214 protein-coding genes, 1 other RNA gene, 1 pseudogene and 1 other annotated feature (2 of these 217 cut by a window edge) are annotated in these 229,106 nt (G+C 56.7%); of the genes and pseudogenes, 97 read left to right on the top strand and 119 right to left on the bottom strand.

Annotated elements, in window-relative coordinates; translation table 11 throughout:
- The 3 genes from gcl to allA form a co-directional block, all read right to left on the bottom strand.
- On the bottom strand, positions 1-1,406 hold the 5' portion of the coding sequence (gene gcl, locus KOSB73_RS09275) for a glyoxylate carboligase (RefSeq protein WP_049085207.1). Its footprint begins 376 nt before the window's first position; only the first 1,406 of its 1,782 coding nucleotides appear in the window; it begins with the start codon at positions 1,404-1,406; the stop codon falls past the left edge of the window.
- Between the two features lie 88 nt (positions 1,407-1,494).
- Positions 1,495-2,313 carry an HTH-type transcriptional repressor AllR gene (gene allR / locus KOSB73_RS09270; protein ID WP_049088818.1) on the bottom strand — a complete coding sequence of 273 codons (819 nt, stop codon included), beginning with the start codon at positions 2,311-2,313 and terminating at the stop codon, positions 1,495-1,497.
- A 91-nt stretch (positions 2,314-2,404) separates the two neighbouring features.
- Positions 2,405-2,887 carry an ureidoglycolate lyase gene (allA, locus tag KOSB73_RS09265; protein WP_004137898.1) on the bottom strand — a complete coding sequence of 161 codons (483 nt, stop codon included), beginning with the start codon at positions 2,885-2,887 and terminating at the stop codon, positions 2,405-2,407.
- Positions 2,888-3,097: 210 nt separating this feature from the next.
- On the opposite strand from allA, the gene allS reads away from it, so the two are divergent.
- Complete coding sequence (gene allS, locus KOSB73_RS09260; RefSeq protein WP_024359003.1) at positions 3,098-4,021, top strand: HTH-type transcriptional activator AllS; 924 nt, start codon at positions 3,098-3,100, stop codon at positions 4,019-4,021.
- Between the two features lie 87 nt (positions 4,022-4,108).
- Complete coding sequence (gene mnmH, locus KOSB73_RS09255) at positions 4,109-5,194, top strand: tRNA 2-selenouridine(34) synthase MnmH (protein WP_098140543.1); 1,086 nt, start codon at positions 4,109-4,111, stop codon at positions 5,192-5,194.
- A gap of 106 nt (positions 5,195-5,300) precedes the next feature.
- Here the strand turns inward: mnmH and KOSB73_RS09250 are convergent, their stop codons facing one another.
- The gene (locus KOSB73_RS09250; RefSeq protein WP_098140408.1) at positions 5,301-6,446 is read right to left on the bottom strand and encodes a porin; all 1,146 of its coding nucleotides are present in this window, start codon (positions 6,444-6,446) and stop codon (positions 5,301-5,303) included.
- Positions 6,447-6,655: 209 nt separating this feature from the next.
- Between KOSB73_RS09250 and KOSB73_RS09245 the strand changes: the two genes are divergently transcribed.
- On the top strand, positions 6,656-6,961 hold the full coding sequence (locus tag KOSB73_RS09245) for a monooxygenase (RefSeq protein ID WP_049085210.1): 306 nt from the start codon (positions 6,656-6,658) through the stop codon (positions 6,959-6,961).
- Between the two features lie 168 nt (positions 6,962-7,129).
- On the opposite strand, the gene ybbP is transcribed toward KOSB73_RS09245, so the two are convergent.
- Both ybbP and ybbA read right to left on the bottom strand, forming a co-directional pair.
- A complete protein-coding gene (gene ybbP / locus KOSB73_RS09240) occupies positions 7,130-9,547 on the bottom strand; it encodes a putative ABC transporter permease subunit YbbP (RefSeq protein WP_049085212.1) in 2,418 nt (805 codons plus the stop codon).
- On the bottom strand, positions 9,544-10,230 hold the full coding sequence (gene ybbA, locus KOSB73_RS09235; RefSeq protein WP_024359143.1) for a putative ABC transporter ATP-binding protein YbbA: 687 nt from the start codon (positions 10,228-10,230) through the stop codon (positions 9,544-9,546). Before ybbA ends, ybbP begins: the two co-directional genes overlap by 4 nt.
- On the opposite strand from ybbA, the gene tesA reads away from it, so the two are divergent.
- The 3 genes from tesA to KOSB73_RS09220 all read left to right on the top strand — a co-directional run bounded on the left by tesA (position 10,198) and on the right by KOSB73_RS09220 (position 12,539).
- A complete protein-coding gene (tesA, locus tag KOSB73_RS09230) occupies positions 10,198-10,824 on the top strand; it encodes a multifunctional acyl-CoA thioesterase I/protease I/lysophospholipase L1 (protein ID WP_098066568.1) in 627 nt (208 codons plus the stop codon). The two genes, ybbA and tesA, sit on opposite strands and share 33 nt — an antisense overlap.
- Positions 10,814-11,623, top strand: coding sequence for an SDR family oxidoreductase (locus tag KOSB73_RS09225; RefSeq protein ID WP_165774990.1), 810 nt, complete (start codon positions 10,814-10,816; stop codon positions 11,621-11,623). The genes tesA and KOSB73_RS09225 overlap by 11 nt, the downstream gene beginning before the upstream one ends.
- A 61-nt stretch (positions 11,624-11,684) precedes the next feature.
- Positions 11,685-12,539, top strand: coding sequence for a co-chaperone YbbN (locus KOSB73_RS09220; protein ID WP_004137910.1), 855 nt, complete (start codon positions 11,685-11,687; stop codon positions 12,537-12,539).
- 96 nt (positions 12,540-12,635) lie between these two features.
- Here KOSB73_RS09220 and fetB read toward each other — a convergent pair whose 3' ends face one another.
- Together fetB and fetA are read right to left on the bottom strand one after the other, a co-directional pair.
- Positions 12,636-13,418 carry an iron efflux ABC transporter permease subunit FetB gene (fetB, locus tag KOSB73_RS09215; protein ID WP_004129987.1) on the bottom strand — a complete coding sequence of 261 codons (783 nt, stop codon included), beginning with the start codon at positions 13,416-13,418 and terminating at the stop codon, positions 12,636-12,638.
- Positions 13,405-14,085 (bottom strand): iron efflux ABC transporter ATP-binding subunit FetA, encoded by a 681-nt coding sequence (fetA, locus tag KOSB73_RS09210; protein WP_024359007.1) that lies wholly within the window; start codon positions 14,083-14,085, stop codon positions 13,405-13,407. Before fetA ends, fetB begins: the two co-directional genes overlap by 14 nt.
- A 136-nt stretch (positions 14,086-14,221) precedes the next feature.
- Here fetA and KOSB73_RS09205 point away from each other — a divergent pair, with 136 nt between their 5' ends.
- Positions 14,222-15,139 (top strand): SPFH domain-containing protein, encoded by a 918-nt coding sequence (locus tag KOSB73_RS09205; protein WP_024359008.1) that lies wholly within the window; start codon positions 14,222-14,224, stop codon positions 15,137-15,139.
- Positions 15,136-15,600 (top strand): NfeD family protein, encoded by a 465-nt coding sequence (locus KOSB73_RS09200; protein WP_049085213.1) that lies wholly within the window; start codon positions 15,136-15,138, stop codon positions 15,598-15,600. Before KOSB73_RS09205 ends, KOSB73_RS09200 begins: the two co-directional genes overlap by 4 nt.
- Here the strand turns inward: KOSB73_RS09200 and cueR are convergent.
- Positions 15,597-16,007 carry a Cu(I)-responsive transcriptional regulator gene (gene cueR, locus KOSB73_RS09195; protein ID WP_004129970.1) on the bottom strand — a complete coding sequence of 137 codons (411 nt, stop codon included), beginning with the start codon at positions 16,005-16,007 and terminating at the stop codon, positions 15,597-15,599. The two genes, KOSB73_RS09200 and cueR, sit on opposite strands and share 4 nt — an antisense overlap.
- Before the next feature lie 105 nt (positions 16,008-16,112).
- Here cueR and copA point away from each other — a divergent pair, with 105 nt between their 5' ends.
- A complete protein-coding gene (gene copA, locus KOSB73_RS09190; protein WP_098140406.1) occupies positions 16,113-18,614 on the top strand; it encodes a copper-exporting P-type ATPase CopA in 2,502 nt (833 codons plus the stop codon).
- A 73-nt stretch (positions 18,615-18,687) separates the two neighbouring features.
- On the opposite strand, the gene KOSB73_RS09185 is transcribed toward copA, so the two are convergent.
- The 5 genes from KOSB73_RS09185 to KOSB73_RS09165 are packed head-to-tail and all read right to left on the bottom strand — an operon-like array spanning position 18,688 to position 24,025.
- Positions 18,688-19,938, bottom strand: a complete 1,251-nt coding sequence (locus tag KOSB73_RS09185) for a phospholipase D-like domain-containing protein (protein ID WP_049088814.1) — start codon at positions 19,936-19,938, stop codon at positions 18,688-18,690.
- The gene (locus tag KOSB73_RS09180) at positions 19,931-20,578 is read right to left on the bottom strand and encodes a MotA/TolQ/ExbB proton channel family protein (protein WP_098140405.1); all 648 of its coding nucleotides are present in this window, start codon (positions 20,576-20,578) and stop codon (positions 19,931-19,933) included. The genes KOSB73_RS09185 and KOSB73_RS09180 overlap by 8 nt, the downstream gene beginning before the upstream one ends.
- Before the next feature lie 19 nt (positions 20,579-20,597).
- Positions 20,598-22,838, bottom strand: a complete 2,241-nt coding sequence (locus KOSB73_RS09175) for a TonB-dependent receptor family protein (RefSeq protein ID WP_098140404.1) — start codon at positions 22,836-22,838, stop codon at positions 20,598-20,600.
- A gap of 34 nt (positions 22,839-22,872) precedes the next feature.
- A complete protein-coding gene (locus KOSB73_RS09170) occupies positions 22,873-23,616 on the bottom strand; it encodes an energy transducer TonB family protein (protein ID WP_098140403.1) in 744 nt (247 codons plus the stop codon).
- 1 nt (position 23,617) lies between these two features.
- The gene (locus KOSB73_RS09165; RefSeq protein WP_004848379.1) at positions 23,618-24,025 is read right to left on the bottom strand and encodes an ExbD/TolR family protein; all 408 of its coding nucleotides are present in this window, start codon (positions 24,023-24,025) and stop codon (positions 23,618-23,620) included.
- 322 nt (positions 24,026-24,347) lie between these two features.
- On the opposite strand from KOSB73_RS09165, the gene KOSB73_RS09160 reads away from it, so the two are divergent.
- Both KOSB73_RS09160 and ybaK read left to right on the top strand, forming a co-directional pair.
- A complete protein-coding gene (locus KOSB73_RS09160; protein ID WP_024359013.1) occupies positions 24,348-25,142 on the top strand; it encodes a TraB/GumN family protein in 795 nt (264 codons plus the stop codon).
- 201 nt (positions 25,143-25,343) lie between these two features.
- Entirely contained in the window at positions 25,344-25,823 is a 480-nt protein-coding gene (ybaK, locus tag KOSB73_RS09155; protein WP_049085218.1) for a Cys-tRNA(Pro)/Cys-tRNA(Cys) deacylase YbaK, read from the top strand.
- Positions 25,824-25,938: 115 nt separating this feature from the next.
- Here ybaK and ushA read toward each other — a convergent pair whose 3' ends face one another.
- On the bottom strand, positions 25,939-27,591 hold the full coding sequence (gene ushA / locus KOSB73_RS09150) for a bifunctional UDP-sugar hydrolase/5'-nucleotidase UshA (RefSeq protein ID WP_049085219.1): 1,653 nt from the start codon (positions 27,589-27,591) through the stop codon (positions 25,939-25,941).
- Between the two features lie 163 nt (positions 27,592-27,754).
- Between ushA and KOSB73_RS09145 the strand changes: the two genes are divergently transcribed.
- Positions 27,755-28,975 carry an MFS transporter gene (locus KOSB73_RS09145; RefSeq protein WP_024359016.1) on the top strand — a complete coding sequence of 407 codons (1,221 nt, stop codon included), beginning with the start codon at positions 27,755-27,757 and terminating at the stop codon, positions 28,973-28,975.
- A gap of 233 nt (positions 28,976-29,208) precedes the next feature.
- Positions 29,209-30,885: a YbaL family putative K(+) efflux transporter gene (gene ybaL / locus KOSB73_RS09140; protein WP_024359017.1), complete on the top strand. Its 1,677-nt coding sequence runs from the start codon at positions 29,209-29,211 to the stop codon at positions 30,883-30,885.
- 42 nt (positions 30,886-30,927) lie between these two features.
- Here the strand turns inward: ybaL and KOSB73_RS09135 are convergent, their stop codons facing one another.
- The 9 genes from KOSB73_RS09135 to KOSB73_RS09095 form a co-directional block, all read right to left on the bottom strand.
- Positions 30,928-32,232, bottom strand: a complete 1,305-nt coding sequence (locus tag KOSB73_RS09135; RefSeq protein ID WP_004137947.1) for an inosine/guanosine kinase — start codon at positions 32,230-32,232, stop codon at positions 30,928-30,930.
- Between the two features lie 63 nt (positions 32,233-32,295).
- A complete protein-coding gene (gene hemH, locus KOSB73_RS09130) occupies positions 32,296-33,258 on the bottom strand; it encodes a ferrochelatase (protein ID WP_004137949.1) in 963 nt (320 codons plus the stop codon).
- A gap of 127 nt (positions 33,259-33,385) precedes the next feature.
- Complete coding sequence (adk, locus tag KOSB73_RS09125) at positions 33,386-34,030, bottom strand: adenylate kinase (protein WP_004137951.1); 645 nt, start codon at positions 34,028-34,030, stop codon at positions 33,386-33,388.
- Between the two features lie 176 nt (positions 34,031-34,206).
- Positions 34,207-36,081 (bottom strand): molecular chaperone HtpG, encoded by a 1,875-nt coding sequence (gene htpG / locus KOSB73_RS09120; RefSeq protein ID WP_098140402.1) that lies wholly within the window; start codon positions 36,079-36,081, stop codon positions 34,207-34,209.
- Positions 36,082-36,192: 111 nt separating this feature from the next.
- Positions 36,193-36,798, bottom strand: a complete 606-nt coding sequence (recR, locus tag KOSB73_RS09115) for a recombination mediator RecR (protein WP_004129946.1) — start codon at positions 36,796-36,798, stop codon at positions 36,193-36,195.
- Positions 36,798-37,130 (bottom strand): YbaB/EbfC family nucleoid-associated protein, encoded by a 333-nt coding sequence (locus KOSB73_RS09110; RefSeq protein WP_004129943.1) that lies wholly within the window; start codon positions 37,128-37,130, stop codon positions 36,798-36,800. The genes recR and KOSB73_RS09110 overlap by 1 nt, the downstream gene beginning before the upstream one ends.
- Positions 37,131-37,187: 57 nt before the next feature.
- Positions 37,188-39,089 (bottom strand): DNA polymerase III subunit gamma/tau, encoded by a 1,902-nt coding sequence (dnaX, locus tag KOSB73_RS09105; protein WP_024359019.1) that lies wholly within the window; start codon positions 39,087-39,089, stop codon positions 37,188-37,190.
- Positions 37,791-37,855: a sequence feature (DnaX frameshifting element), on the bottom strand. (Overlaps the previous gene by 65 nt.)
- 91 nt (positions 39,090-39,180) lie before the next feature.
- On the bottom strand, positions 39,181-39,732 hold the full coding sequence (apt, locus tag KOSB73_RS09100) for an adenine phosphoribosyltransferase (RefSeq protein ID WP_024359020.1): 552 nt from the start codon (positions 39,730-39,732) through the stop codon (positions 39,181-39,183).
- 150 nt (positions 39,733-39,882) lie between these two features.
- A complete protein-coding gene (locus KOSB73_RS09095) occupies positions 39,883-40,260 on the bottom strand; it encodes a DUF454 family protein (RefSeq protein WP_024359021.1) in 378 nt (125 codons plus the stop codon).
- Between the two features lie 69 nt (positions 40,261-40,329).
- Between KOSB73_RS09095 and priC the strand changes: the two genes are divergently transcribed.
- From priC to KOSB73_RS09080, 3 genes are all read left to right on the top strand, one after another.
- A complete protein-coding gene (gene priC / locus KOSB73_RS09090; protein WP_004136061.1) occupies positions 40,330-40,857 on the top strand; it encodes a primosomal replication protein N'' in 528 nt (175 codons plus the stop codon).
- Between the two features lie 14 nt (positions 40,858-40,871).
- Complete coding sequence (gene rsmS / locus KOSB73_RS09085) at positions 40,872-41,045, top strand: pleiotropic regulatory protein RsmS (RefSeq protein WP_004136059.1); 174 nt, start codon at positions 40,872-40,874, stop codon at positions 41,043-41,045.
- 66 nt (positions 41,046-41,111) lie between these two features.
- The gene (locus tag KOSB73_RS09080) at positions 41,112-41,630 is read left to right on the top strand and encodes an Rpn family recombination-promoting nuclease/putative transposase (RefSeq protein WP_024359022.1); all 519 of its coding nucleotides are present in this window, start codon (positions 41,112-41,114) and stop codon (positions 41,628-41,630) included.
- A gap of 36 nt (positions 41,631-41,666) precedes the next feature.
- Here KOSB73_RS09080 and mscK read toward each other — a convergent pair whose 3' ends face one another.
- Positions 41,667-45,008: a mechanosensitive channel MscK gene (mscK, locus tag KOSB73_RS09075; protein WP_004136058.1), complete on the bottom strand. Its 3,342-nt coding sequence runs from the start codon at positions 45,006-45,008 to the stop codon at positions 41,667-41,669.
- Positions 45,009-45,138: 130 nt separating this feature from the next.
- Positions 45,139-45,789 (bottom strand): multidrug efflux transporter transcriptional repressor AcrR, encoded by a 651-nt coding sequence (gene acrR, locus KOSB73_RS09070; protein WP_004136056.1) that lies wholly within the window; start codon positions 45,787-45,789, stop codon positions 45,139-45,141.
- A 142-nt stretch (positions 45,790-45,931) separates the two neighbouring features.
- Between acrR and acrA the strand changes: the two genes are divergently transcribed.
- The 5 genes from acrA (at position 45,932) to maa (ending at position 52,110) form a co-directional block, all read left to right on the top strand.
- Complete coding sequence (acrA, locus tag KOSB73_RS09065) at positions 45,932-47,125, top strand: multidrug efflux RND transporter periplasmic adaptor subunit AcrA (RefSeq protein WP_004136054.1); 1,194 nt, start codon at positions 45,932-45,934, stop codon at positions 47,123-47,125.
- A 22-nt stretch (positions 47,126-47,147) separates the two neighbouring features.
- Positions 47,148-50,294 (top strand): multidrug efflux RND transporter permease subunit AcrB, encoded by a 3,147-nt coding sequence (acrB, locus tag KOSB73_RS09060; RefSeq protein ID WP_004848339.1) that lies wholly within the window; start codon positions 47,148-47,150, stop codon positions 50,292-50,294.
- 468 nt (positions 50,295-50,762) lie between these two features.
- Positions 50,763-51,137, top strand: a complete 375-nt coding sequence (gene tomB, locus KOSB73_RS09055; protein ID WP_004129911.1) for an Hha toxicity modulator TomB — start codon at positions 50,763-50,765, stop codon at positions 51,135-51,137.
- A 26-nt stretch (positions 51,138-51,163) separates the two neighbouring features.
- Entirely contained in the window at positions 51,164-51,382 is a 219-nt protein-coding gene (locus KOSB73_RS09050; protein WP_004099646.1) for an HHA domain-containing protein, read from the top strand.
- Positions 51,383-51,543: 161 nt separating this feature from the next.
- Positions 51,544-52,110: a maltose O-acetyltransferase gene (gene maa / locus KOSB73_RS09045; RefSeq protein ID WP_004136050.1), complete on the top strand. Its 567-nt coding sequence runs from the start codon at positions 51,544-51,546 to the stop codon at positions 52,108-52,110.
- Here the strand turns inward: maa and KOSB73_RS31115 are convergent.
- The gene (locus KOSB73_RS31115; RefSeq protein ID WP_223226911.1) at positions 52,082-52,216 is read right to left on the bottom strand and encodes a hypothetical protein; all 135 of its coding nucleotides are present in this window, start codon (positions 52,214-52,216) and stop codon (positions 52,082-52,084) included. The genes maa and KOSB73_RS31115 overlap by 29 nt on opposite strands.
- 20 nt (positions 52,217-52,236) lie before the next feature.
- Between KOSB73_RS31115 and KOSB73_RS09040 the strand changes: the two genes are divergently transcribed.
- Positions 52,237-52,707 (top strand): YlaC family protein, encoded by a 471-nt coding sequence (locus KOSB73_RS09040; RefSeq protein WP_004136048.1) that lies wholly within the window; start codon positions 52,237-52,239, stop codon positions 52,705-52,707.
- Here KOSB73_RS09040 and pdxR read toward each other — a convergent pair.
- A complete protein-coding gene (pdxR, locus tag KOSB73_RS09035; RefSeq protein WP_098066517.1) occupies positions 52,682-54,136 on the bottom strand; it encodes a MocR-like pyridoxine biosynthesis transcription factor PdxR in 1,455 nt (484 codons plus the stop codon). The two genes, KOSB73_RS09040 and pdxR, sit on opposite strands and share 26 nt — an antisense overlap.
- A 100-nt stretch (positions 54,137-54,236) precedes the next feature.
- On the opposite strand from pdxR, the gene KOSB73_RS09030 reads away from it, so the two are divergent.
- A complete protein-coding gene (locus KOSB73_RS09030) occupies positions 54,237-54,935 on the top strand; it encodes a GNAT family N-acetyltransferase (RefSeq protein WP_004136044.1) in 699 nt (232 codons plus the stop codon).
- Here the strand turns inward: KOSB73_RS09030 and ykgO are convergent.
- From ykgO to KOSB73_RS09015, 3 genes are all read right to left on the bottom strand, one after another.
- A complete protein-coding gene (gene ykgO, locus KOSB73_RS09025) occupies positions 54,932-55,072 on the bottom strand; it encodes a type B 50S ribosomal protein L36 (protein WP_003859006.1) in 141 nt (46 codons plus the stop codon). The two genes, KOSB73_RS09030 and ykgO, sit on opposite strands and share 4 nt — an antisense overlap.
- Positions 55,072-55,335: a type B 50S ribosomal protein L31 gene (locus KOSB73_RS09020; RefSeq protein ID WP_004129897.1), complete on the bottom strand. Its 264-nt coding sequence runs from the start codon at positions 55,333-55,335 to the stop codon at positions 55,072-55,074. Before KOSB73_RS09020 ends, ykgO begins: the two co-directional genes overlap by 1 nt.
- Positions 55,336-55,446: 111 nt before the next feature.
- Entirely contained in the window at positions 55,447-56,520 is a 1,074-nt protein-coding gene (locus KOSB73_RS09015) for a LacI family DNA-binding transcriptional regulator (protein WP_024359025.1), read from the bottom strand.
- A 269-nt stretch (positions 56,521-56,789) separates the two neighbouring features.
- Between KOSB73_RS09015 and KOSB73_RS09010 the strand changes: the two genes are divergently transcribed.
- Entirely contained in the window at positions 56,790-58,061 is a 1,272-nt protein-coding gene (locus tag KOSB73_RS09010) for a maltoporin (RefSeq protein ID WP_098140401.1), read from the top strand.
- 123 nt (positions 58,062-58,184) lie between these two features.
- On the opposite strand, the gene KOSB73_RS09005 is transcribed toward KOSB73_RS09010, so the two are convergent.
- The 6 genes from KOSB73_RS09005 to KOSB73_RS08980 form a co-directional block, all read right to left on the bottom strand.
- Positions 58,185-58,499 (bottom strand): PTS sugar transporter subunit IIB, encoded by a 315-nt coding sequence (locus KOSB73_RS09005; RefSeq protein ID WP_049131898.1) that lies wholly within the window; start codon positions 58,497-58,499, stop codon positions 58,185-58,187.
- A 65-nt stretch (positions 58,500-58,564) separates the two neighbouring features.
- A complete protein-coding gene (locus KOSB73_RS09000) occupies positions 58,565-60,622 on the bottom strand; it encodes a beta-galactosidase (protein ID WP_024359027.1) in 2,058 nt (685 codons plus the stop codon).
- A gap of 31 nt (positions 60,623-60,653) precedes the next feature.
- Positions 60,654-61,856, bottom strand: a complete 1,203-nt coding sequence (locus KOSB73_RS08995) for a glycoside hydrolase family 53 protein (protein ID WP_098140400.1) — start codon at positions 61,854-61,856, stop codon at positions 60,654-60,656.
- A gap of 4 nt (positions 61,857-61,860) precedes the next feature.
- On the bottom strand, positions 61,861-62,712 hold the full coding sequence (locus tag KOSB73_RS08990; RefSeq protein WP_004136033.1) for a sugar ABC transporter permease: 852 nt from the start codon (positions 62,710-62,712) through the stop codon (positions 61,861-61,863).
- Positions 62,713-62,722: 10 nt separating this feature from the next.
- Positions 62,723-64,030, bottom strand: coding sequence for a carbohydrate ABC transporter permease (locus KOSB73_RS08985; RefSeq protein WP_004136032.1), 1,308 nt, complete (start codon positions 64,028-64,030; stop codon positions 62,723-62,725).
- 56 nt (positions 64,031-64,086) lie between these two features.
- Positions 64,087-65,319, bottom strand: a complete 1,233-nt coding sequence (locus KOSB73_RS08980) for a maltodextrin ABC transporter substrate-binding protein (protein WP_004136030.1) — start codon at positions 65,317-65,319, stop codon at positions 64,087-64,089.
- 353 nt (positions 65,320-65,672) lie between these two features.
- On the opposite strand from KOSB73_RS08980, the gene KOSB73_RS08975 reads away from it, so the two are divergent.
- Both KOSB73_RS08975 and KOSB73_RS08970 read left to right on the top strand, forming a co-directional pair.
- Complete coding sequence (locus KOSB73_RS08975) at positions 65,673-66,782, top strand: ABC transporter ATP-binding protein (RefSeq protein ID WP_004099610.1); 1,110 nt, start codon at positions 65,673-65,675, stop codon at positions 66,780-66,782.
- A 243-nt stretch (positions 66,783-67,025) separates the two neighbouring features.
- The gene (locus KOSB73_RS08970) at positions 67,026-68,612 is read left to right on the top strand and encodes an EAL domain-containing protein (RefSeq protein WP_064411210.1); all 1,587 of its coding nucleotides are present in this window, start codon (positions 67,026-67,028) and stop codon (positions 68,610-68,612) included.
- 2 nt (positions 68,613-68,614) lie between these two features.
- Here the strand turns inward: KOSB73_RS08970 and KOSB73_RS08965 are convergent, their stop codons facing one another.
- Positions 68,615-68,887, bottom strand: coding sequence for a metal-sensing transcriptional repressor (locus tag KOSB73_RS08965; RefSeq protein ID WP_004129869.1), 273 nt, complete (start codon positions 68,885-68,887; stop codon positions 68,615-68,617).
- A 166-nt stretch (positions 68,888-69,053) separates the two neighbouring features.
- On the opposite strand from KOSB73_RS08965, the gene KOSB73_RS08960 reads away from it, so the two are divergent.
- Complete coding sequence (locus tag KOSB73_RS08960) at positions 69,054-69,881, top strand: nickel/cobalt efflux protein RcnA (RefSeq protein WP_098140399.1); 828 nt, start codon at positions 69,054-69,056, stop codon at positions 69,879-69,881.
- Positions 69,882-69,927: 46 nt separating this feature from the next.
- Here KOSB73_RS08960 and KOSB73_RS08955 read toward each other — a convergent pair whose 3' ends face one another.
- Together KOSB73_RS08955 and yczE are read right to left on the bottom strand one after the other, a co-directional pair.
- Entirely contained in the window at positions 69,928-70,281 is a 354-nt protein-coding gene (locus KOSB73_RS08955) for a DUF1428 domain-containing protein (RefSeq protein WP_004136022.1), read from the bottom strand.
- Between the two features lie 92 nt (positions 70,282-70,373).
- Positions 70,374-70,988: a membrane protein YczE gene (gene yczE, locus KOSB73_RS08950; protein ID WP_024359031.1), complete on the bottom strand. Its 615-nt coding sequence runs from the start codon at positions 70,986-70,988 to the stop codon at positions 70,374-70,376.
- Between the two features lie 87 nt (positions 70,989-71,075).
- On the opposite strand from yczE, the gene yczR reads away from it, so the two are divergent.
- Complete coding sequence (gene yczR, locus KOSB73_RS08945) at positions 71,076-72,503, top strand: MocR-like transcription factor YczR (protein WP_049088804.1); 1,428 nt, start codon at positions 71,076-71,078, stop codon at positions 72,501-72,503.
- Positions 72,504-72,636: 133 nt separating this feature from the next.
- Here yczR and KOSB73_RS08940 read toward each other — a convergent pair whose 3' ends face one another.
- The 3 genes from KOSB73_RS08940 to ffs all read right to left on the bottom strand — a co-directional run bounded on the left by KOSB73_RS08940 (position 72,637) and on the right by ffs (position 73,519).
- A complete protein-coding gene (locus KOSB73_RS08940) occupies positions 72,637-72,852 on the bottom strand; it encodes a hypothetical protein (protein ID WP_004129860.1) in 216 nt (71 codons plus the stop codon).
- On the bottom strand, positions 72,849-73,106 hold the full coding sequence (locus tag KOSB73_RS08935; RefSeq protein WP_024359033.1) for a hypothetical protein: 258 nt from the start codon (positions 73,104-73,106) through the stop codon (positions 72,849-72,851). Before KOSB73_RS08935 ends, KOSB73_RS08940 begins: the two co-directional genes overlap by 4 nt.
- A gap of 316 nt (positions 73,107-73,422) precedes the next feature.
- Positions 73,423-73,519: signal recognition particle sRNA small type (gene ffs, locus KOSB73_RS08930), an RNA gene on the bottom strand.
- Between the two features lie 249 nt (positions 73,520-73,768).
- On the opposite strand from ffs, the gene KOSB73_RS08925 reads away from it, so the two are divergent.
- A complete protein-coding gene (locus tag KOSB73_RS08925; RefSeq protein WP_004136017.1) occupies positions 73,769-74,176 on the top strand; it encodes a hypothetical protein in 408 nt (135 codons plus the stop codon).
- 65 nt (positions 74,177-74,241) lie between these two features.
- Positions 74,242-74,553: an MGMT family protein gene (locus KOSB73_RS08920; RefSeq protein ID WP_082237528.1), complete on the top strand. Its 312-nt coding sequence runs from the start codon at positions 74,242-74,244 to the stop codon at positions 74,551-74,553.
- Between the two features lie 37 nt (positions 74,554-74,590).
- Here KOSB73_RS08920 and KOSB73_RS08915 read toward each other — a convergent pair whose 3' ends face one another.
- Positions 74,591-75,100 (bottom strand): YbaY family lipoprotein, encoded by a 510-nt coding sequence (locus KOSB73_RS08915; RefSeq protein WP_049088803.1) that lies wholly within the window; start codon positions 75,098-75,100, stop codon positions 74,591-74,593.
- A 220-nt stretch (positions 75,101-75,320) separates the two neighbouring features.
- On the opposite strand from KOSB73_RS08915, the gene tesB reads away from it, so the two are divergent.
- Positions 75,321-76,196 (top strand): acyl-CoA thioesterase II, encoded by an 876-nt coding sequence (gene tesB, locus KOSB73_RS08910; protein ID WP_004136012.1) that lies wholly within the window; start codon positions 75,321-75,323, stop codon positions 76,194-76,196.
- A gap of 14 nt (positions 76,197-76,210) precedes the next feature.
- On the opposite strand, the gene KOSB73_RS08905 is transcribed toward tesB, so the two are convergent.
- On the bottom strand, positions 76,211-77,152 hold the full coding sequence (locus tag KOSB73_RS08905; protein ID WP_004136010.1) for a LysR substrate-binding domain-containing protein: 942 nt from the start codon (positions 77,150-77,152) through the stop codon (positions 76,211-76,213).
- Positions 77,153-77,322: 170 nt separating this feature from the next.
- Here KOSB73_RS08905 and KOSB73_RS08900 point away from each other — a divergent pair, with 170 nt between their 5' ends.
- Both KOSB73_RS08900 and KOSB73_RS08895 read left to right on the top strand, forming a co-directional pair.
- Positions 77,323-78,807: a UbiD family decarboxylase gene (locus KOSB73_RS08900; RefSeq protein WP_098140398.1), complete on the top strand. Its 1,485-nt coding sequence runs from the start codon at positions 77,323-77,325 to the stop codon at positions 78,805-78,807.
- A gap of 109 nt (positions 78,808-78,916) precedes the next feature.
- Positions 78,917-79,657, top strand: a complete 741-nt coding sequence (locus tag KOSB73_RS08895) for a DUF554 domain-containing protein (RefSeq protein WP_004136002.1) — start codon at positions 78,917-78,919, stop codon at positions 79,655-79,657.
- A 54-nt stretch (positions 79,658-79,711) separates the two neighbouring features.
- On the opposite strand, the gene amtB is transcribed toward KOSB73_RS08895, so the two are convergent.
- From amtB to KOSB73_RS08865, 5 genes are all read right to left on the bottom strand, one after another.
- Positions 79,712-80,998 (bottom strand): ammonium transporter AmtB, encoded by a 1,287-nt coding sequence (amtB, locus tag KOSB73_RS08890; RefSeq protein ID WP_004129846.1) that lies wholly within the window; start codon positions 80,996-80,998, stop codon positions 79,712-79,714.
- Between the two features lie 33 nt (positions 80,999-81,031).
- Positions 81,032-81,370 (bottom strand): P-II family nitrogen regulator, encoded by a 339-nt coding sequence (gene glnK, locus KOSB73_RS08885; protein WP_004099573.1) that lies wholly within the window; start codon positions 81,368-81,370, stop codon positions 81,032-81,034.
- Positions 81,371-81,613: 243 nt separating this feature from the next.
- Positions 81,614-83,392, bottom strand: a complete 1,779-nt coding sequence (locus KOSB73_RS08875) for a SmdB family multidrug efflux ABC transporter permease/ATP-binding protein (protein WP_004135998.1) — start codon at positions 83,390-83,392, stop codon at positions 81,614-81,616.
- Positions 83,385-85,157, bottom strand: a complete 1,773-nt coding sequence (locus tag KOSB73_RS08870; RefSeq protein WP_098140397.1) for a SmdA family multidrug ABC transporter permease/ATP-binding protein — start codon at positions 85,155-85,157, stop codon at positions 83,385-83,387. Before KOSB73_RS08870 ends, KOSB73_RS08875 begins: the two co-directional genes overlap by 8 nt.
- A gap of 42 nt (positions 85,158-85,199) precedes the next feature.
- Entirely contained in the window at positions 85,200-85,658 is a 459-nt protein-coding gene (locus KOSB73_RS08865; RefSeq protein ID WP_004135994.1) for an Lrp/AsnC family transcriptional regulator, read from the bottom strand.
- Positions 85,659-85,773: 115 nt separating this feature from the next.
- Between KOSB73_RS08865 and KOSB73_RS08860 the strand changes: the two genes are divergently transcribed.
- Positions 85,774-86,826: a PLP-dependent cysteine synthase family protein gene (locus KOSB73_RS08860; RefSeq protein ID WP_098140396.1), complete on the top strand. Its 1,053-nt coding sequence runs from the start codon at positions 85,774-85,776 to the stop codon at positions 86,824-86,826.
- A gap of 46 nt (positions 86,827-86,872) precedes the next feature.
- On the opposite strand, the gene cof is transcribed toward KOSB73_RS08860, so the two are convergent.
- A complete protein-coding gene (gene cof, locus KOSB73_RS08855; protein WP_024359040.1) occupies positions 86,873-87,691 on the bottom strand; it encodes an HMP-PP phosphatase in 819 nt (272 codons plus the stop codon).
- A gap of 126 nt (positions 87,692-87,817) precedes the next feature.
- Between cof and KOSB73_RS08850 the strand changes: the two genes are divergently transcribed.
- Positions 87,818-89,518, top strand: a complete 1,701-nt coding sequence (locus KOSB73_RS08850; RefSeq protein WP_098140395.1) for an SgrR family transcriptional regulator — start codon at positions 87,818-87,820, stop codon at positions 89,516-89,518.
- A gap of 66 nt (positions 89,519-89,584) precedes the next feature.
- Positions 89,585-90,280 (top strand): 7-cyano-7-deazaguanine synthase QueC, encoded by a 696-nt coding sequence (gene queC, locus KOSB73_RS08845; RefSeq protein WP_049088798.1) that lies wholly within the window; start codon positions 89,585-89,587, stop codon positions 90,278-90,280.
- A gap of 213 nt (positions 90,281-90,493) precedes the next feature.
- Here queC and KOSB73_RS08840 read toward each other — a convergent pair whose 3' ends face one another.
- The 9 genes from KOSB73_RS08840 to bolA form a co-directional block, all read right to left on the bottom strand.
- Entirely contained in the window at positions 90,494-90,895 is a 402-nt protein-coding gene (locus tag KOSB73_RS08840) for a YbgC/FadM family acyl-CoA thioesterase (protein ID WP_004135982.1), read from the bottom strand.
- Between the two features lie 110 nt (positions 90,896-91,005).
- Positions 91,006-91,371, bottom strand: coding sequence for a helix-hairpin-helix domain-containing protein (locus KOSB73_RS08835; protein ID WP_024359043.1), 366 nt, complete (start codon positions 91,369-91,371; stop codon positions 91,006-91,008).
- 148 nt (positions 91,372-91,519) lie between these two features.
- Positions 91,520-93,394, bottom strand: coding sequence for a peptidylprolyl isomerase (gene ppiD, locus KOSB73_RS08825; protein ID WP_024359044.1), 1,875 nt, complete (start codon positions 93,392-93,394; stop codon positions 91,520-91,522).
- 213 nt (positions 93,395-93,607) lie between these two features.
- Positions 93,608-93,880: a nucleoid-associated protein HU-beta gene (hupB, locus tag KOSB73_RS08820; RefSeq protein WP_002444653.1), complete on the bottom strand. Its 273-nt coding sequence runs from the start codon at positions 93,878-93,880 to the stop codon at positions 93,608-93,610.
- A 208-nt stretch (positions 93,881-94,088) separates the two neighbouring features.
- The gene (gene lon, locus KOSB73_RS08815; protein ID WP_004099539.1) at positions 94,089-96,443 is read right to left on the bottom strand and encodes an endopeptidase La; all 2,355 of its coding nucleotides are present in this window, start codon (positions 96,441-96,443) and stop codon (positions 94,089-94,091) included.
- Positions 96,444-96,626: 183 nt separating this feature from the next.
- Positions 96,627-97,901 (bottom strand): ATP-dependent protease ATP-binding subunit ClpX, encoded by a 1,275-nt coding sequence (gene clpX, locus KOSB73_RS08810; RefSeq protein ID WP_004099538.1) that lies wholly within the window; start codon positions 97,899-97,901, stop codon positions 96,627-96,629.
- Between the two features lie 132 nt (positions 97,902-98,033).
- Positions 98,034-98,657: an ATP-dependent Clp endopeptidase proteolytic subunit ClpP gene (clpP, locus tag KOSB73_RS08805; protein WP_003021624.1), complete on the bottom strand. Its 624-nt coding sequence runs from the start codon at positions 98,655-98,657 to the stop codon at positions 98,034-98,036.
- 315 nt (positions 98,658-98,972) lie between these two features.
- Positions 98,973-100,271, bottom strand: coding sequence for a trigger factor (gene tig / locus KOSB73_RS08800; RefSeq protein WP_004129807.1), 1,299 nt, complete (start codon positions 100,269-100,271; stop codon positions 98,973-98,975).
- Positions 100,272-100,618: 347 nt separating this feature from the next.
- The gene (gene bolA, locus KOSB73_RS08785) at positions 100,619-100,936 is read right to left on the bottom strand and encodes a transcriptional regulator BolA (protein WP_004133447.1); all 318 of its coding nucleotides are present in this window, start codon (positions 100,934-100,936) and stop codon (positions 100,619-100,621) included.
- A 303-nt stretch (positions 100,937-101,239) separates the two neighbouring features.
- On the opposite strand from bolA, the gene KOSB73_RS08780 reads away from it, so the two are divergent.
- The 8 genes from KOSB73_RS08780 to KOSB73_RS08745 all read left to right on the top strand — a co-directional run bounded on the left by KOSB73_RS08780 (position 101,240) and on the right by KOSB73_RS08745 (position 109,234).
- A complete protein-coding gene (locus KOSB73_RS08780; RefSeq protein ID WP_004129805.1) occupies positions 101,240-101,818 on the top strand; it encodes a lipoprotein in 579 nt (192 codons plus the stop codon).
- A 45-nt stretch (positions 101,819-101,863) separates the two neighbouring features.
- Positions 101,864-103,339 carry a muropeptide MFS transporter AmpG gene (ampG, locus tag KOSB73_RS08775; RefSeq protein ID WP_049088796.1) on the top strand — a complete coding sequence of 492 codons (1,476 nt, stop codon included), beginning with the start codon at positions 101,864-101,866 and terminating at the stop codon, positions 103,337-103,339.
- Between the two features lie 479 nt (positions 103,340-103,818).
- Entirely contained in the window at positions 103,819-104,766 is a 948-nt protein-coding gene (cyoA, locus tag KOSB73_RS08770; protein WP_004129799.1) for a cytochrome o ubiquinol oxidase subunit II, read from the top strand.
- Positions 104,767-104,785: 19 nt separating this feature from the next.
- Positions 104,786-106,777: a cytochrome o ubiquinol oxidase subunit I gene (cyoB, locus tag KOSB73_RS08765; protein ID WP_004133450.1), complete on the top strand. Its 1,992-nt coding sequence runs from the start codon at positions 104,786-104,788 to the stop codon at positions 106,775-106,777.
- Positions 106,767-107,378 carry a cytochrome o ubiquinol oxidase subunit III gene (locus tag KOSB73_RS08760; RefSeq protein ID WP_004129790.1) on the top strand — a complete coding sequence of 204 codons (612 nt, stop codon included), beginning with the start codon at positions 106,767-106,769 and terminating at the stop codon, positions 107,376-107,378. Before cyoB ends, KOSB73_RS08760 begins: the two co-directional genes overlap by 11 nt.
- Positions 107,378-107,707 carry a cytochrome o ubiquinol oxidase subunit IV gene (locus tag KOSB73_RS08755; RefSeq protein ID WP_004099523.1) on the top strand — a complete coding sequence of 110 codons (330 nt, stop codon included), beginning with the start codon at positions 107,378-107,380 and terminating at the stop codon, positions 107,705-107,707. The genes KOSB73_RS08760 and KOSB73_RS08755 overlap by 1 nt, the downstream gene beginning before the upstream one ends.
- An 11-nt stretch (positions 107,708-107,718) precedes the next feature.
- Positions 107,719-108,606 carry a heme o synthase gene (gene cyoE / locus KOSB73_RS08750; RefSeq protein WP_004133451.1) on the top strand — a complete coding sequence of 296 codons (888 nt, stop codon included), beginning with the start codon at positions 107,719-107,721 and terminating at the stop codon, positions 108,604-108,606.
- A 295-nt stretch (positions 108,607-108,901) separates the two neighbouring features.
- Complete coding sequence (locus tag KOSB73_RS08745; protein WP_004133452.1) at positions 108,902-109,234, top strand: hypothetical protein; 333 nt, start codon at positions 108,902-108,904, stop codon at positions 109,232-109,234.
- 45 nt (positions 109,235-109,279) lie between these two features.
- Here the strand turns inward: KOSB73_RS08745 and KOSB73_RS08740 are convergent, their stop codons facing one another.
- Positions 109,280-110,038, bottom strand: a complete 759-nt coding sequence (locus KOSB73_RS08740) for an IclR family transcriptional regulator domain-containing protein (protein WP_004133453.1) — start codon at positions 110,036-110,038, stop codon at positions 109,280-109,282.
- Between the two features lie 153 nt (positions 110,039-110,191).
- Between KOSB73_RS08740 and KOSB73_RS08735 the strand changes: the two genes are divergently transcribed.
- From KOSB73_RS08735 to KOSB73_RS08690, 9 genes are all read left to right on the top strand, one after another.
- Positions 110,192-111,013, top strand: a complete 822-nt coding sequence (locus KOSB73_RS08735) for a shikimate dehydrogenase family protein (protein ID WP_024359047.1) — start codon at positions 110,192-110,194, stop codon at positions 111,011-111,013.
- Positions 111,010-112,686, top strand: a complete 1,677-nt coding sequence (locus KOSB73_RS08730; protein ID WP_049087386.1) for an FAD-dependent oxidoreductase — start codon at positions 111,010-111,012, stop codon at positions 112,684-112,686. Before KOSB73_RS08735 ends, KOSB73_RS08730 begins: the two co-directional genes overlap by 4 nt.
- Positions 112,687-112,699: 13 nt before the next feature.
- Positions 112,700-113,020, top strand: coding sequence for an NIPSNAP family protein (locus KOSB73_RS08725; protein ID WP_004133454.1), 321 nt, complete (start codon positions 112,700-112,702; stop codon positions 113,018-113,020).
- 10 nt (positions 113,021-113,030) lie between these two features.
- Positions 113,031-114,734, top strand: a complete 1,704-nt coding sequence (locus KOSB73_RS08720) for an FAD-dependent oxidoreductase (protein ID WP_098140394.1) — start codon at positions 113,031-113,033, stop codon at positions 114,732-114,734.
- Between the two features lie 65 nt (positions 114,735-114,799).
- A complete protein-coding gene (locus KOSB73_RS08715) occupies positions 114,800-115,618 on the top strand; it encodes a sugar phosphate isomerase/epimerase family protein (RefSeq protein WP_098140393.1) in 819 nt (272 codons plus the stop codon).
- Positions 115,619-115,628: 10 nt separating this feature from the next.
- Positions 115,629-116,993: an MFS transporter gene (locus KOSB73_RS08710; protein ID WP_024359051.1), complete on the top strand. Its 1,365-nt coding sequence runs from the start codon at positions 115,629-115,631 to the stop codon at positions 116,991-116,993.
- A gap of 408 nt (positions 116,994-117,401) precedes the next feature.
- Positions 117,402-118,802, top strand: a complete 1,401-nt coding sequence (locus KOSB73_RS08700) for an MFS transporter (protein WP_004133459.1) — start codon at positions 117,402-117,404, stop codon at positions 118,800-118,802.
- A 92-nt stretch (positions 118,803-118,894) separates the two neighbouring features.
- Complete coding sequence (locus tag KOSB73_RS08695; protein ID WP_064342275.1) at positions 118,895-120,073, top strand: Gfo/Idh/MocA family protein; 1,179 nt, start codon at positions 118,895-118,897, stop codon at positions 120,071-120,073.
- Positions 120,074-120,227: 154 nt separating this feature from the next.
- A complete protein-coding gene (locus KOSB73_RS08690) occupies positions 120,228-121,592 on the top strand; it encodes an MFS transporter (RefSeq protein ID WP_049088792.1) in 1,365 nt (454 codons plus the stop codon).
- A 115-nt stretch (positions 121,593-121,707) separates the two neighbouring features.
- Here KOSB73_RS08690 and KOSB73_RS08685 read toward each other — a convergent pair whose 3' ends face one another.
- Positions 121,708-122,199, bottom strand: coding sequence for a YajQ family cyclic di-GMP-binding protein (locus tag KOSB73_RS08685; protein WP_004129715.1), 492 nt, complete (start codon positions 122,197-122,199; stop codon positions 121,708-121,710).
- Positions 122,200-122,341: 142 nt separating this feature from the next.
- Between KOSB73_RS08685 and panE the strand changes: the two genes are divergently transcribed.
- Positions 122,342-123,253 (top strand): 2-dehydropantoate 2-reductase, encoded by a 912-nt coding sequence (panE, locus tag KOSB73_RS08680; protein ID WP_098140392.1) that lies wholly within the window; start codon positions 122,342-122,344, stop codon positions 123,251-123,253.
- On the top strand, positions 123,216-123,806 hold the full coding sequence (gene yajL, locus KOSB73_RS08675) for a protein deglycase YajL (protein ID WP_098140391.1): 591 nt from the start codon (positions 123,216-123,218) through the stop codon (positions 123,804-123,806). The genes panE and yajL overlap by 38 nt, the downstream gene beginning before the upstream one ends.
- A gap of 58 nt (positions 123,807-123,864) precedes the next feature.
- Here the strand turns inward: yajL and thiI are convergent, their stop codons facing one another.
- Complete coding sequence (thiI, locus tag KOSB73_RS08670) at positions 123,865-125,313, bottom strand: tRNA uracil 4-sulfurtransferase ThiI (RefSeq protein WP_004139920.1); 1,449 nt, start codon at positions 125,311-125,313, stop codon at positions 123,865-123,867.
- A 198-nt stretch (positions 125,314-125,511) separates the two neighbouring features.
- Here thiI and xseB point away from each other — a divergent pair, with 198 nt between their 5' ends.
- From xseB to KOSB73_RS08650, 4 genes are read left to right on the top strand one after another with little or no spacing between them, the layout of a single operon-like run.
- The gene (xseB, locus tag KOSB73_RS08665) at positions 125,512-125,754 is read left to right on the top strand and encodes an exodeoxyribonuclease VII small subunit (RefSeq protein WP_004129702.1); all 243 of its coding nucleotides are present in this window, start codon (positions 125,512-125,514) and stop codon (positions 125,752-125,754) included.
- Positions 125,755-126,654: a (2E,6E)-farnesyl diphosphate synthase gene (gene ispA, locus KOSB73_RS08660; protein ID WP_004139922.1), complete on the top strand. Its 900-nt coding sequence runs from the start codon at positions 125,755-125,757 to the stop codon at positions 126,652-126,654.
- 18 nt (positions 126,655-126,672) lie between these two features.
- Positions 126,673-128,535 (top strand): 1-deoxy-D-xylulose-5-phosphate synthase, encoded by a 1,863-nt coding sequence (gene dxs, locus KOSB73_RS08655; RefSeq protein WP_098140390.1) that lies wholly within the window; start codon positions 126,673-126,675, stop codon positions 128,533-128,535.
- 60 nt (positions 128,536-128,595) lie between these two features.
- Positions 128,596-129,570 carry an aldo/keto reductase gene (locus KOSB73_RS08650; protein WP_024359056.1) on the top strand — a complete coding sequence of 325 codons (975 nt, stop codon included), beginning with the start codon at positions 128,596-128,598 and terminating at the stop codon, positions 129,568-129,570.
- Positions 129,571-129,858: 288 nt separating this feature from the next.
- On the opposite strand, the gene pgpA is transcribed toward KOSB73_RS08650, so the two are convergent.
- The 6 genes from pgpA to nrdR all read right to left on the bottom strand — a co-directional run bounded on the left by pgpA (position 129,859) and on the right by nrdR (position 133,965).
- Positions 129,859-130,365, bottom strand: a complete 507-nt coding sequence (gene pgpA / locus KOSB73_RS08645) for a phosphatidylglycerophosphatase A (RefSeq protein ID WP_004133926.1) — start codon at positions 130,363-130,365, stop codon at positions 129,859-129,861.
- Positions 130,352-131,329 carry a thiamine-phosphate kinase gene (gene thiL, locus KOSB73_RS08640; protein WP_024359058.1) on the bottom strand — a complete coding sequence of 326 codons (978 nt, stop codon included), beginning with the start codon at positions 131,327-131,329 and terminating at the stop codon, positions 130,352-130,354. The genes pgpA and thiL overlap by 14 nt, the downstream gene beginning before the upstream one ends.
- Positions 131,330-131,404: 75 nt before the next feature.
- The gene (gene nusB / locus KOSB73_RS08635) at positions 131,405-131,824 is read right to left on the bottom strand and encodes a transcription antitermination factor NusB (RefSeq protein WP_004099457.1); all 420 of its coding nucleotides are present in this window, start codon (positions 131,822-131,824) and stop codon (positions 131,405-131,407) included.
- 19 nt (positions 131,825-131,843) lie between these two features.
- On the bottom strand, positions 131,844-132,314 hold the full coding sequence (ribH, locus tag KOSB73_RS08630; RefSeq protein ID WP_004129690.1) for a 6,7-dimethyl-8-ribityllumazine synthase: 471 nt from the start codon (positions 132,312-132,314) through the stop codon (positions 131,844-131,846).
- Between the two features lie 93 nt (positions 132,315-132,407).
- Complete coding sequence (ribD, locus tag KOSB73_RS08625) at positions 132,408-133,511, bottom strand: bifunctional diaminohydroxyphosphoribosylaminopyrimidine deaminase/5-amino-6-(5-phosphoribosylamino)uracil reductase RibD (RefSeq protein ID WP_024359059.1); 1,104 nt, start codon at positions 133,509-133,511, stop codon at positions 132,408-132,410.
- A gap of 4 nt (positions 133,512-133,515) precedes the next feature.
- A complete protein-coding gene (nrdR, locus tag KOSB73_RS08620) occupies positions 133,516-133,965 on the bottom strand; it encodes a transcriptional regulator NrdR (RefSeq protein ID WP_004099449.1) in 450 nt (149 codons plus the stop codon).
- A gap of 147 nt (positions 133,966-134,112) precedes the next feature.
- Between nrdR and KOSB73_RS08615 the strand changes: the two genes are divergently transcribed.
- A complete protein-coding gene (locus KOSB73_RS08615; protein WP_024359060.1) occupies positions 134,113-134,655 on the top strand; it encodes a SadB/YajI family lipoprotein in 543 nt (180 codons plus the stop codon).
- A 295-nt stretch (positions 134,656-134,950) separates the two neighbouring features.
- Positions 134,951-135,835 carry a nucleoside-specific channel-forming protein Tsx gene (locus tag KOSB73_RS08610; protein ID WP_004133935.1) on the top strand — a complete coding sequence of 295 codons (885 nt, stop codon included), beginning with the start codon at positions 134,951-134,953 and terminating at the stop codon, positions 135,833-135,835.
- 45 nt (positions 135,836-135,880) lie between these two features.
- Here KOSB73_RS08610 and KOSB73_RS08605 read toward each other — a convergent pair whose 3' ends face one another.
- The 8 genes from KOSB73_RS08605 to queA form a co-directional block, all read right to left on the bottom strand.
- Positions 135,881-136,570, bottom strand: a complete 690-nt coding sequence (locus tag KOSB73_RS08605; RefSeq protein ID WP_004129678.1) for a helix-turn-helix transcriptional regulator — start codon at positions 136,568-136,570, stop codon at positions 135,881-135,883.
- 149 nt (positions 136,571-136,719) lie between these two features.
- Positions 136,720-137,097: a VOC family protein gene (locus KOSB73_RS08595; protein WP_004133949.1), complete on the bottom strand. Its 378-nt coding sequence runs from the start codon at positions 137,095-137,097 to the stop codon at positions 136,720-136,722.
- Positions 137,098-137,161: 64 nt separating this feature from the next.
- Positions 137,162-138,553, bottom strand: a complete 1,392-nt coding sequence (locus KOSB73_RS08590) for a M24 family metallopeptidase (RefSeq protein ID WP_024359061.1) — start codon at positions 138,551-138,553, stop codon at positions 137,162-137,164.
- Between the two features lie 115 nt (positions 138,554-138,668).
- A complete protein-coding gene (gene secF, locus KOSB73_RS08585) occupies positions 138,669-139,640 on the bottom strand; it encodes a protein translocase subunit SecF (RefSeq protein WP_004133953.1) in 972 nt (323 codons plus the stop codon).
- Between the two features lie 10 nt (positions 139,641-139,650).
- Positions 139,651-141,498, bottom strand: a complete 1,848-nt coding sequence (gene secD / locus KOSB73_RS08580; RefSeq protein ID WP_004133955.1) for a protein translocase subunit SecD — start codon at positions 141,496-141,498, stop codon at positions 139,651-139,653.
- 27 nt (positions 141,499-141,525) lie between these two features.
- Positions 141,526-141,858: a preprotein translocase subunit YajC gene (gene yajC, locus KOSB73_RS08575; protein ID WP_004133958.1), complete on the bottom strand. Its 333-nt coding sequence runs from the start codon at positions 141,856-141,858 to the stop codon at positions 141,526-141,528.
- Between the two features lie 22 nt (positions 141,859-141,880).
- A complete protein-coding gene (gene tgt, locus KOSB73_RS08570) occupies positions 141,881-143,008 on the bottom strand; it encodes a tRNA guanosine(34) transglycosylase Tgt (RefSeq protein ID WP_004129667.1) in 1,128 nt (375 codons plus the stop codon).
- 53 nt (positions 143,009-143,061) lie between these two features.
- On the bottom strand, positions 143,062-144,132 hold the full coding sequence (gene queA / locus KOSB73_RS08565) for a tRNA preQ1(34) S-adenosylmethionine ribosyltransferase-isomerase QueA (protein ID WP_049088788.1): 1,071 nt from the start codon (positions 144,130-144,132) through the stop codon (positions 143,062-143,064).
- 91 nt (positions 144,133-144,223) lie between these two features.
- Between queA and acpH the strand changes: the two genes are divergently transcribed.
- The gene (gene acpH, locus KOSB73_RS08560; RefSeq protein WP_049088787.1) at positions 144,224-144,805 is read left to right on the top strand and encodes an ACP phosphodiesterase; all 582 of its coding nucleotides are present in this window, start codon (positions 144,224-144,226) and stop codon (positions 144,803-144,805) included.
- A 170-nt stretch (positions 144,806-144,975) separates the two neighbouring features.
- Positions 144,976-145,578, top strand: coding sequence for a peroxiredoxin (locus tag KOSB73_RS08555; RefSeq protein ID WP_004099418.1), 603 nt, complete (start codon positions 144,976-144,978; stop codon positions 145,576-145,578).
- Between the two features lie 47 nt (positions 145,579-145,625).
- On the opposite strand, the gene KOSB73_RS08550 is transcribed toward KOSB73_RS08555, so the two are convergent.
- The 5 genes from KOSB73_RS08550 to KOSB73_RS08530 form a co-directional block, all read right to left on the bottom strand.
- Positions 145,626-147,020, bottom strand: coding sequence for a DUF3999 domain-containing protein (locus KOSB73_RS08550; RefSeq protein ID WP_098140388.1), 1,395 nt, complete (start codon positions 147,018-147,020; stop codon positions 145,626-145,628).
- Positions 147,017-149,668, bottom strand: a complete 2,652-nt coding sequence (locus tag KOSB73_RS08545; RefSeq protein WP_098140387.1) for a DUF2339 domain-containing protein — start codon at positions 149,666-149,668, stop codon at positions 147,017-147,019. The genes KOSB73_RS08550 and KOSB73_RS08545 overlap by 4 nt, the downstream gene beginning before the upstream one ends.
- Positions 149,669-149,791: 123 nt before the next feature.
- Positions 149,792-151,660 carry an amidohydrolase gene (locus KOSB73_RS08540; RefSeq protein ID WP_098140386.1) on the bottom strand — a complete coding sequence of 623 codons (1,869 nt, stop codon included), beginning with the start codon at positions 151,658-151,660 and terminating at the stop codon, positions 149,792-149,794.
- 24 nt (positions 151,661-151,684) lie between these two features.
- A complete protein-coding gene (locus KOSB73_RS08535) occupies positions 151,685-152,230 on the bottom strand; it encodes an antibiotic biosynthesis monooxygenase (RefSeq protein ID WP_004133964.1) in 546 nt (181 codons plus the stop codon).
- Between the two features lie 136 nt (positions 152,231-152,366).
- On the bottom strand, positions 152,367-153,008 hold the full coding sequence (locus KOSB73_RS08530; protein ID WP_004133965.1) for a hydrolase: 642 nt from the start codon (positions 153,006-153,008) through the stop codon (positions 152,367-152,369).
- 291 nt (positions 153,009-153,299) lie between these two features.
- On the opposite strand from KOSB73_RS08530, the gene KOSB73_RS08525 reads away from it, so the two are divergent.
- Positions 153,300-154,202, top strand: a complete 903-nt coding sequence (locus KOSB73_RS08525) for a LysR family transcriptional regulator (protein ID WP_004133971.1) — start codon at positions 153,300-153,302, stop codon at positions 154,200-154,202.
- Here the strand turns inward: KOSB73_RS08525 and malZ are convergent.
- The 5 genes from malZ to phoB all read right to left on the bottom strand — a co-directional run bounded on the left by malZ (position 154,199) and on the right by phoB (position 161,400).
- Positions 154,199-156,016, bottom strand: coding sequence for a maltodextrin glucosidase (gene malZ / locus KOSB73_RS08520; protein ID WP_098066545.1), 1,818 nt, complete (start codon positions 156,014-156,016; stop codon positions 154,199-154,201). The two genes, KOSB73_RS08525 and malZ, sit on opposite strands and share 4 nt — an antisense overlap.
- A 152-nt stretch (positions 156,017-156,168) precedes the next feature.
- Complete coding sequence (gene proY, locus KOSB73_RS08515; protein WP_049087374.1) at positions 156,169-157,539, bottom strand: proline-specific permease ProY; 1,371 nt, start codon at positions 157,537-157,539, stop codon at positions 156,169-156,171.
- 122 nt (positions 157,540-157,661) lie between these two features.
- A complete protein-coding gene (brnQ, locus tag KOSB73_RS08510; protein WP_049088783.1) occupies positions 157,662-158,981 on the bottom strand; it encodes a branched-chain amino acid transporter carrier protein BrnQ in 1,320 nt (439 codons plus the stop codon).
- Positions 158,982-159,399: 418 nt separating this feature from the next.
- A complete protein-coding gene (phoR, locus tag KOSB73_RS08505) occupies positions 159,400-160,689 on the bottom strand; it encodes a phosphate regulon sensor histidine kinase PhoR (protein ID WP_064411224.1) in 1,290 nt (429 codons plus the stop codon).
- Positions 160,690-160,710: 21 nt separating this feature from the next.
- Positions 160,711-161,400, bottom strand: a complete 690-nt coding sequence (gene phoB, locus KOSB73_RS08500; RefSeq protein WP_004099401.1) for a phosphate response regulator transcription factor PhoB — start codon at positions 161,398-161,400, stop codon at positions 160,711-160,713.
- Positions 161,401-161,694: 294 nt separating this feature from the next.
- Here phoB and sbcD point away from each other — a divergent pair, with 294 nt between their 5' ends.
- The 3 genes from sbcD to KOSB73_RS08485 all read left to right on the top strand — a co-directional run bounded on the left by sbcD (position 161,695) and on the right by KOSB73_RS08485 (position 166,679).
- Entirely contained in the window at positions 161,695-162,897 is a 1,203-nt protein-coding gene (sbcD, locus tag KOSB73_RS08495) for an exonuclease subunit SbcD (protein ID WP_049087371.1), read from the top strand.
- Positions 162,894-166,028, top strand: a complete 3,135-nt coding sequence (sbcC, locus tag KOSB73_RS08490) for an exonuclease subunit SbcC (protein ID WP_098140385.1) — start codon at positions 162,894-162,896, stop codon at positions 166,026-166,028. Before sbcD ends, sbcC begins: the two co-directional genes overlap by 4 nt.
- 288 nt (positions 166,029-166,316) lie before the next feature.
- Positions 166,317-166,679, top strand: a complete 363-nt coding sequence (locus tag KOSB73_RS08485; protein WP_049087369.1) for an NUDIX hydrolase — start codon at positions 166,317-166,319, stop codon at positions 166,677-166,679.
- A 37-nt stretch (positions 166,680-166,716) separates the two neighbouring features.
- Here KOSB73_RS08485 and mak read toward each other — a convergent pair whose 3' ends face one another.
- Positions 166,717-167,622, bottom strand: coding sequence for a fructokinase (mak, locus tag KOSB73_RS08480; protein ID WP_024359072.1), 906 nt, complete (start codon positions 167,620-167,622; stop codon positions 166,717-166,719).
- A 90-nt stretch (positions 167,623-167,712) separates the two neighbouring features.
- Here mak and rdgC point away from each other — a divergent pair, with 90 nt between their 5' ends.
- Positions 167,713-168,624, top strand: a complete 912-nt coding sequence (gene rdgC, locus KOSB73_RS08475) for a recombination-associated protein RdgC (protein WP_004129627.1) — start codon at positions 167,713-167,715, stop codon at positions 168,622-168,624.
- Positions 168,625-168,669: 45 nt separating this feature from the next.
- On the opposite strand, the gene ppnP is transcribed toward rdgC, so the two are convergent.
- The 4 genes from ppnP to aroL form a co-directional block, all read right to left on the bottom strand.
- Positions 168,670-168,954 (bottom strand): pyrimidine/purine nucleoside phosphorylase, encoded by a 285-nt coding sequence (gene ppnP / locus KOSB73_RS08470; RefSeq protein WP_002890284.1) that lies wholly within the window; start codon positions 168,952-168,954, stop codon positions 168,670-168,672.
- A gap of 87 nt (positions 168,955-169,041) precedes the next feature.
- The gene (locus KOSB73_RS08465) at positions 169,042-169,722 is read right to left on the bottom strand and encodes an AroM family protein (RefSeq protein WP_165774989.1); all 681 of its coding nucleotides are present in this window, start codon (positions 169,720-169,722) and stop codon (positions 169,042-169,044) included.
- Positions 169,723-169,975: 253 nt separating this feature from the next.
- Entirely contained in the window at positions 169,976-170,167 is a 192-nt protein-coding gene (locus tag KOSB73_RS08460; protein WP_004129622.1) for a YaiA family protein, read from the bottom strand.
- A 71-nt stretch (positions 170,168-170,238) separates the two neighbouring features.
- Positions 170,239-170,766, bottom strand: coding sequence for a shikimate kinase AroL (gene aroL, locus KOSB73_RS08455; protein ID WP_004132474.1), 528 nt, complete (start codon positions 170,764-170,766; stop codon positions 170,239-170,241).
- 334 nt (positions 170,767-171,100) lie between these two features.
- Between aroL and KOSB73_RS08450 the strand changes: the two genes are divergently transcribed.
- Entirely contained in the window at positions 171,101-171,799 is a 699-nt protein-coding gene (locus tag KOSB73_RS08450) for a DUF2076 domain-containing protein (protein ID WP_024359073.1), read from the top strand.
- Here the strand turns inward: KOSB73_RS08450 and KOSB73_RS08445 are convergent.
- Entirely contained in the window at positions 171,796-172,254 is a 459-nt protein-coding gene (locus KOSB73_RS08445; RefSeq protein WP_004132476.1) for a YaiI/YqxD family protein, read from the bottom strand. The two genes, KOSB73_RS08450 and KOSB73_RS08445, sit on opposite strands and share 4 nt — an antisense overlap.
- A 116-nt stretch (positions 172,255-172,370) precedes the next feature.
- On the opposite strand from KOSB73_RS08445, the gene proC reads away from it, so the two are divergent.
- Positions 172,371-173,180, top strand: coding sequence for a pyrroline-5-carboxylate reductase (gene proC / locus KOSB73_RS08440; protein ID WP_004132477.1), 810 nt, complete (start codon positions 172,371-172,373; stop codon positions 173,178-173,180).
- 46 nt (positions 173,181-173,226) lie between these two features.
- Here proC and psiF read toward each other — a convergent pair whose 3' ends face one another.
- The 8 genes from psiF to KOSB73_RS08400 all read right to left on the bottom strand — a co-directional run bounded on the left by psiF (position 173,227) and on the right by KOSB73_RS08400 (position 181,079).
- Positions 173,227-173,547 carry a phosphate starvation-inducible protein PsiF gene (psiF, locus tag KOSB73_RS08435; RefSeq protein WP_098140384.1) on the bottom strand — a complete coding sequence of 107 codons (321 nt, stop codon included), beginning with the start codon at positions 173,545-173,547 and terminating at the stop codon, positions 173,227-173,229.
- A gap of 90 nt (positions 173,548-173,637) precedes the next feature.
- Positions 173,638-175,068 carry an alkaline phosphatase gene (gene phoA, locus KOSB73_RS08430; protein ID WP_049088779.1) on the bottom strand — a complete coding sequence of 477 codons (1,431 nt, stop codon included), beginning with the start codon at positions 175,066-175,068 and terminating at the stop codon, positions 173,638-173,640.
- A gap of 88 nt (positions 175,069-175,156) precedes the next feature.
- The gene (gene iraP / locus KOSB73_RS08425) at positions 175,157-175,417 is read right to left on the bottom strand and encodes an anti-adapter protein IraP (protein ID WP_004129608.1); all 261 of its coding nucleotides are present in this window, start codon (positions 175,415-175,417) and stop codon (positions 175,157-175,159) included.
- A 226-nt stretch (positions 175,418-175,643) separates the two neighbouring features.
- Positions 175,644-176,636 (bottom strand): DNA-binding transcriptional regulator IdnR, encoded by a 993-nt coding sequence (gene idnR, locus KOSB73_RS08420; RefSeq protein WP_024359075.1) that lies wholly within the window; start codon positions 176,634-176,636, stop codon positions 175,644-175,646.
- Between the two features lie 66 nt (positions 176,637-176,702).
- On the bottom strand, positions 176,703-177,989 hold the full coding sequence (locus tag KOSB73_RS08415) for an MFS transporter (RefSeq protein ID WP_049087362.1): 1,287 nt from the start codon (positions 177,987-177,989) through the stop codon (positions 176,703-176,705).
- A gap of 94 nt (positions 177,990-178,083) precedes the next feature.
- Positions 178,084-178,848, bottom strand: coding sequence for a gluconate 5-dehydrogenase (gene idnO / locus KOSB73_RS08410; RefSeq protein ID WP_024359077.1), 765 nt, complete (start codon positions 178,846-178,848; stop codon positions 178,084-178,086).
- A 178-nt stretch (positions 178,849-179,026) separates the two neighbouring features.
- Positions 179,027-180,226 (bottom strand): multidrug efflux MFS transporter, encoded by a 1,200-nt coding sequence (locus tag KOSB73_RS08405; RefSeq protein WP_004129587.1) that lies wholly within the window; start codon positions 180,224-180,226, stop codon positions 179,027-179,029.
- A 169-nt stretch (positions 180,227-180,395) separates the two neighbouring features.
- Positions 180,396-181,079, bottom strand: a complete 684-nt coding sequence (locus KOSB73_RS08400) for an extensin-like domain-containing protein (RefSeq protein ID WP_024359078.1) — start codon at positions 181,077-181,079, stop codon at positions 180,396-180,398.
- A 101-nt stretch (positions 181,080-181,180) separates the two neighbouring features.
- Between KOSB73_RS08400 and ddlA the strand changes: the two genes are divergently transcribed.
- Positions 181,181-182,278 carry a D-alanine--D-alanine ligase gene (gene ddlA / locus KOSB73_RS08395; protein WP_004132487.1) on the top strand — a complete coding sequence of 366 codons (1,098 nt, stop codon included), beginning with the start codon at positions 181,181-181,183 and terminating at the stop codon, positions 182,276-182,278.
- A gap of 152 nt (positions 182,279-182,430) precedes the next feature.
- On the opposite strand, the gene KOSB73_RS08390 is transcribed toward ddlA, so the two are convergent.
- On the bottom strand, positions 182,431-182,634 hold the full coding sequence (locus KOSB73_RS08390; RefSeq protein ID WP_004132489.1) for a DUF2754 family protein: 204 nt from the start codon (positions 182,632-182,634) through the stop codon (positions 182,431-182,433).
- Positions 182,635-182,889: 255 nt separating this feature from the next.
- Here KOSB73_RS08390 and KOSB73_RS08385 point away from each other — a divergent pair, with 255 nt between their 5' ends.
- A complete protein-coding gene (locus tag KOSB73_RS08385; protein ID WP_004129576.1) occupies positions 182,890-183,192 on the top strand; it encodes a DUF2755 family protein in 303 nt (100 codons plus the stop codon).
- Here KOSB73_RS08385 and KOSB73_RS08380 read toward each other — a convergent pair.
- The 3 genes from KOSB73_RS08380 to KOSB73_RS08370 form a co-directional block, all read right to left on the bottom strand.
- Positions 183,189-184,295 (bottom strand): DUF1615 domain-containing protein, encoded by a 1,107-nt coding sequence (locus tag KOSB73_RS08380; RefSeq protein ID WP_098140383.1) that lies wholly within the window; start codon positions 184,293-184,295, stop codon positions 183,189-183,191. The two genes, KOSB73_RS08385 and KOSB73_RS08380, sit on opposite strands and share 4 nt — an antisense overlap.
- Before the next feature lie 18 nt (positions 184,296-184,313).
- Positions 184,314-185,534 (bottom strand): peptide antibiotic transporter SbmA, encoded by a 1,221-nt coding sequence (gene sbmA, locus KOSB73_RS08375; protein WP_004132492.1) that lies wholly within the window; start codon positions 185,532-185,534, stop codon positions 184,314-184,316.
- A 117-nt stretch (positions 185,535-185,651) separates the two neighbouring features.
- Positions 185,652-186,164, bottom strand: a complete 513-nt coding sequence (locus KOSB73_RS08370; protein WP_165774997.1) for a cysteine hydrolase family protein — start codon at positions 186,162-186,164, stop codon at positions 185,652-185,654.
- Between the two features lie 221 nt (positions 186,165-186,385).
- Here KOSB73_RS08370 and ampH point away from each other — a divergent pair, with 221 nt between their 5' ends.
- The 3 genes from ampH to olsF all read left to right on the top strand — a co-directional run bounded on the left by ampH (position 186,386) and on the right by olsF (position 190,751).
- Entirely contained in the window at positions 186,386-187,546 is a 1,161-nt protein-coding gene (gene ampH / locus KOSB73_RS08365; RefSeq protein ID WP_004132496.1) for a D-alanyl-D-alanine-carboxypeptidase/endopeptidase AmpH, read from the top strand.
- 106 nt (positions 187,547-187,652) lie between these two features.
- On the top strand, positions 187,653-188,627 hold the full coding sequence (gene hemB / locus KOSB73_RS08360) for a porphobilinogen synthase (protein WP_004132498.1): 975 nt from the start codon (positions 187,653-187,655) through the stop codon (positions 188,625-188,627).
- A gap of 405 nt (positions 188,628-189,032) precedes the next feature.
- Positions 189,033-190,751 carry a bifunctional ornithine lipid synthase OlsF gene (gene olsF / locus KOSB73_RS08350; RefSeq protein WP_004133711.1) on the top strand — a complete coding sequence of 573 codons (1,719 nt, stop codon included), beginning with the start codon at positions 189,033-189,035 and terminating at the stop codon, positions 190,749-190,751.
- A gap of 82 nt (positions 190,752-190,833) precedes the next feature.
- Here olsF and tauD read toward each other — a convergent pair whose 3' ends face one another.
- The 4 genes from tauD to tauA are packed head-to-tail and all read right to left on the bottom strand — an operon-like array spanning position 190,834 to position 194,247.
- Positions 190,834-191,685 carry a taurine dioxygenase gene (tauD, locus tag KOSB73_RS08345; RefSeq protein ID WP_004133713.1) on the bottom strand — a complete coding sequence of 284 codons (852 nt, stop codon included), beginning with the start codon at positions 191,683-191,685 and terminating at the stop codon, positions 190,834-190,836.
- Complete coding sequence (tauC, locus tag KOSB73_RS08340; RefSeq protein ID WP_024359084.1) at positions 191,682-192,509, bottom strand: taurine ABC transporter permease TauC; 828 nt, start codon at positions 192,507-192,509, stop codon at positions 191,682-191,684. Before tauC ends, tauD begins: the two co-directional genes overlap by 4 nt.
- Positions 192,506-193,273, bottom strand: coding sequence for a taurine ABC transporter ATP-binding subunit (gene tauB / locus KOSB73_RS08335; protein ID WP_098140382.1), 768 nt, complete (start codon positions 193,271-193,273; stop codon positions 192,506-192,508). The genes tauC and tauB overlap by 4 nt, the downstream gene beginning before the upstream one ends.
- Before the next feature lie 11 nt (positions 193,274-193,284).
- The gene (gene tauA / locus KOSB73_RS08330; protein WP_004129543.1) at positions 193,285-194,247 is read right to left on the bottom strand and encodes a taurine ABC transporter substrate-binding protein; all 963 of its coding nucleotides are present in this window, start codon (positions 194,245-194,247) and stop codon (positions 193,285-193,287) included.
- A gap of 252 nt (positions 194,248-194,499) precedes the next feature.
- On the opposite strand from tauA, the gene KOSB73_RS08325 reads away from it, so the two are divergent.
- The 6 genes from KOSB73_RS08325 (at position 194,500) to fbpC (ending at position 202,293) form a co-directional block, all read left to right on the top strand.
- Positions 194,500-195,129 (top strand): response regulator transcription factor, encoded by a 630-nt coding sequence (locus KOSB73_RS08325; RefSeq protein WP_004133720.1) that lies wholly within the window; start codon positions 194,500-194,502, stop codon positions 195,127-195,129.
- Positions 195,129-196,670 (top strand): MASE1 domain-containing sensor histidine kinase, encoded by a 1,542-nt coding sequence (locus tag KOSB73_RS08320; RefSeq protein ID WP_064371480.1) that lies wholly within the window; start codon positions 195,129-195,131, stop codon positions 196,668-196,670. Before KOSB73_RS08325 ends, KOSB73_RS08320 begins: the two co-directional genes overlap by 1 nt.
- 60 nt (positions 196,671-196,730) lie before the next feature.
- Positions 196,731-198,056, top strand: coding sequence for an MFS transporter family glucose-6-phosphate receptor UhpC (gene uhpC / locus KOSB73_RS08315; RefSeq protein ID WP_224239970.1), 1,326 nt, complete (start codon positions 196,731-196,733; stop codon positions 198,054-198,056).
- On the top strand, positions 198,056-199,087 hold the full coding sequence (locus KOSB73_RS08310) for an ABC transporter substrate-binding protein (protein WP_024359088.1): 1,032 nt from the start codon (positions 198,056-198,058) through the stop codon (positions 199,085-199,087). Before uhpC ends, KOSB73_RS08310 begins: the two co-directional genes overlap by 1 nt.
- A 69-nt stretch (positions 199,088-199,156) precedes the next feature.
- On the top strand, positions 199,157-201,235 hold the full coding sequence (locus KOSB73_RS08305; protein ID WP_004133727.1) for an ABC transporter permease: 2,079 nt from the start codon (positions 199,157-199,159) through the stop codon (positions 201,233-201,235).
- A gap of 11 nt (positions 201,236-201,246) precedes the next feature.
- Positions 201,247-202,293, top strand: coding sequence for a ferric ABC transporter ATP-binding protein (gene fbpC / locus KOSB73_RS08300; protein WP_004133729.1), 1,047 nt, complete (start codon positions 201,247-201,249; stop codon positions 202,291-202,293).
- A gap of 89 nt (positions 202,294-202,382) precedes the next feature.
- On the opposite strand, the gene mmuM is transcribed toward fbpC, so the two are convergent.
- Both mmuM and mmuP read right to left on the bottom strand, forming a co-directional pair.
- Complete coding sequence (mmuM, locus tag KOSB73_RS08295; protein WP_004133731.1) at positions 202,383-203,315, bottom strand: homocysteine S-methyltransferase; 933 nt, start codon at positions 203,313-203,315, stop codon at positions 202,383-202,385.
- Positions 203,302-204,708: an S-methylmethionine permease gene (gene mmuP / locus KOSB73_RS08290; protein ID WP_098140381.1), complete on the bottom strand. Its 1,407-nt coding sequence runs from the start codon at positions 204,706-204,708 to the stop codon at positions 203,302-203,304. Before mmuP ends, mmuM begins: the two co-directional genes overlap by 14 nt.
- A 228-nt stretch (positions 204,709-204,936) precedes the next feature.
- On the opposite strand from mmuP, the pseudogene KOSB73_RS08285 reads away from it, so the two are divergent.
- The 4 genes and pseudogenes from KOSB73_RS08285 to eutC all read left to right on the top strand — a co-directional run bounded on the left by KOSB73_RS08285 (position 204,937) and on the right by eutC (position 210,185).
- Positions 204,937-206,324 (top strand): annotated as a pseudogene (locus KOSB73_RS08285) (glycoside hydrolase family 28 protein).
- 308 nt (positions 206,325-206,632) lie between these two features.
- Entirely contained in the window at positions 206,633-208,012 is a 1,380-nt protein-coding gene (gene eat, locus KOSB73_RS08275; RefSeq protein WP_004133736.1) for an ethanolamine permease, read from the top strand.
- Between the two features lie 11 nt (positions 208,013-208,023).
- Complete coding sequence (locus tag KOSB73_RS08270; RefSeq protein ID WP_098140380.1) at positions 208,024-209,412, top strand: ethanolamine ammonia-lyase subunit EutB; 1,389 nt, start codon at positions 208,024-208,026, stop codon at positions 209,410-209,412.
- The gene (eutC, locus tag KOSB73_RS08265) at positions 209,409-210,185 is read left to right on the top strand and encodes an ethanolamine ammonia-lyase subunit EutC (protein WP_024359091.1); all 777 of its coding nucleotides are present in this window, start codon (positions 209,409-209,411) and stop codon (positions 210,183-210,185) included. The genes KOSB73_RS08270 and eutC overlap by 4 nt, the downstream gene beginning before the upstream one ends.
- Before the next feature lie 260 nt (positions 210,186-210,445).
- Here eutC and KOSB73_RS30795 read toward each other — a convergent pair whose 3' ends face one another.
- Positions 210,446-210,589, bottom strand: coding sequence for a hypothetical protein (locus tag KOSB73_RS30795; RefSeq protein ID WP_162685300.1), 144 nt, complete (start codon positions 210,587-210,589; stop codon positions 210,446-210,448).
- Between KOSB73_RS30795 and KOSB73_RS08260 the strand changes: the two genes are divergently transcribed.
- From KOSB73_RS08260 to KOSB73_RS08240, 5 genes are read left to right on the top strand one after another with little or no spacing between them, the layout of a single operon-like run.
- Positions 210,582-211,688 carry an ABC transporter substrate-binding protein gene (locus tag KOSB73_RS08260; protein ID WP_024359092.1) on the top strand — a complete coding sequence of 369 codons (1,107 nt, stop codon included), beginning with the start codon at positions 210,582-210,584 and terminating at the stop codon, positions 211,686-211,688. The genes KOSB73_RS30795 and KOSB73_RS08260 overlap by 8 nt on opposite strands.
- A 20-nt stretch (positions 211,689-211,708) precedes the next feature.
- A complete protein-coding gene (locus tag KOSB73_RS08255) occupies positions 211,709-212,608 on the top strand; it encodes a branched-chain amino acid ABC transporter permease (RefSeq protein ID WP_004129493.1) in 900 nt (299 codons plus the stop codon).
- The gene (locus tag KOSB73_RS08250; protein WP_004133743.1) at positions 212,608-213,657 is read left to right on the top strand and encodes a branched-chain amino acid ABC transporter permease; all 1,050 of its coding nucleotides are present in this window, start codon (positions 212,608-212,610) and stop codon (positions 213,655-213,657) included. The genes KOSB73_RS08255 and KOSB73_RS08250 overlap by 1 nt, the downstream gene beginning before the upstream one ends.
- Entirely contained in the window at positions 213,644-214,426 is a 783-nt protein-coding gene (locus tag KOSB73_RS08245; protein ID WP_024359093.1) for an ABC transporter ATP-binding protein, read from the top strand. Before KOSB73_RS08250 ends, KOSB73_RS08245 begins: the two co-directional genes overlap by 14 nt.
- The gene (locus KOSB73_RS08240; protein ID WP_004129484.1) at positions 214,419-215,114 is read left to right on the top strand and encodes an ABC transporter ATP-binding protein; all 696 of its coding nucleotides are present in this window, start codon (positions 214,419-214,421) and stop codon (positions 215,112-215,114) included. The genes KOSB73_RS08245 and KOSB73_RS08240 overlap by 8 nt, the downstream gene beginning before the upstream one ends.
- Before the next feature lie 107 nt (positions 215,115-215,221).
- On the opposite strand, the gene KOSB73_RS08235 is transcribed toward KOSB73_RS08240, so the two are convergent.
- Positions 215,222-215,404 carry a hypothetical protein gene (locus KOSB73_RS08235; protein WP_004129481.1) on the bottom strand — a complete coding sequence of 61 codons (183 nt, stop codon included), beginning with the start codon at positions 215,402-215,404 and terminating at the stop codon, positions 215,222-215,224.
- A 313-nt stretch (positions 215,405-215,717) separates the two neighbouring features.
- Here KOSB73_RS08235 and KOSB73_RS08225 point away from each other — a divergent pair, with 313 nt between their 5' ends.
- The 4 genes from KOSB73_RS08225 to KOSB73_RS08210 are packed head-to-tail and all read left to right on the top strand — an operon-like array spanning position 215,718 to position 218,781.
- Positions 215,718-216,527 carry an ABC transporter substrate-binding protein gene (locus tag KOSB73_RS08225; protein ID WP_004133747.1) on the top strand — a complete coding sequence of 270 codons (810 nt, stop codon included), beginning with the start codon at positions 215,718-215,720 and terminating at the stop codon, positions 216,525-216,527.
- A 13-nt stretch (positions 216,528-216,540) separates the two neighbouring features.
- Positions 216,541-217,359 carry an amino acid ABC transporter ATP-binding protein gene (locus KOSB73_RS08220; protein ID WP_004133749.1) on the top strand — a complete coding sequence of 273 codons (819 nt, stop codon included), beginning with the start codon at positions 216,541-216,543 and terminating at the stop codon, positions 217,357-217,359.
- A complete protein-coding gene (locus tag KOSB73_RS08215; protein WP_004133751.1) occupies positions 217,356-218,108 on the top strand; it encodes an amino acid ABC transporter permease in 753 nt (250 codons plus the stop codon). Before KOSB73_RS08220 ends, KOSB73_RS08215 begins: the two co-directional genes overlap by 4 nt.
- Positions 218,098-218,781, top strand: a complete 684-nt coding sequence (locus KOSB73_RS08210) for an amino acid ABC transporter permease (RefSeq protein ID WP_049087351.1) — start codon at positions 218,098-218,100, stop codon at positions 218,779-218,781. The genes KOSB73_RS08215 and KOSB73_RS08210 overlap by 11 nt, the downstream gene beginning before the upstream one ends.
- A gap of 27 nt (positions 218,782-218,808) precedes the next feature.
- Here the strand turns inward: KOSB73_RS08210 and KOSB73_RS08205 are convergent, their stop codons facing one another.
- The 6 genes from KOSB73_RS08205 to ecpR form a co-directional block, all read right to left on the bottom strand.
- On the bottom strand, positions 218,809-219,513 hold the full coding sequence (locus KOSB73_RS08205) for a fimbria/pilus periplasmic chaperone (RefSeq protein ID WP_049087350.1): 705 nt from the start codon (positions 219,511-219,513) through the stop codon (positions 218,809-218,811).
- On the bottom strand, positions 219,482-221,095 hold the full coding sequence (gene ecpD / locus KOSB73_RS08200; RefSeq protein ID WP_223226924.1) for a fimbrial adhesin EcpD: 1,614 nt from the start codon (positions 221,093-221,095) through the stop codon (positions 219,482-219,484). The genes KOSB73_RS08205 and ecpD overlap by 32 nt, the downstream gene beginning before the upstream one ends.
- 19 nt (positions 221,096-221,114) lie before the next feature.
- The gene (locus KOSB73_RS08195; protein WP_024359098.1) at positions 221,115-223,640 is read right to left on the bottom strand and encodes a fimbrial biogenesis outer membrane usher protein; all 2,526 of its coding nucleotides are present in this window, start codon (positions 223,638-223,640) and stop codon (positions 221,115-221,117) included.
- 25 nt (positions 223,641-223,665) lie between these two features.
- Positions 223,666-224,334 (bottom strand): EcpB family pilus assembly chaperone, encoded by a 669-nt coding sequence (locus tag KOSB73_RS08190; RefSeq protein WP_004133761.1) that lies wholly within the window; start codon positions 224,332-224,334, stop codon positions 223,666-223,668.
- A gap of 60 nt (positions 224,335-224,394) precedes the next feature.
- Positions 224,395-224,982: a common pilus major fimbrillin subunit EcpA gene (gene ecpA / locus KOSB73_RS08185; RefSeq protein ID WP_004133763.1), complete on the bottom strand. Its 588-nt coding sequence runs from the start codon at positions 224,980-224,982 to the stop codon at positions 224,395-224,397.
- A gap of 152 nt (positions 224,983-225,134) precedes the next feature.
- Positions 225,135-225,677, bottom strand: coding sequence for an ECP biosynthesis operon DNA-binding transcriptional regulator EcpR (ecpR, locus tag KOSB73_RS08180; protein ID WP_004133765.1), 543 nt, complete (start codon positions 225,675-225,677; stop codon positions 225,135-225,137).
- Positions 225,678-226,603: 926 nt separating this feature from the next.
- Between ecpR and phnC the strand changes: the two genes are divergently transcribed.
- The 3 genes from phnC to phnE all read left to right on the top strand — a co-directional run.
- Complete coding sequence (phnC, locus tag KOSB73_RS08175; protein WP_024359099.1) at positions 226,604-227,446, top strand: phosphonate ABC transporter ATP-binding protein; 843 nt, start codon at positions 226,604-226,606, stop codon at positions 227,444-227,446.
- Positions 227,447-227,469: 23 nt separating this feature from the next.
- Positions 227,470-228,411, top strand: coding sequence for a phosphonate ABC transporter substrate-binding protein (phnD, locus tag KOSB73_RS08170; RefSeq protein ID WP_029669800.1), 942 nt, complete (start codon positions 227,470-227,472; stop codon positions 228,409-228,411).
- A 69-nt stretch (positions 228,412-228,480) separates the two neighbouring features.
- Positions 228,481-229,106: the 5' portion of a phosphonate ABC transporter, permease protein PhnE gene (gene phnE, locus KOSB73_RS08165; protein WP_004132516.1), read on the top strand. Its footprint extends 247 nt past the window's final position; 626 of the gene's 873 nt are visible here — the first part of the coding sequence; it begins with the start codon at positions 228,481-228,483; the stop codon falls past the right edge of the window.

Raw genomic sequence — 229,106 nt, 5'->3', positions numbered from 1 at the left:
ACGTGGACGTAAGGAATATTGAACTGCGCGCCTACCGCCAACTCTTCAATCAGGAACTGGAAGTCGAAGTCGCCGGAGATCGCCACCACGTTACGCTCTGGGTCGGCGGCGCAAACGCCCAGCGCGGCGGGCAGCGTCCAGCCCAGCGGCCCCGCCTGGCCGCAGTTGATCCAGTGGCGGTCTTTAAATACGTGCAGCATCTGCGCGGCGGCGATTTGCGACAGACCGATGGTGGTGACGTAGCACACGTCGCGACCAAAGGCTTTGTTCATCTCTTCATAAACGCGCTGCGGTTTGACCGGCACGTTATCGAAGTGGGTTTTACGCAGCAGCGTGCGCTTGCGCTCCTGACATTCGGCAACCCAGCGCTCGCGGCGAGGCAGGCGGCCCTCTTTTTGCATCTGCTGCGCGATATCCACCAGTTGGGTCAACGCCGCTTTCGCATCGGAGACAATCCCTAAATCCGGGCACAGCACGCGGCCAATCTGCGTTGGTTCGATATCGATATGGATGATTTTGCGGCCTGCGGTGTACTTCTCGACCGAACCGGTATGACGGTTGGCAAAGCGGTTGCCAATACCGAACACCAGGTCGGAGGCCAGCAGCGTGGCGTTACCGTAGCGGTGCGCGGTTTGTAAGCCGACCATCCCGGCCATCAGCTCATGGTCGTCCGGGATACAGCCCCAGCCCATCAGCGTTGGGATCACCGGTACATGGGTGATTTCGGCAAATTGCTGCAACAGCGCCGCGGCATCGGCGTTAATTACCCCGCCGCCGGCGACTATCACCGGGCGTTCGGCCATCAGCAACATCGCCAGCGCGCGTTCAATCTGCGGGCGCGTGGCAACAGGTTTATACGCCGGGAGCGGCGCATACAGCTCAGGATCAAATTCGATTTCCGCGACCTGGACATCATAAGGCAGGTCGATTAGAACCGGTCCCGGTCTGCCGGAGCGCATCAGATGGAAAGCCTGTTGCAGCACGCCCGGCACCAGCGCCGCTTCGCGCACGGTCACCGCCATCTTAGTGACGGGCTTAGCAATGGACTCTATATCGACCGCCTGGAAATCTTCTTTATGCAGACGCGCGCGCGGCGCCTGGCCGGTGATGCACAAAATAGGAACGGAGTCAGCGGAGGCGGAGTACAGCGCGGTGATCATATCCGTTCCCGCCGGGCCCGATGTTCCCAGGCATACGCCGATATTGCCGGCCGTGGCCCGCGTATAACCTTCCGCCATATGCGACGCGCCTTCCACGTGACGCGCCAGAATATGACGGATCCCGCCGTGCTTGCGCATCGCCGAATAGAACGGGTTAATCGCCGCGCCGGGCACGCCAAATGCGGTGGTAATCCCTTCTTTTTCCAGTACATACATTGCCGCGTCGACGGCTCTCATTTTTGCCATTTTTTACTACCTCGCTATATTGGAAAAATTTTCCAAATTTGAAAAAAGCCAAAAAAGTCCCGCTCCGCAGAGCGGGTCGGTTCGGCTATCAATCAGCCTGGGGTTTGAGTCCCAGCGCGGTGCTGATATTCCTTGCCGTCTCCCTTACCAGCTCTCCCTGGCTGATAAAACGATCCGGGGTTAAGCGGGACGCCGGCCCGGAAATCGAAATCGCCGCGACCACGGACCCCACATCATCGTAAACCGCTGAAGCAATACAGTTTAATCCTGTCACGTGCTCCTCCTGGTCAATGCTGTAGCCGCAGGCTCGCGCTTCATCCAGATTCCGCTGCAGGACCGGCAAATCGACGATCGTCGCCGGCGTAAACCGCTGTAGTCCGGTCTTCACAATGACATCCACCAGCTCTTCCGCCGACAGCGGATACAGCAGCGCTTTCCCGGCGCCTGAAGCATGCAGTGGTAGTCGGCTGCCGAGCGGCGCGCACATCCTCACCATCGACTTGCACTCCTGCTGGCCAATCAGCACCGCTTCGTTGCCGTTGCGAATCGCCACGTTGACGGTCTCGCCCGACATCAGCATCAGCCGGCGCATAAAGGGTCCGCCGACGGATAAAACATCCCGGTTGTGGATGTACGCCGAACCGATATTGAATGCGCCAAGTCCGATGTGCCACCAGCCTAACTGCGCGTCCTGATACACAAAATCCGCGCCTTCCAGCACCTTGAGCAGACGAAAGGTGGTCGACAACGGTAAGTCCAGATTCAGGGAAATATCGCTGACCGACGAGCTGCCGCCGCTCTTTTCAAGGTATTGCAGTATCGCGATCCCTCTCTCCAGCGCCTGGGCGCCTTTTTGCGCGGAAGGCTCCTGCTGGCCCGGCCTTCCCCGCCTTCTCACTTCTGTCATACCTCGATTATCTCCGGCTCAAAACCTGAGCATAAATAGTGTGTAAGCGCCCACATGTTATGCAAGATAATCGATAGCGTCACGTGCAACCTCACGCAAAGCTCAACTCCACGGTCGGGATCTCTACCACATCGCAGTTATCTTTTCCGCCGCGATCGACGGTTAAAAAATCGGTTTCACTCTGCCAGGCAAACAGCGGGTGATGCCAGACGTTACGATGGTAATTGACCCCCTGACGGCCATTGGAGATAAACGCGCGCAGCGTGGTCATGTCCGGTTGATCGCCTCCTGCCGCGACCACCACGACAAAGGCTTCACCGTTCATCGGCACAAACGCCTGGGTGCCCAGCGGATGACGTTCCAGCTCGGTGACCACAATCGGTAGCGCCGCCGGCTGGGCGCGGTTAATGCTGATCAGCGTGCGCTCCTGCTGCAGGGTTTCCACCATCGCCAGATCGTGAAAACGCTGGACTTTGCCATCGTTGATGTGGAAAAAATCCTGTCCTTCCGTTTCGATAACGTCCCCATAGGGGCGGAAGGCTTCGCGCGTCAGCGGCAATACTTCTAGCTTCATTGCATATTCCTTAGTCATTAAAAACCGTTCCCCTCCTCATACCTTGAGGGTAAGAGATGTACCGGTCAATTCATGGCCATCTCAAAGTGGTATTAACTATAAGTTGGAATAATTTTCCAAAACCTGATTTAAGCCACATAATTGAAATGGTTATTATGAAAAAATACTTAAAAATCATGGGGGAATTATTAAATTACGAGGAATGAGGCGATGCTAGACCCCGAAACACTACGTACCTTTGTCAGCGTAGCGGAGAGCGGCAGCTTCTCCAGAGCGGCGGAAAAACTCTACAAAACAACCGCCACTATTAGCTATCGCATCAAATTACTGGAAGATAACACCGGCGTCGCGCTCTTTTCCCGCACCACGCGCAGCGTACTGCTGACCCCGGCCGGGATGCACCTGCTGGCGCAGGCCAGAGAATGGCTTGGCTGGATTGACAGTATGCCCGGAGAGCTACAGCAGATAAACGACGGCGTGGAGCGCCAGGTCAATATTGTAGTAAATAACCTGATGTATGACCCGCAGGCCATCGCCCGGCTGCTGGCCTGGCTCAGCCAACGTTACCCCTTTACGCAGTTTCATTTTTCGCGACAAATTTATATGGGCGTCTGGGATACGCTTCTGCACGATGACTTTTCGCTGGCGATTGGCGTTACCGGCACCGAACCGTTAGGCGAAAATATTGCGGTCACCCCGCTGGGCGAAGTGTCCTGGCTGTTCGTGATGTCGCCGCATCACCCGCTCGGCCAGCAAAGCGATCCGCTATCGGAGGCCCAGCTACGTCGCTATCCTGCGGTCAATATTGAGGACAGCGCCCGGAGATTGACCAAGCGCGTCGCCTGGCGTCTGCCGGGGCAAAAAGAGATTGTGGTTCCCGATATCGAAACTAAAATCGCGGCGCATATCGCCGGCGTCGGTATCGGCTTTTTACCCGAGCCGCTGTGCCAGCCGCTTATCGCTCGCGGTGAGCTGATCGCCCGACAGATCCCGGCGATGCGTCTCCCCTCTCCTCTGAGCCTCGCCTGGCGCAAAGATCATCATGGTAAAGCGGTGCAGGATATCGCCTCGCTGTTCGTCCATTCGGCCCCGGAAATCCAGGGATTCCTGACACTATTCAGCGATACACCGTGAAAAATCAATTCAGCCTACCGCTCACCGCGTACAATAGGAGGATTATCGCGTCGAGCGACGCGTCTGGATGGCTTAACGGTTTAAATGATGCAATTAGTCCCACAGAATATTCGGCAGATCCTCGCCAGCGATACGCCGCTGATTGACGTACGCGCCCCGATTGAATTCAGGCAAAGCGCCATGCCCGCGGCGGTCAACCTGCCGCTGATGAACGACGACGAACGCGCCGCCGTCGGCACCTGCTATAAACGTCAGGGGCCGGAAGCCGCTCTCACGCTGGGTCATCAGTTGGTCAGCGGCGAGATTCGCGCCAGCCGCCTCGCCGCCTGGAAAGAAGCCTGCGCGCGTTATCCCGAGGGCTACCTGTGCTGCGCCCGCGGCGGCCAGCGTTCGCATATCGTGCAGCAGTGGCTGAAGGACGCAGGCGTGGATTACCCGCTGATTACCGGCGGCTATAAAGCGCTGCGCCAGGCGGCTATCCAGCTGACCGAAGAGCTGGTGCAGCGCCCTATCGTGCTGATTGGCGGCTGTACCGGTAACGGTAAAACCCTGCTGGTCTGCGCCCAGCCCGACGGCATCGATCTCGAGGGCCTCGCCCACCATCGCGGCTCTTCATTTGGCCGTACCCTGCAGGAGCAGTATCAGCAGGCAACCTTTGAAAATCATCTTGCCGTGGCGATGCTTAAAAAGTCAGAGCGGCAGACGCGCTGGGTGCTGGAAGATGAGGGGCATATGATCGGCGCCAATCACCTGCCGGAATGTATGCGTCTGCGCATGGCGCAGTCGCCGCTGGCGGTAGTGGAAGATCCGTTTGAGCTCCGTCTTGAACGGCTGCGCGAGGAGTATTTTACCCGGATGCATCGCGATTTCCTGGCGGCCTACGGCGAAGAGCAAGGCTGGCGGGCATATAGCGAATATCTGCACCACGGCCTGTTCGCTATCCGCCGCCGCCTCGGGTTACAGCGTTTTGCCCAGCTCACTGCCAGGCTTGATGAAGCCCTGCTGGAGCAGCAGCGCAGCGCCAGCACCGAAGCCCACTTCAGCTGGCTGGTTCCCCTGCTGAACGAGTATTACGACCCAATGTACCGCTACCAGCTCGGCAAAAAAGCGGAGAAGATTATTTTTCGCGGCAGCTGGCAGGACGTCGCCGCCTGGCTGGCGCAGGCGCAGTAGTCACATCCTCCCTTGTCCCGGCTAGCGGCGTAAACGCCTTAGCCGGGCTACGGGTCCGCAAACGGCGAGCCCCGGAAGCGCAGCGCCGCCGGGGAAGTGTTTCAGCTTAGAAGTCGTAGCGCAGACGCACCAGGTTCATATCGCCCAGGTTGTCGGTGCTTGACGTGAAGACGTGTTCGTAGTCAACGCGGAAACCGTAATCCAGCTGGAAGCTCACGCCGACGCCGTTATCAATCCGCTGATAGTTGCGGCCGTTCACGTACTGCAGGCGGTCGCCCATAAAGTACGGCTGAATAGATTTCACCGCATACTGACCAATCGGGAATTTATAACCGGCAAAGTACTCAATACCCCAGGCATCGCCCGCGAAGTAGTTATGAACATCGATTTTTTTGGTGGTCAGGAAGTTCTGATACCAGCCGCCGCCGAAGGAGAAGGTCCAGTTATCCGGCGTCCAGCTTAGGGCGGTACCGACGATATTCTGGTCGTATGATTTGCTGTCTGAACTCGAGGGGTTACGCATATCGGCGCGGGTATAGTTCCACGCGGCACCCCAGGTCAAATCCTTCATAATGTGGTAATCGGCGCCGATGGAGCCACCGCCTTTACGCTTGTAGCGCAGGCCGTTGCCCGGCAGATATTCGCTGTCTTCGAATAAGTAAGAAGCGTAGAGATCGACATCGCCAACGGTTTTCCTGTATTTCAGCATATTGCGTGAGCGATAGGAACCATCGTAGTCACCGTTGATGCCGTTACCCGGCGCCTGGCCTATCATGTCGTAATCCCAGATATCGGTTTTTACCCCGACCACGTCGTAATAAACGCTGTTCTGCTGACCGTAGGTTAACGTCCCCCAGGTATCGCTTTTCAGGCCGGTATAGAGCATACGGCGGCTGGTGTTATTCGCGCCTTCGGCATAGTGGTTATCCCAGTCGAAAAGCGCCGGAATATTGACGCCCAGCTCGTAGTAGCTGATCCAGCTAATATCATCGAACAGATAGTAGTCGGCGGCGAAGCGGAAACGGGTGCCGCCATCGAAACCGTTACGTTTATAAGAGCCTTTGTCTCCGTCGCCGGACATCATATTGAACTGGGGACGGATGCTCCCGCCGACGGTGAAGTTAAGCCGGCTTAACGGATCGCCCGCCTGCGGATCTTGTTTTAAAAGCGTAATTTCCGCCTGGGATGCAAAAGAGGTTAACGCCAGGGCTGCGCCGATCGTTATCGCCAGCGCTTTTATTTTATGTGCCATACTTTTTCCTTGATTAATAAGCAACCTTATATTTGCCAGTTGAATATTAACTGCGATTGAGTATGACGTGTTGTTGAGTTTTTAATGTTTCGTGCGGTTAAAAATCAGTGACTTACCATTTTGTGCCGTTAAAAAAACAGTGGTTATCTTTTCATCGCCATGTCATTAAAATGGTCTATTACCGCGCAAACTTCATCCATGGAGGAACTATGTCGAAAAAACTACTGCAGCTGCACTTTGCCTTTAATGGCCCCTTCGGCAGCGAGATGTCCCGTCAGCTCGTGGAACTGGCCGAGTCTATCAATCAGGAACCGGGGTTTATCTGGAAGGTCTGGACGGAAAGCGAAAAGGATCAGGAAGCGGGCGGGATCTATCTTTTTGAGAATGAAGAAACCGCGCTCGCTTATCTCAACAAGCATACCGCACGCCTGAAATCTCTCGGCGTGGATGACGTTATCTGCAAAATCTTCGACGTCAACGAGCCGCTCACCGTCTTGAACCACGGTCATCTGTAATAGCCACTCTCATCCGTACCGGCCCCCCCCCCCCGGGTTGCGGCTAACGCCTTACCCGGGCTATTTTCCCGTAGACAGCTGTGAAACGGTAGCCCGGCTAAGCGCAGCGCGAGCCGGGTGAAAACCCCGGGTCGCGGCTGACGCCTTACCCGGGCTACATCACTCACGCTATCCCTGACTAAACTGGCGGAACAGCGCCTTCCCTTTCAGCAAACGCAGCCCCAGCCAGCCGCCGCACAGCGACAGCAGTATCGCCCCGCACAGCGGCAGCATCACCCATAGCCGCCAGTCCGGAGACCACGGGAAGTCAAAGATTTTGCTTTGCAGCAGCGCCAGCGCTACCTCTGCGCCAATCGCCGCCACCACGCCTGACACCACGCCCAGCAGGGCGAACTCCGCCCACAGCGTGGTGCGCAGCAGAGACTTACCGGCCCCCAGCGTGCGCCAGACCACCAGTTCCTGATAACGCTGGCGCATCCCGACCTGCACCTGCGCCAACAGCAGCAACACGCCGCAGGCGGTGACCAGAATCACCATCACCTCAAGGGCGCGGCTTACCTGTGTCAGCACCTGGCCAATCTGCTGCAAAATCGCGCCGATATCCAGCAGGCTGACGGTGGGGAATTCGCGGTTGAGCTGCGTTAGCATCCCGTTGCCGTTATCCCAGCGGAAGCTGGTGAGCCAGCTTTGCGGCTGCCCGTCGAGCGCCCCCTGCGGGAAGATAAAGAAGAAGTTTGGCCGCAGGCTCTCCCAGTCAACTTTGCGCACGCTGGACACTTTCGCGCTAAAGTCCTGGGTATCCCCGGTAAACGTCACGCTATCGCCGAGCTTGACGCCCAGCCGCTGCGCCAGCCCCTCTTCAATCGAGACCTCGCCCGCTTTCGGCGGCCAGGTTCCGGCCACCAGCGGATTATGATCAGGCCGCTCGCGGCTCCAGGTGAGGTTAAGCTCGCGGTTCAGGGCTTCATCTTTATTGCCTTCCGTCGCCTGGCCGTTGATTTGCGTCAGGCGGGCGCGCACGATGGGATAGAACTCGGTGGCGCGGGTCTGATGTTCGGCAAGGAAGGTTTTCACCGGCACCACCTGCTCCGGGGCGATGTTGATCAGAAAGTAGTTAGGACTTTCCGGCGGCAGCTGCTGCTGCCAGCGATCGAGCAGATCGCCGCGCAGCACCAGCAGCAGGGCCAGCAGCATAAACGACAGCGAAAAGGCCGCCAGCTGGCTCAGGGTCGACCACGGCTGGCGCAGCAGACGATTCACCGCCAGACGCAGCGGCAGCGCTTTTAACGTCAAACGTTTCAGCAGCCACAGAACGCCCCATCCCGCCAGGCCGCATACCAGCGCCAGCACCACGGCGCCCGCCAGCACCGCCCATAGCAGAGGGCTACCGCCCATCAGCAGCGCCAGCAGCGCCACCACGACCAAGCACACCACGGGAATATAGAACTTAAGCGGCCAGACATTAGCGACAACATCCTGGCGCAGCACTCGCAGCGGCAGGGTCGCCAGCAGCAGTCGATAGGGTCGCAGCCCGACCAGCAGGGAAATCACCACCATCGCGCCGATTGCCCACAGCCACGGCCAGCCGCTCGCCGCCGGCAACACCGCCGGGAGCACCGGTTTAAGCATCACCAGCAGAATATTTTCCAGCCCGACGCCCATCGCCCCGCCGGCAACCACCGCCATCGCCAGCAGCATCAGCCACTGGCCGACAATCAGCTTGCGCAGCTGAGCCCGCCCGGCGCCGAGGGTTTTGAGGATCGCCACCAGATCGTAACGGCTGCGGCAGTAATGGCTCATCGCCACCGCCACCGCGGCGACCGCCAGCAGCAGCGTTAACAACGCCGACAGCAGTAAAAACTGCTGCGAGCGTTCCAGCGATTTGCCCAGCGCGCTGTCGTCCTGCTCCAGGCCGATCCAGCGATGTTCCGGCCCCAGCTTCGGCAGCAGCCATTTTTCATAATCCGCCAGCTGCTGCGGGGTTCCGGCGAACTTATAGCGCCAGGAAACGCGGCTGCCTGGCTGTACCGCGCCGGTTTTCGCCACGTCGGCGGTGTTCATCATCAGCCGCGGCGCCATCTGGAAGGGGTTAAAGCCGGCATCCGGCTCCTGAATCACCTCGCCGGCAATGCGCAGCGTAGCGTCGCCGACATCAATAGTGTCGCCGGTTTTCAGATTCAGCAGCGCCATTAATCGCGGCGCCAGCAGCACGGTCCCGGCGTGCGGCTTCAGCCCCGGCGGCTGGGTCTGCAGCTGACCATACAGCGGATAACGCTCGTCAACCGCTTTGACGTCCGCCAGCTGCGGCGTATCGCCGGAAAAGGTCATGGTGGCGAAGCCCAGCTGTTCGCCGACGGTTAAGCCAAGGCGACGCGCTTCGTCAATCCATGCGCCAGGGACTTCGCGTGAGCTGCGCAGCGTGCGGTCGCCAGCCATAAATTCCCGGCTCTGCTGGCTGAGTCCTTTCTCCATGCGGTCGCTTATCGAGCCCAGCGCCAGCACGCAGGCCACCGCCAGGCTTAGCGCCAGCCAGACAATCAGCAGCGACGGCGAGCGCCATTCGCGCCAGAACCAGCGGGCAATCATGCTTCCTCCCGCAGCTGGCCATCTACCAGCCGCAGCCGCCGGTCGCAGCGCGCCGCCAGCAGCGGATCGTGGGTGACGAGGATCAGCGTGGTGCCGTGCTCGCGGTTAAGCGAAAACAGCAGATCGGCAATTTTATCTCCGGTATGACGGTCGAGGTTGCCGGTGGGTTCATCGGCAAACAGCAGCTCCGGGCGGCCGTTAAACGCGCGCGCCAGCGCGACCCGCTGCTGCTCGCCGCCGGAAAGCTGCACCGGCAGGTGATGCAGGCGTTTACCCAGCCCCAGCTGCTCCAGCAGGGCCCGGGCGCTGCCGCGGCTCTGGCTGTCGCTTTCGCCGCGCAGCAGCGCCGGAAGCTCGACGTTTTCCAACGCATTGAGGGTGGGTATCAGCATAAAGGATTGAAACACAAAGCCGACGTGCTTTGCGCGCAGCTTCGCCCGCGCCTCTTCGTCCATCTGATGCAGCGGCTTGCCAAGCAGCGAGACTTCTCCGCTGCTGCCGTCGTCCAGCCCGGCCAGGATCGCCAGCAGCGTCGATTTACCGGACCCCGACTCGCCAATCAGGGCGATGGTTTGCCCTTGTTTGACAACCAGCTCAACTCCGGTAAGGATGGACAGCTGATGCTCACCCTGACCGACGGATTTCTTAAGATGATGAACTTCAAGTATGTTTTCCGCTGGCATTTGCCTTTCCTGTTTCTGGTCCTGTTTACCTGCCGCGCGATGGCGGCCGACACGCTGTTGGTTCTCGGCGACAGTCTGAGCGCCGGTTATCGTATGGCGGGCAATACCGCCTGGCCTGCGCTGCTTAACGATAAGTGGCAGACCAAAACGCCGGTGGTGAACGCCAGCATCAGCGGCGATACCTCGCAGCAGGGGCTGGCAAGGCTTCCGGCGCTGCTTAAGCAGCACCAGCCGCGCTGGGTGCTGGTGGAGCTCGGCGGTAACGATGGACTGCGCGGTTTCCCCCCGCAGCAGACGGAGCAGACGCTGCGTACCATTCTTGAGCATATCAAAGCGGCGAATGCCCAGCCGCTGCTGATGCAAATTCGCCTGCCCGCCAACTATGGCCGCCGTTATAATGAAGCCTTTAGCGCAATCTATCCGGCACTGGCCAAAGAGTTTGATATTCCTCTGCTGCCCTTTTTTATGGAAGAGGTTTATCTGAAACCGCAGTGGATGCAGGACGATGGAATTCACCCCAATCGAGACGCCCAGCCGTTTATCGCCGACTGGATGGCGACGCGTTTGGCTCCCTTAGTTAATCATGACTCCTGATAACAGCGAGTCATTCGCAGGTAAAGTTATGCAAAAATCGGTTTTAGTTACAGGATGTTCCAGCGGAATTGGTCTTGAAAGCGCCCTTGATTTAAAGCGCCAGGGCTTTAACGTGCTGGCAGCCTGCCGCAAAGCAGAAGATGTCGCGCGGATGCACGAACTGGGGCTGAGCGGTGTTCTGTTGGATCTTGACGATCCGCAGAGCGTTGAACGCGCCGCCGCCGAGGTGATTGCCCTGACCGATAACCGCCTGTATGGCCTGTTTAACAACGCGGGCTACGGCGTCTACGGCCCGCTGCCGACCATCAGCCGCCAGCAGATGGAGCAGCAGTTTTCCGCCAACTTTTTCGGCGCCCATCAGCTAACGATGCTGCTGCTTCCGGCCATGGAGCCGCACGGCGAGGGGCGTATCGTGATGACCTCATCGGTGATGGGGATCATCTCCAGCCCCGGCCGTGGCGCCTATGCCGCGAGTAAATACGCGCTGGAGGCCTGGTCCGACGCGCTGCGCATGGAGCTGCGCCACAGCGGCATTAAGGTCAGCCTGATTGAGCCGGGCCCCATCCGCACCTGTTTCACCAACAACGTTAACCAGACCCAGGCCGATAAGCCGGTGGAAAACCCCGGCATTGCCGCCCGCTTTACTCTCGGACCGGAAGCGGTGGTGGAAAAAGTGCGCCATGCTTTTGTCAGCGATAAACCGAAGCTGCGCTACCCGGTAACCCTGGTGACGCACGCGGTCGCCCTGCTGAAACGCCTGCTGCCGACCCGCGCGATGGACAAAATTATCCAGGGCTAAGTTGAAGCGCCTGCCGTCGCCCCCATATATCTATACAAGTATCGACTAAAGAGACTCGCTCATGTCCGCACAGAATATTGTCAATATTACCGAAGCTAACCTACACCAGACGCTGCAGCAGTCCGCAGCGACGCCGGTGCTGTTCTATTTCTGGTCCGCGCGCAGCCAACATTGCGAGCAGCTGACGCCGGTGCTGGAGAGCCTGGCCGCCCAGTACAACGGTCTGTTTACCCTTGCTAAGGTTGACTGCGATGCCGAACAAATGCTGGCTTCGCAGTTTGGCTTGCGCGCTATCCCTACGGTTTACCTGTTCCAGAACGGTCAGCCGGTCGACGGCTTCGAAGGCCCGCAGCCGGAAGAAGCGGTGCGCGCGCTGCTGGATAAGTTCCTGCCGCGCGAAGAAGAACTCAAGGCGCAGCAGGCGCTGGCGCTGATGGAGGAAGAGAACTATGCCGAAGCCCTGCCGCTGCTGAAAGACGCCTGGCAGCTGTCGAACCAGGAGAGCCAGATTGGCCTGCTGCTGGCGGAAACGCTGATTGCCCTGCACCGTTCCGATGAAGCGGAAACCGTGCTGAAAGCCGTGCCGCTGCAGGATCAGGATACGCGCTATCAGGGGCTGGTGGCGCAGATCGAGCTGCTGAAAAAAGCCGCCGACACGCCGGAAATTCAGCAGCTGCAGCAGCAGGTAGAGCAGAACCCGCAAGACGCGGCGCTGGCCTCCCAGCTGGCATTACAGCTGCATCAGGTAGGGCGTAACGAAGAGGCGCTGGCGCTGCTGTTCAGCCATCTACAAAAAGATTTAGGCGCCGGAAACGGCGAAGTGCGCAAGATGCTCCAGGAGATCCTCTCCGCGTTGGGCACCGGCGACGCGCTGGCCGCGAAGTACCGCCGCCAGCTCTACTCTCTGCTTTATTAATCGCAAAAAACCCGGCTCGCGCTGCGCGTAGCCGGACTACAGACTGGATGATCTTGTAGCCCGGGTAAGGCGTTTACGCCGCAACCCGGGAAACGCTTACGCCCGTTTTTTCAGCTGCGTCACCACCAGCTGATGGCGAGCGTTAAAGAACTTCAGGTAGGTCAGATACCCGGCGATAATCGTTGACAGACTGGCGGTAGAGAGCAGCATGAACGTCACCATAATCTGATACTTAATCGCTTTTACCGGATCAATCCCGGCGAAAATCAGCCCCGACATCATCCCCGGCAGGCTCACCAACCCTACCGTTTTCGCCGAATCCACCGTCGGGATCAGCGCGGCGCGAATGCTATCGCGGATCAGCCTCGCGGAAGCCATCTTCGGCGTTGCGCCCAGGCTCAGCTTCTCCTGAATCTGCTGCTGCTCGCTGCTAAACCGCTGCCCCATATTGTTGTAGCACAGCCCGACCGCCACCATCGCGTTGCCGGCCACCATCCCGGCGATTGGAATGACCTGCATCGGCACAAAAGCAATCGACCCGGAAAAAACCAGCACCGCCAGGGTTAACCCGGCGCCGGTGGTTATCGCGATAAATGAAGAAACAAAGGCTTTATCGATATATTTGCTGCGTTTTTTCGCATTCCACGCCGCGTTAAAGCAGATAAACAGCACCATCAGCAGCGTCAGCACGGCGTGATTAACGTTAAAGATATATTTCAGCACGTAGCCGACGATAATCAGCTGCACAATCGCCCGGCAGATACTCCAGATAATATCTTTTTCCAGCGCCAGCTTTTCCCGGTAGCTGACCACAATCGCCACCAGCACCAGAACCATGGATAACGCCAGCGACTCGTTGGTAATATTATGCCCGTTCATTTTTTTGCTCCTCCTGCGCTTTGCCGCCGGCAGGCTGGAGCGTAATCACTTCATCCGCATGGGCAATTTCATTGCTATCGTGAGTGACCCACAGAACGGCGATATTTTTTTCGCTCGCATAGCGGTGAATAATCTCATTCACATTTTTTTTATTGCTCTCGTCCAGCGCGCTGGTTATTTCATCGAGCAGCAGCACCTGCGGTAAAAACTGCAGATTGCGAATCAATGAAACGCGCTGCTTTTCCCCGCCGGACAGCTCGTTAATGGATTTTTCCAGCGTATTTTTCGCCAGACCGAAGCGGGCAAGATCGGCCACCAGCGCCTTAGGATCCGGCTGTTTTTGACGGATCTGCCACGGGAAGATCAGGTTGTCATACACCGAATCGCCGAACAGCGCCGGGGTTTGCGCGCAGTAGGAAACCTGCTGGCGATAGGTTTCCGGCGTTAAGTCATTAATATCTTTACCGGCGAAGAAAATGCTCCCCGAGGTGGGGCTTTGCAGCGAAGCGATTATTTTTAATAACGTGCTTTTTCCGCAGCCGGAAGGGCCGGTAATCAGCTTAAATTCCCCTGCTCTGAGCTGAAAATTAATCTCATTAAGGATGGTCACCCCATCGGCCTGAAAACCCACGTTCTCCAGGCGCAAAATAGCGTTACTTTCGGTCATTATTATTCCCAGTTTTTCGACAACGCCTCTAGTTTACTCCACTTTTCTTTCACCCGGATGCGCGGAAAGATATACTCTGGTTAAACGCGCGCCGCTCTTCCGGCGCATCAACAGGCAACAAGACAGGAGGTTTTTGATGCTGATTTTTATCCCCATTCTTATTTTCGTCGCGCTGGTTATCGTCGGAGCGGCGGTAAAAATTGTTCCTCAGGGCTACCAGTGGACGGTAGAGCGCTTTGGCCGCTATACGCAAACGCTGCAGCCGGGTATGAGCCTGGTGGTGCCCTTTATGGATCGTATCGGGCGCAAAATTAATATGATGGAGCAGGTGCTCGATATCCCTTCGCAGGAGGTGATTTCGCGCGATAACGCCAACGTCACCATTGATGCGGTGTGCTTTATTCAGGTCATCGACGCGCCGAAGGCCGCCTATGAAGTCAGCAACCTCGAGCTGGCGATCATCAACCTGACCATGACTAATATTCGTACCGTGCTGGGCTCCATGGAGCTGGACGAAATGCTCTCCCAGCGCGACAGCATCAACACCCGCCTCCTGCATATTGTCGATGAAGCGACCAACCCGTGGGGGATCAAAATTACCCGCGTTGAGATCCGCGATGTGCGTCCGCCAGCGGAGCTTATCGCCTCAATGAACGCCCAGATGAAAGCCGAGCGAACCAAGCGCGCCTATATTCTTGAGGCCGAAGGGATACGTCAGGCGGAAATTTTAAAAGCCGAGGGCGAGAAGCAGTCGCAGATCCTCAAAGCCGAAGGCGAGCGTCAGTCGGCGTTTTTACAGGCAGAGGCGCGCGAACGTTCCGCGGAAGCGGAAGCGCGCGCCACGCAGATGGTCTCATCCGCTATCGCCTCCGGCGACATTCAGGCCATCAACTACTTTGTCGCGCAGAAATATACCGATGCGCTGCAGCAAATTGGCGCGGCCAGCAACAGTAAAGTGGTGCTGATGCCGCTCGACGCCAGCAGCCTGATGGGCTCCATCGCCGGGATCGGCGAGCTGCTTAAAGAAGGCGCCGGCGCGCAGAAAAAATCATGATCGCGCTGATTCTCGCCCACCCGCATATTTTCTGGCTCAGCCTCGGCGGGCTGCTGCTGGCGGCGGAAATGCTCGGCGGCAACGGTTATCTGCTGTGGAGCGGCATTGCCGGCGTCGTAACCGGGCTGCTGGTCTGGATGCTGCCGCTGAGCTGGGAGTGGCAGGGCACGCTGTTCGCCGTGCTGACCCTGCTGGCGGCCTGGCTATGGTCGCGCTGGCTGCGTAACCGCGTTAAGCGCCAGAAGCCGGCGGACGCTCAGCTTAATCAGCGCGGGCAGCAGCTGCTTGGCCGCCGCTTTACGCTGGAAACGGCGCTGGTTAACGGTCGCGGACACGTCCGCGTGGGCGATAGTTCATGGCCGGTCATTGCCGATGAAGACCTCGCGGCGGGCAGCAAGATTGAAGTGGTCGCCGTTGAGGGGATTACCCTGCGGGTCAGGGAGCTCCCCGCCGGGCGTTAAGCCTGCGCTTTGCGGTGACAGCAGCCCGAAAGATTATCGATGATCGGGCAATCCGCGCTGTCATCGCCGGGGCAGGAGTCCGCCAGCGCCAGCAGATGCGCGCGCATCCCCTGCAGCTCGCTGATATGGCGCTCAATGTCCGCCACTTTCTCCAGCGTCCGGCGTTTCACGTCAGCACTGTGCCGCGACGGATCGTTAAACAGAAATATCAGCTCACGGCACTCTTCCAGATTAAACCCCACCTGGCGCGCCTGGCGCAGCAGGGTCAGTTCATCCAGATGCTGCTGGCTGTAGCTGCGGTAGCCGTTTTCGCTACGCAGCGGCGGCGTCACCAGTCCCTTCTCTTCGTAAAAACGGATCGCTTTACTGGTTAAGCCGGTTTTTTTCGCCACATCGCTAATATTCATCTTTCCCCCTTGACCTTCCCCTTGCTGGAAGGTTTAACCTTGCTAATACTCGATGAAAGAGTGTGTTCGGTCAATCATTAACCGGAAATTATTCAGGAGTTATTTATGTCTAACACTATCGACCTTGCGCTTGATGGCCTCTCCTGCGGCCACTGCGTTAAACGGGTAAAAGAGAGCCTGGAACAGCGTCCCGACGTTGAGCAGGCGGAAGTGACCGTTACCGAAGCTCACGTGACGGGCAGCGCCAGCGCGGAAGCGCTGATTGAGACCATTAAACAGGCCGGATACGGCGCGGAGCTCAGCCACCCAAAGGCTAAACCGCTGGCAGAATCATCAATCCCGCCGGAAGCGCTGACAGCGGCCACCACTGAGCTTCCGGCAGCCCGTGACGAAGATGACAGCCAGCAGCTGTTGATCAACGGCATGAGCTGCGCCAGCTGTGTTTCTCGGGTACAAAACGCGCTTGCGGCGGTACCGGGGGTCTCACAGGCGCGGGTTAACCTGGCGGAACGCACTGCGCTGGTGATGGGCAGCGCGTCCGCCGCAGAATTAGTCCAGGCCGTAGAGAAAGCGGGCTACGGCGCGGAAGCCATCGAAGACGACCTCGAACGCCGCGAGCGTCAGCAGGAAACCGCTGTCGCCACCATGAAGCGCTTCCGCTGGCAGGCGATCGTCGCCCTGCTGGTCGGTATCCCGGTCATGGGCTGGGGGATGATCGGCGACAACATGATGGTCAGCGATGATAACCGCTCCCTGTGGCTGGCTATCGGGGTTGTCACGCTGGCGGTGATGGTGTTTGCCGGTGGCCATTTCTACCGCAGCGCGTGGAAAAGCCTGAAGAACGGCACCGCGACGATGGATACGCTGGTGGCGCTGGGTACCGGCGTCGCCTGGCTCTACTCGATGAGCGTCAACCTGTGGCCGCAGTGGTTTCCGATGGAAGCACGCCACCTCTATTATGAAGCCAGCGCGATGATTATCGGTCTGATTAACCTCGGCCATATGCTGGAAGCCCGCGCGCGCCAGCGCTCTTCGAAAGCGCTGGAAAAACTACTCGATTTAACCCCGCCGTCAGCGCGGGTGGTCACCGACGAAGGCGAAAAAGATCTGCCGCTGGCGGAGGTTCAGGCGGGAATGACCCTGCGTCTGACCACCGGCGATCGCGTACCTGTCGACGGGGTCATTAGCCAGGGCGAAGCCTGGTTCGATGAAGCGATGCTCACCGGCGAGCCGGTACCGCAGCAAAAAGGCGACGGCGACGCCGTTCATGCCGGGACCGTGGTGCAGGACGGCAGCGTGCTGTTTACCGCCAGCGCCGTCGGCAGCCAAACCACGCTGGCGCGCATTATCCGTATGGTGCGCCAGGCGCAGAGCAGTAAACCTGAAATCGGCCAACTGGCGGACAAAATCTCCGCCGTGTTCGTCCCGGCGGTCGTGGCGATAGCCCTGTTCAGCGCCGCAATCTGGTACTTTTTTGGCCCGGCGCCGCAAATTGTCTACACCCTGGTGATCGCCACCACGGTGCTGATTATCGCCTGTCCGTGCGCCCTGGGGCTGGCGACGCCGATGTCGATTATCTCAGGCGTGGGCCGCGCAGCGGAGTTCGGGGTACTGGTGCGCGACGCCGATGCGCTGCAGCGCGCCAGCACCCTCGATACGCTGGTCTTTGATAAAACCGGTACCCTCACCGAGGGTAAACCGCAGGTGGTGGCGATAAAAACCTTTACCGCTATGGATGAATCCGCCGCTCTGCGCCTGGCGGCGTCTCTCGAACAAGGCTCCAGTCACCCGCTGGCGCGCGCCATCCTCGACAAAGCCGCAGACCAACGCCTGCCTGCGGTAGATAATTTCCGCACGCTGCGCGGGCTGGGCGTCAGCGGCGAAGCCGAAGGCCACCGTCTGCTGCTCGGTAACCAGGCGCTGCTGAATGAGCACAAGATTGCAACGGCTGAAATAGAAGACGAAATGATCGCCCAGGCGTCACAGGGCGCGACGCCGGTACTGCTGGCGGTGGATGGTCAGGCGGCGGCGCTGTTCGCCATCCGCGATCCGCTGCGCGAAGATAGCGTGGCGGCATTAGCCAGGCTGCACCGCCAGGGCTATCGGCTGGTGATGCTGACCGGAGATAACCCCACCACCGCCAACGCTATCGCCAAAGAGGCGGGCATTGATGAGGTGATTGCCGGAGTGCTGCCGGACGGTAAAGCCGATGCGATTAAACGCCTGCAAAGCCAGGGGCACCAGGTGGCGATGATCGGCGACGGTATCAACGATGCGCCCGCGCTGGCGCAGGCCGATGTGGGCATCGCCATGGGCGGCGGCAGCGATGTCGCCATTGAAACGGCGGCTATCACCCTGATGCGCCATAGCCTGAACGGCGTCGCCGATGCGCTGGAAATCGCTAAGGCCACGCTGCGTAATATGAAGCAGAACCTGCTGGGGGCGTTTGTTTATAACTCGCTGGGCATTCCGATTGCCGCCGGGATCCTGTGGCCGCTGACCGGAACGCTGCTCAACCCGGTGGTAGCGGGCGCGGCCATGGCGCTCTCTTCGATTACCGTCGTGAGCAACGCCAACCGTCTGCTGCGCTTTAAGCCCAAAGCATAAGGCAGCCTCTGACGAGGGCGAAACAGGTTTCCCCTCTCCCCCTTCGGGAGAGGGGAAACCTCAGCCGATTTATCTATTCGAACTCACGGCCAGGATGCGGAACCGGATAATCAAAATCGACCTTGATCGGTGCCGCATAGCGGCTATTCCACAGCTGGCTGTAAAGCGCGTCCACGCGCGCGGCCATCGACGCATTATTCAGCACCAGCTCAAGGTTACGTGAGTTATCGAAATAGCCTCCGCTCCAGTTGCTGGTTCCGACCCACGCCGTCGTACCGTCGATGGTCATCAGCTTACTGTGTACCACCCTGGCAAAGGGGATAAACCCTCGGCTGGCGGGAGGTATGGTCACCACTTTTAGCTGAACGTTTGGCACCAGAGAGAGACTCTTCAGCCAGAATACCTCCGGCTTTTTCAGGTTCCAGTTCGCCACCATCAGCTCCACCTGTACGCCGCGGGCCGCCGCGCTGCGCAGGGCGTTATCAATGGGCGCATAAAAGGGCCGGCTCCCCTTTTCTCCCCACGCCAGCGGCGCATAGTCCATCACCTGCACCCGGATCCGCGATTTGGCGCTCGCCAGCAGCTGCGGCAGCGCCACCTGCGAATCAATCACCCCGCTCGGGTTATAATCGCGCGGGCTGGCAACCAGATAATTGCCCTGCGGGGCCGACGCTACCGCCTGCCGCGCCGGCTTCGGTACCGGCTTACTCTCCGCCAGCAAAGCTTGCGCCTGCCAGTCCTGATCGAAAATAGCCTGAATCTGCTGCACCGTTTGCGGATCGCTGATGCGCAGACCGGTCTCCTGGATCTGTTCCAGCGCGCGCCAGTCAAAATTCTGGCTACCGACAAAAGCCTCTTTGCCATCCACCAGCAGATACTTGGCGTGAACAATACCGCCGGTCAGCCGATGGAACGGAATCACCCGCAATTCCAGGTTCGGGATCGCTTTCAGGGCCGTCAGCGTTTCCGGCGTTGAAAGGCCCACGCCCTTCTCCTCCATCAGAAAACGAATTTTTACTCCACGCTCGCCGGCGGCCCGCAGACGTGCCAGAACCCCATCCAGCAGAGAGCCTTTTTCATTCGCCACATAAAACTGCGCCAGATCGATATGGCTGCGCGCCGCATCGAACATCTGCTGCCAGACTTCGGCGGCATGACGTAAATCGTTATCCTGTAAGGTGGTTTCCTGCGGCGCGTTATACACCAGCTCGTAGCCGGGTATAGAGAACGCCGCCCATACCGGCTGGCTTAACAGCATCCAGCTCCCCGCCAGCGCGCTCATCAGGCAGCCTGCCGGCCACCCGCATTGACCATGTTCAGGCATAGCGCTGCGCCTCGTGGCCTTCCCAGCGTTTGCCGCCCTGCTCCGGACGGCTGACCGGGCTGCCGGCGCGGATCAGCAGCACCTTCAGCAGTTCGTTGATTCGCTCCATGCGGCTTTGCAAATAGTTATTGCCCACCAGGCACAGCAGCGCAATCGCAATGCCCAGGCCGGTGGCATACAGGGCGGTCCCCATACCCGCAGAAACCATGCTGGCATCGGAGACGCCGGAGGCGGAAAGGGCCTTAAAGGTATCCATAATACCGAGGATCGTCCCCAGCAGGCCCAGCAGCGGCGCGGCGGTGACAACGGTTTCAAGCATCCACAGCCCACGCGACATCTGCGGTTTGCTGAGCAGATACTGAGCGTCGATCAGATCGCTCATCGCCTCACGGTCTTCCGCCGTCTGCTTTTTCTCCAGCACCGGCAGAATGAGGGTCAGCGGGAGGCTACTGCGGCCGGTCAGCGATTCCGGCAGCTCCGACGCGCGACGAACGTCCGGCGTCAGCGCCTTTTCAAAGCGCAAAGCCTGACGCTGGGCCCACGAAAAATAGAGGCCGCGTTCAACCAGTATCACCACGGCGATCGCCAGCGCGGCGTACATAACGTAGAAAATAATATCGTGAATCAGATTGGCATCCATCAGAGTGCCCTCCGGTTAATTAAAAGGTTGCTTCCAGCGAGACGCTAAAGGTGCGCTCTTCGCCAACGTTGTAGTACGGGGTACTGGCCTTCACGCCGTCGTAAGCCGCCGCGTTAAAAGTCGTCGAGCGGACGGAGGTCAGGTACTGTTTATCGAACAGGTTATCGATGCCAAAGCGCAGAGTGGCGCTTTTGACAATCTTTTTATCCACCGGCAGATGCACGCCCGCGGCGACATCAAAGACCGTGCGCCCCCCGATTTTTTCGTCGTTGGTCAAATCGCCGTAGAACGAACTGACGTATTTGCCGCCGAAGCTGCCGTAGTAGAGACCATCGTCATAGCCCAGCGACGCGTTAAGCATGTTTTTCGGTACGTTTGGCACCGTTTTACCCGCTGTTGGCAGCGGATGTCCGCCGTTGCTCACAATGTCGTCTTTTTGTTCGGAATGGGTGTAGGTATAAGAGGTGTAGTAGTTGAAGTTGTACGGCAGCTTACCGCTCCACTCCAGCTCCAGACCTTTACTCTCCACGCTGCCGATGTTCATCATTTCGTAGTCACCATCCGCATTGGTGGTCGAAATCTGCCGGTCGGTATAGCGCATATAGAAGAGCGTCGCGCTCAGCAGCATATCTTCGCGCTGAAAACGCCAGCCCAGCTCGTGGTTCCAGCTCAGCTCAGGTTTGGTGCTGATCGAATCGCCGACGTTGTAGAGCACGTAGTTGGGTGGCGTACGCATGTTGCGCGTCAGGTTATAGAACAGCTGATTTTCGCTATCCGGCTTATAGCTGATGCTAAAGTTCGGCAGGAATTCATGGTAGGTCGCCTGGCGTTTTTCCGCAGCGCTATACAGGCTGCCTTTATTATCGCCTTTACGTTCTACATACTGATAAGCCAGCCCGCCCACCAGCGTCCAGTCCGGCGTCACGAACCAGCTGTCCTGAAGCCATACTTTGTGCGCAGGAGTCACCGTGTACTGGTTACGCCCCTGTACCGTATTGCCGTTCGCATCTTTAACCTGATCGGAACCGCCCGGTTTGCCGGAAACGTTCGCCGGGTTGCCATCGTCCTGAATGCTAATAAACGGCTGGGTCTGCGACTGACGCGCGCGCTCGTACCAGTAGCCAATATCCAGGCTGTGTTCGTCGTTAATATCCCACTTCAATTTCGTGGTAACGCCCGGCCGCCAGGTCTGGGTCCACGAAGGCCGGTAGTAGGTATTGGAAGTCAGGTTGCTGAGATCGTACTGTCCGGCGGTATCAGACGTATTGGACAGCACCGAGGCCGTTTGTCCGGTAAAGCTGCCGCCGTTACCCCAGTAGTAATAGGGCTGAACGGTCAACGCGAGGTTATCGCGCAGCTGTAAGCGCTGGGTAAAAGAGAGGGTGAAGGTTTCAAACGGATTACGGTTCAGCTTGTAATATTTGCTCAGTTGACCTTTGCTGTTGTAGACCGGGGTGGTCGAGTAGTCCTGACGCGGGTCTTCTTCGAACTGCGCTTTACTCAGGGTATTATAGTTGCTGTTATCCTGACGGTTATACTTCATGATCAGGTTGCTGCTGTTGCCGTTGCCATCCTCGTACAGCGAGTTCATTTCGAACTTATCGGAATAATTACGCCCCTCCCCGCGCCATTTTTTGGCTTCAGTATGCGAGTACGAGAGCCAGTTGCTAAAACCGTTGTACTCCCCGGTCTCCAGACGAGCGAAAGTTTTGCTGAGGTTATGGCTGCCGAGCGTTTGTTTGACGAAGCCGCCAAACTCCTTTGAGGGACGCTTTGTCACAAGGCCAATATTACCGCCGCTGGAACCAATATGCGGGCCGTCAGCCTCGGAAGAGCCCTGGGTGACAAAGATCTGCTCAAGGTTTTCCGCGTCGCCCAGCAGGTTGGGGTAGACAGCATAGTTGCCCGAGTCGTTAATCGGGATGCCGTCCATCGACAGGCCGATCTGATCCGAGTTCATCCCGCGCATGGTGTAGTCGATACCGCTCAGGCCGCTGGCGTCATTGCTGTTGACGTTCATTCCCGGCGTATATTTCAGCATGTCGATAGCGTTGCTGGCGCCGGGGGCTTTTTCCATCGCCTCTTTGGTCAGGGTGGAACGCGCTTTGCCGCTGTCTTCCTGCACCATCAGACCGCCGCTGAGCGATTGCCCCTTAACGTTAATCTCCCCCACGTCGCTGCTTTCCGCCGCCAGCGAGGCCCCCGATAACAGGGCCGACACCACGGCTAACGCAATCCCAGAATAATTAAAGTTTTTCATTTCTTTTCCTGTAAAAACAAATGATTAATTAGGCTTATGGCGCCTGATAATTAAACGTCGCGGTAAATTTTTTGCTGCTTTGTCCGGCAAAAGCCTCTTCAGGGAAGGGCTTCAGCTGGCTGATGCTTTGCAGGGAACTAAGCGCAGCGCGATTGAGCAGCATGTTCGGCGCCCTGCTGGCAATACCGGAAGCCAGCACTCTGCCGCTGCGGTCAACCTCCAGCCAGACCTCCACGTTGCCCTGCGGGCGCTCCAGCGAAGCCTGACGGCCGCTCGGGTAGCGCTTGCGCTGCTCCAGCTCCCGGCGCAGCGCCTGCAGATAGCCGTTTTCCACCGCCTGCGCGTTCGCCTTCGGCGCCGGGGGAGAAGGCGGCGGGGCCGGTTTACTCGCCGGGCGACGAACGGCGGCGGGCTGTGGAGCCGCGATCGCCTGCGGTTTCGGCGCTTTTTCCTTCACAACCGGTTTGGGCCTGGGTTTGGCTTTCGGTTTAACAACCGGTTTGGCCTGGATAATGGGTTCTGGCGCAGGAACGACGGGTTCAGCGACCGCCTCCGGTTCCGGCTCAGGTTGAATTTGCGGCGGTATTTCCGGCTGCGGTTCCGGGACAGGCTCCGGCTGCGGCGGTTCGGGTTCAGCCAGCGACAGTTCCATGACCGTATCGTCGTAATGCGGTTTGACCTGCAGCACTGCCTGCTGGCTGACAAACAGTAAACATCCGGCGACGACAAGGGCGGGTAGCCAGCTAACAACGTGACGTGAGCGATAAAGCAGGTACATATCACTGCTTCCGTGTGGCAATGGAAATGGAGAAGAAACCACCCTGACGCAGGGTATCCATCACGGCGATCAGGCGTTCCACCGCAACCTCTTTATCGCTGTTCACGATAATGGTGGTGGTTTGGTTTTCCTGCTGCTGCTGCTTCAGGGTATTGACCAGCGCATTCAGGGGCAGCGGCTGGCCATCAAGCTGCAGCTGGTCGCCGGCGCCGAGGGTGATAATGGCTTTTTTTTGCGGTTTAAGCTGTTGGGCGCTGCCAGCCGACGGCAGCTGCGTTTTCAAGCCCAGAGCCGGGATCACATTCAGGCTAATCAGGACAAAGAAAACCAGTAGAAACATCATCACATCGATCATCGGGATCAGCTCGATATGGGCTTTATTCTTTTTAGGCTCACTCCAGTTACGCATGTCACTCCCCCCCAAAATTGAAGGGGCCAATATAGAAGCGTTTTGTTTATTTTTTGTTACAGATTTTTTATTTTATTATCACAATCGAGGAATATTTGAGAAAAAAACACCATATCAATTCACGTTATAAATAGTCATAACATTGTTTTTTAAGTGATAATTAATTTCAAAACGCCATTACAGAAATGACAAAAAAGAGAACATCAAATTTTTTTGTTATTTTCGTGACATTGCAAAACGCCTCTTCCGTCGCGCACGTTGAGTCCCCTTGCGCCCCAGCCCCCCGCGCGCTAGCATGGATTCCTCACACTACGGAGCACGTATGGGCCTGTTAAACCGAATAAAAATGCTGTGGCAAGCCGCCGTCGGCTCGTCTTATTCCTGGCCCGCGCTGGACATCACCCTGCCCGGCGAGCGCTATCTACATCTGGTCGGCAGTATTCATATGGGCACCCGCGACATGTCGCCGCCGCCCGCCAGGTTATTAAAAAAGATCCGCCAGGCCGATGCGCTGATTGTGGAAGCGGATATTAGCGGCAGCGAAACGCCGTTCAGCAACCTCCCCTCCTGTCCGCCGCTGGCGGAACGCCTGAGCCCATCCCAGCTTGCAGAACTGCAAGATCGTGCGGGAGAAATGGGTCTGTCTATCGCGTTGTTCGACAACCAGCCGCTGTGGCAGGTGGCGATGGTATTGCAGGCGACTCAGGCGCAAAAATTAGGGCTAAGAGCAGACTACGGCATTGATTATCAGCTGCTGATGGCAGCGCGCGAGAGCCATATCCGCGTGATGGAGCTGGAGGGCGCCGATAGTCAGATTGCGCTGCTGCGGGATCTGCCCGACGGCGGGCTGGCGCTGCTGGAAGATACCCTCACCCACTGGCGCACGAATGCGCGTCTGCTGCAGGTGATGATCGGCTGGTGGCTGGAACAGCCGCCGTCACAAGGAACAACCTCGCTACCGACCACCTTTAGCCAGTCGCTGTATGACGTGCTGATGCACCAGCGCAACCTCGCCTGGCGCGAAACGCTGCTGGCGCTGCCGCCGGGGCGCTACGTGGTTGCCGTCGGGGCGCTACATTTATACGGGGAAGGGAATCTGCCGGATATGCTGACGTAAAAAAATGGCCAATATTTCTATTGGCCCGTCAAAGAGGAATTTCATCATTATTATTATTCCGGGGTTCGCGCCCCGGATCGTCTGATTGTCGCTCAAAGTGACCATCACTGCCAACACTATTGCGCAAGATGATACTATTTTTTAGACAGCCGTCGGGCGTATGCTTATGTCACATTTAATCGGTTGGTAAGAAGGATAACGATGACTCCCGCCGTAAAATTACTCGAAAAAAACAAAATTAGTTTTCAAATCCACAGCTACGATCACGATCCGCACGAAACCAATTTTGGCGATGAGGTGGTGCGCAAGCTGGGGCTCAACGCCGACCAGGTCTATAAAACGCTGCTGGTCGCCGTTAACGGCGACATGAAGCATCTGGCCGTCGCGGTGACGCCGGTAGCGGGTCAGCTGGATTTGAAAAAGGTGGCGAAAGCCTTAGGCGCGAAGAAAGTGGATATGGCAGACCCGATGGTCGCGCAGCGGGTCACCGGTTATCTGGTGGGCGGTATCAGCCCGCTCGGGCAGAAAAAACGTCTGCCGACGGTGATAGACGCGCCGGCCCAGGAGTTCGCCACCATCTATATTTCCGGCGGCAAACGCGGCCTGGATATTGAGCTGGCGGCCAGCGATCTGGCGAAGATCCTTGCGGCGAAATTCGCCGATATCGCGCGGCGCGATTAATTTACGGATTTTCGTCAGAGGACAATCCCGGAGGCGGCGCTGACGCGCCTTGTCCGGCTATAAAATCCACAACCGCTCAGACCTGTAGCCCCCGCCACCGGGGGCTACTCTGACGTTACTGCCAGCTCACCTCGCCTTTCGGCTCATAGGCTGCCGCGTCGAGCGGTGAGTTTTTCTGGATATACTCTTTCAACACTTCGGCGTCTATAAAGCCGGTATTCACATAGCCGGGCTTAGTATCGATATGCGGGTAGCCGTCGCCGCCGGTGGCGTTAAAGCTCAGGGTCGCCATACGGTAGGTCTTCGCCGGATCGACCGGTTCACCTTTGATGGTCAAATTGTTAAGCTTGCCGTCTTTGGCCACAAAACCGACGTTGGCAAACTGCGGATAGGCGCCGGAGTCGGGTTTCATCTGCGCCACCGCGGTCAGATACTCCGTCACTTCCTTACCGCTCATATCGACATACACCAGCACGTTGCCGAAGGGTTGTACCTTCATCACGTCTTTATAGGTGATATCGCCCGCTTCAATCGAGTCACGTACTCCGCCGCCGCTCATCACCGCGAAATCGGCATTGCTACGCGCCATCTGCGCCGCCAGCAGCAGACGTCCCATATTGGTTTGCACAAAACGCACTTTGCTGCGATCGCCCTCCAGATGCGCGTTCACGCTACCAATTTTCACCTGCAGCTGCGCTTTGCCTTTATTCTGGTACGGCGTCAGCAGAGAGAGCATCTGCGGGCTTTCAGGGATTTGCGGCGTATAGAGCACGCGCTCGCTCTCGCCGTTGTCGTAAGTGACCTTTTTCTTCAGGTTGACCGGGATCAGCTGATAGTGCACCAGCTTCATTTCGCCGTTGCGGAATTCGAAGTCGGCGCGGCCCACGTATTTGCCCCACTCGTGGGCCTGCACGATCCAGATACCGTTCTGCTTGTCCGGCGCGCACGGGCTGCCCGGGACATAATCCACCTGCTTTTTATTCTCCGATGCCATGCATACCGGGTCCTGCGAGTGGCCGCCGACGATCATCGCCAGCGATCCCGCAGGCAGGCTGCGCGCCATCTCAACGTCGCCAGGCGCATTAGAGCCGTGGGCGCCGTTGTCATAATGACCCATATGGGTGGTGGCCAGAATCACATCCGGTTTTTCGTTCTGCTGCAGTTCCTGGATAACCAGTTTGGCCTCTTCCGCCGGCTTTCGGAACTCGATATCGGTAAAGAACTCGGGATTGCCGATTTTAGCCGTATCGTCGGTCGTCAGGCCGATAACCGCAATATTCAGTCCGCCGCGCTTGAACAGCGCCCACGGCTTAAACAGACGCTCGCCGGTGCTTTTCTGGTAAATATTGGCGGAGAGGAAGGGGAACTTCGCCCATTTTTCCTGCTGACGCAGTACGCTAAGGGGATTATCAAACTCGTGATTGCCTACCGCCATCGCATCGTAGCCAATCAGGTTCATCCCGCGAAAATCGGGTTCCGCATCCTGTAAGTCGGATTCCGGCACGCCGGTATTGATATCGCCGCCGGATAACAACAGCACGCTGCCGCCCTCGTCCGCCACCTCTTTGCGGATACCGTCCACCAGCGTTTTTTGTGCCGACAGCCCGTATTCGCCGTAGTCGCTGCGCCAGAAGTGACCATGATGATCGTTCGTATGCAGGATGGTAATTTTATAGGTTTTATCCTGCTCATAAGCCTGCGCTGACAGGCTCCCCAGCGATAACGCGGTAAATAGCGCCAGCGCGACGCCTCGTTTAATAAGGTGCATATTTCTCTCCCTGACAAAGTAACAAGTGCCGAAAGTATAGCGAGATAGCGAATTAGACAAATATGTTTTCAGAATTGCGACTTCCTTCAAACCTTAGCGGCAGGTATGTTAGGCAGATAATAATTCCACCTGCATCCTCTATAAAAAACACTTAAGCGAACCTATGGCAATGAATCAGACCGCACAACCCTTATCCGGCCCTGCTGCTGCGCCGCAAAAAGCACGCACTTCGTTTCGCATTCTCGGGGCCATCAGCCTCTCGCATTTGCTGAACGATATGATCCAATCGCTTATTCTGGCTATCTACCCGCTGCTCCAGGCCGAGTTCTCGCTGACCTTTGTGCAGATTGGGATGATCACCCTCACCTTCCAGCTGGCCTCATCGCTACTGCAGCCGGTTGTCGGCTACCTGACCGACAAACACCCGATGCCGTGGTCGCTGCCAATTGGCATGTGCTTTACCCTGAGCGGTCTGGTGCTGCTGGCGATATCCGGCAGCTTCGGGATGGTTCTGCTCGCTGCCGCGCTGGTCGGGACCGGATCGTCGGTCTTTCATCCGGAGTCTTCTCGCGTGGCGCGCATGGCCTCCGGCGGACGTCATGGCCTGGCGCAGTCGATATTCCAGGTCGGCGGCAACTTCGGCAGCTCGTTAGGTCCGCTGCTTGCGGCCCTGATTATCGCGCCTTACGGCAAAGGGAACGTCGGCTGGTTTGTCCTGGCGGCGCTGCTGGCGATCGTCGTGCTGGCGCAGATCAGCCGCTGGTATGCCGCTCAGCACCGTCTGAACAAAGGTAAACCGAAAGCGGTGGTGGTTAATCCGCTGCCGAAAAATAAAGTCATTCTGGCGGTTAGCATCCTGTTAATGCTCATTTTCTCGAAATATTTCTATATGGCGAGCATCAGTAGCTATTACACCTTTTATCTGATGCAAAAGTTCGGATTGTCGGTACAAAATGCCCAGTTCCACCTATTTGCCTTTCTTTTTGCCGTCGCGGCAGGAACGGTGATTGGCGGGCCTGTTGGTGACAAGATTGGGCGTAAATATGTAATTTGGGGCTCTATCCTTGGCGTAGCGCCGTTTACCCTCGTTTTACCCTATGCATCGCTGGAGTGGACCGGTATTTTGACGGTGATTATTGGTTTTATTCTCGCTTCGGCCTTTTCCGCTATTCTGGTCTATGCCCAGGAGCTGCTCCCGGGGCGGATCGGCATGGTTTCTGGTTTGTTTTTCGGTTTCGCCTTTGGCATGGGCGGCCTTGGAGCCGCGGTGCTGGGGCTTTTAGCTGACCATACCAGTATCGAACTGGTCTATAAAATCTGTGCTTTCCTGCCGCTTCTCGGCATTCTGACGATATTTCTTCCTGATAACCGCCAAAAGTCGTGATTATCCGGCAGCCAAAGTGCAACTTTGGCTGCCGCAATCCCTTACTCCATCGGCATTACCCCGCATAACCTGCTGCCATTTGGCTGTTCGTGCCTTTTTAGGCGTCAATTCCATTTTTCTGCAAAATTCAATAATTATTCATAAACAAAACCACTGAAATTGTCATAAACTATTATTCGGTTTTTTGGTTTTTGTGCCGAAAATGGATCAGCTCACCACTGCAAGGAGACGGAATGCACCACGCAACACCGCTAATCACCACCATTGTCGGCGGCCTTGTGCTCGCCTTTATTCTCGGCATGATTGCCAATAAGCTACGTATTTCTCCTCTGGTGGGATATTTATTAGCGGGCGTGCTGGCCGGACCTTTTACCCCGGGTTTTGTTGCTGATACCAAGCTGGCGCCGGAGCTGGCCGAGCTTGGCGTGATCCTGCTGATGTTCGGCGTGGGTCTGCATTTCTCCTTAAAAGATTTGATGGCGGTCAAGGCCATCGCCATCCCGGGCGCTATCGCCCAGATAGCCGTGGCGACGCTGTTGGGCATGGCGCTCTCTGCCATGCTGGGCTGGTCGTTAATGACCGGCATCGTCTTTGGTTTGTGTCTTTCTACCGCCAGTACCGTGGTGCTGCTGCGCGCGCTGGAAGAACGACAGCTTATTGATAGCCAGCGGGGGCAAATCGCCATCGGCTGGCTGATTGTTGAAGATCTGGTGATGGTGCTGACGCTGGTGCTGCTGCCAGCGGTCGCAGGCATGACGGAGAAAGGCGACGTGGGTCTGGCTTCCCTGGCCCTCGATATGGGCATTACCATTGGTAAAGTCGTCGCCTTTATCGCGATTATGATGCTGGTGGGCCGCCGCCTGGTGCCGTGGATTATGTCACGCAGCGCGGCAACCGGTTCGCGCGAGCTGTTTACCCTGTCGGTACTGGCGTTAGCGCTCGGCATCGCCTTCGGCGCCGTTGAGCTGTTTGACGTCTCCTTCGCCCTCGGCGCCTTCTTCGCCGGAATGGTGCTCAATGAATCCGAACTCAGCCATCGCGCCGCCCACGATACGCTGCCGCTGCGCGACGCGTTCGCCGTGCTGTTCTTTGTCTCCGTGGGAATGCTGTTTGATCCGATGATCCTGCTTGAGCAGCCGCTGGCGGTGCTCGCGACGCTGGCCATCATTATTTTCGGTAAATCGGCCGCCGCTTTCTTCCTGGTGCGGATGTTTGGCCACTCGCCGCGCACTGCCCTGACCATTGCCGCCAGTCTGGCGCAAATCGGTGAATTCGCCTTTATTCTTGCCGGTCTGGGAATGGCGCTGGATCTGCTGCCGCAGGCCGGGCAGAACCTGGTGCTTGCCGGCGCCATTATCTCCATCATGCTCAACCCGGTCCTGTTTACCCTGCTGGAAAAATACCTCGATAAAACGGAGACGCTGGACGAACAGACGCTGGAAGAAGTGCTGGAAGATGAGAAACAGATCCCCGTTGATATCTGTAACCATGCGCTGCTGGTCGGTTTTGGTCGCGTAGGGAGCCTGCTTGGTGAAAAACTGATGGCTCAGGGGATACCGCTGGTGGTTATCGAAACGTCGCGCACCCGCGTTGACGAACTGCGCGCGCGGGGTATTCGCGCGGTATTAGGCAACGCCGCCAATGAAGAGATTATGAATCTGGCGCATCTGGACTGCGCACGCTGGCTGCTGCTGACTATTCCTAACGGCTACGAGGCCGGGGAAATCGTCGCTTCCGCACGAGAAAAATGCCCAAATATCGAGATCATCGCGCGCGCGCATTACGACGATGAGGTGGAGTATATCGTCGAACGCGGCGCCAACCAGGTGGTGATGGGCGAACGAGAAATCGCCCGCGCCATGCTTAAGCTGCTTGAAACGCCGCCAGCCGGCGAGCTTATTACCGGTTAATGCTTCGGCCCCGGATGACCGGGGCCAGCTTTATCCGGCCGCTTAACGATCCCAGTAGGCCTCTTCCAGGCTGTCTTCACGCTCCGGCAGGCCGCGGGTCAGACGCGGTGAATGCTGGTTCAGCACCTGATAGCTCACGCGGTTAGCGTATTTACACACCTGCGCCAGCGAGGAATAGGTTAGCCATTTGCATTTGTGCTTGCTGGAGTTCGGCACGTTATTGCGATGATAATTATTAGCGGTGATGTCGTGCAGCAGCGCCGCCAGCGCGCCGTCGCCCGCGCCGTTGGTATTCATGATCTTCTCCGGCCCGCCCATATAGGGTGCGATATGGGAATAAATACGCAGCGGATTTTCGCAATCCTGATGACGCATCGCGCGGCTGAATTCATACTGGTTAAACTCGGCAATCGCGCCCGGCAGCAGCGGATGCTGCGTTTTGCGCTTAGCCTCATCCTCGGTAAAGCTGGCCATATACAGCCCGGCAGGCCCGGCGGTGCACAGCACCAGGTCAACCCATTCCAGCGCCTTGTCGGAAGCCAGCAGCGGATCGGACAGCCCGGTCAGCGCTTCCGCCTCCTCTTCATTCATCGCCAGAATGGAAACGTGCTCTTTGAGGAACGCCTGCCACCACGCCGGATTATCGGCGATGACGTATTTAGTCCCCAGGGTCAGGACCACCGGTACATCGTGCTTTTTCGCATATGCGATGGCCTGCATCGTCGCGTCCGGCATCGGCTCGCCCGGCTTGCAGCGGACGAGATAGGAGGTCAGCACCAGCGCGGAAGCACCGGCGATTACGCTTTCCGGAATGCTTTCCGGGCGGAGCTTATTCATATGGCCGGGGCTGATCGCAAAGGTGCGCTCGCCGGAGTCGCTAATAAGTGTAAAGCAGCGACCAATCGCGCCATCCACCCCTTGCAGATAGTTCAGATCGGTACGGCTGGAGGTGTTGCACAGGTAGCGATAGGCGTAGCCGCCGATTTCAATATTGCTGCACATCACGCCAAGCAGAACCGAGCGGTCATCCGCCAGCACCGAGTAGTTGTGCATGGTGTTTCCGATGGTACCGCCGGCAAACTGATGGGTAATCAGGTCGTTGCGGACCAGTTCCTGGTACAGCGCCTCGGCGACGTCATCTTCAATCACCAGCGAATGCCCGGCGCTCAGGCCGTAGCGTACGATAAACGCCTCATCCACTTTCGCTTCGATATCAACGAGGGTTTGATCGATGCCGACGACCCAGGCGACGTTAGATTCATTATCCGGCTGAATTTGCTGCAGCAGCGGATCGCGAGCATTGACGGGAAAGTAGTGTTTGGATTTGCGTTTACCGGGAAATTTCATAGTGGCGATTTATTAGCAGTGAACAAGCGGGGAATAGTAGCATACTCCCCGCCGCACGCGCGATCAGCGATATTTCGCCGTCAGGTTGACCATCATTTCAATATGCGCGGTGTCCGCATTAAGCGCCGGAATGTACTCATATTGCTGGCCGCCAGCCTCGAGGAAGATTTCCCGATTTTGCACGGCAATCTCCTCCAGCGTCTCCAGGCAATCGGCGGCAAAGCCGGGACAGATAACCTGGATATGCTTCACCCCTTTCTCACCGAGCATTTTCAGCGTTTCGTCGGTATAGGGCGTCAGCCAAGGCTCACGACCAAAGCGCGACTGGAACGTCATCATCACCCGGTCATGCGGCAGACCCAGGGCGGAAACCAGCTCACGGGTGGTATCGCGACAGCGCTGAGGATAGGTATCCCCCTGCTGCGCGTAACGCTGCGGGATCCCATGATAGGAGAGCAGCAGTAAATCCGGCTCGCCGTGCACCGCAAAGGACGCGCGCACGCTGGCGGCCAGCGCGTGAATATAGTCCACGTCATCGGCGTAATCGCGAATAAAAGAGATTCCGGGGATCGCGCGCTTTTTGGCAAGAATACGCCCCAGCTCATCCCACACCGCCGCCACGGTGGAGCAGGAGTATTGCGGATAGAGCGGTAGCACCACGATGTGATCCACGCCCTGCGCCAGCAGTTCATCGACCGCGCTCTCCAGCGACGGCGAACCATAGCTCATCCCCAGCGCCACCGGCGTATCCGCAAGCCGCGCGGCCAGCGCCTGCCGCTGCTGCTGGCTGTAGACCATCAGCGGCGAGCCTTCTTCCATCCAGATGGACTGATAGAGCTTAGCGACCCTGGGGGCGCGCAGGGGCAGTATCACGCCGCGCAGCAGCGGCCACCACAGTAGACGGGAGGTATCCACCACGCGCTTGTCGCTGAGAAACTGTCGCAGATAGCGCTTTACCGCGTCGGGCGTGGGCGCATCGGGAGTGCCTAAATTGGCTAATAAGATACCTGTTTTCGTCTGATGCATTACCGCCTCTTAACCATTTGAATCGCTGACAATTGTAGCTGAAATGGCGCTAAACGGAACCAATCATAGAAAAAGGTAAAATGAGAGGAGTTCTCACCCCGCCGCTGCGGGATGAGAACTAACGGAATTAACCGAGGATTTTTTCCAGTTCAGCGCGAACGTCGGCCACCGCTTTGGTGCCATCGACTTTCGCGTATTGGGTGTTGCCCGCTTCCGCTTCTTTCTGATAGTAGCCGATCAGCGGAGCCGTCATCTGATGGTATTCAACCAGACGCTTACGCACGGTCTCTTCCTGATCGTCTTTACGGGTGGTCAGCTCTTCGCCGGTCACGTCGTCTTTGCCTTCAACTTTCGGCGGATTAAATTTAATGTGGTAAACGCGTCCGGAAGCTGCGTGAACGCGACGGCCGATAATGCGGTCAACGATCAGTTCGTCAGGAACGTCGAATTCCAGCACGTAATCCACGGCGATGCCCGCTTCTTTCATGGCGTCAGCCTGCGGAATGGTGCGCGGGAAGCCGTCCAGCAGGAAACCGTTGCGGCAATCTTCCTGAGTAATACGCTCTTTAACCAGGGCGATAACCAGTTCGTCGGTGACCAGCTTACCGGCGTCCATAATATCTTTCGCCTGTTTGCCCAGCTCGGAGCCTGACTTCACCGCGGCACGCAGCATGTCGCCGGTGGAGATTTGCGGAATACCGTATTTCTCCATGATGAACTGAGCCTGAGTTCCTTTACCCGCGCCCGGAGCGCCAAGCAGAATAATACGCATTACGAAAATCCCCTCAAAAGTTGATTCAATTTTTCAAAAAACGCTAAACCATACCACCAGAACGCGGATGGCTCAAGGAAGGCGGGGCGGCTGAAACGGTTAATGGTGAGATATTTTACGTATCGTGCGGTTTGATACCCTCTCCCAGCGGGAGAGGGTTAGGGTGAGGGTAAAGATTACGACGCCAGCAGCTGGTTCATACGGCGGATAAACTGGTTTGGATCTTCCAGCGTACCGCGCTCGGCCAGCAGCGCCTGATCGAGCAGCAGCTCAACCCACTCGCCGAACTGCGCATCATCCTGGGTATCCGCCGCGCGTTTTACCAGCGGATGCAGCGGGTTCAGCTCAAAGATGTATTTCACTTCCGGCGCGGCCTGGCCCGCAGCGGCAAACAGTTTCGCCATCTGAGTGCTCATCTCGTCCGCGTCGGTGGTGACGATGGCCGGCGTATCGGTCAGACGATGGGTCAGACGAACCTCTTTCACCCGGTCGCCGAGCAGGGTTTTGGCACGCTCAACGAACGGCTCCAGCGCCTTCTCGGCTTCTTTGGTGGTTTCATCCACTTCGTCCGTCAGCTTATCCAGCGACTCATCGGCTTTCGCCACCGACTGGAACGGCTTGCCGTCGAACTCGGTCAGATAGCTCATCATCCACTCGTCGATGCGATCGGAAAGCAGCAGCACTTCGATGCCTTTCTTACGCAGCAGTTCCAGATGCGGGCTGCTCTTCGCGGCGGCGTAGCTGTCGGCGGTAATATAGTAAATCTTCTCCTGCCCTTCTTTCATGCGGGAGACGTACTCTTCCAGCGACACGGTCTGCGCGGCGGAGTCGGTATGGGTACTGGCGAAGCGCAGCAGTTTGGCGATGACCTTCTGGTTGGCCTGATCTTCCGCCGGGCCTTCCTTCAGCACGAGGCCAAACTGCTGCCAGAAGGTCTGATATTTTTCCGCGTCGTCTTTCGCCAGTTTTTCCAGCATCTGCAGGGCGCGCTTGCTCAGCGCGGTGCGCAGATTGCGGGTGACGCTGCTGTCCTGGAGAATTTCACGCGACACGTTCAGCGGCAGATCGTTGGAGTCGACCAGTCCGCGGACGAAGCGCAGATAGTTGGGCATAAACTGCTCGGCGTCATCCATGATGAAGACGCGCTGCACGTACAGCTTCAGGCCGTGTTTATGATCGCGATTCCACATATCCCACGGCGCCTGCGACGGGATATACAGCAGGCTGGTGTACTCCTGCTTACCTTCAACGCGGTTGTGGCTCCAGGTCAGCGGATCGCTGTAATCGTGGGCAATATGCTTGTAGAACTCGTTGTACTCGTCGTCTTTGATTTCCGACTTATTGCGCGTCCACAGCGCCTGGGCTTTGTTGATTTTCTCCCAGGAGATCACGGTTTCGCCGTCCACTTCTTCGCGTTTTTCAATTTCCACCGGCAGCGCGATGTGATCGGAGTATTTGCTGATGATCGAACGCACGCGCCAGTCGTTGAGGAAATCATCCTCGCCTTCGCGCAGGTGCAGCGTGATCTCGGTACCGCGATCGGCTTTGTTAATGTCGGCAACGGTATATTCGCCTTCGCCAGCGGATTCCCAGAATACGCCGTTTTCGGCGCTGTCGCCCGCCGCGCGGGTACGGACGGTGACTTTATCGGCAACAATAAACGCCGAGTAGAAACCTACGCCGAACTGGCCAATCAGCTGGCTGTCTTTCGCCTGGTCAGAGCCCATGGACTCAAGGAACGCCTTGGTGCCGGACTTGGCGATGGTGCCAAGATGGTCGATGACTTCATCGCGGTTCATACCGATGCCGTTATCGGCGATGGTCAGGGTGCGGTTGTCTTTATCAAATGAAACACGCACGCGCAGTTCGCCGTCGCCTTCGTACAGATCCGGCTGGGACAGCGCGCGGAAGCGCAGCTTGTCGGCCGCATCGGAGGCGTTGGAAATCAGCTCACGCAGGAAAATTTCTTTATTGGAGTAAAGAGAATGGATCATCAGGTGCAGAAGCTGTTTGACCTCTGACTGAAAACCACGAGTTTCTTGTCCTTTCATCTAAATCAACCTCAACAATGCCATTGTTAATGGTAAAAAAACCGTTGAGGGTGAGATGGGGACAGAGGGAGAGGTTTTCAAGCGGAGGCCCCGAAAAGCGCCTCCGTTTGATTAAAAACGAATCTTATGCCGCCCGGCGAGAGAGTGGGACAGCGTTGTGCCGTCAACCATTTCCAGCTCGCCGCCAACCGGAACGCCATGGGCGATACGGCTCGCGTCTACGCCATACTGCGCGCAGAGCTCGGCGATATAATTCGCCGTCGCCTCTCCTTCCACCGTTGGGTTGGTCGCAAGGATCACTTCCTGCATTGATTCGTCACGCAGACGCTGCTCCAGACGATCGAGCCCGATGTCATCCGGCCCAATCCCGTCAAGCGGCGACAGGTGGCCCATCAGCACAAAATAGCGACCGGAAAACTGCCCGGTCTGCTCGATAGCGTAGATATCCGCTGGGCTCTCTACCACGCAAATCTGGCCGTTTTCCTTGCGCCGAGGGTTGCTGCAAATATTGCATACCTCCTGCTCGGTGAAGGTGCGGCAATCGGCGCAGTGGCCGATTTCCGACATCGCGCGCGTGAGCGCCTGCGCCAGGCGCATCCCGCCGCTGCGGTCACGCTGCAGCAGGGTAAACGCCATGCGCTGCGCCGACTTCGGGCCAACGCCCGGCAGGCAGCGCAGTGCTTCCATAAGCTGCGTTAACAGCGGACTGGTCTGCATCAGAACGGCATCTTAAAGCCTGGCGGCAGCTGCATACCGGCGGACACGGACGCCATTTTTTCTTTCTGCGTTTCTTCGATGCGGCGGGCGGCGTCGTTAAACGCGGCGGCCACCAGATCTTCTAGCATGTCTTTGTCGTCTTCCAGCAGGCTCGGGTCGATCTCAACGCGACGGCAGTTGTGCGCGCCGTTGATGGTGACTTTTACCAGCCCAGCGCCGGACTCACCGGTCACTTCCAGACGGGCCACTTCTTCCTGCATCTGCTGCATTTTTTCTTGCATCTGCTGGGCCTGCTTCATCAGGTTACCCAGACCGCCTTTTCCACCAAACATAGGCTTCTCTCTCAGTAAGTCATCGTTAAGGATGCTGACCGCAAGTCAGACTTGCAATCAAATGGGGCGAATACTCTCTTCATCCAGGTCCGCATCGAAGAATCGACGCAGGGTCTGAATGTTATTATCCGCAATAATCGCTTCACGCGCCTGCGCGAGCTTTTCTTCATAAATTGCCTGCCGCCACTCAAGCGGCGTGCGCATCGCGGGATTATCATCTTCCACGATGGTCAATTCAACCGGCGTACCGTACAAAATGCCGAGCGCTTCCGCCAGCTTTTGCTGCGCGCCCGCCGAATTCAGGTGACGCTGGCTCGGACGCAGATGCAGACAGACGCGATTGCCCTCCTGCTCTTTCCAGGCGTTAAGGGCCACCTGCTCCACCAGTTTTGGCACCGCGAGCTGGCTGACTTCCGCCGCCCAACTATCGCGCTCGACCGCTTCGACTGCCAGTTTCGCCGCCAGTTCCGGCGTTTTTTCATGCTCCAGCGCTTTTTTCAGCGCCTTCGGCGTCGCCACTTCTTCTTTTACGGTTTCAACAACCGTCGTCGATTTCCAGCGATAGGCTTCTTTTTTCGCCGGGGCTTTTTCCAGCGCAGCCGCAGCCGGACGCGCCTGTACGCGCTCGGTAATCGAACTCAGTCGTTCCAGCGCAGCGTTATTCACCGGCCGCGCGCGGGAAGCGGCTGCCGGTTCACTCTTTTTTGGGGTGGGCGCTCCCTGGCTACGCTGCAGCTGGCTGCGCGCCGCCAGCACCTGGCTGGTGGTCTGCGGCAAATTCGGCGGCGGCGGTGCGGATTCCGGAACGGCCTGCTGGACAGGTGCGGCCTGAATGGCCGGCATCGGCGGCGCCTCCGGTTCCGGTAATGGCATACGCGGATGGAAAGCCAGCGCACGCAGAAGCGTCATTTCGACCCCCATTCGTCTGTCCGGGGCGTACGGGAGCTCTTTACGGCCAATCAGTAGCGTTTGATAGTACAGCTGAACATCGGTTGGCGGCACCGTCCGCGCCAGCTCGCGCATACGCAGCTCAATCGCGGCCATATCCGCGCCCAGCGCCGACGGCGAGAGCTGAACCATCGCAATACGGTGCAGCAGGCTCTGCATCTCCACCAACAAGGCCTCCCACTCCACGCCGCGGGCGGCAGCCTCATTCACACCAGCCATGACCCGCTCGCCATCGGCAGCCACCAGCGCTTCAATCAGCGATAGCGCCTGATCGTCGTCAAGGGTGCCGAGCATGGCGCTAACGGACTCTGCCGTCAGACGACCGTCGCCGCTGGCAATGGCCTGATCGGTCAGACTTAACGCATCGCGCAGGCTACCGTCCGCCGCGCGCGACAGCAGCTGCAGCGCGCGCGGTTCAAAAGCAATCTGCTCGGCGCCGAGAATATGCTCCAGCTGATGGCGAATCTGTTCGACGTCCAGCGCCTTGAGATGGAACTGCAGGCAGCGGGAAAGAATCGTTACCGGCAGCTTCTGCGGATCGGTCGTCGCCAGCAGAAATTTAACGTGCGCCGGCGGCTCCTCCAGCGTTTTTAACAACGCGTTGAAGCTGTGGCGCGAGAGCATATGAACTTCATCGATCAAATAGACCTTGAAGCGGCCGCGGGCCGGCGCGTACTGGACGTTATCCAGCAGATCGCGGGTATCTTCGACTTTGGTACGCGAGGCGGCATCGATCTCTATCAGATCGACAAAGCGCCCCTGTTCTATTTCACGGCAGTTATCGCAGACGCCGCAAGGCGTGGCGGTGATGCCGGTTTCGCAGTTTAATCCTTTTGCCAACAGGCGCGCGATAGAGGTTTTACCCACGCCGCGGGTGCCGGAAAAAAGATATGCGTGATGAATGCGCCCTAACGACAAGCCGTTCGCCAGTGCGGTCAGCACATGTTCCTGGCCGACGACGTCAGCAAAGGTTTGTGGGCGCCATTTACGGGCTAAGACCTGATAACTCATGGGCTGGCTCTGAAACGCTGGAAGGTGAAATCACGAGGGGTCATGCTATCACAGCCCCGCTCAATCAGCGAGGCTATGTGGCGGGATTTGCTTAGTGGCCCGGGAAAGGGACCAGGCTGTAGCAGTTGATTCCCCGTTTTTCCAGGCGCTGCTCGCCGCCCAGATCGAACAGATTGATAATAAAGGCCGCGTCATGCACTTCACCGCCCAGACGACGGATGAGCTTCACGGTGGCGTCGATGGTGCCGCCGGTCGCCAGCAGATCGTCAACCACCAGCACCTTATCGCCTGCTTTAATGGCATCAACATGGATTTCCAGCTGATCGGTGCCGTACTCCAGCTCGTAGCTTTCCGCGATGGTTTCACGCGGCAACTTACGCGGCTTACGTACCGGAACAAAGCCTACACCCAGCGCCAGCGCAACCGGTGCGCCAAACAAAAAGCCGCGCGCCTCGGTGCCCACCACTTTGGTAATACCCGCGTCTTTATAACGCTCGGCCAGCAGCTCAATGCTGAGCGCATAGGCCTTCGGGTCTTCCAGCAAGCTGGTGACATCACGGAAAAGGATGCCAGGTTTCGGATAGTCCTGGATGCTTTGGATGCTGTTCTTCAGATATTCAAGCTGCTGTGCTGTTGCGGTCATAAGTTTATGCCTGATTAAAACGGTGTTACTCGCGGACATGCAAAATGGGCCAAGGAAACTTTTGTTTAACCTTTGACCAGGCTTACCCGCGCTCGAAAACGCCAGAATTTACTGGCTGTCAGCGACAATTGCAACCATCATTATTGCGCATCAGTGCTTTTGTTGCTTTGCATCAACCACCGGAATGCGCCACATAAATATCAGCAGACAGGCCAGAACGATCAGCAGCAAGATGCGCACCCAGGTAAGATTAACCAGCCACAGGGAAATAGCAAAGGTCAGTAAAATCATCACCACCGCCCGCGGCTTAGCGCCCGGTGGCATAGCACGGTATTGCTGCCAGTGGCGCAGGTAGCCGCCAAACCATGAGCGGTACAATAGCCAGTGGTGAAAGCGCGGCGACGAGCGGGCGAAACACCAGGCGGCAAGCAGGATAAACGGCGTCGTCGGCAGTAGCGGTAAAAAAACGCCCAGCGTTCCCAGCGCCACCGACAGCCAGCCAATGATGATCAAAATAATACGTGGCATAATGCGAATCGTTATCAAGAAGATAACGCTAATGTAGCACAGTTGCTTATCAGGGGATGGAGGAGTTATTTGAAAACCACCCGGCTTTTACATTCGCTGGAAAATCAGCTTGCGGAACTGGCCGCTCAGGTAGCGCCGATGGCGAATCACGCGACCCTCAGCCCGCGTTTCGATCGCCAGCTGTTCCGAACCCGCAGCACGCAGATGCAGGCTTATCTTGATGAAGCCAGAGATCGCTTTACGGAATTAAAACAGGCGGTCGAGCGCCAGCAGCTGGCGCAGGTTGCCTGGCTGGCGGAACGACTTGTGGCTCAAATCGCCGCGATTAGCCGGGAAACGGCGACCTGGTCATTACGCGCCTGGGATAGCGCGTCGCCGACGCTTACCCGCTGGCAGCGGCGTCGGATACAGCATCAGGAGTATGAACGGCGCCTGCTGGCCATGCGCAACGATCGCCAGAGACAGCTGGCGCAAGCCATCAGCCTTGATGACCAGCAGCGGCTGGCAAAGGAAGTTGAGGCGTATGCCGGACGCCTCGCCCGCTGTCGCGATGCGCTGGAAAAAATTGAAAACAGGCTGGCCCGCTTAACACGCTAACTGGAGGGAGAAGTATGTCGCTGGAAAATGCGCCTGACGAGATCAAGCTGGCGGTCGATTTAATTATGCTGCTTGAGGAAAATAAAGTCCCTGCGCAAACCGTGCTAGCCGCGCTGGAAATTATCCGTCGTGACTATGAAAACAAAGTAAAAAGTGCGGAAGGGGCCTCGCAAAACGCGCCAGAGTAGTCTGTTGCCGAATCGGTGGGGGTGGCAGAGTCATCGCCTGCCCCTTACCACCACGGATAGATGCTCATGGAAAGATTCTCACGTACGCCGCACGATGCCATTTTTCGTCAAATGCTGACCCAGAAAGAGGTCGCTCGCGATTTTTTACAGCTTTACCTTCCCGCGCCGTTTTTAAGTATCTGCGATCTCAATACGCTGCAGCTGGCGTCCGGCAGCTTTATCGAAGAGGACCTGCGATCCAGCGACTCCGACATTCTCTACTCCCTGCAAACGCGGCACGGCGCTGGGTATATCTACGCGCTGATTGAACATCAAAGCTCGCCGGATAAGCTAATGGCTTTTCGCCTGATGCGCTATATGCTGCAGGCGGGATCCACGGAAAAACCCGGGCCACTCATTCGCGAACTGGCGAAGCAGTCGCCCAGGCACAAGGAGCTAATGATGACGATTGCCGAATGGCTGGAGGGGCGTAAAGAAAACTCGCGCAGCATTGCCCTGAAAATGCTCGCCAGCGGGCTGGATCCAAAGATGGTGATGGAGCTGACCGGCCTGAGCCAGGAAGAACTCTCCTCGCTCAGCCCTTAAAACCTGCGGGGCGGCATACCCACCGCCCCATTATGCTTAGCCCATCGTCGGCGAGGCATCGCCGCCTTTATCCCGCTTCACCTCTGTGACTTCATCGCCTTTCTCATTGCGCAGATGAACCTCAAGCTGGTTAAAGGCGATATCAATATTGTTCTCGCGACACAAGCGATCGATAGCGCGGTTAAGCTCATCCACCGCGTAGCTGCGATCGCGAAGTTCACGCACGTACAGGCGCAGTTCATGATCGAGCGTACTGGCGCCGAAGGTGGTAAAGAAGACCGCTGGCGCGGGCTCTTGCATGACTTTCGGATGCTCATGCGCGGCCTGGAGCAGCACTTCTTTGACCTTATCCAGGTCAGAACCATAGGCCACGCCAAGGCGGATGACCACGCGGGTGACGGTGTCGGAAAGCGACCAGTTAATTAAGCGTTCCGTCACGAAGGCCTTATTCGGAATAATGACCTCTTTACGGTCAAAATCCGTAATGGTCGTGGCGCGAATGCGGATTTTGCTGACGGTACCGGAGAAGGTACCAATGGTCACCGTATCGCCAATGCGCACCGGGCGCTCAAAGAGAATAATCAGACCGGAAACAAAGTTACCGAAGATCTCCTGTAAGCCAAACCCTAAACCAACCGACAGGGCGGCCGCCAGCCACTGAAGTTTGTCCCACGAAACGCCCAACGAGCCAAATACCGTCATCGCGCCAATAACAATAATGGCGTAATTAAGAATGGTCGTAATCGCATACGACGCCCCCTGGCGCATATTGAGCCTCGATAGCACCAGCACTTCCAGCAGGCCCGGCAGGTTGCGAATCAACGCCCAGGCGACCATCGACGCGACAATCGCGAACAGCAGGCTGCCCATGGTGACGCTTTTCACGGCGCTGACGCCGGCTTCCGTACCGTTGTAATGCCACAGCGTAATACTGTCGAGATAGGCGAAGACGGTGATCAGATCGGACCAAATCGCCCAGAACAGCACGGCAAATAGCGCGATCATCACCAGCATCGTAATACGTAGCGTTTGTTGGTTAACCTGCTCCAGGGCAATGGTCGGTTCTTCCTGGGGTTCGGCTCCTTCTGCCCCCTCTTTAACCAGATGCTGACGACGCGCCAGCGCCCGGCGCCAGGCAATACGCCGGGCGGCCACGCTCAGGCCGCGCAGAACGGTCTGGTAAAGCAGGTTCCACAGCATCACCAGATAAACGGTTTCAATCCAGCGGCCTGCCAGACGCAGCGTGGTGTAGAAGTAGCCGGTTGCCGTCAGCACCATCAGGGCGATGGGCACTATCGATAGCACGGTGACGGTGATAAGGCGCAGGCTGTGGGATTCTTTATCGCGCCAGCTTTCGCGGCACATCGGCAGGACAAGCACCGCGATCAGCAGCAGGTTGAGGAAAATCACGAACTGCCCGAGCACGTCATCCATCAGATGCAGCGGCGACAGTTCCGACATCACGGACCAGAAGTTCAGCGGCAACAGGGCAAGGCTTACGCGGACAATCTGCCGCCGCCAGTGGCTGGTCAACTGCGACGGCATATTAAAGTGGCTCACCGCCACACCGTCTTTTTCCAGCACCTTCCAGCACAGGCCAAACACCAGCCAGAACAGCGCCAGCTTCTTGCTATAGGCCCACAGCAAATCGCTGATATTCAGCTGCATCGTCAGCAGAATCAGACCAATGGCCAGAATCACCAGTACCACAGGCAGCGCGCGGATCAGATCGATCAGAATCGCTTTCGGCGTGTGGAGCTGAGTATCATTGCGCAGCTGCCCCACCTGTGAAGCCAGCTTCGCCTGATACGCTTTCAGCCAGTTAAGGCGCCAGCGAATCAGACCGGCAATCAGCAGCAACGGCAGGCCGGCAAGGAAAGCGATAAATACCGCAGGCCAGGCTTTTTCCCAGTTTACGGTGATTTTCATCGCCTTAAACTGCCCTTTCAGCGCTTCCGGGAAGGATTTAACCCACTCCCAGTCCATAGGACGGTTGCTGTTTACCCAAAAAATCTGCTGCGTCAGAATGGCTTTCAGGTTGGTCGACACGCTCATTAACTGCTGCTGATTGATCTGCAGGTTAATGGCCATCATCAGCTGGTTACCCAGCTGTTTGTTAAACTGATCGAGCAGCTCACGGCGCATATCAACGATTTCGAGAAGCGCGTCATGCACCTCGGGATTCACCTCGCTGCTATGCCCCTCCTCCAGCTTCGCGACGTACGCATCGCTCTGGAACAACGCATCGCGCTGCTGGTTAACCTCAAACTGCTCGAGGCGCAGGTCAGCGATGCGGTTTGTCATGTCGCTCAGCTCCTCCGCAGAGGGCAGCGTTTGCTGCTGCTGATAAAGGATACGCGACAGCAGAAGGCTACCTTTCAGCACGGAGATCTGCTCTTTTATATCACGCTCGGATTGCAAAGCGCGATCGAGCCAGGTCTTCACTTTGATATTGCGCTGAACCAGCTGATTACCATTTTCCGTCGCTGAAATAAGCCTTTCGCTAAGCTGGTGGTTAATATCCAGCTCCTGCTTCACCAGCGGATTGGCCTGAATACGCGCCGTTTCGTCCGGGGACACGGCTTCCTGAGCCGTCTTTTCCGTCAGCGTCAGGCGCTTGCTATTCACCGCTTCCTGCAATAACTGCAGCTGGTGTTCCAGGCGATTGCTGTAGGCGGTGACGTAATCACGCTGCTTTTGCAGGGTATCCTGCAGCACCGTGTTGCCTTCCAGGCTTTTGCGCTGTTGGTCTATCTGCGCATTCAGCAGAGCCTGCTGCGCCAGCAGCAAATTCTGCTGGGTAGGACGCAGCGTCTCCTCGCCCGTCGAGGTGCCGTTCAGACGATTACGGATCTGCTGCAGCTGCTGCGAAGCGGAATACATCGCATTCTGCACGCGTTCCGGCTGCGTCTGTAGAGAAACGAGCTGGCTGTTGTAGGTTGCCAGGTCGTTCTGCGCGTTTTGCAAATCGTCCAGGGTCTGGGAGACACGCGATTCCAGTTGACGTAGCGATAACGTGCTCAGCGTTTTACGCGTCGCCTCATCATCGGGAACATCGCTTAGCGCGTTCAGGCTATCGATAGCCTGATTCATTTTCGCTGGCGCCTGAGTCACCTGCTGACGCAGCTGCGTCGTTTCCGACTTAATGCGTTCAATTTTATCGAGGGTTTCCAGGGTCTGGGTCAGGTCCTGCTGAACCAGCTTGTCCTGCGGGGTCAGATCCTTTTGCTTATTCAGCGTCGCGAGCTGGCTTTGGACCTCAGAACGTTCAGGTAAATCAGCCGCCAGCGCCGGGTTAACGCTAATACAGCCAATAAAAAACATCAGGGTAAGAACAACAGCGGATATGGCGTTTCGCCAACGGATAGTATGCAGCATAGTGTTAACATGAGTGATTGCAAAAGCCGGAGAATACCGGGGATCGTCGCAGCGCGAAGAATAGCACTTCTGTTATCGCGCGAATAGCGGCGGACAGCAGGAAAAATGTCCCTGATGTCCGCAAGGAGACTTAAGCTTCCCGTTCTTCGGAACCGCGTAAGGAGGGGCAAAATTGATACATTTCAAGCAGCGTTTCGACATAAGCCCGCGCCTCTTTGCGCAGATCGAAGGCGTTCGGTGCCAGCAGCCAATTTTCCATTAGGCCAGAAAGGTAGCTGCGCATTAAAATCGCCGCCCGGCGGGTCAATAAATTCGCGGGCAGCATCTTCGCCGCAATGCACTCTTTTAATGTTTGTTCAATACGATCGTAGCTATCAAGGCATAAACTTCGCTGCGCTTCCTGCAGCGTGACCATCTCACCGACGAATTCACATTTATGGAAGATGATTTCCATCATCAGGCGTCGGCGTTCCTCTGTCACCGTTGCTTCAAGGATATACACTAAGATCTCTCTGATAACTGACAGTGGATCGTTGGGGAATTTTGCCCGATACTCAACTTCGAGATCGTTGATGTTGGCTTCAGAAAGTACCCATATTTCATTAAATAAATCTGATTTATTTTTGAAATGCCAATAGATAGCGCCCCTCGTCACACCGGCCTCTTTTGCAATTGCGGCCAGCGAGGTGGATGATACCCCTTGCTGCGAAAACAAACGCAGAGCAACATCCAAAATATGTTGCCGGGTCTCAAGCGCCTGTTGTTTGGTTTTTCGTGCCATAGGTCGATGAGTTTACAGAGGTTACGTTTACATACATTTATGAATGTATGTACCATAGCATGACCATAATAGAAACACAGCAGTGGGTTTGTGGTCGATTGAGCCACTGAACAATTTGAAATTGGACACTCGAGGTTTACATATGAACAAAAACAGAGGGTTAACGCCTCTGGCGGTCGTTCTGATGCTCTCAGGCAGCTTAGCGCTAACAGGATGTGACGACAAACCGGCTCAGCAAGGGGCCCAGCAAATGCCGGAAGTCGGTATTGTGACGCTCAAATCCGCTCCTCTACAAATTACTACCGAACTGCCAGGCCGTACCAGCGCCTATCGCGTTGCGGAAGTTCGTCCTCAGGTCAGTGGCATTATTCTTAAACGTAACTTCACCGAAGGGAGCGATATCCAGGCGGGCGTGTCTCTTTATCAAATCGATCCGGCGACCTATCAGGCCACGTATGAAAGCGCGAAAGGCGATTTAGCCAAAGCGCAGGCAGCGGCAAATATGGATCAGTTAACGGTTAAACGTTATCAGAAACTGTTGGGCACTAAGTACATTAGCCAACAGGATTACGATACTGCCGTGGCGACGGCTCAGCAGAGCAACGCTGCCGTAGTCGCCGCCAAAGCTGCGGTTGAAACCGCGCGCATTAATCTGGCCTACACCAAAGTCACCTCGCCAATCTCCGGCCGCATTGGTAAATCCGCCGTCACGGAAGGCGCTCTGGTGCAAAACGGGCAAACCACCGCGCTGGCGACCGTGCAACAACTGGATCCTATCTACGTTGACGTGACGCAATCGAGTAACGATTTCCTGCGTCTGAAACAAGAGCTGGCCAACGGCAAGCTGCAGCAGGAAAACGGTAAAGCGAAGGTTGAACTGGTCACTAACGACGGTCTGAAATACCCGCAGAACGGTACGCTGGAGTTCTCTGACGTCACCGTTGACCAGACCACCGGTTCTATCACGCTGCGCGCTATTTTCCCGAACCCGGATCACACTCTGCTGCCCGGCATGTTCGTCCGCGCACGTCTGGAAGAAGGGGTAAACCCTGATGCGTTGCTGGTTCCTCAGCAGGGCGTAACCCGCACTCCGCGTGGCGATGCCAGCGCTATGGTTGTCGGCGAAGGTGATAAAGTCGAAGTTCGCCAGATTACCGCCACTCAGGCTATCGGTGATAAATGGCTGGTCACCGAAGGGCTGAAAACGGGCGATCGCGTCATCATAACCGGTCTGCAAAAAGTCAGACCTGGTGTGCAGGTTAAAGCGCAGGAAGTCGTTTCTGACGATAAACAGCAAGCCGCAGGCAACGCTCAGTCAGAACAACCCAAGTCTTAACTTAAACAGGAGCCGTTAAGACATGCCTAATTTCTTTATCGATCGCCCCATATTTGCGTGGGTGATCGCCATTATCATCATGCTGGCTGGGGGGTTGTCGATCCTCAAGTTGCCGATAGCGCAATATCCGACGATTGCGCCGCCGGCAATTTCCATTACAGCCATGTACCCCGGTGCCGATGCTGAAACCGTGCAGAACACCGTGACCCAGGTTATCGAACAGAACATGAACGGTATCGATCACCTGATGTACATGTCTTCTAATGGCGACTCCACCGGTACAGCAACCATTACGCTAACCTTTGAATCCGGTACCGATCCGGATATTGCCCAGGTACAGGTGCAGAACAAGCTGGCGCTGGCGACACCGCTGCTGCCGCAAGAAGTTCAGCAGCAGGGTATCAGCGTTGAAAAGGCATCCAGCAGCTTCCTGATGGTTGTCGGCGTTATCAATACCAACGGCACCATGAATCAGGATGACATTTCTGACTATGTCGCCGCCAACATGAAGGATGCGATTAGCCGTACCAGCGGCGTCGGTGACGTGCAGCTGTTTGGTTCCCAGTACGCCATGCGCATCTGGATGGATCCGAACAAGCTGAATAACTTCCAGCTGACGCCGGTTGACGTTATCAGCGCCCTGAAAGCGCAGAACGCCCAGGTTGCAGCAGGACAGTTAGGCGGTACGCCGCCGGTGAAAGGCCAGCAGCTGAACGCCTCCATCGTGGCGCAGACTCGTTTGACCAATACTGAAGAGTTCGGCAACATTCTGCTGAAGGTTAACCAGGACGGTTCCCAGGTGCGTCTGCGCGATGTCGCGAAGATTGAGCTGGGTGGTGAAAACTATGACGTTATCGCGAAGTTTAACGGTCAGCCCGCCTCTGGTCTGGGTATTAAATTAGCGACCGGCGCGAACGCGCTGGATACCGCCAACGCCATTCGTGCCGAACTGAAGAAAATGGAGCCTTTCTTCCCTTCAGGCCTGAAGATTGTTTATCCGTATGACACCACGCCATTCGTGCAGATCTCCATTCACGAAGTGGTGAAAACGCTGGTTGAAGCAATCATTCTGGTGTTCCTGGTCATGTATCTGTTCCTGCAGAACTTCCGCGCAACGCTGATTCCGACTATCGCCGTGCCGGTCGTATTGCTGGGGACGTTCGCTATCCTCGCGCTGTTCGGCTTCTCGATAAACACGCTCACCATGTTTGGTATGGTGCTCGCCATAGGCCTGCTGGTGGATGACGCCATCGTGGTGGTGGAAAACGTCGAGCGTGTGATGGCCGAAGAAGGGCTACCGCCGAAGGAAGCCACGCGGAAATCAATGGGCCAGATTCAGGGCGCGCTGGTGGGTATCGCGATGGTGCTTTCCGCGGTGTTTATCCCGATGGCCTTCTTCGGCGGTTCTACCGGTGCGATTTACCGTCAGTTCTCGATCACTATCGTTTCCGCGATGGCGCTGTCGGTACTGGTGGCACTCATTCTGACCCCGGCGCTCTGCGCCACGATGCTGAAGCCCATCCAAAAAGGCAGCCATGGCGCAACCACCGGCTTCTTCGGTTGGTTTAACCGCATGTTTGATAAGAGCACGCATCACTACACCGATAGCGTAGGCAACATCCTGCGCAGTACCGGTCGTTATCTGGTGCTGTATCTGATCATCGTTGTCGGCATGGCCTGGCTGTTCGTTCGTCTGCCGAGTTCGTTCCTGCCGGACGAAGACCAGGGCGTATTCCTGAGCATGGCGCAGCTGCCAGCGGGCGCAACTCAGGAGCGTACCCAGAAAGTTCTGGATGAGATGACTGATTACTATCTCACCAAAGAGAAAAACAACGTTGAATCGGTATTCGCCGTTAACGGCTTTGGTTTCGCGGGTCGTGGGCAGAACACCGGCATCGCGTTCGTCTCTCTGAAGGACTGGAGCCAGCGTCCAGGCGAAGAGAACAAAGTTGAAGCGATTACCGGGCGCGCAATGGGCTATTTCTCGCAGATTAAAGACGCAATGGTCTTCGCCTTTAACCTGCCGGCAATTGTTGAACTGGGTACCGCAACGGGCTTCGACTTCCAGCTGATCGACCAGGCAGGATTGGGCCACGAAAAACTGACTCAGGCCCGTAACCAGCTCTTTGGTATGGTCGCGCAGCATCCTGACGTCTTAAGCGGCGTTCGTCCAAACGGCCTGGAAGATACTCCGCAGTTCAAAGTGGATATCGATCAGGAAAAAGCGCAGGCTCTCGGCGTGTCTATCAGCGACATTAACACGACGCTTGGCGCAGCATGGGGTGGGAGCTACGTCAACGACTTCATTGACCGCGGTCGTGTGAAGAAAGTGTATATCATGTCTGAAGCGAAATACCGTATGTTGCCGGAAGATATCGGTAACTGGTACGTACGCGGTAGCGATGGACAGATGGTGCCCTTCTCCGCCTTCTCAACTTCGCGCTGGGAATACGGCTCACCGCGTCTGGAGCGTTACAACGGTCTGCCATCGATGGAAATCCTCGGCCAGGCGACACCGGGTAAGAGTACCGGTGAAGCGATGAACCTGATGGAAGAGCTGGCGGGTAAACTGCCTGCGGGCATTGGCTATGACTGGACCGGCATGTCTTACCAGGAACGGTTGTCAGGCAACCAGGCACCTGCGCTGTACGCCATCTCGCTGATTGTCGTCTTCCTGTGTCTGGCTGCGCTGTATGAAAGCTGGTCGATCCCATTCTCGGTAATGCTGGTCGTTCCGCTGGGGGTTGTGGGTGCACTGCTGGCTGCCACCTTCCGCGGATTGACCAACGACGTTTACTTCCAGGTTGGCCTGCTGACCACCATCGGCCTGTCGGCGAAGAACGCGATACTTATCGTTGAATTCGCCAAGGATCTGATGGATAAAGAAGGCAAAGGCCTGATTGAAGCAACGCTGGAAGCCGTTCGTATGCGTCTGCGTCCGATTCTGATGACCTCGCTGGCGTTCATCCTTGGGGTAATGCCGCTGGTTATCAGCTCCGGCGCAGGCTCCGGCGCGCAGAACGCCGTCGGTACTGGCGTAATGGGCGGGATGGTGACCGCGACGGTTCTGGCGATTTTCTTCGTGCCGGTGTTCTTCGTGGTCGTGCGTCGCCGCTTTAGTAAGAAAAATGAGGATATTGAGCACAGCCATCCGGTTGAGCATCATTAATCTCTCTTCACAGGGCCGCATACGCGGCCCTTTTCTTTTCTCTGATTTAAAGCGCACGGATTGTTATTGTTTATTTTATAACCTGAGATATAATATTTAATGATGAGTCGTGGTGCTTATCTCCGTTTTTTCTCTGCGACTTTCCTTCCCGTTTACCCTAACTCAGAATATTCTCAATCACTGACTTTATGTATGGTTGTCTTCGTATAACGGCAAAACGCAGCGGCTAACTTGATGAAATATAAGGTCAGTGTTCGTTTTTACCGATCGGGGTAACGGCACGATATAATAAAGACCGAGGCATCGAAGATAAATGGACGCTGATAATTGTAATTTTTCGTAATAGCACGATGAAATCTTTTTAAGAGTGGATTATAGTTAAACAGCAAGATTACAATGTATGTGTCAGGTCTGTTAGTCGTGTTCATCCCACAACGGTCGTTTAAACCACTCAAAAGGGGATGCGTTATGGACGAATACTCGCCAAAAAGACATGATATTGCGCAGCTTAAATTTCTCTGCGAAACCCTGTATCATGACTGTCTTGCAAACCTGGAAGAGAGCAACCACGGCTGGGTTAATGACCCGACCTCGGCTGTCAATCTTCAACTTAATGAATTGATCGAGCACATTGCCGCGTTCGCGCTTAATTATAAAATTAAGTATGCTGAGGATAATAAGCTGATTACTCAGATTGACGAATATCTGGATGACACTTTCGTCTTGTTCAGCAACTACGGCATTAACAGTGCGGATCTGCAGAAATGGCGCAAATCTGGCAATCGGTTATTCCGCTGCTTTGTCAACGCCAGTCGGGAAAACCCGGCCAGTCTTTCTTGTTAGTATTATTACAATCAAAAGGTGAATTTATGTCTGATAAAACATTAACCAAAATAGACTATTTGATGCGCTTACGACGCTGTCAGACAATTGATACGCTGGAGCGCGTAATTGAAAAAAATAAATATGAACTTTCCGATAATGAACTGGCGGTATTTTACTCAGCGGCCGACCATCGTCTTGCCGAACTGACGATGAATAAACTGTATGACAAGATCCCGCCTTCAGTCTGGAAATTTATCCGCTAGTTTATTTCAAATGAAAGTCATACATCTCGTGTCGAAAACGCCCCGCTTTGGTGATGATAATAAGTGTGATAGTGCTCACAGATGTTGGCTTAATGCACAGATGAAACCGGTTTCTTTTTATACTATGGCGGCCTGACGATAAGGAAATAGGGGAAGCGTCCATGAGTGAAGAGAAACAAAAAATGATTGCCGGCGAACTGTATCTGGCAGGTGACGCCACGTTGAAAGCCGATCGCCTGCGGGCCAGGCAACTGTTGCACCGCTACAATCATTCGGCGCCTGAAGAACATGAATTAAGAAAAGCATTATTGTCTGAACTGCTTGGGCACGCGAGCGATGCGTATATCGAACCCACTTTTCGCTGCGACTACGGCTACAATATCTCCCTCGGCAAAAATTTCTACGCGAACTTTGATTGCGTCATGCTGGACGTCTGTCCGATTCAAATTGGGGATAACTGCATGCTGGCGCCGGGCGTACATATTTATACCGCCACGCATCCCCTTGACCCCGTCGATCGCAATAGTGGTCAGGAGTACGGAAAACCCGTCACCATCGGGCATAATGTGTGGATTGGCGGCCGGGCAGTCATTAATCCTGGCGTGACTATCGGCGATAATGCCGTGGTGGCTTCAGGTTCCGTGGTAGTGAAAAATGTGCCAGCCAACGCCGTCGTCGGCGGAAACCCGGCACGGATTATCAAAATGCTGGAGAGCGAAAAACGGTAACTGTTATGCTTTTCTGCAACCAATCTGTTACTTTCCCCCTGGATTTACGCAACATAAAATACCCCCCAGGCTGAGCCCGGTTTGTCACGCCTGCATACGGGCTCATGGCAGAATTTGGGGAATAAGATGACAGAAATACAGCTGCTGCTAAAAAGCACCATTGATGAACTTAATGTGAAAGAGAAGCGCGACAATCGTCCGCGCTTTAGCATTAGCTTTATTCGCAATCACCCATGGCTTTTTGTCGCCATGTACGCGGCTTTCCTGGCCACGCTTATTGTGATGCTTCGTTCCGAAACGCTGGTGGATTCTGTCTGGCTGTTAATCGTGTTATTTGTTCTGCTAAACGGTTTCTTCTTCTTTGACGTCTATCCGCGCTATCGTTATGAAGATATCGACGTTCTTGATTTTCGCGTTTGCTACAACGGCGAATGGTATAACACCCGGTTTGTCCCTGAACAACTGCTCGAACGCATTCTGCAATCGCCACGCGTCGGTCGCGATCAGAAGGCGCAGCTACAAAAAATGATCGCCACCAAAGGCGAACTCTCATTTTACGATGTGTTTTCCCTTACTCGCGTCGGTTCTGCGCAATAAGACGATTGAGCGTCCGTACCGCAGCAATAAAATGTGAGGCGGACGTATTTCCGTAGCCCAGAACCAACCCGCTTCGCGCCGTTTTTGCATCAAGATAAAAACGGCTTAATGCCCCGGGCGCCAGCTGAAACCGCCGGGCCTGCTGCGCAATCGCCTGGTCATCCACGTTGTCGATAGCGACGGTCAGGTGCAAGCCCCCCTCGCCGCCCAAGAGTTCATAAGGATGGTTAAGTTCTTGAGCAAGGACGTCCCGCAGCTGCTGCTGGCGTTTGCGGTACAAACGGCGCATGGCGGCCAAATGACGTGCGTAGTGCCCCTCTTCAATGAACAACGCCAGCGCCTTCTGTTCAGCCCGGTGCCCGCCGCGTAATAGCGCCCCAATGGCGCCTTGTGCAGCGTCCGCCAGCGCGGGAGGCATCACCATAAAACCGATGCGCAGCGCTGGAAACAGCGTTTTGCTGAACGTCCCCAGATAAACCACCGGCCCGTGCTTCGCCATCCCCAGCATGGCCGGAATGGGCTCGCCGCTATAGCGAAATTCGCTGTCGTAATCATCCTCAATAATCCACGAATCATACCGGCGGGCATATTCCAGTAACGCCAGTCGTCGCCCGGCGCTCATTACGGCTCCGCAGGGGTACTGATGTGAAGGTGAAGTAAAGATCAATCGCGGCGCTTCGCTATCATCAGAGGTATCAAAACGCATTCCTTCACGATCAACCGGTACGCCCTTTATATGAAGCCCTGATTTGAGAAAGATGCTTTTTGCTCCCGGATAACCGGGCTCTTCCACCCATGCCCTATCGCCGGCTACGCTCAGCAGGTGCGTGCATAAATCGACGCCTTCCAGCGCCCCTTCAGTAATCACAATCTGGCTGGCTTCGCAGCGGATCCCCCGGGAGAGCGCGAGGTGCCGGGCAATGGCTTTTCGCAGTACGAGCTCTCCCTGCGCATCGCCGTAGCCCAGTAATGCGCTGGCCTCTTCGCGCAGTACCCGATCGAGCAGTCGACGCCAGATGGAAAGTGGAAAGTAATTAACCGCAGGCATTCCCGGCGTAAAGAGCAGCGTGGGCGAATCACGGTGAATTGCTGCCGGCAGTCCCTGTAAATATTCAGGGAGCACAATAACGCGCGCCTCAATGTCCCCTTCTCCCTGAGACCTCAAGGGCGCGACGTACGTCCCCTGGCGACTACGCAATAGATATCCTTCTATCGCCAACTGCTCCAGCGCGCTGTTGATGGTATTGCGCGACAGCCCCAGATGCTGCGCCATGGCGCGCGAACCGGGTAGACGACTATCGCCCGCCAGCGTGCCCTGCAAAATAGCCTCGCGCAGTTGCTGATAGAGGGTACGCTGTAGGGTTTCACTTCCTTTACCGCGCAGGGCCTGCTCGAGTAAAGTAAAAAAAGCATCATCCGGAATATTCATCACCGCTCCTCGTGGCACCATAAAAACATACTCTTATGGCACTTTTTATGGAACCAACAAGTGCTTAATCTCATGGCATTCGCCCACAAAGGAAACCCCCATGAGCCATCTTAATCAATTCGATCAGCCCGTTGGCGCTGCCCTGCCCGACTGGCAGCCCCGTCAGCATCCCGAGAGGTTGAACCTGCAGGGTCGCCTTTGCCGGCTTGAGCCATTGCGCTCCACGCACGCCGGTGCGCTGTTTGACGCCCATCGACTGGCCCCGGATACGCGAAGCTGGACATGGCTGCTGCGTGAGCCGGATAACAGCGTCGAGGAATATCGCGCGTGGATAGAGAGCGTGGCCATGCAGGCCGACCCCATTCACTTTGCGGTGATAGATCAGCAGACAGACCAGCCCATCGGCTCACTGGCGCTGATGAGAATCGATGCCAAAAATGGCGTTGTTGAAGTCGGCCACGTTCACTTCTCGCCTCTGTTGAGCCGGACGGCGATGGCAACCGAGGCCCACTGGCTGCTGATGCACTACGTATTTGCTACGCTCGGCTATCGTCGCTACGAGTGGAAATGCAACAGCCTGAACGAGCCTTCACGCCGGGCGGCACTGCGGCTGGGGTTTCAGTATGAGGGACGCTTTCGTCAGGCGCTGGTGATAAAGGGCCACAACCGCGATACCGACTGGTTTTCGATTATCGATTCCGAGTGGCCACAGATTGACAGAGCAATGCGGCAATGGCTGGCCGCCGACAACTTTAGCGCCGACGGCCAGCAGTTACGAACGCTGGAGAGCTTCCGTTAACGTCTTTTCTTGCGGCCCTGTACGGCCTTAAAGCGGGGATTGCTTTTGCAGATAACGTACAGCCGCCCTTTTCGTTTAACGATCTGGCAATCCGGGTGGCGCTGTTTCGCGCTACGTAGTGAGTTGAGTACCTGCATTATTTGCTCCTCTTCGCATCAATAAAGCCGCCGAAGCGCTGGCGGAAACGTGCGGTGCTGCCTTCGTTGTTGAAGGCCTTCTGTTTACCGGTGTAATACGGATGCGATTTGGAGGAGACGTCGAGCGTCACGTAGGGATACGTCTCGCCATCCAGCTCAATCTCACGCTCGGTGCGGATCGTTGAACCGACTTTAAAGAATTCGTTAGCGCTGGTGTCGTGAAAAACCACCGTACGATAATGCGGATGAATATTGGGTTTCATAGCGACCTCAATCATTATGTTATAACATAACAATATCGTACGCCGTGCGAGTCTAAAGATCAACCCTGAGAATGAGAAGGATTATGGGCGGCACAGGCCGCCCGTTACGGATTAAGGGCTCAGCCGATGCGCCAGGGCCCTGAGCTGTTCGGCAATAGACTGCAGGTCTTTGCCGGGCTCCGTTTTCGGCCCGGTAGAGTGGCGCACGACCAGACGGGCCGGAAGAATAGAAGAAGTATGGGAGGTTTCGTTATCGCCGCTATCGAGAAGGCGCCGAACGGCCTCTTTTCCCTGTAAGTCAAGATCCAGCGAAACGGTGGTTAGCGCCGGGTAAAAGAACGAACTTTCATAGGTATCATCATAACCAATAACCGACTTTTCCCCCGGGATCGGTACCTGATGCTGGTGAAACGCGCTAAGCACGCCCAGCGCCATCTGATCGTTCCCCACCAAAACGGCGGTAAAGTTTGGCGTCTCCCGCAACATTTGCAGCGCGCCGGCATAGCCGCTCTGCGCATCCCAGTTACCGCGAATCACCGTGACCGGCTGTAGGCCATAACCTTCGAGGGTTTCTAGCCAGCTTTTCAAACGCAGTTTGGCCGATACCGAGCTTTCCGGACCGGCCAACAGCGCTATCTCCCGATGCCCCATTTCATAGAGATATTTGACGCTGGCTCGGGTGCCGTCCGCCGGGTTAAACGAAACGTTAAACACAGAGCTATAGGGATCGACATCTAAAAACAGACAAACGATATCATCGTTATCAGCGGCAATTTTCTGAGCCTGATCAGTCTCCAGCGGCACGTTGATGATGACCTTATCCACCAGTTGAGACTTAAGTTCATTAATGGAATCTTGAATGCTTTGGTTGACGCTCTCATCAATCATTGAAATGAGCACCTGATAACCTTCCACATTCGCATAGCGTTTTACCGCCGCGGCCACCTGGGAAGGCGCATGCAATGCGAGGGAGATCGTAACCAGGCCCACGGTACGGCTTTGCTTGCCTACCAGCTGTTGCGCCAGGCGGTTTGGGACATAGCGTAGCTCCTCAATGGATTTCTCCACCTTGCTGCGCGTGGCTTTGGATACATTAGCAGATTTGTTGAGTACCCTGGACACGGTCTGATAGGAGACGCCCGCATGGCGAGCAACGTCTTCTAAGGTCGCGCTTTTAGACTTCATGGTCCGGTTCCTTATGTTGTTATCCCTGAATTGTAACAGGGGCAATGTAAAAAAACGCTCATTGCCGCCTCCCCCGAACAACAATCAGCATTAAAAGTATTACGCTCACAATACAACAAATTGTGAATGGACTCACCACTCGTAACAAAACCCGCTAATTTATTTGCAGTTAATCACACTATAGCGATCATTCAATTGCCTGAATTTTGGTTTAGGCATTTTATAACATCGGTTATGTGAACGTAATACAAAACAATAAGAGGATAGACATGAACACTACGCTGCGCACACTCTCCGCTGCGTTGGCCGCTGCGCTGATTTCACCATCCGTGTTTGCTGCTTCCGCCACGCTTCCGGGTATCGATTTTCATGGCTATATGCGCGCCGGGGTTGGGGTCTCCAGCGACGGTAGTCAGGCCGAATGGCAAAAAAACAAAATTGGCCGTCTGGGTAACGAGTCCGATACCTACGGCGAGCTGGAGTTGGGCTCGGAGGTCTACAAGAAAAATGACGTGAGCTTCTATCTCGATAGCATGGTCAGCATGGTTTCAGACGGTTCGAACGATAACGAAACCACGCTCGATGATGATGCGCAGTTCGGCCTGCGCCAGCTCAACCTGCAAATTAAAGGGCTGGTCCCCGGCGATCCGAACGCGGTCATTTGGGGCGGTAAACGCTACTACCAGCGCCACGATCTGCACATCATTGATACCAAATACTGGAACATTTCCGGATCCGGCGCCGGGATCGAAAACTATACCCTCGGCCCTGGCGCCGTCTCATTTGCCTGGATCCGCGGCGACGCGAATGACGTTGACTACCGCGTCGACGGCGACAGCAACGTGAATATTAACTACCTTGACCTGCGCTACGCAGGCTGGAAGCCATGGGCCGGGTCGTGGACCGAATTTGGTATCGACTACGCGATGCCTAACACCACCAAAAAGCAGGACTCCTACGGCGGCCTGTATGATGCAGAAAACGGCGTCATGCTAACCGGTGAAATCAGCCAGGATATGCTGGGCGGTTACAACAAAACGGTGCTGCAGTACGCAAACAAAGGGCTGGCGCAGAACATGGTTTCCCAGGGCGGCGGCTGGTATGACATGTGGAACTACGTCAATGACGCCACCGGCTATCGGGTGATCAATACCGGTTTAATTCCGATCACCGAAAAATTCTCTATTAACCACGTTCTGACCTGGGGCTCCGCGGACAACATCACCGATTACACGGATAAAACGCGCATGCTGTCGCTGGTAGCTCGCGGACAGTATCAGTTCACCGAATATGTACGCCTGATTGGCGAAGTAGGCGGTTTTTACCAAAAAGATAGCTACAAGAACAATACGGACTATAAGCAGGCCGGTGAGAAATACACCATCGCGCTGGGCCTGGCCGATGGCCCTGACTTTATGTCTCGCCCGGAACTGCGTATTTTCGCTTCTTATCTGAATGACTCAGAAAATGGTAAACCGTTCGAAGATCAAACTGCCAATAATACGTGGAACTTTGGTGTCCAGGTCGAAGCCTGGTGGTAAGAGTAGCTAAACTGTTTTATCTCCAACTGTAAGGTCGTTAATTACCCTCCGGTAATGATTATTGCCATTGAATGCTTTGTTTTATTTTCGGGATAACCCATTATTGCGTTATCCCGTTTTATTTTATTTACGGCTGGCAAAGTGTTCGTCAAGTAATTGTCGCAAAGCATCCGACTGCTTACCGAAAATAGCATGCACCTGCTGCCCAAGAATAATCACGCCAAGCGCGCCCTGCTGCTGTAGTCCCTGAGAGTCAACAATCGACAGATTGTTCACCGTGACGCGCAAGCGGGTAATACAGGCGTCAACGTTGATGATATTTTCCTCACCGCCGAAAGCCTGAATTAACCGTTCAATCTGTTGTTGTTCCGCAGGGCTTAACGTTACCGCCGGACGAGACGGGGAGAAGTAATTCAGAAAGGATTTTAAACTCACCATAATAGACTCCTGATAAGCAGATAAAAAAATGCCTGCTCGCAGGAGCAGGCGCGGATAGAGAGAAATTACGCGTGACGACTGAGGATGCGGCAATCCCATGCTTTTAAGATCAACGGCGCGTTCAGGGCCGTGCCGGTGAGGGTATCCTGATAGCCATGCGGTAAGGTCACCTGCTGCTGCTGCGCGCTGTAGTTTTGCAGGAACACGTAAGTAGTCTCACCGTCCGTGCGCGCGGTCGCCACCACGCCCGGCGGGAAATCGGCCTCCACCGCGCGCGGCAGCGCCAGCTCTTTACTTATGGCGCTGAAGAAGTCCCGCTGGAAAGCCAGATCGTTGCGCGAAGCGACGTGCCAGGCCTTGCCTTTACCTACGTGATTGACGGTGACCGCCGGTCTTCCCGCGTAAAAATCATCGCGGTAGGTCGCCAGCGGCTGCGCCGTTTCGGCGTGGATCAGTTCACACAGATGGCGTACCTGATACGGCCCCTGCAGCCCCCCTTCATTGCCCGCCAGCCCCTGTACCAGATTACGTTCGCCATCGTTCAGGCAGTCAATCTCTTCCGCCCAGATGCCCAGCAGCTTGCGCAGCGGACCCGGGAAGCCGCCGAGATAGCACAGGTCCGATTCGTTAACAATTCCCGTCCAGTATGTTGTAACTAAGTGGCCGCCGTTGGCCACAAACGCTTCCGCGCGTTCGGCAAAGCCGTCGCGAACCATATATAGCATCGGGGCAATGACCAGCCGATAAGCGCTCAGGTCAACGTCGGCATCAATAATATCTACCGCAATCCCCTGTTCCCAGAACGGACGATAGTGCTCGTTGACGGTATTTTCATACTCCATCCCGAGATTACGCGGCCCCTGAGCATCATCCAGCGCCCAGCGGTTTTGCTGGTCAAAGATAATCGCCACTTGCGCATCCGTCCGGCAGCCCACCACGCCCGGCAGCTGGCTTAACATCTCGCCAAGCTTAGTCACTTCACGGCCCACGCGCGTATCCAGGTGACCGACGTGATCGATAATTGCGCCATGGAATTTCTCTACCGAACCGCGACTCTTACGCCACTGGAAATACTGTACCGAGTCAGCCCCGTGCGCTACCGCCTGCAGAGAAGAGAGAATATGCATTCCCGGTTTTTTCAGCTTGCTGGTCGGCTGCCAGTTAGTCGCGCTCGGCGTGGACTCCATCAGGACAAACGGTTTTCCGCCCTTCAGGCTGCGCATCATATCGTGATACATGGCGGTGTAGCAGGCCAGCGTGGTTTCATCTTTATCGCGATGCCACATGGGGTAGCTGTCCCACGAGATGAAGTCCAGCGCCGGCGCCAGCTGCCAGTAGTCGTAATCGTAGAAATACTCCATAAAGTTGGTTGTCACTGGCAGCTCAGCATTCGCCGCTTTCAGCGGCGCAATTTCGTGGCGGCAGAAATCCGTCACCTGAGCGGTATTGAAGCGATGCCAGTCAAGGTTCAGACCATGAATGGAGACTTCCCCCTGCGGAGCCGGGGATTCGATCTGCGACCAGTCGCTATAGGTGTGGCTCCAGAAGGTGCTCCACCAGGCGTGATTAAGATTATCCAGCGTTTCATAGCGCGCTTTCAGCCAGTCGCGGAAACGCTCCTGGCACAGGCTACAGTGGCACTCGCCGCCATACTCATTGGAGATATGCCAGCCCAGCACCGCCGGATGCTGCGCGTAGCGCTCCGCCAGCAGGGTGTTAATTTTCAGGGTTTTCTCACGATAGACCGGCGACGACATACAGTGGTTGTGACGCCCACCGTGCAGCGCAGGCACGCGATCGCGACCGACGCGCAGGACCTGAGGGTACTTTTGCGACATCCACGCCGGGCGCGCGCCGCTTGGGGTCGCGAGAAAGACATGAATTCCGGCGGCATACAGTTTATCCAGGATACTGTCCAACCAGCCAAACTCAAATACGCCTTCCTGAGGTTCAAGTTTCGCCCAGCTAAATATTCCTACCGACATGACATTACATTTTGCCTGCTGCATCATGGCAATATCTTTATCGATAATATCGGGATAGTTCTCCCACTGCTCCGGGTTATAGTCGGCGCCATGCAATAGCGCATTGACCTTCGGACTCAAAGGCGCAAATTTTTTCATAATAAACATCCTGAAGTTTAAAGCTGAATAATTAATTAAATACCTTCATCGACGGCAACGCTTTCCCCTGGCAATCAAACAGCGCCTGATTTTCCCGGGCATTCCCCTCTTTCCACTCATCGTGGATATATTTCATTCCGGCAGGCGTCGCCCAGGTATTTCCCGGCACGGCAATCCACGTCGGCTCCCAATAAAAAATACCTTTACCGCGGTGGCCCGGTACGTCCGCAACGGCCTGCATTAAGTCGTGAATATAATTATATTGCCCCTGTATGGTGGCAGGATAACCGCCATCCTTTTCCTCTTTTGCCTGGAAACTATTTTCGGCGTTGTCGCAGTTTTCCAGGGTATAGGCATAAGCGGCCTCTACCACAATCACGTCTTTGTTATAGCGCTTGCTGATATCATCCATATTAGCCTTCAGCTCGCTAATCGGGCCATTCCAGTAGGTGTACATCGACAGACCAATAATGTCGTAAGGCACGTTGCGCTTGCTGACTTCATCAAACCACCAGCGAAAGGTGTCGTTTTTCGTGCCTTCGGCCAGGTGAAGCATAATTTTAACCTGCTCACCGGCGGTGAGGTTTTCCTTCAGGCCATCGATGGCGGCATTAAGCAGCCCCGCCAGGCGATCGAACTCGCCGCCGCCCTGCCCCCAGCTTTTGCCTTCCGGCCACAGCATACCGCCGTTGATCTCGTTGCCGATCTGCACCATATCCGGCAGTACGCCCTCCTGCTTAAAGCGGGCAATCGTATCGCGGGTGTAGTCATGAATGGTGGTTTTCAGCTGCGGATAATCCATTTTCTCCCAGGCCTTCGGCTTGAACTGCTTGCCGGGATCGGTCCAGAAATCGCTGTAGTGAAAATCAAGCAGCAGCTTCATCCCCTGTGCTTTTGCCCGCTTCGCCAGCGCCAGCGTCGCCGCCAGATCGTTATCGCCGCCGCCGTAGCGCTGACCCTGGGCGTCTTTTGGATCGACCCACAGGCGCAGGCGAACATAGTTCACGCCGTCGGCCTTCAGAATCGCGATCGGATCCTGCTGCTGATTATTGTGGTTAAAAAACTTTGCGCCATGCTTTTCCGCGTCCAGCAGCGTGGAGATATCCGCGCCTTTAATGAAATCAGCGGGCATGTTGCTAAACGCTTTGGTTTGTAGCGCGTCCGCTGCCAGCGTACTGGCGGAGAAACAGCATGCCAGAGAAACAGCAAGCCACGCGGGTGTTAATCTTTTCATGGGGTTATCCTTTTGTACTGCCAGAGGTGAGGCCGGAAACAAAGTATTTTTGTAGCGCCAGATAGAGAATCGCTACCGGCACGGCAATCAGCACCGCGCCCGCCGCGTAGGTGGTGTAGCTGGCGCCCATTTTCTGCGCCACCAGGTTATACAGGCCGATCGGCAGCGTGTACTTATCCGGGGTACGCAGAATGGTGCTGGAAAGGATGAAATCCCCCAGCGGGCCGGTAAACGAGAACAGCGCCACCACCGCCAGAATCGGCTTCGACAGCGGCATAATGATTTCGAAGAAGATGCGGAAGCTGCTGGCGCCATCCATCCGCGCGGACTCATCCAGATCTTTAGGGATCGCGTCCAGGTAGCCCTTCATGAGCCAGGTATTCATCGGGATCATGCCGCCCACGTAGATCAGCACCAGCGCCAGATGGCTGTTGATCAGCCCCAGCAGCTGAGAGAGAACAAAGATCGCAATCAGCGCCGAGAACTGCGGGATCATCTGCAACAGCAGAAATAACATCAGCCCGTTCTGCCGCCCTTTGAAACGAAAGCGCGAAAACGCGTAGGCGGTGAAGCTCACGCTGATTAAGGTCAACACCATGGTCATGAAGCTGATTTTCATCGAGTTCCAGTACCAGGTGAGATAATTCACATTGCCGTTAAACAGATCCGCGTAATGCTGGAACGACAGGTTTTCAGGAATAATCGACGTACTCAGCAGACTGTTCCCGGCGTTCAGCGACGCCCCTACCGTCCAGACCAGCGGGTAAATAATCATCGTCGACACAAAGATGACCACTAACCAGGTGAGTGACAAGCGAATCCACTTTTCGCGTTTAATACTCGGTGATTTAGCCATGTTGCTTCCCTTACGCCATGTCGTCGTTTTTGAAGGATTTCGTGGCGCGGAACTGCCACAACGCCAGGCCGACGACAAAAATCGACAGCAGGATCGTGATGGTCGCCGCGATAGCGTATTGCGAAGACGACATGGTCAATTTGTAGATCCACGACACCAGAATATCCGTACCGCCGGCATTCGACCCCGCTACCGCCGGCCCGCCGTTGTTGAACAGGTAGATGATGTTGAAGTTGTTAAAGTTGAAGGTGTACTGAGTGATGATGATCGGCGCAATAGAGTAGAGCACCAGCGGCAGAGTAATGGTCCGCAGGCGGGTAAACGCGCTGGCGCCATCCATGGTGGCCGCTTCATACAGATCGTCCGGGATCGCCTGCAGGACGCCGGTGGTCATGGCGAAAACAAACGGGAAACCCAGCCAGGTCTGCATCATGATCAGCGCCGTCTTGGTCCAGAACGGGTCGGTCAGCCACGCCTTCGGACTGATGCCAAAGAAGGACAAAATGGCGTTGTTAATCACCCCGAATGAATCATTGAACATGCCGGCAAAAACCAGAATCGTCACGAATCCCGGTACCGCCCACGGCAGAATGAAAATCGTACGGATCATCGGCTTAAAGCGCAGATCTTTCTGGTTGACCAGAATCGCCAGCAGCACGCCGACGGTACATTGCAGGGTCGTCGCCAGCAGCGTCCACACCACCGTCCACTGCAGCACATCAAAGAAGGTCGAACGCCAGATGGATAATGTGAAGATGTTGATGAAGTTTTTGAATCCCACCCAATCCACCAGCTTCGCCGGCGGCGTGTGGTAAAGATTGTAGTTAGTAAAGGCGATAGCAAAACCAAACAGGATCGGGAAGATGACCACAAACACCAGCAGTATGAAGCCGGGCGTGATCATCAGATACGGGAAACCCTCGCTGAGCAGCATCTGATACTGCTTGCGTACGCTATTCAGCGCCACGCCTTCATCGCGCTTTTTGCCGTTAACCCAGGCGTCGCGCAGCGAGAGGAAATAGACCAACACACCGAATGCGATAATCAGTACGCTGATTATCCCTTCCGCCAGCAGGAAAATAGAGTTATCCCGCGGGACTTCCTCGCCTAAGGTATATAACCCCCACAGGCCTTCGCTGAGAAAGTCATAGAAAATACTCATAAAACTGCTCAGCAGCACCAGGAAGACGATCCCCTTCAGCCACTGGCGGTGATAAAACTGCCCAAAACCCGGCACGATAGCCAGCAACAGGCCGCACCACGCATGGCGTCCTGCGCCGCGCGCTTCGGCAATATTTTCGCTGGGATTGATAATCACACACGACTCCTTCTGAAAACGGGAGGATGCCCCTCCCGTTCTGTTACATCACCGGATTATTGATTGCTGGCCTGCATGGCTTCGATCTGCATCTTGATCTGCTTCTCTGCGTTATCGAGCGCCGCCTTCGGTTCCTGTTTACCGGTCAGGCTAAGCTCCAGCGCGGCGTTCGCCGGGCCCCATACTTCGCCCATCTCCGGGATCCCCGGCATCGCCGTCGCCCGCGCTGACTGCACCGCCACCGCGCTGGCCTTTTCGTCATTCTTAATCAGCGGATCGTCAATCATGGCCTTCAGCGGCGGGATTTCCCCGGTGGCGACATAGCGCGCTTTTACGTACTGCGGCTGGTTGATGAACTCGATAAACTGCTGCGCCAGCGCTTTATCTTTACTCCACGTCGAGACCACATAGCCTTTCACACCGAGGAAGGAGCTCATCGGTTTGCCGTCCGGCAGCGTCGGCAGAGGCGCGACGCCATAATGAATGCCTGCCGCTTCATACGGCTGGAAAGCCCACGGGCCGTTAATCACCGCTGCCGCTTTCTTCTCGGTGAACAGCGAGTCGATGGCGTTCAGCCCGTTATCGCCGAGGATCCCCGCCGGGAAGACCTTGTCGGTGTAGAATTTTTTCAGGAAAGTCACCGCTTCGACCGCGCCTGGCTTATTCAGGCCAACATCCTGCGGGTTGAAGCCGCCCTTATCATTTTTGCCAAAGATATAGCCGCCCATCGGACCGATGGCGCCCCAGCTGTAATAAATTTGGTCAAACTTCGCCAGCAGGCCGTACTTACCCTCTTCGCGCTGCTTCTTCGAATAGTCGAACCACGCCTGCAGGCTATCCAGCGGCTTGTCGATCAGGTCTTTGTTGTAAATCAGCACCAGGGTTTCCACCGCTTTCGGTACGCCGTAAAGCACGTTATCCATATGGAAAGCGTTGATTGATGCCGGCGTAAAGGCCTCCTGCTTCGCCTGGTCCAGCGTCAGGGGAGACAGCAGCCCCTGGACGACCGCACCGCCTAGCTGGTCATTAGGGATCACCAGCACGTCCGGGCCAATGCCCGCCGGGCCATCAAGGCGCAGCTTTTCCAACTGCTGGGCATACGGCATTTCCTGCACGTTCACCTTAACGTTGAACTGCTTTTCAAAATCATTTACCGCGGCCTTAATGCCGTCGGATTTTTTGATGTCTTCCCAGACGTTGAGCTGTCCGGCCGCGTGCGCCTGCAGGCTCACCAACTGCCCGGCAGCCAGAGTAGTAAGGATCAGTGCAGCAAGAGTGTTCTTTTTCATTATCAACCTCATGTGAAGGTATAACAATTTAATGGTTTTTATTGGGCGATGTGACTTCCGAAAATCTTTCAGTTAACTGATAAACGGTGATTCATAAACAAATATGCCGTTATTCCTGATTTGTTATACGGTACGCTTTGAATGCTGACAAAACTACTGAAAGCTGCCAGTTGTGTGATCATGATTGCAGAAATGAAACATCGATATAGGGTGCTAAAACTCTGGAAGTTATAGTCACTACATGATTTTAGTGTCGTTGAGCATCGCTCGGCTGAATTGTTACACGTTATACAAATAGCGCGTCATAGCCCAAATCCCAACGGCAAAAACGGCTACTAACCCGGGGAATGTTGATGTCCAATATACGACTGAGGAATGTCACCAAACGGTTCGGCAGTACAGTGACGCTGCATCAGGTAAACCTTGATATTGAAGATGGCGAATTTGCGGTTTTCGTCGGTCCGTCAGGCTGCGGCAAATCAACGCTGCTGCGAATGATTGCCGGTCTCGAAGAGGTGAGCGAAGGTGAAGTACTGATAGGCGATGAGGTCATGAACGACGTCGTTCCCGCCCATCGCGGCGTCGCCATGGTATTCCAGTCCTATGCGCTCTATCCGCATATGACGGTAGCGGAAAATATGGGCTATGGCCTGAAGGTGAATAAAGTGCCAAAAGATGAAATTCGCCGCCAGGTTGAAATGGTGGCAAAAACGCTGCAGCTCTCTCATCTGCTGGATCGCAAACCTAAGCAGCTCTCCGGCGGCCAGCGCCAGCGCGTGGCGATCGGTCGCGCCATCGTGCGTAATCCACGGGTGTTTATGTTTGATGAACCCCTCTCCAACCTTGATGCCGAGCTGCGCGTTGAGATGCGCCTGCATATTGCTAAACTGCATCATGAACTCAAAACCACCATGGTTTATGTTACCCACGATCAGGTTGAAGCGATGACGCTGGCCGATAAAATCGTGGTGATGAACTACGGCAAAGTTGAGCAGATGGGTTCGCCGATGTCGCTGTATTACAACCCGGTCAATAAGTTCGTTGCGGGATTTATCGGTTCGCCGAAAATGAACTTCCTGCCCGCGACGGTCACCGCATGGCAGCCGGGCCAGCTTAGCGTCAAGATGGCGCAAGATCACAATCTGACGCTCAATATCACCACATCGCCGCTGCAGCCCGGCGCTGCCGTTACCCTCGGTATTCGTCCTGAACATCTCTCAACCGATGTGAATATCGGTACCGTGGTTGAGTTTCAATGTGAAGTCGTCGAGAGACTGGGTAACAACACCTATCTGTTCGGCCAGTGCTACGGCCACGATAACGTCAAAATTCTGCTGCCCGGCGACGTTCATTTCCGTCCCTGGCAGAAAATCAGCGTCGCGTTCGACGATCGCTACTGCATGGTCTTCGACGAAAATGACCTGCGGATTAGCGCCGACATCGCCGCGCCGGACGCTCATTAAACGCAACATCTGATTGTCATGATTGCGCTTTAGAATATGAATCTGTGCTGACAACGCTTATTGCCAGCATACCTGCCCTCGTTTTTCTCCGCGACGCTTCATGCCTTGAGCGTCGCGGTTCATCCACTGTTAGCCCGAATTCGTTGCTATCTTGCGGTTCGGGCCTTTTTCTACCCCGTGGTGAATCCTCTTTTATCTTTCGCGTATACTCATCGAACCCCTCCATAAAATAAGGAAATACTCATGACGACCCGGCATCAGGTGAGTCTGGTTACAGGGGTATTGATACTCGCCATTATCTTGCCGGTCATACTGAGCATCTGGCTGGCGACGCAGCAGGCCAAAGAGCAGTTTTATAGTGAGCTGGACAACTTTTCCGTCCGCGTGCTGGCGCGCGTTCAGCAGGTCGCCGATCAGGCAAGAGAGGCGCTGAAAGAAGCAGATGCGCATACGGCCACGACCTGCAGCCCGGAGCATCTGCTCACTATGCGACGGATCGCCTATACCCACCGCTACATTCAGGAAGTGCTGTGGCTACGCGAGGGTATTCCGCAGTGCTCCTCTCTTGAAGAGCACCAGGTGTCGGTCACCTTTCCCGCTCCCGACCATCTCACTGCCGATGGCTACCGTACCTGGCTCACGTCGGTTAGCGACCTGGGACTGAAACATAAAATGACGGCCATGGGCAGCGAACATCACGTGGTGATGATCGATCCGGTGTCGTTTATCGATGTCATTCCGTTAGGTCATGAAGAAATTCACACGCTTTTGTTTGGCACGAAGCGCGATCAAATCATTATCAGCAGTAAACCGCTCAGCGCTGCCGTCTGGGAGAAAATTAAGCATCTGGATGCCGAAACCTTAACCCTCGATAGCACCGTTTATCGTCTCCATCGTATCCCGGAACTGGGGTTGGCTATCGCCACCTGGTCCTCGACGGTGCCGCTGCAGAATAAGCTACATCAGCAGCTGATGCTGTGGCTGCCGATTGGTTTGTTCACCAGCCTTCTGGCCTCATTTCTGCTGCTTCGCCTGCTGCGCAGGCTGCGCTCGCCGCGTAATGGGATGCTGGATGCGCTGAATTCCCATGCCATCCAGGTCTATTACCAGCCTATTATTTCGTTGCAGAGTGGAAAGATCGTCGGCGCGGAGGCGCTTGCTCGCTGGAGGCAGCCCGATGGGAGTTTCTTATCGCCGGATATTTTTATTCCGCTTGCCGAACAAACCGGGCTGATTACCCGCTTAACCGAAGATATTGTACGGAAAATTTTTGCCGATCTCGGTACCTGGCTGCGCCGGCGTCCGGAGATACACATCTCGATAAACCTGTCGGTCGATGATTTGCGCTCGCCAAAGCTGCCGCTCCTGTTGCAAGAGCAGCTTCAGTTTTGGGGCATCAGCGCTCAGCAGATCATTCTGGAAATCACCGAGCGCGGTTTTGTCGACCCGCAAACCACTTTGCCGGTGCTCGCCGGCTATCGTCAGGCCGGACACCGTATTTCCATCGATGACTTCGGCACCGGCTACTCCAGCCTGAGCTATTTACAAAAACTGGACGTAGACACCCTGAAAATCGATAAATCGTTTGTCGATACGCTGGAGTATGAACTGCTGACGCCGCACATTATTGAAATGGCGAAAGCGCTCAATCTGACGACCGTCGCAGAAGGCGTCGAAACCGAAAGCCAGCGCGACTGGCTACGTATGCATGGCGTGCAGTATGCCCAGGGCTGGCTTTATAGTAAGGCGCTGCCAAAAGAGAAATTTATCCTGTGGGCTGAGAATAACCTGAAGGCGGATTCGGCGCCCTCCGTGGTCGCTCACCTTTGAGCCTATTTAAGATAGGATTTTATTACCTGCATTACTACATCAAGGTCAGCTTCGCGCTGGCCCTCCTCCGGCTCTTTAACGACGTGATCCGTTAAATGCCCCTGGATAACCTGCATCATCATGCCGTTTACCGCACCGCGAATCGCAGCCAGCTGCTGTAAAACCTCGGCGCATTCATGTTCGCGGTTTAGCATTTTTTCCAGCGCGGCGCTTTGTCCCTGAATTTTCTTCAATCGGGTCAATAACATCTTCTTGTGACGAACGGTATGTGACATTACGCGATCCACTATTTGATTAATCGATCGTTTTGACTAACGACCACGATACACAATGAGAACAGCATAACATGCTCTACTCCCCCGGAGTATTTTTCTACTGGGGGGTAGTATTTATGTACTGGGGGGGAGTAGCATACTAACACTTTAGGTTAGAGATCACGTTATGACCGATTTCGCTTCACTCCTGCAGCAGGGCAATGCCTGGCTATTTATTCCCAGCGCTATTTTGCTGGGCGCCCTGCACGGCCTTGAGCCCGGGCATTCAAAAACCATGATGGCGGCGTTTATCGTAGCAGTCCGCGGAACCCTGAAGCAGGCGGTGCTGCTGGGGCTGGCGGCGACGGTGTCGCATACGGCGGTGGTCTGGCTGGTGGCCATGGTAGGCCTGTGGTTTGGCCGCGGCTGGAATGCGCAAACGTCGGAACCCTGGTTTCAACTGTTCTCAGGGATCCTTATCGTACTGATTGCCTGCTGGATGCTGTGGCGTACCTGGCACGAATCTCGTTCACATCACCATGAGCATGAGCATGAGCATGAGCATAATCATGAACATCACCACCACCCGCATGAACATCATCCCCACGTTCATCAACCTCCGCTGGTTGTCGCCGATGACTGGCAGGACGCCCATCAGCGCGCGCATGCGCAAGAGATCAATCGCCGCTTTAACGGGCAACGGGTCACGACCGGGCAGATCGTCTTGTTTGGACTGACGGGGGGGCTCATTCCCTGTCCGGCGTCAATAACCGTGCTGCTTATTTGCCTGCAGTTGAAAAAGTTCTCGCTGGGCGCAACCCTGGTGCTGGGGTTTAGCGTTGGGCTGGCGCTCACTCTGGTGGCTTCCGGCGCAATTGCCGCGCTGAGCCTGAAGCACGTAGCCAACCGCTGGCCTGGGCTGAACGATCTCTCGCGCAAAGCGCCGTGGATTTCCGGCACCCTGATTATGGTGGTGGGCTTCTATATGCTGCTGCATGGCTGGAGTCATCTGTAACGCGTCTATCGCCATCCCCACAAACGATGGGGATGGCAAAGATGAATTACTCATCCAGGAGCGGAGCAAAGCCGCCGTATATCATTCGTTTTCCATCAAAGGGCATATTATCGCCAAACTCTTTCATTCGCGGGTCGGCCATCATTTTGGCATTGGCGGCATCGCGAGCCTCTTTAGAGGGATACTCAATCCAGCTGAATACCACCTCTTCACCCTCCTCAGCTTTCACCGCCATGCGAAAATCGGTCAGCTTGCCATCCGGGACATCATCCGCCCAGCACTCGACCACGCGTAATGCGCCAAACTCTTTAAATAATGGCGCGGCCTTTGCTGCCATCTCGCGGTATGCCTCCTTATTTTCCGCCGGTACGGCAACGACAAAACCATCAACATACTTCATGAGTCTGCTCTCCGAAGTGAACAGTACGACCGGAGAATCCGGCCGTATCTGAATTGATAAGTTTAGTCGCCAGGCCTGATGGCAGCGTAAAATCAGGAAATAGCCTCACCGGGTTTCGCCAGAGCCTTACGCGCGGCCGGCTGATGGAACCACGGCAGGCACAGCTGGATCAGCGGGCCGATAGTTAACGCGTAGAGTACGGTTCCCACGCCAAACTTGCCGCCCATCATCCAGCCAATCAGCAGAACCGAAACTTCAATCGCGGTGCGAATACCGCGCAGCGACCATCCCGTACGGGCATGCAGGCCGGTCATCAACCCATCGCGCGGCCCGGGACCGAAACCCGCGCCAATATACATCCCCGTCGCCAGCGCATTCAGTACGATAGCTCCACCCAACAGCAGGCTACGCGCCACCAGCGAATCTAACGGCGGCAGCACGGCCAGAGTCGCATTTGCCGCCAGCCCCAGCACAATGACGTTACTTACCGTCCCCAGCCCCGGCATTTGCCGTAGCGGGATCCACAGCAGCAGTACTGCCGCTCCCGTCAGGATCATGACCGTACCGAAATCCAGATTAAACTGTTTGCCGATCCCTAAATGAAAAACATCCCACGGGTCTGCCCCCAGATTGGCGTGAACAAATAACGCGGTCGACACGCCGTACAGGACCAGACCAATGTAAAGTTGCAGCAAGCGACGTACCATTTTTCACCTCAGGACAATTGCGATTTCCCTCATCATCAGCAAAAATGGATTGATAATTAATGGCCAGTTTTTAAAAAGTGGATTGCTATGTCATCTCGTCGCTTTGGTTCACAATCGCTGGTACGGCTGCTCGGCAACTGGCAGGAGTCCACCTCTCGTACGCCTATCTGGCGTCAGCTGGCGGAAGCGCTGCGCCTGCTTATCCTCGATGGCCGCCTCGCGCTGGAAACCCGCCTGCCGGGCGAGCGTGAACTGGCGGCAGCCCTGAATATCAGCCGCACCACGGTTGCCAGCGCGCTCGGGCAGCTGCGGGAGGAGGGCTATCTCTATAGCCGCCAGGGAAGCGGTTCGCGGATCGCCCTGCCGGAGCGTCCGGTGGAAGCGTCAGCCCAAAAACCGGACCCGCTCTCGGTGAATTTGGCCGTTGCCGCCCTGAGCGCCGGACCTGAGATCCATCAAGCCTACAGCCAGGCTCTGAAGATCATGCCTGAGCATTTATCCAATACCGGTTACGATCAACAAGGGCTAGCGCTGCTGCGCGAAGCTATCGCCCGCCGCTATAGCGAACGCGGGCTGCCAACCCGCAGCGATCAGGTGATGATCGTCAACGGGGCGCTTAGCGGCTTTGCGCTGGTTCTGCGTTTATTCACCGGGCCCGGCGATCGGGTGGTGGTGGATGCGCCAACTTACCCCATGGCGCTTAGCGCGATTCAGGGCGCATCATGCCGTCCGGTTAGCGTTGCGTTACCGCAGCAGGGATGGGATTGCGACGGTTTGGCGGCAACGATCGCCCAAACGGCGCCGCGCCTGGCGTGGCTGATGCCGGATTTTCATAATCCTACCGGCCGCTGTATGGATAGCGCCACGCGCCAGCGGGTAGCAGATATCGCCGCGCAAACCCGCACCACGCTGGTGGTAGACGAAACGATGGTGGATTTATGGTACGACGCCCCGCCGCCGCCGCCTTTAGCGGCGTTTAATCCCGATGCCCCGGTAATAACCATCGGATCGGCAGGAAAAAGCTTTTGGGGAGGCCTGCGCATAGGCTGGATCCGCGCCTCTTCACGAACCATTGCCTCGCTAGTTCAGGCGCGCGACTCTCTCGATCTCGGTTCCCCGCTGCTGGAACAGCTGGCCTGCTGCTGGTTGCTTGAGAATGAGAAAAGGCTGCTGCCGTCACGCCGCGCCATGCTGGCGACCCGCCGGGATATGTGCGGGGCGCTGATGGCGGAATATTTTCCCCACTGGCGCTTCACTCCGCCGGAAGGGGGGCTCTCTTTTTGGGTTGAATTACCCGGCATGCTGGCGACGCTCTTTTCCGTTCGCGCTGAAAGCCGCGGAATTCACATCGGGACGGGCACACGCTTTGGTCTGGCCGGCGCGTTTGATCGCTATTTGCGTTTGCCCTTTACCCTTTCGGATGAGGAACTACGCAGCGCGTTTACTACATTGCAGCCGCTATGGCATAGTCTTACGGAGCAGAAGGAGAGCTTTCGTCTGAGGAAAATCATCTAATAAAATATCGACGGGCTGGAGCCAGCCCGTCAAAAACCATCATCCGTGATGCATATGAGATGTTTTTATAAAATTGCCGTTCAATTTTGTCTTTCTGACGTGTCAGCCCGATGACAAAATTAAAATAGTTTCATTAATGCTGACGCGGGATCGGAAACCCTTTCAGAGAAATAATAAAGCCGTCTTCATCTTTTTTAATTTTTGCACCGGTGTCACACCAATCGGAGGCAATGCGAAAAAACTCATCGCTACCGATATTCCAGTTCAGGCGTACGTGCTTGACGTAGCCGGAACGCAGCATGTCGCAGGCTTCGCTATAGTTGCTGGCTGTAGAGAGTTGTTGTTTCATTTTCTCTTCTTCAGAATTTTACGTAATGCTTTGATTTCTTTAGGGGTTAATGGAGACGCTTCCTCTTCGGTATGCTGGCTATCGATATCTTCTTCCGAAACCCCCGCCTCGTCTGCTGATTCCACTACCTGAAAGGCCAGGAGTAGCAGTTTCTCCGTAGCTGTTCCTAAATTTTCGTTATTTTCTTCCGCATACTGACGCAGCTTTTCTTTTAACTCGCCATCAATTTTTACGTTCAGAACTACCGTGGTCATAGTCACGCTTCCCGTGAAATAAAATCATCATATAATTAATACACGAAGTTAACATGCTGATCCAGAGATATATTTTTAGCTTATATCTAACAACATTTTCCCATGAATAATCTGCACGTTATATATGACATAAAGATGACATTAATATTTCAGTTAAATTTCAATTTTATGACGTAGAGAATTTTTGGCATAAAAAAGATATGTTTTAGAAACGAGAAAAAATACACACTTTATTTGTGGATATTAAAAATGAGGGGATGAGCGAAGCCGCTTATTAGATGCACAGAGCGCTGGGGCACGCTGAAATGGGTGGGGGCCCTGCCAGCTACATCCCGGCACACACGTCGTCTGCTCTGGCTGCTTCCTTCCGGACCTGACCTGGTAAACAGAGTAGCGTTGCGGGAGAACCAACAGAGCCCCCATTGAGAGCGCTAGTTACCTAACGCGCTGGCGCATTATCCCTGCTGAACCCCTGAATTGCAAGCCGCCGCCGATTGGGTGCTGGTTTATTGCGCAAAGTCGCGTAATCAGAGCGATATCGCGGCTTTGTAGCGTAAAATTTCCGTCCCTGGCAGGAGATTGCGAGCGCACTCTCAGCACAAACGCCCCTCAACATCCATAATGTTCACTATGAATTGTATGTTTTTTATCATGGTATCTGAATGAGTGAATCACCGCGTTTAATCACTACCCTGGCGATGCCGCCAATCGATGAAGTCACCGTTCCCTTCCGCGGTTTAAACTTTCTGCGCCCGGAGCTGCTTCTTGATTTTGTGACCATTAGCCAAAATCCGCTACTCGCCGTCACCCCGGTCGCGCTGCTCTACTCTAGCGTCGGCGTCCTTCAGCACATTGAATTACGTAAACTCCCTATCGAAGTCAGCGGTCGGGTGGTCTATCCAATATCAACGCTTAAGCTTCCGGCCATGCGCGCAAAACTGGTGATTAACGCTCAGTCAAAACGCCTGAAGTTTCTTGAAACCCTGCTGACCAATATACCGAATGAGAATGTCCATGGCATGCAGGTGCTTGGCCTGGCGCTGGAATTTACCGTTGTTAAAACGGCTTAAGCCGCTATCTGTACAGCCCGTCGTACAACGATTATCCTGAGCCTTTCCCGGCAGCAGGACGTACCATGGATTCTCACGATACTTTTCCGCAGCGAGTCTGGCAGATAGTCGCCTCGATCCCAGAGGGGTACGTTGCTACCTACGGCGACGTTGCTCAGTTGGCCGGTTCACCGCGTGCGGCGCGTCAGGTCGGCGGGGTTTTAAAGCGTCTGCCTGAAGGGTCCCTGCTTCCCTGGCATCGGGTCGTCAACCGCCACGGCGATATCTCGCTTACCGGGCCAGATCTACAGCGCCAACGCCAGGCGCTCCTGGCGGAGGGAGTTCAGGTCTCAGGCAGCGGTCATATTGACCTGCAGCATTACCGCTGGATTTATTAAAGGCAAAAAAATGCCCCTGAAAGGGGCATTGTCGGGGTTATTGCGCGGCGGGAACGTTCGTATTTGCCACCGGCACCGCCGTTTGCTGGACCGGTACCAGCAGCAGATCGGCGCGATTGCCGCCCTGATTAATCACCGTCTGCACGGTATCGGTAATAAACATCAGCTGACCGTTAACGGTAATCGCCGAACTTAACAGGATGCGTGCATTAGGCTTAATGTCCGCCTGGTTGTAGGGCAGAACAAAGTTAAACGGCGCCTGCTTCCCTTCGGTCCTTACCGCTTTTTGCGACAGCACGTGCGCTGGCGCATCGGCCAGGGACGCATCCGACAGAGTTACGGTTAATACCGCATCCGGCGGTAACGCCACGCGCTGTCGAATATTGATGGTCCCGGAAACGTTAGGCTGCTGCTGCGAGGAGCTTAGTGAGGCAATGCCGTAAGGATCGGGCGCAGCCTGGTTCGCTGCACTGCTGCTGTGGTTGTTCGCACAGGCAGACAACGTAGCCGCGACGGCTAAGGCACTTAACATATAGGCAAATTTCATTCTTTTCTCCTTTTCATCCCTTCTTTAACAGGAGTACATCCATCCACAATCGGGGACAGGACATTAGTATCGTAAATAAGTGTGGCACAGATCTCAGTTCTCTTCCTGGAAAAGAGCCCATATTCAGATTATTGCACCCATCGGACCACTTGCGTTTCTAGGTTATACTTTGCCTCAATAACGCGCTGCGCAAAGCAGTCATCATTGATTGAGGGTTACTATGAGTCAGGCATTAACCAATCTGCTGGCATTGTTAAATCTGGAAAAAATTGAAGAGGGATTGTTCCGCGGTCAGAGCGAGGATCTGGGCTTGCGTCAGGTTTTTGGTGGTCAAGTGGTTGGCCAGGCGCTATACGCAGCAAAAGAGACGGTCCCCGCAGAACGCCTGATTCACTCGTTTCACAGCTACTTCCTGCGTCCCGGCGACAGCCAGAAACCCATCATCTATGACGTTGAAGTCCTGCGCGACGGCAATAGCTTCAGCGCCCGCAGGGTGGCGGCGGTTCAAAACGGGAAGCCGATTTTCTATATGACCGCCTCTTTCCAGGCGCCAGAACCCGGCTATGAACATCAAAAAACCATGCCCGCGGCGCCCGCCCCGGACGCCCTCCCCTCCGAAACGGATATCGCCCGCAAGCTGGCCCATCTGCTGCCGCCGCAGGTTAAAGAAAAATTTCTCTGCGATAAACCGCTGGAGATTCGCCCGGTCGAATTTCATAACCCCCTGAAAGGCCACGTTGCAGAACCGACGCGTCAGGTGTGGATCCGCGCCAACGGCGCCGTTCCGGAAGATCTCCGCATCCATCAGTATCTGTTAGGCTACGCTTCGGATTTTAACTTCCTGCCCGTCGCCCTGCAGCCGCACGGCGTCGGTTTTCTGGAGCCCGGAATGCAGGTCGCCACCATCGATCACTCAATGTGGTTCCACCGTCCGTTCAACATCAACGACTGGCTGCTGTACAGCGTTGAGAGCACCTCCGCCTCCAGCGCGCGCGGTTTTGTGCGCGGCGAGTTCTATACTCAGGACGGCACGCTGGTAGCTTCCACGGTGCAGGAAGGCGTCATGCGCAACCGGAACCTCTTCCCGGGCAAATAGACGCTTCCGTTCGTTCAAAGATCGTCAGACCGTTGGGCTGCCACGCTTTGAGTCGCCCTGTGGTGCTGACGGTCGGTGAGCTCCCGGGTGTAGTTTATAAAATCGCGCAGGATATTATTTTTAGTATGCCGCCGCCAGCACAGAGTGAGCGTGGTAGTGGCAAATGTTTCCTCCAGCAGGCAGTAGCTTACATCGGACATCAGCATCGAACTCTGCGTTTCTGGCACCAGAGCAACACCCATTCCCATTGAAACCAGGCCAATAGCCACCGATACATCACGGGTATACTGAATTTTCTGCGGGGTAAACCCGGCCTGCTGGCAGGCGTTAATTGCCGACCAGCCGAGGCCCACGCCGTAAGGGTCCTTTTGCATAAAAAATTGTTCTTTCGCCAGTAACGCCAGGGAGATTTTCCGCCGGTTACCCAGTTCATGGTTACGCGGCAGGACGGCAATAAGCGAACGCGTGGCAATATTCATATATTCCAGCTGTTCATATTGCGGTATTGGCGAACGAACAAAAGCCAGATCGATCCGTTTATCCAGTAACAATGTTAATAAATTATGAGCGTTATGTTCTTCTATTATCAAATCGGTCTCTGATTTTTTATGCCGATAGTTTTTTATTAACAATGTCAATGCCGGATCGAGAATAGATGACCCAACATAGCCGACTTTTAACTGTCCTTTATACCCCAGACGCAGGCTGTTTACATTTTCGAGGAACTTATCGCAGTGACCAAGAATAACTCGCGCCTCGTCAATCAAAAATAGCCCCTCTGTGGTCAATGAAACATTGCGCCGATCGCGAACAAACAGCATCAGGCCCAACGTATTCTCAAGGTTTTTAATCTGCTGCGTGAGCGCAGGCTGGGTAACGTTAAGCCTCTGCGCCGCCCGTCCGAAATGCAGCTCTTGCGCCAGTACCACAAAAGCATGTAATTGCCGATAATCCATAACGACCTCCAGGAAGACGCTAATAATAAATCCTTATTAAAATCCGGGGCAATGTTATTGGACTCTTATTTGTATTTATCGAAAATTAACCCCATCGCGATGATTAAAAATCAGGGTCGGCGCTATATGCCCATCGGGTCATCGTTTAATGAAATAAAAAGGAGAGTTCAATGCCCATGGAACAACCAAAAGTGACGGATCTGCGCTCCGCATTGGCTGTATTAAGCCATTACGATGATGAATTGATCTATACCGATGAACCTGTTGATCCTATTGCCGAATTATCTGGCGTATACCGCTACGTCGGGGCGCACGGCACCGTCCAGCGCCCTACTCGCGTGGGCCCGGCCATGATTTTTAACAAAATCAAAGGGTACGACGACGTAAAGGTGCTCATCGGTCTACTTTGCTCACGCAAGCGCGTCGCCCACCTGTTTGGCACCACGCCTGAAAACCTGGCGTTTATGCTAAAAGACTCCGTTGACAACCCTATTGCGCCGATAGTCATCCCACGCGACAAGGCCGCGTGTCAGGAAGTCGTTCACCTGGCGACCGATCCTGATTTCGATATCCTGAAAATATTGCCTGCGCCCACCAATACTCCGGAAGATGCCGGCCCCTACTTTACTCTCGGTATGTGCTACGCCGCCGACCCGCAAACCGGTGAACGTGACGTCACCATTCATCGTTTATGCGTCCAGAGTAAAGATGAAATATCAATGTATTTTGTTCCAGGCCGCCACCTTGATACTTTCCGCCAGAAAGCCGAAGCCGCCGGAAAAGCGCTGCCTATCTCTATCAGTATTGGCGTCGATCCGGCAATTGAGATCGGCGCCTGCTTCGAGCCCCCGACAACGCCTTTAGGTTTTGACGAACTGTCAATTGCCGGTAGTTTGCGCAACCAGCCTGTAGAGCTTACCGAGTGCGTGAGCGTTAATGCGCTTGCTATCGCTAACGCTGAAGTCGTTATCGAAGGCGAGCTCTTACCGAACGTGAGAGTGCGTGAAGATCAGAACACCGATACCGGTAAGGCTATGCCGGAGTTTCCAGGCTACACCGGTAGCGCTCAGGCTCAGGTTCCGGTAATCAAAGTTAAAGCTATTACTCACCGCCGCCATCCAATCCTGCAAACCTGTATTGGAGCAAGCGATGAGCACACCAATCTGGCCGGGATCCCAACAGAAGCCAGTATCTTGCAAATGGTTGAAAAGGCATTGCCTGGTTTCGTTCAGAACGTGCATTGCCCATCGCCGGGCACAGGCAAATATCTGGCCGTGCTACAGGTTAAAAAACGCACGCCAGCGGATGAGGGCAGGCAGCGCCAGGCCGCGCTTCTCGCGTTTTCGGCTTTCTCAGAATTGAAACATGTCATGTTGATTGATGAGGATGTTGATGTTTTTGATATTAACGATGTGATGTGGGCGATGACAACGCGCTACCAGGGGGATGTCAGTACTATCTTTATACCGGGTGTACGCTGCCATCCGCTCGATCCGTCATCCGATCCCGCATTCAGCCCATCAATACTCGGCCACGGGATTGCCTGTAAAACGATTTTTGACTGCACCGTTCCATGGAACCTGAAAGCGAATTTTCAGCGCAGCAAATTCCTTGAGGTGGATGTTGATCGTTTCATTCCGGGCTTCAAAAAATAGCCGTTCACTATCGGTGTGGCTCATTATCCGCAGAGCCCGCCGAATAGCGGGTCCGTTCGTGGACTCATAACAAAAATAGATACTTTGAAAATATCAATAAGGTAAAACAATGATTGGGCCAATCATTAACTCCACTTCAACGCTTATCGGCGGGATCGTCGGCGGCTTAATTGGCGATCGCTTAAGTGAAAAATTCCGTACTGCGCTACCTCTGACTTTTGGTGCGGCCTCCATGGGAATGGGAATAACGGTCATCATTAAATTACACGCGCTGCCCGTAGTCGTCGCGTCATTACTCTTCGGCGCTATTATCGGTGAAATATTTTCTATCGAGAAAAATATTGGCCGCGGCGCATCTAAATTACGTTTTATTATCGATAAAATTGCCCCGCAAAAAAGCGGCAGCACATTATCACAAGAGGAGTATCTCGATAAATTCGTGGGGATTCTGGTGCTGTTCGTGGCCTCGGGAACGGGCATATTTGGCGCCATGCAGGAAGGGATAACCGGAGACATATCCATCCTGTTAACCAAATCATTCCTCGATATCCTGACCGCCGGTATTTTTGCCACCCTGCTTGGCCTTTCGGTCGCGACTATCGCGATCCCGCAATTTATCGTCCAGATGATTCTGCTGTTCATCGGGCAATCAATCATGCCAATGCTAACGCCAGAAATGGTTGCTGATTTCTCCGGGCTTGGCGGTTTTATTATGTTTGTGACGGGATTGCGGATCTGCGGTATTAAATCCTTCCCGGTAGCGAATCTACTTCCGGGACTGATCATCGTCATGCCTCTCTCATGGCTGTGGGTCTCAACGCTATTGCCGTGGATCCAGTCGATTAGCTAACCATAGAAAAGCGGAGCCAGGCTCCGCTTTTTGTCGATTAAAGATAACGATTAATCAGGCGTTGTAGGCGTTTTCGCCGTGGCTGTTTACGTCCAGCCCTTCACGCTCTTGATCTTCCGGTACGCGCAGGCCAACGGTCATATCGGCAACTTTGTAACCAATGAAGGCGACGACGCCGGACCAGACGATGGTGATACCGATGCTTTCCAGCTGTACCAGAACCTGATGGCCCATGGTGACGCCTTCCGCGTAACCGACGCCGCCCAGAGACGTCGCGGCGAAGATACCGGTCAGGATGCAGCCTACGATACCGCAGACGCCGTGGACGCCAAACACATCGCATGGGTCATCAACGCGCAGCCAGCGTTTCAGTACGGTGACGCCCCACAGTCCCGCCAGGCCCGCAGCGATACCGACAATCAGAGAGCCGCCGACGCCGATGTAGCCGCACGCCGGAGTGATGCCGACCAGCCCGGCAATCGCACCTGAACAGGCGCCCAGCAGAGATGGTTTACCGCGGGTTGCCCACTCGCCGAAGGTCCACGCCAGAATAGCTGCCGCCGTTGCCACCACGGTATTAACGAACGCCAGACCGGCAATTTCGTTCGCCGCGCTGGCTGAACCGGCGTTAAAGCCGAACCAGCCAACGTAGAGGATCGCGGTGCCGGTGAATACCATCGGCAGGTTATGCGGTTTGAACGCTTCTTTACCAAAGCCAACGCGTTTGCCCATCATATAGGCACCCACCAGCCCCGCTACCGCGGCGTTGATGTGAACCACCGTACCGCCGGCGAAATCAAGCGCGCCGTGCGTGGCCAACAGACCGCCGCCCCATACCATGTGCGCAATCGGCACATAAGAGAGCGTCATCCATACCACGACGAAAATCAGTACCGCCGAGAAGCGAATGCGTTCCGCCAGCGCACCGACGATCAGACCAACGGTAATACAGGCGAAGGAGCCCTGGAAGGCAACGTGGATGTACTGATAGAAGCTTCCCATCAGGGCTTTCAGTTCAATGTTTTTCAGCAGTACCCAGTCGAAGTTGCCGAAGAAGCTGCCGCCAGCGCCGAAGGCCAGCGTGTAGCCATAAACCACCCACAGCACGCAGACCAGCGCAAAAGTCACGATCACCTGAGTCAGCATGGAGAGAACGTTTTTACCGCGGATCAGCCCGCCGTAGAACAGCGCGATGCCAGGAATCGACATAAACAGCACCAGCGCGGTGCAAATCATCATAAAAGCGTTGTCGGCTTTATCCGCTACCGCCGGTGCGGCCATCGCCAGTCCCGGAAGAAGAGCCAACGCCCCCAGACCTGTTTTCATTGTTGCTATCTTCATTGTTTCGTTCCCCATCACTGTGTGGTCTGAAAGTTACAGTGCCGCTTCGTCAGATTCGCCGGTACGGATGCGAATCACGCGCTGCAGCTCGGCGACAAAGATTTTGCCGTCGCCAATCTTTCCGGTGTACGCCGCTTTACTGATGACATCGACGACTTCGTCCAGCTGATCGTCGGCAATCGCGACATCAATCTTCACTTTCGGTAGAAAATTGACGCTGTATTCGGCGCCGCGATAGAGCTCCGCGTGGCCTTTCTGACGGCCGAACCCTTTAACTTCAGTGACCGTCAGGCCCTGAATACCCATTGAAGATAATGCTTCACGCACATCTTCCAGTTTGAATGGTTTGATTACCACGGTAACCAGCTTCATAAGTCCCCTCCAGTCAGAATTCGGTAATGGCCGCAGCTAACACGTATCTACTAAAGCAAGGGCTATGCCAGAAATGAAAAAGGACCGCCAGGCGGCCCTTTTTGAGGGAGAAGGTGAAGAATTCGCCGGAAACGAAGCGGCAAACTGGCTCTTTCGGCTAAAACCGCACCATTTCAGTGCGCGATATGTGACTTTTTTGCACCACCTCAGGCCGCGGGATCGCGACTGCCTGATTATGGTGCATCAGGCGATCAGCGACTCTTCCTGCGTGCTGGCCGCCAGCTCTTCGCCAACCAGCTGCAGCTGATACATCTGCCAGTAGCGGCCTTTGGCCGCCAGCAGCTGCTGATGGTTTCCGCGCTCTACGGCCTGACCGCGGTGCAGCACCAGGATCGTATCGGCCTCGACGATGGTCGATAGGCGATGCGCAATCACCACCAGCGTCGTGTGCTCGCGCACCCGGGCCAGAGCCTGCTGAATCGCCTGCTCGGTACCGGAATCAATATTGGCCGTCGCCTCATCAAGAATCAGCACCTGCGGCGTATCGACCAGTACCCGCGCCAGCGCCAGCAGCTGTTTCTGGCCAACGGAGAGGTTATTCCCCTGCTCGCCCAACTGCGTATAAATCCCGTTTTCCATTTCACGGGCCAGATCTGCCAGCTGGACCGCTTCCAGCGCCTCCCAGACCTGCTCTTCGCTGATGTCGCGACCGAGAGTAACGTTGGCATAGAAGGTATCAGCCAGCACCACCGGATCCTGCTGCACCATCGCAATCCCCTGACGCAGCGCGCTGTGGCTTAAGGAAGAAAGCGGACGACCATCGATGCGAATCTCTCCCTGAGTTAACGGGTAGTAGCCCATCATCAGGCTGGCCAGGGTGCTTTTACCGCTCCCGGTATGGCCAACCAGCGCCACAAAGCTGCGGGACGGGATATCGAGATTAATATCCTGCAACACCAGGCTATCGTCGCGGTAGGCAAAAGAGAGATGATCGATGCTAATTGCTCCGCTGCGCAGCGGCTCGCTATCTTCACCCCACGCCTGACGCGGTTTATCCATCAGCTCGAAGACGCGCTCGCCCGCGACGACCGCCTGCTGCAGCATTGACTGCTGGGTGGTCAGCTCGATCAGCGGCTCGTTCAGTCGCCCAAGGTAGCTAATAAAGGCGTAGAGCACCCCGACTTCGATCGTTCCGCTGCTGCTGAAACCAAACAGCATCAGCAGGCCGCAGAGAATTAATGAAGAGAACAGGCTCAGCAGCGGACGCAGCAGGAAGCCATCAAGACGCAGAGTTTGCATACGCGCCAGATAGTGGGCGTAGCTGGCCTCGCGCATCCGCTCGCCGAACCGCGCCTGCTGGCGGAACTGCTGGATAACGCCCATGCCGTTAATCACTTCATTAAAACCATCGTTGATATCCGCCAGCCAGGCGCGGACCCGCCTGACGATGGGCGTGCTGTAGCGCTGATAAATCATCATCACGATCAGCACCGCCGGGAAAATAGCGATAGCCACCAGCGCCATCCGCCAGTCAAGGCTGAACATCGCCACCAGCATCGCGCCAATCAAAGCGGCGCTACGCAGTACGGTGGCCACCACGGTCACGTACAGGTCACGAATGACTTCGGTATCGTTGGTCACCCGAGAGATGAGCTGCCCGACCGGCTGCGTATCAAACTCGCTGAGCGGCTGGCGCAGCGCGGCATCCATTACATCGCTGCGCAGCTGCTGCACCACGCCGACCGCCGCGCGATTAAACAGCAGCGCCTGGCAGTAATGCAGGCCAGCGGCAAGGAGTTGCAGGCCGATATAGGCCACGGCGAGGCCGCAGACCAGTTTCAACGGCAGCGAGTTCTTCGCCACCATATTGTCGATGAAATAGCTGATCAGCAGCGGGCCGCTGACTTCAGCCACCGCCGCAACCCACATGATGGCAACGGCAATCATCAGCGGTTTACGCCACGGGGAGCCGTAGGCCAGCAGGCGCTTTAACGTCGGCCAGAGTTCAGTGAAACTACGCACCGGCGACCTCCTCATCTTCCTGCGGGGCATCATCCAGCGCCGCTTCCAGCTGCTGATAACGGTACATGTCCCGATACCATCCCGGCTGCGCCGCCAGAGCCTCATGGCGACCGCGCTGGGCAATGTGCCCGTGCTGCATCACCAGAATTTCGCTGGCCTCGGTCAACGCCGACAGGCGATGGGCGCTAATGATCACCGTCCGCCCTTCTCCCCACTGCCGCAGGTTATGCAAAATCTGGTGCTCCGTTCTGCCATCTACCGCCGACAGGGCATCATCAAGGATCAGAATCTCCGCCTCCAGCAGCAGCGCGCGGGCGATGGAAATTCGCTGCTTTTGCCCGCCGGAAAGCATCACGCCGCGCTCGCCGACTTCGGTGTTATATCCCTGCGGCAGGCGCAGGATATCCTCATGAACGCTGGCAAGCCGCGCAACGTGTTCGATTTGCTCCTGCGTAGCATCCGGTTTACCAAGGGCGATGTTGCTGGCGACGGTATCGGAGAACAGGAACGGTGTCTGATTAACCACCGCCAGACGGGCGCGCCAGCTATCGAGCTGTAGCCGGGTCAGGGGAACGTCATGGAAGCGGATATCGCCTTCAGTCACGTCAAAGTGGCGCTGAATCAGCGCCAGAATGGTGCTCTTGCCGGAGCCGGTCGGCCCGCAAATCCCCAGCATCTGCCCGGGCTGTAGCGTAAAATTGACCTTTTCCAGCGAAGCCTTATTCGCCTGCGGATAGATAAACTCGCGCACGGCGACGCTGAGCGTACCGCGGCCTTCCGGCGTCGGCTCGCTGCCGTCGTTCACCACCGGCGCCTCTTCCAGCATGGTGCGAATGCGCGCATAGGCCGCGCTACCGCGCTCAACGATGTTAAACATCCACGCCAGCGCCAGCATCGGCCAAATCATCAGGCCGAGGTACATCACAAAGCTGGTGAGCTGCCCCAGGGTCAGGCTGCCCTGGATCACCATCCAGCTGCCGCCGCCGATGGCCAGCAGGTTAGCAGTACCGATGGCGATATAAATCGTCGGGTCGAAGCGCGCGTCGATGCGCGCCACGCGCATATTTTTTGCGCCGGTATCCGCGGCATCGGCGGCAAAAAGCGCCGACTGTCGATCTTCGAGACCAAAGGCTTTGATCATGCGGATGCTGGTGAGGCTCTCCTGGGTGCGGTCGTTGAGGCTGGAGAACGCCGCCTGAGCGACGCGAAAACGCTCATGTAATGCATCGCCGTTACGCTTGATCGCCAGCGCCATCAGCGGCATCGGCAGCAGCGCCAGCAGGGTTAACTGCCAGCTGATTTGCGTCGACATAACAATCAGCACCGCGCAGCCCATCACCAGGGAGTCCACCAGCGTTAACACCCCTTCGCCAGCGGCGAACACCACCCGATCCACGTCGTTGGTCGCCCGCGCGATCAGATCGCCGGTACGGTGGCGCAGGTAAAAGGCCGGATGCTGGCGGCTGAGCTGGCGATAGAAATCCTCACGCAGTTCGACGGCTAGCTGATAAGAGGCGCCGAAAAGCAGCACGCGCCAGACATAGCGCAGCAGATAGACCATCACCGCAATAACGACCAGCAGGCCAATCCACATCCACACCTTTTCCGCGGTGTAATGTTGTTTTGTGACGCCATCAACCACGATGCCCACCACCTTTGGCGGCACCAGTTGCAGGATGGCAATGACAATCAGCAGAGCAATAGCGCCGAGGTAACGGCGCCACTCCCGGCGGAAATACCAGCTAAGTTGAGCAAATAATCGCAAGCAGTTAAATCCTGAGTGTGTAATTCGTAGCGGCTGATGCCGTTAATCAATCGGCAAGGCTGTCGTGTATTTTATCTGTTCCATGGCAAAACTCGAAGTGACATCCGAGAGCCCCGGTACGCTGTTTACCAGGCGTTTATAAAAATCATCGTAGTTTTTCATATCCGCAACCTGGACCCGCAGCAGGTAGTCATACTCCCCCGCCATTCGCCAGAAACCGAGAACCTCCGCCATCTGGGTGACCTCGCTGACGAAGCGGCAATACCAGTCGCTACTGTGGTGCTGAGTCTTAATCAGCACAAACGCCGTCAGCCCAAGTCCGACCTTTTCCGCATCCAGCAGAGCGACTCGCCCGCGCAGGATACCTTCGTCTTCCAGACGCTTCAGGCGCTTCCAGCAGGGCGTGGTGGTCAGATTAACGGCATCAGCCAGCGCCTGCAAAGAGAGGGTACAGTCGGTTTGCAGTAAAGAAAGCAGCTTACGGTCAATTTTATCTAACATTACTCACCTCAGGAGAAAAATTTACTCCATTCATTGTAATTGAAAGGCTAAATGGCAACAATTTTTCCTTCGAATTCCGCTAAGCTGGGCACAAAATGACAAACAGGAAACAGAGATGAACAGCGCCTGGATAAAACACGCGATTAGTGAAATTAATGCCGATTATCAGCGTTCCGCCGATACGCACCTGATTCGTCTGGCGCTGCCGGAGTTCCCTGGGATCCAGCTCTATCTGAAAGATGAAAGCACCCATCCAACCGGTAGCCTGAAGCATCGCCTGGCCCGCTCGCTGTTCCTCTATGGTCTGTGCAACGGCTGGATTAAAGAAGGGACGACGATTATTGAATCCTCTTCGGGTTCAACCGCCGTCTCTGAAGCCTACTTCGCCCGTCTGTTAGGCCTGCCGTTTATCGCCGTGATGCCTTCCTGTACGGCAAAACGTAAAATTGAACAAATTGAGTTCTACGGCGGCCGCTGTCATTTTGTCGATAGCGCCTGCGAAATCTATGCCGCCTCCGAAACCCTGGCGCGCGAGCTGAACGGGCATTATATGGATCAGTTTACCTTTGCCGAACGGGCGACCGACTGGCGGGGAAACAATAATATCGCCGACAGTATCTTCCGCCAGATGAGCCATGAGCCGCACCCGCAGCCGTCGCATATCGTGATGAGCGCGGGCACCGGCGGTACCTCAGCAACCATCGGCCGCTATATTCGCAGTCAGGGTTACGATACGCAGCTGCTGGTGGTTGACCCACAAAACTCAGTATTTTTGGACTACTGGCAAAGCCGCGACGCCAGCCTGCGCAGCCCGGTCGGTAGCAAAATTGAGGGCATTGGCCGCCCGCGCGTCGAACCTTCATTTATTCCCGATGTGGTCGATGAGATGCTGCGGGTACCGGATGCCGCCAGCGTCGCCACCGCCCTATGGCTGGAAACGCTGCTCGGGCGTAAGGTCGGCGCATCAACCGGCACCAATATGTGGGGCGTACTGCAGCTGGCCGTGCGGATGCGCGAAGAGGGGCGCTCCGGCTCTATTGTCACGCTGCTGTGCGACAGCGGTGAACGTTATCTGGAGACCTACTACAACCCGCAGTGGGTTGCGGCCAATATCGGCGATATTTCCCCGTGGCAGGCGCAGATCGCCGAAATACTGCGCACAAAATAAAAAAAGCCAGATATCCCGTGATATCTGGCTTGCTGGCAGAGTCTCTTTATTCGGGGGAATAAGGAAGATCAGGATTATCCAGCCAATGAGTCAAAAAGTGGGAAACGGCCTGATGACGGCAGTCGCCAATAACCGGTAGATGCGGAAGTTCAATTTTCAGCTGAGGCATCGCATTGCCCATAATCACCCCACGGCCAACGCTGCCGAGCATTTCCCGGTCGTTCATGGCGTCACCGAACGCCATACAATCCTGTAACGTCAGGCCAAGATGCTGGCTTAGTACCGCCAGCGCCGCGCCTTTGTTACAGCCACCGGGCAAAACTTCGAGACAATCCATCGCTGAAAAACAGAGATCCGCCCGGCCGCCGAGCGCTTCATTCAGCTGGATCCGCAGCCGCCGCAGATCGTCATGATCGCCGCAGAAGCAGATTTTCGTAACCTGATGCGCCGGCATCCGCTTAGGATCGTACAACTGGTAGCGAAAACCGCTAAAAACGTGCGCTTTCAATATTTCGGGAATCTCCTGCCCTGTGTACCAGCCGCCGTCGTTGAAAAAATGCATACTGGCTGAGGTTTCCCAGGCGCTGTGCAGCACCTCTTCCGCCACATCGGGGGCCAGATCGCGGCGATACAGCTCTTCGCCTTCCAGAGAGTGAATGCGCGTCCCGTTACCGGTAATTAAAAACGCGTCCAGAGAAAACTCGCCAATAACGTGGCGCATCTCCAGAGCATGGCGACCGGTGGCGAAAGTCAGGGTGATATCGCGATCGCGCAGACGTTTTAGCGTCGACAGCGTTTTTTCTCCCAGACGATGGTCCGGCATCAGTAGCGTACCGTCCATATCAAATGCAGCCAGTCTTGCCATCTCCTGCTCCCCAGTGGTGGTGGATTTTGCTTGTGTTGCAGTATTGCCTGAGATATACGGAAGTAATAGTGAATAGATGAATTTTATTGTTCCGGGTTTACGGATATAGCGCAGGATTAAACAGATATGAGGCTATTAAACCGTCTCCATCAGTACCAGCGGCTCTGGGAACCCTCCTCGGGCGAGCCGCAGCAGGTTACCGTCGGCGAGCTGGCGGAGCGCTGCTTTTGCAGCGAACGCCATATCCGTACCCTGCTGCGCCAGGCGCAAGAATCCGGCTGGCTACGCTGGCAGGCCAGCTCTGGTCGCGGAAAGCGCGGGCTACTCCAGTTTTACAAAGCACCGGAAACGCTGCGCAATGAAATGATGGAGCAGGCGCTAAGTAAAGGACAGCAGCAAAACGCCCTCGAACTGGCGCAGCTGGCGCCTGTAGAGCTTAAAGCGCTGCTTTCCCCCTTTCTCGGCGGCCAATGGCAGAACGATACGCCTACCCTGCGCATTCCTTACTACCGTCCGCTGGAGCCGCTGCGCCCGGGTTTTATGCCGGGACGCGCGGAGCAGCACCTGGCCGGGGAGATATTTTCCGGCCTGACCCGATTCGATGCGCACAGTACCTGTCCGATAGGCGATTTAGCCCATCACTGGGAAGTATCGCCGGACGGTCTGCGCTGGCATTTTTATATTCGTTCAACCCTGTTCTGGCATAACGGCGATCCAATTAAGACCTCACAGCTGCAGCAGCGGCTTTTGATGCTGCTGCAGCTACCCGCGCTGCGTACGCTGTTCGCCAGTATTAGCGAGATTAACGTCACCCACTCGCAATGTCTGACCATCACCCTGCACCGCGCGGATTACTGGCTACCGTTCCGCCTTGCCAGCTACTGCAGCGTGCTGGCGCATCCGGACGATCCGGCGATCGGTAGCGGACCCTTTCGGCTAAAGTTATTTACCCCGGAACTGGTGCGGCTGGAAAACCATCAGCGCTATCATCTCACTCACCCGCTGCTGCAGGCCGTGGAATACTGGATAACGCCGCAGCTGTTCGAGCAGGATCTGGGCACCAGCTGTCGTCATCCGGTACAGATAACCATTGGCGATCCTGACGAGCTGACCAGGCTACGTCAGGTCAGCAACAGTATTAGCCTCGGTTTTTGCTATCTGACGCTGCGCCAGAGCCCTCGTCTTAACAAAGCGCAGGCGCAAAGGCTGGTCTCGCTGATTCATCGCTCCACCCTGTTAGAAACCCTGCCGCTGGATGAGGATCTGATCGCGCCAAGCAATGAAATATTGCCGGGCTGGTCTATTCCGCAGGGGCCTGAAAATTATGATACCCCTCTGCCTGAACGGCTTACCCTGCTCTATCACCTTCCCGTAGAGCTACACGCCATGGCGGAGCAGCTTCGGCAACGGCTGGCAGAGCAGGGCTGCGAGCTGACGATTATTTTTCATGATGCAAAAAACTGGGATGGCTGCGGGCACTTTGCGAAGGCAGACCTGATGATGGGTGACCGCCTGATCGGCGAAGCGCCGGTCTATGCTCTGGAGCAGTGGCTACGCTGCGACGCACTGTGGCCTAATTTGTTGACCGGGGCGCAATATGCGCATCTTCAGGCGACGCTGGATGCCGTTCAGGCCCTACCGGACGAACGCAGCCGCAGCGAAGCTTTGCGCAACGTCTTTAACAGACTGATGGATGATGCCATCACGACGCCGCTGTTCAATTATAATTATCGCATCAGCGCGCCGCCGGGGGTTAACGGGCTACGCCTCAACGCTCGAGGCTGGTTTGACTTCGCCAGCGCCTGGCTACCGGCCTCAGCGCCGTGACAGAGCTGGTGGTCGCGCCCATCAGGCGCTACCATATGCGCTTCACTTCGATTGTCAGGAATTATCATGAAACGCGCCGTAGTTGTCTTCAGCGGAGGACAAGATTCGACGACCTGCCTGGTGCAGGCTCTGCAACAGTATGATGAAGTGCATTGCGTCACTTTTGATTATGGCCAACGCCACCGCGCGGAGATTGACGTTGCTCGCGAACTGGCGCTGAAGTTGGGGGCCGTCGCCCATAAGGTCCTTGATGTCACGCTGCTTAACGAACTGGCGGTCAGCAGCCTGACCCGCGATAGCATTCCGGTTCCGGATTACGAGCCGGACGCCAGCGGTATCCCCAATACTTTTGTCCCCGGCCGCAACATTCTGTTTTTAACCCTGACGGCGATTTACGCGTATCAGGTTAAGGCGGAAGCGATTATCACCGGCGTTTGCGAGACCGATTTTTCGGGCTACCCGGACTGCCGCGACGAGTTCGTGCAAGCGCTGCACCATGCCGTCAGCCTCGGAATGGCGAAAGATATTCGCTTCGAGACGCCGCTGATGTGGCTTAACAAAGCCGAGACCTGGGCCTTAGCCGATTACTGGGGCCAGTTAGCGCTGGTGCGCCATGAAACCCTGACCTGCTATAACGGCATTAAAGGCGACGGCTGCGGGCAGTGCGCCGCCTGTAATCTACGCGCCAACGGCCTGAACCACTATCTTGGCGATAAGGTTGGCGTGATGACGGTGATGAAGCAGAAAACCGGGCTCCAGTAAGCGGTTATTTCCCGGCATCGCGGGCGGCAGAAGGCGCTTAGCCCGGTCAGATACGCAGCAGCGCCTTCGGGGAAATTGTGCAACTTTCTGCGCCCTCGCCCCGGGGGCGGCGCGATGCGCCTGCCCGGGCCACCGGAGCGCAGGCTACTGGGGACGTGTAGCCCGGGCAGGTGCGCAGCACCGCCTCCGGGACATCCCCCTCCGGCTGGCCGGTTAACGAGGCTCAAGCTGCTCCAGCTTCTCCCGCAGTTCGCCCTCCAGCGGCAGCGCTTTCTGCGTTTTTAGATCGATACAGACAAACGTGATAAGCGCATCGGCGACCACTTCGCCGTTAGGATTGAGGGTGACCACCTGGCTTAACGTCCCGCTTTTTCCATTGAGCTTTTCGAGCTTGCTGGTGACGGTTAACACATCGCCCAGAACCGCCGGTCGGCGATAGTTGATATTGATATTCACCACCACAAAGGCGATGTTGCGCGCGGTCATCCACTGGAAAGCCGGGCTGCTTTCCAGACCATCCCAGCGCGCCTCTTCGAGAAACTCCAGATAACGCGCATTGTTGACGTGCTGATATACATCCAGATGATAGCCGCGAACTTTGATTTGAGTCTGCATAGCGCGAATGCCTTATCTTTAATTGTTGTTTTGAGGTCAGAGGTCACACCACTTGTGTGACCTCTTCATTCTGGCAAATAATAACGACTGTGCAAACTTCCGCTGAAAATTTACAGCTTCAGATGTGACAGGTTTCTCTCTACCAGCGAGTTGCCCATACCGGGGACCTGCTTAAGGTCGTCAACGGTTTTAAACGGCCCGTACTCTTCGCGATAGCTCACGATAGCCTGCGCTTTCTTCAGACCGACGCCATTCAACGCCTTAGCCAACTCCTCCGCGCTGGCGTGATTAATACTCACTCTGGTGCCTTCACTATCGGCCGCGTTTAACCCATCCGGCGCTTTTGCCTGCGGCGACTGCACGCTCTCCTTTACCGTCGCCGACGCTTTACCCGCAGAGGGCGCCGCCTGCGCTATCTGACTCCCCGCCGCGCAAACCAGTACCGCGGCAATAAGCGATTTCATTCCTCGTTTCATGCTGTTATCTCCTTGTTTGTTGACAGCAAGAGCACGATAACGACGAGGGAAAAAGAGTACAAAAGGCAAAATGCAGAAATGGAAAAGGCCGCGAAAGCGGCCTTTGAGGATTACATTACGTTACTTGCTTTTGCGAAGCAGCGCGAAATTATTGTTGCTGGTCGATAATGTCGCCGACCTTAATTTTGGCCGCTTTACGCAGGTTGCTCATCAGCGCTTCGAAAGCGATCTGGGCGTTATTCTGGGTGATCCCCTGAATCATCGCTTTTTTCTGCTCTTCCGGCATCGTACCCGCTTTCACTTCCTCCAGCGCCAGCAGCACCACGTTGCCCTGCAGATCGGAGCCCACGCCGTAGCTTGGCTTACCCGACTGCGGCAGCGGTAGCGCAAAGACTGACTGGCTCAGCGCTTCCTGACCGGTGCGTGACAGCGTCTGCGGCGCGCCAAAGCTCAGGCCCGCGGCTTTCATCGCTTCATCGCCTTTACCCTCTTTCAGGGCCGTCAGCAGCTTATCGGCGTCCAGCTTCGCCTGCTGTTCCGCTTTGTTGCGCTTAACGATATCGCTCACCTGCGCTTTCACATCCGCCAGTGGCTTAACCGCCTCCGCTTTATGCTCGCTGATGCGCAGAACAAACGCGCGATCGCCGTCAACGGTGATGATATCGGAGTTGCTGCCCGGCGTGCCGTTGTCGCCAACCAGACCGCCGTTGAAGATGGCTTCAGAGACCGGCTTGAAGTTCAGCTCTTGCGGCAGGCTGTCGCGGCCAAACCAGCCGGTTTCAACCACTTTCAGACCGGCAACCTGGGCGGCGCCCGCCAGCGACTCATTATCGTTGCTCGCCGCGTCGCTCACTTTCTGCTGCAGCGCGTAGTACGCATCCAGCGCTTTTTCCTGCTTCACTTTCGCCGCGATATCATCGCGAACCTCAGCCAGCGGTTTAACCTGAGCGGGCTGAACGTCATCCAGACGCGCCACCAGGAAACCGACGGAAGATTTAATTACGCCTGATAGCTGGCCTTTTTCTTTCAGACCGGCCTCTTTCAGCTCCGGCACGGTAGCCGCATCTTCCAGCCAGCCCATATCACCACCGTTGCGGGCAGAGATGATATCGGTTGATTTTTCTTTGGCCAGCGCGGCGAAATCAGCGCCTTTTTTCAGCTCATCAAGCACCGCCTGAGCATCCGCTTCGGTTTTGGTCTGGATGATGCTGTAGCGGTTACGCTGCGGCTGAGTGAACTGATCCTGATGCTGGTCGTACCATGACTGAATTTCTTCGTCAGAGGCGTTTTCCTGCATGCTCGCAGCGTCCATCTTGATATAGCTTACGCGGAACTGCTCCGGGGCCATAAAACGCGCCTGATTCTGCTGGTAGAAGGCGTTGATTTCATCGTCGGTAGCGGTTTGCTTCGCCGCCAGCGCGTTCACGTCGATAGTCGCTTCACGGACGACGCGCTGTTGAGAAACCAGCGCCGCCAGCTGGTCGGATTCGCCCGGCAGCATAAAGTCGGTACCGGCTACGGCGTTGATCAACTGCTGAGTCGTCAGCTGATTACGAAGCGCCTGCGCGTACTGATCCGTCGTCATCCCCATCTGATTAACGATACGGCTGAAGCGCTCGTTATCAAATTTGCCATCCGCCTGGAAAGCCTGGGTCTGGAAGATCGCCTGCTTGACCTGGTCATCGCTGATATTGAGACCGAGCTCACGGGCGTACTGATCGAGCAGCGCTTCGTCAATCAGACGGTTCAGCACCTGCTGACGCATGGTCTTCATGTAATTTTCATTAGCCGCCAGCTCTGAGAACTGGTCGCCAAGCTGCTGCTGCATGCGATTACGCTCGCTGGCAACGGCATTCTCAAACTGTGTGCGACCAATCTCCTGGTCATTAACTTTTGCGGCATAGTTGTTGCCACCGCCAATCAGGTAACCACTCACCCCGGTCAAAATGAACGAGACGATAATGATACCGAAAATAATCTTGAGCACGACGCTGTTGGCGGCCGTGCGTAGGTTGTCCATCATGGTGTAACAACGCTCCGCTGTAGATGACTTTAGCTCGCGCAGCATAGCATGTGATGGCCGCCGCGCGTGAGGACGTATTTTGACAAGAAAACGGGGTGATTGTCAGCCCACAAGTGCGTATAAACTCACATTAAGTCGCATTCTGGCAAATAAAAAAGGCACATCTTGCGATGCGCCCTTGTACTTCGTCACAGACCCCAGTGGGGAAGTCGATCAGTTTACCGCGTCTTTCAGCGCTTTACCTGCGCGGAAACCCGGAACTTTAGCAGCAGCAATGGTGATTTCTTTGCCTGTTTGCGGATTGCGACCAGTACGGGCAGCGCGCTCTTTAACAGCAAAAGTACCAAACCCTACCAGCGCAACGTCATCTCCAGCCTGCAGAGATTCAGTAACAGAAGCGATTAAAGCATCTAACGCACGTCCAGCTGCGGCTTTAGAAATGTCCGCACCGGCAGCAATTTTGTCAATCAGTTGAGATTTATTCACTGTTCTCTTCCTCTCTTTATAATTTATATCGCACCAGAATCCTTCGTGGCGCGACCGCGCAGCAGTTATATCAGGACTGTCATGCCCTTACAACAGAGTTGTAATTGACCCCCCTGCCAGCGATCTAAGTTAGCTACACAAAAAAAGGCTGGCAAGTACGAATTTACTTACCAGCCCTATTTTTCTTAGCGCTATTTGCGCGAAATCACTATTTTGCCGTGACGACTTCCATTCCAAACGGTTCGTTCTGCAGCGCAAGTGCCAGAACTTCCTCGATTCGTTTCACCGGATGGATATCTAAATCGGCGATAACGTTATCCGGAATTTCTTCAAGGTCGCGTTTATTTTCATCAGGAATCAGAACAGTCTTAATGCCGCCGCGATGCGCGGCCAACAGTTTTTCCTTCAGACCACCAATCGGCAATACCTGGCCACGGAGGGTAATCTCACCGGTCATCGCCACGTCGGCGCGTACCGGATTACCCGTCAGGCAGGAAACCAGCGCGGTGCACATCGCGATACCGGCGCTTGGACCATCCTTCGGCGTAGCGCCTTCCGGCACGTGAACGTGAATATCACGTTTTTCGTAAAAGTCTGAGTTAATACCCAGCTTATCCGCACGTGAACGAACCACCGTCAGCGCCGCCTGGATGGATTCCTGCATGACTTCACCCAGTGAACCGGTGTAGGTCAGTTTGCCTTTACCCGGAACGCAGGCGGTTTCAATGGTCAGCAGATCGCCGCCCACTTCCGTCCACGCCAGTCCGGTCACCTGACCTACGCGGTTTTCGCTATCCGCACGACCATAGTCGTAGCGCTGCACGCCAAGGAAATCGTGCAGGTTGTCGCCGTTAATCTCGATGTGTTTCAGCGACTTATCCAGCAGAAGCTGTTTCACCGCTTTGCGACACAGTTTCGAGATTTCACGCTCCAGACCACGCACGCCCGCTTCACGGGTGTAGTAGCGAATGATGCCGATAATCGCGCTGTCATCCACCGTCAGCTCGCCTTTCTTGAGCGCGTTACGCTCAATCTGTTTTGACAGCAGATGGCGTTTGGCGATGTTTAGCTTCTCATCTTCGGTATAGCCGGAGAGGCGGATCACTTCCATACGATCCAGCAGCGGCGCCGGGATGTTCATGGAGTTAGAGGTCGCAACGAACATCACGTCGCTGAGATCGTAATCCACTTCCAGATAGTGGTCGTTAAAGGCCACGTTCTGTTCCGGATCCAACACCTCCAGCAGCGCCGAGGCCGGATCGCCGCGCATGTCAGAAGACATCTTGTCGATCTCATCCAGCAAGAACAGCGGGTTTTTAACGCCCACTTTAGCCATTTTCTGGATCAGTTTGCCCGGCATTGAGCCAATATAGGTACGGCGGTGACCGCGGATTTCCGCTTCATCACGCACGCCGCCCAGCGCCATACGCACATATTTGCGTCCAGTTGCTTTGGCGATGGATTGGCCGAGAGAGGTTTTACCTACCCCCGGAGGCCCAACCAGGCACAGGATCGGCCCTTTGAGCTTGTTAACACGGCTCTGCACCGCGAGGTACTCAAGAATGCGATCCTTCACGCGCTCAAGGCCGTAGTGATCGGTATCGAGGATCTCCTGAGCCTGACGCAGGTCTTTTTTAACCTTGCTGCGAGCGTTCCACGGTACCTGCACCATCCAGTCGATGTAGCCGCGAACGACGGTCGCTTCCGCCGACATCGGGGACATCATTTTCAGTTTTTGCAGTTCCGCTTCGGTTTTCTCTTTTGCCTCTTTCGGCATTTTCGCCGCGTCGATCTTACGCTTCAGCGCTTCGTTCTCGTCCGGGGCGTCGTCCATCTCGCCGAGCTCTTTTTGAATGGCTTTCATTTGCTCATTCAGATAGTACTCGCGCTGAGATTTCTCCATCTGCTTTTTCACGCGGTTGCGAATACGCTTCTCCACCTGCAGCAGATCGATTTCCGACTCCATCATCGCCATCAGATATTCCAGACGCTCGTTCACGTCGGACATCTCCAGCACGGACTGTTTGTCCGCCAGCTTCAGCGGCATATGCGCAGCGATGGTATCCGCCAGACGCGCCGGATCGTCGATGCTATTGAGCGACGTCAGCACTTCCGGTGGGATTTTCTTGTTCAGCTTGATGTAGCCTTCAAACTGGCTGATGGCGGTACGAACCAGCACTTCCTGCTCGCGTTCGTCAATCGCCGGCGATTCAAGATATTCCGCTTTCGCCGAAAAATGCTCGCCGTTATCAGACAGCGCAGAGATGCGCGCGCGCTGCAAACCTTCGACCAGCACTTTAACAGTACCGTCCGGTAGCTTCAGCATTTGCAAAATAGACGCCACGGTCCCGACGGTGAAAAGATCGTTTACACCCGGCTCATCCGTCGAGGCTTCTTTCTGCGCAACCAGCATGATTTTTTTATCATGGTCCATGGCTGCTTCGAGACAACGGATAGATTTTTCCCGCCCTACAAACAGGGGTATGACCATGTGCGGATAAACCACCACATCGCGCAACGGCAATACGGGGATTTCAATGCGTTCAGAACGCTCAGGATTCATAGAGCTCTCTCTTAGTTTAAAGTCCGCCAGGTAGCCGACGACGCAACTCAACGACGCGTCGCCGTTAATATGTAAACCAGTATATGGGGATGTATTCCATACATTCAACGGCGGGAATGCAGGAAAAATAAAAGGGGAGATAAAATCCCCCCTTTTTGTTAACTGCTTGAGCAAACTGGTTAATTATTCACCAGACGCCTGCTGCGCTTCCGGTTTGCCGTAAATCAGCAGCGGCTTGCTCTGACCATCGATAACCGAAGCGTCGATGACCACTTTTTCCACGTCTTCCATTGACGGAAGATCGTACATGGTATCGAGCAGCGCGGCTTCAACGATAGAACGCAGGCCACGAGCGCCGGTTTTACGCGCCATCGCTTTCTTCGCGATAGCGTCCAGCGCTTCGTCGCGGAACTCCAGCTCAGCGCCTTCAAGGCTGAACAACGCCTGATACTGCTTAGTCAGGGCGTTTTTCGGCTCTTTGAGGATCTGAATCAGTGCTTCTTCGCTCAGCTCGCTCAGGGTCGCCACGACCGGCAGACGGCCAATGAACTCAGGAATCAGACCAAACTTGATCAGATCTTCCGGTTCAACCTGAGACAGCAGTTCACCTTCGCTGGCTTTATCGGACTTCGCCTTCACCGTCGCGCCGAAACCAATGCCGGAGCCGGTTTCTACACGGTGGGAAATGACCTTATCCAGACCGGCAAACGCGCCGCCGCAGATAAACAGGATTTTAGAGGTATCAACCTGCAGGAACTCCTGCTGCGGATGCTTACGCCCGCCCTGCGGCGGAACCGCGGCCACGGTACCTTCAATAAGCTTCAGCAGCGCCTGCTGCACGCCTTCGCCGGAAACATCGCGGGTGATCGACGGGTTATCCGATTTACGGGAAATTTTGTCAATCTCATCAATGTAGACGATACCGCGCTGGGCTTTCTGTACGTCGTAGTCGCACTTCTGCAGCAGTTTCTGGATGATGTTCTCCACGTCCTCACCCACGTAACCGGCTTCGGTCAGGGTGGTGGCATCCGCCATGGTGAAAGGCACATCCAGCAGACGCGCCAGGGTTTCCGCCAGCAGCGTTTTACCGGAGCCGGTCGGCCCGATCAGCAGAATGTTGCTTTTACCCAGTTCAACGCCGTTGCTGGTGTCGCCATTGCGCAGACGTTTGTAGTGATTGTATACCGCCACCGCCAGCACTTTTTTCGCCGGCTCCTGGCCGATAACGTAATCGTCCAGATGGTGGCGAATTTCGTGGGGAGTCGGCAATGCACTGCGCTCGCGATGCGGCGCGACTTCTTTAATTTCTTCGCGAATGATGTCGTTACATAAATCAACGCATTCGTCGCAGATATACACGGACGGCCCGGCGATTAGCTTACGCACTTCATGCTGGCTTTTGCCGCAAAAAGAGCAGTACAACAGTTTGCCCGAACCATCTTTGCGTTTATCTGTCATGAGTCCAAACCTCTTATTAAGTTCTTTGTGCCGCACACGACGACGCAAATGCCATTCTCAGGCGCAAACCGCTGGTAAGCGTTGTGCCGCCCTCTTACAAACAAGTATAGCGGCCCCCTTGCGCCCGGGGCATCAATTACGATGAGTCAAAATGGAGTCGACGAGGCCGTATTCCACTGCTTCTGAGGCAGACAGGAAACGATCGCGCTCGGTATCACGCTCGATCTGCTCAAGGGATTGACCCGTATGATGTGCCATCAGTTCATTCATGCGGCCTTTCACTTTCAGGATTTCGCGGGCGTGGATTTCGATATCCGTCGCCTGGCCCTGATAGCCGCCCAGCGGCTGGTGAATCATCACGCGGGAGTTCGGCAGGCAGAAACGCTTACCTTTAGCCCCTGCGGTCAGCAGGAAGGCGCCCATCGAAGCCGCCTGCCCCATACAAATGGTGCTGACGTCCGGTTTGATGAACTGCATCGTGTCGTAAATCGACATCCCGGCGGTAATCACGCCGCCCGGAGAGTTAATGTACAGATAGATATCTTTTTCCGGGTTTTCCGCTTCCAGAAACAGCATCTGCGCCACGATCAGGTTAGCCATGTGATCTTCTACCTGGCCGGTCAGAAAAATGACGCGCTCCTTGAGCAGACGGGAGTAAATATCAAATGAACGTTCGCCGCGTGAGGTCTGTTCAATGACCATCGGCACCAGGGCCATATGGGGTGCAAAGTTGTCTCGTTCGCCACTGTATGACATTTCCGTCTCCTGGATTAATTTGAAAAAAACCGCTGCACTGATTGTAACCTTACGGACGGATTATCAGCCAGAATTTCTGCCGTTGGGCAGAAGTGCATAGATGCACGCTTCATTACGGCGCATGGTTATGCCACTGCAGTTACGTCTCCCGGTTATGGGGATGACGTTGCCTTAATTCAAGCATAACAATCTTTTGTCGTAACGCTATCACTGAAATCGCCTTTTCGCACGTATCCTAAGGCTATCATTGCAATAAAAAAACCCGCGGCCTTTCGGCAACGGGTTTTTACTCAAACCTTAAACCTTGGGGCGAAATTACGCCTGCTGGTTCATCAGTTCGCTGAAGGAAGTGGCTTTTTCAGACACTTTCGCTTTCGCCAGCACGGCTTCAACAGCCTGCTCTTCCAGCGCGACGTTGCGCATGTTGTCCATCAGCTCTTTGTTTTTGCTGTAGAACTCAACCACTTCTTTCGGATCTTCGTAAGCAGAAGCCATCTCTTCGATCAGGCCTTTCACGCGATCTTCGTCAGCTTTCAGCTCGTTGGTGCGAATCACTTCGCCCAGCAGCAGGCCAACAACAACGCGGCGTTTAGCCTGCTCTTCGAACAGCTCACGCGGCAGTTCCAGAGCCTGTTGTTCGTTACCGCCGAAACGCTGAGCAGCCTGGCGGCGCAGAACGTCGATTTCGCTGTCAATCAGCGCGGCTGGAACGTCGATATCGTTCGCTTTAACCAGACCTTCGATAGCCTGAGATTTCACGCGGTTACGCACGGCGCCTTTCAGCTCGCGCTCCATGTTTTTACGCACTTCAGCGCGCAGACCGGCGACGGAACCATCTTCAACGCCGAAACGCTTGATGAATTCTTCAGTCAGCTCCGGCAGTTCACGTTCTTCAACTTTCTTCAGGTTGATAACGAACTTAGCCGCTTTACCTTTCAGGTTTTCAGCGTGGTACTCTTCCGGGAAGGTTACGTCGATGGTGAACTCTTCGCCAGCTTTGTGACCTTTGATACCGTCTTCAAAGCCCGGGATCATACGACCCTGGCCCATCGCCAGTACGAAGTCAGAAGCTTTGCCGCCTTCGAACTCTTCGCCGTCAACGGAACCGGTGAAATCAACGGTAACGCGATCTTCGGCATCAACAGCGCCGTCTTTATCTTTCCAGTTAGCCTGCTGCTTGCGCAGAGTATCCAGCATGGTGTCAACGTCAGCGTCGGTCACTTCAACAACCGGTTTTTCAACTTCGATCGCTTCCAGACCCTGCAGTTCAACTTCCGGATAAACTTCGAACTCGACCGCGTAGGTGAAATCTTCACCCAGCTTGTATTCGCCCGGAACATAGTTCGGCGCGCCGGCCGGATTAATTTTTTCTTTGATGATCGCGTCAACGAAGTTACGGCTCATCAGGTCACCCAGCACGTCCTGGCGAACAGATGCGCCATAACGCTGAGCAACAACATTCATCGGCACTTTGCCTTTACGGAAGCCGTCAATGCGAACTTTTTTCGCTACGTTGACCAGCTCGCTTTTGACAGCATTCTCGATGCTGTCAGCGGCGATAGTAATCGTTACACGGCGCCCAAGGCCCTGAGTGGTTTCAACTGAAACTTGCATCTTGTTACCTCAAAAAAATCACAGTGCTCGGTCAACTCTGGAAGCGCGAACAGGTTGCTTCGCAGAACCGGGATGCCCTCTTCAAATCAGAAACACATTCCCTGTCGTCAGAATCATCCCGAAGACATTCATAATAAAAGACGCGGCATTATAGCGGCATCACTTTTGTGAGTCGAGAACGGTTGTCGCCCACTGCTGCGGCTTTTTTCACATTTCCCGAGCAAATTTGCCTGTAAAAAGGCGCAAACTGCACATTTTCCAGGCAAAACAAAACGGCCCGCAGGCCGTTTTCTCATAAATCTTCACGCAACATACTGGAAAAGCTCCAGCGGTTGCAAATGCGATTTCTACGCGATACTTCCAGCCCCGCGACAAGGAGGAGAAGCAAAGACGGTATCCTGTAGCCCTTCCCACTCTTTGATTGTGTAGGTATGCAACGCCAGAGCGTGCACGGTGCTTGATAGTTCCTCAGTCAACGTTCCGTAAATCATACGGTGACGATTAAGAAAACGCTCGCCAAGGAAGCGATCGCTCACCAACACCACTTTAAAATGACTTTCAGAGCCCGCAGGAACGTTGTGGCGATAGCTTTCATCCACGACTTCAAGATACACCGGGTCGAACGCTGCCCTAAGTTTTGCTTCGATCTGTTCACGTATCATCATGAATTTTCTCCTCCGACAACGCTGTATTGCCGCCATTCCCTTTAAATGTTAGCCGCTTTTACCGCTTCCATTGGGCGAAAACAACAAAAAATTGGCATTCCTCTGATATTTTCACGCAAAAGTATCGGCTTTACTGGTTCGGTATCCTGAAAGCCCCGCCTGAGTTGCGATATGCGATGCCGCAAGGACAGAAAACGCACAAGACGATGAATTTACATGCGTTGCCACTTCCCCTTGCCGTTGGCGATGTTATGATGGCGGGAATTGTCCTCATTACTACTCCCATGCGTTGAGACCCTGAACATGTTTAAGAAAATTCTTTTGCCTTTGGTCGCGCTGTTTATGCTGGCCGGATGCGCCACTCCGCCGACCACTATTGATGTATCACCGAAAATCACCCTGCCGCAGCAGGATCCCAGCCTGATGGGCGTGACCGTCAGCATTAACGGCGCCGATCAGCGCCCGGATCAGGCGCTGGCGAAAGTCACTCGCGATAACCAACAGGTTACGCTGACCGCTTCCCGCGACCTGCGTTTCTTACTGCAGGAAGTCCTTGAAAAACAGATGACCTCGCGTGGCTATATGATTGGTCCGAACGGCGCCGTTGACCTGCAAATCATCGTCAATAAACTGTACGCCGACGTTTCTCAGGGTAACGTGCGTTACAACATCGCCACCAAAGCCGATATCGCCATTATCGCCACCGCCGCCAACGGCAACAAGATGACCAAAAACTATCGTGCCAGCTACTCTGTTGAAGGCGCATTTCAGGCCTCGAACAAGAATATCGCCGATGCGGTTAATAGCGTGATGACCGATACCATTAGCGATATGGCGCAGGACACCAGCATTCACGATTTCATCAAGCAAAACGCTCGTTAATTTAAGCGGCAGACCCGGCCCCGCGTCGGGTCTGCACGACAAGACATGTCCAATCATTACTTACGCATTTTTACGCAGCCAAAATCAGCGATCCTGCTGATTCTTGGTTTTGCGTCTGGATTACCGCTCGCCCTGACCTCAGGCACGCTGCAGGCGTGGATGACCGTTGAAAATATCGATCTGAAAACCATCGGTTTTTTCTCTCTCGTCGGCCAGGCCTACGTCTTTAAGTTCCTCTGGTCGCCGCTGATGGACCGCTACACGCCGCCGTTTCTTGGCCGTCGTCGCGGCTGGCTGCTGGCTACCCAATTTCTGTTACTGATTGCCATTGCGGCGATGGGATTCCTTGAACCCTCCACGCAGCTGCGCTGGATGGCGGCGCTGGCGGTCGTCATCGCCTTTTGCTCCGCGTCTCAGGATATCGTGTTTGACGCGTGGAAAACTGACGTGCTGGCCGCGGAAGAGCGAGGCACCGGCGCGGCAATCAGCGTGCTGGGCTATCGTCTGGGGATGCTGGTCTCCGGCGGACTGGCGCTATGGCTGGCCGACCGCTGGCTAGGATGGCAGGGAATGTACTGGCTGATGGCCGCGCTGCTGATCCCCTGCATTATCGCCACGCTGCTGGCCCCGGATCCCAGCGACGTCATTCCTGTGCCGAAAACGCTGGAACAGGCGGTTGCCGCACCGCTTCGCGACTTCTTCGGTCGCAATAACGCCTGGCTAATCCTGCTGCTTATCGTCCTTTATAAGCTTGGCGATGCGTTTGCCATGAGCCTGACCACCACATTCCTGATTCGCGGCGTCGGTTTCGATGCTGGCGAAGTGGGGATGGTCAATAAAACGCTCGGCCTGTTCGCCACGATTGTCGGCGCCCTGTACGGCGGCGTGCTTATGCAGCGCCTGACCTTATTCCGCGCGCTACTGATTTTCGGCGTGCTGCAAGGAGTATCCAACGCCGGATATTGGCTGCTATCTATTACCGATAAACACCTTTTCTCCATGGCGACGGCGGTATTTTTCGAAAACCTGTGCGGCGGGATGGGCACCGCGGCGTTCGTCGCGCTGCTGATGACGCTGTGCAACAAATCCTTTTCAGCCACCCAGTTTGCCCTGCTCTCGGCGCTTTCCGCCGTCGGGCGCGTTTACGTCGGCCCTATCGCCGGCTGGTTCGTCGAGGCTCACGGCTGGCCTGCCTTCTATCTTTTTTCCGTCGTTGCCGCTGTGCCGGGTATTTTGCTGCTGTTAATTTGTCGGCGTACCCTGGAACACACCCAGCGGTCAGAGAGTTTTATGCCGCGTACGTTCTTTCCTCAGATCTACGGGCTGGCTTTAATGATTCTGGCGGTTGGCTGCCTGATGCTGGCGGTATGGCTGGTGCTGCTGGTGTTCAACGCGCTGGATTACACCAATTTCTCCTTCCTCGCGGGCCTGCTGGAGATCGCCGTACTCACCGCCGTTGCGGGTATTTTACTCGGCGCTTTCCTTGACTACCTGGCATTACGCAAAACCGAGCTGATTTAATCGTTACAGAAACGTTAGTGGACGTTGTAATTACCAAGCGTAATTATAACGTCTTATTAACGATTTTATATTCATGGCGCTGAGTTTGTTGTTTTGTGCGTTTTAGATTTCTGGAAATTATTGACAATTTTTATGCGAATCTTTAAATAATTTAAACGATTCAGCTTTACTGTTTTTATTTTCCGCTTTTATGATGTCTTTTATTTGATAATTAATTGTTAATTATTTGTGTTGTTTTGCAGGTGGTTATGCTCATTCTCTTATAAACCCCTTGGTTCTTATCCCTTTCGTTATCAATCCCGCGTAAATCAAGGTTTGCAAGGGATAATGTCACACTCCGTAACATATGTGACAAGGCAAGCAGAAGCCACTAACATAGAACAGACACAGCTCCAACTATGTTTACAGTAATGCAACCTTCCCGTAAAATGCCCGTACACTTTAAGCGCCACCAGATTCCGTGGAATTGAGGTCGTTCAATGAGACTTAGGAAATACAATAAAAGTTTGGGATGGATGTCATTAATCGCAGGCACTGTATTACTCAGTGGTTGTGATTCTGCACTCCTCGACCCAAAAGGACAGATTGGACTGGAGCAACGCTCTCTGATTCTGACGGCCTTCGGCCTGATGATGATCGTCGTTATTCCAGCCGTCTTGATGGCAGTAGGATTTGCCTGGAAGTATCGTGCGAGCAATAAAGATGCGAAGTATAGCCCGAACTGGTCACACTCCAACAAAGTTGAAGCTGTGGTCTGGACGGTTCCTATCCTGATCATCCTGTTCCTGGCCGTTCTGACCTGGAAAACAACTCACGCATTAGAGCCGAGCAAACCGCTTGCTCACGATGAAAAACCTATCACTATCGAAGTCGTTTCGATGGACTGGAAATGGTTCTTCATCTATCCGGAACAAGGTATTGCTACCGTCAACGAAATCGCCTTCCCGGCGAACGTACCGGTACACTTCAAAGTGACCTCCAATTCCGTGATGAACTCGTTCTTTATCCCACGTTTAGGTAGCCAGATTTACGCAATGGCCGGGATGCAGACTCAGCTGCACCTCATCGCGAATGAAGCTGGTACTTACGACGGTATCTCCGCCAGCTATAGCGGCCCGGGCTTCTCTGGAATGAAGTTCAAAGCTATCGCCACGCCGGATCGTGCAACCTTCGATCAGTGGGTAGCGAAAGCCAAACAGTCTGCGAATACCATGGATTCCATGGAAACATTCGACAAACTGGCTGCGCCTAGCGAATACAACAAAGTGGAATACTTCTCTAACGTGAAACCGGATTTGTTTAAAGATGTTGTTAACAAATTTATGTCTCACGGTAAGAGCATGGATATGACCCAACCCGAGGGCGAGCACGCAGCGCACGAAGGAATGGAAGGCATGGACATGAGCCACGCGGAAACCGCTCACTAAGGGGCCGAGGAAGAAAACGATGTTCGGAAAACTTACACTGGATGCAGTGCCCTACCATGAACCCATTATTGTGGTTACGGTGGCTGCAATTATCATTGGGGGACTGGCGCTTCTGGCAGCCATCACTTACTTCGGTAAGTGGTCCTACCTTTGGAACGAGTGGCTGACTTCGGTTGACCACAAACGTCTCGGTATCATGTACGTTATCGTAGCAATCGTTATGTTGCTGCGTGGCTTTGCTGACGCCGTTATGATGCGTAGCCAGCAGGTGCTGGCCTCGGCCGGGGAAGCAGGTTTCCTGCCGCCTCACCACTACGATCAGATCTTTACCGCCCACGGCGTTATCATGATCTTCTTCGTAGCGATGCCGTTTGTTATCGGTCTGATGAACCTGGTGGTTCCGCTGCAGATCGGCGCACGCGACGTTGCTTTCCCCTTCCTTAACAACCTGAGCTTCTGGTTCACCGTTGTGGGCGTGATTCTGGTTAACCTCTCTCTGGGCGTCGGTGAATTCGCGCAGACCGGTTGGCTGGCCTATCCGCCGCTGTCGGGAATCGAGTACAGTCCGGGCGTCGGGGTCGATTACTGGATCTGGGCTCTCCAGCTATCCGGTATTGGTACAACGCTTACCGGTATTAACTTCTTCGTAACGATTATCAAGATGCGTGCCCCTGGCATGACCATGTTCAAGATGCCGGTGTTTAGCTGGGCATCTCTGTGCGCCAACATCCTGATTATCGCCTCCTTCCCAATTCTGACCGTCACCGTCGCGCTGCTGACCCTGGACCGCTACCTGGGCACCCATTTCTTTACCAACGATATGGGTGGCAACATGATGATGTACATCAACCTGATTTGGGCCTGGGGTCACCCGGAAGTGTACATTCTGGTTCTGCCGGTATTCGGCGTCTTCTCCGAAATCGCCGCGACCTTCTCGCGTAAGCGTCTGTTTGGCTACACCTCGCTGGTATGGGCAACAGTGTGTATTACCGTTCTGTCGTTCATCGTTTGGCTGCACCACTTCTTTACTATGGGTGCGGGCGCGAACGTAAACGCCTTCTTCGGTATTACGACCATGATCATCGCTATCCCGACCGGGGTTAAGATCTTCAACTGGCTGTTTACCATGTACCAGGGCCGCATCGTCTTCAACTCAGCGATGCTGTGGACGATTGGCTTTATCGTGACCTTCTCCGTAGGCGGTATGACCGGCGTTCTGCTGGCGGTACCGGGCGCAGACTTCGTGCTGCACAACAGCCTGTTCCTGATCGCGCACTTCCATAACGTCATCATCGGCGGCGTGGTGTTCGGTTGCTTCGCAGGTCTGACCTACTGGTGGCCGAAAGCCTTTGGCTTCACCCTGAACGAAACCTGGGGCAAACGCGCTTTCTGGTTCTGGATCATCGGCTTCTTCGTCGCGTTTATGCCGCTGTACGTGCTGGGCTTCATGGGTATGACCCGTCGCCTGAGCCAGCAGATTGACCCGCAGTTCCACCCGATGCTGGTTGTTGCAGCCTGCGGCGCGGCGCTGATCGCCTGCGGTATCCTCTGCCAGCTGATTCAGTTCTACGTGTCTATCCGCGATCGCGAGCAGAACCGTGACCTGACCGGCGACCCGTGGGGCGGCCGTACGCTGGAGTGGGCAACCTCTTCTCCTCCGCCGTTCTACAACTTCGCTATCGTTCCTGTGGTTCACGAGCGTGACGCGTTCTGGGAAATGAAAGAGAAAGGCGACGCGTACAAGAAACCGGCTGGCTATGAAGAGATTCATATGCCGAAAAACAGCGGCGCGGGCATCGTTATTGCTGCTTTCGCAACGGTGTTTGGTTTCGCAATGATCTGGCACATCTGGTGGCTGGCGATTGCAAGCTTCGTCGGTATCCTGGCGACCTGGATTATTAAGAGCTTTGACGAGGACGTGGATTACTACGTGCCGGTTGCAGTAGTCGAAAAACTGGAAAATCAGCATTTCGATGAGATTAACAAAGCAGGGCTGAAAAATGGCAACTGATACTCTTGCGCATAACGCCCACGCGCACGAACACGGGCACCATGATACAGGACCGATGAAGGTATTCGGTTTCTGGATCTACCTGATGAGCGACTGCATTATCTTCGCCACTCTGTTCGCGACCTATGCCGTTCTGGTGAACGGCACGGCGGGCGGACCGACCGGTAAAGATATTTTCGAACTGCCGTTCGTTCTGGTTGAAACCGCGCTGCTGCTGTTCAGCTCCATCACCTACGGCATGGCGGCTATCGCCATGTACAAAAACAACAAGAGCCAGGTGGTTTCCTGGCTTGCGCTGACCTTCCTCTTCGGGGCAGGGTTCATCGCGATGGAACTCTATGAATTCCATCACCTGATTGTTGAAGGTATGGGTCCGGATCGCAGCGGCTTCCTGTCAGCGTTCTTCGCGCTGGTCGGTACCCACGGTCTGCACGTGACCTCTGGTCTGATCTGGATGGCGGTGCTGATGGTACAGGTTTCTCGTCGCGGCCTGACCAACACTAACCGCACCCGTATCATGTGCCTGAGTCTGTTCTGGCACTTCCTGGACGTCGTGTGGATCTGCGTGTTCTCTGTTGTTTATCTGATGGGGGCGATGTAATGAGTCATTCTACCGATCATAGCGGCGCTTCTCACGGCAGCGTGAAGAGCTACATGACAGGTTTCATCCTGTCGATCATTCTGACGGTTATCCCGTTTGCAATGGTGATGAGTGGCTCCGCATCGCATGCGGCTATTCTGGGAACCATCCTGGTCACTGCAGTTGTGCAGATTGTCGTACACCTCGTGTACTTCCTGCACATGAACAGTAAATCGGACGAAGGTTGGAACCTGACCGCATTTATCTTCACCGTAATCATCATTGCTATCGTAGTTGTCGGTTCCATCTGGATTATGTGGAACCTGAACTACAACATGATGATGCACTAAGAGCGGCGAGTATGTTTAAGCAATACCTGCAAGTAACGAAACCAGGCATTATTTTTGGCAACCTGATCTCCGTGATTGGCGGTTTCCTGCTGGCCTCAAAGGGCCACATAGACTATCCGCTTTTCATCTGGACGCTCCTCGGAGTATCCCTGGTGGTCGCCTCGGGTTGTGTTTTCAACAACTATATCGACCGTGATATCGATCGTAAGATGGAACGGACGAAAAACCGGGTGCTGGTCAAAGGGCTGATCTCGCCAGAAGCTTCGCTGGTATACGCCACCCTGCTGGGTATTGCTGGCTTCATGCTGCTGTGGTTTGGCGCTAATCCCCTCGCCTGCTGGCTGGGGGTGATGGGGTTTGTGGTTTATGTCGGCGTTTACAGCCTGTACATGAAGCGCCACTCCGTCTACGGCACGCTGATTGGTTCTCTCTCCGGCGCTGCGCCGCCGGTGATTGGCTACTGTGCGGTGACCGGTGATTTTGACAGCGGCGCCGCTATTCTGCTGGCTATTTTTAGCCTGTGGCAGATGCCTCACTCTTACGCTATCGCGATTTTCCGCTTCAAGGATTATCAGGCGGCGAACATTCCGGTACTGCCGGTAGTGAAAGGTATTTCAGTGGCTAAAAACCATATTACCGTCTACATCATCGCCTTTACCGTTGCGACGCTGATGCTCTCTCTGGGCGGCTACGCCGGATATAAATATCTGGTTGTCGCTGCGGCAGTGAGCGTCTGGTGGCTGGGGATGGCGCTGCGCGGATACAAAGTGGCGGATGATAAAGTTTGGGCGCGTAAGCTGTTCGTCTTTTCCATCGTCGCCATTACCGCGCTGTCGGTGATGATGTCCGTCGACTTTATGGTGCCGGATTCACATAACCTGCTGACGATGGTCAGATAAGACCACCTTCTGCAAACGCTCAGCAGCCTCCGCTCGCAAGACCGGGGGCTGTTTTTTTATCACGCAACCTATTGTCCCTCCCCTCCCCCAGGTTCTCTTCAGATAAAAATCATCTTCATCGGTTCATCTCCAGTCCAGCGTTATCAATCATTCAATGATGATGTTCATATAAAAATGATAAAGAAATCAGCATCCGGGGGAGGTTGCCATCTGGTTTACCTCTATTTAGCGGTGTTAGCCTTTCGCGGTGAGTACGGTGCTCACTGATGACAATCCGTTGAATAAAGGAATAAAAATGAAAGAGTTAACTTTTAATGAAATGGAATATATTTCCGGTGGTTTTAATCTGCTGAATGCGGCTACTGGCTTTACCAGCTTTGTCGTCAACTCCGGGCTTGGCTTCGGATCTTTTGTCGCCACCTCAGGAGCCTCTTTCGCGAATTTTGTGATTGATAGCGCCGTAGAATTTGGCAAGTTCGTTATCGGTCAGTCTAACTGGAACACCTTTGTGTCTGCGGGGTTGGATAACTGGAATGGCTTTGTGAACACTGCCGCCAATAGCTGGTCAACCTTCGTGAACAACGCTGGGGCGGACTGGAATAGCTTTATCGACGGCGCGAAAGCCTGATATATCAGGCAGGTTCCGTTCAGAACCTGCCTGCCTCTTCCGCGGCTATCCAACCAACATCGCCTGGGCGCTATAGAGCAAATCCAGATGCTCGCGGCACAGGGCTTCAATCGAGGTTCTTGACTGATGGCTGGTTAAGCTCAGCGCTCCCCAGTAAATCCCTTCCCGGTCTGACAGCGGTACGGCCAGTACCAGCATGCCAATTTCAAACTCTTGCTCAATTGCGGCATATCCCTGGCGGCGCACCTGGGCGATCTTCTCCATCAGGGCCGTAACGTCGGTTACCGTATAGGGCGTGCGCTGTTCGCGTTTGATCCGTTGCAAAACGGTTTCGCACTCGGCTTCCGCTAATGACGCCAGCCAGAGCCGCCCGCCGGCGGTACAGTAAATCGGCACCCTCTCACCCAGGCGCACTGAGGTCGAATTAAACGGCGTGTGCTTACTGCGCGCGATATACACCAGCTCATCATCATCTATCACCCCCACTGAAGCGTGCTCTTCCGTCCGGCTGGCGATGTACTCAACGATCGGCCGTACCATGCGCGGGAACTGCGCCGAGTCAACATACGCCTGCCCCAGCCTTAACGCTTTGGGCGTCAGCCAGTAGTAGCGTCCGTCGGTTTGCAGGTAGCGCTCGTGCAGCAGAGTAAGGAAAAACCGCCGCGCGGCGCTTTGCGTCAGGCCGCTCATTTTCGCCGCCTGCGGCACGGTGAGTCGCGGGTGCTCTTTTGAAAATAGCTGGATCAGCGCCAGCCCCTTTTGCAGGCCGACGATCAGATCGCGGGGATGAATCTGGTTTTGCATACTTGTTCACACTTTCGCAACAATAAGATCGGTTTAGCGCGATTATCGCAGTGGTGGTGCGATTAACAACCAGTATGGCCGAATTCTGCGTTGTCGCTCTCAGCTTCGGCTGAAATACTTTCACAACATTCATTTAACAAAATGAGGTTTGAAATGGTCAGTGGATTCACTCAGGTCGTCGCCGTCATCGGTCACCCGATTACCCAGGTTAAATCGCCGGAGAATTTCAACCGCTACTTTGCCGACCAGCAGATGGACAGCGTCATGATCCCGGTGGATATCGCCCCGCAAGCCGTTGCTGACTATCTGCAGGCGCTACGCGGCTGGCATAACATGAGCGGCGTGCTGGTCACCGTTCCGCACAAACAGCGCGCCGCCGCCCTGGTCGATGAGTTAACCCCGCGAGCGCAGCATCTCAATGCCGTCAACGTCATCCGTAAGCTGGCCGATGGCCGTTTACAGGGCGACATGCTCGACGGCGTCGGCTTCCAGCTTGCCGCAGAGGCGCACGGCTTTAACGCCGCAGGTAAAAAAGCGCTGCTCTCAGGCTGCGGCGGCGTCGGCAGCGCCATCGCGTGGGGGCTTTGCGAAGCGGGCCTCCGTCAACTGGCGCTTTATGACCCGAATCCCGCCACGCTTCAGCTGCTGCATAACCGGCTGGCCACCCATTTTCCGCACGTTCACCTAACCGATCTGCCCGCGACGCTCAACGGTCTGGATGTGCTGGTGAACGGTTCTCCGGCGGGAATGGCCGGTTTCGATCCATTACCGCTGCCGCAAACGCTGCTGGAAACGCTGCCGGTATCAGCGCATGTCGCGGACGTGGTAACCGCCCCGGTTATCACCCCGCTTCTGGCCTTCGCCCGGGATCGCGGCTGCGCGATTCAGACCGGGCCGGAAATGGCGCTGGCGCAGATGAAATTAATGGGGCAGTTCATTGGCGCCATTGCGCAGGAACAGGGAGCGGCGGCATGAAAAGCTGGGACGTCATCGTTATCGGCAGCGGCGCCGCAGGCTTTGCCGCGGCGGTGACCGCCTGCTGTAAGGGGCTGTCGGTGCTGATGCTGGAAAAAGCCCCGCAGTTCGGCGGCACCTCCGCCATTTCCGGCGGCGCGGTGTGGATCCACGATAGCGATCAGGCGCGGAAAATGGCCGCAGGCGGCAGCCCGCAGGAAATCGAAACCTATCTGCGGACCATCATCGGTGAGCCCAACTATCGTCAGGATCTGATCGAAGCCTTTATCGCTTCGGGACGCGAGGCGCTGGCGTTTCTGGAAAAAGAGGAGGCGGTGAAATATAGCCTGCGTCCGCTTTCTCCGGATTATTACCCGGATGAACCCGGTGCCGTCGACGTCGGGCGGGCGCTGGAGGTGGTGGAGTTTGACGGGCGAGAACTGGGTGAGCATTTTCGCGACCTCCGCTCTCCTCCACCGGGGATGCTGCTGTTTGGCGGGATGATGGTCAATCGCATCGATATCCAACACTTTCTTGATATGCGCCGCTCCCTTAGCTCGTTCGCGCACTGCGGCAGACTGCTGCTGCGCTATGGTCGCGATCGTCTCCGGCACCATCGGGGCACTCGCCTGGCGATGGGCAACGCGCTGATCGCCCGCATGGCGACGCTCGCTTTCCGCAAAGGCATGCAGCTCAGACTCAACGTCAACGTGCTTTCACTGAGCGAACGCAATGGCGAGGTGACCGGCGTAGAAATTGAGCACGAGGGTCAAAAGCAGGCTCTTGAAGCCCGCTGCGGCGTGGTGCTGGCAGCCGGAGGTTTTGCCGCAGGCAAGCTGGCTGAACGCTACCGCCCCCAGACCCGCGAGCACTATACCATGTCCCCCGCTGCCAACGACGGCGCCGCGCTGCGCCTTGCCGCCGCGCTCAATGCCCGCGAAGGCGCTGACCTGCCGTCTAACTTTTTCTGGGCGCCGGTCTCCGTTTTACACCATGCCGATGGCACGCAGGAGCGCTTCCCTCACCTGGTCACCGATCGCGCCAAACCCGGCGTGATTGCCGTCAACCAGCGCGCGGTGCGCTTCGTGAATGAATCCAACTCTTATCACCACTTCGCCAGCGCCATGCAAAGCCGGGCAGAAAACGCCCCCTGCTTTCTGATTTGCGACGCCCTTGCCATGAAGCGCTACGGCCTCGGCCTGGCGCGCCCTGCCCCGGTAAATAATGACGCGCTGGTGAAAGCGGGCTATCTGCACAAGGCCGATACGCTGTCAGAGCTGGCGCAGCGCCTCGGACTCGATCCGCAAACCCTCGGGGAAACGGTGGCGCGCTATAACCGCGACGCCGCTCAGGGCCAGGATGCGGAATTCGCTAAAGGCGGCAACAGCTATAACCGCGCGATGGGCGACCCCGGCCACCGGCCAAACGCCTGTAACGCCCCGCTGACCCGCGCGCCGTTTTATGCCGTCACCCTCTATACCGGCGATCTCGGTACCTCGCGCGGTCTGGTGACTACCGCCGATGCTCAGGTGATTAACCAGCAGGGTGAACCGATTAAAGGCCTCTACGCCGTGGGTAACGATATGAATTCGATGATGGCCGGAACCTATCCCGGCCCCGGCATTACGCTCGGCCCGGCGCTGACCTTCGGCTATCTCTCAGCCAGCCATATGGCGCAACAACACGCACTGTAAACAGGAGAAAATCATGATCTATGAAAAACGCACCTACACCATCAATCCGCTGAAAATGGCCGACTGGCTGGCGCTGTACAAAAGCGATGCTTACGCCGTGCAAACCGAGCATCTCGGTAAGCTCATCGGCTTCTTCTTTACCGAAATTGGCGTGGTCAATCAGGTGGTGCACATCTGGGCCTACGAGAGCCTCGACGATCGCCTGGCGCGTCGGGCGCGTATGGCGCAGGACGAACGCTGGCTGACGTTCTCGCGCAAAAACCGCGAGCTGGCTGCCGTCGAGCGCCTGGAGTCGGTTCTTCTGCGCCCCACTGATTTTTCACCTCTGCAATAAGGAGTCGGTCATGGGCGGGCAGATAAACGTGGATGTTCTGGTGGTCGGCTCCGGCGCGGCGGGGCTCTCTGTCGCCGTCACCGCCGCGCTCGGCGGCGCCAGCGTGCTGGTTGCGGAGAAGGAGTCGGTTATTGGCGGCACCAGCGCCTGGTCCGGCGGCTGGCTATGGATCCCGCGTAATCCGCTGGCGCGAGAGGAGGGTATTGAAGAAGAACCCGGCTCACCGCTCACTTATTTACGCCATGAAATGGACGGCGAGCCTGCCGATGCGCGTCTGCTCGCCTACTTACAGTACGGACCGGAGATGATCGACTTTTTCCGCCGCCGCACCGCCGTGCAGTTTCTTTCCGGCAGCAAAATGCCCGATTTTCACGCTTCACCGGGCGCTGCGCTGGGCGGCCGCTCGGTCACGGCGCAGCCTTTTGACGGACGGCTGTTGGGCGACTGGCTGCATCGCCTGCGGCCTCCGCTGGAGACCATCAGCCTCGCGGGGATGGGCATTGCCGGCGGCAAGGATATGGCGCACTTTTTTAACGCCACCCGCTCATCGCGCTCGGCGCTGTACGCCACCTGTCGCCTGCTTCGCCACGGCTGGCAGCGGCTGCGCGCCGGTCGCGGACAGCATCTGGTTAACGGCAACGCGCTGGTCGCCCGCCTCCTGCGTTCGGCGCTGGATGCGGGGGTGAATTTTCAGCTTAACGCGCCGGTAGAACGTCTGCTCGCCGACAACAACGGCGTGACGGGCGCGATATTACGTAGCGACAGCGGCGCGCTGGAGGTTCGCGCCGGCGCGGTGATCCTCGCCTGCGGAGGCTTTCCCCACGACAGACAGCGTCTGGCCGAACAGGTTCCGCACGCCGCCAGCGGCTACGGCCACTTTTCCGCCGCGCCTCCGGGGAACCAGGGTGATGGCATTCGGCTCGGCGAAACGGTCGGCGGTCAGTTTGATCATTCGCTCAGGCACCCGATGGCCTGGGCGCCGGTGTCGCGCGTTACCCTCGCCAGCGGAGTGCAGCTCCCCTTTCCGCATCTGGTTGAACGCGCGAAGCCTGGCTTTATTGCCGTTTTGCCCAACGGCAAACGCTTCACCAATGAGGCCGACTCTTATCATGATTTTATTGCCGCGCTGCTGGACTCGACGCCGCCGGGCGAAACGCCGCAGGCGTGGCTGATTGCCGACAGCCGGGCGCTGCGGCGCTACGGATTGGGCCATGCTCGCCCCTTCCCGTTTACCCCAGAGGCCTGGCGCAGGACCGGATATCTGCAGACGGGCGAAACGCCGGAAGCGCTGGCAAAAGCCTGCGCCATTAATCCGCAGCAGCTAACGGAAACAATCACCAGGTTTAACGACTTTGTAGACCAGGGCGAGGATAAGGATTTTCAGCGCGGCGCGTCGGCATACAACCGCGCGCAGGGCGATGCCAGCCGCTCTCCGCACCCAACGCTTGGGAAACTCAGCCATGCGCCTTTTTATGCGGTACGAATTTTGCCCGGCTCGCTGGGCTCCTTCAGCGGATTAATCACCGATGAAAATGCGCGGGTTCTCAACGCGCAGCAGCAGCCGATTCAGGGGCTTTTCGCCATCGGCAACGACATGTCGAGCGTGATGCGGGGATTCTATCCCAGCGGCGGTATCACGCTGGGTCCGGCGATGACCTTTGGTTATCTGGTCGGAAAAAACCTGGCAGCAAATATAAATAAAACAACGCAGTAAAAGCATTTCACCAGGGACGGCAATACGCATAACAACAACAACCTGCAACTGTACTGGAGTCCTTTATGAACATGCGAACCCTGTCACTCGCCGCGCTTACCCTACTTGATGTCCCACCACCGGAACAGGTACGCATTGCGGCCCAGGCCGGCTTCACTCACGTAGGCCTGCGCCTGCTTCCCGCAACCCCGTCGGATCCGGATTACGCTATGCTCGGCGATACCCCCGCCGTTCGCGATACCCTGGCGGCGCTGATGGCAACCGGCGTTCGCGTCTCGGACGTTGAGATTGTCCGCCTGACGCCGGATTTTGCCCTGAACGCCCAATTGCGGCTGTTCCTTGATACCGCCGCGCGCCTTGGCGCGAAGCAGGTTTTAGTCGCCGGCAACGATGATAACCGGGTCCGCAGCGCGGAAAATCTCGCTCGGCTGGCCGAAGCCGGCCAGGAGCATGGTTTAACCATGAACCTGGAGCCTATGCCATGGACCCACCTGCGCACCATCGCCGAAGCCCAGGCGCTGATCGCCGCCAGCGGCCGCAGCGATATCGGTATTTTAATTGATGCCATTCACTTCTGGCGGGCAGGCGAATCCCTTTCGACCCTCGCCACGCTCCCGCAAAATTACCTCAACTATATGCAGCTTTGCGACGCTTCGCCGCAAGCCCCCGCTGACGAGCAGGAGCTGATTTACCAGGCCCGCGCCGCGCGCCAGGTGCCCGGCGAAGGCGGACTCGACCTGCACGGCCTGATGGCGGCGCTTCCGGCCACGCTACCGGTCTCTGTCGAGGTTCCGCTCAGCGGCGCCCGGGGCGCTCTGCCTGCGCTCGCTCGCGCTCAGCTGCTGTTTAACGCCGCGCAGTCCTACCTGCGCCCTTGCGCATAAGGAGAGCCCCATGACTCAGACTCAACGCCTGGACGTCAGGGAGTTAATCAACGCCAATCCGCTCAGCCGCTTTCAGAAGCTGGTGGTATTATTGGGCTTCTGCGTTATCGCGCTCGACGGTTTTGATATCGCCATCATGGGATTTATCGCCCCAACGCTGAAGCAGGAATGGGGAGTAAGCAACCACGAGCTCGGTTTCGTCATTAGCGCCGCGCTGATAGGCCTGGCGCTGGGCGCTATTTTCTCCGGCCCCCTCGCCGACTGGCTGGGACGGAAGAAAATTATTATCAATAGCGTCTTCTTCTTCGGCTTCTGGACCATCGCCACCGCCCTGTCACAAAACATTGAGCAGATGATGGTCTTTCGTTTTCTGACCGGACTGGGGTTAGGCGCCGCGATGCCGAATATCGGCACCCTGGTGTCCGAGTACGCGCCGGAGCGCCAGCGCTCGTTTCTGATTACGATTATTTTTTGCGGCTTCACCTTTGGCGCGGCAGCGGGCGGTTTCTCCGCCTCCTGGCTGATCCCGCAGTTTGGCTGGCATTCGCTGATGCTGCTTGGCGGGATCCTCCCGCTGCTGTTCGCGCCGGTCCTGATCTGGCTGTTACCGGAATCAGTGCGTTTTCTGGTGGTTAAGCGCGCGCCAGCCGAACGTATTCGGCGAATTTTGCAGCGCCTTTATCCGGGACAAATCCCCGATGAGGCCGAGTTCAGCCTGCCGACGCAGCCCGTCCAGGCAAATGCCATGCGCATCGTCCTCTCCCGCCAGTATCGCTTCGGCTCAATGATGCTCTGGCTGGTCTACTTTATGGGGCTTTTTTTGGTCTACCTCCTCGGCAGCTGGCTACCGACGCTGGTAAAAGAGGTGGGCTTAACGGTCAGCCAGGCGGCGGTGATGACCGCCATGTACCAGGCGGGAGGAACCCTCGGCTCGCTGTTTGCGGGCTGGCTAATGGACCGGATCAACCCCCATCGGGCGCTCGGGCTGATATACGCGGTTGGCGGCCTGTTTACGATGGCGATGGGCTATGCCGCGGCAAGCTTTGCGCTCATCTGCCTGCTGGCGTTTATCAGCGGAGCCTGCTTAAACGGCGCCAATACCGGCATGAACGCGCTCTCCGCCCGCTACTATCCTACCGAGGCGCGGGCCACCGGCTCCAGCTGGATGCACGGCGTTGGCCGCCTGGGCGCCATCCTCAGCGCCTTCGCCGGGGCGGAAATGCTGGCGCTGAATATCAGCTTCGAAAGCGTATTCCTGATCCTTGGCATTCCGGCGGCGATTACCGTCGCCGGGCTGGCGGCCAAAGGTGTTTTTGCGGCTGACCCGGAGCCAAAACCCACCGCTTCAACCGCGCCCGTCAGAAGTACATTTTAAAACGTTGACGTTAAGGCGGGCGTGCTTCAAAAAAACGCCCGCCCAAAAAAGAAAAATTAATTTCATTTAAATGAATAATGAAAAATAAAAAATGCCGTGAAGTATCGATTCACCTCAAAAGTCACAGCGAAAAATCATCAAATTCATACAAAAAAACAAATGAAATATCGTTCATAAAAACAATTAATAACCTTATCAATCAGAATGTCTTGATAGCTGTAGCCAGGAAATTACGGCTCAATTTTTACGATTTTTCGATCCACCTCGCATATACAGAAATTAAATTCCAAACAACCATTGAAACGAAATAAACATTTCCTTATGTTCTGGCTGATATTCAGGATAAGGTCGTGCCGGTGGAACTGGCGCAGAGGTCCTGACTTGTCCTCCCAGACAAAGGAATTGACCATGAGTGAACAGCAGATTCTTCTCTCTCCGGCTGCGGCACGCGGCGATAAGCTAAGCTGGGCCACCCGAATCGCTTACGGCGGCGGCGATACCGCCTGTAACGTCGTTTTCGGCATGATCGGCACGGTTTTAACCCTGTTTTATACCGACTATGTCGGCATCAGCATCGCCACCGTTGGCCTGGTAATGCTGATCTCCCGTCTGTTTGACGGCGTTTCCGATGTCATCATGGGCCTGATGGTGGAACGCACGAACTCTCGCTGGGGGAAATCACGCCCCTGGCTGCTATGGATGAGCGTGCCCTACGCCGTATCGGCGATTTTACTGTTCACCGTCCCGCAGACCACCGGCACGCTGCAGTTTCTCTATCTGCTGGTGGCCTATAACTTCTGCACCACCGTGTGCTATACCGCCATCAACCTCCCCTACGGCAGCCTTTCTGCGATGATGACCCGCGCCTCCTGGGAAAGGGATATGCTCAGCATCACCCGCATGTCGATGTCGCCTTTTGGTCGTATCCTCGCCGTTGCCTGCACGCTGCCGCTGGTGAAGTACTTTGGCGACGATCAGGCGGCGTGGATTAAAACCATGTCGATTTGGGCTTTTCTGGCGCTGCTGTTGCTGCTGTTTTGCTTTTATAAATGCGAAGAGAAGGTCGTCATCAAAGCGCGAGAGAAACAGGGAAACGTACCGGTAAAGACCCAGCTTTCCGCGCTTTTTCGTAACCAGTACTTCTGGGCCAGCGCAATCCTGTGGGCCGCGCAAAGCGTGTACTACACCGTGGTGGGGATCGCGCTGCCTTACTACTGCCGCTACGTGCTCGGCGACGATACCTTCTATAGCTCCATTTTCGTTGCCGAAACCGCCTGCATTATTATTTTCACCTTCCTGAGCTCGGTGCCCATTCGAAAATACGGTAAACGCAACGTTGCCCTCTGCGGCATCGTGCTGGCGACCATCGGCCAGGTGCTGTTTATGTTTAACTCTGATGATTATCACTGGGCGCTGGCAAACGCGATTATTCGCGGTATTGGCTTCGCCCCGCTGAACGCCGTGCTGTTTGGCTTCTGCGGCGATGCCGTCGAATTCGGCCAGTGGAAAACGCGCGTCAGGCAGGAAGGGATGATCTTCTCCGCCGGTTCCGTTGGGACGAAACTCGGCGCAGGTATTGCCGCCGCGGTTATCTCCGGCCTGCTGAGCATGGCGGGTTACGTCAGCTCCAGCAGCGGATCCGGCGTTCAGCCGCAAAGCGCTATCGACATGATTAACCACGTTTATCTCTATGGCTCTTTCTTCCTGTGGATCGTTGTCATTATCACCCTGCTGTTTTACCGGCTGGATAAGCAATACCCGCAGATTATGCATGAACTGAAAGAACGCGAAGCGCGTGGAGAGATGTAAAACCCGGCTGCCACATCCGCGCTCGGCGAGCGCGGGTATACAGAACAACATCTGAAATCCGTAGTATCTCTATCATTGAGGAGAGCACCATCATGTTAAACGGCATGAAACCCTTATCCCGCTCCCTGCGCTGGGGCATGGTCGGCGGCGGCGGTACCAGCCAGATTGGCTACAGCCACCGTTGCGCGGCGCTGCGTGATAACGTCTTTACTTTGCTGGCCGGCGCGCTTGATATCGATGCCGAGCGCGGCCGTCAATTCGGCGAGCAGCTCGGCATCGCTTCTGAGCGCTGCTACGCCGATTATAAAACGCTGTTCGCGGAGGAGGCCAAACGCCCCGACGGAATTGAAGCCGTATCGGTGACGACGCCGAATAATACTCACTTCGCTATCACTAAAGCGGCGCTGGAAGCCGGGCTGCACGTTATCTGCGAAAAACCGCTGTGCTTTACCGCCGACGAAGCGCGCGAACTGCTCGCGCTGAGTAAAAAGCAGAATAAAATTATCGGCGTCACCTACGGTTATGCCGGGCACCAGATGATCCAGCAGGCACGGCAGATGATAGCCGAGGGGATGCTCGGCGAGATCCGCATTATCAATATGCAGTTTGCCCACGGTTTTCATAATGAAGCCGTTGAGCTGCAAGCGGAATCCACCCGCTGGCGGGTCACGCCCAAATATGCTGGCCCTAGCTATGTGCTGGGGGATCTGGCGACCCACCCGCTATTTATTGCCGAGACGATGGTGCCGAATCTGAACATCACCCGCCTGATGTGCGCACGTCAAAGCTTCGTCAAATCCCGCGCGCCGCTGGAAGATAACGCCTTTGTGCTGATGGAATATAACAACGGCGCCGTCGGTTCACTGTGGACCAGCGCGGTCAACAGCGGCGCGATGCATTCACAAAAAGTCCGCGTCATTGGCGAAAAAGCCAGCATCGAATGGTGGGATGAACGCCCAAATCAGCTGAGCTACGAGGTGCAGGGCGAACCGGCGCGCGTACTGGAGCGCGGGATGCCCTATCTCAGCCAGCAGGCGCTGGCGGATGACCGCATTGGCGGCGGTCACCCTGAAGGGCTGTTCGAAGCGTGGGCCAACCTCTATCGCCGCTACGCCATCGCCATCGACGCCATGGATCGCGGTGACCGGGCATTCCTCGAGACCTTCTGGTATCCGGACGTGGAAGCCGGGCTGCACGGCGTTTACTGGGTTGAGCAGTGCGTTAAATCCGCCGACGCGGGCGGCCAGTGGGTTGACTTTAACTGCCATTAATCTCTGCACTCCAGTGGAGGCTCCTCCACTGGTTTTTTTGCCTACCGCACTCACCTCATCATGCAACACAGTCGTAATATCTGTTAAACAAACATTTATTTACGCTTCTGTTTCCCCCCACTACACTAGGCGCAGTTTTTATATTGAGGTGGTAATGAACGATAATAAAATGACGCCAGGCGAACTGCGCGCGACCTGGGGTTTGGGGACCGTATTCTCTTTGCGCATGCTCGGCATGTTTATGGTCCTGCCGGTTCTGACCACTTACGGCATGGCGTTACAGGGCGCAAGCGAGGCCCTTATCGGCCTGGCAATCGGCATTTACGGGCTGGCCCAGGCGATATTCCAGATTCCTTTCGGACTGCTTTCCGACCGCATTGGGCGTAAACCGCTGATCGTCGGCGGCCTGTTAATCTTCGTCGTCGGCAGCGTTATCGCGGCGCTTTCCGACTCGATCTGGGGAATTATTCTTGGCCGCGCGCTGCAGGGTTCCGGGGCGATTGCCGCTGCGGTGATGGCGCTGCTTTCCGATTTAACCCGCGAGCAGAACCGCACTAAAGCCATGGCGTTTATCGGCGTAAGCTTTGGCGTCACCTTTGCTATTGCAATGGTTCTCGGGCCTATCGTTACCCATCAGTTAGGCCTGCACGCCCTGTTCTGGATGATCGCCTTCCTGGCGACGCTCGGGATTCTGCTGACGCTGTGGGTAGTGCCAAACAGCCAGAATCACGTGCTGAACCGCGAGTCCGGTATGGTGAAGGGCTGCTTCAGCAAAGTCCTTGCTGAGCCAAAACTACTGAAGCTCAATTTCGGTATTATGTGCCTGCATATCATGCTGATGTCGACTTTTGTCGCCCTGCCGGGCCAGCTGGAAGCCGCCGGTTTCCCCGCCGCCGAGCACTGGAAAATCTATCTGGTCACCATGCTGGTCTCATTTGTTGCGGTGGTACCATTTATTATCTACGCCGAAGTGAAGCGCAAAATGAAACGCGTCTTCCTGCTGTGCGTCGCCATCCTGCTGATCGCTGAGATCGTACTTTGGGGCGCCGGGGGCTATTTCTGGGAACTGGTTGCCGGCGTTCAGCTATTTTTCCTCGCGTTTAACCTGTTGGAAGCTCTACTTCCGTCGTTAATCAGCAAAGAATCACCGGCCGGCTATAAAGGCACCGCGATGGGAATTTATTCCACCAGCCAGTTCCTCGGCGTGGCCATCGGCGGAGCGCTCGGCGGCTGGGTGGACGGCTTTTTTGACTCGCAAACCGTCTTCCTGCTCGGCGCCCTGCTGGCGATGCTGTGGCTACTGGTGGCCAGCACCATGAGCGAACCGCCGTACGTCAGCAGCCTGCGGGTCGAGATCCCGGAGGATATCGCGGCGGATAAAATGCTAGAGGAACGTTTACAGGCTAAAGAGGGCGTAAAAGAAGCTCTGGTGATCGCCGAAGAGCGTTCGGTGTATATCAAAATCGACAGCAAGATCACCAACCGCTTCGAGATTGAGCAGGCGATCAAAGGAATCTAAACGCGAAATAACCTGCTTTACGCAGGCCAAAAAAACGTTTTAAGCGATGAGTTTGTCTTCTGCCGGGCGGCGGTTAACGCCTTACCCGGCAGACAAAAACAGCGATAGCGCTATTTTAATCGCGGAAGTTTTTGAACTGGAACGGCTGACCTAAATCACCGCCGCGCACCAGCGCCATAACCGCCTGCAGGTCGTCGCGAGACTTACCGGTAACGCGAATCTCTTCGCCCTGAATCTGCGCCTGTACCTTCAGCTTGCTGTCCTTAATAAGCTTGACGATTTTTTTCTGCGTCGCGCTCTCAATGCCCTGCTTCAGCTTGGCATCGACGAACCAGGTCTTACCACTGTGCACGAACTCATCCGGCACCTCGATAGAACTGCCTTCGATTCCGCGTTTCAGCAGCTTCGCGCGCAGAATATCCAGCAACTGGTTAATCTGGAAATCAGACTCGCTGAGGACCTTGATGGTCTCGTTTTTTTCGTTCAGCTCAAAGCTCGCTTCGACGTTACGAAAATCAAAACGCGATTCAACTTCACGGGTCGCGTTCTCTACGGCGTTTCGAACTTCCTGAAGATCGACTTCAGAGACAATATCGAAAGATGGCATCTTTTCCTCTCCTTCCGTTTCTTTTGCGTTGCATAATACCCGCAACGCGACATAACTCAACTTGTTATCCCGAAAGGATAACTGATAACGCTATACTTTAGCCATGAGCACCTGATGCAGCACTCACAGGTGAGGAGGAATAATGAAAGTAACCGTACTCGGATGCGGTGCGCTGGGACAGTTATGGCTAACTGCGCTGTACAAACAGGGACATGAAGTCCAGGGCTGGTTACGCGTCCCCCAGCCGTTCTGTAGCGTCAATGTCATTGATACCGACGGCAGCGTGTTTAATGAATCATTTACCGCTAACGATCCTGACTTTCTTGCCAGCAGCGACCTGCTGCTGGTCACCCTAAAAGCCTGGCAAGTCTCGAACGCGGTGAAAAACCTGAGCGACATCCTGCCCTCGTCAGTACCTGTTCTGCTCATGCACAACGGCATGGGTACCATTGACGAGCTGAAGACCCTCAAACAGCCGCTGCTGCTGGCTTCGACAACGCAGGCGGCCCGCCGCGACGGCAACGTTATCGTCCACGTCGCCAACGGCACCAGTCATATTGGCCCGGCGAAGGATTACCCTCAGGATTATAGCTATCTTGCCGATGTGCTGCAGGGCGTGCTGCCCGACGTCGCCTGGCATAACAATATCTACCCCGCGATCTGGAGCAAGCTGGCGGTCAACTGTGTGATTAACCCGCTGACGGCGCTGAAAAACTGTCAGAACGGCGACTTGCGCGAATACCCGCAGGAGGTTGCCGCTATTTGTTATGAAGTTGCGGCGGTGATGGAGCGCGAGGGGATGCATACCTCGCCGGAAAACCTGTTATTCTATGTGCATCAGGTTATTGAAAGTACGGCAGAAAATACCTCCTCAATGCTGCAGGACATTCTCGCCCAGCGCCATACGGAAATCGACTATATCACCGGTTTTCTGTTAAAACGCGCCCGAGCCCACGGTATCGCCGTACCCGAGAATACCCGCCTGTTTGAACTGGTAAAGCGTAAGGAGAATGAATATGAGCGCGTCGGCACTGATTTGCCTCGCCCCTGGTAGCGAAGAGACCGAAGCGGTCACCACCATTGATTTACTCGTTCGCGGCGGCATAAAGGTCACCACCGCCAGCGTCGCCGGCGATGGCAACCTGACCATCGTCTGCTCGCGCGGCGTTAAGCTGCTGGCCGATGCGCCGCTGGTGGAAGTGGCCGACGGCGATTTCGATATCCTTGTTCTGCCCGGCGGCATTAAAGGCGCGGAGTACTTTCGCGACAGCCCGCTGCTGGTTGAAACGGTACGCCAGTTTCATCTTTCCGGGCGCATCGTTGCGGCGATTTGCGCCGCGGCGGCGACCGTGCTGGTACCGCACAACCTTTTCCCCATCGGCAATATGACCGGATTTCCGGCGCTGAAAGAGCAGATCCCCGCCGAGCAGTGGCAGGATAAGCGCGTCGTCTGGGATGCTCGCGTCAAGCTGCTCACCAGTCAGGGGCCGGGAACCTCTATTGATTTCGCCTTGAAGATGATCGATCTGCTGGTTGGACGCGAAAAAGCGCACGAAGTCGCTTCCCAACTGGTGATGGCGGCAGGAATTTATAACTACTACGAATAAACGCAAAACGGCAACCCAGGGTTGCCGTTTTTAATGATTGCGCCTTGCTCCTGAGGAACTAGGGGCGATAAACCTTCACGTTTTCAAAGCCCTGCTCGCGCAGATACAGCGCCTGCAGGCGGCTCATCACCCCGCGTTCACACCACAGCAGCCAGGTTTTATTCTGGTCGAGATCGCCAAATTTGGTGCTCAGCTTATAGAAAGGTAGCGAAACCACGTCCACGCCCTCCACCTTCAGCGGCTTATCGTCCTGCTCGTCGATAGAGCGGATATCGAGGATAACGTCGTTAGGGCCAAAACCGCTGACGGTTTCCACTTCCACCACGTCCTGCTCGGTCTGCTGAGCGATATCGCGGATATCAATATTGCTCGCTTCCGCTACCACTTTCTCAAGGATGCTAAAATCGAAGTGCTCTTCTTCCGCCTCGATCTTCGCCTTCACCGCTTTCACGGTCGGGCTCTTCGAGATAACGCCGCAGTATTCCGGCATGGTGCGGGCAAAATCTTCGGTGCCGATTTCACGCGCGAGGTCAATAATGTGCTCTTTATCGTGCGAAATCAGCGGACGCAGAATCAGGGTATCAGAGACGTTGTCAATCAGGCGCAGGTTGGTCAGCGTCTGGCTGGACACCTGGCCTAACGCTTCGCCGGTGACCAGCGCCTGAACGCCGTAGCGCTCGGCGACTTTTGACGCTGCGCGCACCATCATGCGCTTGAGCACCACGCCCATCTGGCCGTCGTCGACTTTCTCAAGAATCTCGCCCACCACCGGCTCGAAGTTGATCGCCACGAAGCGCACGCGGTGCGAGCTGCCGAAGCGGTTCCACAGATAGTGCGCAACCTGACGCACGCCGATTTCATGGGCCGCGCCGCCAAGGTTAAAGAAGCAGTAATGCACGCGGCAGCCGCGGCGCATCAGCATATAGCTGGAGACGCCGGAGTCGAACCCGCCGGAAATCAGCGACAGCACGTCTTCCTGGGTACCGATCGGGAAACCACCGATACCTTCGTAGCGCCCTTTCACCAGCAGCAGACGATCGTTTTCAATCTCGAGGTTAACCGTCACATCGGGGTCGGTCAGCTTTACGCGCGCCGTTTCAATATGCTGGTTCAAGCCGCCGCCGACGTAGCGCTCCACTTCGATTGAGGTAAACTCATGCTTACCGCGACGCTTAACGCGCACGCAGAAAGTTTTACCTTCCAGCGCTTCACGCCACAGCGGCAGCGTCTGCTCGAAAATATCGTGCAGGGAGGTATAAGGAACGTCTTCGACTTCCAGAATATGGTGGATACCCGGGATACGGGTCAGGGCGTCACGAATGGCCGGGCGCTGATTTTCATCCTTCGCCCGGACCTCGATATGATCCCAGTGACGAACGACGGCAAGCGTCTCATCATAGTTTTTGAGAACGTTACGAATGTTCCCGGTTAAAATTTTAATGAAGCGCAATCGCACAGATTGGCTTTTGATGGTGATTTCCGGGAACAATTTAATGATAAACTTCATGGCGACACTATTCGTTGGCAAGCCCGACGGGGCTTTAAGCATAAAAAGTTGTACAGGCGCAACCGGCGTCTGCATCCAGGGCGCGGAGTATACCACTATTGGGCGCTTTTCACCTGGCATTGCGCGTTATTTGATTAACCGCGCGACTTCGTTACCATATTGATAGCCATCGAGACATTAAAAGAGTCTATATTCACTATGCCAAAGAAAAATGAGGCCCCGGCCAGCTTCGAAACCGCCCTGGGCGAGCTGGAGCAAATTGTTAATCGTCTGGAAAGCGGCGCGCTGCCGTTAGAAGAAGCGCTCGGCGAATTTGAGCGCGGGATCCAGCTGGCGCGCCAGGGGCAGGCAAAGCTGCAGCAGGCCGAGCAGCGCGTACAAATTCTGCTGGCGGATAGCGAAGACGCGCCGCTTACGCCTTTCACGCCGGACGCTGAATAAATGGACTTCCCGCAACAGCTACAGGCGTGCGTTGAGCAGGCTAACGCAGCGCTGCGCCGTTTTATCGCCCCGCAGCCTTTTCAGAACACTCCGCTGGTTGAAGCCATGCAGTATGGCGCATTATTAGGCGGCAAACGCCTGCGCCCGTTCCTGGTTTACGCCACCGGCGACATGTTTGGCGTCAGCCGCGCTACGCTGGACGCCCCTGCCGCCGCCGTTGAATGCATTCATGCTTATTCGCTGATGCACGACGACCTCCCGGCGATGGACGATGACGATTTACGCCGCGGCCAGCCGACCTGCCATATAAAATTCGGCGAAGCGAACGCAATTCTTGCCGGAGACGCTCTACAAACGCTGGCGTTTTCTATACTAAGCGATGCGCCCATGGCTGAAGTGCCGGATCGCGATCGCCTGGCGATGATTTCCGAACTGGCGCAGGCCAGCGGCATCGCCGGCATGTGCGGCGGTCAGGCGCTGGATCTGGAAGCGGAAGGCCATCAGGTTGACCTGGCGTCGCTGGAGCGTATTCATCGCCATAAAACCGGCGCGTTGATTCGCGCCGCGGTACGGATGGGCGCGCTGAGCGCAGGTGACGCCGGGCGCAGGGCGCTACCCGCTCTCGATCGATACGCTGAGAATATCGGTCTCGCCTTCCAGGTCCAGGATGACATTCTCGACGTGGTAGGGGATACTGCCACCCTTGGCAAACGTCAGGGAGCCGACCAGCAGCTGGGCAAAAGTACCTACCCCGCCCTTCTGGGACTTGAGCAAGCCCGGAAAAAGGCCCATGACCTGATTACCGACGCCCGCCGGTCGTTAACTGAGCTGGCCGCGCAATCTCTGGATACCACGGCACTGGAAGCGCTCGCGAATTACATAATTCAGCGTGATAAATAAACAATAAATGAGTCTCTGATGAGTTTTGATATTGCCAAATACCCGACCCTGGCGCTGGTGGATTCCACCCAGGAGTTGCGTTTGTTGCCGAAAGATAGCCTGCCGAAACTGTGCGACGAACTGCGGCGTTACCTGCTGGACAGCGTCAGCCGTTCCAGCGGGCACTTTGCCTCCGGCCTCGGCACGGTAGAACTGACCGTGGCGCTGCACTACGTCTATAACACGCCTTTCGATCGCCTAATCTGGGACGTCGGCCACCAGGCTTACCCACATAAAATTCTGACCGGACGCCGCGATCGGATCGGCACTATCCGCCAGAAAGGCGGTCTGCACCCCTTCCCGTGGCGCGGAGAAAGCGAGTATGACGTCCTGAGCGTCGGCCACTCGTCTACCTCCATCTCCGCCGGCATCGGGATAGCCATCGCCGCTGCCAAAGAAGATAAGCAGCGCCGCGCGGTCTGCGTGATCGGCGACGGGGCGATAACCGCGGGAATGGCGTTTGAAGCGATGAACCACGCTGGCGATATCAAACCCGATCTGCTGGTAGTGCTCAACGACAACGAAATGTCGATCTCCGAGAACGTCGGCGCGCTAAACAATCACCTGGCACAGCTGCTTTCCGGAAAACTCTACTCCACGCTGCGCGAAGGCGGCAAAAAGGTCTTCTCCGGCGTGCCGCCGATTAAAGAGCTGCTCAAACGCACCGAGGAACATATCAAAGGGATGGTGGTTCCGGGGACGCTGTTTGAAGAGCTGGGCTTTAACTACATTGGGCCGGTGGACGGCCACGACGTTATCGGTCTGGTTAATACGCTGAAGAACATGCGCGACCTCAAAGGGCCGCAGTTCCTGCATATTATGACTAAAAAAGGCCGCGGCTATGAGCCCGCCGAAAAAGACCCGATCACCTTCCACGCGGTGCCGAAATTCGATCATACCAGCGGCGTGCTGCCGAAAAGCAGCGGTGGCCTGCCCTCTTACTCGAAAATCTTCGGCGACTGGCTGTGCGAAACCGCAGCGAAAGATGACAAGCTGATGGCCGTTACGCCAGCGATGCGCGAAGGCTCGGGGATGGTCGAGTTCTCAAAAAAATATCCCGACCAGTATTTCGACGTGGCCATTGCCGAGCAGCACGCGGTAACCTTTGCCGCCGGGCTGGCGATTGGCGGCTATAAGCCGGTGGTGGCGATTTACTCCACCTTCCTGCAGCGCGCCTATGACCAGGTGATTCACGATGTCGCCATCCAGAAGCTGCCGGTGCTGTTCGCTATCGACCGCGCGGGTATCGTCGGCGCCGATGGGCAAACTCACCAGGGCGCGTTTGATATCTCCTTCCTGCGCTGCATCCCGGATATGGTTATCATGACCCCGAGCGACGAGAACGAATGCCGCCAGATGCTGTATACCGGTTATCACTATAACGACGGCCCGTGCGCGGTGCGCTATCCGCGCGGCTCCGGTACCGGCGCGCCGTTTGAACCGCTGGCTTCGCTGCCTATCGGTAAAGGCTTGGTGAAGCGCGAAGGTGAAAAAATCGCGATTCTGAATTTCGGTACGCTGCTGCCGCAGGCCGCAAAAGTCGCGGAAAAGCTTAACGCCACCCTGGTGGATATGCGCTTTGCCAAACCGCTGGATGAGGCGCTGGTACTACAGCTGGCCGCAGAACACGAGGTGCTGGTCACCCTGGAAGAGAACGCCATCATGGGCGGTGCCGGCAGCGGCGTAAACGAGCTGCTGATGTCGCGCCGCCGCGCGGTTCCGGTACTGAATCTCGGCCTGCCTGATTTCTTCATCCCGCAGGGAACCCAGGAAGAAGCGCATGCCGACCTCGGCCTGGACGCCGCCGGCATCGAAGCCAAAATCCACGCCTGGCTGGCATAATTGCCGCCACCGCTCCTGCTATGCTTAAAGGATACCCTTTATTCGTAGCAGGAGCGCACTATGCACTACATCCCTCTTGGCGATACCGATCTCCGCGTTTCCCGTCTCTGTCTGGGCTGCATGACCTTTGGCGAACCGGACCGCGGTAACCATGCCTGGACCTTACCGGAAGAGAGCAGCCGCCCGCTGATAAAATACGCTCTCGAAGGCGGCATTAACTTCTTCGACACCTCGAATAACTACTCTGACGGCAGCAGCGAAGAGATCCTCGGGCGCGCGCTGCGCGAGTACGCCCGCCGCGATTCCGTGATCGTCGCCACCAAGGTTTACCATCAGGTGGGCGATCTGCCGCAGGGGCTGTCGCGCGCGCAGATCCTGCGTTCCATCGACGACAGCCTGCGTCGCCTCGGCATGGAGTATGTCGATCTGCTGCAGATCCATCGTTGGGATTACGCCACGCCCATTGAAGAAACCCTCGAAGCGTTAAACGACGTCGTCAAGGCGGGTAAAGCCCGCTATATCGGCGCATCGTCGATGCACGCCCGCCAGTTTGCCCAGGCGTTAGCGCTGCAGACGCAGAATAACTGGGCCCGCTTCGTCACCATGCAGGATCATTACAATCTGATTTATCGCGAAGAAGAAAATGAGATGCTGCCGCTGTGCAGCCGGGAAGGCGTCGCGGTGATGCCGTGGAGCCCGCTGGCGCGTGGCCGCCTGACTCGCCCGTGGGGGGAAACTACCGCCCGTCTGGTATCAGATGAAGTCGGTAAATCGCTCTACAACGCCATGGATGAGAATGATGAACAGATTGCGACAAACCTGGCCGAAGTCGCGGAAGAGCTTGATGCCAACCGCGCCCAGGTGGCGCTGGCCTGGCTATTGAGCAAACCCGGCGTGGCCGCGCCAATTATCGGCGCCTCACGGCAGGAGCAGCTGGATGAGCTGCTGCATGCGGTCGATTTAACGCTGACGCCGGAGCAGATTGAAAAGCTGGAGACGCCGTATAAACCGCACCCGATCGTCGGGTTCAAGTAACGCGCGGTTCCCTACCAGATTCCCGGCTCGCGCTGCGCTTAGCCGGGCTACAGGTACACCAACCTCTGCGGACGACGGGTTCACCCACGCCTGCGGGCCGGTAGCCCGGAAAGGTGCGCCAGCGCCGTCTCCGGGAATGGTGCCACTCTGCTCCCGGGGGCGACGCAAAGCGTCTGCCCGGGCTACTGACTCACCCATGCCTGCGGGCCGGTAGCCCGGACAGGTGCGCAGCGCCGTCTCCGGGAAACGCCTGCCTGCTCGATTTCCCAGGGGCGGGCCGGATTTTATTTAGAAAAGTCCAATCGGCCAGTGGTGGCCAATCACATACAGCACCCCAGCGGAAATCACCCCGGCGACAATATCGTCGACCATGATCCCCATCCCGCCGTGAATATTGCGGTCGAACCAGCGGATAGGCCACGGCTTCCACATATCAAAGAGACGGAAAATCACAAAGCCGGCGGCGACCCACTGCCAGTCCATCGTCGGTAAAGCCATCAGGGTAATCCACATCCCCACGAACTCATCCCAGACGATGCTGCCGTGATCGTGGGTGCCCATATCTTTCGCCGTACGGTGGCAAATATAGACGCCAATGCAGATGCTCATCATCACCGCCAGCGAATAGAGCTGCCAGGGGAGTAAGGTGAGCAGATACCAGAAGGGGATCGACGCCAGCGATCCCATGGTGCCGGGAACCACCGGGCTAAGACCGCTGCCGAATCCCGTTGCCAGCAGATGCCAGGGGTTGCTCATCTTCAGGCGGCTTTTCGCCACATCTCTACTCCGCGCCAAAATGATCGTATCCCTTAAAATCGAACGTAACGGGCTTACCTTCGCGCATGAACTGCAGACCTTCCGATTGCGGAAGTATCTGTCCAATACAGGTAAAGCGCGCGCCGAGATTGGCAAGGGCCACGTCCAGCGCCCCGCGATTGAGTTCAGGCACGGTAAAGCACAGCTCATAATCCTCACCGCCGGAGAGCGCCCAGCGCAGCGCCTGTTCCGTCTCAACCTGGCGCAGCATCGCATCCGAGAACGGCATCGCATCGAGATCGACGCGCGCGCCGCAGCCGCTGGCGTTAAGAATATGCCCGAGGTCGGAAATCAGACCGTCGGAGAGATCGATGGCGGAGTTCGCCAAATCGCGCAGCGCCTGCCCCTGTAGAACCCGCGGCAGCGGACGCAGATGGCGCGCCAGGAAATAATCCGCGTCGGCGTTATCTTGAACGTGCAGCCGATCCTGCAAAATCGCCAGACCCGCGGCGCTGTCTCCGGGCGTGCCGGTGACGTAAATCCAGTCTCCCGGCTTCGCCCCGGAACGCTTCAGACCGCGTCCCGTCGGCACAAAGCCATGGATACCCAGCGTCATCGACAGCGGTCCGCGCGTGGTATCGCCGCCAATGAGTTGCATATCATAATAGTTGAGCTGCACGAACAGGCTGTCGCTAAAGGCTTCAAGCCAGGCTTCGTCTGCTTCCGGCAGGGTCAGGGCCAGGGTTAACCACGCCGGTTCAGCGCCCATTGCCGCCAGGTCGCTCAGGTTGACCGCCAGCGCTTTATAGGCGAGGTCTGCAGGGTCGATATCGGGTAAAAAATGGTTTCCCGCCACCAGGGTGTCGGTGCTGATTGCCAGCGTTTTTTTCTCGGGGATGTTCAGGAGCGCGCAGTCGTCGCCAATGCCGGTTTCAACATCAAGACGAGCGCTTTTTACGCGATCAAAATAACGGGCAATCAGGGAAAATTCGCCGCATGCCATACGTTATGCCTCAGAAAAAGAAAAGAATAAGGCCGGTTTGCAAGAGTGAGACTCTACAAAAACCGGCCCTGGAGTTTACTTTTTGTTAGGACGAATTACCGGGGCAGCTTTGTCCAGCACGCCGTTGACAAACTTATGGCTATCTTCAGCGCCAAAGGTTTTCGCCAGTTCGATGGCTTCGTTAATCGCAACTTTGTACGGGACATCGCTACGCTTTGACAGCTCAAACAGTGCGATACGCAGCACCGCTTTTTCCACCTGACCCAGCTCGTCCAGCAGACGAGAAAGATACGGCTTCATCAGGCCGTCGAGATACGCGCTGTTAGTCGCCACTCCGGACAGCAGTTCGCGGAAATACAGAACGTCTACATCTTTCACATCCTGTTCCGCCAGGAACTGGTATTCGACATCAGCGATGTCGTTTTTGGACAACTGCCAGGAGTAAAGCGCCTGGACAGCACACTCACGGGCGCGGCGACGAGCAGCAGGTTTCACGGAATTCCCCTTACAAAAATCAGGCCTTGATGGCTTTCAATACGTTAATCATTTCCAGCGCGGTCAGCGCTGCTTCAGCGCCTTTGTTACCGGCTTTGGTGCCAGCGCGTTCGATGGCTTGTTCAATACTTTCTGTGGTCAGAACACCGAAAGCTACCGGGATTCCGCTGTCCTGAGCGACGTGCGCCAGGCCATTGCTTGCACCGCCAGCCACATATTCAAAGTGCGCAGTGCCGCCACGGATAACGGTACCCAGCGCGATCACCGCGTCATACTTACCGGTTTTCGCCAGTGCGTCAGCCGCCAGCGGCAGCTCATACGCGCCGGGAACCCAAACAACGGTAATGTTTTCATCTTTGACCTGGCCAATACGCTTCAGGGCGTCAATCGCGCCATCCAGCAGGCTGTCGTTGATAAAGTTGTTGAAACGCGCAATGGTGATGGCGACGCGAGCGTCCGGGGTAGCAACGTTAGCTTCAATAATGTTCATACTCTTCCTTCGGGTTCAGTTCATTTGGCCCCGCAAGGGGGGCGGATTCTATCATAATAATCGGCGCACTGCTTTCCCTTTTGTCCGGGGAAATCAAGCGTTCACTAAATGCAGGCAAATATCCGGGCCTACATGACGTATCTCATTGAATTTGAAATGGGGGGCTTGCTCAAGTTTCTCAAGCCCCGGCAGTACACATAATCCGCGCGCATCGCTGCCTAACAGTTTAGGCGCAATATAAACGATAAGCTCGTCCACCAGCCCGGCCTCCAGCAGCGCGCCGGCAAGGGTGGAGCCTGCTTCCACCCAAATCGAATTAATTTGCTGTTTGCCCAGCAGCATCATCAGTACCACCAGATCGAGGCGACCATTATGCTCCGGCACCAGCAGCGTGCGTACGTTCTCCGGCCACTGGCGTTCATCTTCACGGGTACGGGCAAATAGCGTTTCACCCGCCTGCTCCACGATACGATGCTGCGGCGTGACGCGATTCTGACTATCGATAACGATGCGTAAAGGCTGACGCAGGTTTTCCTGCGGGTACAGCGCCTGGGTGTCGGCGTTGAGCTCGTCCCAGCGTACGGTTAGCGCCGGGTCATCCGCCAGCACCGTCGCGCTGCTGGTCAGGATGGCGTGGCTTTGCGCGCGCAGGCGCTGCACATCGCGCCGCGCCTGCGGCGAGGTGATCCACTGGCTCTCCCCGCTGGCCATCGCCGTACGCCCATCCAGCGATGCGCCCATTTTTAACTGGATCCAGGGAAAGCCGGTGCGCATCCGCTTAAGAAAGCCTTTATTCAGCGCTTCGGCTTCGTTCATCATCAGCCCATGGCTGACGTCGACCCCTTCCTGCTGCAAACGGTACAAACCGCGCCCCGCGACCTGCGGGTTCGGGTCCTGCATCGCCGCGACCACGCGGCTCACCCCCGCGGCAATCAGCGCTTCGCAGCACGGCGGCGTGCGACCGTGATGGCTACAGGGTTCCAGCGTGACGTACGCCGTCGCGCCTTGCGCTTTTTCGCCCGCCATGCGCAGCGCGTGCACTTCCGCATGCGGTTCACCGGCGCGATAGTGAAAACCTTCGCCGACGATCTCGCCATCTTTAACGATCACGCAGCCGACATTCGGATTGGGGTGAGTGGTGAAGCGTCCGCGCGCCGCCAGCTTCAGCGCTCGCGCCATGTACAATTCGTCCTGCATGGGCTCAGTCCTGTAAGCGGGCGATCTCTTCGCCAAACTCTTTGATATCTTCGAAGCTGCGGTAAACGGAAGCAAAGCGGATGTAGGCGACTTTATCGAGCTTTTTCAGCTGCTCCATCACCAGGTTGCCGATCATTTTGCTCGGCACTTCGCGCTCGCCGGTCCCACGCAGATGGGTTTTTATGTGGTTAAGCGCCATCTCGACGTCGTCCGAGCTAACCGGACGCTTCTCCAGCGCTTTCAGCATTCCGCTGCGCAGTTTGTCCTCATTAAAAGGCTCGCGCACGTCGTTGCTTTTTACGACCCGCGGCATCACCAGTTCCGCCACTTCAAACGTCGTAAAACGTTCATTACAAACCAGACACTGACGACGACGACGCACGGAAGAGCCCTCGCCCACCAGACGAGAGTCGATAACTTTGGTATCTACGGCGAAACAGAAAGGGCAATGCATAGCGCGTCCTGACATGTAGTTAAACTAACAGGTAGTTTACCGCGAAGTGACCCGACAACAAAGAAAGAGCTTTTGAGACAAAGGATCTATAGTGCGATTATCCGAACGATCTACCATTAAGCATCCTCTGTTAACGGAATCCCAACTATGACAAGACGTTATTTAAAACTGGCCATTGTGGGTAGCATTTTCACCCTCAGCGCCTGCGCGCAGCAAAGCGAAATCCGCCAGATGAACCAGAGCGTGAGCACGCTGAGCAAAGAGATGACCCAGCTCAATCAGCAGACGGTCAAAATCACCCAGCAAAACGTGCTGAATGCAAAATCGAGCAGCGGGGTTTACCTGCTGCCGGCGGCGAAAACGCCGGCCCGCCTGAAAAGCCAGATCGGTACCCTGCGCATGTCTCTGCTCAATATCACTGCGGATGGCGACGGTACCCGCCTGACGCTGCGCATCCAGGGTGAATCAAACGATCCGCTGCCGGCCTTTAGCGCGACGGTGGCCTCGGGGCAGATCAGCGGCACCACCGAGAGCTATCAGGAAGTTAACGTCCAAAATCAGCTAATTAGCGCCCCGGCAAGCGTTCTGGCGCCGAGCGACGTCGATATTCCGCTGCGCCTGAATGGCGTAACGCCCGAGCAGGTTGGCTTTGTCCGCATCCACGATATCCAGCCCGCAAACCTGCCGTAACTCCCCTCAGCCGGGTGTCGCGGACATCCGGCTTCCCCCCTCGCGCCAATCCATTTACAGATTTTCCATTCAGTTCACTAAAAATTGACAGGATTTATGAATTTCGGTGGCATTCCGTCAAGAAATGCATAAAATCGTGAACGCAATCGATTACGTTAATGTTCGTTATGTGAAACAACACATATTTTTGTGAGCAATGATTCCTATAATAGACGCCACAGAAATACGAAATATTTAGAAACGCTTCGGCGCTTCTTTTAACGCCTTCAGGCTTAATTTAAACAGTGGCATCATTATGAAAAAAACATTACTGGCAGCCGGCGCAGCTCTGGCGCTGTCCGCATCTTTCTCTGCCAGCGCGGCAGAAAACGACAAACCGCAATATCTGTCTGATTGGTGGCACCAGAGTGTGAACGTGGTGGGTAGCTACCACACTCGTTTTGGGCCGCAGATCCGTAACGATACTTATCTGGAATATGAAGCGTTCGCCAAGAAAGACTGGTTTGATTTCTATGGCTATATGGATGCGCCGGTCTTCTTCGGCGGTAACACCAACGCGAAAGGTATCTGGAACCACGGTTCGCCGCTGTTTATGGAAATTGAGCCGCGCTTCTCTATCGACAAACTGACCGGTACCGACCTCAGCTTCGGCCCGTTCAAAGAGTGGTATTTCGCCAACAACTACATCTACGACATGGGCCGCAACAAGTCCGGTCGTCAGAGCACCTGGTATATGGGTCTGGGTACCGATATCGATACCGGGCTGCCAATGAGCCTGTCGCTGAACGTCTATGCGAAATACCAGTGGCAAAACTATGGCGCGTCTAACGAGAACGAGTGGGACGGCTACCGCTTCAAAGTAAAATACTTTGTGCCGCTGACCGACCTGTGGGGCGGTTCACTGAGCTATATCGGCTTCACCAACTTTGACTGGGGCTCCGATCTGGGCGATGACAACTCTTATGATTTGAACGGTAAGCATTCACGCACCAGCAACTCCATTGCTTCCAGCCATATCCTGGCGCTGAACTACGATCACTGGCACTACTCCGTCGTGGCGCGTTATTTCCACAACGGCGGCCAGTGGGCTGACGATGCGAAGCTGAACTTCGGCGACGGCGACTTTAACGTTCGCGCGACCGGCTGGGGTGGTTACTTCGTGGTCGGTTACAACTTCTAATCGGCATCGATTTTCCCCGGCGAACAGCCGGGGAAAGTAAAAAAGCTAACGCTCCTCGCATCTCACCTTACGTAAAAAATCACTCAATGAGCGATCGGCTCGTTCGCTAAAATGACGCCCGGTGGCGGATATTTCCAGGCAGCGGTCGAGGCGAAAACAGCGATAATCTTCCCGCAGCTCGCACCAGGTCACCAGCAGCCAGCGCTCCCCCCAGAAAAAAAGCCCCAGCGGCAGCACTTCACGCTGCGACACCTTCCCCGCTTCATCGCGATAGTGCAGCGCCAGCGCCTGCTGGGCGGAGACTGCCCGATGCACTAAATCAAACTGATCTTTGCTATAGCCCTGAGCGCCAAAGTCGGGAGCAAACAGCCGCGACTGCTCCGCCTTGCGCCGGCTCTCGGCAGGCAAAATAGCCAGCACTTTTTCCTGCGCCGATTCCAGCGCCAGGGATAACGACGCGCCGCCCCAGGTTTGCAGGAGCCGAATAGCGGCCACCAGCGCTTCCGATTCCTGGGTTGTCAGCATCAGCGGCGGTAGGTCATAGCCCGCCAGCAGCCGGTAGCCGCTTCCGGCCTCCCCCTCAACCGGGACGCCGGAGAGCGAAAGGTCGCGAATATCGCGGTAAATCGTGCGCTCCGATACGCCGAGCCGCTCGGCCAGCAGTCCGGCGGTAGTTAATCGCCTTCCGCGCAGGATCTGAACGATTTGAAAAAGGCGGTCGGCGCGTCGGCTCATTTCGGTTATCTCATTTGTCAGGGCCTGTCCCAGTATGCGTCATTGGCGGAGTCAGTCTGGACCCGGATAGCGCACAGCAACCGGAGCGTACACGTAGTACGTGAGGATTGCGAGCGCTGCCCGGGTTCAAAATGGCAAGCAAAATAGCATTAATGGGTCAGGTTCTTAGGTTGATGCAGACCAATCCGGTTACCCTCGCTATCGATAAACAGGGCAATCGTGCCGATATCGTCCGTCAGCTCAAGCGGGCCAAAAACGCAGCTTCCGCCCGCCGAGTTCACGCGTTCGAGCGCGGCCGCCAGATTGTCAGTATGCAGATAGATAATACATCCCTGATCGGAAGGCTTAACCCCGTCGAGCTTTGCCAGCGCGCCGCCGGGAGCCGGGTCCTCATACGGGAAAACGGCCATCTCGATGCAATCCATTTTTTCCCGACGCAGCGTCACCTGCATCACCAGCTCGTAAAACGCCACGGCACGATCCATCTCCACAACCGGGATCTCAAACCAGTTAATGACATTGTTCATACATCCTCCTGTCCATTGTTTGGGTTCAGGAGGAGTGTATGACAGGCCTACTGACAGCATTGTGTCAGTAGGGTGCGCACACCAGCGCGCGCTCGGGACTCAGCAGCCACGGGCGCAGATACCCCACGGTACTGGAAAACGGCAGCACCTCTTCAGGAAGCACAATGCCAAGCTGCTCGCCGATGTACAAGCGTCGGGCGACGATACGCTGCCAGAGCTGAGGGTAGCGCTGCGCCAGCGCCTGGCGCAGAGGGCCATCGGCAAGCGCCACGGTATCTTCAATGCTTGCGCCGCCGTAGCCGGAGCGGGAAGGAATGATGTCGATCTGCAGTATCATCCCGCTTTGCAGGCAGGCGGCGGAATGGGGGCCGATGGGCGAGCAGAGCCACTCCTCATCCGCGACCAGATGCCCGGGATTGAGGTGCCAGTGATATTCCGCCTTCGGCAACACCTGTTCTATCAGCGCATACATATCGCCACCGCGCATGCCGATGCGCAGATTTTCCAGCCAGTTAACCACCGCCTTAAAATAGGGCTTCGCCACCACCTCAAGATAATCGGCGACTTCCGGCGCCAGCTCGCGCTCATCGGCCACCACGTAAGCGGCGCGGCTGCTCAGGCCGCCTTTAAAGCTGGTGGTCAGCGAGAATTTATCTCCGCGCTGAATGACCTTATCGCCCGGATAAAGCCCTGCATTGGCAAAGCGATCGCCCGTGGCGGCAATCATCACCACGCTATTAGGCTGCCCTTCCGCCGCCAGCAGCGCGCCGATTTGCTTTTCCGTTTTACCCGGCGCAATGGCGTTAAGCGCGGTCAAAATCGCGGTGGAAGCCAGATTAGCGCCGTACTCATAGTGCGCCAGCTCATTGGCATTATTAGTGATTCGCGCCCCCTCTGCCGGGTCGATAAAAATACCGGTGGCATTGCTTAATTTCGCCTGCGGCCCGGCGGCCTGGCGAAGAGCGTCAACGATAAATGCCGGCAGATCGAACATCTGCGAGCGGTTATCCGCCGCGCCGGTAAAGAGCTTCCAGCCCGCCAGGCCGATACTTTTTTCCGCCGCAACGCCGGCCTCCTGGAGCAGCTGAGCCAGGGTTTTGCGGGTATCCATCGGCTGATTAGGCAGTGAAAACCACGGAGCGTGAATGACCCGATTTTCCAGCCGGGCATAGCCTGCGAGTTTGAGATTCTCGTTGCCCAGCACCAGCGCCGCCTCGCCGTCCCGATGCAGCACCAGCAGCGCCTCTTCGAAGCGGGGAATAAAGCCGGTGAGATACTCAAAATTGCCGCCATGCTCTTTATCGGCATAGACGATAAGCGTGTCTAAGCCGCGCTGAAGCATATTCGCCAGCACTTTGGCCTTGCGCAACCGCAGCGTCTCGTCGTCAAGGGTGACGGAGGGCACATCACGCCAGAGTGGGGGGTGAGGAACGGTGGAAAGCGTTACGACAGCCATCGGCATTTCTCCATGTCATTGAGTGCTAATACCGGAGAGTAACCAAAATCCGAACGGCTGTAATAAAAAAATCCCGGCCTTGCGACCGGGATTCGTTTATCAACACGCCATTGCCTTACGGCAGAATTGACGGCTGATCCGCCCCTTCTTTCTCGACTTTCTGCTGCAGCATGTGCTCGCGCTTCATGCCCAGCTTCAGCGCCAGCGCGGACGCGACGTAGATAGAAGAAGCCGTACCGATGGAGACGCCAATCAGCATAGTCAGCGAGAAGCCAGCCAGAATCGGACCGCCGAAGAGATACAGCATCAGGATAACCATCAAGGTTGTCCCGGAGGTGATCAAGGTACGGTGCAGCGTCTGCGTCAACGACACGTTAAAGATTTCGTACGGCGTACCGCGGCGAATCTTACGGAAGTTTTCACGAATACGGTCAGATACCACGATACTGTCGTTCAGCGAGTAGCCGATAACCGACATCAACGAGGCCACGATGGTCAGGTCAATCTCGATATGCAGTAACGACAGCACGCCCATGGTGATCACCACGTCGTGCGCCAGCGCGATAACCACCCCAGCCGCCAGGCGCCACTCAAAGCGGAAACCGACGTAGATCAGGATACATACCAGCGCGGCGATCAGCGCCAGCGCGCCGGTTTGCGCAAGATCGGCGCCGACGCTCGGCCCGACAAACTCAATACGCTTGACCGTGGCGTTCTGGCTGGTCGATTCGTTAATGACGCTAACGACTTTACTGCCCAGCTCCTGGCTGCCGTTGGCGTCATGCACCGGCGGCATACGCACCATGATGTCGCGGCTGCTGCCGAAGTTTTGCAGCTGCGGCTCTTCAAAGCCCGCCTTCTGCAGCGACTGGCGCACCTGGTCCATATCGACAGGTTTTTCGAGGGTAATCTCAATCACCGTACCGCCGGTGAAATCCAGACCCCAGTTAAACCCGCGCACGCCAATTATAATAATGGACAGAATCAGCAAAAAACCTGAAATGCCGAAGGCCCAGTAGTCCCAGCGCATAAAGTCCCAGACTTTACGGCCGTGGTTCAATTGTTCAACAGTATATTCCTGTGCCACAACGCACTCCTCAGATAGACAGCTTTTTAACGCGCTTGCCGCCGTACAGCAGGTTCACGATGGCACGGGTGCCGACGATAGCGGTAAACATTGAGGTCGCAATACCAATACCGGTGGTAATCGCAAACCCTTTAATGGCACCGGTACCGACCGCGTACAGGATAATGACTTTGATAAGCGTCGTAATGTTGGCATCAAAGATGGAGCTGAACGCGCCGCGATAACCTTCGTCAATCGCCTGCTGCACGGAACGCCCGTTGCTCAGCTCTTCTTTAATACGTTCGTTAATCAGAACGTTCGCATCGACCGCCACCGCAAGGGTTAAGACGATCCCCGCAATCCCCGGCATAGTCAGCGTCGCCCCCGGAATCAGGGACATAATGCCGACGATCAGCACCAGGTTCGCCACCAGCGCCGAGGTCGCAATCAGGCCGAACTTCTTGTAGAAGAAGATCATAAACAGAATTGAGACCACCAGTCCGGCCAGACACGCTTCCAGGCCCTGCTTAATGTTCTGCATCCCGAGGGTTGGACCGATAGTCCGTTCTTCAACAATCTGAATCGGCGCAATCAGCGCGCCTGCGCGCAGCAGCAGAGAGAGCTGACGCGCTTCGGTTGCGTTGCTGATACCGGTAATGCGGAAGCTGTTACCCAGACGAGACTGAATATTGGCGATGTTAATCACCTCTTCCTCTTTCGCCAGAATCGCACGACCGTTGGCATCTTTCTTACCGCTGTCTTTGTACTCCACGAACAGGGTCGCCATCGGTTTGCCGATGTTGTCCTTGGTGAAGTTAGACATGATGTTGCCGCCAGCGCTATCAAGGGAGATGTTAACCTGCGCCTGGTTGTACTCATCCATGCTCGACGTCGAGTCGGTGATGTGATCGCCGGTGAGGATAACGCGCTTGTACAGCACAACCGGCTGGCCTTCGCGGGTAAATTTCACTTCAGAGTCGCCCGGTACGCGGCCGGAAGCGGCTGCTGAGCTATCAACGTTGGTGTTAACCAGACGGAACTCCAGCGTCGCGGTCGCGCCGAGAATCTCTTTCGCACGTGCGGTATCCTGAATACCCGGCAGTTCAACCACAATACGGTCGGCGCCCTGGCGCTGAACCAGAGGTTCGGCAACGCCCAGCTGGTTTACACGGTTACGCAGGATAGTAATGTTCTGCTGAACGGCATATTCGCGGGCTTCTTTCAGACGGTCGTCGGTCATCACGGCTTTCAGGCCAGTGCTGCCCTGAGTGGAGATAACCAGATCGCGGTGGCGAGGGCTAAGGTAGGAGATAGCCTGGTCGCGCGCGGCGCTATCGCGGAAGGCGATGCTCAGACCGTAGTTGTCTTCTTTACGCACGGTGGTGTAAGGAATGCCTTTATCACGCAGTTCGCTGCGCAGGCTGTCGATATTTTGTTCCTGCAGTTTGCCCAGCGCGGTGTCCATGTCGACTTCCATCAGGAAGTGCACGCCGCCGCGCAGGTCAAGACCCAGCTTCATCGGCTCGGCGTAAAGGGCCGCCAGCCAGCGCGGGGTTGCCGGAGCAAGGTTAAGCGCCACGACGTATTTGTCACCCAGCACGCCCATCAGCGCTTCGCGCGCGCGCAGCTGGATATCGGTGGTGTCGAAGCGCGCAAGAATTGCGCCCTCTTCCAGTGCCACAGACTTCGCGGTAATTTTTTCTTCTTGTAGTGTTTTCTGGACCTGGATCAGCGTTTGCTCACTGGCGGCGACGCCGCGCGCGCCAGTGATTTGAACGGCCGGATCCTCACCATACAGGTTGGGAAGCGCATACACTAAGCCGACGACAATAACGACGACCAGCATGACGTACTTCCACAAAGGATAACGGTTTAACACGGCAGTTCCCTTAGGGAAAATGGGTAATTACAGCGCCTTCATGGTGCCTTTCGGCAGAACGGCAGCTACGAAGTCACGTTTGATAACCACTTCAGTGGTATCGTTCAGCGCGATAGCGATATATCCGCTTTCCGCAACTTTAGTGACGCGCCCTACCAGGCCGCCGTTGGTCAGAACTTCATCGCCTTTGGCAATGGAGCTCATCAGGTTTTTATGTTCCTTGGTGCGTTTCTGCTGTGGACGCAGGATCATGAAGTAAAAAATCAGACCAAACACCACCAGCATCAGGATCAGAGACATCGGGCTGCCCTGCGCCGCGCCACCGGTTGCTGCTACCGCATCAGAAATAAAAAAGCTCATTGAAATTCCCTCATTATTAAAATTAGTCAACGTTCAAAGGTGGAACGGTTCGACCCTGACGTTGGTAAAAATCGGTCACGAAGCTCTCTAATTTACCCTCTTCGATAGCCTTGCGTAAACCAGCCATTAAGCGCTGATAGTAACGCAGGTTATGAATGGTATTGAGGCGCGCGCCCAATATTTCGTTGCAACGGTCCAGATGATGCAAGTAAGCGCGTGAATAGTTGCGACAGGTGTAGCAATCACATTCTGCATCCAGCGGCGAAGTATCGCTCTTGTGCTTCGCGTTGCGGATTTTCACCACGCCGTCGGTGACGAACAGGTGGCCGTTGCGCGCATTGCGCGTCGGCATGACGCAGTCGAACATATCGATCCCGCGGCGCACCCCTTCGACCAGATCTTCCGGCTTACCGACGCCCATCAGATATCGCGGCTTGTCGGCCGGGATCTGCGGGCAGACGTGCTCCAGAATACGATGCATATCTTCTTTCGGCTCGCCGACAGCCAAACCGCCGACAGCGTAGCCATCAAAGCCAATCTCTACCAGACCTTTAACAGAGATATCACGTAAATCTTCGTAAACGCTGCCCTGAATAATGCCAAACAGCGCATTTTTATTGCCCAGACCGTCAAAACGGTCGCGGCTGCGCTTCGCCCAGCGCAGGGACATTTCCATCGAGCGCTTAGCGTAATCCCAGTCCGCCGGGTATGGCGTGCATTCGTCGAAGATCATCACGATATCGGAACCGAGATCGTACTGAATCTCCATCGATTTTTCCGGATCGAGGAAAATCGGATCGCCGTTGATCGGGTTGCGGAAGTGCACGCCCTGCTCGGTGATCTTGCGAATATCGCCGAGGCTGAAGACCTGGAAGCCGCCGGAGTCGGTGAGGATCGGCCCTTTCCACTGCATAAAGTCGTGCAGGTCGCCGTGCAGCTTCATGATCTCCTGGCCCGGACGCAGCCACAGGTGGAAGGTGTTGCCGAGAATGATTTGCGCGCCGGTCGCTTCAACTTCCTCCGGCGTCATTCCTTTTACGGTACCGTAGGTGCCGACCGGCATAAACGCTGGCGTTTCAACGACGCCGCGCTCAAACACAAGACGGCCGCGACGCGCGCGACCATCGGTGGTATCTAACTCAAATTTCATTATCACTCCTGCGTCAGAAAAACAGTCTGACGTTAAACACGCGCATCGCGGACTTATTCCCCGACACGTTCAAAAATAGCCTGCGGATTGTACGTGATAAACATCGCGTCCCCGTAGCTAAAAAAGCGATATTTTTGTTCTACCGCAGCCTTATAGGCGTTCATGGTGTGCTGATAGCCGGCAAACGCGGAAACCAGCATAATCAGCGTGGATTCAGGCAGATGGAAGTTGGTCACCAGCGCATCAATGACTTTGTACTGATAGCCTGGATAGATAAAAATCTGCGTATCGCCGAAGAAAGGCTCAATCAGGTCATTTTTCGCCGCCTGCGCCGCGCTTTCCAGCGAACGCACCGAGGTCGTACCGACCGCAATCACCCGACTACCGCGCGCTTTTGCCGCCAGCACCGCATCGACCACCTCCTGCGGCACTTCCGCATATTCAGAGTGCATAATGTGGTCTTCAATGCTGTCTACGCGCACCGGCTGGAAGGTCCCCGCTCCGACGTGCAGCGTAACAAACGCCATCTCAACGCCTTTTTCGCGCAGCTTCGCCAGCAGCGGCTCGTCAAAGTGCAGGCCAGCGGTGGGCGCAGCCACAGCGCCCGGTTTTTCGCTATACACGGTCTGGTACAGCTCGCGGTCGGCCTCTTCGTCCGGACGCTCAATGTACGGCGGCAGCGGCATATGGCCGATAGCGTTGAGAATATCCAGTACGCTGCGCGCGTCGTCGAACGCCACTTCAAACAGCGCGTCGTGGCGTGCCACCATGGTCGCTTTAATGCTTTCATCGTCGCCAAGCAGCAGCTCGGCGCCGGGTTTCGGCGCTTTAGAGGCGCGAATATGTGCCAGAATACGTTTATCATCCAGCATGCGCTCGACCAGCACCTCAATCTTGCCGCCGCTGGCTTTACGGCCAAACAGGCGGGCCGGGATCACGCGGGTATTATTAAAAACCAGCAGATCGCCAGGGTTGAGCTTGTCGAGTAAATCGGTGAAAGTACCGTGCGTCAGCGCGCCCGTCGGCCCGTCTAATGACAGCAAGCGGCAGCTGCTGCGCTCGGGCATGGGATAGTGGGCAATCAGGGATTCGGGTAATTCAAAGGAAAAATCGGCAACGCGCATGACGGTAACTCAGACTTAATAAAGAGGCGGGTAGTCTAGTGCCGGGAGGTTCTCCCTGCAACCGTTACCACCTCAGGACAAAGATTAAACGATGAATTTTCTTGCACACCTGCACCTTGCTCATCTCGCCGACAGTTCGCTGCCCGGTAATTTGCTGGCCGATTTCGTTCGCGGCGACCCCGCCGGCGACTGGCCGGCTGACGTTGTGGAGGGCATCTTTATGCACCGCCGGATCGATGTCCTGACGGATAACTTGCCCGAAGTCGCCGAAGCCAAAGGGTGGTTTCGCCCCGAAACGCGCCGGGTCGCGCCCATTACCCTGGACGTGATGTGGGACCATTTCTTGTCACGCCACTGGGCGCAGCTGTCGCCCGAACTGCCGCTGCCGGAGTTTGTCCGCTATGCCCACACCCAGGTCACATTTATTTTGCCCGCTTCTCCGCCGCGTTTTGTCAATCTCAACGAATACCTGTGGTCAGAGCGCTGGCTCGAACGCTACCGGGACATGGAGTTTATTCAGCGCGTGCTGAACGGAATGGCCAGCCGCCGCCCGCGGCTGGATGCCCTGCGCGACTCCTGGCAGGATCTGGATACCCACTACGATCGGCTACAGGAGCAGTTCTGGCGCTTCTACCCGCAGATGATGGCGCAGGCGAAAAAACGCGAACTGTAAAAGATTGCGCTTTTTTCAGAAAACGCTATTCTGAAAAGCGCTTTTAAATAACGATTGATAGACAAAACCTATCTCATCGATTGTCAGCGTCACGTTGAGTTCCTCCGCGCCGCTCCCTATACTTGCCCGCGTTGCGTTCCAATTAACCTTAGTATTAACAGGAGAATCATATGGTTCTGGTTACTCGTCAGGCTCCGGACTTCACCGCGGCAGCTGTTTTAGGTAACGGCGAAATCGTTGAGAAATTCAACTTCAAACAGCACACCAGCGGTAAAGCCACCGTTCTGTTCTTCTGGCCGATGGACTTCACCTTCGTTTGCCCATCTGAACTGATCGCTTTTGACAAGCGCTACGAAGAATTCCAGAAACGCGGCGTAGAAGTGGTTGGCGTTTCTTTTGACTCTGAGTTCGTCCACAACGCATGGCGTAACACCCCGGTAGACCAGGGCGGCATCGGCCCGGTTAAATACGCGATGGTTGCTGACATCAAACGCGAAATTCAGAAAGCGTACGGTATCGAGCACCCGGACGAAGGCGTTGCCCTGCGCGGTTCCTTCCTGATCGACGCCAACGGCGTTGTTCGCCACCAGGTGGTTAACGATCTGCCGCTGGGCCGTAACATCGACGAAATGCTGCGTATGGTTGACGCGCTGCAGTTCCACGAAGAGCACGGCGAAGTTTGCCCGGCGCAGTGGGAAAAAGGAAAAGAAGGGATGGCCGCTTCTCCGGAAGGCGTGGCTAAATACCTGACCGAGAACGTTTCCAGCCTGTAATCGGCATACGTTCGGCAAAAGGCTCGCAAACGCGAGCCTTTTTTGTTTTATACGGAGCCGCTTTTTTTCACTTCACGCCAGATGCGCCACGCCATCAGCGCCAGCACAACGACGCCAAATATCAGCGCTCCCCATACCAGCAGCGTTTTCCAGCTGCTCTGCTGCTCGGTAGCCGTCGTCGCCGTCAACCGCGCTTCGCCACCCAGCGTGACGTCTTCTTGCGCGACCGCCAGAGGGAGATCGTTCACCGCCTGCGTCTTACGCAGCGACGGCGGGATCAGCATGTCCAGGGCGACATCCGCCTTTTGCGCCGCCCGGTTTCCCCAGGCCAGCATATAGGGCCCTTTTCCCTGGGTATTAAAGACCAGTTGGTATTTATCGCGCGCCCCGCTTATCGCCGGCAGCGACGCCGATAAGCGGGCATTAATCGTCTTGATGCGAACAGCTTCAACCGGTTGACCTGACAGAGGAATATCGTCCGAACGCTTGCCGTCCAGCTGATACAGCACGGTTTTCGTCAGCGGCTGCCAGGGCTCATTTTCGCCGCTGCGCCAGGCGAGCTCGACCGGTAGAACCCCTTCGCCTGCCAACGATATTCTGAGCGAAGTCAGCGGCTGAGGCCGGGCCCAGCGCCAAACGGCCTCCTCATCTGAAACCCTGTGCGCCTGAGCATTAAGCTCAATGCGCGTAGACTCCGGTTCTCTGCGTTCCGCCAGGGCCGTCACGCTATTTAACGCCGGCGCCTTGCTTTGCGCATCGAGGATCAGCAGCAGGTAACGATTACCTTGCGCCGAGAGGGTCAGGCCGGCGCTAATGGTGTCCATTTTCAAACGATCGTTATCGCGCGCCAGATCCATGAGGGGCGCATCCTCCTGAACCGGATGCCAGTACTTCAAATCGCGGCTGGAATACAGCGACGCTTTCCCCTGCCAGTTAGCCGCCAACGATTCCCAGTTCAGCCGCAGTTGAGCCAGCGCGAAAGCGTCCGTCTTATCCACCGGCAGCGTCAGTAAATAGCTCTGCCCGAGCGCCTTTACATCCTCTGTTTCCAGGCGAATTTCGATCCCCGTGGTTGAGCGCAGAAGCAGCGACTCTACGCCGCGACGACTCTCCTCCCGCGGCGGAACCAGCGACATCTGCAGAGGGAATAGACGTAGCGCCATCGTCTCAGGCATCGCTGGCTGGACCTTCTGCGCCTGAAGAGCGAACGGTAGGGTCTCTCCCTGATGGTTGAATACCCGCACATCGCGCAAATCAGGCCAGGCCGTCCCCTGATATATCGTCGGCGGCAGCTCAACGCGGTACCAGGGCGACGCGCCGCTGGTTTCCAGCATCAGGCCCTGCCTGTAGTCCAGAGGCTGTTCTCGCGCCTCATCGCTACTGGCTGCCGTCCCCGCCGCGCCCAACAGCACGCCGCATAACACCGCTTTCATCCATTTCATTTCTTTTCTCCTGCTTTGGGCGGCAACGGGGAAAAATACCCGACGATCAACACCAAAATCGCCACGCCGATAAACGCAACAGCCCGCGCCAGCCCGCCGCCGCCTGCGCTATCCACCAGCATGAGTTTCACAATAACAATGCCTAACAACGCCGCGCCGCATAGCCATTCGCGGCGGGAAAGTCGCCGCGTCGCGCGCAGCATGACCGTCAGCGCCACCAGCGTCCAGACCAGAGCGAAAGTGGTCTGAATTAAACGCGAATGCCACAGCGGCGTGATACTCCAGGCCACCTCGCCGTACCAGGCCAGGGCGCGCAGCAGCAGGCCATTCAGCCACCAGAAGCCGAGCGCCAGCAGAGCAACGATGGGCCAGGGACGGCATACCGATAGCTGCAGCGGAAAATAACGCCGCGAAACGCGATAAAATATCGTCAGCCCAAGCAGCGCGAAAGCGGCGCCCTCTTCCAGCGGGTTAATCAGCGGCAAATAGGTCTGACCGTAGACCGTGCCATCCTGCACATTCGTCAGCATTAACAGGCATCCCAGCGCCACCGCCACCGGTATCATCGCCTGAGAAGCATACAGCGCAGGCCATACCCGGAATGGCCATACTTGCCGATGAACGGCTTCCGAGACGAGGAAAATCAGCATCCCGCCCGCCGCCATCATTAATCCGCTCGCCCAGGCCAACATGCCCCACGGCAAATCCTGGGTAAACCAAAACAGTTCCATTGCCAGCGCCAGAAAAATCATCCACAACAGCGACAGGTGGGCCAGCTTACTCAGGCGTGGCGGCAGTGAATGCCCATCACGCCAGAGCAGGGCCGCCGCCGCGGGTAGCGCCGCGCACCAGGCCAGATTTTGCCAGCCAGCAGCGAAAATCTGCTGCTGGGAGAGCTGGTAAAACAGCACCATCAGCATCATTGGCCACAGCAGCCATTTGCTCGCATCCAGCTCTTGCCAGGCCAAACGCGCGGCGGCCGCGCGCCAGCACCACACCGATGCCGCCAGCGCCGCCAGCACGCCAAAGACAATCTGCGCGTCTTTACTCAACGCCAGCTGCGATGCGCCGACAAGCGCCACCATCCAGAACAACAGGCCGCCGATAAGCAGCCCCCAACTGCCCTGCACCTGGACGGTTCGCCACAGCCATGCGGCCGTCAGCCAGCTCAGGCTGAGTACGGCGAAAATCAGCAGCAAAGAGAGCGGCGTGGCGCCATTCGCCTGCGCCCATAGCGCGCTGCCAACCGCCAGTACCAGTAACGCCGTACCGCTGTAGCTCATGCGTCGCTGCTGCTGTTGCACCCCCAGCCAGAGGATGCCAAGACCTTCCAGCGACCAGGCCATCGCGGTCCAGCGAGCCGACAGCGCCAGCGGGATGGCCAGCGTGGTAAAGGCACCGCCGAGCGCCAGCGCCGCCAGCACCAGCGGCTTCCCTAAAGAGGGGTAGCGACGCAGCGCCAGCCAGGCCAGGGCCAGATAGAAACCGCCGTAGCCCAGCGCGCTGAGCGCCGGCCCGTATGCCATGTGCCGGGTAATGGCGTACTGCATACCAAAGCCGACCAGCGGTGGCGCAAACAGCAGCACGCCGTCAATAATCTGACGACCTTTTTCCTGCGCCCGCAGCGACAGCGCCACGCTCAATACGCCAAAAATAAGCGTATTGGCGATTAAAAACAGCTGGCAGCTCAGGTAAAACGCTGGCCGATACTCATTCAGCCCCCACAGGCCGCCGATGCCAAAGGTAAACAGCAGACCAAGCAGATTAAGCTCGCGCCAGTGCTGGCGGATGCTGATGGCAAGAATGCCGACCGACAGCAGAAGATAGAAGGAGAACAGCGCCACATGGCTGCCGCCGCCGGTAGAGAGCAGCAGCGGCGCAAGATAACCGCCGAGGCTCGCCAGCATGGCCAGGCTGAGCGCCTTTTGCACAATCGCCAGTCCTACGCTCGCCGCGCAGATCGCCACCAGCAGCGCAAACGCCAGGGTCATCGGCAGCATCTGCCACAGGCGAAAGGCGCCAAAAACCGTGAGATAGAGCGCGCCCGTTGCCCCACCCTGCAAGATCAGGGCGTACACCGGTTGCTTATGCCGCAATCGCCATCCGACAGCCAGCAGGACGACCGCGAACAGCGCCGCCGCGACCAGACGTAATTCGAGGGGGAACAGAGCGTGTTCCACGGTATAGCGCAGCAGAAAGGAGAGGCCAAGAAACAGCAGCAGGATCCCGAGCTTCGCCAGCGGGTTGCCCTGCATAAACCAGGCTACCAGTGACGATATTATTCCGCCAAACGCGGAAGGCGGTTCGCTTTCGGGGGCAGATTTTACCGTTGGCTCTGGCTGCGGCGTTGGCTGCGCGCGCCACGGATCGATGGCTTCAGCCTCCGGCTCCGGCCGAGGCTCACTGGGCTCCGCCATCATCGCGTCAGCCGCGATAGCGGCCGCTGGCGTCGTCGGCGCGACGGCGGTGGCCTCTGCCGCAGGCGCCTGTTCGGCGCCGCGTCGCTCAAGCTCCTCAACCCGACGTCGCAAAGCCGCCAGCTCAAAACGGACCGCCGCGCTGCGCCTGAGGGCGACAATCGCGACGATCGGCGCAACCACCAGCCCGCAGAATAAAATAACACCGCCAAAGATCAGCAGATCGTCCATGTTCCCACCTTCACTCGTTGAAGAGGGAGCAGAATGACATAAATTGTCTTATCAGCGCTATCCGCGACAGATGAAAAACACAAATGAGGGCGTCACGCCCTCACCGGGTAAGCGCCTGGCGTTTTAAAACGCAAAGCAGGAGCAGCCAAGCACGCCCCAGAACGCCTGCTCATCGGCAACCGGAATCGACGATTTGCGCGCAATATCATGCTGATGTCCGTGCACGCCGCAGCTGCCGCAGCACTGGTGCATTTGCACGATCGCGCCGATTTTCGCGGCCGTCGGCGGCGCGGAACGGTAATGACCCGGAACCTTCACCACCGGCGACCACTCGGGCAGCACCGGAATAGGCGGCGGCGCCAGCGGCGAGAAGTGTCCGGCGGCGTACACCACTTTGCCGTCAACCACCGTCAGCACCGACTCGATCCCCTTAATTTCCTCTTCCGCGACGCTGAAATAGTCTTTAGAGAGCACCACCAGGTCGGCAAGCTGGCCTTGTTCAATGCGCCCTTTCTTACCCTGCTCGCTGGAAAACCACGCGCTTCCCGCGGTCCACAGCTCCAGCGCCACGTCGCGCGGCAGGCGGTTGCTGTCGTCGTACATCGCCATCCCGCCGACGGTACGCCCGGAAACCAGCCAGTAGAGCGCGGTCCACGGGTTGTAGCTCGCCACGCGGGTGGCATCCGTCCCCAGCCCCACCGGAACCCCCAGCTCGAGCATTTTGGCGACCGGCGGCGTGTGTTTGACCGCATCTTTCCCGTAGCGATCGACAAAATATTCGCCCTGGAAAGCCATACGATGCTGCACCGCTATGCCGCCGCCCAGCGCCTTAACGCGTTCGATATTACGCTCGGTGATGGTTTCCGCATGATCGAAGAACCAGTGCAGCCCGTTGAACGGAATATCGCGATTCACCTTCTCGAAGACGTCGAGCATCCGGCTGATGGATTGATCATAGGTCGCGTGCAGGCGGAACGGCCAGCGGTGTTCAACCAGATGGCGCACCACCCGCTCCAGCTCATCTTCCATCCCTTCCGGCAGATCCGGACGCGGCTGGAGGAAGTCTTCGAAATCCGCCGCCGAGAACACCAGCATCTCCCCGGCGCCGTTGGCGCGGTAAAAATCGGTGCCCTGTCCCGGCTTGAGCATATCGGTCCAGCGCTCAAAATCTTCCAGCTCCTGCTTAGGACGCTGGGTGAACAGGTTATAGGCGATACGTACGGTCATCTGCTCTTTGGCGTGCAGCTGTTCAATAATTTCATAATCTTCCGGGTAGTTCTGGAAACCGCCCCCGGCATCAATGGCGCTGGTCAGCCCCAGACGATTCAGCTCGCGCATAAACTGCCGCGTTGAGTTGACCTGAAGTTCCAGCGGCAGCTTCGGCCCTTTGGCCAGCGTCGAGTAGAGGATCATGGCGTTGGGTTTGGCGATCAGCATCCCGGTCGGATTACCGTTGCCGTCGCGAACGATCTCGCCGCCCGCCGGATCCGGCGTCTCTTTGGTGTAGCCCACCGCCTTCAGCGCCGCGCGGTTTAGCAATGCGCGATCGTACAGATGCAGGACAAATACCGGCGTATCCGGCGCCGCATCGTTAAGCTCCTCCAGCGTCGGCATCCGCCGTTCGGCGAACTGGAATTCGCTCCAGCCGCCGACCACCCGTACCCACTGCGGCGACGGCGTGCGATCGGCCTGATTTTTTAGCATCCGCAGCGCGTCCGCCAGCGAGGGAACCCCCTCCCAGCGCAGCTCCAGATTGTAGTTCAGACCGCCGCGGATCAGGTGCAGATGGGAGTCGTTCAGGCCCGGGATGACCGTATGGCCTTTAAGATCGATAATTTGCGTCCCGTCCGCGGCAAAGCTCATGATCCGATCGTGGCTACCGGCGGCGAGAATTTTACCGTCAGCGATCGCCACCGCATCGGCCAGGGGATTTTGACGATCGAGAGTATGAACCCGACCGTGGGTCAGGATCAGTGTGGCAGTTTGCGACATAACGCACTCCTTCAGGAGGCTGGCTCAGTTTTTCTTTAACCAGCCAGCAAACAGACGGGTCACGATGGGCATCCAGAACCAGACCACCAGCGCGACCACACAGGCATCATTGATCAGATGCAGCAACAGGCTTCCCTTCAGCGAGGGCAACAGTATTCCGGTTATCGACGGCACCAGGTTGGTGCTGGGGAAAATCACCAGCAGGGTGATTAAAAATTGCTTCCAGCGTCGCGGCTGGCGCACGTTCACCGCCGGCGGCGTAAACCAGAAGGCCGGTTCGGTACGGACTTCGGTTCGGTCGCCTTCGCTCAGCAGCGGCGCGATTTCCGCCACCAGCTGGCGGCGGGTCTCCGACTGGGTCCAGGCGTAAAGATGCTCAATGGTGTCGAAGCGAATAATCACGCTCCATAAATTCTGTCCGGGGGCTGGACGGATGACGTTTGCGCCAAGATGGCCGGGAAACTCTGCCGCAATCGGCATAATTTTGCCCAGCCACGCCTCATAACGTTGGCCATGCTCGGGGTCAAGCACATGGCTGATCACCAGGGTCACCGATTTCTGCTGCGCCATTAACAGTTCCTTGCTTCAGGGAATGGCGGGTTGTCCGCCGCCATTCGCTATACATGACCATACACAAAATCATTCATGCTGCGTCGGGGCGGACAAACCAAGCCAACAAAGAGGCAGCGTGAAGGATGAAGTGTATTTAAGCTTTACGCTCTGGCGCGCCATGCACCATGGTATAAGCGTAATCCACGCCCATCCCGTAGGCGCCGCTGTGCTCCCGCACCAGATCCATTACCGCGTCATAGGTCTCTTTACGCGACCAGTCGCGCTGGTACTCAAGCAGCACCTGCTGCCAGGTCACCGGCACCGCGCCGGCCTGTACCATGCGGTCAATAGAGCGCTCGTGGGCATCAACCGAGGTGCCGCCGGAGGTATCAGTCACCACGTAAACTTCATAGCCCGCGTCCAGCGCCATCAGCGCCGGGAAGGTCAGACAGACTTCCGTCCACAGCGCGGAAATAATCAATTTTTTACGCCCGGTGGCTTTTACCGCGGCAACAAAAGCCGCATCTTCCCAGGAGTTCATCGAGGTACGTTCAATGGGTTTCACATCAGGATGCACGGCCAGCAGTTCCGGCCAGATATAACCGCTGAAGCTTTTAGTTTCTACGGAGGTATAAATCACCGGAACATTAAAAATCTTGCCCGCTTTGGCTAAAGCCACCGTATTATTTTTGAGGGTCTGACGATCAATATTCGCCACGCCAAAAGACATTTGCGGCTGGTGGTCAATAAAAATAAGCGCCGAGTTAGCGGGATCAATCAGTTCACGAATAGACATAACTTATCCTGTTAATCAATGAGTTAAAAAGACACTATTGTTGCCGTTGTGCTGTCTGGATCCTGACTGATAAAGTATGGTGAGTATAGTCAGTAATTTCTAACGAGTTATTAAAGATTTTTTTATTATTTATTTCCAAAGCGAAAAGTTATGGCTATTCGATTAACCATTACAAGATCAGAGAAATTATGTTTATCAAATTTTTACGGTTAACCGTTCTAAATTATTCACTGGAATTGAACAGGGCGCTCCGGTAAAACGGGAGCACTCTTTTTTATCGGAAGTTGACGCATGCGCCTGAACCTTGAGGTCCTGTTGATTCTCGACGCGCTGGACAAACATGGATCTTTTGCCAGCGCCGCAGAATCGCTATTTAAAACCCCTGCCGCGCTGAGCTACATGATTCAAAAGCTGGAAAACGATCTGAATATCACCCTGCTGGATCGCTCCGGGCACCGGGCAAAATTTACCGATACCGGCAGAATGATGCTGGAGAAGGGCCGGTTGCTGCTGAACGCCGCCAAAGATCTGGAAAAACAGGCGGTACAGCTCAGCGCGGGTTGGGAGCGGGATCTGGCTATCGCCCTGGATGACTCTTTCCCGTTCAGCGCGCTGCTGCCGCTGATCGACGCGTTCTACGCCCAGCACCCGCAAACCCGGCTTAACTTTACCCACCATACCCTTGCGGGCTCGTGGGAAGAACTGACCCACAACGGCGCGGATATTATTCTCGGGGCGATCAATGAACCGCCTACGTCCGCCGAATGGTCGTGGAAAATGCTCGGCGCCATGGACAATATTTTCGTCATCGCGCCGGGGCACCCGCTGGCGGAAACCACCCAACCGCTGACTAACAAGCAGCTCAGCCTGCATCGCGCGGTAGTCATCAGCGACAGCGCCCGCTACTGTCATCCGCTCAACAGCAACCTGCTCGACGAGCAGCCGCAAATTCGCGTGGATGATTTCGCCAGTAAAGTCGAACTCTTGCGCGCCGGGCTGGGCTGTGGCTTTTTACCGCGCCATATTGCCCGGCCGTGGCTGGAAAAGGGCGAGCTGGTCGAAAAACCCGTCATCTCCTGTCGCGTGAAAGATATCACCTACATGGCCTGGCGCAGCGGCAATGACGGGCTGGCCCAGCGCTGGTGGCGCGAGGCCATTCTGCGGAGCGAAAGTCTGAACCAGCTCTATGCTTAGCGGCTAAACCAGACGCTGGCGGAGATTGCCGGTAGCGTCAGCACGCCGCCGTGCAGCGCGCCGGCGCCCTCTTTCAGCTGCCAGCCGTTGACGTCGAGCAGCGGCGAATCCTCTATCACCACCTCGCAGGCTTCGCCGCGGTTGATCGCCACCAGCACGCGCTGCTGCTTATAGACGCGCACGAACACCACCACATTATCTTCGGCATAAATCACCTGGCAGCCGCCGTAGCGCAGCGCCTGATGAGCCTTACGCAGCTTGCTCATCCGCTTGTACAGGTCGAGCAGATCGCCATCCTGCAACGCCGGATCCCATGGGAACGGTTTGCGGCAGAACGGATCGTTATTGCCGTCCACGCCCACTTCGTCGCCGTAGTAAATGCACGGTACGCCCGGCCAGCTAAATAGCCATACCACCGCCAGCGGCAGGCGCGCGACATCTTTACCCAGCAGAGACTTAAAGCGGGCGGTATCGTGGCTATCAAGCTGGTTAAACATCCGCAGCTGCTGCTGGTGCGACAATCCGGCGCGATAGTTGTCCATCCACGCCATGCAGGTCTGCGCATCAATTTTCTGCGGATCGTAGGAGATATCGGTGTTCGCGAGGAAGCCCCACAGCGGGAAGGTGAAGCCGCGGTAGTTCATCGCCGAGTCTTCAACGTCGGCCTGTAGCCACTGGCGCGCGTCGCCGAAATGCTCGCCGAACACGAAAGCGTCCGGCCGCTCCAGCTTCGCCGCCTGGGTAATGCCGGCGATATGACGCAGGTTATTGCGCGCCCCGCCCCCTTCGCCCAGCATGTGCACCACGTCCAGGCGCCAGCCGTCCATGCTCCACGGCGCTTTCAGCCAGTGGCGCACCACGCTATCTTCCCCACCGTAGATTTCATCAATCAGCGTCGACGAACGGTAGTCCAGCTTCGGCAGGCTGGCGTATCCCAGCCAGTCGTGGGCAACGCCCTCGGGGGAAAAATTATACCAGTCGCGCCACGGCGAATCGGCGTTATGGCAGGCGCCGCCGCTGCCGCGCTGGTGGCGGTCGAACCAGGCATGCGAATCGCCGCTATGGTTGAACACGCCATCGAGGATCAGACGCATCCCCTCTTTTTGCGTGTTGTGACGCAGGCGCAGCAGCGCGGCATCGCCGCCAAACTGCGGATCAACGCGGCGGTAATCTTCGGTATCGTATTTATGCACGCTGGGGGCGACAAACACCGGGTTCAGGTACAGCGCCGTGACGCCAAGCTGCTTCAGATACGGCAGCTTCTCGCTGATACCATCAAGATCGCCGCCATAAAAGGTGGAGCCGCCCGCCTCGGCGGTTAACGGTTCATCCCACGCTTTACGCACGATGTCGTGACCGGCGGCGTGATGGTAGTAAGTCGCATCCTGTTCCGCTTCGCGGGACTGGCTGCGCGCAAAACGGTCAGGGAAAATTTGATAAAACACCTGATCGGCCACCCACTGCGGTCCGCTGTCCGGCAGATCGACCGCAAACTGCTCCAGCCTCGCCGGCGGAAAGCGGTTGAATCCCTGCGGCGTGAACCACAGCTGGCGATCGGCCCACAGCAGCTTGAAGCTGTAGCGTCGACGCGGCTGTCCGTTGACGAGGTTGATTTCCCCGCGCCACGCTACCACGCCCGGATGCGGCGCCTGCCGCAGGCGGTGCATCGGCAGAGACAGCTCTTCGTTATCCTCTTCCGCGCGTAGGGTCACCCGCGGCGGCAGATCGTCGCCGCTCAACCATAGCGTAATCATCAGTCGTTCCTGCTGTTCCTTGATAAACGGAGCAACCGGGAGGTGCCATGCCTTCAACATTGTTATTCCTCTCTTTGCAGAATGGGCACACCTTGCCACAGCGTACTGGCGTATGACTCATCATCGGCAGAATTATTGGGGGAGGATGGCGGGGGTGGAGGGATCGCTTGCCGGATAGCCTGAGCGTATCCGGCAAAAAGAGAAGTAAATGACTACGCTTTCGCCAGCTTTCGCTCGCGGCGGGTTTTAAACTGCCAGCCAATCAGCAGCAGGATAATCCACGCAAAGCCGACGTACAGCGAGATGCGGGTATCGGGGTGGTAGCCAATCAGCCCGATAATAAAGACCAGGAACAGCAGGCCAATCACCGTGGTCGTTACCCCTCCGGGTACCTTGAATTTAAGCGCCTTCGCCTCTTCCGGCGGCAGACGGCGGCGGAAGGCGATCTGCGACAGCAGGATCATAATCCACACCCAGACGGTGGCGAAAGTGGCCAGCGAGGCGATCACCAGGAAAACGTTCTCCGGCATAATATAGTTAAGATAGACCGCGAACAGCAGCGCGATGGTCATCACCATCACCGTCACCCACGGCACCCCGCGACGTGAAGTTTTCGCGAACATTTTCGGCGCGCTGCCCTGCTCCGCCATGCCGTGCAGCATACGCCCCACGCCAAAGACGTCGGAGTTAATCGCCGACAGCGAAGCGGTCAGCACCACAAAGTTCAGGATGCTGGCGGCAAAAGTGATGCCGAGATGCTGGAAGGTTAAGACGAACGGGCTGCCGTTGGTCCCGACCTGGTTCCACGGATAGATAGACATAATCACAAACAGCGTACCCACGTAAAACACCAGGATACGCATCGGCACCGAGTTAATGGCGCGCGGAATGGATTTCTCCGGATCTTTCGCTTCGCCGGCGGTGATACCGATAATCTCAATGCCGCCGTAAGCGAACATCACCATCTGCAGCGACATCACCATCCCCAGCCAGCCGTTGCTGAAGAAGCCGCCGTTGCTCCACAGGTTGTGGATGCCGGTCGGCTGCCCGCCGTTGCCAATACCCCAGATAATGATGCCGAAACCGGCGAGGATCATGATGATAATGGTGGCGACTTTGAAGAAGGAGAACCAGAACTCCAGCTCGCCGAAGACCTTCACGCTCATCAGGTTGACGGCGCAGATAATCAGGACCACGCTGAGCACCCAAATCCAGTGCGGTACCGCCGGAAACCAGACGCCCATATAGATGCCGAAGGCCGTGACGTCGGCGATGGCGACAATCAGAATTTCAAAACAGTAGGTCCAGCCGGTGATATAGCCCGCCAGCGGGCCAAGGTAATCCTGCGCGTAGCGCGAGAACGAGCTGGCGGCCGGGTTATGCACCGACATCTCGCCCAGCGCGCGCATAATAATGTAGGCCGCGACGCCGCCGATAATATAAGCCAACAGAACGCTCGGACCCGCCATTTTAATCGCGTCAGCCGAACCATAGAAAAGGCCGGTACCGATTGCCGACCCCAGCGCCATAAAGCGAATATGCCGGGTACTTAGCCCGCGCTTAAGCTTGTTACTACTTTCCATCGTGTTCCATGCCGTTTTTCTCCTCTGGACTTCGCGGGGCAAAGGACAAAGGAGGGTGACCAAAAAAACAAAAAACCACGGGACCTGAAGTCCCGTGGTTAAACACCTGTGTAAAGCGTCGGTTAGTGCGCGCTGGAAGTCACCTGACGTCCTGCTGCGCGATCCCAGATAACGGCCAGAATCACCATCACGGCGGTTGGCATCAGCCAGGCCAGACCTTGCTCCGCCAGCGGCAGACGCGCGGTCCAGGACGGCATAATATCTGCAAACGCCGACGCTTTAATGCCGTCAATGATACCAAACATCAGGCTGATAAACATTGCCGGGGCGATAACGCGGGACGAATTATGCCACCAACCGCGGGTAAAGCTTAATACAACCAGTGCGATACACGGCGGATAGATAGCCGTCAGCACCGGAATCGAAATCTGAATCAGGTGGCTCAGACCGAGGTTGGAAACCGCCATCGAAAACAGGCCGAGGATAAACACCAGCGTACGGTAGGAGAACGGCAGGTACTGGGCGAAAAACTCCGCGCAGGCGCAGGTCAGGCCCACCGCCGTCACCAGACAGGCGATAAAGATCAGCGCCGCCAGCATAAAGCTTCCCGCGCCGCCGAAGGTATGCTGGACGTAAGCATGGAGAATCGCCGCGCCGTTAGCGGATTGCTCAACCAGCGTGCCGCTATCTGAACCTAAACGGAACAGCGCCAGGTACAGCAGCGTCAGGCCCACGCCGGCCATCAGGCCAGCCCACACGGTGTAGCGGGTCAGCAGGCGGGCTTCGGTCACGCCGCGGGAACGCGCGGCGTTGACAATCACGATACCAAAGACCATCGCGCCCAGGGTATCCATAGTCAAATAGCCGTTGACGAAACCGTTCGAGAAAGGCGCGGTACGGTAGGCTTCCATCGCGTGGCTCAGCGGACCGGCGGGCCAGACGATGGCCGCAACGGAAAGAATAATCAGGGCGATAATTTTCAGCGGCGCGAGGAAATTCCCCACGGTATCCAGCAGTTTGCCCGGGTAGAGCGAAACGAGGATCACCAGCGCAAAATAGATAACGCTGTAAATCAGCAGCGGCAGCGCGCCGTCACCGGTCAGCGGCGCAATCCCCACTTCAAAAGAGACGGTGGCGGTGCGCGGCGTCGCGAACAGCGGCCCAACGGCAAGATAGCAGACCACCGCCAGCAGGATACCGGCGACTTTACCAATCGGCGTGCTCAGGCTCTCTACGCCGCCGCCGACCTTCGCCAGCGCCACGACCGTTAGCACCGGCAGACCCACGGCGGTAATCAGAAAGCCAATAGCCGCGGTCCAGACGTGTTCGCCGGCCTGTAAGCCAACCATCGGAGGAAAGATAATATTGCCTGCGCCGACGAACAGCGCGAAGGTCATAAAGCCCAACGCAATGATGTCGCGAGATTTTAACTGATGGGTCATAAATTCATTACAGCCTGTGGATGTGGTGTTGTAAAAACGGATTTATACCGCGCCTTTCCCCTGGGGATGATACAGCGGCCATTGTCAGTAAACTCAGCGGGATATGCTCCCAAAGCGGCGTGGAAAAGAATAGTTTTTTGAATTACCACGCAAAAACAGTCTGTCTGCGACCGTAGGGGGGCAATTTAAACGCTTATAACGTTTTAAAGCAAGGAGGGATCGCAAAAGCAGATGATTATGCTAACTCTATTTTAATGATTAGCATCATTAGCCAGAAGGATAGAAAACATCTGGCTTATCATGCGAACAAAAAAGCAGCTAACGTTCGTTAATTACGCAGCTGTGATGGCGCTGCAAACGAAAATGACCAGCCGAAGCTGGTCATTGGCAAGGAATGCTGACACTCACCCGTCCGGGTTTAATTTTTGGCAATTAAACGTTCCGGTAATAAGAAGCTAAAGCGGGTGCCTTTGCCGACCGCGCTCTCGATCTCAAGGCGGCTATCGTGATGGCTGACGGCATGTTTGACAATCGCCAGCCCCAGCCCGCTGCCGCCGGTTTGCCGCGAACGCGCTTTATCCACCCGGTAGAAACGTTCGGTCAGGCGCGGAATATGCTCCGGCGCGATGCCTGGCCCGTTATCCTCGACGCTGAACAACGCGCCGTGCGGCGCCCGCTGCCAGGTTACGGTAATCACCGTTCCCGCCGGCGTATGGTTGACCGCGTTATACACCAGGTTGGAAATCGCGCTGCGCAGCTGTTCCTCATTACCCAGCACTTTTAGCGAGTCATCGACCGAAAAATGCAGCTCGTGCTTCTGCTGGCTTAGCGTTTGCGCCTCGCGCTCGACGACCCGCAGCATCATCGGCACGTCGATTTTATCGTTCATCGCCAGTACCGGCGCGGCTTCAATGCGCGACAGCGTCAGCAGTTGCTTCACCAGGCCTTCCATACGCTGGGTTTGTTCGCGCATGGTGTGTAACGCTTTTTCGCGCGTTCCCCCTTCCAGCACCTGCTCCTGCATCATCTCCAGATACCCCTGCAGCACCGTTAACGGCGTGCGAAGTTCATGGCTGACGTTGGCGAAAAAGTTACGCCGCGCCCCTTCCAACTGGTGCATCTGCGTGACATCGCGCGCCACCATCAGCAGCTGTTTGTCGCTATAGGGCATCATGCGAATTTCCAGATGGCGGCCATTATTCAGCACCAGATTGAGCGGCTTGGAAAAGTCGCGGTATTTCATGTAATTAGCAAATTCAGGATAGCGCAGGAGGTTGAGGATATTCTGCCCGTTATCGTCGGGCCAGCGCAGATTAAGGATCTGCTGGGCCAGGCCGTTACACCAGAACATCGCGCCTTCTTCGGTGGTCAGCACCACCGCGTCCGGCAGGGACTCCGCCCCGCTGCGAAAGCGCTTAATCAGGCTTCCCAGCTCACGGCGGCGCTTTTTATTACGCATCTGCATCTGGTGCAGACCGTACAGCAGTGGTTCCCAGCTGCCGCTACCCGGCGGCGGCGTCATGCTGCGGTCGACCCACAGCCACCACGACAGGCGCATCAGATTCCAGAAATGCCAGATAAGAAGACCGGTCACTGCCGCCAATAAAAACCACGGCAGATGACCTAAAAACGCCCCGAGGATCAGGGCCGGGATACAACATAAGAAAAGCTCAAGCGCCAGCCTTTTCCATGACAGCCGTTCCAGCACGGTTCACACTCCTGTCAGCATTCAGAAACGGGCGGAGAAACGATATCCCGTACCGCGAACCGTTTGTACCATCCGGTCATGGCCGCTATGTTCCAGCGCTTTGCGCAGACGGCGAATATGCACGTCTACCGTTCTGTCTTCTACATATACGTTGGTGCCCCAGACGTGATTCAGCAGCTGTTCGCGGCTATAGACCCGCTCAGGGTGCGTCATGAAGAAGTGTAATAATTTAAATTCCGTCGGCCCCATATCCAGCGGATTTTCGCCGGTCATCACGCGATGCGAAGAAGGGTCGAGGCTCAGCCCCTGCATTTCAATCACCTCTTCCACCGCCATCGGCGAAATGCGCCGCATCACGGCTTTAATCCGCGCCACCAGCTCTTTCGGGGAAAACGGCTTGGTGATGTAATCATCCGCACCGGTCTCCAGGCCGCGGACGCGATCTTCCTCTTCGCCGCGGGCGGTCAGCATCACCACCGGAATGTCACGGGTCATCGCTTCTCGCTTGAGCTGTTTAATAAACTGCAGACCCGATCCACCCGGCAGCATCCAGTCAAGGAGGATTAAATCAGGCCAGGGTTCATTGAGCTGATTGACCGCGCTGTCAAAATCTTCCGCCTCGACGGGCTGAAAGCCGTTTTGCTCCAGAACAAAGCAAACCATTTCGCGGATTGGAGCTTCATCTTCAACGACCAGAATTCTTCTCGCCATTATTTACCCTGTATTTTTTAGCCATCAGTATAGAAGTGCGCGGCCATTATGCGTCAGATTTATGACAGATTTATGAAAAAAAAGACCGCCAGATGAACGCGGATTTCGCATTGTGACACGGACTTAACTCACCGAAGAGCGGCGTTATCCTCTCAATAATTCACGTGGCTTAGCGTCAGCCCCACAAGCACAGGTAACCAGATGGTTGAGGTGAGCGCGCGTAGCCAACACATAAGCAACTTGAAGTATGACGGGTATATAATGCCGCTTACGCTTTTTCGCTATGGAACAACTATGCGCATCCTTCACACCTCTGACTGGCATCTTGGGCAAAATTTTTACAGCAAAAGTCGCGCCGCCGAACATCAGGCGTTTCTCGACTGGCTGCTGGCCAGCGCGCAGGAGCATGATGTTGACGCCATTATTGTCGCGGGCGATATTTTTGATACCGGCTCGCCACCGAGCTACGCGCGCGAGCTGTATAACCGCTTTGTCGTTCAGCTGCAGCAGACCGGCTGTCGGCTGGTGGTGCTGGCGGGAAACCACGATTCGGTCGCCACCCTAAACGAGTCGCGCGACATTCTTGCGTTCCTGAAAACCACGGTGGTGGCCAATGCCGGCCACGCGCCCTTTATTCTGCCGCTGCGCGACGGTACGCCGGGGGCGGTTTTTTGCCCGGTACCGTTCCTGCGTCCGCGTGAACTGGTGACCAGCCAGGCCGGGCACTCCAGCGGCGAGAAGCAGCAGCAGTTGCTCAACGCCATCAGCGACTACTACCAGCAGCAGTACCAGCAGGCCTGCGAACTGCGCGGCGACCGGGCGCTGCCGATTATCGCCAGCGGCCATTTAACCACCGTCGGCGCCAGCAAAAGCGACGCAGTTCGCGAAATTTATATCGGTACCCTCGACGCCTTCCCGGCGAACCGCTTTCCGCCCGCCGACTATATCGCGCTCGGCCATATTCACCGGGCGCAGGTGGTCGGCGGCTGCGAGCATATTCGCTACAGTGGCTCCCCGATTGCGCTGAGCTTTGACGAAACAGGGAAAAGCAAAAGCGTCAATCTGGTGACCTTTAGCGCTGGCCGCCTGACGGACGTCACGCCGCTGATCGTGCCCATCACCCAACCTCTGGCGGTCTTAAAGGGCGATTTCGCCAGCGTTAGCGCCCAGTTGAACCAATGGCAGAATAACGACCAGCAGCCCGCGGCATGGCTAGATATCGAAATCACCAGCGATGAATATATGCATGATATCCAACGGAAAATCCAGGCCCAGACCGAAACGCTGCCGGTAGAAGTGCTGCTGGTGCGCCGCAGCCGCAGCCAGCGCGATCGCATTCTGGCGGGCGTTCAGCGAGTCACCCTTAGCGAACTGCAGGTGGAGGACGTTTTCGCCCGCCGTCTGGCGCTGGAAACCCTGGAAGAGGCGCAGCAGCAGCGCCTGGAACAGCTCTTTAATGAAACACTGCATAGTCTCAACGGTGAGGATCGCCTGTGAAAATTCTCAGCTTACGCCTGAAAAACCTCAACTCACTCAAAGGCGAATGGAAAATCGATTTCTCCGCTGAGCCCTTTGCCAGCAACGGATTGTTCGCGATTACCGGGCCAACCGGCGCCGGCAAGACCACCCTGCTGGACGCTATCTGCCTCGCGCTTTATCACGAAACGCCGCGCCTGAGCAGCGTGTCGCAATCGCAAAACGATCTGATGACCCGCGACACCGCCGAATGTCTGGCGGAAGTGGAGTTCGAAGTCAAAGGCATCGCCTACCGCGCCTTCTGGAGCCAGAACCGGGCGCGAAACCAGCCGGACGGCAATTTACAGGTTCCGCGCGTCGAGCTGGCGCGCTGCGAGGACGGCAAAATCCTCGCCGATAAGGTCAAAGATAAGCTGGAACTGACCGCCTCGCTCACCGGCCTGGACTATGGCCGCTTCACCCGCTCAATGCTGCTGTCGCAGGGGCAGTTCGCCGCCTTCCTCAACGCCAAACCGAAGGAGCGCGCCGAGCTGCTGGAAGAGCTCACCGGGACCGAAATTTACGGCCAGATTTCCGCCCAGGTCTTTGAAAAACATAAGCAGGCCCGCGTCGAGCTGGAAAAAATCCAGGCGCAGGCCTCCGGCGTCCTGCTGCTGAGCGAGGAGCAACAGCAGGCGCTCCAGCAAAGTTTGCAAGCGCTTACTTGCGAAGAAAAACAGCAGGTTAGCGAACAAACCCGGTTGCAAAACGCCCGTCAGTGGCAGATACGCCGTGAAGAGCTGACGGCAGAAGATCTGCGGGCTCAAACCGCGCTACGCGAAGCGCAATCTGCGCTGGAGCAGGCCCAGCCGCAGCTTAGCGCGCTGCTGAATGCGCAGCCCGCGGAGCGCTTGCGCCCGCAGTGGACGCGTCAGCTGGAGCAAACCGCCGCGCTGGCGCAAACCCGCCGCCAGAGAGAAGAAGTAAATACTCGCTTACATGACCGATTGCGGCTGCGGGCGGGTATTCGCCTCGCCGCCCGGCAGCAGTATGAGCAACTTCACAGCCGTCAGCAAACGCTGTCCGTATGGCTTAAAGAGCATGACCGCTTTCAGCTGTGGGGCAACGCGCTGGCCGGCTGGCGTGCCGCTTTCCAGCAGCAGGCTCGCGATACGCAGCAGCAATCCGCGGTACAACTGCGCCTGGCGGAAACCCACCGCAGGCTAGGCGAACTGCCGCCCGCCGGGCTGACGCTGGATGCCGAACAGGTTAGCGCCGGGCTCGCGCAGCACGCTGCGGCCCGCGCTCTGCGTCAGCAGCTCGCTGCGCTGCATGGTCAGCTGCAGCCGCTGGCTCAGCGGCTATTGCAGCTTGATGCCGCCGGGCAGGCCAGTAAGCAGGAGCAGGAGCGGCTGGAAGCCACGCTGGCTCAGCGCCGTCAGGCCTATAAAGAAAAGCATCAGCAGTTCAGCGATGTGAAAGCCCTCTGCGAAATGGAAGCCCGTATTGCCGGTCTTGAGACCGAACGTGCTCGCCTGCAGCCCGGCTCCCCCTGCCCGCTTTGCGGTTCCGCGCAGCATCCGGCCGTCGCCGAATATCAGGCGCTGGTTCCCGGCGTAAACCAGGCGCGGCGCGATGCGCTGGAGCGCGAAGTTAAGCAGCTGGCGGAGGCCGGAGCGCTGGCGCGCGGCGAGCTTGACGCTCTGATCAAGCAGCAGCAAAAAGAGGCCGCCGAGAAAGCATCGCTTCTGCAGCAGGAGCAAGCGCTTACATCACGCTGGCAGGAGACCATCGCCGGATTAAATATTGACCTGACGCCAAAGGATGATATTCCGGGCTGGCTAAACGCGCAGCAGGAGCATGAACAGCGGCTGTATCAGCATCAGCAGCGTCTGGCCTGGCAGGCTCAGCAGCAGGAGTGCCAGCAGCAGCTCCAGCAGCTACAGCGGGAACAACAGCAGCGCAGCGCTGCGCTGGCGGCGGAGCTGAGCGCATTTGCGCTGGACTTACCGGCTGTCGGGCAGGCCGCCGGCTGGCTGGCGCAGCGGGAAGAAGAGACCCGCGGCTGGCAGGCCAAACAGAATGAACGGCTCGCCCTGCAGGAACAGATCCAACAGCTGGCTCCGCTACTGGAGGCTTTGCCGGAAACGGACTTAGCGGCGGAACCCGCGCCGCTGGACAGCTGGCGCCAGGTGCATGACGACTGCCTCGCGCTCCAGAGCCAGTGGCAAACCCTGGGGCAGCAGGAGAGCCAGCAGCAGGCACAGCTGAAAGAGAGCGAAGCGCAGTTCAGCGCGGCGCTGGCCGCCAGCCCGTTCGCCGATCGGCAGGCGTTTCTCGCCGCGCTGCTTGATGAAGAGACGCGCCAGCGCCTTGAACGCCTGAAGCAGACGCTGGAAAACGCGCTCCAGCAGAATCAGGCGCTGGCGCTGCGGGCCCGCGAGGCGCTGGTGAACCATAGCCAGCAGCCGCCGGCGGACGCGGACATCGGCCAGCCACCTGAACAGCTACAAGAAAAGCTTCAGCAGCTGACCTCGCTGCTGCGGGAAAACAGCGCCCGCCAGGGAGAGATTCGCCAGCAGCTGAAGCAGAATGCCGAAAACCAGCAGCGCCAGCAGTTGTTACGCCTGCAGATGGAACGCGCGGCCCAGGAAGTGGAAGACTGGGGGTGGCTGAACTCGCTTATCGGCTCCCGAGAGGGCGACAAATTCCGTAAGTTTGCGCAAGGCCTGACGCTGGATAACCTGGTATGGCTGGCCAACCACCAGCTTAACCGCCTGCACGGCCGCTATCTGCTGCAACGCAAAGCCAGCGATGCGCTGGAGCTGGAGGTGGTCGATACCTGGCAGGCGGACGCGGTGCGCGATACACGGACCCTTTCCGGCGGCGAGAGCTTCCTCGTCAGCCTGGCCCTGGCGCTGGCGCTCTCCGACCTGGTCAGCCATAAAACGCGGATAGACTCGCTGTTTCTCGACGAGGGTTTCGGCACGCTGGACAGCGAAACCCTGGATACCGCGCTGGACGCGCTGGACGCGCTTAACGCCAGCGGCAAAATTATCGGCGTCATCAGCCACGTCGAAGCGATGAAAGAGCGCATCCCTGTGCAAATTAAAGTTAAAAAAATCAACGGGCTGGGCTATAGCCGCCTCGATAAAGCTTTCGCCGTTGAGTAATTCTCCCCCTCCACTCCTTCCCTGAAGATCTCTCCCCGCGGGGAGAGATCGCCGCACCCTGAGAAATGACGCGCTTCCAACGGCCCGGCGCAGTACTCATTGCCATCCCATTCACGATTGATCTTGATCATGCACGAACATGCATGATATTTTATCTATCAGCTTAGCAAAGGCCGTTTTCATTTGCTTTCGTGCAAATTCATGCATAAAAATAGTCTATGACGGAACGGACAACGGGAAGGAAGCCTTCAATAGCATTCCCATTCACGCATCAAGAAGGTCATAAATATGCAAAGTTTACTTATTTTGATCGCCGGCCCGGTACGCAGCGGCACCAACAATCGCGCGGAACTTATCGAGGCTAATCTGCACAATATGGCCCAGGTTGCGCTACGCGTTTACCAGAAAGGGCATATTCCCGTGGTCGGCGAATGGCTGGCGTTACCCGTCGCTAAAGCGGCGGGCTCCAAAACAATTGGCGATGCGATTAGCGAAGAGTATCTCTACCCCGTCGCTCACCGTTTAATTAGCCGCTGCGACGCTATTTTGCGCATGCCGGGCGAATCCCGGGGAGCGGACCTGGATATTGAGGAAGGCAAAAAACGAGGGCTGGCGATTTACTCTGCTCTTGAGGAGATCCCGGAGCGGTAACCCGCTGCGCCGTTGAGGCCGCGCAGCGGGTTGATGATTACAGCGGCCATAACCAGGCGGCGCCGCGTACGCCGCTGGAATCGCCATGCGCCGCTTTGCGAATCGGCGTCTCGCATTCGCCGCCAAAGACCCACGGTTTCAGCAGATTCGGCACCGTCTGATACAGTCGGTCAACGTTGCTCATTCCCCCGCCAAACACAATAACGTCCGGGTCGAGGATGTTAATCACGTGCGCCAACGACTTCGCCAGCCGCGTCTCATAGCGGCTCAGCGCCAGTTCCGCCACAGGATCCCGCTCGCCGACGCGCTGCATAATCTCGCTGCCTTTCAGCGGATGCCCGCTCAACCGACGGTAATCGGTCGCAAAGCCGGTGCCGGAGATAAAGGTTTCAATGCAGCCCTGCTTGCCGCAGTAGCACGGCACTTCAGCGCGATAGCGTAGTTCATCTTCATCCATCCACGGCAGCGGATTATGCCCCCACTCACCCGCCGTACCGTTGCCGCCAATATGGGCGCGACCGTTGAGCGCCACCCCTGAACCGCAGCCGGTGCCGATAATCACCGCAAATACCGTTTGCGCCCCGGCCGCCGCGCCGTCTACCGCTTCCGACACCGCGAGGCAGTTGGCATCGTTGGCCAGACGCACTTCCCGTTGCAGACGCTGGCTCAGATCTTTATCAAACGGCTGACCGTTAAGCCAGGTTGAGTTAGCGTTTTTGACCACGCCGGTATAGGGCGAAATCGACCCGGGGATGCCGATGCCGACCGTGCCGCTCTGCCCGGTGGCCTGCTCGGCCATCTCTACCAGCGAGGCAATCGTCTCTATCGTCTGGCGATAATCGCCCCCCGGCGTAGGCAGGCGATGACGAAATAGCTGCTCTCCCTGGTCGCTCAGCGCGATGACTTCCGTTTTGGTTCCGCCTAAATCAATGCCAATGCGCACTGTGAATTCCTCCCCCGATTAACAATGCAAGCATAGCGACAATTCGCTATCATGCCCGCTGGATTTAACGACTAAGCCGTGGAAATTATCATGCTGTGGTTCAAAAATTTAATGGTTTATCGTCTCAGCCGCGACATTTCCCTGCGCGCCGAGGAGATGGAAAAACAGCTGGCCGAGCTGACCTTTACCCCTTGCGGCAGCCAGGATATGGCCAAAACCGGTTGGGTACCGCCGATGGGATCGCACAGCGACGCGTTGACGCATACGTCAAACGGCCAGATCGTTATCTGCGCGCGTAAAGAAGAGAAGATCCTGCCGTCTCCGGTGATCAAACAGGCGCTGGAAGCAAAGATCTTCAAGCTGGAAGCCGAGCAGGGCCGCAAGCTGAAAAAGACCGAAAAAGATTCGCTGAAAGATGAAGTCCTGCACTCTTTGCTGCCGCGCGCCTTCAGCCGCTTCAGCCAGACCATGATGTGGATCGATACCGTCAACGGACTGATCATGGTGGACTGCGCGAGCGCCAAAAAAGCGGAAGATACCCTGGCGCTGCTGCGTAAAACCCTCGGCTCGCTGCCGGTAGTCCCGCTAGCGCTGGAAACCCCGATCGAACTGACGCTCACCGAGTGGGTGCGCTCCGGTACCGTTGCTCAGGGCTTCCAGCTGCTGGACGAAGCTGAGCTAAAAGCGATGCTGGAAGACGGCGGCGTGATCCGCGCGAAAAAACAGGATCTGGTCAGCGACGAGATCGCCGTACACATTGAAGCCGGTAAGGTCGTGACCAAGCTGGCGCTCGACTGGCAGCAGCGCATTCAGTTCCTGATGTGCGATGATGGTTCGATTAAACGCCTGAAGTTCTGCGACGAACTGCGGGACCAGAATGAAGATATCGACCGGGAAGATTTCGCTCAGCGTTTTGACGCGGACTTTATTCTGATGACCGGCGAACTGGCCGCGCTGATACAGAATCTGGTGGAAGGGTTAGGCGGCGAAGCGCAGCGCTAATCGGGTGGTGAATTCCTTCCTGCCAGCGCAGGAAGGAAGCTGACGTTACAGGTAGCGGCAAAGATAAGACGTCGGCTCAGCCACCTGCAAATGAAACTCGCTATTCCCCGGTACGTTGAATACTTCCCCGGCGGCGTAGACTTTCCACTCGGTTTCCCCCGGCAGAAGTACGTTCAGCGCGCCGCTGACTACGGTCATCTCTTCTGGCTGCGCGGTGCCAAAGGTATATTCCCCTTCCGCCATCACGCCCACGCTCGCACGGCCGGTGCTGCTGCTGGTGAAGCCGATAGATTTTACTTTTCCGTCAAAGTATTCATTGCTTTGAAGCATAAACTCGCCCTTATGATCTTGTGTTGAAGGCACAATATAGGGGGCGCTCCTTGCCCCTGTCACGTAAAATTAACGTGTTACATCAGGTTAAACTAATAGTTCTGCCGCCAGTCGCGAAACCAGCACATTTGACAACAGAACCGGGATATCCAGCGCCTTTTGTAATATGTCGCGATGCTGCTGGTGGTAGCAAAGACAATCCAACATCAGTACATCCGCGCCTTGCTCAATCAGCTCCCTGCCCGCAGACAGTAAATTCTCTTTACTACCGCTAACCGGGTTGGAGATGGCATACAGCGGTGTGTTTTCTAACACCTGCCATTTATCCCGCTGCATCGGCAAAATCTCTTCAACCGGCACAATGACCCCCACCTGATGACCGTCGACAATCGAGGCAACCAGCGGCGGGATAATCCTTTGCGGCTCAAGCAGGATCGCATTATTCGCCGTAAATCCACGAAAGGGATGGGTACTCATGAGTAATATCAGGTCGTAATCTTGTTTATCGAGCATCGCAATGACGCTACGTAAAACACGTTCAACCTTCTGCCGCGAGACCTGCGCGATTTCATTGTCGTTAAGTAAGGTCAATAGCATCTCATCGCCGGGCTCAATGCCGTAGTCCCGCATCACCTCTTCGCGCGCCATTTTACCTAACAGGCTAATGTGGTCGATCTGTTCTTCCCTGATATGTTCAGTTAAAAGCGGTAACATCTCCGCCACCGGTACTACCCCAATGGTCAAAATTGCCATCGATGCACTACTCATATCATGTACCTTTTCACAACCGCTGTTTCAAAACAGGCTTCTATTGACGACTTCTGCCCCCTGGTGACCAAAAGCAACCGTCGAGAAGCGTAGCAGGTTACGGCTATTGTGGAATGTAAAGATTCCAGAAGCGTCAAAAACGCACCAGAAAATCCGTACCTTAGGTAATCATTAGTACGGTTAATAAATTAAAAATGTGATGCATGTCCGGTAGCGATCTTTTCAGAGCCAATCCCGGACATGAATGGGGGAATTAAGACTTGTCAGGATCTTCGTAGCGCCGTTTGGCGTCCAACGCTTCCTGTTCAGTAGGGTGTTCACTGATGAGGGAGTTTGGCGTCGGATGGTCAGCGCGCAGTTCATACCAGGTGACCGTTTGGCCCTGCGGGCCTTTTTCAACGGCGACAACACGCGCTTCCCTTGGATATGGAGGTCTGGTCGGCATAGCGTTTCCTTTTTTTACCTTAAGAGCTTTAAAGTATAGGCGCTGCCGATCCGTTTTCCCCAGGCAAAGTCTTAACTGGTATAGCTCACACCGCAGACGGTCGTCATAATCTGTTCCACGACCTCATCCGGCGACGCGGTGGCGTTAATAATATGATGCGCGGCCGCGCGATATAGCGCTTCCCTCTGCGCCAGCACCTCCCCCACTTCCTCGCGGATGGGCTTGCCGGTCAGCGTCGGGCGCTGTTCAGCCTTCGGATAGGCTTCAAGACGGTCAATCAGCGCGGAAACCGAAGCCTCAAGATAGATCACGACACCATTTTCCCGCATAAACTGACGGTTATATTCGCTGAGTATAATGCCGCCGCCGGTGGCGATGATGGTTGCGGGTTGCGCGACTCTTTCTAACGCCTGCGTTTCCAGAGCACGAAAGCGTTCCCAGCCCTCCTGCTGGACGATCGCCGCTACCGTGCGCTGCTCATGCTCCTGCAGCTCATGGTCCGTGTCGGCGAACTTAAAGCTGCGAACTTTCGCCAGCGCGTGACCGACGGTCGTTTTACCGCAGCCGCGAGGCCCGACAAGAAATATTAGCTGTGTCATTACCGAAGACCCCTTGGTTCCGCGTACCGCGGATAAATGAAAGCGAAAAGAGAAACAATGGCACCGCAAACTTACCTGACGTTAACCGTAAAATAAACGTTACACACCATCTGCAAACCCTTTTACCTTAGTATTAGAAAGGACTTTACATGTAAACTTATCATTGCATTTGGTGTTATGCCAGCTTTACTTTTGTACAAAAGTTATTTTTTGTTCGCAGTCTGGCGTAAACAGTAACACATTTCTGCACAGCTTTACGCTGCCGCATATTTACAAGACGAGTGCTTCGGAGCGAATCTGAGGCTAATCAATCAGTATGACAGAGGTATGTAGTATGCAATCTGAAGAGCAACGCCTTATCGATGGACTGTTTTCCCGGTTAAAAGAGGCCGAGAGCCGCAGCGCATCGCGCGATGCCAGCGCTGAGGAGCGGATTGCCGGGCACATCAAAGAGCAGCCGTTCGCCCCTTACTATATGGCGCAGACGATTTTGATTCAGGAAGCGGCAATCAAACAGCTTAACGACCGTATTCAGGCGCTGGAAAGCCAGGTCACTCAGCTTCAGGCCGCGAAGCCGAGCAGCGGCGGATTTCTCTCCGGCCTGTTTGGCGGCGGGCAGTCTCGCGGCTCCGACCCGATTCCTGGCGCAGAGCAGTATGGCCGACCACAGGCCGGCGCCCAGCCTCAGTACGCCCCGCAGGCGCAACAGCAGAACTACGCGCCTCAGGTCTCGCGCAGCAGCGGCGGCTTTATGGCCGGCGCGCTGCAAACGGCGGCAGGCGTCGCGGGCGGCGTAGTGTTGGGCAATATGTTGACCAATATGTTTAGCGGCTCGCATCCGCAGGAGATCGTCAATATTATCGAAGATAAACCGCAGCCGGATCTCAGCCAGGCGCAGGACAGCAGCGTCGCTGACGATACCTTCCGCCAGGATGACGGGCAGTTCCTTGCCGACAACAACGACTATGACTCCGACTTTGACGCCGGTTTCGGCAACGATGATTTTGGCAGCGACGACGACAGCTGGGTTTAAGCCTGCGGGCGTTTGACCTCTAACAGCCATTTCTCCAGCGCGGCGGCAAACTGCTGGCGATCGCGCTGGGATAAGCTATCCGGGCCGCCGGTCTGCACGCCGCTGGCCCGCATCGTTTCCATAAAATCGCGCATCGTCAGCCGCTCGCGAATAGTCGCCTCGCTGTAGCGTTCTCCACGCGGATTCAGCGCCGCCCCGCCTTTCTCCAGCACTTCCGCCGCCAGCGGAATATCGGCGGTAATCACCAAATCTCCCGGCTCGCATAAACGAACGATTTCGTTATCCGCCACGTCAAACCCCTGCGCCACGCGCAGCGTGCGGATAAAGCGCGACGGCGGGACGCGCAGCGGCTGGTTAGCGACCAGCGTCAGCGAGATTTGCGTGCGCTCGGCGGCGCGGAACAAAATATCTTTAATGACGTTCGGACACGCGTCCGCATCAACCCAAATAGCCATTGCGGCTCCTGTCGACCAAAAAGAGAGGCCGTATTGTCACCTGCTTTTGCCTTCCGCGAAAGCAACAAGATGATAAGCTATGTAGCTAACGATAAAACAAGCAAAGGGGATTGGTGATGGAGAAGAAAATCGGCTTTATCGGCTGCGGCAATATGGGCAAGGCCATTCTGGGCGGCCTGATCGCCAGCGGACAGGTTCAGCCGGGTCAAATCTGGGTCTACACCCCGTCGCCGGATAAAGTGGCGGCCCTGCACGACCAGTACGGCATTAATGCGGCGCAAAGCGCGCAGGAAGTGGCCCAGGTGGCGGATATCGTTTTTGGCGCCGTGAAGCCGGGCGTGATGGTGAAAGTCCTCAGCGACATCGCCTCCAGCCTGAATAAAGACTCGCTGGTGGTTTCTATCGCCGCAGGCGTGACGCTCGATCAGCTGGCGCGCGCCCTGGGTCACGATCGCAAAATAGTCCGCGCGATGCCCAACACGCCTTCGCTGGTCAACGCGGGGATGACGTCGGTCACGCCGAACGCGCTGGTGAGCGCCGAAGAAACCGCAGAAATCCTGACCATTTTCCGCTGCTTTGGCCAGGCGGAAATCATTGCCGAGCCAATGATTCACCCGGTGGTTGGCGTCAGCGGCTCCGCGCCGGCCTACGTTTTTATGTTTATCGAAGCGATGGCGGACGCCGCCGTGCTTGGCGGAATGCCGCGCGCTCAGGCCTATAAATTCGCGGCCCAGGCGGTGATGGGTTCAGCTAAAATGGTGCTCGAGAGCGGAGAGCATCCGGGCGCGCTGAAGGATATGGTGTGCTCGCCGGGCGGCACCACGATCGAAGCCGTGCGCGTGCTGGAAGAGAAAGGCTTCCGCTCGGCCGTCATCGAAGCGATGGTGAAATGCATGGAAAAATCAGAGAAGCTCAGCCGTTCCTGATTGAAATAGCGAATAGCGGGTGAGGTTTCCCTCACCCGATTATTTCTTACACCTGTTTTTTCAGGCAGGCGCTCATAAATTTGCTGCGATCGTCTCCTTTCAGAGACTGCTGGGTCGCCTGAGCGTTGCACTCGCGCATCTTCTGCTGCTGAGGCGTTAGCCCCATACCGTCCTGCGCGGCGCCATCTTTCTTCAGGCAGCTACTCATAAACGTTTTACGCTCATCCCCTTTCAGCGACTTCGACGACGCTTCTTTATTACACACGCTCATCTTTTGCTGCTGGGGGGTTAACTCTTTTTCCGCGGCACTCACCGCTGTCATAAATACCAGGCCAAAAAGTAGGGTCACAAGTAATGTTATTTTCATCGCACCATCCTCTATGAGTGGATCTCTGTAAGTCTGGTCGCTGATGGGGAAAAAACCAGCCGGTAACGAAAATTCGTCACCGGCGTCAGGTTATTTCAGATTAAGTGCGGCCTTCATGGTATAGAACAGGTCGGTCTGATCGGTTAGCCCCACCACGTTGGCCGCGTGCGGGCCGTAGGCGGCAATGCGCAGCTGGGTGCCGGTATGCTCCATCGAGGTTTCTTCAGAGTTGCCATAGCTCATGACCATCACCGCGCCGTCTTTGGTATTCAGCGCCTGCGTCAGGCCTGGGGCTTTGGTATCCGCCGGGATAATCTGGCTGGCGTGAGCGTGGTCAGCGGTGACGATAACCAGGGTATTGCCCTCTTTTTTGGCAAACTCCAGCGCCTTCTGTACCGCTTCATCCAGATCGACGGTTTCGCCAATCTGACCGCACGGATTCGCCGCGTGATCCTGTTTATCGATAGAAGCGCCTTCCACCTGCAGGAAGAAGCCCTTCTCACTGCTGCTCAGCAGATCGATGGCTTTTTCGGTCATCTGCGCCAGCGTCGGCACCGATGCGTCACGTTTCGGGTTCGGCGTACAGGTTACCGCCGGCTTATCGATATTGCCGTGATAAGACGCTTTTGGGCCTTCCCAACGTACCGGCATATTGCCTTCCGCGAAGAGACCGAGCAGCGGTTTGTCCTGATTGGCCTGGCTAATGGCGGCCAGCGAGCTGACGTCAGTGACGATCTGGTAGCCGCGGGCCACCGCCTGATCGTGCAACGTTTTGCCCTGCCATTCGCCGGCCGTCGCGGTTTCAGCGAAGGTTTTCGCTCCGCCGCCCAGCGTCACGTCCGGACGCGCGTTCAGCAACTGTTCGGTAATGGAACCCCTACCGCCTTTTTCCAGCGCGTTGCTGGCGCATTTTTCACTGGTTACGCTCGGACCGTAGCATTTACGCGAAGTGACGTGCGCCACCAGCGCAGCCGGCGTGGCGTCCTGCAGTTCCGCCGTCGAGACGTTACCGGTAGCTAAACCCGCCGCTTTCGCCAGCTCAAGGATGGTCTGATGATCTTTTTCATGGATGTCCACGCCCAGCGCGCCGTTGTAGCTTTTCACGCCGGTGGTCCAGGCCGTAGCGGAAGCGGCGGAGTCAGTCACATAATCCGGCTTGCCGGTTTTCTTATCCAGCGAATAGTGGGTGTACTGGCCGGTCAGCGGCAGCGCGTCAATCCCTTTAAAGAAGCCACCCGCCCCTTCTGCATAATTTCGCGCGGCGGTAATTTCAGAATCGCCCATTCCGTCGCCAATCAGCAAAATAATATTTTTAGCCGGTTTATTGATTAACGAAGCGCGCAGCGCCTCGGTCTGGTCGCCGCTTAAACGACGCGCTCCGCCCGGCGTGGTGATATCGCCCTGCGCGGCACGATTTTCCAGAACCGGTGCGGTTGTTGTTTCAGCGTGAATAATCGGGGAGCCCAACAGAGGTATCAGGGCAATAAACAAGGCGCTTAATTTCACTTTTATCGTCTCCATGTAAAAAATACTTTAAAAAACAAAACGAGGGAGACTGTATAAAAGCGATGTGACAGTAAAATGACAGCATCCATACCTTGTCACAAAACTAACTACGAGGATGCCGTAACAGCTTCTTTATATATTGCTGCAATAGCTGGGTATCGCGGTCGTCGACCAGCGGGCCGGGGCTGGCCTCGTCGATGGCCTGCTCAATATCGCTGATTAGCGCCTGCTGGGCGCCCTGCTCCATGTGGCGTAGCAGAGCAGTCACCACCACTTCCAGCGCCTCCACCTGCGCCGTCAGTTCCTTCGATTCTTCTTCCTTTTGGGCGAGTTTAACCAGTAGCTCAGCAATGAGATTCTTCACAGCGCTTTATCCTTATGCGAGGTCCGTAGTCTGCTATTTATGTCATAGATTAGCCGTCGGTTTCCACCATTATTTTTTAAAAAGGATCGACACGTCAATGAATAACAAGCGAAACGTTTTGCTCATTGTCAATCCCTCCAGGAGTTTACTCAACGAGGGATTAATAAGCGTCATAACCAAAATTAACAAATAAGAATAAAACGGAATATCGCTATTCTATCGATAACTATAACGTATCGCCATAATATATCTGGTAGGCCAGATTAACGCTGTCCGGCGCGTCTTTACCGGCCAGGCGCGCAATAAGTATTTCGCTCGCGGTTTTACCGATGTCATAACGTGGGGTAATGACGCTGGCTATTTTTTGTAGCCGCGCCCGGCCAATTTCGAGGCCGTGAAAACCGGCAATGGCCATCTCCTGGGGGACGGCTTTCCCCTGCGCCTGGCACTCGAGCAGCACGCCCACCGCCAGGTCGTCGTTGGTACAAAAAATGGCGTCAATATCCGGGCGCGACTGCTGCATCTGCAGGAACATCTGCCGACCCAGCGCAACCGAGGAGATCGTCTTCGGCGCCATGTGATACGCCTTCAGACCGTGCTCCGCCAGCGCCAGTTCAGTGCCGTGAAAACGGCTTAAATCGCGGGGATCGTCCATGGAGCCAAAAAAGGCGATCGCCCGTTTGCCGCTCTCAAGGAAAGCGTGGGTCATGTCCCACGCCGCCTTCTCGTTATCGAAGCCCACCTGGATATCCAGCTGCTGACCGCCAAAGTCCATCAGTTCAGCGACGGGAATACCGCTGGCGCGCACGTACTGCACCATGCGATCGCTGTGCTGCTTGCCGGTCAAAATCAGCCCGTCGATGTTGTAAGAGAGCAGGTTGAGCACTTCGCGCTCTTCGCGCTGCGGGTCATATTCATAGTTGGCAATCAGGGTCTGGTACTGGTGCGCGGAGGTCACCGACTCGATGCCGGCCAGCACATCGGCAAAAATCTGGTTGCGGAAGGAGGGAATAAGCACGCCAATCGTTTTGCTGCGGGCGTTAAGCAGGATTTCCGGGGCGCGGTTGGGGATATAATTGTTCTCTTCCATGACCTTTGAAATCAGCTCGCGGCTGCGCTCAGAAACCTGGCCGGGGTCGCGTAAATAACGGCTGACCGTCATTTTATTCAACCCCGCCAGATTAGCGATATCCTGCAATGTCATCCGGTTGTTTTTCATCAGGTTCTCTACGACAAACGACTTATGTGCTCGCAGAGAACCTTACCACAGCAGCGGCGGTTTATGTTAGCCGACAACCCTTTTTGCCACCGCCGGGGAAGAAGATTGCGGGTTAGCGCGCACGTTGAACATCAGCACGACGGACGATAACAGCGCGACGGCCATAAAGGTATAGGATACCCCCGGCCCGCCGGTAATCCCGTTCAGATACCCCACCAGCCACGCGCCAAGGAAAGCGCCGAGCGCGCCGAAGCTGTTGATTAACCCCATCGATACGCCGGAAACGTTGCGCGGCAGCAGTTCAGGAATAAGCGCGAAGAACGGCCCGTAGGGCGCATACATGCAGGCCGCGGCAATAACCAGCAGCGCATAGGATAACCAGAACGCCTGGTTGCCCACCATCCACGAGCCAAAGAAGGCGATAGCGGCAATCAGCAATAGCGGCCAGATAAACAGCTTACGATTCTGGAACTTATCCGACAGCCAGGAGACCGTCAGCATCAGGATAATCGCCGCCAGGTACGGCACCGCCGCCAGCCAGCCCACCGCCACGATATCCATCTGCGCGGCGTTTTTCAGAATCGACGGCATCCACATCATGAAACCGTAGACGCCGATGCTCCACAGCGCGTGTACGGCGCAGAGCATAATCACATTGCGCGAGCGCAGCGCTTCACCGTAGTTGCGCACCGGCTTGATATGGCTCTGCTCGCTGTCCATCACCTTCTGCAGGGTCTCTTTTTCCTGCTCGTTCAGCCAGGAAACCTCGGACGGTTTATCGCGCACCAGTATCCACCAGCATACCGCCCACAGCACCGCCGGAATGCCTTCAATGATGAACATTTCGCGCCAGCCCCACGCCTGAATCAGATAGCCGGAAACGATAGACATCCACAGCACCGTCACCGGGTTCCCGAGGATCAGAAAAGTATTAGCGCGTGAACGCTCGGTTTTAGTAAACCAGTTGCTGATATAAATCAGCATCGCCGGCATCACCGCCGCCTCCACCACGCCAAGCGTAAAGCGAATCGCCATCAGCATCGGAATATTGCTGACGAATCCGGTGGCCGCCGCGCAGAATCCCCATAAAATAAGGCTGCAGAAAATCATTTTCCGCACGCTGCGTTTTACCGCATATATCGCACCGGGAACCTGGAAAAAGAAATAACCGAGAAAAAATAATGCGCCAATCAGCGACGCCGTTCCTTTGGTAATACCCAAATCGCTTTCAATTCCCGCCGCAGCGGCAAAACCATAATTCGCGCGGTCAAGGTAGGCCAGACTATAGGTAATAAATATAATCGGCATTAAATACCACCAGCGACGCGCGGGTAATTTCGCGAGCATATGCATAAGCCATCCTCAGATATCAATATCTTCACACGAGTTAAATACGCCGTCCTTCTGGCAGCGCGGGCACGCTGCCGCCCGAAGGACGTGAAATGATTCAGACAGCGGCGAGCATTCCGCCGTCCACAAACAGCAAATGACCGTTAACAAAGTTTGCCGCCGACGAGGCCAGATACACCGCGGCGCCAATCAGCTCTTCCGGTTTTCCCCAACGCGCCGCCGGCGTGCGCTGATACAGCCAGGCGGAAAACGCCTCATCGTTGACCAGGGCGGTCGTCATCTCGGTGGCAAAATATCCCGGCGCGATACCGTTAACCTGAATATTATATTCGGCCAGCTCAACGCACATGCCGCGGGTAAGCATTTTAACCGCCCCTTTTGAGGCCGCATAAGGCGTAATTGTTTTACGTCCCAGTTCGCTCTGCATCGAACAAATATTAATTATTTTTCCCGCGCGGCGGCCCATCATATATTTCGCCACCTGCTGCGATACCAGAAAAACGCCCTTCTGGTTGACCTCAATAACGTTGTCCCACTCCTCCTCCGGAAACTCGGTAAAAGGGAAACGCCGCTGGATCCCGGCGTTATTAATTAAAATATCAATTGCGCCGACCTCCTCTTCGATGCGGGCTATCGTCTGCTCGACCTGCGCCGCCTGGGTGACGTCAAAGGCGTACCCTACCGCGCGAAAGCCCTGCGCCACCAGCGCCTGCGCCGCCTGGTCTGCTCTTTCCTGCGTCCGGTCGTTAATGACTATCTCCGCGCCGTACTCGGCGAGGCCGCCGGCCAGCAGATGGCCTATCCCCTGAGCAGAGCCGGTGATCAGCGCGCGTTTCCCTGACAAATCGAATAAATTTCGCATAAAACCTCTTTTTCAATAACTGTTACGCGTAACTGTATACGCGTAACAGTTACGAATAGAAGAGGGTGAGAAGGGAAAATGATCGTTTTGTGATCGGTGATACATTTGAAGATTAAGGAATACAAAGGCCGGCATTGACGCTGTGACGCAAATACCGGCCAGGCAGAAGAAGAAGGGATTAAGCCGCGGTACGGCGGCTGCGGCGCAGCATGATGGCCAGCTGCCAGATATTGATCAGCACAATAATCGCCGTGGCGATAAACACCCAGCGGAAACCGGCCATGGCCGAGACCGACGCGCCGATCAGCGGCCCGGCCACGTTGCCGAGATACATAAACGACTGGTTATAACCGAAAATACGCCCGGTGACGCTGTCGCTGCAGTACTTCAGCAGAAGCGTTTGCACCGCCGGCAGCATCGCCCCATCGGCAAAACCGAGCAGAAAGCGCAGGACGCCAAGCTGGAATGGGGTCGTAACGAACGACATGGCAAAGAACATCACCACCGCGCAGCACAACGTCGCCAGCAGAATTCGCGAGGTGCCGATTCTGTCACCCAATTTCCCCAGACGGGGCGCCGAAATCAGCGCCGACACGCCCGGCACGGCGGCAATCATCCCCGCGAGAAAGGCGATGTTATTACTATCCGGCGCCATCGACTTGATAAACAGGGCCAGAATCGGGCCGATTGAGCCGTTGCAGAGCTGAATCACCAGGGTGGTGAAAAACAGGCTGATCACCAGCCCCGGATAGGGCAGCGAGGCAAACACCGCCTTACCGCTCAGCCGCTCCGCCTTGCTAACCTGCGGGCGGGCGCCCTCTTTAATCAGAAACAGCGTCACCAGGAAGCTTACGGTGAGCAAAATCGCGGTGATGATAAATACGGCGCGCAAACCGACATGGTCAGCCAGGAAACCGCCGAGCAGCGGCCCGCCAATCACGCCGCTGATCTGCGCCGTCGACAGCGTGCTCAGCGCCCAGCCGCTACGCTCGCGCGGAACCTGAGACGCCACCAGCGCCATGGCGTTAGGAATATAGCCGGAAGTCAGCCCCATCACCGCGCGCAGGATAAACAGCTGCCAGACGTTGGTGGCGAAGGCCTGGAGTAAAATGGCGATAGCCATGCCGAGCGAGGCGCGCAGCAGCATCAGCTTGCGCCCTTTGCGGTCGGCGAGGCTCCCCCACATCGGCGAGACGATCGCCGACACCAGAAAAGTGACGCTAAAGGTCAGCCCCGACCACATGGATAACGCTTCATGCGAGGTCACGCCCAGTTGGGAAACGTACAGCGGCAAAAAGGGGAGAATTTGGCTGATAGCCAGTCCGGTAAAAAAACAGCCAAACCAGACGGAGATAAGATTAACCTTCCAGGATTCCATAACTACGCGTATTCATTAGTTTTTCGACAATTATTATCTAGCTTAGCAATTTCCCTCATCCGACGTTCTACCAGAGGTGCGCTGGCAGAGAGTTTGGTGTTTTATGACATGTGATTCCGTTATGACGAACAATTTCGTGGTGAAAAGCGTACAAGACAGCGAGATATGCTCAGAAACAGAATCCCTGGCCGCGCATGCCGAGGTGAAAATGGTTGGCGTGGGCCGCGTTGTAGTCCGGCCCTAAAGCGTTACCGTAATAGCCGCAGCCGCCGGTCAGTAACGCCTGCAGCCAGGGGTGATACTGCGCATCGGGCCACCCTTTCAGCACGCTGATGCGGCGGCCATCGGCCAAACGAAAGCCGCTGATATCCAGCGCCTCCGCGGTAGCATGTTCGCTGCGCCGCGCGTTCTGGCGATGGTAAATATTGCGGCAGGCATAGCTGCCAAAATGGTCAACCTGGCGGAGCTCCTGCCCCAGCATCCGGCGGGTCAGCGGTTTCGCCTGCTGTTGCAGATACAGCGCGCTGCTCAACGCCAGCGGGCAGCTGGCGAGGAAGCTGCTGCTGAGCTTTACCGCGCCAAAATCGCGTACCCGAACCACGTTTTGCAGAGGGCACTCTCCCCCGCTATCGGCCACCGGCTGGCTGGTGATGAGATTTCGCTGATTCGCTTTTTTCAGCAGGCCGGCGCACTGCGCGGGGGTCAATCGCCGCAGCTTATAGTGAGTGATGAACCCCGGCGGATCCTCCAGGCGCAGCGGCGCCAGCGGATTATAGTGCGCGGGAAGATAACGATAGCCGTAATATCCGGCCGCCAGCAGCGCCAACAGAACGATAAGCCCTTTTCCTTTCACGCGCTGCCTCCCAATGCTTTACCCGGTGAATATTATGGCAGCCAGGCGGCTGTTTCACATGCTATGTTATGCCCTTTGATGTAATCATGATGGAAGTTGAAATGGCTAAGATGAGGGTTGGGATCGTTTTCGGCGGTAAGTCGGCAGAACATGAAGTGTCGCTACAGTCAGCGAAAAATATCGTGGAAGCGATCGATAAAACGCGCTTCGACGTAGTTTTGCTGGGGATTGATAAGCAGGGGCAATGGCATATCAACGACGCCAGCAACTATCTGCTCAATCCGCAGGACCCCGCCCATATTGCCCTGCGCCCATCCGATATTACGCTGGCGCAAATTCCCGGACGCGAAGCGCAGCAGTTGATTAACGCCGATAGCGGCCAGCCGCTGGCGGCCATTGACGTGATCTTCCCGATTGTTCACGGCACCCTTGGGGAGGATGGTTCTCTGCAGGGCATGCTGCGGATGGCCAACCTGCCCTTCGTCGGTTCCGACGTTCTTGGCTCCGCCGCCTGCATGGACAAAGACGTCACCAAACGTCTGCTGCGCGATGCCGGGCTGTCGATTGCGCCTTTTATTACCCTGACCCGCGCCAACCGGAATCAGATGAGTTTTGCCGAGGTGCAGGCGAAGCTGGGCCTGCCGCTGTTCGTCAAACCGGCGAACCAGGGCTCCTCGGTGGGCGTCAGCAAGGTCAACAGCGAAGAGCAGTATCAGCAGGCGGTCGCCCTTGCCTTCGAATTTGACCATAAAGTGGTGGTTGAACAGGGGATTAAAGGGCGCGAGATCGAGTGTGCGGTGCTGGGCAATGATAATCCGCAGGCCAGCACCTGCGGCGAAATCGTCCTCAACAGCGAATTCTACGCCTACGACACCAAGTACATTGACGATCAGGGGGCGAAGGTGGTGGTTCCGGCGGCCATCGACAGCGACGTCAACGATAAAATTCGCCAGATCGCCGTTCGCGCCTATCAGACCCTCGGCTGCAGCGGCATGGCGCGCGTCGATGTCTTCCTGACCGCCGAGAACGACGTGGTGATTAACGAAATCAACACCCTACCGGGTTTCACCAACATCAGCATGTATCCGAAGCTGTGGCAGGCCAGCGGTCTGGACTACACCAGCCTGATTAGCCGCCTGATTGAGCTGGCGCTGGAGCGACACGCCGCCGATCGCGCGCTGAAAACATCGATGAATTAATCCCGGTAACGGGTTCACCGCCATCTGCCGGCGGTAGCCCGGGTAAGGCGTTTACGCCGCGACCCGGGGAGTGTGCCGGGATTGATGTATCAGCCCGGCCTTTTCCCGGCTCGCGCTGCGCTTAGCCGGGAAAAGGCTTCACCGCCTCCGCTTTACGCTTCCTCTGCCGGGCGGCGGCGAATAATAAACCCGGCGATCCAGAAGCTAATCACCCACGTCACTAGCCCAACCGCGTAAGAACGCCAGCCTTCAGTTTCATAGCCAAGCAGCCCGACCACGCCATTCATAATAAAAATTAACCCCAGCGCAACCGCGTAGTAGTGCCAATCGCGGCGGATTTTTTCAGTGAGCTTCATAACCACTCCGACAACAAAAAAAGCATCTTCGCATAGCCGCCACCGCGGGTCTGTAGCCACGTTGAGAATTGTCGCACATTGCGATATCGGTCTAAATTTCACAAATTTGTAGCAAACTCACAACCCGATGAAATCAGGAATATTCCTGGGCGGAAATTACCAGCAATCCGATACTGAAATCCCCCCTTCGTTGCCAGAATAAACCTCTATGTAGCCGTGGAAAAAACGGCAGGCAGGTGAAGTATGGAGGTCAATATGGCAGAGTTCACCTTTGCAAAGACCGTCAACGGCGGCAAAAAGAGGGGCTCTATCACCAGCAGCAACATCGCTTACGCTCTGTTTGTGCTGTTTTGCTTCTGGGCCGGTGCGCAAATGCTGAGTATGCTGATCCACGCGCCGGGGGTTTTTGAGCATCTGATTCAAATGCAGGACAGCAGCCGCCCGCGGGTCGAGATTAGCCTGACGGTCGGTACTCTCTTCGGGCTGATTCCCTTCCTGGCAGGCTGCGTATTAATTGGTATACCAGGGCTGATTTTCCGCTGGCGCAGCCGCCGCTAACGGCGCGCCATACAGCTGGCCCGCCGGTCATCAACGCGTTTAGCAAACCAGGCGGTCGTCAGATTACGGGTAATTTTCGGGCTCTCTAGCTGAATGCCCGGCAGCACTTCCCGCGGTAGCGTTTTACCGGCTTTTTTATCGGCAATACGAAACACTTTTTTATAGAGTTCGCTCTCTTCAAACGCCAGGGTATCGCCCTTTTTCAACTGACGATGGATATCGTCATCGCTCATCGCCAGCTGTGAGGATAACCGGCGCACCGCCAGTTCGGTGGTTCCGGCCTCGTCGCTATCGTAACGAATTAAGTCGCCATCCAGCGCCAGCTTCACGCCGGTCGCCCTGGAGACCGCATTCTGGAACGCGGCGTTGCGGCTGGCGTACCATCCGGCGTTGAAATCGGCAAAACGGTACAGCGGCACGCTGTAGTTCGCCGGATAGTTCAACAGATGATAAGTGCCAAACCACAGACCGCCGCGCAGGCTGAACACCTCCTGGCGCACGGTACCGTCGATTTTCCACGGATAGCCGTCGGTATGCTGCTCGGCGAAGGCGATGCTGACCTGCATCGGGCCGCCGGTATGCACCGGGTTCAGGGAGCCGAACAGCTTCTGCCCCATCGGCACCATACCGATAAAATCATCGAAAATCGCGCTCAGCTGCTTTTCGGTTTTCACGCTGTCCAGGCGTTCGCTATAGCTTTTGCCGTTGGGCGACTTGATTTTCAGCGCGGTATGCACCAGAAAAACCGGGATATGCATTTTCTCCGCCCGGCGGTCTATCTCCTGCCAGGCGATTTTTTTTAGCCCGGGCACCGCCGGGTCCGACTGATAGTTGGACTCCTGCTGCGCCACCGCCAGCACCGAACAGACATTCTCTTCCGTCGGCGCCAACTTCTGGCTGGCGAAGGTTTTGGCGATGGCCTGCGCCCAGGCCTCGCGATCTTTGACGCTGGCGGGCATTTTCTGCCGCACCACCGCGGCAACATCAATCGGCTTTTCGCCCTCCTTCAGCACCGGCTCCGGCTTGCTGGAACAGGCGCTGAGAACCAACCCGGCCACTAGCGTCAGGGTGAGCGAAACAAAACGAGATGATGCTACGGCCATATTTCTTCCTTGCAATGGTTAACTTAATGTTTGGGTCACTTCCAGCAGCTCTTTGCCATCCAGTTCGCGTTCAAAGCTGCGCAGACGTTTGTAGATGGACATCAGCTCAACCAGCGTAGTCCAGGAGCTAATCAGATACTGGAACGAACCGCGAACCTGGCCAAAGACGTTGGTTATCTGAGTCATCAGGCCCAGCGTAATCGTACCGGCAACAATCGACGGAAACAGCAGGAACAAACCGAAAACGTTATCGACCTGAAGATAAAGAATACGGGCGATATTGAAATACATGTAGTGGAAATAGAGGCGGAAATAGTTGCGGCGCACGGCGCCAAAGAGCTCACGCACCGTCGGCGGCGTCGCGCGGCTGGCGTCATCCTCGCCGTACACCAGCTCTTTACGATAGGCGGCCTCGACGCGCTGGTTTTTAAATTCCAGCCCGGGCAGCTTGATTCCCACCACCGCCAGCAGGCCGGTGCCCATTAACGACCAGACGATCGCGGCAATCACCAGGCCGTAAGGCAGATGGCCGACAATCGGTAAATCCGGGACGTGCGCGGAGAGCGTCACCAGCACCGGCAGGAAGGCGATAAGCGTCATCACCGCGTTAAGGAAGCTGACGCCCATGCTCTCCAGGGTGGAAGCAAAGCGCATGGTATCTTCCTGCACACGCTGCGCGGCGCCTTCGATATGGCGCAGATGCTGCCAGTGCGCCATATAGTGTTCGTTCATGGCGGTACGCCAGCGGAAAACGTAGTGGCTGACGAAGAAGTTGTTCATCACCCCGATAATCACCGCGATAAGCGCGATGCCGAGAAAGATGCCAATCTCATGATAAAACTGGTTAATGCTGACCTTATGCGGCGTCGCCAGCGCGGCCTGAATAAGATCGTAGAACGGGGCGTACCAGGCGTTGATCGCCACCCCGACCTCCACCAGAAACCAGGTGACGAAAATAATCAGCGAGGTACCGAGGATCGACCAGTACTGCCAGCGGTGGGGGCTGTAGATAAACCAAAAGAGGGCGAAAACGCCCACGCAGAACACATAAAAGGCGTAGAACACCAGATAGTTAAGCGACCAAAAGCGCGCCGCGCTAATCGCCACATCCTGGGATGCGCCGGTGGCCCGCAGCAGCCAGTCGCCGCCGCCCGCCTGCCAAAAGATCACCGCCAGCAGCGACCAGATAAAGGCAGAAATAAAAAACGGCCCCGGTTTGGGGAAAAAGGATTTAAACATCATGCTCTCCTGCTAACTTCTTTTTCATTTTGCTGTGCTGTGTACCACAAAAACGCCCGCCGCAAAGCCGTCGCAGCGAAGCAAAGTGGGCGGATGATGAGACCGGATATCAGCGGCTTAGTTCGCCGACCATCCGTTCAGAATTGTTTCTGTCGATTTCACCTGTAAAGGATTGCCCGGAACGGTCAGCGTACGCCACACTTCGTTGTAGTGGGCGATCAGCGTGACGGCCTGCGCCGCCGGGCGGTTGGCGGTAGTATGGGCATCTTCAGCGACGGTAATCGCATAGCCCCGGCTGGCGCCGTTTTTGATGGTGGTATCTACGCAGTAGTCGGTGGCGCAGCCGCAAATCACAAACTCCGTGATGTGATGCTCGCGCAGCACCGCTTCCAGGCGGGTGCGGTAAAAGGCGTCGCAGGCGGTCTTGGTCACAAACAGCGCGCCAGCGGGTTGGTGCAGTTCGGGCAGCAATGCAAAACCTTCGCTCCCCTCCTCCAGACCGCCCTCTTCGCAGTGCTGGATGAAGACAACGGTATCCGCGGCGTCTATCAGGCGGTTGATTTGCGCCGCGCAGCGCTCGCGCTCAATACGCGGCGTCGCGAAAACGCCGTTTTGCATATCCACTACCATCACTACCCGTTTCGCCGCCATCGTCTCTTGCCACCCATCTTAAGCCAAAACGATCATCATACGCGCCCGCGGGCGAAAGCCGCTATCCGAAAGCTTAAAAAAGGTTTTTTTACGCCAGGTTACGTTTTTCCGCACAGAATGGCGTTATTAGCGCTTTGCTCGGCGGCGCTTCGTAGTATAAATACGCTCTATATTTTTCTTCACCATGATGGATGTCCCCGTTGAAACGTAGTCTGCTCATTTTTGCTGCGCTGTGCGCGGCGTCGTTGACATCGGCGCAGGCCGCGCAGCCGAGCGTCGACCCGGAATTCGCCGCCGATGTTGTCGACCGTTACGCTAACCATATCTACTACGGCAGCGGCGCGACCGGTATGGCGCTAGTGGTTATCGATGGTAACCAGCGCGTATTTCGCAGCTTCGGCGAAACGCGCCCGGGCAATAATGAGCACCCGCAGCTCGATTCGGTGATCCGCATCGCCTCCCTGAGCAAGCTGATGACCAGCGAAATGCTGGTCAAACTTCTCGATCAGGGCGTCGTTAAGCTCAACGATCCGCTGAGCAAATACGCCCCGCCGGGCGCGCGGGTGCCGACATATCAGGGAGCGCCCATCACGCTGGTGAATCTGGCGACCCATACCAGCGCCCTGCCGCGCGAACAGCCCGGCGGCGCGGCGCACCGGCCGGTGTTCGTCTGGCCGACGCGCCAGCAGCGCTGGAACTGGCTCACCACGGCGACGTTAAAAACCGCGCCGGGTTCGCAGGCCGCCTATTCCAATCTGGCGTTCGATTTACTGGCCGATGCGCTCTCTACCGCCGCGGGCAAGCCTTATCCGCAGCTGTTTGAAGAGCAGATCACCCGCCCGCTGGGGATGAAAGACACGACCTTTACGCCGTCTCCCGATCAGTGCCGACGCCTGATGATCCCGGAGAAAGGGGCCAGCCCGTGCAACAATACCCTGGCGGCCATCGGCAGCGGCGGCGTTTACTCCACGCCTGGCGATATGATGCGCTGGATGCAGCAGTTCCTCTCTTCCGATTTCTTCACCCGCGGGCAGCAGGCGGACCGGATGCAGACGCTGATCTATCAACGCAGCCAGCTGACGAGGGTGATCGGGATGGACGTGCCGGGCAAAGCCGATGCGCTGGGCCTCGGCTGGGTCTACATGAAGCCGAAGAACGGCCAGCCGGGCATCATTCAGAAAACCGGCGGCGGCGGCGGTTTTATCACCTATATGGCGATGAACCCGCAGGCTAACGTCGGCGCCTTCGTGGTGGTAACCCGCTCGTCATTGACGCGTTTCAATAACATGAGCGACGGGATCAACGAGCTGGTCAGCGAATTAAGCGGCGTCCGCCCGGTGATGGAAACCGCCAGCCAGTAGCCTTGTGGGATGTTTTACCGACGATGGATAAGGATCGTTTTGGCGAAACATCCCGCCGCCAATTGAGGTAAACTCGCTTTTTTCATTTCACAAAATCAGGCAAACCATGACAGATTTAATCACTCGCCCACGCCGCCTGCGCAAGTCCGCTTCGCTACGCGCCATGTTTGAAGAGACAACACTGAGTTTGAACGACCTGGTGTTGCCGATCTTTGTTGAAGAAGAAATCGATGATTACAAAGCCATCGAAGCCATGCCCGGCGTGATGCGTATTCCGGAAAGACACCTGGCGCGCGAAATCGAGCGCATTGCCAACGCCGGTATCCGTTCGGTGATGACCTTCGGGATTTCCCATCATACCGATGCCGTTGGCAGCGATACCTGGAACGAAAACGGCCTGGTGGCGCGCATGTCCCGTATCTGTAAAGAGGCGGTGCCGGAGATGATCGTGATGTCCGACACCTGCTTCTGCGAATACACCTCCCACGGCCACTGCGGCGTGCTGTGCGACCACGGCGTCGATAACGATTTAACCCTTGCCAACCTCGGTAAGCAGGCGGTGGTCGCCGCTGCCGCAGGCGCCGATTTTATCGCTCCTTCCGCGGCGATGGACGGCCAGGTGCAGGCTATTCGCCAGGCGCTGGACGCCGCCGGATTTACCGATACGGCGATTATGTCCTACTCCACCAAGTTCGCTTCATCGTTCTATGGTCCGTTCCGCGAAGCCGCGGGCACCGCGCTGAAAGGCGATCGTAAAACCTATCAGATGAGCCCGATGAACCGCCGCGAAGCGATTCGCGAATCGCTGCTGGACGAAGCCCAGGGCGCCGACTGCCTGATGGTCAAACCGGCCGGTCCGTATCTCGATATCCTGCGCGATCTGCGCGAGCGCACCAACCTGCCGCTGGGCGCGTACCAGGTGAGCGGTGAATACGCGATGATTAAGTTCGCCGCCCAGGCCGGCGCTATAGATGAAGAGAAAGTGGTGCTGGAAAGCCTCGGCGCGATCAAACGCGCCGGCGCGGATCTGATCTTCAGCTACTTCGCTCTCGATCTGGCCGAAAAGAAAATCCTGCGTTAGTTTAGCTCCCCGGGCTACGGGCTTACAGCTATCTGTGGGCTGGTAGCCCGGACAGGCGCAACGCGCCGCCTCCGGGAAAGTCACTTTAACGACGCTCGCCGCACAATAACTCCTTCACCTCTCCCCCCCAATCAATCGGATACAAACTACGGCTTACATCGCGATGAAAGGTTGAATAGGACCAATCCCGTACCTGACTTACCCACCCGTGCTTAACCGGAGTGCAATCTGGAAACGCGTTCGCAACTTTCCGGCTTCGGCCTTCCCGGAGGCGGCGCTGCGCGCCTGTCCAGGCTACCTGCTACCAGCCTCCGCGGTTCCTGCCAATCCCAAATCTTCACCCAACTGTAATCTGAGCGACATCTGCGCCTTCTACTGTCTGGGCAGGACGGAGGAGGTGCCGCTATGTTTAGTCTCGACAATGTTATCGATGACCTGTGGCCTCAGGCAAAGCCAGCCCCCTGGCAGAAAAAGGTGCTGAAAAAGCTCCTGCATGAGGAAGAGTTTCAGCAGTTTGCCGCGCGTCATCATCACCTGAAAGGACTGGATACGGTCGAACAGGTGCTCGAACATCTCAATATTCGCTGTGCTATCCCGGCGCACGATCTCGAACAAATCCCTGAATATGGCCCGCTGGTCATTATCGCCAACCACCCTACCGGTACCCTCGATGGCCTGGCCCTGCTCTATGCGGTCTCCCGCGTGCGCCGCGACGTTAAAGTGGTCACCAACCGGATGCTGACCCACCTTGAACCGCTGAGCTCGCTGTTTATTCCGGTCGATAATATCAACGGCCGAACCGCCAAAGCGGCGCTGCAGCAGATGGACCAGCAGCTGCAAAACGGCGGCGTGCTGATTTTCTTCCCGGCAGGCGAAGTTTCACGCCTCACCCGACGCGGCATTCGCGATAAAAAATGGCACTCCGGATTTATTAAGCTGGCGGCGAAATATCGCGCCCCGCTGCTGCCAGCGTGGATCCGCGCGCGCAACAGCGCGCTGTTTTACGCCAGCACGTTGATTTCCGATAGCTTGCCGCTGCTGCTGCTGATGCAGCAAATGTTTCGTCGCCGCAACGGCAGCCTGCCGGTTAATTTCGGCCAACAGATTGCCTGGTCAAGCTGGTTCGATCCCCAGCGCTCTACGCGCGAGCTGACCGAGCGCTGCTATCACCACCTGCAACTGCTTTCAAAGGGGCAGCCCGGCGTATTTAAAAGCGAAAGCGCTATCGCCCGTCCCGAAGACCGCGCACTGCTCAAGCGCGAACTGGGCCGGGCGGAAACCCTGGGGCGCACGGCGGACGGCAAAGTGATTTATCTCTGGCAGCGCCACGGCCAGGAAGATGCGCCGGTGCTGCGCGAACTGGGCCGCCTGCGGGAAATCGCCTTTCGCGCGGTGGGGGAAGGCAGCGGCAAACGACGCGACGTTGACGGCTATGACGACGACTATCTGCATCTGATTCTGTGGGATGAAGCAGACCTTGAAATCGTCGGCGCCTACCGCTTTATGCCGACCGCGATGCAGCTGGCAAAGCGCGGCCTGAACGGCATCTACAGCTACAGCCTGTTCCATTACGACGCGCGGATGGACGATATTCTGCAACACGGTATCGAGCTGGGGCGCAGCTTTATCCAGCCGCGCTACTGGGGCCGCCGCGGGCTGGACTACCTGTGGTCCGGCATCGGCGCGTATCTGGCGCGCTATCCGCACTATCGCTATCTGTTCGGCCCGGTGTCGATTTCCGGCGGGCTGCCGCCGTCGGCGCGCGATCTGCTGGTCGCGTTCTATCGACTGTGGTTCCCGGCGACGCATCCGCTGGCGGAGTCGCGCCGCCCTTATCCAGCCTCGCTGCCCGATGTGCTGGCGCAGTTTGGCGGAGAAGATTACAACGACGATCTGGCGCGGCTGAAGTCCCTGCTCGGCAACCTCGGCTGCGCGATCCCGCCGCTGTATAAGCAGTATTCAGAAGTCTGCGAGCCGGGCGGCGTGCAGTTTATCGATTTCGGCAGCGATCCGGATTTCAACAACTGCGTGGATGGGCTGGTGCTGGTGGATTTGACCTATCTGAAGGCCAACCGCTATCAGCGCTATATTGGCGCGCATTTGGACGCGCAAAAATCGGCATAAAAGCCTTTTCCCGGAGGCGGCGCGTTTATCGTAGGTTGTATCCCGGCTTGCGGCGCATTGCGCCTTAGCCGGGCTACACCCATTACCCCGCCCGGTAATAGGGTTTATCCCCGAGAATCGTCGCCCGGTGCATAATGCGCCGCTGCGGCAGGTAATCGGCGTTGGCGTAGTGCTGGGTGACGCGGTTATCCCAAATCGCCACGTCGTTCGGCTGCCAGCGCCAGCGTACCTGGAAGTCCGGTTTAGTGACGTGAGCAAACAGGAAGCCGAGCAGCGCCTCGCTCTCTTTCTCCGTCACGTCGACGATGCGGGTAGTAAAGCCCTCATTGACAAACAGCGCCTGCTTCCCGGTCACCGGATGGGTGCGCACCACCGGATGCAGCAGCGGCGGATTTTTCGCCACCGCCTCCAGCCAGCGCTGATGCTCCTCTTCGCTTTTGCGGTATTTGTACTCCTGAAACGATTTGCGGAAATCATGCTCCGCGCGCAGGCCGCTTAACAGCTGGCGCAAAGGCGCGGAGAGCGCCTCATACGCCGCAATGCCGCTGGTCCACAGGGTATCGCCGCCGGTCGAAGGCAGCTCTTTTGCCGCGAGGATCGCCCCGGCGGGCGGCGTGTCAATAAAGGTGACATCGGTGTGCCAGTTATCGTTATCCGGCGGATTATCGTCGTGGGTATCGAGAACGATAATCTCATCCACGCCGGGCGCGTGCGGATAGACCGGATGAATATGCAGGTCGCCAAAGCGCAGGGCGAGATCGCGCTGCTGCTCGGGAGTGATGTTCTGCTCGCGCAGGAACACCACCTGATGGCGCAGCACCGCGTGATACAGCTGCTCAAACTGGTTGTCGCTCAGCGGACGGGTGATGTCGACGCCGGATACCTGCGCGCCAATATACGGCCCCAGCGGGGTAATGCTTAAACGTTCGCTCATTGTACTTCTCCATGCCAGGGCGTCAGGCGACGCTGCAGCGCGCGCAGCCCCAGTTCCAGTAAAAAAGCGATGATGGCAATCACCGCGATGCCGGCCAGCACCACATCGGTGGCGAGGAACTCACCGGCGGACTGCACCATAAAACCTAACCCGCGGGTGGCGGCAATCAGCTCCGCGGCCACCAGCGTCGACCAGCCCACGCCAAGCCCAATACGCAGGCCGGTGAGGATCTCCGGCAGCGCGCCGGGCAGGATCACCAGCCACAGCACCTGCGCCCGGCTGGCGCCTAAAGCCTGCGCGGCGCGAATGCGCACCTGCTGGGCGCTCTTAACCCCCGCCAGCGCCGACATCGCCACCGGCGCGAATATCGCCAGGTAGATCAGCAGGATCTTGGAGGTCTCGCCGATGCCGAACCAGATCACCATCAGCGGTAAATAGGCCAGCGGCGGCACCGGGCGATAAAGCTCGATCAGCGGGTCGAGGATCCCGCGCACCGTGGGGCTCAGCCCCATGGCGATCCCCACCGGCACGCCGAGCAGCACCGCCGCCAGCAGCGCGATGACGATACGCGTCAGGCTCGCCGCCAGGTGCTGCCAGAGGGTGGCGTCCATAAAGCCCTGCGGACCGGCAATAGCGATCAGTTTCTGCCATACCTGTCCAGGCGGCGGTAGAAACAGCGGACTAATCAACTGCAGGGCGGCAACGGCCCACCAGATAGCCAGCAGTACCGCCAGGGTCGCCACGCTCAGGCTGAGCTGACGCGAGAGCGGCCAGCGCCACTTCAGTCCCCGCTGACGCGGTTTGTCATTGATGACCACGCTCATGAGAAAGCCTCCCGTTGTTCAAATACCCGGCTGAGGACGTATTCGCGCTGTTCGATAAACCGCGGGTCCGATTTAATGCTGCGGCAGGATTCACCGGCGACGAAGCGGCGGCCAAAATCGAGGGACAGCCGTTCGAGCACGCGCCCCGGCCCCGGCGAGAGCAGTACCAGTTCGGTGGCCATAAACACCGCCTCTTCGATATCGTGGGTGATCAGCAGCACCTTCTTACCGGTCTCATGCCACAGGCTAAGCAACAGGGTTTGCATCTGCTCGCGGGTAAAGGCATCCAGCGCGCCAAAGGGCTCGTCGAGCAGCAGCAGCTGCGGATTTGCCGCCAGCGCGCGGGCAATGCCGACCCGCTGACGCTGGCCGCCGGAGAGCTGCCAGATAAAGCGTTTTTCCGCCCCTTCAAGGCCCACTTTTTTCAGCATCCGCGCGGCGGTTGCCCGGCGCTGCGTTTTGTCGACCCCGGCCAGCTGCAGCCCGAGCGCGACGTTATCCTGCACGTTGCGCCACGGCAGCAGCCCTTCATGCTGAAAGACCACGCCGCGATCGGCTCCCGGTCCTTCAACCCGCTGGCCTTCGAGGGTGATGCTGCCATGGTGATAAGGCACGAATCCGGCAATCAGGTTCAGCAGCGTGGTTTTACCGCAGCCGGAGGGCCCCAGCACCACCAGCAGTTCGCCGCTGTCCAGCGTCAGGTTGATATCCGCCAGCGCTGGTTTACCGCCGTAGTCGGCGGAAAGATGCGAGATGTGCAGCATCATGACCCCCTTTACTTCACAAAACGGTCGGTAACGTACTGGCTGTAGTCGCTGCCGGCGGCGGGCACTTTGCCCTGCTCTTTAAGGAACTTCGCGGTGTCGATGATGGCTTTATTCACCGGCCCGTTCAGCTCCTGCGCCTGCTGGGCGGCGGTCAGGTAGGTATTGCCTTTCACCAGCCCCGGCACGTCGGCTTCCGGTACGCCGCTTAAGCGCGCCAGCTTGCTGATGTTTTCCGGCTGCTTCAGCCATTCGTCCGGGTTGGCGATATAGGGTTGCTGCGCGTCAATGGCGCTTTTGGCGAAGGCTTTGACAATATCAGGATGCTTTTCGGCAAAGTCTTTGCGTACTACCCACACGTCCAGCGTCGGCGCGCCCCACTCGCCCACCTGCGACGAGTCGGTGAGAACCGTGCCCTCTTTTTCCAGCGCGTTAACCGCTGGCGCCCAGACGTAGGCGCCGTCAATGTCGCCGCGCTGCCAGGCGGCGATAATCGCCGGCGGCTGCAGGTTAAGGATCTGCACCTGGCCCGGTTTAATCCCCCAGTGCTTCAGCGCCGACAGCAGGCTGTAGTGGGTGGTGGAGATAAAAGGAACGGCGATGCGTTTGCCGATCAGGTCCTGCGGTTTGGTGATGCTCTTCTTCACCACCAGCGCTTCGGAGTTACCGAGCTTTGAGGCCAGCAGAAACACTTCAATCGGCACCTGCTGGGTGGCGGCGACCGCCAGCGGGCTGGAGCCGAGGTTGCCGATCTGCACGTCGCCGGAAGCCAGCGCCCGCACGATGCTCGCGCCGCTGTCAAACTTGCGCCAGTCGACGGTCGCCCCGCTGGCTTTAGCGAAAGTGTTGTCCGCCTGGGCGACTTTCGCCGGCTCGGCGGAGGTCTGGTACGCCACGGTGACGTTGACCGCCTGGGCCTGAAATGCCGCCAGCGCCAGCGCGGCAATGAGTGTGATACGCGATGATAGTGCCATAGTGTCTGCTTCCCATAGTTGTTATGGGTGCAGTATTTCCGGCGCGATGCGTTTGATGAAGTAATTAAAAATTCTTGCTAAGAACAAAGCGTTTTTAGAAAAAAAATGGCAATGGTTAGTTAATTTTCACAAAAACCGCGACCTGGCTTTTATTGCGATTCTGTTACTTGGATTGCATAACTGCGCCTGATTGATTGCCAGCGCAGCGGCGGCAGGCATCATAGAACCATGATGCGCTAAGAGAGAAGAAACATGATTCGAGTGGTGCTGGTCGATGACCATGTGGTGGTGCGTTCAGGCTTTGCGCAGTTACTCAGCCTCGAAGAAGATCTCGAGGTGGTTGGCCAGTTCAGCAGCTCGGCGCAAGCCTGGCCGGCGCTGCTGCGCGACGATGTCGACGTGGCGGTCATGGATATCGCCATGCCGGATGAGAACGGCCTGAGCCTGCTAAAGCGCCTGCGCGCGCAAAAGCCGCAGTTCCGCGCCATCATTCTCAGTATTTACGACACCCCCACCTTCGTGCAGAGCGCACTTGATGCCGGCGCCAGCGGCTATCTGACCAAACGCTGCGGCCCGGAGGAGCTCGTGCAGGCGGTGCGTTCCGTCGGTATGGGCGGACACTACCTGTGCGCCGATGCGCTGCGGGCGCTGCGCGGCGGAGAGCAACCGGCGCAGGTGCTGGAGGTGCTCACCCCGCGTGAACGCGAAGTCTTTGATTTGCTGGTTAAAGGCGACAGCGTCAAGGAGATCGCCTTCAAGCTCGAGCTCAGCCATAAGACGGTGCACGTCCATCGCGCCAACGTGCTGGGCAAACTGCAGTGTCACAGCACCATTGATCTGGTCCATTTCGCCCTCGACCACCAGCTGCTGGCGGGTCATTAATGTCGCGCAGCCTTCGCCACGGGGTGATTTCGCTGTTCATCGTGCTGGCCTGGGGAAGCGGCTGGCTAATGCTGTGGACGCTCGGGTTTTACCTGACCCATAACGGCCAGCAGGCGGCGCTGTTCCTGCCGCACGGCGTCTATCTGGCGCTGCTGATCCTGCTTTCGCGCCGCTACTGGCCCGCGCTGGCGCTGCCTCCCATGCTGATGCTGCTCTGGCTGCACGGCGAACAGCTGCTGAACGGCTATCTTCTGCTGGCCGCGCCCTTGATCGGCCTGCTCCCCGCCGGCATCGCCCAGCAGTTCTGGCACCGCTTCCCCCTTTACTGGCAGCGGCTGACGCTGCTGCTGGCCACGGTTACCGCCAGCGCATTACTCAACACCGCCCTGCTGTCGCCGTTTGTGAAAAGCCCGGCGATGATGCTCGGCCTGGCCTCGTTTACCGGCGGGGTGCTGCTGACGCCGTTTGTCTATCTGATCTTTGAATTCCTGCGCCAGCAGCACCGCTACCACCTGCTGGGGCTGGATACCAACAATCCGCCGCTGCGCACCTCGCTGATCATCTGGTGCAGCCTGTTCTTTATCATCGGTATCGGCACCCAAATGGTGCTGTCGCCGGAAATCGAGCGCCTGCTGCTGATTGTGGTATTTCTGCCTAACGTGGTGATGGCGTGGAAGTTCGGCTGGCAGGGCGGCGTCCTCTCCGGCCTGCTGGGCAGCATGATGATCACCATCGCCCGCCAGGTTGGCGTTGGATTCAGCAATCTGGTGGAGCTGGAGATTTTTCTGGCCACCCAGGCGCTGCTCGGCATCGGGCTGGGGATTGCCATCAGCCGCCAGCAGCACCTCGCGCAAAACCTGCACCACTATCGCCAGCGGCTGGAAGCGGAGCTGGCGGCGCGGCGGGCGCTGGCCGAAAAGCTGATCCATACCGAAGAGGATACGCGCAAAAGCCTGGCGCGCGAGCTGCACGATGAAATCGGCCAGAATATTACCGCCATTCAGATCCAGTCGCAGCTGGTAAAGCGGGCGCGCGATCCGGCGCAAACTCAGGCCGCCGCCAGCCAGATTAACGATCTCGCCCGACGCATTCACCACTCCACCCGCCAGCTGCTGCGCCAGCTGCGCCCTCCGGCCCTCGATGAGCTGTCGTTTAAAGAGGCGCTGCACCATCTGCTCAATGAGTTTGCCTTTGCCGAGCGCGGTATCCGCTGCCGCTTTGACTACCGGCTCACCGCCACGCCGGAGAGCGAAACGGTGCGCTTCACCCTCTATCGGCTGCTGCAGGAGCTGCTTAATAACGTCTGTAAGCACGCCGACGCCAGCGAAGTCGCCATTGCCCTGTTTCAGCAGGGCGCGCTGCTGCGCCTGGAGGTAAAAGACAACGGCATCGGACTTCGCGCCGACCAAATGGCCGGCTTCGGCATTCAGGGCATGCGTGAACGGGTCAGCGCCCTCGGCGGAGAGCTGACGCTGGAGTCGCAGCGCGGCACACGCGTAATTGTTAACTTGCCCACAAATTTGCAACAAACAGCCGGCTAACCAGGAAAAAGTCTTAGTCACTGCGGACTTTCTCTCATCCCCTTTCGATTTCACTTTCATATAGTCAGCAAAACGGAGACGGCTATGCACGCACGCTCAGCAACCGACATCAATCACCATTACCGGACGCTGCGTCCGCAGCTGCTGATGTACATGGTCATCGGATATGCGGCGTTTTATCTGACGCGCAAAAGCGTCAACTACGTATTGCCGGCGCTGCAAACGGATCTGGGGCTGGATAAAGGCGATATTGGCCTGCTGGGGTCGCTGTTTTATCTGACCTACGGCCTGTCGAAGTTTGCCGCCGGGCTGTGGCACGACAGCCACGGGCAGCGCTGGTTTATGGGCGCGGGCCTGTTCGCCACCGGTCTACTGAACGTGGTGTTCGCCTTCGGCGAGTCGCTGACGCTGCTGCTGGCGGTCTGGACGCTGAACGGATTTTTTCAGGGCTGGGGCTGGCCTCCCTGCGCCCGCCTGCTGACCCACTGGTACTCGCGCAACGAACGCGGCTTCTGGTGGGGCTGCTGGAATATGTCGATCAATATCGGCGGGGCGATTATCCCGCTGATTAGCGCCTTTGCCGCCCACTGGTGGGGCTGGCAGGCGGCGATGCTGGCACCGGGGATGATCAGCATGGCATCAGGCATCTGGTTAACGCTACAGCTGAAAGGAACGCCCCGCGAAGAGGGATTGCCTTCAGTAGGCAGCTGGCGTAACGACCCGCTGGAGCTGCGCCAGGAGCGGCAAAGCCCGCCGATGGGGCTATGGCAGATGCTGCGCACCACGATGCTGAAGAATCCGATGATCTGGCTGCTGGGCGTCTCTTACGTGCTGGTCTACCTGATCCGCATCGCGCTCAACGACTGGGGCAACATCTGGCTGACGGAGAGCCACGGCGTCAATCTGCTCAGCGCCAACGCCACGGTGATGCTGTTTGAAGCGGGCGGCCTGCTCGGGGCGCTGTTCGCCGGATGGGGTTCGGATCTGCTGTTCAGCGGCCAGCGGGCGCCGATGATTTTATTGTTCACGCTGGGGCTGATGGTCTCCGTCGCCGCGCTCTGGCTGGCGCCGGTGCACCACTACGCGCTGCTGGCGGTCTGTTTCTTTACGGTGGGCTTCTTCGTTTTTGGCCCGCAAATGCTGATTGGCCTCGCGGCGGTGGAGTGCGGACACAAAGCGGCGGCGGGTTCCATCAGCGGATTTCTCGGCCTGTTCGCCTATTTGGGGGCAGCGCTGGCGGGCTGGCCTCTGTCGCTGGTCATTGAACGCTACGGCTGGTCGGGGATGTTCAGTTTGCTCTCGGTCGCCGCAGTTCTGATGGGTTTATTGCTGATGCCGCTGCTGATGGCGAGCATTACTACCTCTGCTGCTCAAAGGATAAAATAATGAAAAAAACGCTGGTCACTACCCTGATTGCTTCCGGCATTGCGCTGGCGACGTTAAGCGGCGCGGTGCACGCCAAAGGTCGTCTGGTGGTCTATTGCAGCGCCACCAACGAAATGTGTGAGGCGGAAACCAAAGCCTTCGGCGAAAAATATGACGTGAAAACCTCATTTATTCGCAACGGTTCCGGCAGCACGCTGGCGAAGGTCGATGCCGAGAAGAAAAACCCGCAGGCGGATGTCTGGTACGGCGGCACCCTCGACCCGCAGTCCCAGGCCGGTGAAATGGGCCTGCTGCAGCCCTATAAATCGCCGAATCTTACGCAGGTCATGGAGCAGTTCCGCGATCCGGCGAAGCTGAAAGGCAACTACTCCTCGGCGGTGTACGTTGGCATTCTCGGCTTCGGCGTAAACACCCAGCGCCTGAAAGAGAAAAATCTGCCGGTGCCGAAATGCTGGAAAGATCTGACCAAACCGGAATATAAAGGCGAAATCCAGATTGCCGACCCGCAGAGTTCCGGCACCGCCTACACCGCGCTGGCGACCTTCGCCCAGCTGTGGGGGGACGATCAGGCTTTCGATTATCTTAAACAGCTCAACGCTAACGTCTCCCAGTACACGAAATCCGGTATCGCCCCGGCGCGCAACGCCGCCCGCGGTGAAACGGCCATCGGCATCGGCTTCCTGCACGACTATTCGCTGGAAAAAGAACAGGGCGCGCCGCTGGAGCTGATCTCGCCGTGCGAAGGCACCGGCTATGAAATTGGCGGCGTCAGTATCCTGAAGGGCGCGCGCAACCTCGACAACGCCAAACTGTTTGTCGACTGGGTGCTGTCGAAAGAGGCCCAGGAGCTGGCGTGGAAGAAAGGTAAGTCTTATCAGATCCTGACCAACACCACCGCCGAAACCTCGCCGAACTCGCTGAAGCTCGACGACCTGAAGCTCATCAACTATGACATGGATAAATACGGCTCAACGGACGTGCGTAAAGCGCTCATCAATAAATGGGTTAGCGAAGTGAAGATGGGTAAATAAGCCCGCATTGCGTTCATTTGCCGGGTGGCGGCATCAACGCCCTACCCGGCCTACGACACCGGAAAACTTATGTCACACACGCTTGCACTCCATCCCGTGAAAAAGCGGGATGCGATATTCCTTTGGGTTTTATTCGGCTGGCTGGCGTTTGCCCTGCTGCCGAGCTGGAGCCTGGATTACGGTCTGCTGGAGTCCACGAGCGATGAAATTCTCGCGGCCTACGGCTGGTCACAGCTGAATATCAGCTGGCTGTGGTATCTGCTGCCGAGCCTGCTGCTGATTCGTCCATGGCAGGAGGCGAGGCGGGAGCAGCGCAGCCGCCACTATCTTGATGCCGGCTGGGCGTTTTTATGTATGGCGTTTATCGTCGTCAGCGCCACCGTGGAAGGCCGCGGGTTAGGCTACGCCACCATCGTGCTGTTTGTCGCGCTGGGGGCCATCATGACCCTGGCGCTCACCCGCCTGGAATGGCTGGGCGGCGACCGCTTTGTGATCGGTTCGCTGGTCGCCATCGTGGCGTTAATCGGCGTCTTTATCGTCTGGCCGAGCATCGCTATTTTTATCCCGATGTTCACCAACGACGCGGGCGAATTTGCTCCGCTGGCGTTTATGGCCGTGCTGTCGCAGGCGCATATTGTCCAGGTTATTATTAACTCGATCGGCCTGTCAATTGCGGTAGGCGTCGGCTGCACCTTCTTTGGCCTGGTGCTGGCGATTTACACCACCCGCATCGCGAAGCGCAGCGCGATTATCGGCCGCATTTTCTCGATTCTGCCGATCGTCACCCCGCCGTTTGTCGTCGGCCTCGGCGTCACCCTGATGATGGGCCGTTCCGGCTACGTCACCGAACTGATGGTCGACTGGTTCGGCTTAACCAACACCAACTGGCTGTACGGATTTACCGGCATCTGGCTGGCGCAGGTGCTGGCGTTCACCCCGATGGCGTTTATGATCCTCGACGGCGCGATTAAGACCATTCATCCGTCGCTGGAGGAGGCGTCGTACACCCTGCGCGCCAGCCGCTGGCAGACCTTCAACGGCGTCTTCGTCCCGCTGCTGAAACCAGCGCTGGCGAACGCGTTTTTAATCGTCATCGTTCAGTCGCTGGCCGACTTCAGCAACCCGCTGGTGCTCGGCGGCAACTTCGACGTGCTGGCGACGCAAATCTACTTCTATATCACCGGTTCGCAGCTCGATTATCAGGCCGCCAGTACCCTCGGCGCGTTCCTGCTGCTGTTCTCGCTGCTGGTGTTCTGCATTCAATATATGTGGATCGGCAAGCGTTCGTACGTCACGGTTTCCGGCAAGTCCTATCGCGGCGACGTGCAGCCGCTGCCGGTGACCCTGGTGTGGAGCGTGATCGCCATTCTGGCGGTGTGGATCGCCTTCAATGCCCTGCTCTACGGCAGCATTTTCTACGGCAGCTTTACCGTTAACTGGGGCGTGGACTACACCCTGACGCTGGATAACTTTATCAAGCTGTTCGGCCAGGGGATGAGCGACGGCGCCTGGCCTTCGCTGCTCGATACCCTGCTGTATGCCGGGATCGCCGCGCCGATCACCGCCGCCTTCGGCCTGCTGATCGCCTGGATCGTGGTGCGACAGCAGTTTAAAGGCAAAAAGACCATCGAGTTCACCACCATGCTGTGCTTCGCGGTGCCGGGCACCGTGGCGGGCGTCTCCTATATTCTCGCCTTTAACAGCGCGCCGGTGTACCTCACCGGAACGGCGGCGATTGTGATTATCTCGATGGTGATGCGTAACGTACCGGTGGGCATTCGGGCGGGCATTGCCGGTTTAGGCCAGATCGACAAATCGCTCGACGAAGCCTCGCTCAGCCTGCGCGCGGGTTCCCTGCGCACCATTACGCACATTCTGCTGCCGCTGCTGCGCCCGGCGATCCTCTCGGCGCTGATCTACAGCTTTGTGCGCGCCATTACCACCGTCAGCGCCATTGTGTTCCTCGTGACGCCGGACACCCGCGTCGCTACCGCCTATATCCTCAACCGGGTGGAAGACGGCGAATACGGCGTGGCGATCGCCTACGGATCGATTCTGATCGTTGTGATGCTGGCGATTATTTTCCTCTTTGACTGGCTGATCGGGGAAGCGCGCATCTCCCGTTCAAAAGCCAAAAACCAGGCGTAATGGAGCGCTCTATGAGTCAGAAAAATTTTGTTGAGCTGCGCAACGTCACCAAGCGATTCGGCAGCAACATGGTTATCGACAATATCAACCTCACCATCCCTCAGGGGCAAATGGTGACGCTGCTCGGCCCTTCCGGCTGCGGCAAGACCACCATCCTGCGCCTGGTGGCCGGGCTGGAAAAACCGAGCGAAGGGCAGATTTACATCGACGGTGAAGACGTCACCCATCGCTCCATTCAGCAGCGCGATATCTGTATGGTGTTTCAGTCGTACGCCCTGTTCCCGCATATGTCGCTGGGGGATAACGTCGGCTACGGCCTGAAAATGCTTGGCGTGCCGCGCGGCGACGTGAAAGCGCGGGTGAAAGAGGCGCTGGCGATGGTCGATCTGGAAGGATTCGAAGACCGCTATGTCGATCAGATCTCCGGCGGCCAGCAGCAGCGCGTGGCGCTGGCGCGCGCCCTGATCCTCAAGCCGAAGGTGCTGCTGTTTGACGAGCCGTTGAGTAACCTCGACGCCAACCTGCGGCGCAGCATGCGCGATAAGATCCGCGAACTGCAAAAGCAGTTTGATATCACCTCGCTGTACGTGACCCACGATCAGAGCGAAGCCTTTGCGGTTTCCGATACCGTGCTGGTGATGAACAAGGGGCATATCATGCAGATCGGCTCGCCGCAGGAGCTTTACCGCCAGCCCGCGTCGCGCTTTATGGCGAGCTTTATGGGCGACGCCAACCTGTTCCCGGCCGCCTTCAGCGAGGATTTTGTCGATATTTATGGCTATCGGCTGCCGAGGCCGCCGCATTTTGCCGCCCACGGCGAGGGCAGCGTCGGCGTCCGCCCGGAGGCGATCACCCTGAGCGATCGCGGCGAGGAGAGCCAGCGCTGCACGATCCGCCACGTGGCCTATATGGGGCCGCAGTATGAGGTGACGGTAGAGTGGCACGGGCAGGAGATCTTATTGCAGGTTAACGCCACCCGTCTGCAGCCGGACGTCGGCGAGCACTATTATCTCGAAATCCATCCGTACGGGATGTTTGTGTTAGCGGATGCCGGGTGATTGAGGCCGGGTAGCGCTCACGCTTAGCCGGCCTACGGTTCGTGCAGGTTGTAGGCCGGGTAAGGCATCAGCCGCCACCCGGCGCAAACTCAACGCTGCGCGTTCAATTCGGCAATATCCTTCGGCGTCGTGCGGCAGCAGCCGCCAATCAGCTTCGCTCCCGCCGCCAGCCACTGGGGTAAATATCCCGCCAGCGTTGCACAGGCTTCGCCGTGGTGATGCCAGGTTTTGGAGACCGGGTCATAGTGCTCGCCGGAATTAGGATAAACCACCAGCGGCAGCGCCGTCAGGCTATGCAGATGCGCCAGCGCGGCGGTGGTGTTCTCCAGCGCGATACAGTTAATTCCCAGCGCCACCACCTGCGGATAGTTTGCCAGCACACCAATTACTTCCCGCAGCGGCGTGCCGTCGCTGAGGTGCTGCGCATCGCGCAGGGTAAACGAGAACCACGCGCGCGCGCGCGGATACGCGGTCAGCAGCTCCGCCAGCGCTTTAATCTCGGCGAAGTTGGGTAGGGTTTCGCAGGCCAGCAGATCGGCCCCGGCGTCGAGCAGCGCTTCCACGCGCGGACGATGAAACGCCTGAAATTCTTCATGGCTGCGGAGATAATCGCCGCGATACTCCGAGCCGTCCGCCAGGTAGGCGCCGTACGGCCCGACCGAACCGGCAACCAGCAGCGCGCCCGCCTGCGGGTTTTCCGCCAGGTACGCCTCCCGCGCCTTGCGGGCCAGCTCGACGCTTTTGCCGATCAGCGCTTTCGACTGCGCTTCATCCAGCCCGCGGGCGGCAAAGCCCGCCGGCGTCGCCTGATAGCTGGCGGTGATCGCCACCTGCGCGCCGGCGCGGAAATAGTCGAGGTGAACTTCGCGGATAAGCTCCGGGTTGTCGACCAGCACTTTCGCCGACCACAGGCTGTCGGCAAGATTACAGCCGCGCGCTTCCAGCTCCGTCGCCATCGCGCCGTCCAGCAGGATAAAGGGCCTTGCGTCAAGGAGGGCGGTTAACGGATTATTCTGCGACATGTTGAGGCTCCTGGGTGAGTTTCCGTGAACGAGTCAGATAATACGCACCATAACACAGGGCCACGAACGGGATCCCGCACCACAGCGCAATCCTCTGACTCGGGTCAAACGCCAGACCCACGCAGGCCACCAGGCAAAGGACAAATCCCAGCGCCGGCACCAGCGGATACCACGGCGCGCGGTAGTGCAGTTCGCTTAGCGCCTTCCCCTGCTGCAGATGACGGCGGCGGAACATAAAGTGCGAGGCGCAGATGCTCAGCCATACCGCCACCACCGCAAAGCCGGAAATCGCCGACAGCGCGACAAACACCGTATCCGGGGCCACGACGCTGGAGAACAGCGCCAGCACGCCGCCGAGCATGCTCACCGAAATCGCCGTCAGCGGCACGCCGTTCCTGGTCAATTTGGTAAAACAGGCCGGCAGCGTGTTTTCATTGGAGAGCGACCACAGCATCCGCCCGGAGGCGTAGAGGCCGGAGTTGGCCGCCGACAGAATCGCCGTCAGGATCACGAAGTTAAAAATATCCGCCGCGTAAGGAATGCCGACCTTTTCGAACACCAGCACAAACGGGCTCTTCTCTACCCCCGCCTGCTGCATCGGGATCAGCGCCGCCAGCACGAAGACGGTGCCGATAAAAAAGATAATCAGCCGGGCGATGGTGGTGCGAATGGCCACCGGAATGACTTTATGCGGATTTTCCGTTTCCCCGGCCGCAATGCCGATAAGCTCGGTGCCGGAGAAAGCGAAGTTGACCGCCACCATGGTCATCAGGATCGGCAGACCGCCGTGCGGGAACCAGCCTTCGGCGGTGATATTGCGCAGCCCCGGCGCCGGCGAGCCATCCTGCATCGGAATAATGCCAAAGATCGCCGCCCCGCCGAGAATGATAAAGGCAATAATGGTGATCACTTTCACCAGCGAGAACCAGAATTCACCTTCGGCAAAGAAGCGGGTAGAGATAACGTTGAGGGCGAAAATCACCGCGCAGAACACCACGCACCAGACCCATACCGGCACCTGCGGGAACCAGTACTGCATGCAGAATCCGGCGGCGGTGAAGCTGGAGCCAAGCGCCACGGTCCAGGTCAGCCAGTAGAGCCAGGCCACGGTATAGCCGGTCGCCGGGCCGAGATAGCGTGCGGCGTAGACGTGAAACGCCCCGGTTTCCGGCATCGCCACCGAGAGTTCGCCCAGACACTGCATCACCAGCCAGACCACCAGCGCGCCGATCAGATAGGCCAGCAGCGTGCCCGCCGCTCCGGTGGTGGAGATGATATAGCCGGTATTAAAGAATAACCCTGTGCCAATAACGCCACCCAGCGACAGCATGATCAGGTGGCGGGTCTTCATGGTGCGCTTAAGCTGCCCACCTTGTTTTTGTGTTGTTTGCATTTGACCTCATGGGCGTATAGACATCTAAACATCCAGATAAGAGATTCCTTATACCCCGCCTGTCGCCAAATTGCAAAGCCGCCGGGCCTGTCATCTATGCATTCGCCCAAATCATCATCGCCACTTATGGGCAGAATAACGACAAAAGAGAAACCGTGATCGCCGCACTCAATAAATCAAAACACTGGTGATAATTTTACAAAACAATAAACCAGAAAGGATAATGCCATGATACCCCGCGCTTTGCCTCTGTGGGCCGCCGCTGCCGCCGTCGGCCTTCTACCGCTGCACGCCGCTCAGGCCGCGAGTTCCGTGAAGTTTCCCGATAAAGTCTGTGATATCACCCACTACGGCGCAGAGGGCCACCGGCTGCAAATCGCGCTCAACACCGATCCGATGCCATTCAAAAAGCGATTGATGACTGCGCCGCCGCCGGAGGGGGAACGGTGCGGGTGCCGAAAGGCAATTTCCTGACCAACCCGCTGTTTCTGAAAAACAATATTCAGCTTAAGCTGGAGAAAGACGCCACCCTGGTGGCCTCAACCGAAGAGGCCGCCTATCGCGGCGATGATAAAACCCGATACGCCGAAGCGGAGAACGGCTGGCTGCCGTTTATCAGCATCGCCGACGCGCAAAACGTGGCCATCGTCGGTGAAGGCACTATCGACGGCCAGGGCGCGGTATGGTGGGAGCGCTGGCGGGAAAATATCCGCGCCACCGGCAAGAAAGGCGGTACCGACCGGCCGCGGCTGATTTATATCACCCGCGCCAGCAACGTGCTTATCGACGGCGTGACCCTCACCCATTCACCCAGCTTCCACGTCGTCACCCGCTACGCGCACGATGTCGATATCAACGGCACGCGTATTCTTTCACCGTGGCATGCGCCAAACACCGACGCCATCGACCCTATCGATAGCCAGAATATCCGTATTACCAACAACTATATCGACTGTAACGACGACCATATTGCCATCAAGGCGGAGAAAGCCGACCCGCGCTTCCCGGACGGGGTGGTGGATAACATCTATATCGCCAACAACACTCTGAAGCAGGGGCGCGGGATCTCCATCGGCAGCGAGAGCGCAGGCGGCGTGAATAACGTGCTGGTGGAAAACAATACCTTCGAAGGTTCGATGTACGGCATTCGGATTAAAAGCCCGCGCGGCAAAGGCGGCGAGGTAAAAAATATCGTCTACCGCAACACCAGAATGCATAACGTTGAGGTGCCGCTGGTGTTCTCCGCCTATTACAAAGCCGCGCCGATTGTGCAGGCCGAGGTCGATAAGCTGCTGCAGGCGGGCGGCTTTACCCTCGGCGAGCAGATCTATCCGCCGGACAGCGACCCGAAACAGCCCTTCGACAAATACAAGACCCCGCACTTCAGCAATATCACCGTTGAGAATTTAACCTCCACCGGCGACAGCAAAGCGGCGGCCTATATTATCGGTACCCCGGAAGCGCCGCTCAGCGGTTTCCATTTTAGCAACGTCAATATTGAAGCCGACCGCGGCCTGCGCATTCGCAACGCCGATCTGGAGAGTAAAGGACTTAACCTGCAGGTGAAAGCAGGCCCGGTAATTCAAAAAGACGCTGGCGCCATCGTGCACCAGTAACGCCACATTTGCGGGCAGCTGCACCACGGCGACTCTCCCGCCGGGCGCGGTCTGCCCTTTTATCGATCGTCGTTGGCTTAGAGCCTATTCCAACAGGCGTAATCGTTGCAGACAGTTTGGACACGGACAGCGCGCAAGAACCGGAACGTACACGTAGTACGTGAGGACTCTGAGCACTGCCCAGGGCCAAACTGGCAAATAAGATAGCCCTAATGGGATAGGTTCTTAAACCGCCGCGTTTATCAGCGGTATGCCCTGGCATTCTCTTTGCAACTCTCCCGATATCTTTATCTGGCGAGGCAACGAACATGACAGAGCAAACCACAACGCTAAAAAGAACGCTCGGCAGTTTCCGCTTATGGGGGATCGCCGTTGGGCTGGTTATTTCCGGGGAGTATTTCGGCTGGAGCTACGGCTGGTCCCAGGCCGGGACGCTGGGCTTTATGATCGTCGCGCTGGCCATCGCCGCGATGTACTGCGCCTTTATTTTTAGCTTTACCGAGCTGACCACCGCCATTCCGCATGCGGGTGGGCCATTTGCCTACGCCTACCGCGCCTTTGGCCCGACCGGCGGGTTTATCGCCGGCTTCGCGACCCTGATTGAATTCGTCTTCGCCCCGCCCGCCATCGCCATGGCCATCGGCGCCTACCTTAACGTGCAGTTTCCGGCGCTCGACCCCAAATGGGTAGCCTGCGGCGCCTATATTATCTTTATGACGCTGAATATTCTCGGCGTGGGCATTGCCGCCACCTTTGAGCTGGTGGTGACGTTATTAGCGATCTTCGAGCTGCTGGTATTTATGGGCGTGGTCGCGCCGGGCTTCTCGTGGAGCCACTTTACCGCTAACGGCTGGGCGGGCGCGGAGAGCTTCAGCGGCCTGGCGCTGCCGGGCATGTTTGCCGCCATCCCGTTTGCTATCTGGTTTTTTCTGGCGATTGAAGGCGCATCGATGGCCGCCGAAGAGGCTAAAGATCCGCAGCGCACCATTCCCCGAGCGCTGGGCGGCGGCATTCTGACCCTGACCGTACTGGCGATTGGCGTGATGATCTTTGCCGGCGGCGTGGGCGACTGGCGAACCCTGGCCAATATTAACGACCCGCTGCCGCAGGCGATGAAAATGGTGGTCGGCAACAGCAGCGGCTGGCTGCATATGCTGGTGTGGCTGGGGCTGTTCGGCCTGGTGGCGTCGTTCCACGGCATTATCATGGGCTACTCGCGACAGATTTACTCGCTGGCGCGCGCGGGCTATCTCCCCGCCAGCCTGGCAACGCTGAACCGCCGCACCCGCACGCCGCATCTGGCGATCCTCGCCGGCGGCGTGGTCGGCATCGCCGCCATTTTCTCCGATTCGCTGATCACTATTAGCGGGATGCCGCTGACCGCCTGTATCGTTACGATGTCGGTATTTGGCGCTATTGTTATGTATATCACCTCGATGGCGGCGCTGTTTAAACTGCGCCGCAGCGAGCCGAAGCTGATTCGACCGTTCCGCGCGCCGCTCTATCCGTGGGCGCCGGCCTTCGCCCTGGCGATGGCGGTACTCTGCCTGGTGGCGATGGTCTGGTACAACCCGCTGCTGGCGCTGATTTTCGCCGCCATGATGCTCGGCGGCTATCTGTGGTTTCGCAAGACCGCAGCGGCCCGCCAGCGCGCGGCGGTGGATCCGCAGCTGCGTACGGTCTCCTGAGGAGGCGACACATGTATAAAACTACGCTATCGGGCCAGGTATGGCGCTTTGATAGTCTGAAAACGCTGATGGCGAAAGCCTCTCCCGCGCGTTCCGGCGACGCGCTGGCGGGGGTTATCGCCGGGTCCGCCGAAGAGCGGATGGCGGCAAAAATGGCGCTGGCGGAGGTTCCGCTCACCGAGATTCTCGATAATCCGCTGATCCCCTACGAGCAGGATGAGGTGACCCGGCTGATCCTCGATACCCACGACGCCCGGGGCTTCGCGGCGATTCGTCATCTGACGGTCGGCGATTTTCGCGACTGGCTGCTCGACGACGCCACCGACGAAGCGGCGCTGCGCCAGGTCGCCCGCGCGATAACCCCGGAGATGGCCGCCGCGGTCAGCAAGCTGATGCGCAATCAGGATCTGATCCTCGCCGCCAGCAAATGCCGGGTGGTGACCCGTTTTCGCAACACTATCGGCCTGCCGGGGCGCCTGAGCGTGCGCCTGCAGCCCAATCACCCGACCGATGATATGAAAGGCATCGCCGCCAGCATGCTCGACGGCCTGCTGTACGGCGCCGGAGACGCGGTGATCGGCATTAACCCGGCCAGCGACAGCCTGCCGGTGCTGGCGCAGCTGAACCATATGCTCGACGAGATTATTCAGCGCTTCGCCATCCCCACCCAGTCGTGCATTTTGACCCACGTCACCAACACCCTGCAGCTGATTGAACGCGGCGCGCCGGTGGATCTGGTGTTCCAGTCGGTGGCCGGTACCGAAGCCGCCAACAGCGGTTTCGGCATTAATCTGGCGCTGCTGCAGGAGGCCAAAGAAGCGGCGCTTAGCCTGAACCGCGGTACGCTGGGCAACAACGTGATGTATTTTGAAACCGGCCAGGGCAGCTGCCTTTCCGCCAACGCCCACCACGGCGTTGATCAGCAGACCTGCGAAGCCCGCGCCTACGCCGTCGCCCGCCATTTCGAGCCGCTGCTGGTCAATACGGTGGTGGGCTTTATCGGCCCGGAGTATCTGTACGATGGTAAGCAGATTATCCGCGCCGGGCTGGAAGATCATTTCTGCGGCAAGCTGATGGGGCTGCCTATCGGCTGCGACGTTTGCTACACCAATCACGCCGAAGCGGATCAGGACGATATGGATACCCTGCTGACGCTGCTGTGCGCCGCCGGACTGACCTTTTTGATCGGCGTGCCGGGGGCTGACGATATTATGCTCAACTACCAAAGCACCTCGTTCCACGATGCCCTTTACGCCCGCCGTCTGCTGGGTTTGCAACATGCGCCTGAGTTCGCCGACTGGCTAACGAAGATGCAGATTATTGACCGCCACGGCGCGCTGCGTCTGACCGATGCCCGCCATCCGCTGCTTTCCGTCCTGCCGCAAGGAGAACCGGTATGAACCCTCCCGACGCCTGGAACCCGCTGCGCGAATTTACCGATGCGCGGATTGCGCTGGGCCGCAGCGGCGCCAGCCTGCCGACCCGCGAAGTGCTGAATTTCGGCCTCGCCCACGCCCGGGCGCGCGACGCTATCCACCAGCCTTTCGCCAGCGACCAGTTAGTCCAGCCGCTGGCGGAGCTGGGGCTGTCGACGCTGACCGTGCGCAGCGCCGCCAGCGATCGCCATATTTATCTGAATCGCCCGGATCTCGGGCGACAGCTGAACGAGGAGAGCCGCGCCGACCTCGCCGCCAGCGGCGCACGCCCCGCCGACCTGCTGCTGGTGATTGGCGACGGGCTGTCGTCGTACGCCGTGCAGCGCCAGGCGGTGCCGCTGATCCGCGCTCTGCTGCCGTACCTGAAAACCCTCGGGCTGAGCCTCGCCCCGGTGGTGCTGGCGCACCAGTCGCGGGTCGCGCTCGGCGATGATATAGGCGAAACGCTGAAGGCCAGAGCGGTGGCGATATTAATTGGCGAAAGGCCCGGGCTCTCCTCGCCGGACAGCCTCGGGGTGTATTTAACCTGGCAGCCGCATCGCCAGCGGCTGGAGTCGGAGCGCAACTGTATTTCTAATATTCGTCCGGAAGGGCTGAGCTTTGATGCCGCCGCTTTTAAGCTGGCCTGGCTGCTGGAACAGGCCTTTTTGCGGCGGCTTACCGGGGTGCGCCTGAAAGATGAAAGCGATAATCCGGCGCTGCATGGAAAAATAAAACCTTTGAGCCAATTAAAATAATAAGTCACGCGAGCAGCAGAATAGATTTTTAATATTATCGGGCGCACCTGAATATTATATTCTGGCGCGCGCTGAAATTGCGGGTTTTCCAGGCCGGGTAAGGCGTCAGCCGCCACCCGGCAAAATGCGTTCAGCGTACCCAAAACAGGGTTGTCATCAGCTTTATGCCCTTTCCTGCAGGTAATAAGAATATTGCATGAGTAAAAATGAAACGGACGTTGTAAGGTAATTCTGCGCATCAAATATATCTCGTTATCTATTCAACATAACAGCCAATAATTCGCCGGGTACGCTGGCGAATTATTTTTCAATGTTATGCAGTCATTGATGGTTAAAGATAAATAATCGACCGACGGTGAGGTAGCAATGAACAAGTTTTCCGGGAAAGCGTCTTTAATGGCCACGCTGGTTGCCGCGTGGGTCGGTGCCAGCAGCGCGCAGGCGGCTGAAATTAAAATCGGCGTGGTATTGCCGCTGAGCGGCGCGCTGAGCGGCTACGGTCAGCCTTCGCAAAAAGGGCTAGATATTATCCAGAGCATTACGCCGACGTTAAAAAACGGCGACACCGTGAAGCTTATCGTGATTGACGATAAGAGCGACAAGGTCGAAGCCGCTAACGCCATGCAGCGCCTGGTCTCCAGCGATAAAGTCGACGCGGTGATCGGCGAAGTCACCTCCTCCAATACCCTGGCGATGACCAAAATCGCCGACGACAGCAAAACGCCGCTGGTCTCCTCAACCGCCACCAACGACCGCGTCACCCGCAACCATCCTTACGTCAGCCGGGTCTGCTTCTCCGACAGCTTCCAGGGCGTGGTCGGCGCTAACCTCGCCTCGCGCGATCTGAAGGCCAAAACCGCCGCCATCGTCTTCGACAGCAGCAACGACTACTCCGTCGGCCTGGCGAAGGCCTTCCGCACGCAGTTCCTGAAAAACGGCGGCACCATACCTATCGAAGTTCAGGCCCCTGGCGGCAGCAAAGACTTTAAGGCCCAGTTGGCCAGCGTGAAGGCGAAGAACGTCGACATGATTTATATGCCGATTTACTACACCGAAGGGGCGCTCATCGCCGTACAGGCTAAACAGCTGGGGCTGAGCAAACCGGTGGTCGGCGGCGACGGACTGGCGGCGGATCAGGTCTTTTTTGACGTTGGTAAAGACGCGGTCAACGGCTATATGACCACCGACTACTACTCGCCGAACGCCAAAGAGCAAACGCCGGCGGGCGAGGTGTTTATCAAAGCCTGGGAAGCCAAATACCAGCAGCCGACCCATACCTGGGGCGCAATGGCGGCGGACGCTTATAACGTCATTATCAACGCCATGAACCAGTGCAGCGACCCGCACGACCGGGTTTGCGTTAACGAAAAAATTCGCGCCACTAAGGACTTCCAGGGCGTGACCGGCACGCTGACGTTACAAAACGGCGACGCTATCCGCAGCGCGGTCATCAACGAAGTGAAGGATGGCAAGCTGGCGTTTCGTACCGTGGTTAATCCTTAAGGTTTTATAAGGGATATCAGATGGATGGTGCCATTTTTCTCCAGCAAGTGGTCAATGGAATGAGCCTTGGGGGCATGTACGCCCTGATTGCCATCGGTTATACGATGGTTTATGGGGTGCTGCGCCTGATCAACTTCGCCCATGCGGACGTGATGATGGTCGGGGCGTTTACCACCCTGTTTTTGTTTTCTTCCATTGGGCTACCCTTCGGGGTAGCCGTTTTCCTGACCCTCGCGCTGTGCGGCCTGTTCGGGATGCTGATCGACCGGGTAGCCTATCGCCCGCTGCGCCAGGCCTCCAAAATCTCGATGCTGATCACCGCCATCGGCGTCAGCTTCTTCCTCGAAAACCTGTTCAACGTGCTGTTTGGCGGCAGCTCGCGCTTCTTTTCCGCACCGGACTTTTTCAATAACACCCGCGCCTTTGGCGACGTGATTATCACCAACGTGGCGTGGATCGTGCCGCTGATTACCGTCCTGCTGCTGCTGGCGATCCTCTGGCTGCTGTACCGTACCCGCTACGGGATGGCGATCCGCGCGGTGGCCTTCGACGTCAATACCGTGCGCCTGATGGGCATCGACGCCAACCGCATTATCTCGCTGGTGTTCGCCCTCGGCAGCAGCCTCGCGGCGCTGGGCGGGGTGTTCTACTCCATCAGCTACCCCACCATCGACCCGCTGATGGGGGTACTGATTGGCCTGAAGGCGTTCGCCGCCGCGGTACTCGGCGGGATCGGCAGCGTCACCGGCGCGGTACTCGGCGGCTTTATTCTCGGCTTTACCGAAGTGGTGGCGGTCGCCCTCTTTCCCGAGCTGGGCGGCTACAAAGACGCCTTTGCCTTTATGTTCTTGATTCTGGTCCTCTTGTTCCGCCCGGTTGGCATTATGGGCGATGAACGTCTGGAAAGGAGCCGTTTCTGATGCTCAACGCTACGACTACCGCCGGGGCGCAGCTGCGCAACCTGGTCATTATTGTTCTCTGCGTCGCGCTGCTGGCCGGGATCAACGTCGTCTTCAACGACTACATTATTCGCGTCATCAGCACTATTTTTGTCTTTATGATCCTCGCGGTCAGCTACAACCTGATCAACGGCGTGACCGGGCAGCTGTCGCTGGAGCCCAACGGCTTTGTGGCGGTCGGCGCTTACGTCACCGCCCTGCTGATCCTCTCCAGCGACAGCAAGCTGGATATGTTTGAGATGGCCGCGCCCAGCCCGTGGATCCTCGTGCTGCACGCCGGTTTCCTGCCCGCCTTGCTGATTAGCGGCCTGTGCGCGGCGGCGCTGGCGGTGTGCCTGGCTCTGCCGGTCTTCCGCGTGCGCGGCGACTACCTGGCGATTGTGACCCTCGGCTTCGGCTTTATCATTAAAATCCTCGCTATCAACAACCCGCAGATCACCAACGGCGCGATTGGCCTCAACGACATCCCGCAGCAGCCGCACCTGCTGTTCTGGTGCGGACTGTTCGCCCTGCTGGCGACCGGGATGATTCTGCAGCTGGTGTGGTCGAAGTACGGGCGAATGATGAAGGCGGTGCGCGACGACGAAGACGCCGCTATCGCCATGGGGGTGAACACGTTTCGCATTAAAACCTGCGCCTTCGCCACCAGCGCCTTCTTCGAAGGGATCGGCGGCGGCCTGCTGGCCTCGCTGCTGACCACCATCTCGCCGGGCCTGTTCGACTTTATGCTCACCTTCCAGCTGCTGATTATTATCGTGCTCGGCGGCCTGGGCAGCACTACCGGCGCGCTGCTCGGCACCGTGCTGGTGGTCGGCAGCGGCGAGTGGCTGCGCTTTCTCGACCAGCCGCTCCAGTTCTTCGGTCACGATCTGGGCGCGTATCCGGGGCTGCGAATGGTGGTGTTCTCGCTGCTGCTGCTGATCATCATGCTGTTCGCCCGCGAAGGTCTGCTGGGCAAAAAAGAGATTTGGCAAGTGGGCAAAAGGGGCCGCGGCTATGGCGCAAAATAAGGTCATTTTAGAGGTACAGGACGTGACCATGCAGTTCGGCGGCCTGCGGGCCATCGACAGCGTCAGTTTCCACGTCGACGAGGCGGAAATTTTTGGCCTGATTGGCCCTAACGGCGCGGGCAAAACCACGATGTTTAACGTGATTACCGCCAACTATAAACCGACCAGCGGCAGCGTGACCCTGGCGGGAAAATCGCTAAAAGGGCTGAAGCCGAACCGGGTGGTCAACGCCGGGATCGCCCGCACCTTTCAGAATATCCGCCTGTTTAACTCGATGACGGTATTAGAAAACGTGATGGTCGGCCTCGACAGCGCCAGCCGCTATTCGCTGCTGGAAGCGGCGCTGCATATTGGCCGCTACTTCCCCGCCGAGCGGGCGGCAAAGGCCAAAGCGATGGCGATTCTGGACGATATCGGCATCGCCCATTTCGCCGACGTGCAGGCCACCAACCTCAGCTACGGCAACCAGCGCAAGGTGGAGATCGCCCGCGCGCTGGCGACGTCGCCAAAATTACTGCTGCTCGACGAACCCGCCGCCGGAATGAACCCGAAAGAAACGGAAGATCTGGCGGATCTGATCTTCCGCATGCGCAACGACTACCGGCTCAGCGTGCTGCTGATCGAGCACGATATGCCATTCGTCAACAAGCTGTGCGAGCGGGTGATGGTGCTGGAGTACGGCAAACCGCTGTTCAGCGGCCTGATGTCCGAAGCCATTCAGGATCCGGACGTGATTTCCGCCTACCTGGGGGACGTTCGTTATGCTTAGCGCGCGCGAGTTAAAAGTGTTTTACGGCGTGATTCAGGGGCTGAAAGGGGTGGACATTGATATTCACGACCGGGAGATTGTGACCCTTATCGGCAGTAACGGCGCGGGGAAAACCTCCACCCTCAACGGGATCGTCAACCTGGTGCGTTCCACCGGGCGGGTCAATTTTCTCAACGAGGATATTTCCCGCAGCCAGACGCATCAGATTGTGCGTAAGGGGCTGGCGCTGGTGCCCGAGGGGCGACGCATCTTCACCAACCTGACCATCGAAGAAAACCTGCGCATGGGGGCCTACAACAACCTCGCCGGCTTTCCCCGCCTGCGCGATCGCATGTACAGTCTGTTTCCCCGGCTGAAAGAGCGGCGTACCCAGATGGCGGGGACCATGAGCGGCGGCGAGCAGCAGATGCTGGCGATCGCCAGAGCGTTGATGAGCGAGCCGGTACTGCTGATGCTCGATGAGCCAAGCCTCGGACTGGCGCCGAAAATTGTCGGTGAGCTGTTCGCAACGATTAAGCAGCTGCGGGAGGAGAATATTACCGTGCTGCTGGTGGAGCAAAACGCCACGGCGGCGTTGACCATCGCCGATCGCGCCTATGTGCTGGAGAATGGGAAGATTATGCTCTCTGGCCCGGCGGCGGAGGTGCTGGCGAATCCGGAGATTAAGCGGATGTATCTTGGGGGATAAAGCTGTTCAGGGCTGCGGCATCGCTTCCTGCGTCGCCGCAACCGCAAACAGCCTCGCGCTACACAAAGCACACCTCGTTCCAGTAGGCTTCACGCGTCCTGCGCCGCTCAGTATGTTTTATCATGGCGAAACCACCTTGTTTCTACGTTGCCAAGCTCAATTCCGTAGAGACTGGCGACCGGTAATATCGCCTCCATAATGCGTTGGGTATCCTGCTGCCCGGCTTCTCCGCCAGATCCAGATAAAGAAGCCAGCCAGCCCGTTATGCGTTGCCACAGCGCCACTTTCATTTTTCTCCTCCGTCGGGAAGCGTTTTTGCCTCGGTCTATTTCAACCACAGTTGACGGCGGGCAGGAAATATCAATTCCGGATTTGTAATTCTGTGGGATGCATATTAAGGGGGAGAGGATCTTCCCGGAGGCGGTGCTGCGCACCTGTCCGGGCTACTTTCCCCAGTTTGGTAGCCCCATGCGGGTAAACAATATCCACAGTTTTGTTAAGTTCTTTTTCGTTATAGATAAGAACTTTTTCTTCTTTGCCGCCGACGGGCGATTTGTGGGAGCGTGATAAACACAAAACAAAACAGGGATTCAGGGGAAAACTATGCGCATTGCAAAAACAAAAATCGCGCTGGCGCTGGGCATGCTGGTGCTCGCCGCGCAGGCTCAGGCCGATCAATTAGCCGATATCAAAGCCGCCGGGGTGGTCAAAGTCGCCACCTTCGACGCCAACCCGCCGTTCGGCTCGGTAGACCCAAAAACGCATAAAATCGTCGGCTACGACGTGGACTTCGCCGAAGCGCTGGCGAAATCTCTCGGCGTTAAGCTGGAGCTGGTCGCCACCAACCCGGCCAACCGTATTCCGCTGCTGCAGTCCGGTAAGGCCGACCTGATCGTCGCCGATATCACCATCACCCCGGAGCGCGCCCAGGTGATTGATTTCTCAACGCCTTACTTCGTGACCGGCCAGCAGTTCCTCGTCCCGGCGAAATCCCCGGATAAGCTTGATGATTACAGCAAAGCGCGCATCGGCGCGGTAAAAGGCACTACCGGCGAACAGGCGCTGCATCAGCGTTTCCCGCAATCGCGCGTACTCTCTTATGACGACATTCCGCTGGCGCTGACCGCCCTGCGCAACGGCAACGTGCAGGCCATTACCCAGGACAGCACCATCCTCGCCGGACTGCTGGCGGAAGCGCCCGACAAGGCCAACTTCAAAATCATCCCCGACCTGCTGAGTAAAGAAGAGATTGGCGTCGGCGTGAAGAAAGGCGAACCGACCCTGCTGAAAGCGGTAAATGACGAGCTGGTCAAGCTGGAAAAATCCGGTGAAGCGGCAAAAATTTACGACGTCTGGTTTGGCCCGAGCACCAAAACCCCGCAGCCGCGCGCCTTTACTATCGAAGCTAAATAAGCAGAAAAAGATTATGTTATCGGCTCTATTTTCACGCTCCGCGGCATCGTCCGCGGATTTTTCGCATCTGCAGCGCGCCAGCATTGAGTTCCGCGATGTCGCCAAAAGCTACGGCGATCATCGGGTGCTGAACGGCGTAAATTTACAGGTTGAACCCGGCGAAGTGGTGGCGATCCTCGGCCCTTCGGGATCGGGCAAATCCACCCTGATCCGCCTGATCAACCAGCTGGAATCCCTCAGCGGCGGCGAGATTTTGATCGACGGTAAACCGACGCGCCAGCTTACCGGCAGCGCCCTGCGCCAGCTGCGCAGCCGGGTCGGCTTCGTCTTTCAGCAGTTTAATCTCTACGCCCACCTGACGGCGCAGGAGAATATCACCCTCGCGCTGGAACGCGTCCACGGCTGGGGCAAAAGCGCCGCCCGCGAGCGCTCGCTGGCGCTGCTCAGCCAGGTTGGCCTCGCGGATAAAGCCGGGCAGATGCCCGCCCAGCTCTCCGGCGGCCAGCAGCAGCGGGTGGCGATCGCCCGCGCCCTCGCCTCCTCGCCGCAGATTATTCTGTTTGATGAACCTACGTCGGCGCTGGACCCAGAGATGATCGGCGAAGTGCTGCAGGTGATGAAAACCCTCGCCCACAGCGGGATCACCATGGTGGTCGTGACCCACGAAATGCAGTTCGCCCGCGAAATTGCCGATCGGGTGGTGTTTATCGACGGCGGCGATATTCTCGAAGTCGCGCCGCCGGCCGAGTTTTTCGCCCGACCGCAGCACGCCCGCACCCGCCGTTTCCTGCAGAAGGTGCTCGACCCGCTGCACCAGGAGAGTGAGGCGTGATCCCGCATCTTGACTGGCATGGCGTGCTGAGCGGGCAGCCGCTGCAGTGGATAATCTCCGGCTTTCTCACCACCGTCTGGGTGAGCGTCGCCGGGATGATTCTGGCGACCGTGCTGGCTATCCTGCTGCTGGCGCTGCGTCTCGGCGGCGGCCGGCCCGGACGCTGGCTGGTGGCGGCCTGGGTATCGCTGTTCCGCAATACGCCGCTGCTGGTGCAGCTGCTGTTCTGGTATTTTGCCGCCTGGAATCTGCTGCCGCTGGGGGCGCGCGATTTTATTAACGACGACCACAGCTGGTCGATTCTGCCGGGCAACGTCTGGTGGCTGACGCCGGAGTTTCTCTGCTCCATGTGGGGGCTTGGGGTCTTTACTTCGGCGTTTCTGATCGAAGAGATCGCCTCCGGGCTGCGCGCCGTTAGCCACGGTCAGCGGGAAGCGGCGCTGTCGCAGGGGTTTACCCCCTGGCAGGAACTGCGCCACATTCTGCTGCCGCAGGGGCTGGCAAACGCCTGGCAGCCGATTATCGGCCAGTATCTGAATCTGATGAAGCTCTCTTCGCTGGCGAGCGGCATCGGCTTCGCCGAACTCACCTACCAGGTACGGCAAATCGAGAGCTACAACGCGCATGCGCTGGAGGCGTTTGCCGTCGGCACCGCGCTGTATCTGGCGCTTGGGGTGGTGATGGGCGTGGCGCTGACGCGTCTCGGCCCGGGAAGAAATCAGCAAAGGAGAGCCGGGTATGAACGCTAATCTGGCGGTGATCGTTGATAACCTCGATTATCTGCTGTGGGGACGGCTGGCGGACGGTATTCCCGGCGGCGTGGTGCTGACGCTGCTGATGGCGATCGGCGCCGCCGCGCTGGCTTTGCCGGGCGGGGTCCTGCTGGCGGGGATCGCCTGGCGCTACGACGGGATCGTGCGGCGGCTGCTCTTCCTGTGGGCGGAGGTTATTCGCGGCATCCCGCTGATCTTCGTGATTTTCTGGCTGTGGTATCTGCTGCCCATGCTCACCGGCAGCGATCTGCCGGGCGCGGTCACCGTCACGGTGGCGCTGGCGTGGTTTACCGCCGCGTCGGTGATGCATTCGGTGCTGGCGGGCCTGCAATCGCTTCCCGGCGGGCAATACGAAGCGGCGCTGACCCAGGGTTTTACCCCCGGACAGACGCTGCGCCTGATCCTGCTGCCCCAGGCCCTGCGTAACGTTCAGCCCTCGTTGGTAGGAATATTGATCGGCCTGCTCAAAGACACGTCGCTGGCGTTTATCGTCAACGTACCGGAATTGACCACCGTTGCCGGCCAGGTCAATAACCGAGTGCAGATATACCCTCTGGCGATATTTGTCTTTACCGGCGCGGTTTATTATCTACTGTGCTGCGGCCTGAGCCTGCTGGCGAACCGTCGCTATGCCGGTCGTGCGGCTTAGCGACGAAGTGCGAAAAAAGCTGCCCGGTTACTTCACCGGGCAGTCTTTGGTCATCTTAATAAATTTATCGTTATAGATTATGTAGTGGTTCCCTGGTTGGCGCAGCGAAGCCTGGCGAACAACGTCCCCGGGCCGTAAATACCATGCGTCTCCTTCCTCTTCCGTCGTATCACACCCGGGCTTGATCAGCAGCTTAAACCAGGTATTCCCGGTATTGCTGACGGTACCCGCCGCACGATCGTAGGCCCACTTGAACTGCACCTCGCGCGGGCGAACAACGAGAATTGTGTCCATCACTACCACCGGATCCATACTCACTTCCGTCCCGCTTTGATTACGCATCACGTAATTGCGGGTGGGTATTTCACGGAACGACACCCGGTAATAGCGCTCACGGTTATCTTTCGGGCCGTGGTAGTAAAACTTAAAATATTCGCTCTCCCCCGCCTGAAGGGTGAGCTGGCGCGGGGCAAACAACAGCTCGCCGTCCGCCGGACGGGAGCGCACCTCTTTGCCGCCGGGGCGGTCGATAGCGACAATAGAGACCCGATACAATCTGGCGCTTTTATTGTTATTAATCACCCGTTTAGACGCAAAATCATCTTCCGCCGCCATCGAGAAAGTTAAATTACCGACCGAGATGGCCTGCGCCGCGGTCGCCAGTCCGAGCGACAGCAGGCAGATAAGCATCCGCAGCAAATTAGTTAATGTTACGCCACGTCGCCTGAACATGAATTTCTCCTGAAGCACTCACTTCACCAAACCAGCCGTTATCTTCCACCGTGCGCAACGATATCGGGTTATCCATCGGAATGGAAAACTTCACCGTCGTTTTGTCCATCTGCCCGACGTCGCCGGAAATATCCGTCCACGGCGTGGTTAACCACAGGGCATCGGTCATATCATGCCAGGTATCATCACATCCGGCGTCATACGTTTTGATAGCCCCGGTCTGGGTGGTAAACGCCAGGGTCGCCGGGAACGGCACTCTCGACGTACCGTCCGGTGAAGTGAAAATACAGTATGAACGTCCGCCGATCGCCTGCGTTGGTCCCTTCACTTTGATAAGCACTTCATCGGCGGCGGTCTTACCGCTGGTGGTGACAATATAGCCGAAGTCCAGCGACGGTTCGCCGCTGCCCACGTAGCCCTCACGCGTCGGCGTTGAGATATACTCATCGGAAATAATGCTGATGCTGAAGTCACGCGGTTTAATGATCAGCGTGTTGGACGTCGAAAACTCATACCAGCCTGACTCCGGCGAGGTGGTGTTATAGAAACGGAAATTAAACAGGTCCTTAGTGTTCACGTCGCTGATGCCCAGCGTCACCATCTGCTTAAAAAAGTTGCTTGAGAAGAAAACATACACTGAATCTGATGATTTCATCTCGTTAAACGTATAGTACTGAGCGATGCCGCTTACTGGCTTCCATGAGTTACCGTCGAGGCTGAACTGCATATCGTAGCTTCCCACCGCGGAAGCCAGCGCCGAGTTGCTGATCGCCGGGAAAATATGAATTGAGGTATTACTCAGGCCATTATGCTGCAAATTGTAGTTCACCATTTTGCAGCTCAGACCGGAACGCGTGCCAATCGTCTGCGTGCGGCAGTCGGCGTTGCCTTCACCCAGCGTCGGAACCCCGTCGCTGTTGATAAAGACTTCCGCCAGCGCATGGGTATTAATTAACCGCAGATTGGCCGCTTTAGTATGGGTGACATTACGTACGTACCAGTAACCTGAGGCCTGGTCTTTGCAGCGTGCGCCGCTGCTGGCGTCATAGCTCACCGACGTCATGCAGGAGTTGATGGTCATTGAGAAGCTGCTGCCCACCGACATCTGCTGCAGATACTGGTAAAAAGAGTCGGACATCATGCCGTGCATCCACTTTTGCCCGCCGGGTGTTACCGTTGCGCCGTAGAAGCCGCTGGCATCGCTGGTTTGCGGCTGGATCAGGCTGGTCGCCATATCGCAGCCCGCATACCAGTTGATGCAGCGCAGGCCGCTCAAAGGATGGGAAGCCGGCGAGTTATCCAGCCACATATCGAAGAACCAGTTAGCGTACAGGCCGGTGTTATAGCCATTGTCGATATAGCCGAGGCTCTGCTGATAAATGGTGCCCGAGCCGTTATATTTCAGCCCGGTCCAGCGATTAGCCCCGGTCATCCGCGGGTCCAGCGCGCCGCCTGGGGTGACGAAGAAGTTATCGTCCGAGTTGTTTTCCACAAAAACAAACTGCATGGCCGCCGCATCGGGCCAGGTGGTTTTGTTTACCGCAGCGTTGACCCGCGTCACGCACAGCGCCGCCGTTAACATGATTAAACATGCCAGCCATTTAGCTTTCATTACCTTCTCCTGTCTGCTGCACGCGGGCATAAGTGGAGAGGCCGCTGCAGACCACATCGCCCACCCACACCGCGCCGCGCGCCTGGCTCAGCTCCAGCGCCACTTCGCAGCTCTGGTTTTTACCGTAACTGAAATCGATGGTGGGATACTTTTTATCCACGTCCATCACAAACTCACCGTTCTCATCGGTGCGGGTACGACCGATGTGGTTATTAATCCGCGCGTTGGCCAGCAGCGTGCCGTCTTCCGCGCGAATCCGCCCGGAGACCGTGACCATCTGCTTCACTTCCGGCTCAATCACCGCCACGTTCCCCGGATAAAGGGTCAGTTGGCTCTTGCGCCCGGTCACGATGTCGTAGCTATCGAGCGAATTTTTGCTGTTCTGCAGCTCCACTTCATAGCGGTTGTACGGCGACAGCGGCAGGTAATTACGGTTGCCGGAGAGCTGCACAATACGGCCGTTCACCTTAGCGCTCAGCTTGCCGTCGTCTTCAAGACCGGTTTTGAAAATCACCCCGGCATTACCGTCGGTGCGGCCGCTGGCGGCGATATTTTTCCCCTGCCAGCCCACGCTGCCGTTGGCAGTCAGGTTGGTATTCACATAGCCATCCACGCCGCTATTCACATTCAGCGTACCGGTGGAGTAGCGGGTATCAAACTGGGCATACGCGCCGCCGCTGAGGGTTTTGTCATCGCCGGTGTCGCCGGAAATCGCCCGTGAAACGTTGGCGCCGATGGTGCGAATGCTGCCTTCATCAAACTGTTTACGCGCCGACAGGTTGGCCATGGTGTAGCCGTTCTGGTGCGTCATGCCGGCGCTGAACCAGTTGCCGAGCGGCAGCGAGAAGTCGAGCGCAATATATTTCCCGGTGCTGGCGCTGCTGTCGCCGTTATTAAAGCGCTGCAGGCCCGCGCGCAGGCCCAGCGATCCCCACGAGCCGGTATAAAGCGTCTGATAGTAGTCCGCCGTGTAGTAGTGGCTGTTATAGCGGCGGTCGTCATTATAGCTGATGCTGAACGTGCCCAGCTTTGACCATAATGAATTGAGATTCAGCGTGCCGCCGATAGCCCGGTTATCGGCATTGCTGCGGCGTATTCTGTCGCCAATCTGCGTTTTTTCCTGGTTGACCCATACCGAGCTGAAGCCGCCGGGGAGCGTGGCGCTGATGCTGCCGATGCTGCTCCAGGAGCTGTCGCTGGCCAGCATATTCTGCAGATTCACGCTAATGGATTCGGTCAGCGGCAGCGTCAGGCGCGTCTCGGCAACGGCATTGTTGTCATAGCCGTAGCCGGTCGCCGCCCAGCTTAAGGTGCTGAGCGACCCGGAGGCCGAGGCGCCCGCCAGCCAGCTGTCTTTTGCCGGCAGCGTCTTTTTACCGCTTTCGGACCAGCGGTCCATATGGAAGCTGCCGCCCCAGAACTGCCAGGCCAGCGGCGCGCCGGCGCCGCGTCCGCGGCTGAACAATTTATTGACCCGCTGGGTACGCTTGCTGACCACCCGGCCGTTCACAATCACTTCAACATCGACATCATAAATCCCATACGGCAGGCCGCGGGTGTCCACTTCGTGGTTACCCATGGCAAAGTTCTGCACGCTCATCAGGCGCCCGTCGCGGGTCAGATGGACCTCCCCGGCGGCGGGTAAAAAGGCGACCACCGGCGTGGCCGACTGGCTGTTATCGAATACCGTCGAACTGGCCTGGTTGCCCCAGGAAGCGCCGTAGATCTTCCCCGCCGAAACGGCGGTCATCGGGCCAAGGGACTGTAGATTCCAGGTATCCAGCATCCCGCCCGCAAAACGGTGACCGGCAAAGTCGCGCTCATACATCGCTTTATAGACTTCGCTGTCCTGATTGCCGGAGCCAATACCGTACAGCGAGCCGTCGAGCACCAGGTGGTGCTCGCGCAGCGCGGTGACGTTGTTCAACGACAGATAGCTGGAGGTATTATTGCCGCCGTTGCGCATCTGGTTGTTATAGACCCCGAGGTTATAGTTCAGGGTGCTGCTGAGGGTGTTGACGCTGGACTGGCCGATATCTTCGCTGCGCGAACGCAGCACCGTACCCAGCGCCTCCTTCTTCACCACCAGCTGCAGCAGCAGCTGGCGCAGGCTGAGCTGTAGCTGCGCATCATCTGTGAGGCTAATATTGAGTTCTTTGCTGAAAGCTTCATTGGCCAGCGCGGTGAGCTGTTTGCGGGTCTGTTCGCTGACGGTGGCGTTATTATCGTTTTCTTCCAGCTGAATTTGCCGTACGCGCAACACGCCGTTATCCAGCCAGATAAAGGCATTGCCGATCCGCTGATCGTCCTGGGTACCGGTGCTGCCTTTAAGGTGAATAAACAGAGGAATGCTCATTCCGTCCTGCAGCGCCTGGCTGAAGGCCTGGGGGATAATCACGCCGCCGATTTGCTGTACTTTGTCGGAGGCGGCAGTGACGCTAAATGGAACCAGCAAAATGACCATGCCGGAGGCAAAGAGTGTTTTTAATCCTGGAGCGATCCCTGGTTGAGCCATAATGTTGATCCGTCATAAGAAATGTCTATTTCACGGGAACAAACTGCTCGCCCTGCCAGAGCGCGACCCGTCCTTTTTTGTCCGCAACGTTCACGCGCGTGAAGCGACGCTCTTTACCCGGCATCAGGAAGTAATTTTCCTTGCACTCTTTACCGTCAGCCGGCTTCAGACACGGGCCGTAGGCAAGAATGCGCAACGTCGCGTTACCGGTATTGACCAGCGTGCCGTTGGCGTACTGATAGCGGAAGTTTGCTTTTCTTGGCGCCACCACCAGGATAGTGCCGATGCGTGCCGAGGCCGTGGCGACCGCGCTGCGGGTCGAGCCATTGCGCTGGGCATCGCTGAGCGCCTGATCGAACCAGACGATACGGTAATAGCGCTCTTTATCGTCCGCCGGGCCTTTGTAGAAAAAGCGGATCACGTCGCTGGCTTTCGCGGGCAGCAGCAGACTGGCCGGGGTCAGTAAAATCTCGTCCTGCTTATCCATCGGGATGACCTTGCCGCCATCCAGCGGCGAAGAGAGGCGTTCCATATGGATGTTAATTAAGCGACCGCTGTCGGTCGTGTTCTTGATCTCTTTACTCAGCGTGCTGCTTTCGCTGTTCATAAATGAAGAGATATCGCCCACATCCAGCGCCAGGGCTGGCGTCATTGTGCTGAGCAACAGGCTGATGGCCAGAATGTGTTTTTTCATATGAATTCAGTCCGTGAAATAAGGCAGGGGGAATACCCCCTGCCTGGTGCTACGAGAGGATCAGCTGGTCCAGGTCGCGTCGAACTGTACGCTGACGTCACCGCTCCAGATACCTTCCGGCAGGGCGCTGTAGTCAGTGACAGCCGTAGAGCCATTGGTCGTGCCGCTGATGATGGAGAACGTGAAGCCGTCCTGAGCGGTAGTACGACCCGCAACGTTATAGCCGTTAGACAGCGCGCTGAGGTTGCCGCCCAGGATGCCCGCCGCGGTGTCGATCATGGTGGTGTCAGCCGTTTTTTCGACCGCAGCGCCGTTGTAGTCAACGCCCACGCTCAGGGTGGAACCAGAGGTATCCAGCTGAGTCAGGGTGTTGGTGATCAGACGAGAGGTCAGTTTGAATGCGGTCGCGGTGGCGTCACCTTCGATAGCCACATCAAACAGGCCTTTCTGTGAGTTAAAGCCTTTAATCCCTTCGGCATACTGGAAAGCCAGGCTGCCCAGCGGAGTCACCACCAGCTTGCTGGTAGTGTCTTTTTTGGCGGTTGCGGACCAGGTAGCGACTGCCTGAGCAGTAACGTCAGCTGCCTGAGCGACACCCATACCGGCAAACGCGGTTACCAGAGCAATTGCAAGAACCTTTTTTTTCATAGCTTTTTCATCCTGAGTTTATTAAGGGACCTGATGTCCCACGTCTGTGTGCATTTCCCGCCATAGTTCAGGCCGCATAATGTTTATTGCGGCGAAAATTATTTTGGGGTTACGACCTGGTGCACAATTTTAAAATTAACATCTATTACTAATTACAGCGCGAGCTTATATATCTTTGAATACAGTTTCGCCTCGGCATTTCGCCGATGGGTATAAACCGTTTTCACACTACAATTTTCAATTTTGGCGATAGATTTTGGATGCATTCCCTGCGCCGTCATACGAATTATCTTCATTTCCCTGTTGGTAATTTTGTCTTTCTTTATATCTTTGCGTAGAAAACGACCATTAATAACGTATGCCAGCTCCTGACGAATATCTTTCGTTAAGTCGACATAAACCACGCCACGAATAGAGCCATTGTAATACCAGTAATTGGCCAGCGCTTCCGAGCGCCTTGCGGCAATTAATACAATTTGTTTGCCTTTCATTTCAGCTAGCCACTCATTATCGCGGCGGATAAAATAGTTCAGCGAACTGGCGCTAAGATTAATAAATACAAATTCCCGGCGTACCTTTTCAAGTGACAGGTAAATTAAGTTATCGATATCAATAATTAGCTCAGCGAGTCCTTTAAGAAAATAACTGTCATGCGCTGGCCAGATGCACTGATCCAAAGAATATTTATAATCCATATAAAGTTAAACCCCATAGTCCTGGAAATCTTGAACGTATCACAACACTGCTGATAGCCCAGGCCTGCAAAGTCTAAGTCAGCAAATTCCCTCTTTAATATATTCAACCCAAAACTCAAAATAGTATTGCTTGAGACAAAGAACGCTAAATGACTTGCTTGTTTCTTGTGTTATCAAATTTAGGATTTTTCGCTATGTGTGTCAATAAGTGCTCTGAGGGCTAATTACCGAACAGGTCAATTTAAGCCAAAACAATAAAAATAAGAATATTGAGTTAAAAACAAAAAGCATTTATTTTCATAGGGTTATTGTGACTGCGTACGGGGATTCTTAAGTGAATATTATATGTTCCAGGATCTTAGCCATTATCAGTTAAGACTATTCTTAACGAGGGTTTCATTCGAAAATGCAAAAAAGTCAAACAAAGTCAAAAAATAAGAATATAATGCCAATAATCAACACAAAGTCAGTGGTTAATTCCATTAACTGGCGTAAATAATGAAATTACACGCCGCACAAAAGGCCTGGTCGCCGACTAAAAATTTATCGAGGTCAATCGTAATCAAGCACGAAAAGATTAACTATTCGGTTAAACCGACTCAGCATGAAGCCTGGCACGAACATCCTGAATGATGCCTCTGCGCCCAAGGCGGTAAATTTCCCCCGCTAATGTCGCATACAACGCCTTATCTTTATCAGAGGAAATACGTATCATTATTAATCTCATTGCCAAAGCGTATTAAAGGTAGCAGACCCTGCGCGAATTCCCGCTTGTGGATACAAAAGTGTGAGCCCTGTCGGGCTTTTTCGCCACCCACTACCCCAACTCTTGCGTCCGTTCACTATTTGTTCGTCTTACTGTCATCCGGCAGTCATATAAAACACCATTAATAGTGCCCAGTTGACTGACGAACCTGGACGCATTTATGAACAGTTCTCTGGCTGCGGTTGCAGAAACCGAGTTTCAACCGTTTACGCCCCCCTATACCGACCGGCAACGCAAGGTCCTGAGCGTACGTAACCTGAGCAAATCCTGGAACGCGCAGCAAACCGTCCTGGATAGCATCAGTTTCGATCTTCATGCGGGCGAACTGGTTGGCGTGATTGGCCGTTCCGGCGCCGGTAAATCGACGCTTCTGCACCTTCTGAACGGCACCCATAGCGCCAGCGGCGGCGAGATCCTGAGCTTCCCGGAAGTGGGGACGCCGCAGGACGTATCAAAGCTGTCAGGCCGCGCGTTAAACGCCTGGCGCAGCCGGTGCGGCATGATCTTTCAGGATTTCTGTCTGGTCCCGCGCCTCGACGTTTTGACCAACGTGCTGCTGGGGCGCCTGAGCCAGACTTCCACCCTGAAATCCTTATTCAAAGTCTTCCCCGACGCCGACCGCGCCCGCGCGATCTCCCTGCTGGAGTGGATGAATATGCTGCCGCAGGCGCTACAGCGGGCGGAAAACCTCTCCGGCGGCCAGATGCAGCGCGTGGCCATTTGCCGGGCATTAATGCAAAACCCCGGTATTTTGCTGGCCGATGAACCGGTCGCGTCTCTTGACCCGAAAAATACGCAGCGAATTATGAATGTCCTGCGCGAAATTAGCGAACAGGGCATCAGCGTAATGGTAAACCTGCATTCGGTGGAGCTGGTGCGTGAATATTGCACGCGGGTTATCGGCGTGGCCAAAGGCCAGATTATTTTTGACGACCATCCCACGCAGCTGAATCAGGAAATTCTGCACCGGCTGTACGGCGATGAAATTAGCCAATTGCATTAAATTTCACTCACACGGGCAAAATAATGAAAAAGTACATCACTGGCGCAGTTCGTTTATCCGCAGCGGTTGCAGGCATTATGATGGCGTGGCAGGCAGGCGCTGCTGAACAACCGAAGGAATTAAATCTGGGCATCCTTGGCGGTCAGAACGCAACGCAGCAAATTGGTGATAACCAGTGCGTTAAACAGTTTCTCGATAAAGAACTCAACGTCGATACGAAGTTGCGTAACTCGTCCGACTACTCCGGCGTGATTCAGGGATTGCTGGGCGGAAAAGTTGACGTCGTATTAAGCATGTCGCCGTCGTCGTACGCTTCGGTTTATATTAACAATCCTAAGGCCGTCGATATTGTCGGGATTGCCGTAGATGATAAAGACCAGTCCCGCGGCTACCACTCGGTGGTGATTGTCAAAGCCGATAGTCCGTATAAAAAGTTAGAAGATCTGAAGGGCAAAGCCTTTGGCTTCGCCGACCCGGACTCCACTTCCGGCTTTTTAATTCCGAACCACGCCTTTAAACAGCAGTTCGGCGGCACCTCGGATAACAAATATAATAACTTCTTCTCCAGCGTGACCTTCTCCGGCGGCCACGAGCAGGACATTCTGGGGGTGCTGAACGGCCAGTTTGCCGGCGCGGTGACCTGGACCTCCATGGTCGGCGACTATAACAGCGGCTACAGCGTCGGCGCCTTTAACCGCCTGATTCGCATGGATCACCCGGATTTGATGAAGCAAATTCGCATTATCTGGCAATCGCCGCTGATCCCGAACGGTCCGATCCTCGTCAGCAATGCCCTGCCGGCGGACTTTAAGGCCAAAGTCGTTACCGCGATTAAAAAGCTCGATACTGACGATCACGCCTGCTTTATCAAGGCGATGGGCGGTACTCAGCATATCGGCCCGGGCAGCGTGGCTGATTTTCAGCAGATCATCGATATGAAACGCGAGCTGGTTAGCGCGCGTTAATCCCGCCCCTGACGCCGCCGCCCGCGGGCTATCGCGGGCAGCGGCGACTCGTTGAAGACACCGCGACGCATGAATAACACCCATACCGAATTCGAACGCTATTACCAGCAGGTCCGCTCGCGACAAAAGCGCGATACCTTGAGCGGATCCCTGCTGCTGCTGGCGCTCTATTTTGCCGCCGGCAGCATGGCCGAGTTTAATCTCTTTACTATCTGGCACTCGCTGCCCAACTTTTTCGACTACATGTTTGAGACGCTGCCGACGCTGCGCGTCGCCGACCTGTTTGCCGATTCGCATACCAAAGGTTCGCTGGCTTACTGGGGCTATCGTCTGCCGATACAGCTGCCGCTGATCTGGGAGACGCTGCAGCTGGCGCTGGCGTCCACGCTGGTGGCGGTGGCGATAGCCACCCTGCTGGGGTTCGTTGCCGCCAGCAACGCCTGGTCCCCTGCCCCGCTGCGGGTTGCCGTCCGCGTGCTGGTGGCTTTTCTGCGCACCATGCCGGAGCTGGCGTGGGCGGTCATTTTCGTGATGGCTTTTGGTATCGGGGCGATACCGGGCTTTCTGGCATTGATGCTGCACACCATCGGCAGCCTGACCAAGCTGTTCTATGAAGCGGTGGAGAGCGCCCAGGATAAACCGGTGCGCGGCCTGGCCGCCTGCGGCGCGTCGCATCTGCAGCGTATTCGCTTTGC

Source organism: Klebsiella grimontii, assembly GCF_900200035.1.
Lineage (GTDB): Bacteria > Pseudomonadota > Gammaproteobacteria > Enterobacterales > Enterobacteriaceae > Klebsiella > Klebsiella grimontii.
The sequence above is the reverse complement of the archived record's forward strand: the minus strand, read 5'-3'. Positions and strand labels throughout refer to the sequence as shown.

Coding starts and splice junctions, on each gene's coding strand:
- yczR (WP_049088804.1), top strand. CDS start 71,076: ATGTCATCTCGTCGCTTTGGTTCACAATCGCTGGTACGGCTGCTCGGC.
- malZ (WP_098066545.1), bottom strand. CDS start 156,016: ATGTTGAAGGCATGGCACCTCCCGGTTGCTCCGTTTATCAAGGAACAG.
- KOSB73_RS08465 (WP_165774989.1), bottom strand. CDS start 169,722: ATGAGTAGTGCATCGATGGCAATTTTGACCATTGGGGTAGTACCGGTG.
- KOSB73_RS08460 (WP_004129622.1), bottom strand. CDS start 170,167: ATGCCGACCAGACCTCCATATCCAAGGGAAGCGCGTGTTGTCGCCGTT.
- mnmH (WP_098140543.1), top strand. CDS start 4,109: ATGCAATTAGTCCCACAGAATATTCGGCAGATCCTCGCCAGCGATACG.
- ushA (WP_049085219.1), bottom strand. CDS start 27,591: ATGCACCTTATTAAACGAGGCGTCGCGCTGGCGCTATTTACCGCGTTA.
- KOSB73_RS09040 (WP_004136048.1), top strand. CDS start 52,237: ATGACAGAAATACAGCTGCTGCTAAAAAGCACCATTGATGAACTTAAT.
- KOSB73_RS08545 (WP_098140387.1), bottom strand. CDS start 149,668: ATGGACGATCTGCTGATCTTTGGCGGTGTTATTTTATTCTGCGGGCTG.
- eat (WP_004133736.1), top strand. CDS start 206,633: ATGACAGAGCAAACCACAACGCTAAAAAGAACGCTCGGCAGTTTCCGC.
- KOSB73_RS08915 (WP_049088803.1), bottom strand. CDS start 75,100: ATGAAATTTGCCTATATGTTAAGTGCCTTAGCCGTCGCGGCTACGTTG.
- recR (WP_004129946.1), bottom strand. CDS start 36,798: ATGCAGACCAGTCCGCTGTTAACGCAGCTTATGGAAGCACTGCGCTGC.
- KOSB73_RS09205 (WP_024359008.1), top strand. CDS start 14,222: ATGCTGATTTTTATCCCCATTCTTATTTTCGTCGCGCTGGTTATCGTC.
- KOSB73_RS08235 (WP_004129481.1), bottom strand. CDS start 215,404: ATGAAAGTGGCGCTGTGGCAACGCATAACGGGCTGGCTGGCTTCTTTA.
- KOSB73_RS09050 (WP_004099646.1), top strand. CDS start 51,164: ATGTCTGATAAAACATTAACCAAAATAGACTATTTGATGCGCTTACGA.
- pdxR (WP_098066517.1), bottom strand. CDS start 54,136: ATGAATATTCCGGATGATGCTTTTTTTACTTTACTCGAGCAGGCCCTG.
- adk (WP_004137951.1), bottom strand. CDS start 34,030: ATGCGTATTATTCTGCTTGGCGCTCCGGGCGCGGGTAAAGGAACTCAG.
- KOSB73_RS08530 (WP_004133965.1), bottom strand. CDS start 153,008: ATGTCTATTCGTGAACTGATTGATCCCGCTAACTCGGCGCTTATTTTT.
- dxs (WP_098140390.1), top strand. CDS start 126,673: ATGAGTTTTGATATTGCCAAATACCCGACCCTGGCGCTGGTGGATTCC.
- KOSB73_RS08305 (WP_004133727.1), top strand. CDS start 199,157: ATGTCACACACGCTTGCACTCCATCCCGTGAAAAAGCGGGATGCGATA.
- acpH (WP_049088787.1), top strand. CDS start 144,224: ATGAATTTTCTTGCACACCTGCACCTTGCTCATCTCGCCGACAGTTCG.
- cyoE (WP_004133451.1), top strand. CDS start 107,719: ATGTTTAAGCAATACCTGCAAGTAACGAAACCAGGCATTATTTTTGGC.
- KOSB73_RS08955 (WP_004136022.1), bottom strand. CDS start 70,281: ATGAAGTATGTTGATGGTTTTGTCGTTGCCGTACCGGCGGAAAATAAG.
- allR (WP_049088818.1), bottom strand. CDS start 2,313: ATGACAGAAGTGAGAAGGCGGGGAAGGCCGGGCCAGCAGGAGCCTTCC.
- allS (WP_024359003.1), top strand. CDS start 3,098: ATGCTAGACCCCGAAACACTACGTACCTTTGTCAGCGTAGCGGAGAGC.
- phoB (WP_004099401.1), bottom strand. CDS start 161,400: ATGGCGAGAAGAATTCTGGTCGTTGAAGATGAAGCTCCAATCCGCGAA.
- ribH (WP_004129690.1), bottom strand. CDS start 132,314: ATGAACATTATTGAAGCTAACGTTGCTACCCCGGACGCTCGCGTCGCC.
- KOSB73_RS08865 (WP_004135994.1), bottom strand. CDS start 85,658: ATGTTAGATAAAATTGACCGTAAGCTGCTTTCTTTACTGCAAACCGAC.
- proY (WP_049087374.1), bottom strand. CDS start 157,539: ATGGAAAGTAGTAACAAGCTTAAGCGCGGGCTAAGTACCCGGCATATT.
- KOSB73_RS08245 (WP_024359093.1), top strand. CDS start 213,644: ATGGCGCAAAATAAGGTCATTTTAGAGGTACAGGACGTGACCATGCAG.
- proC (WP_004132477.1), top strand. CDS start 172,371: ATGGAGAAGAAAATCGGCTTTATCGGCTGCGGCAATATGGGCAAGGCC.
- tauB (WP_098140382.1), bottom strand. CDS start 193,273: ATGCTGCACATCTCGCATCTTTCCGCCGACTACGGCGGTAAACCAGCG.
- KOSB73_RS08590 (WP_024359061.1), bottom strand. CDS start 138,553: ATGGCTGTCGTAACGCTTTCCACCGTTCCTCACCCCCCACTCTGGCGT.
- KOSB73_RS08415 (WP_049087362.1), bottom strand. CDS start 177,989: ATGCATATGCTCGCGAAATTACCCGCGCGTCGCTGGTGGTATTTAATG.
- tesB (WP_004136012.1), top strand. CDS start 75,321: ATGAGTCAGGCATTAACCAATCTGCTGGCATTGTTAAATCTGGAAAAA.
- KOSB73_RS08735 (WP_024359047.1), top strand. CDS start 110,192: ATGGTCAGTGGATTCACTCAGGTCGTCGCCGTCATCGGTCACCCGATT.
- KOSB73_RS08370 (WP_165774997.1), bottom strand. CDS start 186,164: ATGGTAGTGGATATGCAAAACGGCGTTTTCGCGACGCCGCGTATTGAG.
- KOSB73_RS08740 (WP_004133453.1), bottom strand. CDS start 110,038: ATGCAAAACCAGATTCATCCCCGCGATCTGATCGTCGGCCTGCAAAAG.
- fetA (WP_024359007.1), bottom strand. CDS start 14,085: ATGACCGAAAGTAACGCTATTTTGCGCCTGGAGAACGTGGGTTTTCAG.
- KOSB73_RS08895 (WP_004136002.1), top strand. CDS start 78,917: ATGATTGGGCCAATCATTAACTCCACTTCAACGCTTATCGGCGGGATC.
- KOSB73_RS09160 (WP_024359013.1), top strand. CDS start 24,348: ATGGGCCTGTTAAACCGAATAAAAATGCTGTGGCAAGCCGCCGTCGGC.
- KOSB73_RS09180 (WP_098140405.1), bottom strand. CDS start 20,578: ATGGATGCCAATCTGATTCACGATATTATTTTCTACGTTATGTACGCC.
- acrA (WP_004136054.1), top strand. CDS start 45,932: ATGAACAAAAACAGAGGGTTAACGCCTCTGGCGGTCGTTCTGATGCTC.
- KOSB73_RS08695 (WP_064342275.1), top strand. CDS start 118,895: ATGTTAAACGGCATGAAACCCTTATCCCGCTCCCTGCGCTGGGGCATG.
- ampG (WP_049088796.1), top strand. CDS start 101,864: ATGTCCAATCATTACTTACGCATTTTTACGCAGCCAAAATCAGCGATC.
- KOSB73_RS09005 (WP_049131898.1), bottom strand. CDS start 58,499: ATGGTGAGTTTAAAATCCTTTCTGAATTACTTCTCCCCGTCTCGTCCG.
- dnaX (WP_024359019.1), bottom strand. CDS start 39,089: ATGAGTTATCAGGTCTTAGCCCGTAAATGGCGCCCACAAACCTTTGCT.
- copA (WP_098140406.1), top strand. CDS start 16,113: ATGTCTAACACTATCGACCTTGCGCTTGATGGCCTCTCCTGCGGCCAC.
- KOSB73_RS08405 (WP_004129587.1), bottom strand. CDS start 180,226: ATGGAATCCTGGAAGGTTAATCTTATCTCCGTCTGGTTTGGCTGTTTT.
- KOSB73_RS08450 (WP_024359073.1), top strand. CDS start 171,101: ATGCAATCTGAAGAGCAACGCCTTATCGATGGACTGTTTTCCCGGTTA.
- amtB (WP_004129846.1), bottom strand. CDS start 80,998: ATGAAGATAGCAACAATGAAAACAGGTCTGGGGGCGTTGGCTCTTCTT.
- KOSB73_RS09080 (WP_024359022.1), top strand. CDS start 41,112: ATGGAAAGATTCTCACGTACGCCGCACGATGCCATTTTTCGTCAAATG.
- KOSB73_RS08380 (WP_098140383.1), bottom strand. CDS start 184,295: ATGGCCGTAGCATCATCTCGTTTTGTTTCGCTCACCCTGACGCTAGTG.
- ykgO (WP_003859006.1), bottom strand. CDS start 55,072: ATGCAGGTACTCAACTCACTACGTAGCGCGAAACAGCGCCACCCGGAT.
- allA (WP_004137898.1), bottom strand. CDS start 2,887: ATGAAGCTAGAAGTATTGCCGCTGACGCGCGAAGCCTTCCGCCCCTAT.
- tomB (WP_004129911.1), top strand. CDS start 50,763: ATGGACGAATACTCGCCAAAAAGACATGATATTGCGCAGCTTAAATTT.
- tgt (WP_004129667.1), bottom strand. CDS start 143,008: ATGAAATTTGAGTTAGATACCACCGATGGTCGCGCGCGTCGCGGCCGT.
- KOSB73_RS08650 (WP_024359056.1), top strand. CDS start 128,596: ATGCACTACATCCCTCTTGGCGATACCGATCTCCGCGTTTCCCGTCTC.
- KOSB73_RS08540 (WP_098140386.1), bottom strand. CDS start 151,660: ATGTCGCAAACTGCCACACTGATCCTGACCCACGGTCGGGTTCATACT.
- KOSB73_RS08390 (WP_004132489.1), bottom strand. CDS start 182,634: ATGAAGCTCACTGAAAAAATCCGCCGCGATTGGCACTACTACGCGGTT.
- ecpA (WP_004133763.1), bottom strand. CDS start 224,982: ATGAAAAAAAAGGTTCTTGCAATTGCTCTGGTAACCGCGTTTGCCGGT.
- KOSB73_RS08195 (WP_024359098.1), bottom strand. CDS start 223,640: ATGGCTCAACCAGGGATCGCTCCAGGATTAAAAACACTCTTTGCCTCC.
- KOSB73_RS09225 (WP_165774990.1), top strand. CDS start 10,814: ATGACTCCTGATAACAGCGAGTCATTCGCAGGTAAAGTTATGCAAAAA.
- KOSB73_RS08550 (WP_098140388.1), bottom strand. CDS start 147,020: ATGAAATGGATGAAAGCGGTGTTATGCGGCGTGCTGTTGGGCGCGGCG.
- KOSB73_RS08975 (WP_004099610.1), top strand. CDS start 65,673: ATGTCCAATATACGACTGAGGAATGTCACCAAACGGTTCGGCAGTACA.
- KOSB73_RS08260 (WP_024359092.1), top strand. CDS start 210,582: ATGGCCACGCTGGTTGCCGCGTGGGTCGGTGCCAGCAGCGCGCAGGCG.
- KOSB73_RS09000 (WP_024359027.1), bottom strand. CDS start 60,622: ATGAAAAAATTTGCGCCTTTGAGTCCGAAGGTCAATGCGCTATTGCAT.
- KOSB73_RS08980 (WP_004136030.1), bottom strand. CDS start 65,319: ATGAAAAAGAACACTCTTGCTGCACTGATCCTTACTACTCTGGCTGCC.
- KOSB73_RS08310 (WP_024359088.1), top strand. CDS start 198,056: ATGAAAAAAACGCTGGTCACTACCCTGATTGCTTCCGGCATTGCGCTG.
- KOSB73_RS08925 (WP_004136017.1), top strand. CDS start 73,769: ATGAGTGAATCACCGCGTTTAATCACTACCCTGGCGATGCCGCCAATC.
- lon (WP_004099539.1), bottom strand. CDS start 96,443: ATGAATCCTGAGCGTTCTGAACGCATTGAAATCCCCGTATTGCCGTTG.
- KOSB73_RS08270 (WP_098140380.1), top strand. CDS start 208,024: ATGTATAAAACTACGCTATCGGGCCAGGTATGGCGCTTTGATAGTCTG.
- glnK (WP_004099573.1), bottom strand. CDS start 81,370: ATGAAGCTGGTTACCGTGGTAATCAAACCATTCAAACTGGAAGATGTG.
- KOSB73_RS08755 (WP_004099523.1), top strand. CDS start 107,378: ATGAGTCATTCTACCGATCATAGCGGCGCTTCTCACGGCAGCGTGAAG.
- yajL (WP_098140391.1), top strand. CDS start 123,216: ATGAGCGCGTCGGCACTGATTTGCCTCGCCCCTGGTAGCGAAGAGACC.
- htpG (WP_098140402.1), bottom strand. CDS start 36,081: ATGAAAGGACAAGAAACTCGTGGTTTTCAGTCAGAGGTCAAACAGCTT.
- KOSB73_RS08920 (WP_082237528.1), top strand. CDS start 74,242: ATGGATTCTCACGATACTTTTCCGCAGCGAGTCTGGCAGATAGTCGCC.
- fetB (WP_004129987.1), bottom strand. CDS start 13,418: ATGAACGGGCATAATATTACCAACGAGTCGCTGGCGTTATCCATGGTT.
- sbmA (WP_004132492.1), bottom strand. CDS start 185,534: ATGTTTAAATCCTTTTTCCCCAAACCGGGGCCGTTTTTTATTTCTGCC.
- KOSB73_RS08615 (WP_024359060.1), top strand. CDS start 134,113: ATGACAAGACGTTATTTAAAACTGGCCATTGTGGGTAGCATTTTCACC.
- KOSB73_RS09015 (WP_024359025.1), bottom strand. CDS start 56,520: ATGAAGTCTAAAAGCGCGACCTTAGAAGACGTTGCTCGCCATGCGGGC.
- KOSB73_RS09175 (WP_098140404.1), bottom strand. CDS start 22,838: ATGAAAAACTTTAATTATTCTGGGATTGCGTTAGCCGTGGTGTCGGCC.
- brnQ (WP_049088783.1), bottom strand. CDS start 158,981: ATGACCCATCAGTTAAAATCTCGCGACATCATTGCGTTGGGCTTTATG.
- KOSB73_RS08940 (WP_004129860.1), bottom strand. CDS start 72,852: ATGAAACAACAACTCTCTACAGCCAGCAACTATAGCGAAGCCTGCGAC.
- nrdR (WP_004099449.1), bottom strand. CDS start 133,965: ATGCATTGCCCTTTCTGTTTCGCCGTAGATACCAAAGTTATCGACTCT.
- fbpC (WP_004133729.1), top strand. CDS start 201,247: ATGAGTCAGAAAAATTTTGTTGAGCTGCGCAACGTCACCAAGCGATTC.
- phoA (WP_049088779.1), bottom strand. CDS start 175,068: ATGGAGACGATAAAAGTGAAATTAAGCGCCTTGTTTATTGCCCTGATA.
- tauA (WP_004129543.1), bottom strand. CDS start 194,247: ATGGCACTATCATCGCGTATCACACTCATTGCCGCGCTGGCGCTGGCG.
- KOSB73_RS08700 (WP_004133459.1), top strand. CDS start 117,402: ATGAGTGAACAGCAGATTCTTCTCTCTCCGGCTGCGGCACGCGGCGAT.
- ybbP (WP_049085212.1), bottom strand. CDS start 9,547: ATGATTGCCCGCTGGTTCTGGCGCGAATGGCGCTCGCCGTCGCTGCTG.
- KOSB73_RS08690 (WP_049088792.1), top strand. CDS start 120,228: ATGAACGATAATAAAATGACGCCAGGCGAACTGCGCGCGACCTGGGGT.
- KOSB73_RS08850 (WP_098140395.1), top strand. CDS start 87,818: ATGAGGCTATTAAACCGTCTCCATCAGTACCAGCGGCTCTGGGAACCC.
- KOSB73_RS09095 (WP_024359021.1), bottom strand. CDS start 40,260: ATGCCACGTATTATTTTGATCATCATTGGCTGGCTGTCGGTGGCGCTG.
- KOSB73_RS08525 (WP_004133971.1), top strand. CDS start 153,300: ATGCGCCTGAACCTTGAGGTCCTGTTGATTCTCGACGCGCTGGACAAA.
- KOSB73_RS08255 (WP_004129493.1), top strand. CDS start 211,709: ATGGATGGTGCCATTTTTCTCCAGCAAGTGGTCAATGGAATGAGCCTT.
- KOSB73_RS08710 (WP_024359051.1), top strand. CDS start 115,629: ATGACTCAGACTCAACGCCTGGACGTCAGGGAGTTAATCAACGCCAAT.
- KOSB73_RS08190 (WP_004133761.1), bottom strand. CDS start 224,334: ATGAAAAAACACATTCTGGCCATCAGCCTGTTGCTCAGCACAATGACG.
- phnD (WP_029669800.1), top strand. CDS start 227,470: ATGAAAAAGTACATCACTGGCGCAGTTCGTTTATCCGCAGCGGTTGCA.
- KOSB73_RS08240 (WP_004129484.1), top strand. CDS start 214,419: ATGCTTAGCGCGCGCGAGTTAAAAGTGTTTTACGGCGTGATTCAGGGG.
- KOSB73_RS08485 (WP_049087369.1), top strand. CDS start 166,317: ATGCAAAGTTTACTTATTTTGATCGCCGGCCCGGTACGCAGCGGCACC.
- thiI (WP_004139920.1), bottom strand. CDS start 125,313: ATGAAGTTTATCATTAAATTGTTCCCGGAAATCACCATCAAAAGCCAA.
- bolA (WP_004133447.1), bottom strand. CDS start 100,936: ATGATGATACGTGAACAGATCGAAGCAAAACTTAGGGCAGCGTTCGAC.
- KOSB73_RS08715 (WP_098140393.1), top strand. CDS start 114,800: ATGAACATGCGAACCCTGTCACTCGCCGCGCTTACCCTACTTGATGTC.
- KOSB73_RS08990 (WP_004136033.1), bottom strand. CDS start 62,712: ATGGCTAAATCACCGAGTATTAAACGCGAAAAGTGGATTCGCTTGTCA.
- aroL (WP_004132474.1), bottom strand. CDS start 170,766: ATGACACAGCTAATATTTCTTGTCGGGCCTCGCGGCTGCGGTAAAACG.
- KOSB73_RS08445 (WP_004132476.1), bottom strand. CDS start 172,254: ATGGCTATTTGGGTTGATGCGGACGCGTGTCCGAACGTCATTAAAGAT.
- queA (WP_049088788.1), bottom strand. CDS start 144,132: ATGCGCGTTGCCGATTTTTCCTTTGAATTACCCGAATCCCTGATTGCC.
- KOSB73_RS09245 (WP_049085210.1), top strand. CDS start 6,656: ATGTCGAAAAAACTACTGCAGCTGCACTTTGCCTTTAATGGCCCCTTC.
- KOSB73_RS09030 (WP_004136044.1), top strand. CDS start 54,237: ATGAGCCATCTTAATCAATTCGATCAGCCCGTTGGCGCTGCCCTGCCC.
- maa (WP_004136050.1), top strand. CDS start 51,544: ATGAGTGAAGAGAAACAAAAAATGATTGCCGGCGAACTGTATCTGGCA.
- KOSB73_RS08745 (WP_004133452.1), top strand. CDS start 108,902: ATGAAAGAGTTAACTTTTAATGAAATGGAATATATTTCCGGTGGTTTT.
- KOSB73_RS08220 (WP_004133749.1), top strand. CDS start 216,541: ATGTTATCGGCTCTATTTTCACGCTCCGCGGCATCGTCCGCGGATTTT.
- idnO (WP_024359077.1), bottom strand. CDS start 178,848: ATGCGAAATTTATTCGATTTGTCAGGGAAACGCGCGCTGATCACCGGC.
- mmuP (WP_098140381.1), bottom strand. CDS start 204,708: ATGCAAACAACACAAAAACAAGGTGGGCAGCTTAAGCGCACCATGAAG.
- KOSB73_RS09010 (WP_098140401.1), top strand. CDS start 56,790: ATGAACACTACGCTGCGCACACTCTCCGCTGCGTTGGCCGCTGCGCTG.
- mmuM (WP_004133731.1), bottom strand. CDS start 203,315: ATGTCGCAGAATAATCCGTTAACCGCCCTCCTTGACGCAAGGCCCTTT.
- phnC (WP_024359099.1), top strand. CDS start 226,604: ATGAACAGTTCTCTGGCTGCGGTTGCAGAAACCGAGTTTCAACCGTTT.
- KOSB73_RS31115 (WP_223226911.1), bottom strand. CDS start 52,216: ATGAGCCCGTATGCAGGCGTGACAAACCGGGCTCAGCCTGGGGGGTAT.
- psiF (WP_098140384.1), bottom strand. CDS start 173,547: ATGAAAATAACATTACTTGTGACCCTACTTTTTGGCCTGGTATTTATG.
- KOSB73_RS08960 (WP_098140399.1), top strand. CDS start 69,054: ATGACCGATTTCGCTTCACTCCTGCAGCAGGGCAATGCCTGGCTATTT.
- KOSB73_RS08995 (WP_098140400.1), bottom strand. CDS start 61,856: ATGAAAAGATTAACACCCGCGTGGCTTGCTGTTTCTCTGGCATGCTGT.
- KOSB73_RS09200 (WP_049085213.1), top strand. CDS start 15,136: ATGATCGCGCTGATTCTCGCCCACCCGCATATTTTCTGGCTCAGCCTC.
- KOSB73_RS09170 (WP_098140403.1), bottom strand. CDS start 23,616: ATGTACCTGCTTTATCGCTCACGTCACGTTGTTAGCTGGCTACCCGCC.
- KOSB73_RS08725 (WP_004133454.1), top strand. CDS start 112,700: ATGATCTATGAAAAACGCACCTACACCATCAATCCGCTGAAAATGGCC.
- KOSB73_RS08385 (WP_004129576.1), top strand. CDS start 182,890: ATGGCAGAGTTCACCTTTGCAAAGACCGTCAACGGCGGCAAAAAGAGG.
- KOSB73_RS08605 (WP_004129678.1), bottom strand. CDS start 136,570: ATGAGCCGACGCGCCGACCGCCTTTTTCAAATCGTTCAGATCCTGCGC.
- yajC (WP_004133958.1), bottom strand. CDS start 141,858: ATGAGCTTTTTTATTTCTGATGCGGTAGCAGCAACCGGTGGCGCGGCG.
- KOSB73_RS08835 (WP_024359043.1), bottom strand. CDS start 91,371: ATGAAACGAGGAATGAAATCGCTTATTGCCGCGGTACTGGTTTGCGCG.
- KOSB73_RS08210 (WP_049087351.1), top strand. CDS start 218,098: ATGAACGCTAATCTGGCGGTGATCGTTGATAACCTCGATTATCTGCTG.
- KOSB73_RS08250 (WP_004133743.1), top strand. CDS start 212,608: ATGCTCAACGCTACGACTACCGCCGGGGCGCAGCTGCGCAACCTGGTC.
- ddlA (WP_004132487.1), top strand. CDS start 181,181: ATGGCTAAGATGAGGGTTGGGATCGTTTTCGGCGGTAAGTCGGCAGAA.
- ppnP (WP_002890284.1), bottom strand. CDS start 168,954: ATGCTTCAAAGCAATGAATACTTTGACGGAAAAGTAAAATCTATCGGC.
- cof (WP_024359040.1), bottom strand. CDS start 87,691: ATGGCAAGACTGGCTGCATTTGATATGGACGGTACGCTACTGATGCCG.
- ecpD (WP_223226924.1), bottom strand. CDS start 221,095: ATGTTAACGGCGGCGCTGTGCGTGACGCGGGTCAACGCTGCGGTAAAC.
- queC (WP_049088798.1), top strand. CDS start 89,585: ATGAAACGCGCCGTAGTTGTCTTCAGCGGAGGACAAGATTCGACGACC.
- KOSB73_RS08610 (WP_004133935.1), top strand. CDS start 134,951: ATGAAAAAAACATTACTGGCAGCCGGCGCAGCTCTGGCGCTGTCCGCA.
- KOSB73_RS08905 (WP_004136010.1), bottom strand. CDS start 77,152: ATGGATTATCGGCAATTACATGCTTTTGTGGTACTGGCGCAAGAGCTG.
- ybaK (WP_049085218.1), top strand. CDS start 25,344: ATGACTCCCGCCGTAAAATTACTCGAAAAAAACAAAATTAGTTTTCAA.
- ispA (WP_004139922.1), top strand. CDS start 125,755: ATGGACTTCCCGCAACAGCTACAGGCGTGCGTTGAGCAGGCTAACGCA.
- ribD (WP_024359059.1), bottom strand. CDS start 133,511: ATGCAGGACGAATTGTACATGGCGCGAGCGCTGAAGCTGGCGGCGCGC.
- KOSB73_RS08780 (WP_004129805.1), top strand. CDS start 101,240: ATGTTTAAGAAAATTCTTTTGCCTTTGGTCGCGCTGTTTATGCTGGCC.
- KOSB73_RS09145 (WP_024359016.1), top strand. CDS start 27,755: ATGGCAATGAATCAGACCGCACAACCCTTATCCGGCCCTGCTGCTGCG.
- KOSB73_RS08730 (WP_049087386.1), top strand. CDS start 111,010: ATGAAAAGCTGGGACGTCATCGTTATCGGCAGCGGCGCCGCAGGCTTT.
- ybbA (WP_024359143.1), bottom strand. CDS start 10,230: ATGCCAGCGGAAAACATACTTGAAGTTCATCATCTTAAGAAATCCGTC.
- mscK (WP_004136058.1), bottom strand. CDS start 45,008: ATGCTGCATACTATCCGTTGGCGAAACGCCATATCCGCTGTTGTTCTT.
- KOSB73_RS08970 (WP_064411210.1), top strand. CDS start 67,026: ATGACGACCCGGCATCAGGTGAGTCTGGTTACAGGGGTATTGATACTC.
- tesA (WP_098066568.1), top strand. CDS start 10,198: ATGATGAACTTCAAGTATGTTTTCCGCTGGCATTTGCCTTTCCTGTTT.
- apt (WP_024359020.1), bottom strand. CDS start 39,732: ATGACCGCAACAGCACAGCAGCTTGAATATCTGAAGAACAGCATCCAA.
- KOSB73_RS08760 (WP_004129790.1), top strand. CDS start 106,767: ATGGCAACTGATACTCTTGCGCATAACGCCCACGCGCACGAACACGGG.
- KOSB73_RS08320 (WP_064371480.1), top strand. CDS start 195,129: ATGTCGCGCAGCCTTCGCCACGGGGTGATTTCGCTGTTCATCGTGCTG.
- ecpR (WP_004133765.1), bottom strand. CDS start 225,677: ATGGATTATAAATATTCTTTGGATCAGTGCATCTGGCCAGCGCATGAC.
- KOSB73_RS08205 (WP_049087350.1), bottom strand. CDS start 219,513: ATGTTCAGGCGACGTGGCGTAACATTAACTAATTTGCTGCGGATGCTT.
- thiL (WP_024359058.1), bottom strand. CDS start 131,329: ATGGCATGCGGCGAATTTTCCCTGATTGCCCGTTATTTTGATCGCGTA.
- KOSB73_RS08860 (WP_098140396.1), top strand. CDS start 85,774: ATGAACAGCGCCTGGATAAAACACGCGATTAGTGAAATTAATGCCGAT.
- tauC (WP_024359084.1), bottom strand. CDS start 192,509: ATGAGCGTGGTCATCAATGACAAACCGCGTCAGCGGGGACTGAAGTGG.
- KOSB73_RS08685 (WP_004129715.1), bottom strand. CDS start 122,199: ATGCCATCTTTCGATATTGTCTCTGAAGTCGATCTTCAGGAAGTTCGA.
- KOSB73_RS08555 (WP_004099418.1), top strand. CDS start 144,976: ATGGTTCTGGTTACTCGTCAGGCTCCGGACTTCACCGCGGCAGCTGTT.
- KOSB73_RS09250 (WP_098140408.1), bottom strand. CDS start 6,446: ATGGCACATAAAATAAAAGCGCTGGCGATAACGATCGGCGCAGCCCTG.
- KOSB73_RS08840 (WP_004135982.1), bottom strand. CDS start 90,895: ATGCAGACTCAAATCAAAGTTCGCGGCTATCATCTGGATGTATATCAG.
- tig (WP_004129807.1), bottom strand. CDS start 100,271: ATGCAAGTTTCAGTTGAAACCACTCAGGGCCTTGGGCGCCGTGTAACG.
- rsmS (WP_004136059.1), top strand. CDS start 40,872: ATGTCGCTGGAAAATGCGCCTGACGAGATCAAGCTGGCGGTCGATTTA.
- KOSB73_RS08595 (WP_004133949.1), bottom strand. CDS start 137,097: ATGAACAATGTCATTAACTGGTTTGAGATCCCGGTTGTGGAGATGGAT.
- idnR (WP_024359075.1), bottom strand. CDS start 176,636: ATGAAAAACAACCGGATGACATTGCAGGATATCGCTAATCTGGCGGGG.
- KOSB73_RS09135 (WP_004137947.1), bottom strand. CDS start 32,232: ATGAAATTTCCCGGTAAACGCAAATCCAAACACTACTTTCCCGTCAAT.
- KOSB73_RS08535 (WP_004133964.1), bottom strand. CDS start 152,230: ATGGCGCAGCAGAAATCGGTGACCCTGGTGATCAGCCATGTGCTTGAC.
- KOSB73_RS08965 (WP_004129869.1), bottom strand. CDS start 68,887: ATGTCACATACCGTTCGTCACAAGAAGATGTTATTGACCCGATTGAAG.
- cyoA (WP_004129799.1), top strand. CDS start 103,819: ATGAGACTTAGGAAATACAATAAAAGTTTGGGATGGATGTCATTAATC.
- clpX (WP_004099538.1), bottom strand. CDS start 97,901: ATGACAGATAAACGCAAAGATGGTTCGGGCAAACTGTTGTACTGCTCT.
- KOSB73_RS09110 (WP_004129943.1), bottom strand. CDS start 37,130: ATGTTTGGTGGAAAAGGCGGTCTGGGTAACCTGATGAAGCAGGCCCAG.
- olsF (WP_004133711.1), top strand. CDS start 189,033: ATGTTTAGTCTCGACAATGTTATCGATGACCTGTGGCCTCAGGCAAAG.
- rdgC (WP_004129627.1), top strand. CDS start 167,713: ATGCTGTGGTTCAAAAATTTAATGGTTTATCGTCTCAGCCGCGACATT.
- acrR (WP_004136056.1), bottom strand. CDS start 45,789: ATGGCACGAAAAACCAAACAACAGGCGCTTGAGACCCGGCAACATATT.
- KOSB73_RS08720 (WP_098140394.1), top strand. CDS start 113,031: ATGGGCGGGCAGATAAACGTGGATGTTCTGGTGGTCGGCTCCGGCGCG.
- KOSB73_RS08225 (WP_004133747.1), top strand. CDS start 215,718: ATGCGCATTGCAAAAACAAAAATCGCGCTGGCGCTGGGCATGCTGGTG.
- acrB (WP_004848339.1), top strand. CDS start 47,148: ATGCCTAATTTCTTTATCGATCGCCCCATATTTGCGTGGGTGATCGCC.
- cyoB (WP_004133450.1), top strand. CDS start 104,786: ATGTTCGGAAAACTTACACTGGATGCAGTGCCCTACCATGAACCCATT.
- cueR (WP_004129970.1), bottom strand. CDS start 16,007: ATGAATATTAGCGATGTGGCGAAAAAAACCGGCTTAACCAGTAAAGCG.
- KOSB73_RS08935 (WP_024359033.1), bottom strand. CDS start 73,106: ATGACCACGGTAGTTCTGAACGTAAAAATTGATGGCGAGTTAAAAGAA.
- clpP (WP_003021624.1), bottom strand. CDS start 98,657: ATGTCATACAGTGGCGAACGAGACAACTTTGCACCCCATATGGCCCTG.
- KOSB73_RS09165 (WP_004848379.1), bottom strand. CDS start 24,025: ATGCGTAACTGGAGTGAGCCTAAAAAGAATAAAGCCCATATCGAGCTG.
- KOSB73_RS08325 (WP_004133720.1), top strand. CDS start 194,500: ATGATTCGAGTGGTGCTGGTCGATGACCATGTGGTGGTGCGTTCAGGC.
- tauD (WP_004133713.1), bottom strand. CDS start 191,685: ATGAGCGAACGTTTAAGCATTACCCCGCTGGGGCCGTATATTGGCGCG.
- KOSB73_RS08900 (WP_098140398.1), top strand. CDS start 77,323: ATGCCCATGGAACAACCAAAAGTGACGGATCTGCGCTCCGCATTGGCT.
- panE (WP_098140392.1), top strand. CDS start 122,342: ATGAAAGTAACCGTACTCGGATGCGGTGCGCTGGGACAGTTATGGCTA.
- hemB (WP_004132498.1), top strand. CDS start 187,653: ATGACAGATTTAATCACTCGCCCACGCCGCCTGCGCAAGTCCGCTTCG.
- KOSB73_RS09220 (WP_004137910.1), top strand. CDS start 11,685: ATGTCCGCACAGAATATTGTCAATATTACCGAAGCTAACCTACACCAG.
- KOSB73_RS09020 (WP_004129897.1), bottom strand. CDS start 55,335: ATGAAACCCAATATTCATCCGCATTATCGTACGGTGGTTTTTCACGAC.
- xseB (WP_004129702.1), top strand. CDS start 125,512: ATGCCAAAGAAAAATGAGGCCCCGGCCAGCTTCGAAACCGCCCTGGGC.
- ybaL (WP_024359017.1), top strand. CDS start 29,209: ATGCACCACGCAACACCGCTAATCACCACCATTGTCGGCGGCCTTGTG.
- hemH (WP_004137949.1), bottom strand. CDS start 33,258: ATGCATCAGACGAAAACAGGTATCTTATTAGCCAATTTAGGCACTCCC.
- sbcD (WP_049087371.1), top strand. CDS start 161,695: ATGCGCATCCTTCACACCTCTGACTGGCATCTTGGGCAAAATTTTTAC.
- yczE (WP_024359031.1), bottom strand. CDS start 70,988: ATGGTACGTCGCTTGCTGCAACTTTACATTGGTCTGGTCCTGTACGGC.
- KOSB73_RS09185 (WP_049088814.1), bottom strand. CDS start 19,938: ATGCCTGAACATGGTCAATGCGGGTGGCCGGCAGGCTGCCTGATGAGC.
- eutC (WP_024359091.1), top strand. CDS start 209,409: ATGAACCCTCCCGACGCCTGGAACCCGCTGCGCGAATTTACCGATGCG.
- ppiD (WP_024359044.1), bottom strand. CDS start 93,394: ATGATGGACAACCTACGCACGGCCGCCAACAGCGTCGTGCTCAAGATT.